Raw genomic sequence first — 223328 nt, 5'->3', positions numbered from 1 at the left:
CATGCACCCGAACCCGAATCCGCCCTGCTGGCGGCGACCGACGCCTTCAACGCCATGCTCGACGGGCTTCTGCTCAAGCCCGCATGAAAAAGGGCGCCAGAGGCGCCCTTTTTCCGCATTCTGAACAGAAACGCGCCCGGTCACGCCTCAGCGCGGCGCGAGCACCATCACCATCTGGCGGCCTTCGAGCTGCCAGTCGCTCTCGACCTTGGCGATCTCGACGAGATCGGCCTTGACGCGCTCGAGCACCTTCACGCCGAGATCCTGATGCGCCATCTCGCGGCCGCGGAAGCGCAGGGTGACCTTCACCTTGTCGCCTTCCTCGAAGAAGCCCTGCATGGCCTTCATCTTCACATCGTAATCGTGCTTGTCGATGCCGGGCCGGAGCTTGATCTCCTTGATCTCGATGGTGCGCTGCTTCTTACGCGCCTCGGAAGCCTTCTTCTGCTCGAGAAAGCGGAAGCGGCCGTAATCAAGGATCTTGCAGACGGGCGGAACGGAATTCGGGGCGATCTCGACCAGATCGAGACCGGCATCCTCAGCGATCTTCAGCGCCTCGAAGAACGACACCACGCCACGGTTGGCGCCCGTGTCGTCGATCAGCTGTACCTCGCGAACTCCGCGGATATCACGGTTCGAGCGGGGGCCTTCCTTGGTCGGGGCCGGGGCAGCACGGTAAGGGCGACGAATGGGGTATTCTCCTGTATTTGGCGCAGTCCGCGCCGTTGATTCAGACACATTGCATAAAGAGGCGCGATGTCAATGCATGACACCGCTGCGACAGGCATTCGCCCGCGCCTTGACGCCTCAACGCTCCAGCAGCGCGCAATAGACGTCGAGGGTCTCGGTTACCATCGCTTCCAGCGAAAAATGCTTCTCGACATGCTCGCGCGCCCTCCTCGCCAGCGCATCGCGCGCGGAAGGCCGCAGCGACAGCGCTTCGGCGAGACCGGCCGCCAAAGCGGACGCATCGCCGGGCGGGACGCGCCACCCGGTGCGCTCGCCGGGAGTGACTTGCGGCGGGGCGAGCACCGTTTCGGGCACCGCACCGAGATCGGAGACCACGACGGGCGCGCCCATCGCCTGTGCCTCCACCGCGACGCGTCCGAAGGCTTCGGGCTCGGTCGATGGCACGGCGACGACCGCAGCCGAAAGCATCGCCGCCGGCATATCCGTGCAATGGCCGACACGCCGGACGCGGCCTTCCAGCCCGGCCTTGGCGATAAGCCCGTCGAGTTCCTTCACATAGCCGTCGCGCCCTTGGGCGTCGCCGGCGAGGATGAAGGCGGTATCGGTATCACCGCCGTCACGCATCAGGCGCGCAGCCTCGATCAGGACGCGCTGGCCCTTCCAGCCGGTCAGCCTGCCGGGCAGCAGCACGATGCGCTGATGCGGTTCGACGCCCCAGGCCTTGCGCAACGCCTGGATCCGATCCGCCCCAACCGCCGCCGGTGCAAAGGCCGAGAAATTGGTGCCGCGATTGACCACCCTGATCCGGTCCCGCGCCATCGGATGCTTCGAGAGAATCAGCTCAGCCGTGTAGCCGGAATTGGCGATGACGACATCACCGCGCGCCATCACCGAATTATAGAGCGTCTTCACCGCCGAGCGGCTGTTGTAGGAGCCGTGATAGGTGGTGACGAAGGGCAGTTTCAGGAGCCGCGCCGCGCCGAGCGCGACCCAGGCAGGGGCGCGCGAGCGGGCATGGATCAATTCCACCCCCTCCTGCCGGCAGAGCAGCAGGAGCTTACGAATGTTGAGCGCCATGGCGATCGGGTTCTTCGAGGCCGCGGGGAAAGGCAGCCAGACCCCGCCCTTGGCCTGCAGCTCGGCGACGAGACGCCCGCCCTCGGTCGCGACTAGCGCGCGGGCGCCCACATCGGTCAGCCCCTTGGCGATGTCGACCGCAGTCCGCTCGGCACCGCCCGCCTCGAGCTCCGGAATGATCTGCAGGATCGTCCGCCCCGCCAGCGGATGCGTTTCGGTGGAAGGCAGCGAAAGATGGGCACCCGGTTTGAAGGACATGCTCTCTTGGTCTGGACTTTCATTCGTTGGGGCGAATATGCCCCTATCGGAGAGCCGCCGCAGCCTTTAATCGCCGCGGCCGCGTGATTCGTCACAGGAGATTTGCCGTGGAGCGCCAGCCGCCGCAATGGCTCGAGGTCGGAGACGGCCCCACCGGGCGCCGCCTCGCCTATCTCATCCAGGACGGCACGGGAGCGCCCGTGGTCTGGCTCGGCGGCTTCCGGTCCGACATGCGCGCGACCAAGGCCGAGGCGCTGGCGGACTGGGCCCGCGACACGGGGAGAGCCTATCTGCGCTTCGACTATGGCGGGCATGGCGAGAGCGAAGGCGACTTCGCCGGCTTCACCCTGTCGGATTGGCTGGCGGACGCGCTTGCGGTCATCCAGACCCAATGCCGGCAGAGCCCGATCCTCGTGGGATCCTCGATGGGCGGCTGGATTGCCCTGCTCGCGGCGCGCCGCCTGTTCGGCACGCCGCTGCAACCCGCAGGCCTCGTGCTGATCGCGCCCGCCGTCGATTTCTCCGAGGAGCTGATGTGGGCACAGATGCCTGACGCCATCCGCCGGGAAATCCTCGACGAAGGCGTCTGGCACCGCCCTTCCGAGTATTCACCCGATCCGACACCGATCACCCGCGCCCTGATAGAGGACGGGCGCCGGCACCTGATGTTCGGCGGCGAGATCAAGGCCGGCTGCCCTGTCCATATCCTGCAGGGCATGCGCGATCCCGACGTGCCATGGCGCCAGGCGCTGAAGCTCGTCGAACATCTCAGCGGCGATCCGGTGGTGCTGACGCTGATCAAGGACGGCGATCACCGCCTGTCCATGCCGGACGATATTGTGAGGCTGCAATCGGCGGTCGCCGGGATGGCGACCGCGCCCTGAGCGGCAGGAGCCTGGTCAGCGTCAGTGAACGCTGACCATCTTCAGATCATGCTCCCAGGCATTGGCCGTCGCGGCCTCGCGCGAATCCGTGACGAGGATCGGCGCGCCGTCGGCCGAGAGCAAGGTGAAGAGCAGCAAGCCGGACTCGATCTTCGGAGCCTGCGGAAAGATCCGCATCAGCTCGTCAGAGGTCATCGACTTGACGTAGGCGACCTCGCCGGTGCCGAGCGCGGCGAATTCCGCAGGGGTCAGCGGGTCGGCCTGGATTAGGATTCTGTCCTGTTTCATCGCGCCCTCCTTCAGAGCAGTGCGAATGCGGTTCTGATACTGCGCCTTCAATTATGAACAGATGCGAAAACCGCTGCCGCATCCTTCAACGCCGGACGGCGACCCGTCCTCTACTTTCGGCTCATGATATCGATACGCCGGATGAGCCGTTCCGGTTCCGGCCTGACGAGATCAATTGCAAGCAGGCCGTTCGACAGATCGGCGCCGAGAACCTGCATTCCTTCGGCCAGCAGGAAGCTCCGCTGGAATTGCCGGGCAGCGATGCCGCGATGCAGGAATTGCCGATTCTTGTCATCGCTCTGCCGGCCCCGGATCGTCAGCTGGTTCTCCTCCAGCGTGATCTCGAGCTGCTCGCGCGAGAAGCCCGCTACAGCCAGCGTGATCCGCAGACAGTCGGGCTCGTCCTCCGTCCGAGGCAACCGCTCGATATTATAGGGCGGGTAACCCTCGCTCGCGCCCTTAGCGACGCGATCGAGCGCACGCTCGATATCGTCGAAGCCGAGCAGGAACGGGTGGGACAGGCTAGGCGTACGCGTCATCTCTACCAGGCCCTCGAAAGGCGCCTCACGAACATCGGGACCCGCCGCCGGCAGCATCCCGCGGGCGAAAGGCGAACCCTTTCGCTTGTCCACGATATGGCGAAGCCGTGGCCGCTCTTCAAGAGGAGGGAGGATGCGGCGGCAGCGAACCGCACCGCATGACGATGAGAGAAAAACAAAAAGGTGGTACAGCCACCCCGGCTTGAACGGGGGACCTCTAGATCCACAATCTAGCGCTCTAACCAACTGAGCTATGGCTGCCCGTACCCGGGGCATGGGACCCTGCCGCCGCAGCGGGGGTCACCAGCGGCGCGGACCCTAGTGCCGACGTTCCGTTTTTGCAACCGCGGAATTCGATTTCTTCCGCAGGAATTTCGGCGCACCCGTCAGTGCGCCGATGATGTCGTCGCGCCTAGTCCTTGCGCAGCGCCGTATTGGCGACGCGGGCGAGCTCCTTCAGGTGCTCCGCATAGGATTCGTAGCTGCGGCGGACTGCCTTGGCCTGAAGCGTGATCGCCTCAGAGGCGCTGTTGCTGCGCGCCAGGGTTTGAGCATCGCGCAACGTCGCCTCGAGTTCGGCGCAGGCATGGTCGAGCATATGGGCCTGCAAGGCGCCGAAGGCCCGCGCCATCGTCAGCGCCTGGCTCATGATGGTCGCGGATGCGACGGCGGCAGCCTCGGGCGGACGCGGCAGCGGCAGCGAATCGAGTGAAACCGGCTGGATCAGCTTGGCCGCCACGGGCGCGGAGACCGGCTCGGCCGGCTTGACCGCCGGGGCAGACGGCGCGGCGGCTTCGACCGCCTGCGCCGGTTTTGGAGCCGGCTTCGCCCCGACCGGCGCGGCGTTGCCGCGCGGGGCGATCTCTTGCGGGGCGGTCTTCGGAGAAACGGCAGCTTTGGCGACCTCTGCCTTCGGCGCGGCCTCCGGGGCCTTGGCCGAAATCTTGGGCGCAAGGATCTTCGCCGCCGGCTTCTCAATGCGCCTCTCGGCGGGGGCAGACTTCACCGCAAGCGCGGAAGCCGGCGCTTCATCAGACTGATTCGCCTTGGCCGGAGCAGTTGCATCGGTCCGCGCCGGCGCCGGAATGGCGGGTGAAGCCGGCTTCTCGGGCGCCAATGGCGTCTGGGTCACCACCGGAGCGGCAGCGGTCGGAGAAGCGGGTTTCGCAGCGGCTTGGCTCGCAGGAGCGGCTGGAGGCGGAACCGCCGCGCCAGCGACGGGGCGGGCCTCGGCATTCGCCGACGGCGGCGTTTCAGCAAGCGGCTCGGCGGATGAGGACGATAGCGCCCTCACCGGGGGCAGGCTGACCGGGACCTTGGACGTCGTCCTGGTGGGAGCAGGCTTGACCATGACGGCTCTCCTTCAGCAGCAAACAGCGGAGACCGGGCGCAAGGCCCGGCCCGATACGGTGCCGGCGCGATCAGCGCCGGCCAATGCGGCTCAGCGGCCGCCCTTGGTGGCCTTGCTCACGGTCTCGGCAGCCTTGGCCGCAGCTTCCTGCGCGGCAGCGCCGACATCCTTGAGCTGGTCCTGCAACGCCGCCATCTGCGACTTCAGGAAATCCGACTGATGCTGCATGACTTCGGTGAGATCCTTGGACTTCACCAGCTTCTGGGCGAAGTCGAAGGCCGCCGCGACGTTATTCTCGGCATAGGCTATGGCCTTGCGGGTCGCATCATGGGTGTTGGCTCGGGCGCTCTCGGCGGAGCCATGGGCGCTGTCAACAGCCTTCTGAGCCGCGCCAATGAAACCGTCGAAGGCCTTGCGAGCCTGTTCGACACTACGCTCAGCGAATTCTCTCATCTCGGTCGGAACTTCATAAGGCAGCTTGCCGTTCATGGGATCCTCCTGTCGCCTCGTCAGCCAATCCTACGTAATTGTGCACTGCAATATCATTGTTGCATCGCAATGACAATAACGTGACATCTGCGACGCCGCGCATGTTAACGCTGTTTCGAGGAGAAGCGGGAGAGCAATCTTCGGCTCCATGGATTCGCCGCCGTTTGGGAGCTATTAAGCTTTCATTAGGCATAACGGGCGCGGATCGAACGAGCGGGCAGGCATGAGCGAATCCGGAGATGACTGGGCGCGACGGGGCGTGGCGGCGGCTGAAGACGCTGCGCTTGCGTCCTTTGCCGCGGGCGGCGCCCTGCTGCTCTGGGACGCGACCGCCGGGCGCCCCGGATTTGCGAACGACGCCGGGTGGGCATTGCTCGGCGGCAAGGGGGCAGATGCCGCGGTTCCGAATCAGGCGCGTCAGCGGCTCGATGCGCTCGCGGGTGGCCTTGCCTCCGCGGCTGGCATCCGCCTCGAACGACTGCGCCTGACCTCCGGCTTCGCAGCCATCCCCCTCACCTGCGGCTGCAAGCTCCTGCCCTGCCCGGACGGTCAGACCGTCCTGGCGATCGCCATCCCCGCTGCCGAGCTGCGCCGGCTCGGCATCACGATACCCCCGAAGGCTGAGTCGACGCCGACCATAACCGCGACGGCCACTCCGTCCGAGGGGACCGATTCGCCCGCCCCGCCCCGCCCGTCGACGATCCGCTTCCTCTGGCAGAGCGACGGCGAAGCCCGGCTGACCAAGCTGTCCGACCAGATCGTCTTCCTGACAGGTGCCGACGCTGCAGACAGGCTGATCGGCCGACGCTGGCAGGATCTCGTCGGCTCCACCATTCTCGACCGCGATGGCGGGCTGATCGAGCGGCTCGGCACGGCCACGACCTGGAGCGGCCACAATCTGCTCTGGCAGACGGACACCGCCGGTGAAGGCGCGCGCGTCGAGCTGTCTGGCGTGCCTGTCCTCGATGCGGCCCGCGCACTCGCCGGTTTCCGCGGCTTCGGCATTGCCCGCTTGAACGAGCGCGAGCCGTTCCTTGCAGCCGCTGTCGCGCCCGAACAGGCTGCTGCGAACGCCCCTGCTGGGCCAGCGGAGGCCCTAGCGGAAGAGGATGCGAAGCAGCAGGATGAACCTGCCGGGGAAATGCACACCATCGCGGACGTAGAGGCGGAACTGCCGCAAGCCGATGAGGCGGCCGAGTCGTCCATGGTGAGCACGGCGGAACGCGAAGCGGCGCCTGAAGCGGAAAACCGCCCTGAGGATAGCGACGAGTTGCCGCTCGCGGCAGCGCGCGACGAATCCGAAGCTCCCTCCGCCGACCGACCGGACGACGAGCAGCCCGCTGCGGGGTCGGTGCCCCCTGCCGACAACATCGTTCCATTGCGCAACGGCGGCACTGTGACGGCGCTACGTCCGCTTCTAGAGCCGTCGAAGCCGCATCTGAGCTCGGCCGAGCGCAATGCCTTCCGCGAGATCGCCAAAGCGCTGGGCGCCCGCCTGGCCGGCGACGAGGAGCCGGGCGGCCCGCGCCTGCCGCCGGTCGCGCCGCTGCAGGTCAAGGAGCAGGCAGAGGTGGCCGCCGCCGAGAGGCCGGCGGTCGAAGCCGACTCGGCCCCGGCCCCGGCACGGCAACGTAATTCCCATGCCGACGTACTCGACCGACTGCCCATCGCAGTCCTGGTCAATCGCGGCGACGAGGCGCTCTATGCCAACCGCACCTTGCTCGATCTGCTCGACTTCGCCGACCTCGCCGATCTGAAGGCCGGCGGCAATGTCAGCCGCCTGATCAAGGAAGCATCGCGCGCAGAAGGCGGCGCGATGAAGCTGATCGATCGCCTCGGTCATCTGGTCAGCGTCGATGCCGTCCTCTCCAGCGTGAGCTGGCTGGACGAGCCGGCGACGCTCATGGCCTTCCGCCATCCGAATGGCGGCGGCGAGGTCAAGGTGCTGACGCCGGAAGAGGCGGAAGAAGCCGAGCTCGCGGCCGAGTTTGCCGCTGAGGAGGCCGAATCGGCGGCGCGCGTCGAGGCACTCCAGCTCGATGCCGAGGCCCGCGACGGCCGCATCGCCGAGCTCACCGCCATGCTGGACACGGCGACCGACGGCGTGGTCACGGTGGATGATCGCGGGCGCATCCTGTCGCTCAACAAGGCGGCCGAGGCGCTGTTCGGCTACGATCAGCGCGAGGTGACCGGCGAACTGTTCACGCTGCTCTTCGCCGGTGAGAGCCATGCCCCGGCCCTCGACTATCTCGAAGGCCTGAAGGGCGGCGGCGTCGCCTCGGTGCTGAACGATGGGCGCGAGGTGCAGGGCCGGGTGCGCCAGGGCGGCAAGATCCCGCTGTTCATGACCATGGGGCAGATCGCGCATGGTGCCGAGCCGCGCTTCTGCGCGGTGCTGCGCGACATCACCGCCTGGAAGAAGACCGAGGGCGAGCTGGTCGATGCGCGCAAGGCGGCGGAGATGGCGAGCGCGCAGAAATCCGACGTGCTCGCCAAGATCAGCCACGAGATCCGCACGCCGCTCAACGCCATCATCGGCTTCGCCGAAGTCATGGCGGAAGAGCGCTTCGGCCCGATCGCCAACGAGCGCTACAAGGAATATCTGCGCGACATCCATCAGTCGGGCGGCTACGTCATCAGCCTCGTCAACGACCTGCTCGACCTCGCCAAGATCGAGGCGGGCAAGCTCGATCTCGACTTCGCGAGCGTCAATCTGAACGAGATCGCGCTGTCGACCGTGGCGCTGCTGCAGCCTGAAGCGCAACGCGGCCGCGTCGTGCTGCGCTCGGGGCTCTCGCCGAAGCTGCCGCCCGTCGTCGCCGACGAGCGCTCGATCCGCCAGATCGCGATCAACCTGCTTTCCAATGCGGTGAAGTTCACCGATGCCGGCGGCCAGGTCATCATCTCGACCGCGCTCGGCGACCAGGGCGAGGCGATCCTGCGGGTGCGCGATACCGGCATCGGCATGGATGACGACGAGCTGAAGCTCGCGCTCGAACCCTTCCGCCAGGTGCCGACGACGCGCCGTGCCGGCGGCACCGGGCTCGGCCTGCCGCTGACCAAGGCGCTGGTCGAGGCCAATCGCGCGGCGATGTCGATCACCAGCGTCAAGAAGGAAGGCACGCTGGTCGAGATCACGTTCCCGCCCCAACGCGTGCTCGCGAGCTGAGGCCGCCGCCCGGCTCCCACGTCGACCTCTCAGGCGCGCGACGACGCCTGAGGGATCCATTGTGCACTGCACTTTCCACAATCTGTCCGGAGTGATATCGAGCTGGAGCGCGACCCCACGGAAGGCTGACGGAGCCGTTCCCGAGAGCGAGGATACCCACGCGTCGCATCATGCGCGTCCGGCAACTGACCCTCACACAGTCTGCGCTCGCAGCGATCGGGCTTGTGCTCGCCTGCTCCATGATGCTGGGAGCGAGCCTGCTCTGGCATCATTACGGCGCGCTCAGCAGCAGCGCCCGCACGCTCGCCCGCCTCGACGCCTTTCGGGTGGTGCTCGATGCCGCCTACCATGTCTCGGCCGAGCGAGGCCCAACCAATTCGGCTCTCGGGCGCGAGCCGACGGAGCCGGACCCGGTGCGAGAGCGGCTGCGAGCCTTCCGAACGTCGAGCGACGCCGCGATCGCGCGGATCCCGGCTTCGCTCGCTCCCGATGTCGCGCCTATGCGCGCGCAACTCGACGGCGCTCGCGGGCAGGTCGACGCTCTGCTGGCGCGTCCGCTGACGCAACGTGACCACGATGCCGTGGAAAAGGCGATCTTCTCGATGTTCGCCGTTTACGACGCGACCCACCCGCTCACCAATGCCGCGATGGACAAGCTTCTGGCAGGCGATTCAGCGCTGATCGGCCAGGCTCTGGTGGCCTATATGCTCGGCGAGCTTCGCGACTATGCCGGCCGTCTGGGCTCCTATCTGGTCATTTCGATCGTGCGCGGCGAACCGCTGGCCGGCCCGTCGCAAGCCGCCTTCGACCAGGTGCGCGGCCGCGTCCTCGAGCTGTGGCGGCTCACCAGCTCGCAAACCAGCACGCGTGCGGCTCCGCTTGTCGCTCAGGCTCATCAGGCCACCGAAGAGCTCTTCTTCAACCAGGGAATACGGTTGCTCGACGACACGCGGCAGCAGCTCGACGCGGGCCGATATCGCGGAACGCCGGAATCCTTCACCGATGTGCTCGTGCCGAGCTTCCAGCCTATCGGGCAATTGCGCGACCGCTTCATCGCTGCTGTCGCCGACCGCTTCAATGCAACCTATCGCCATGCCCGGGCGGATTTCATCGTTGCGGCCATCGGCATGGCGCTGGTGGTCGCGGTCGAACTGGCGCTGCTGTTCGTCAGCCGGCGCTTCCTTTTCCGGCCGCTCATGCTTGCGCGCGCCCGCGTCGTCGATTTGGCGAACGGCAGGTTGCACCAACCCGCCGCGCCGGGCCAGCTGCGCAGCGAGATGCGGGACCTGTTCCAGGCGCTGGAAACCCTGCGTCGGCGGCTGATCGAACGCGAGCAGCTCGACACCGAAAGACTGCGGCTGACGGCCCGCCTCCGGCGCCAGGCCGACACCGACGGGCTGACCGGCGTCATGAACCGCGGCGCCCTCGAAAGACTCGTCGAGCGAATCGCTCGTACATCCAAAAAGGACCGGCAGATCGGGCTCATCTTGCTCGACATCGATCACTTCAAGGCTATCAACGACGAGCTCGGCCACATTGCCGGCGACGCCGCCCTGCGGGCGCTCGCCCAGCGCCTACAGGACGGACTGCGCGAGGAGGACGTCATCGCCCGCTTTGGCGGGGAGGAGTTCGCCGTCCTCGTCCTGGATGGCAGCGCGGCCGATCCCGACATGCTCGTCGAGCTGGCCGAGCGGCTTCGGCGTCTGATCGAAGCCGAGCCCGTTCTGCTCGATACCGGCGCGGAGGTCGCGATCACCGCGAGCATCGGCATCGCCGCCGCCAGCGTCGGGCCGGAGATGTGGCCGGAGTTGCTGGAGGCTGCCGATGCCGCGCTCTACCGCGCGAAGCGGGAAGGCCGCAACCGCGTGGCGACGGCGGGCTGACCCCCTCCGGTTACAGCAGGGTGCCGGTCAGGATCGCGGCAGCGACGCCGAAATAGATGACTAGGCCGGTAACGTCGACGAGCGTCGCCACGAAAGGCGCCGAGGCGCTGGCGGGGTCGAAGCCCAGCCGCTTCAGCGCGAAGGGCAGCATCGAGCCGGCAAGCGAGCCGAAGGTGACGATGCCGACCAGTGCGCCGCCCACCGTCGCGGCGACCAGCATCCAGTGCGGCCCGTAATCGTAGAGACCGAGCCACTGCCACACCATGATCCGAACCACGCCGATCACGCCGAGAATGGCGCCGAGCGTGAGACCGGTCGGCAATTCGCGTAGCGCAATCCGCCACCAATCCTTCAGCGTGACCTCGCGCAGCGCTAGCGCGCGGATGATCAGCGAGGTCGCCTGCGAGCCGGAATTGCCGCCCGAACTCATGATCAGCGGGATGAACAGCGTCAGCACGATCGCCTTCTCGAGCTCGCCCTCGAAATACTGCATGACCGAGGCGGTCAGCATCTCGCCGACCAGCAGGATCGAGAGCCAGCCCGCGCGCTTGCGGATCATCGAGAGGAAGCTGATCTCGTTATATGGCTGGTCGAGCGCCTCCATGCCGCCGAGCTTCTGCACGTCCTCGGTCGTCTCGGCGATCATCGCGTCGATGACGTCGTCGAAGGTAACGATGCCGATGATGTGCTCGTCCGCATCGACGACCGGAACGGAGAGCAGGTCGTATTTCGTGATGAGCCGCGCCACGTCCTCGCGATCGACCTCGGGCGCGACGGTGATCGGCTTGTGCGCCGGGACGACCGACTCGACCGGCGCCTCGGGATCGCCGGCGATCAGGCGCCGCAGCGAGACCGCGCGCACCAGCTTGCGCGTCACCGAATCGAGCACGTAGATCGCGTAGACCGTCTCGCGCGAGCGCTCGACGCGGCGGATATGATCGAGCGTTTGCTGCACCGACCAGTTGCTGGGCACGCTGACGAACTCGGTCGTCATGATCGAGCCGGCACTGTGCTCGGGATAGGCCAGCAGCTTCTTGAGATCGGAGCGGGTCTGGCGGTCGATGCGGCCGCTCAAACGCTGACGTGTCTCCTCGTCGAACTCCTGGAAGACGTCGGCCGCGCGGTCCGCCGACATGGCGGAGAGCAGCGCACCGGCGCGCTCGTCCGCCAGCATCGCCAACGCTTCGGCCGCAGCGGTAAATTCGGGCTGATCGAGCACCTCGACGGCGCGGTCGAAAGGCAGTTCCGCCAGGACATGGGCGATCGTCGCCTCGTCCTGTTCGTTCAGCGTCTCGACGATGTCGGCGACGTGCTCTTGCGCCAGCGTCTGGGCCAGCGTCACGGCGAGGAGGTCCGTCGTGGCGACAGTATCATTCATGGCTCTATTCCTTGCGATCGGGCCGTCAGGGCCGGATCGCAGGCGAGCCGGGTAACCCGGTCAGGCGCGCGAGGCGGCGGCAGACGGCTTCGACTGTCGGCTGGGACTGTCGCTTGGCATCGGGTCGGGGTTTCCTGTGAGCAGCCGGCCGCGAAGGCCGGAAGCAGGAGGCCAATGCACCCGCCAAACGCCTGCGTCAAACGGTTTTTTCGATGCCGCGACCGAGGCATCCCGCATTGGCGCGACGCCAGCGTGCGCCTAAGGTCGCTGCGACGGAATCGGCCTGCTCGCCGGATCAGGTCGCCCGCACGCCATCTCTCACCGGAATCCCGCCGATGTCCCTGACGATCTACGGTTGCTATCGTTCACGCGCGACGCGCGTCATCTGGCTCGCCAACGAGCTTGGCCTGCCCTTCACGCATGTGCCGGTTATCCAGGCCTATCGCGTGCCGGATCAGAACGCACCCGGCGTGCCGCTGCACACCCGCAGCGCCGAGTTCCTGAAGATCAATCCGAACGGCCACATCCCGAGCATCGACGATGACGGCTTCAAGCTGCACGAATCGCTGGCGATCAATCTCTATCTCGCGCGCAAGCATGGCGGGCCCCTGGCACCGCAGAACGCACAGGAGGAAGGCCTCGCGGTGATGTGGTCGCTCTGGGCGGCGACGGAGTGCGAGACCCATGCGCTCAACCTGCAGTTCCACCTTGCCGCCTATCCGCCGGAGAAGCGCAGGCCGGAGCTGGTCGAGGCGGCCCTTGCCGCCCTGCCCGGCCCCTTCGCGGTGCTCGACAAGACGCTGGCCGAAGGCAACGGCTATGTCATGGGCGGCCGCTTCACCGTTGCCGATATCAATGTCGCGGAGATCATCCGCTATGCGAAGCCGGCGACGCAGCTCTTCGACGCCGCGCCGCGCGTCAAGGCCTGGCTCGATGCCTGCCAGGCGCGGCCGGCCTTCAAGGCGATGTGGCAGGCGCGCGACGCCGAAGCCGCCTGAGACAGGAAACGGGTGGAGCACGAGCCGGGGCGAGCCTATCGCTCCGGCTCGTTCCTTTTTCAGCAGGTTCGCCATGTCCGCCTCCCCCGCCGCGCAGCCTGCCATGGATCTCAGCGACTGGCTGCTGCTCCTGCTGCTCTCGCTGCTGTGGGGAGGCGCCTTCTTCTTCGGCAAGATCGCCGTCGCCGAATGGCCGCCGCTGGCCGTGGTGCTTGCGCGCGTCGGCATGGCTGCAGCGGCGCTGCTTCTGGTCGTCCGGATTTCGGGATTGTCGATGCGTGTCGGCAGGCCGATGTGGCTCGCCTTCTTCGGCATGGGCTTGCTCAACAATCTCATTCCGTTCGGGCTGATCTTCTGGGGACAGACCCAGATCGCCAGCGGCCTCGCCTCGATCCTCAACGCCACGACGCCGCTCTTCGGCGTCGTCGTCGCCCATCTCTTGGGCCAGGACGAGAAGGCAACGGGGCTCAAGCTCGCCGGCGTGGGCGCCGGCATCGTCGGTGTCGCGATCCTGATGGGCCCCGATGCGATCGGGGGGCTCTCGGGAGCGCTGCTGCCGCAACTCGCCTGCCTCGCCGCCGCCCTGTCCTATGCCTTCGCGGGCCTGTTCGGCCGGCGCTTCCGCAGCCTGCCGCCATTGGTCACGGCCGCCGGTCAGGTCAGCGCGACCACGCTGATGACCATTCCGCTGGTGATCCTCTTCGACCCGCCCTGGCTGCTGCCCGCACCACGCGCCGAGGTCATGTTCTCGCTTATTGGGCTCGCGCTGCTCTCGACGGCTCTCGCCTATGTCATCTTCTTCCGGATCATGCGCCGCGCCGGCGGCACCAACGCCATGCTGGTGACGTTCCTGATCCCGGTCAGCGCCATTCTGCTGGGTTCGCTGTTCCTCGGCGAGGCACTGCAGCCGCGGCACTTCCTGGGGATGGCGGCCATCTTCGCCGGGCTTGCCCTGATCGACGGCAGGCTGTTTCGCATGAGGCGCACGCGGCCGGCATGAGCCCGAAGAGTTTATTGCCAAAAAATTATGAATTACGGTAGGGTCGACTTGTCGGCTGGAGGCGCTAAGGGCACGTGCCACTGACAGAGATATCGCGGGAAGCGATACTGGGGAACAGGGGACGGCCATGGATGTGCGGCAACTGCGATGTTTCATCGCGGTCGCGGAAGAGCTGCATTTTGGCCGCGCGGCCGAGCGGCTCGGCGTCGCGCCTCCTGCCCTGTCGCGCCAGATCAGCGCTCTCGAGGACGAGCTCGGCGTCAGCCTGCTGACACGGACCACCCGCCAGGTCGCGATGACCCGCGCCGGCTTGATCATGCTCGAGGAGGCCAAGGGCATCCTCGTCAAGATGGAGCACGCTTCCCGCGCCGTGCGCGAGGCCTCGCTCGCCTCGGGCAAGGTCCTGCGCGTCGGAGCGATCGACGCGGCCTCCTCCAGCTTCGTCCCGGAAGCGCTGGTGGCCTTCCGGGCCCGCTTCCCGGGCATCGAGATCAAGTTCGTCGAGGCGATGACGGCCGCACTCGTGCAAATGCTCGAGTCCGGCAAGCTAGACCTCGCGCTGACCCGTCCGCCGCGCAAGCCGACGGACTGCGCCTTCGAGATCCTGCGGGTGGAGCGCCCGCTCGTGGTGCTCAACGAGGCCCATCCGCTCGCCGCCCGCGAACACCTGACGATGCTCGATCTCGTCGGCGAGCCCTTCGTGGTGCCGTCCAAGCGCATCCGGCCCTACGCCTATGATCTGGTCATGGCTTATTTCGAAAGCGTCGGCGCGGTGCCGAACGTCACCATCGAGGCGACCGAGAAGCCGGCGATGATGTCCGCGGTGGCGGCCGGGCTCGGCATGGCGCTGGCGCCGGACTGGGTCTCGCGCCTCTCCTTCCCCGGCGTGACGATGCGGCGTCTGCGCGGCGCATTGCTCGATCCGCCACCGCCGGGCGCACTGGTCGGCGTCGCCTGGCGTCCCCAGCAGAAATTGCCTGCACGCGACGATTTCCTTGCGATCCTGCGGGAAAGCGTGACCTTGCTCGACGAGCGCCACAGCGTCCTCACCCCTTCCCCCAAAACGCAGAAGCGGAACACCCGCCCCGGATCGCCAGTCGGAGGAGCCTGATGAGTCTCAATCAGATAGAACGGGCGCAGGGTTTGCGCATAAGATCGACGCAGGATTTGGCCGGCGGCCTGTTCATGGTGGTGCTGGCGATCGGTGCCTACATCTTCGCCTGGGATCTTCCGGTCGGCACGCTGCGCCAGCTCGGTCCCGGCATGCTGCCGAAAGCCTTCGCGGCCATCTGCGGCGCGCTCGGCATCATGCTGGCCGTCGCCTCGCTGCGCTACAACGGCGAGAGCCTCTCGGGCTGGTCCTGGAAGGGCATCTTCTTCGCGCTCGGCGGCGCCTGCCTGTTCGGGCTGACCATCCGCGGCTTCGAGTTCGGCCCGATCCAGATCCCGGCACTCGGCCTGCTCGTCTCCGGGCCGCTACTCATCTTTTTCTCAGGGCTGGCGGCAGATGACCGCAAGTTCAAGGAGCTGCTGATCTTCGCGTTGGCGATGTCGGCCGCCTGCATTCTTCTCTTCAAATACGCGTTGAGCCTGCCGATCCCGCTCGCGCCCTGGCTACTGGGTATCTGAGCGATGATGGATACGCTTGCCCATCTTTCGCTCGGCTTCGGCGTCGCGCTGACGCTCAAGAACATCGCTCTCTGCTTCGTCGGCTGCCTTGTCGGCACACTGATCGGCGTCCTACCCGGCGTCGGGCCGATCGCGACGATCTCGATCCTGCTGCCGATCACCTTCGGCCTCGATCCCACCGGCGCGCTGATCATGCTCGCGGGCATCTACTACGGCGCGCAGTATGGTGGCTCGACCACCGCGATCCTTGTCAATATCCCGGGCGAGGCGACCTCGGTCGTTACCACACTCGACGGCCACCAGATGGCCAAGCAGGGGCGTGCGGGCGTCGCGCTGGGCACCGCGGCGCTCGGCTCCTTCTTCGCCGGCTGCGTCGCGACCCTGTTCATCGCTGCGCTCGGCGCGCCACTGACCAAGATGGCGCTGCTCTTCGGCCCGGCGGAGTATTTCTCGCTGATGGTGATGGGCCTGTGCTTCGCGGTGGTTCTGGCGCGCGGCTCGATCCTGAAGGCCTTCTGCATGATCATGCTTGGCCTGCTGTTCTCGACCGTCGGCACCGATCTCGAGACGGGGCAGGAACGCCTGACCTTCGGCATACCGGCGCTCTCCGACGGCATCGACTTCTCGGTGCTCGCGATGGGCGTGTTCGGCTTCGCGGAAGTGCTGCGCAACCTCGAGAGCCCCGAGGCGCGCGACGTCGTCAAAAACAAGATCGGCCGGCTGCTGCCGGGCTGGGAGGACATCAAGCAATCGGCGGCGCCGGTACTGCGCGGTACCTTCATCGGCGGCATCCTCGGCATCCTGCCGGGCAATGGCGCCGTACTCGGCCCCTTCGCCAGCTATACCGTCGAGAAGAAGATCGCCAAGGATCCCTCGCGCTTCGGCAAGGGCGCGATCGAGGGCGTGGCGGGGCCGGAATCGGCCAACAATGCCGGCGCCCAGACCGCCTTCATCCCGCTGCTCACCCTCGGCATCCCGCCGAATGCGGTGATGGCGCTGATGGTCGGCGCGATGACGATCCACGGCATCATTCCCGGCCCGCAGGTCATGACCCGCAACCCCGAATTGTTCTGGGGCATGGTCGCCTCGATGTGGGTCGGCAACCTCATGCTGCTCATCATCAACCTGCCGCTCGTCGGCATGTGGGTGAAGCTGCTGCAGGTGCCATACCGGCTGATGTTCCCGGCGATCCTGATCTTCTGCTGCATTGGCATCTACTCGGTGAACAACCAGCCGCTCGACGTCGCCTTCACGGCGCTGTTCGGCCTGTTCGGCTACCTGCTGATCAAGCTCGGCTTCGAGCCCGCCCCGATGCTGCTCGGCTTCGTGCTGGGCAAGCTGATGGAGGAGAAGCTACGGCAGGCGCTGATCATCTCGCGCGGCTCGTTCTACACCTTCATCGACTATCAGAACCGGCCGATCTCGCTCGGCCTGCTGATCGTCGCCGTCCTCGTGCTCGCGATCGCTCTGCTGCCTGCGATCTCGAAGAAGCGCGACGAAGTCTTCACCGAATGACGGGGTTGCCGCCCCGGCGCCAACCCCATCAATTTCATTTCAAGCAATCTCTGGGAGGAATGCTGATGAAGAAGTTCGTTCTCGGCCTCGTCGCGGCAGCGGCGCTGGCCTTTACCGGCAGCGCGCAGGCGCAGGGCTATCCGACGAAGCCGATTACCATGATCGTGCCCTTCGCGGCCGGCGGCCCGACCGACATCATCGCCCGCATCGTCGCCGACCACATGTCCAAGACGCTCGGCCAGCAGATCGTCATCGAGAACGTCGCAGGCGCCGGCGGCACGACCGGCATCGCGCGCGCCGTGACGGCCGCGCCCGATGGCTACACCATCGCGATGGGCCATCTCGGCACCTTCTCGGCGGCGCCCGCCACCTATCCCGGACTGAAATACGACCCAATCAACGGCATGCAGACGATCGGGCTCGCCGGCGGCACGCCGATCCTGATCGTGGCGCGGAAGAGCTTCGAGCCGAAGGACCTCAAGGCGTTCGCCGACTATGTGAAGGCGAACCCGGACAAGGTGAACGAAGCCCATGCCGGGCTCGGCTCGGTTTCCTGGACCACCTGCACCCTGCTCAAGGGCGTCCTCGGTACGCCGAAGATCAACGCCGTCGCCTATCGCGGCACGGGTCCTGCCCTGAACGACCTCGTCTCCGGCCAGGTCGACTTCATGTGCGACCAGATCGTCTCCGTTGCCGAGCAGGTCCGCGCCAACACCATCAAGGCCTATGCCGTCGCCTCGGCCCAGCGCTCGCCGGCCCTGCCCGATGTTCCCACCACCAAGGAAGCCGGCCTGCCCGACTACCAGATCGAAGCCTGGAACGGCATCGCCGGCCCGAAGGGCATGCCGAAGGAGGCCGTGGACAAGCTGGTCGACGCGCTGAACAAGGCGCTCAACGACGAAGGCACCAAGAAGCGCCTGCTCGACCTCGGCACCGTTCTGCCGACGGCTGAGGAGCGCACCCCGGCCGGCTTCGCCACGCTGATCAAGCGCGATGCCGACAAGTTGACGCCTGCTCTCTCGGCCGCCCCGAAGCAGTGAGGCCAACCCAGTTCGATCGTCTTCGCGGCGGGCCTCGTGCCCGCCGTTTTCATTTTGAGCGATAATCTGCGCCCGATGGGCGAACCCGCCGCCTTCCGCAATGAACTGACAAGTCATTGCTGCGGCTCATCTTCTCGCCGACGATCGCAAACGTTAACATCTCGTGACCCCATTTTTGGGGAACTGTTTCGGCTTGCTGCAGTTTTCCTTCCCGAAGTTCACTTCGAAAGGAGAAAGCCATGATCAAGAAGCTCGCTCTTGTTGCCGCGTTGACCATTACGCCTGCCGTTGCCTTCGCCCAGAGCCAGCCTTCGGGCGGTGCGGTCGGTGGCGCGACCAGCGGTGCGGCGGCCGGTGCGGTTGGCGGCGCTGTGGTCGGCGGCCCGGTGGGCGCTGTCGTCGGCGGCGTCGGCGGCGCCGTGGTCGGCGCGATCGTCGGCGATGCTGCCGAGCCCCGCTTCCGCACCTATGTCGTCGAGCAGCGCGTTCCGTCCTATAGCTATGCCGAGCCGGTGGCTGTCGGCACCGTCCTGCCGGCGCAGGGCGTCGTCTATCACCGCGTACCGGCCGAGTACGGAGCGTCCGCCTCGCGCTACAACTACACGGTGGTGAACGATCGCACCCTGATCGTCGAGCCGCAGACGCGCCGCGTGGTCCAGATCATCCAGTGACGCCAGTCTCTACGGAATGGCCCGCCTCGGCGGGCCATTCTCGCTTTTGTGATCGCCGCGGCACGGAACTGCCGCAGAAGGCGCGCATTCTGGCTTTGGGGCTAGGCAGTTATCGGAGGTCGATCATGATCAAGCGGATTCTGTTGGCTGCGGCTTTTGCAGCCATTCCCGCAACCGTTTTCGCACAAAGCATGGGGCCTATCATCCGCGACCCCGCAAGCGGCGGCTTCACTCATGACCCGGCCCTTGTCGGCACCGAGACGAACATGATGCCGTTCGACGTCTTCGCGCCACCTCTTCGGCGGGATCCCGCCGGCGGCACGATGATCAACGACGACGCAGGCTTCCGGAACTATGTGACGGCGCAGCATATGCGGTCATATCGCTATGGCGAACCGGTCGTGATCGGCACGGTGCTACCGGCGCGCGGCATGGTCTATCGCAATGTGCCCGCGGCATATGGCGCACCCGGCTATCACTACACGATCGTGAACGGCGAAGCCGTCGTCGTCGAGCCGCGCACCCGCCGCGTGGTCGAAATCATCGAATGACGCTGGATTGCCGCGCGTCCGGCCGGACGCGATGACGGCGATCAATCCATTGTTGTCGCATCGATTCCGAAAAGTGACGTCCACTTTTCGCCCGGTGCGAAGGCCGGAAAGGCCCTTGCCCGTGGCGGCATGGGCCTTCCCGGTGCTCAGCGCGTACCGAACATGCGATCGCCTGCATCCCCGAGACCCGGCACGATGTAGCCGTGATCGTTGAGGCGCTCATCGATCGCGGCGGTCCAGATTCGGACATCGGGGTGCGCGCTGCGCAGATGAGCGATGCCTTCGGGCGCCGCCAGCAGACAGACGAACCGCAGATCCCGGGCGCCCCGCTCCTTCAGACGCTCTACCGCCGCCACGGCGGAATTGGCGGTCGCGAGCATCGGGTCCATCACCACGATCATGCGGTCTGCGATGTCGGATGGAGCCTTGAAATAATACTCGACCGCCTGGAGCGTATCGGGATCGCGGTAGAGGCCGATATGGGCGACGCGCGCGGCCGGCACCAGCTCCAGCATGCCGTCCAGGAAGCCGACGCCCGCCCGCAGGATCGGCGCGAAAACCATCTTCTTGCCAGAGATGACCGGCTGCATCGACTTCTGCAGCGGCGTCTCGATCTCGATCATCTCGGTCGGGAGATCGCGCGTCACCTCATAGCAGAGCAGCATGCCGATCTCATTGAGAAGCTGGCGGAAGCTCTTGGTGGAGCGGTCCTTCTCGCGCATCAGCGTCAGCTTGTGGCGGACGAGCGGGTGATCAACGACGGTGACGCCGTCCTGGCTCGAAGTCATACGCCGGCTACCCCTTTTTCTCTCGAAACTCTGCTCGTCAAAATACCGTGCCATCGCTGACAATGGTCAAGGGCGGACCGCCATCCACACGCTTTTCACGCGCGATCCGCCGGCCGGCAGCCCAGGTACCACCTTCGAGCACCTTGGCGAGCGGCAAATCCTCGCGTGAGCGGCCGAGGCGCTTGCGGATCAAGAGTCCGATTTCGTCGAGCAGCGCCACCGTCAAAGCTCGCCATTCGACGACCAGCGGCGAGGAAACCTCATGCGCCTTCGCCCGATCCGCCTCGTCCTTGAGCGCGATCACGCCGCTATCCAGAAAGAGCCCGCCATTGCGGTATTCGGGCAGGCCGGTGAGATCGTCAATGTCGATGACGGCGATGCCGGCCCATTGCAGCGGTTCGATCAGCGAGTAGGTCAGCCATTGCGACAATTTGTGGAAAGGCACGAGCCCTTCCGTGACCTCGCCCGGCGCGATCAGGGGATGGCGCCAGGTATCGCCGAGCGCAACACCAGCGAGCGTCAGGCGCGAGGGCCAGATGCCGCCGAAGGTCGCGAGCACCTCGCCGAGCATATGCGCAGCTCGCAGCGTGCCGGTGTCGGCGGCAGCTGCGAAACGGCCGAAGAGTTCGCCGGGGCGCGACAGGCCCTGTCGCTCCAGCTCTTCGCCGAGGCGGTTGAGCAGAGCGGCCCGCCCCTCCAGCGCCAAGAGCGGATTGTCCGGACCCACCTGAAAACCTTGTGCCAGCGTCGCCGCATCGAGCCGCTTCAGCCCTGCGGCGTCGGCGCGAAGCGGATCGGCAGGATCGCTGGAGAACAGGCCGGCGGCGAACATGTCGAGCGAAGCCAGCGCCAGCCCCTCGGACCGGCCGATCTCGCGGCCCGTAGCAGGATCGCGGTAGCGCCAGTCGGGGCCCGCACCGGCATCGAGCAGGACGCTGACCACGGCAAGATCATAGGCAGCGCGGCCGCGAGCGGCGGAGTCCGCGAAGCCGGCGGCCTGATCGAGCCGTTGCCAGCGATCATCGCCCGCGACGACGAAGTGGCGCCAGCGCGCATGGAAGGGGATTTCGAGCGTGGGATAGTTCGCCCGGATTGTCTCAAGCACATAGTCGGCGCAGGCTTCCAGCCGCTCGGTCTGGACGCTGAAATGCAGCAGCTGGCCGGCAAGCCCGAGCTCCAGCATCTCCCGCGCGCGCTCGCGGACGGCAGCAGGTTTCAACAGGGCGCGGAACGCCTCGGTATCGCGGTCGGGCATCGTCAACTCGGGTAGATGCGGGGCAGGATCAGAACTTCTCGAGGCCACGGCCGACGGTGGCCTTGAGCGCATTGTCGCCGGGTGTGCCGTCCGGCGAATAATAGCCCGCAGCCTTCTTGGCCTCGATCTCGACCGATGCGTCGGGCGGGATCAGCTCAGGCGGGATCGCGACGCGCTCGCCGATGGTGATGCCGCTCTCGACCATGGCGTCATATTTCATGTTCGACATGGACATCAGCCGGTCGATATGGGTGACGCCGAGCCAGTGCAGCACATCCGGCATGAGCTGCTGGAAGCGGGCATCCTGCACGCCGGCGACGCATTCGGTGCGCTCGAAATAGGTCGCGGCGGAATCGCCGCCCTCCTGGCGCTTGCGCGCGTTGTAGACGAGGAACTTGGTGACTTCGCCGAGCGCCCGGCCCTCCTTGCGGTTGTAGACGATCAGGCCGACGCCGCCGCTCTGCGCTTCCCGCACGCATTCCTCGATGCCGTGGATGAGATAGGGCCGGCAGGTGCAGATGTCCGAACCGAAGACGTCTGAACCGTTGCACTCGTCATGGACGCGGCAGGCGATGCGCTTCTTTGGGTCGGCGAGCGCGGAGACCTCGCCCATGACATAGGCGGTGATCGAGCCGATCGGCGGCAGGAAGACCTTGAGGTCCGGCCGCGTCACCAGCTCGGGATACATGCCGCCGGTCTGCTCGAAAAGCGTGCGCCGCAACTCGTTCTCGGTGGCGCCGAAGCGCTCGGCGATGCCCGGCAGATACCAGACCGGATCGACCGCGATCTTGGTGACGGAGATGTCGCCCGACGGATGCAGGATGTTGCCGTCTGCGGCGAGGCGATGCGCGCCCATGGCGGCGAGAATCTCGGGCAGGTTGAGCCTGGCCTTGGTGATCGCGATCGAGGGGCGGATGTCGATGCCCTCCCCGATCAGCTTGCCGAAATCCTTCGCCACGGTATGGCCGAAGGGATCGAGCGAAACGATCTTCTTCGGATCGGCCCATTGCGGCTGCGGCGAAATCTCGGCCGTCGGATAGGTGTTGGTCAGGTCCGGGCGCTGCGAGGGGTTCATCGCACGGGCCGAGATCGCCAGCGCGCGGTAGACCGAATAGGAGCCGCCATGGGCGCCGATGACGTTGCGGTCGGCCGGGTTGGTGGTCGAGGCGATGATCGGGCCGCGCTCGGCGGCGGTGGGGGCGCCCCACCGGATCGGGAAGCGCACGGCAGCGCTGCCGGGCTCGGGATGGGAGGTCAGCCTGATATGGCCGTTACGGTTCGGCGCGTTCATCGCAGGTCTCGCCCTGAAACAGGAAGGGCCCCGGGACGGGAGCGTCCGGGGCCCTCTGGACCTCAAGAAGTCTGTACCAGCGCGTGGACGCCGTCAATCGCCTTAGAAAACAGCGAGATAGCGCAGCAGAGAGATGATGCCGATCACAATGACGATGATCTGCACGACATTCTTGATCTGCCCGTCGAGCGGCAGCATCCGCACGAGATAGAGCACAAGGCCGATCACGAGAACGGTGATCAGCAGCGAAATCAGAATGGACATGCTTTCAGCCCTTTATCTCGGCCGGTGGCCGGCCCCCCGGGAGCCCTGCCGCGACGGATTCGCGACCTGTCAGCCCCGCCGAGAGAACGTTGCAGGGTGGGAATAGGTTCCGGTGCGGGGTTTGCCGGCGAAGGAGACGGGGCGGTTTCCGAATGAACGCGGGGCCGCAAACGAAGACCCCTCTCCCGGATGGGAGAGGGGTAGGGGTGAGGGAAGGACGGAAAACCAGTCCGGCACGGAACCAACCGCAGCTGCGGAGAGGGCAAGGGCGACCGACGGCAGGCCCTCACCCCTACCGCGCCTTATCCTGCGATGCGGTCGAAATCCGCCACGGCTCGTGTCGCCTGACGGAGTTGGTTGAGCAGCTTCAGGCGGTTGGCACGCTGGGCCGGATCGGGATCGTTGACCGTGACCTTGTCGAAGAAGGCATCGACCGCCGGGCGCAGTTCCGCCAGCGCGGCCATCGCGCCCTCATAGTCTTCGGCGGCGACGGCAGCCTCGGCCTTCGGCGTCGCCTGCGCCAGCGCGACGGCGAGCGCCTTCTCCTCGATCAGGCCGGCTTCTGCAATCAACTGCAATTCGGGCGCCGCGGAAAAAGCGCCCTCCCCGTCCTTCTTCTCCTCGGCCTTGAGGATGTTGGCGGCGCGCTTGTAGCCCGCGAGGAGGTTCTTCCCGTCCTCGGTGTCGAGGAAGCGGCCGAGCGCGGCGACGCGGCGGGTGATGAGGAGCAGGTCGTCGTTGTCTGACGGGCCGTCGCCGATCACCGCATCGACAAGGTCATGCCGCGCGCCGCGGTCGCGGAGCATGATTTTCAAACGGTCGTGGAAGAAGGAGAGGAGATCATAGGTTTCCCTCCAATACCAACGAGATCCTGCCCATTTGATGTAGGTCTCGATGCCCACCGCACGGGCTCGAGCACTTTTAAAAGAGTGCAAAGCTTCTTCCGCGTCCAGCTCTACCAGCTTTGCAGCGAGAGCTTCTAGTTCGGCAGTCTTCTCCGAAACACCAGCAACCATCTTGCTGGTGCGAAGCGGATTGAGGACTGGCATAAGCCCCAGCCGCACCCCGTTCTCAACCACCAGCCGGATCACGCCCAGCGCCGCGCGACGCAGCGCATAGGGGTCCTTGCTGCCGGTCGGCTTCTCGTCGATGGCCCAGAAGCCCACCAGCGTGTCGAGCTTGTCGGCCAGCGCCACCGCAACCGAAACCGGATCGCTCGGCACACGGTCGGACGGGCCGAGCGGCTTGTAGTGCTCCTCGACCGCAGCGGCGACCGAAGCGTCCTCGCCCTGCAGCTCGGCATATTTCCGGCCCATCAGGCCCTGCAATTCCGGGAACTCGCCGACCATCTCGGTCGGTAAATCGGCCTTGGCGAGCTTGGCGGCGCGCTCGGCCTTCCCCGGGTCGGCGCCGACGATCGGCGCCAACTCCTTCGCCAGCGCGGCGATGCGCTGGACGCGCTCGCCCTGCGTGCCGAGCTTGGCGTGGAAGACGACGCCGAGCTTGTCGAGCTTGGCCATGCGCTGGTCGAGCGGTTTTGCGAGATCGAGCCCGAGCTTTTCGGCGCTCTCCTTGAAGGTGTCGAGGTCGGGCAGCGAGCCGCGATCGGTCTGCCAGAAATAGGCGGCGTCCGAGAGGCGCGCGCGGACGACGCGGCCATTGCCCGCGGTGATCGCCGCGCCGCCGTCGCTGGCGAGGAGGTTCGAGACCAGGATGAAGCGATTGGCGAGATCGCCTGTCGCCGGGTCGCGCAGCACGAAGCATTTCTGGTTGGCGCGGATGGTGGCGCGGATCGCTTCGCCGGGGATGTCGAGGAAGCGCTCCTCGAAGGAGCCCATCAGCACGACCGGCCATTCGACGAGGCCGGCGACCTCCTCCAACAGCCCCTCGTCCTCGACGAGATCGAGCCCCTGCGCGAAGGCGAGGTTGCGGGCGTCGGTAAGGATGATCTCCTTGCGCCGGTCGGCATCGAGCACGACCTTCGCCTTCTCCAGCGAGGTCACGTAATCGTCGAGACGCTTCACCGTGATCGGGCCGGGCGCATGGAAGCGGTGGCCGTAGGTCGTGTTGCCGGAGACGATGCCGTCGACCTCGAAGGGCACCACCTCCGGGTCCTCGGTCTCGGCGCCGAAGGTGCAGAGGATGGAGTGCAGCGGGCGCACCCAGCGCAGGCTGGCGCCGGCCGCCGAAGCCTTGCCCCAGCGCATCGATTTCGGCCAGGGGAAGGCGCGGATCACGGCGGGGACGATCTCGGCGATGGCCTGAACCGTTTCCTGGCCGGGCTTCTCGATGATCGCGACGTAGCTGTCGCCCTTCTTCGGATCGCTGACGATGGTCGCTTGGTCGAGCGAGGCAAGGCCGGCAGCCTTGAGGAAGCCCTGCACGGCGGCATCGGGCGCGCCGACGCGCGGGCCCTTGCGCTCCTCGCGCACGTCGCGGCCGCGCACCGGCAATCCGGCGATATGCAGCGCGAGACGGCGCGGCGTGACGAAGGCCTTGGCGCCCTCATAGACGAGGCCGCGCTCGACCAGCGCATCGGTGACGAGCTTCTTGAGGTCCTCACCGGCCTTGCGCTGCATGCGCGCCGGGATTTCCTCGGAGAAGAGTTCGAGCAGGAGATCGGGCATCAGATTGCTCCCCCGCCGGCGGTCTTCAGCCAGGCCGCGCCGCAGGCCTTGGCGAGCTCGCGCACGCGCAGGATGTAGCTCTGCCGCTCGGTGACCGAGATCACGCCGCGCGCATCGAGCAGGTTGAAGATGTGGCTGGCCTTGATGCACTGATCATAGGCCGGCAGGGCAAGTTGGTGGCGAGGCTGGTTGTCGCCAGACGCCGGCTCACCGGCAGCGAGCAGCGCCTTGCACTCGGTTTCGGCGTCCGTGAAATGCTGGAACAGCATCGCGGTGTTGGCGTGCTCGAAATTATGCCGCGAATATTCCTGCTCGGCTTGCAGGAAAACGTCGCCATAGGAGATGCGGTCCTCGCCATCGAGGCCGTTGAAGTTGAGGTCGTAGACGTTCTCGACGCCCTGGACAAACATCGCCAGGCGTTCGAGACCATAGGTCAACTCGCCCGCGACCGGCGCGCATTCCACGCCCGCGACCTGCTGGAAATAGGTGAACTGGCTGACTTCCATGCCGTCGCACCAGCACTCCCAGCCGAGCCCCCAGGCGCCCAATGTCGGGCTCTCCCAGTCGTCCTCGACAAAGCGCACGTCATGCAGGCCGAGATCGACGCCGATCGCCCTAAGCGAGTCGAGATAGAGCTGCTGCAGATCCGGCGGCGACGGCTTCAGGATGACCTGGAACTGGTAGTAATGCTGCAGCCGGTTGGGGTTCTCGCCGTAGCGGCCGTCCTTTGGGCGGCGCGAGGGCTGGACATAGGCCGCCTTCCACGGCTTCGGCCCGAGCGCGCGCAAAGTCGTCGCCGGGTGGAAGGTGCCGGCGCCGACCTCCATGTCGTACGGCTGCAGCACCACGCAACCTCGCTCGGCCCAGAAGCGCTGCAAGGTCAGCAGCAGCCCCTGGAAGGAGCGGGTCGGGTCCATCGCCGGGGAAGAAGCCGGGATGCTGGAAAGCGAATGTGGCGCGGGGGCGGACAAGATGCCTGCAACCTTCCGATAACAAGGGAATTGCGGGGTGATTAGGGTTCGGACCGATCAGGGTCAAGCGCAGGCCGGAACCGCAGCCGGACAGATTTCGTTCATAACCCGTCTGCTAACCACGAGACGCCGCATGATCAGCAATGTTCGGGGGCGAGCATTGGATCGATGAGCAGCGGCTGAATAATGAAGGAGTTATAGCCCATGTTGACAACCCGCATCATTGCCGCCGCCTTTGGCGCGGCAACCTTGCTCGGTGCCGCCATGAGCAGCGCCCCCGCTTCCGCTGTTCCGATTTCGGCTGGCACGGCGTTGGGCTCAGGCGCCGAGACCGGTCTCGTCCAGCAGGCCTGGCACCAAGGCCGCCCGCATTACGGCCCGGGCCGACCGCATGTCCGTCGCTGCTGGACCGAATCCCGCCGCGTCTGGAATGGCCGCCGCTGGATCGTGCGCCAGCAGCGCATCTGCCGCTAAGACGGCCAACCGCCTCGATGAAGGCAAGCTGAACGGCGCGGTTTCGCGCCGTTCAGGTGTGACGGCCTAGCTTCGCACAAGGGACGACAAGTCAGCCATCGGCACGGCCGGCGGCAATCGATGGAGAACACGATGTTCCGGACAACGCTTCTCGCCGCTGCCGTGACAGGCGCGCTCGGCGGCTTCGCCATGATGGCCGCCCCGGCCTCGGCAGCACCGGTCGCCGCTCCCGCCGGCCAGACGGCGCAGGCCGGCCAGGGCCTGATCGAGCAGGCTCAATATTACTATCGCGGCCCGCGCCGGAATTATGGCCCGCGCCCCTATTATCGTCCGCGCTGCTTCTGGTCGGAACGGCGGGTGTGGAACGGCTGGCGCTGGGTGGTCCGCCCGGTGCGGGTCTGCCGCTGAGGTTGACGCATTGCAGCCATGATTCGCGGCTCAATGAAGGCTCGCTGAACGGCGCGGTTTCGCGCCGTTCAGGTTAAGGGGGATAGTTTCCCCTCCCATGGACGGCGTTGGTCAGCGCAAGCGAGACCGTCGACGCCATCGCACGGAGGATATCATGTTCAAGACGATGCTTTTCTCCGCCGTGACGGCCGGCGCGCTGGGCATTGCAGCCCTCACCGCCGCCCCGGCTTCCGCGGCGCCGGTCGCGGCTGCGCCGAAGGTCGATCTCGCAGGCGGCATGGTGCAACAGGCGCAGTACTATTACGGCCCGCGCCGCTATTATGGCCCGCCGCGCCCCTATTACGGCCCGCCGCGCTACTACGGCCCGCGCCGCTATTACGGTCCGCGCTATTACGCGCCGCCGCCTCCGCCGCCGATCTTCGCGCCGCCGCCGCGCTACTACTGGTAAGAGTCGAGGCGCGCCCGCCCACGATGCACGGCCTCGCTCTCGGCCGTGAACCGGCCATCAGGTTCATTGATCACGAAAGCCGGCAGCAGCTCTGCCGGCTTTCTGCTGTTCAGCACCGCCGTGACGATAACGCGAATCGCTGGCTTGTCGGCGACGCCGTAGACCGGCCGGATCGCGACGGCACCGAAGCCGGAGGCGAGGCCGGCGAGCAGATCGGGCAGCGCCTCGGCCCGATGGATGATCGCGAGCAGGCCGCCCGGCTTCAGAGCCCGCCGCGCGGCACGTAGCCAGGGCCCAAGATCGCTCTCCGCCACATGGGCCGCCCGGCGGTTGGCAGTCGGCGAGGCACGCGTCCCGCCCTGCGGATAGAAAGGCGGGTTCATCGCGACCGCGTCGCAGGAAGCCGGCTTCAGTCCCGCCACTTGCAGTTCGGCCGCCGGCGCTGTGACGTCTGCCGCGATGACAATCCCGCGATCTGCCATGCCATTCAATGCCAAGTTCTGCGTCGCCAGAGCCGCCAGTTCCGGGTCGCGCTCCAGCAATGCGATCCGCAATGCCGGCCGCAGCAGCGCAGCCGCGAGCGCCACCGTCCCGACGCCCGCGCCGATATCGAGGAGCGTTCCGCCATCGAGCACGGGCAGCGCAGCCGCGAGCAGGATGGCGTCGGTGCCGGCGCGGTGGCCCTTGCGCGGCTGGCGCAGGCGAAGCCGGCCGTCGAGCAGCCGATCCTCGACGATTTCACCCAACGCAAACGGCGTCTCCACCTCACTCATTGCGCAGCTCGGCTCCGTAGCCGGCTTCGACCAGAAGGGCCCGCGCCCGGCGCTTATCCGCCTCGCGCACAAGGAGCCGGCGTGGAAAGGCGCCGGTCATGCCCTCGAGGGCGCTGATATGCTGGTCTGCGATCAGGCAATCGAGCCCGGCCGATTCCAGCAGGGCCTCGACGGCGCCGAGCAGGATGAGGTCGTTGGTGCGCATGAGTTCGTGCATCGCCCCATGGAGCCCAACCCGCCCCCTTCGCGCAAGCTGCGGCGTCGCGACGGTTTGCAGGGGCTGGCGTCCCATGCAACGGTTGTGGCATGGCTGGCGCGCGTCGTGCCGGCGCAGGGATCGGACTCGGAGTGCTTCTGTGGGTGTCGTCGTCTCCCTTGAGGAACGGGAATCGAATCAGGCGAGCATCGAGCCGCTGGTCGCGTTGACGCGTGCCGATGTGGAGCGGGTCAATGCGATGATCCTGTCGCGCACCGGCTCCGAGGTCACGATGATCCCGGAGGTCGCGAACCACCTGATCTCCTCCGGCGGCAAGCGCCTGCGGCCGATGCTGACGCTCGCCATGGCCGATCTCTGTGGCTATCGGGGCGAAGGCCATGTCAAGCTCGCGGCTTCCGTCGAGTTCATGCACACCGCGACGCTGCTGCACGACGATGTCGTCGACGAGAGCGACATGCGGCGCGGCAAGCTCGCCGCCCGCATGCTCTGGGGCAACGAAGCCAGCGTGCTGGTCGGCGATTTCCTGCTGGGCCAGGCCTTCAAGATGATGGTCGAGGTCGGCTCACTGCGGGCGCTCGATATTCTCTCCACGGCCGCGGCGGTCATCGCCGAGGGCGAGGTTCTGCAACTCTCCGTCGCCAAGAACACCGAGACGACCGAGGACGAGTATCTCTCGGTGATCCGCGGCAAGACGGCCGAGCTCTTCGCCGCCGCCTGCGAAGTCGGCCCGGTGATCGCCAATTCCTCGAAGGCGGACGCCGCCGCCTGCCGCAGCTACGGGCTCAATCTCGGCATTGCCTTCCAGCTCATCGACGACGCGCTCGACTATGGCGGCGTCGCGGCGAAGCTCGGCAAGAACACCGGCGATGATTTCCGCGAGGGCAAGATCACCCTGCCCGTCGTGCTCTCCTTCCGCCGCGGCGACGAGACAGAGCGCGCCTTCTGGAAGCGCACGCTTCAGGACGGCGAGATCCGCGAGGGCGACCTGGAAGAAGCACGGGCGATCATGCGCCGGCACAAAGCACTCGACGACACCATCGCGCGCGCCGAGCATTATGCCCGCATGGCCAAGGATGCGCTTGGCCTGTTCCCAGCCTCGCCGATGAAGCAGGCGCTCAACGCCGCTGTCGATTTCTGCGTGGCGCGGGCGCACTGAGGCGGCATAGGTCCGGGCCTTGACCCGTCCCTCTCAGAAACCAGCCTTTTTCTGGGAGAGTTGCTCGGGGCAAGCCCGAGCATGACGGACGACGTCAGCGCAGCAGAGTCGGCTTCGCCCACCAGCCCGGCTGTGTCTTTGCCAACGCTCGTGACGCATCGGCGCTAGCCCTGCAATCGTCGAACAGGGCGAAGCAAGTCGCGCCGGAGCCGGACATGCGCGCCACTCGGCAGCCCGGCAATTCCGCTAGCCGCTCGAGAACGAGGTCGATCACGGGTGCGACATGCCTCGCCGGAGCCGCCAGATCGTTATCGGAAGCTGCGAGCGCGTGGTGGAACGCCCCTGTCGACACAGAATCAGGCGCGGTGCGCGAGACCGCGATCTTTTGCCCCGGTGTCAGGCCCAGAGCGCGGAACACCGCGGCCGTCTCGACCGGAACGCCCGGGTTGACCAGCACAGCGAAGAGTGGCGGCAGGCGGAGCACCGGCCCAAGCCTCTCACCGATGCCGGCCATCAGCCGCGCCCGCGATTCGAGGCAGACCGGCACGTCGGCGCCGATCTTTGCCGCGATGTCCAGCAGGACCTGATCGGTTTGAGCGATGCCGTTCAGCCGCGCGACGAGGCGCAACGCCGCGGCCGCGTCAGCCGAGCCGCCACCGATCCCCGAAGCGACAGGCAGTCGCTTGACGAGATGGAAGCGCCCCAGACGCAGGCCTGGACGGGCGGTCGCGAGCGTCCGCGCAGCACGCAGGACGAGGTTGTCGTCCGCGTCAGACAGCCCCGCCGCGCGCGGGCCGGTGATCGACAGAGATAGCGGCGCATCCGGCTCCAACGTGAGCTCGTCACCAACCCCGGCGAAGGCAACCAGGCTTTCGAGCTCGTGATAGCCGTCCGCGCGCCGGCCCAGGACCCGCAGGTCGAGATTGACCTTGGCGCGCGCACGCGTCGTCAGCGGTAGAGCCACGGCCGCTCCCGGTTCAGCCCGGCGACGGGATCGGCGTCAGCCGCCGTCCTTCTTGGCGTCGTCGGTCACGTTGGCGGACGGGCCTTCCAGCCCGTGCTCGATCTTGCGTTGGATCTTCTCGAGATCCTCCGGCTCGGGCTTGAGATCGCGCGCGTGATTCCACTGGAACTTCGCCTCGAGCTGGCGGCCGGTGCGCCAATAAACATCGCCGAGATGGTCGTTGATCACCGGGTCCGAGGGGCGCAGCTCAGCCGCGCGCTCGATCTCGCGCGCGGCATCCTCATAGCGCCCGAGCCGGTAATAGGCCCAGCCGAGCGAGTCGATGATGTAGCCGTCGCGCGGACGCAGCTCCACGGCGCGGCGCAGCATGCCCAGTGCCTCGTCGAGCTTCAGATGCTTGTCGACCAGCGAATAGCCGAGATAGTTCAACACCAGCGCGCGCTCGCGGCCGAGCGGATCGGGCAGGAGTTCAAGAGCCTTGCGCAGATCGGCCTCGGCCTCCGGCCAACGGTTGATGCGTTCCCGGGCGATGCCGCGGAAATAGTACAGATCCCAGTTGGCGCGGCCGGGGGACGCGAGCTTGTCGATGGCCTTGTCGTAGGCGGCGGCCGCCTCGGCGAACTGCTTGCGCGAGCGATAGATGTTGCCGAGCGCCGCGAGCGCATCGACATCGTCCGGCCGCTCGGCGATGACCTTCTCCAGGTGCTTCACCGCCTCATCGGGCTTGCCTAGGTTCTCCAGCGCGAGGCCCGCCTGGATCTCGGCGTTGGACCGCAGCGGCGAGGAGGCCGGCATCTTGTCATAGACCGCGACCGCGTCCTCGGGCTGGCGAGCCCGCTCGAGGATGTCGCCCAGCGTCAGGATGGCGAGGTCATGGCCGGGATCCAGGTAGATCGCCATGCGCAGATAGAGAAGCGCTGCGGCTTCGTCGCCCTGCCGGTTGCCCGCGCTGGCGAGCCCGTAGAGAACTTCGGCCGCGCCCTGCTGCGCGGTCTGGATCTGACGCGGCGGTGCCTCCTTCTTCGACACCAGCGACATGCCTTCGCGGATGATCGGATGATTCGGCAGCAGCCGGTCGAACTCGGCGTAAGTGACTGCCGCGCCGGCAAAATCGCCGCTGCGGGCCTGGAAGCGCGCCCAGAGGTCGACGAGGCGCAACGTGGTCTTCTCGGCGTCGTAGGCGGCCTTCAGCCGCTTTTCGGCCTCGGCCTTGCGCCCGGCTGCGTCGAGAATCAGGCCGGCATGATAGTCGCGGAAGAGGTTGTAGGAGGGCTCGCCCTTCAGACGCTCCAGCGTCTCGATGGCGCGCTTGGCGTTACCCGATCCAAGGTAGGACCAGGCGGAGAGCAGCGTCGCCGTGATGTCGGCCGCCCGGCCGCGACCGCCGCGCTGGAGGTGATTGCGGGCGGTCTGGTAGCTCTTCTGCTTGATCGAGCGGATGCCGATGACGAGCTGCGCCAGGCCATTGCTCGGATCCTGCTGGATCAGCTTGTCGGCGGCGCGGAAGGCGTCAGGCATGGCGCCATCGGCGAGAAAGGCGACGAAGGCGCGCTCCAGCAACTCGCTGTTGCGCGGATCTTCCCGCACGGCTTCGCGCAGATAGACCGAGGCCGCGCCGAGATCGCGCGAGGCGCCCGCCACGATGGCGGCGAGATAATTCCCTTCGAGGCTGTCGGCTGGCTCCAGCGAATCAGACGAACGCGGCGCGGTCGCTCCCTGGGCCGCAGCGGCCACGGGCAAGACCATCAACAACGACAAGGCAGCAGCCGTACCGGAGGCACGCACCTTCTTCAGAAATGTCACGACTGCTGTTCTCCCTCGGTCCGCCGCCCAAATGCTCCGGGCGCTCCTTCGGCGGACCGTGATGGCTCGCGTAGGCCGCCAAGATGGCGGTTTCCGGGCGGGCGGGCAAGCGGGGCCCTGCGCGAATGCGGCGGCTTCGTAGCGGCGGCGCAACAGTCCCCGAAGACCCGTTTTTCCCGGAGGCGTACAGCGAGAAAACATTGTCCGCCGGCACAAGGATAGCGACTCTCTATCTCCCCTGCTTGCAGCTCAGGCAGCGATCATTGTCGGGACCGTTCCGAGGATGAAGACTGATCTGAACTCTGCCGCAACGGCTCTTCTCTTCGGCTTCGCCGCGGACAAGCCGGAGCCGGCAGCTCCGGCCGTGCGCAAAGGCCGAACCACCATTTCCAAGCATGAAAGGGCGCACCTCGCAGCGCGCCCTTGTTCGCAGGACTCTCAGAGAGAGCCGATCACATATTCGCGTAGCCGGGCCCGCCGCCGCCTTCCGGCACCGTCCAGGTGATGTTCTGGGCGGGGTCCTTGATGTCGCAGGTTTTGCAGTGGACGCAGTTCTGCGCGTTGATCACGAAGCGCGGATTGCTCTTCGTCTCGGCATTCTCGTAGACGACCTCGTAGACGCCTGCCGGGCAGTAGAGCCGTGCCGGCTCGCCATAGACAGGCAGGTTCTTCGCGATCGGAACCGACGGATCGGTCAGCTTCAGGTGAGCCGGCTGGTCTTCCTCGTGATTGGTCGAGGAGAGGAAGACCGATGACAGCTTGTCGAAGGAGATCTTGCCGTCCGGCTTCGGATAGGTGATCGGCGTCACCTCGGCGAGCGGCTTCAGCGTCGCGTAGTCGGGCTTTCCGTGCTTCAGCGTGCCGAAGGGCGACCAGCCGAAGAGCTGGTTCAGCCACATGTCGACGCCGCCGAGCCCGATGCCGATGAGCGTGCCGAACTTCGACCAGAGCGGCTTGACGTTGCGGACGAGCTTCAGGTCCTTGCCGATGGCGCTGTCTCGCCAACTCGTCTCGATCTCGACGACCTCGTCATGGCTGCGGCCCGCCTGGAGCGCCGGCACCAGCTTCTCGGCCGCCAGCATGCCCGACAGGATGGCGTTGTGGCTGCCCTTGATGCGGGGAACGTTGACGAAGCCCGCGGCGCAGCCGATCAGCGTGCCACCCGGGAAGGTCAGCTTCGGCACCGACTGGAAACCGCCCTCGGTGATGGCGCGCGAGCCATAGCCGATGCGCTTGCCGCCCTCGAAAGTGTCTCGGATCAGCGGATGGGTCTTGAAGCGCTGGAACTCGTCGAAGGGCGAGAGAGTCGGGTTCTGGTAGTTCAGATGCACGACGAAACCGACCGAGACCAGATTGTCGTCGAAATGATAGAGGAAGGAGCCGCCGCCGGTGCCATTGTCGAGCGGCCAGCCGAAGGAGTGCTGGACCCGGCCCTTGTGGAACTTCTCCGGCTTGACCTGCCAGAGCTCCTTCAGGCCGATGCCGTATTTCTGCGGCTCGCGGCCGGCGTCCAGGCCGAATTTCCTGATCGCGATCTTGGAGAGCGAGCCACGCGCGCCCTCGCCCAGCAGCGTGTAGCGGCCGCGCAGCTCCATGCCGCGGGTGAAGCGGTCCGAGACGGTGCCATCCTTGGCGATGCCCATGTCGCCGGTCGCGATGCCGGCGACAGAACCGTCCTCGTTGAACAGCAGCTCGGCGGCGGCGAAACCGGGATAGATCTCGACGCCGAGCGCCTCTGCGCGCGCACCCAGGAACTTCGCGACCAGCCCGAGCGAGCCGACGAAATTGCCGTGATTGTTCATCAGCGAGGGCATGCCGAAATTCGGCAGGCGAAGACCGCTCGGCTGGGTCAGGAAATAGAAGACGTCTTCCTTGACCTCTGTGGTCAGGGGGCGCTCGGGATCGTCGCGCCAGTCGGGCACCAGACGGTCGAGGCCGATCGGATCGATGACGGCGCCGGAGAGGATATGGGCGCCGACCTCGGCCCCCTTCTCGACCACGACGACCGAGATGTTCTCGTCGAGCTGCTTCAGCCGGATCGCAGCCGCCAGACCAGCAGGACCGGCGCCGACGATGACGACGTCATAGTCCATGCTCTCGCGCGGTTCGCTCTGCGCTTCCTTGAGATCCATCCTGCCCTCCGCCTTGGCAACCCGCGTCGCGCGATTAGTTTATATATGAACTATTATGCCGACTCGTTCAACGCTCGGCTTCCGTCCAGTCTGGACCCCTCTATCCAAGTGCCCGTTCCATTTTGCAACTGCGTTGGCTCGCGAAGCGGCGTTGCAGCGTATAGGATGCGGCCATGAGCCTGTCCGATACAGCCGGCCCCGACGCGCCAGACCCTTACGAGATTTTGAGCTGGTACGCCGAGATGGGCGTGACCGAGGCGCTCGACGAGGCGCCGCGCAATCATTTCGCCGAGCCGCCCCCCTCCGCCGGCGCCGGCCAACCTCGCCTGCGCTCGTTGCCGGGCCGTCCGGCCGCTCCCGCCCGGCCGATCGCGGCGGCCGCCACGGCGCCCGACGACGCAACCCTCAACGCCCGCGCGCTGGCCCGCGAGGCGCGCACGCTCGACGAGTTGAAGGAAGCGCTCGCGAAGTTCGAAGGCTGCGCCTTGAAGGCGACAGCCAAGAATCTCGTCTTCGCCGATGGCAACCCGGAAGGCCGGGTGATGATGGTAGGCGAGGCGCCGGGCGCCGATGAGGACCGGCTAGGCTTCCCCTTCGTCGGCCGCTCCGGCCAATTGCTCGATCGGATGCTGGCCTCGATCGGCCTCAGCCGCCAGAACGACGTCTACATCGCCAATCTCCTGCCCTGGCGTCCGCCGGGCAACCGCACGCCGACGCCGCAGGAGGTCGCGATCTGCCTGCCCTTCATCCAGCGCCAGATCGAGCTCGCCGACCCCGACATCCTGGTCTGTGTTGGCGGCCCCTCGGCGCAGGGGCTGCTCGGCTTCAGCGGCATCCTGCGCTCGCGCGGGCAATGGGTGGAATACGATACCGGCTCGCGCCGCATTCGCGCCATTGCGACGCTGCACCCGGCCTATCTCTTGCGGCAGCCGCTGCAAAAGCGCCTCGCCTGGCGCGACCTGCGCGCGCTCAAGGCTGCGCTCGCATAGGCTCCCGGAACCGAAGTCGGGCCGCCAAATGCGGTGATGGAGGAACCGGAAATCTCGCCAAAGTCCCACTTCGAAATCTCGGTTTCCGGCAGCAGCTCCGCATCACGAGGCCCCGAATGGCCGGAATCATGCGCGGTCGATCAATTTGAAGCGATTGCCCCGCGGCCAAGGCATGAGAAATAGCCGTTTCCGGCGATTTGCGATATAATATCACTTGATTTTGCAGCGGCCTGCGCGGTGAACCAATGCGTGGAGGCTGACCATGGCTGTCATCGATCTTGGCGCCGGCATACTGTCCGAGCAAGAGCATGATAGGCAACTGCGGCGTGCCATCGTCGCAAGCACAATCGGCACCGCAATCGAATGGTATGATTTCTTCCTGTACAGCACGGTGACCGGTCTTGTCTTCGCGCGGCTGTTCTTCCCGCGATCGGAGCCGCTCGTCGGCACGCTCGAGGCCTTCGCCATCTATGCGGTCGGTTTTGTCGCCCGGCCGATCGGCGCGGCGATCTTCGGCCATTATGGCGACCGCATCGGCCGCAAATCGACGCTGATCGCCACGCTCATGCTGATGGGAATCGCGACATTTCTCGTCGGGCTCGTCCCGACCTATGAGAGCATAGGCATCTGGGGCGCAATCATCCTGACGGTGCTGCGCTTCATTCAGGGCGTCGGGGTGGGCGGTGAATGGGGCGGCTCCGTGCTGCTCTCGATGGAATGGGCGCGGACAGCCGATCATCGCGGCTTCATCGCATCCTGGCCGCAGTTCGGGGTGCCTTGCGGCCTGTTCCTCGCCAATCTGGCTGTCCTCGCCTTCAGCTGGCTCTCCGGCGACCAGTTCCTGACCTGGGGCTGGCGCATTCCGTTTCTGCTGAGCCTCGTGCTCGTCGCGATCGGCCTCTGGATCCGGCTCGGCATCATGGAGACGCCGATATTCCGCAGGCTCGTCGCCGAGAACAAGGTCGAGCGCGCGCCGATGCTGGAGGTGGTTCAGCGCCACCCCAAGGAGATTCTGCTCTGTGCGTTGCTACGCATGGCTGAGCAGGCGCCCTTCTACATCTTCACCGCCTTCATCTTCGCCTACGGCGTCGGGACGCTGAAGGTCTCGCGCGATTTTCTGCTCGTCGCCGTGCTGGCGGCCTCGGTCCTGTCCTTCGTCTCGATCCCGCTCTTCGGCCACATCTCCGATCTGATCGGACGCAGGCGCATGTATATGATCGGCGCTGCGGCGACCGGCGCCTTCGGTTTCATCTATTTCGGGATGCTCAACACCGGCTCGGCGCTGTTGATCTTCCTGGCCATCGTGATCTCGCTGGTGCCGCATGACATGATGTATGGACCGCAGGCGGCACTGATCGCGGAATCCTTCACCGGCCGCCTGCGCTATAGCGGCGCCTCGCTCGGCTATCAGCTCGCCTCTGTGATCGCCGGCGGCCCGGCTCCGCTCATCGCCGCCTGGCTGTTTGCCAAGTATGGAACGGCCTATGCGATCGCCTTCTACATTCTCGCCTGCGCAATCCTGAGCCTGATCGCGACAGCCTTGATGAAGGATTATACCGGCAGGGATATCGAGGGCGAATACGAGTAGAGGCAACGTCTCCGCGCGCCCAGAGAACCATTCCGTTTGGGTGCAACAGTGCGCGCAGTTCCGCGCCGGGACGGTTGCACGCCGAGGTTGCAGGCCCCCTCCCCTGCGACATCACGACCGGCGACTGCGACATCCGCGCCTCTCGCCCAGCCTCGGATTTGACTAATCTGGCCGAGAGCGACGATGCTGCCTTCGGCAGGATCGTTTCAAGCCGCCCCGAGGCGGTAGCTGGCCGGAGTCTTGCGATGGAAATCGACGCTTTTCAGCTTTCACGCATCCAGTTCGCTTTCACCGTTTCATTTCACATCGTCTTTCCAGCCTTCACCATCGGGCTATCCGCCTATATCGCGACACTGCTCGGCCTCTGGTTGAAGACGGGCGACCAGAAGTTTCATCTGCTCGCACGCTTCTGGACCAAGATCTTCGCCGTATCCTTCGCGATGGGCGTCGTCTCCGGCATCGTGCTGTCCTATCAGTTCGGTACCAACTGGAGCCGGTTCTCGACGGCCGTCGGCAACGTGGTCGGCCCGCTGATCGGCTACGAGGTGCTATCGGCCTTCTTCCTCGAGGCCTCCTTCCTCGGCGTGATGCTGTTCGGATGGAAGCGCGTGCCGCCCTGGCTGCACTTCACCTCGGCGGTGATCGTCGCGGGTGGCACGGCGCTCTCGGGCTTCTGGATCCTCTCGGCCAATAGCTGGATGCAGTATCCGGCTGGACACGAGGTGCGCGACGGCATCGCCTATCCCGTCGACTGGGTGAAGATCGTCTTCAATCCGACATTCCCGCTGCGCTTCGCCCATATGATGACCGCGGCCTATCTGACGACCGCCTTCGTCGTGCTGGCGACCGGCGCGCGCCATCTGCTCGCCGGGCACCGCACAGAATCGGCCAAGACGATGGTGCGGATGGCGATCCTGATGATCGCGCTGACGGCGCCGCTGCAGGCGGTGATCGGCGATTTCCACGGCCGCGACACCGCGACCTACCAGCCGGCCAAGCTGGCCGCGATCGAGGCGCATTGGGATTCGTCCAAGCCCGGCGCCCTCGTGCTCTTCGCCTGGCCCGACGAGAAGGCCGAGCTCAATCGCTTCGAGGTCTCGATTCCCGGCGTCGCCAGCCTGGTCACCCATGGCAGCATGAATGCGCTCTTCCCGAGCCTGAAGGATTTTGCCGTGCAGGACCGGCCGCCGGTTCTCATCCCGTTCTTCGCCTTCCGGGCGATGGTCGGGATCGGCGTGCTGATGATCCTGTTCGGCTGGATCGGCGCCTGGCTCTGGCGCAAGGGCACAGTGTTCGAATCGCGGCGCTGGCTCTGGATCGCCCAATACACCTGGCCCGTCGGCTTCCTTGCCATCCTCTCGGGCTGGTTCGTCACGGAAGTGGGCCGCCAGCCCTGGCTCGCGACGGGCATCATCCGCTCGGCCGATGCCGTCTCGCCGGTGACGACCACCCAGGTCGCGATCTCGCTCTTCCTGTTTGTCTGCGTCTACTCGGTGGTGTTCACGGCGGGCATCCTCCTGATCAACCGCCTGATCGACAAGGGACCGGACGAGATCGCAGGCCCGGACGCGCCCGAGCAACCCTCGAAGCGCACGCTCAAGGCCGTGCAGGGCGAAGCCGCCACCATCTTCGGCGACGGCCAGCCCGGCGACGACAAGATCCAGCCGGCGATCTGAGGAGCCACGACGATGGAATGGTATCTTCCGGTCATCTGGGCCGTGCTGATCGGCACCGCCGTGATGCTCTACGTCGTGCTCGACGGTTTCGACCTCGGCATCGCCATCCTGTTCCCGACGACGAAGGACGAGGGCGAGCGCGACCAGATGATGAACTCGGTCGCCCCGTTCTGGGACGGCAACGAGACGTGGCTGGTGCTGGGCGGCGGCGGCCTCTGGGTCGCCTTCCCGCAGGCCTACGCCATCATCATGCCGGCCTTCTACATCCCGATCACGCTGATGCTGCTGGCACTGATCTTCCGCGGCGTCGCCTTCGAGTTCCGCTGGGTGGCCAAGCCGCATCACCGACGCTGGGACTTCGCCTTCTGGCTGGGTTCGGCCGTCGCTGCCTTCTCGCAGGGGCTCGTGCTCGGCGGGCTGATCCAGGGCGTCACCGTCAAGAACGGCCAGTTCGCCGGCGGGCCGCTCGACTGGCTGACGCCGTTCACGGTGATGTGCGGAGCCGGTGTCATCGTGGGCTACGCCCTGCTCGGCGCGACCTGGCTGCTCTACAAGACCGACGGCCCCGTCGCCGAACGGGCCCGGCGGCAGGCGAAGATCCTGTTGCTGGGCCTCCTGGCCTTCGCGGCGCTGGTCTCGCTGTGGACGCCCTATGCCCACCCGCGAATCGCCGAGCGCTGGTTCACCCCGGCCAATCTCGTCTGGCTCTGGCCGTTCCCGCTGCTGACGGCGCTGTGCGGCTACCTCGCCTGGCGGCGGCTGCATGGCGCGCATGAGTTCACGCCCTTCGCGTTGACCGTCGCGATCTTTCTGCTCTGCTTCGTCGGGTTGTCGATCTCGAACTTCCCCTATCTGGTGCCGCCCGACATCACGATCTGGGACGCGGCGGCCGCACCCTCCTCCCATATCTTCGTGCTGATCGGCGTCGCTTTCCTCCTGCCGATGATCCTGTTCTATACGGCCTTCGTGTACTGGACCTTCCGCGGCAAGGTCAGGGTCGACAGCGGCTATCACTGAGTGAGAGGATAACGATCAGGCTTCGTTCAGGCGGGGCCTGCAAAGACGACTTGAGTTCCCCGCATCTCCCGGCGAGATTGCGGGGCGTTTCGTCGAGGAACCGTCCATGCAGTGGGAAGACTATCGCCAGTCCGAGAATCTCGAGGACCGGCGCGGCGGCGGCGGTGGCGGCGGTTTCGCCGGCATGCCTGGCGGGCGCGGCGGCATCGGCATCGGCACCATGGTTGTGCTCGGCCTTCTCGGCTGGGCGCTCGGCATCGATCCCCGCCTGCTGATCGGCGGCGCCGAAATGATCGGCGGCATTGGCGGGCGCGAGCAGACGCAGGAAACCCGCCGCTCTTCCGGCCCGCCGCAGGACCAGATGGGCCGCTTCGTCTCGGCCGTGCTGGCGCAGAACGAGGACGTCTGGTCGAAAATCCTGCCGCAGCAGGCCAATATCCGCTACCAGCCGCCCCGGCTCGTGCTGTTCTCCGGCGTCGACCGTTCGGGCTGCGGCACGGCGCAATCGGCGATGGGGCCGTTCTACTGCCCCGTGGACAAGAAGGTCTATCTCGACACCTCCTTCTTTCAGGAGATGCAGCGCAAGCTCGGCGGCGGCGGCGACTTCGCCTATGCCTATGTGATCGGGCACGAGGTCGGCCACCACGTCCAGAACCTGCTGGGCATCCTGCCCAAGGCCAACCAGATCCGCGAGCGTTCCTCCGAGCGCGATTCGAACGCGATCTCGGTCAGGATCGAATTGCAGGCCGACTGCTTCGCCGGCGTCTGGGCGCATAATATCCAGGCGATGGGCCGGATCGACCAAGGCGATATCGAGGAAGCTATCCGCACCGCCTCTGCGATCGGCGACGACAAGCTCCAGCGGGCGGCGCAGGGCGTAGTCGTGCCGGATTCCTTCACGCACGGCTCGTCGGCGCAGCGGACGAAGTGGTTCAACACCGGCTTCCAGTCGGGCTCGCTGCAGAGCTGCGACACCTTCCGGAACCCCGTATAGGCATTCGCACACGGATCCTTCGAACAGCCGAGCCGGTGAGCCGACGCCGGCGATCAGGCGCCGGGCGCGATCAGGATATCGGCCCGGACCGTGCCCAAGATCGTCTCGGCCGTGCTGCCGATCACCGCTTCGGCAAAGCCACCCTGCCCGTAGCGGCCGACGACGACCAATTCTGCTCCGGCCGCGGCGCGGCAATGCTCGATGGCCGCGGCGGCATTGCCCTCGACGCTCTGGGTGCTGAGCCGCGTGATGAGGCTCTCGGGAAGCTTTGCCGCGTCGAGGAAGGCCTTCATCCCGGCCTCGGCCTCCGCGCGGAGGAAATCGCCCTTGCCTTGAAAATCGGTCCTGGGGCCGGGGCCGGGATGGGCATGAACCAGCAGGAGGCGCGCCTGCGGAAACAGTTCCGCAGCCGCCAGCAGAGCCCGGCGCGAGCCCTCCGAGAAATCCGTGCCGACGACAATCGTGCCGTAAGGGCGATCGGCGCGCCGGCGGACGATCAGGACCGGAACAGCCGCCCTGCGAACGATATAGTCAACGGCCGTCCCGACAACGTAGTCGCGGACGTCGTTGTAGCGCGCGACGCCGGTCACGATCAGTCCGCTGCCCCGCTCGGCGGCGACCTTGGCCAGCACGTCCGGCAACGAACCGTTACGGACCAGCAGTTCCGCCTCGCCGGCCGCCGAGGGCAGCTCCTCGCGCCAGGCCTCGGCCGCAAGACCGGCGCTCCCCTGCTCCGTCGCATTCGTGACATGCAGGATCGCGAGCTTTGCCTGCCATCCGCGCGCCAGCAGCACTGCGCGTTCCGCAGCCCTGTCGGTGCGCGAGGACAGATCGCTCGCCAGAAGAATCTCGCCCGGTATCGTCATATCAGCCTCCCGACGCCTCCAGCTTAGGAGGCACGCGGCCCGATGTCATGCCGCCTCGGACACCGCCCTACCCTGCGCGCTCGCGCCACACCGGCAGGCGCTGCGGCGCCTGGTCGAGGCGCCCTTCCAGGACCATCGCCTTCGGCAACACGAGCCCGGACCGGAGCCTGCGCCCGGCGAAGGACAGCGCGACGCGCTCGCGCAGCGCAGCGCCGACTGCGTGAAGCGGTATCAGGGCCGGCAGATCCGGCGTGAGCAACAGATAGCGCTCCACCACCAGCGCCCAGTGCGCCTGCGGCACGTCGCCGGCCTCGAACAGCACGAGCCGATCGCCGCGCGCCGCGGCCGCCCCACCCTGCCAGGCCGCGGCCGGGCCGGTGCGCAGATAGCATGCGCCGGTCGTGTCCGCGGCACGCTCGAAATCGGGAGCGCCGACCGTATCCACGATCACCGCATGACCGAGCAGCCCTTCCGCCACCGCCGGGATCAGCACGGCCAGCGTGGCGGCGAGAGCTCGTGGGGAACCATCGGCGCGGATCACGGCTGTGAGCATACGCAAGGTTCTATGCCGCAGCGCAGCACGCCGCAATCCGGCTCTTGCATTTTGTTCTTGTTATGTTCACTCTATCCGAGATCACAAAATGCCGATTCCCGGCAGTGAACCGGTTCGAAAGCCATGCCACAGGCCAGACCCACCGAAAGGCCCTATCCATCGGCCCAGCCGCTGCGGCGGCACGACAGGGAGCCGACCATCTCGGCGCCAGTCGTCGCGCCGGCCGACCCGCTCGCCTATGCCGGCCACCGCATCGACCCGGAACGACGGCGCGGGCGGGGCGCCACCGTCAATCCGGGAGGGCGCTACGAAGCGGAGCAGCGCGTCACCGAGGATGATGGCTGGGGCTCGCTGGAAGAGTTGCCGCCGTTCAAGACCGAGATCGCCTATGAGAAGGCGCGCAACATCATCACGCGCAACGACTCGCCGGACATCTCCTTCGACCGTTCGATCAATCCCTATCGCGGCTGTGAGCATGGCTGCGTCTACTGCTTCGCGCGGCCGACCCACGCCTATCTCGGCCTCTCGCCCGGCCTCGACTTCGAGAGCAAGCTGACGGCGAAACCCGACGCCGCGGCACTGCTGGAGAAGGAACTCTCCTCTCCTTCCTATCAGCCGCGCACCATCGCGATCGGCACCAATACCGACGCCTATCAACCGATCGAGAAGAAGCTGAGGATCATGCGCCAGATCCTGGAAGTGCTCTCGAAGTTCAACCACCCGGTCGGCATCGTCACCAAATCGGCCCTGGTCCAGCGCGACATCGATATCCTCGCCCCGATGGCCGAGAAGGGCCTGGTCAAGGTCGCGCTCTCGGTCACGACGCTCGATCCCAAGACGGCGCGGGGCATGGAACCGCGCGCCGCCTCGCCGCCGAAGCGGCTCGAGACGATCCGCAAGCTGTCGGAAGCCGGCATCCCGGTGACGGTGCTGGTTGCGCCCATCGTACCGGCGATCAACGAGCATGAGATCGAGCGAATTCTGGACGCCGCCAAGGCGGCGGGCGCGCAGGAGGCCGGCTATGTGCTGCTGCGGTTGCCGCTCGAGGTGCGCGACATCGTGCAGGAGTGGTTGCTGACGCATCATCCCGACAAGCTTCGGCATGTGATGTCGCTGATCCGCTCGACCCGCGGCGGCAAGGATTATGATTCGCAATGGGGACAGCGCATGGTCGGCTCAGGTCCCTATGCCTGGATGATCGGTCGGCGTTTCGAGCTTGCGGCCGAGCGTATCGGCTTCAACACGGCGCGCCGGAGGCTGCGCACCGACCTGTTCGTAAGGCCCGAGAAGGAAAAGGCGCAGCTGAGCCTGTTTTGAATGGACACGCGCGGAGGTCGTACCGGGCGCAACGAAGCGTAGAACCGCGATCCATTCCGGAGCGCCTCTGATTGCCGGAGCGCCTCTGATTGAAGGCTTGGGCATGGATCCCGGATCGGCGCCGCCCATGGCAGATTGTCCGGGATGATGGTGGAGGAGGACGACAGCGGTCTAGCTCGCGGCGGCACTCTGTTGCATAAGCCCGCCATGCCCGCTGATTTCAGCCGCGAGACACACGCCATCGCTAACGCCCTCTGGCCGCTGGCCGGCATTGACGAGGTTGGGCGCGGGCCGCTCGCCGGCCCGGTCGTGGCGGCGGCCGTCATCCTCGATCCGGCCCGCGTGCCGCATGGGCTCGACGATTCGAAGAAGCTGCCGGCACCGATCCGCGAGGAGCTCTTCGGCGAGATCATGGAGCGGGCGCTTGCAGTGGCTGTCGCCAGCGCCACAGCGGTCGAGATCGACGCGCTCAACATCCGACAGGCGACGCTGCTGGCGATGCGCCGGGCGATCGCCGCGCTGCCGCTGGCGCCGCTGCATGTGCTGGTCGACGGCAACGATCCGCCGCAGATGAGCTGTAGCTGCGAGGCGATCATTCAGGGGGACGGTGCCGTGGCCTCCATTGCGGCCGCATCGATCGTCGCCAAGGTGACGCGCGACCGAATGATGGCGCGGCTGTGCCGGCGCTATCCGGCCTATGGTTTCTCCGGCCATGTCGGCTATGCGACGCCGCAGCATCGCAAGGCCATCGCCGAGCACGGCCCCTGCCCCGAGCACCGCTATTCCTTCGCCCCGGTGAAGGGCGTCTGGTTCCGGTAAGGATTGCCTGGCGTCATTCTCGGGTGAAGCGAAGCCCGGACCCGAGAATCTCAGACAGAAGGAGGCCCCAGGGCCGTCCTCGGCAGGAGATACCGGGTCAAACCCGAGCATGACGGGAACCCTGCCAGATTGCCCTAGCGGCAATCCGCGGGTTAACGCCCGTTTACGAATTTCCCTTGTTTGCCAACGAGCTAGGCAAAATCTGCAGCCCCAAAACGGGACGCATTTTTTTCAAAGCGGAAACCCGGCCTTTACCCTGTCCGGCCAATATCGCGCTCGTTGAAGTTGCGTAACGGTCTTGGCGTCATGGGTATCTCGCGTACCGGGACCGCCAGCGCTCCCGTCCGGATTCAGGTTTCGCGTACCGGACGGCCAGCGCTGGGGGCTCGGATGAAGGCCAGGAGCCTTCCCGAACAAATCGGCGTTCCGCAGGAACTGCCGCTCGATCAGATCCTCGTCGGCGACTGCGTCGCGGCGATGAACGCCTTGCCGCCGGCAAGCGTCGACCTGATCTTCGCCGATCCGCCCTATAACCTCCAGCTCGGCGGCGATCTGCGCCGGCCCGACGACAGCCTCGTCGATGCCGTCGACGACGACTGGGACAAGTTCGCCTCATTCGCCGATTACGACGCCTTCACGCGCGCCTGGCTTGCCGCCGCGCGCCGCGTGCTGAAGCCGGACGGGGCGCTGTGGGTCATCGGCAGCTACCACAATATCTTCCGCGTCGGTGCGACGCTGCAGGATCTCGGCTTCTGGATGCTGAACGACATCGTCTGGCGAAAAGCCAATCCGATGCCGAACTTCCGCGGCCGGCGCTTCACCAACGCCCATGAGACGCTGATCTGGGCGGCGCGCGGCGAAGCTTCGAAATACACCTTCCACTACGAAGCGCTGAAGGGCGGCAATGACGACCTGCAGATGCGCTCCGACTGGTATCTGCCGCTTTGCACAGGCGATGAGCGCCTGAAGGACGCTGGCGGCGCCAAGGTGCACCCGACGCAGAAGCCGGAAGCCCTGCTTGCCCGCGTCCTGCTCTCGGCCTCCAATCCTGGCGACGTGATCCTTGATCCGTTCTTCGGCACCGGCACGACCGGCGCCGTCGCCAAGGCGCTCGGCCGCCATTTTATCGGCCTCGAGCGCGATGCGACCTATGCCAAGGCTGCGCGCGAGCGCATCGCCGCGGTGACGCCGCTGGCGCCGGAAGCCTTCTCCACCGCGCCCTCCAAGCGCAGCGAGCCGCGCGTGCCGTTCCTCAGCCTGGTCGAAGCCGGGCTGGTGAAGGCCGGCGAGACCGTCCATGACGAGAAGCGGCGCCACAAGGCCGTTATCCGCGCCGACGGCACGCTGATCCTCGGCCCTGCCGTGGGCTCGATCCACAAGGTCGGCGCGCTGGCACAGGGCCTACCGGCCTGCAATGGCTGGACCTTCTGGCATGTCGAGCGCGAAGGCGGGCTGACCGTGCTCGACGCGCTGCGCGGCGAGATCAGGGCGCAGATGGCGGCGGGCTGACCGCCCGCCGGCCAAAACTCCTGCCATCATTCGTTCAGAGGATGCGCGCGCCGGCTGCGCGCCCACTCTGGCTCGTGAGATCGTAGCGGGGCTGTCATGGCCACCATCCTGAAGAACGGCTCCCGCGGCGCTGAGGTCAAAAAGCTTCAGGACGATGACGATGACCTATCGCGTCTTCGAGCGGTAGAGCCCCGCGCGCTCGACGACCTTCAGCATGACGCTCGGCAGCGGCTCGCCGGCAAGATTCGCCAGCTTTGTGAAGCGCATGCCAGCGGGAGCTAGAGTCCGCTCCGGAACGCTGCCGGTGAACACCGTCAGTTCCAAAGGGAAATGCGTGAAGACGTGGCGCACCGGCTCGGCCAGCCGGGTCCAGCGCAGGGGCAGCGGCGCATCCTGCGCGGCGCCGTCAAGCTCGTAATCGGCGCGCCATTCGCTGGTCGGCACCTCAGCCATGCCGCCAAGCAACCCCTTGGCGGGGCGCGTGCGCAGCAGGATGGCCCCATCGGCACGGGTCAGGACGAAGGCAGCGCCGTAGCGGATCTTGCCCGCCTTCTTCGCCGCCTTGCGCGGAAAGCTCTCCTGCATGCCGTCCGCCCGCGCCCGGCAGGGATCGCGCCAGGGGCAGAGCCCGCAGGCCGGGTTGCGCGGCATGCAGATGGTCGCGCCGAGATCCATCAGAGCCTGCGCGAAATCGCCGGGCCGATCGATCGGCAGCATCGCCAGAACCTTCTCCCGGATCAGCGGCCGCGCGCCCGGCAGTTCATCGGCGATGGCGAAGAGCCGCGTCATGACGCGCTCGACATTGCCGTCGACGGCCGCGGCCGGCCGGTCGAAGGCGATGGCGGCGACCGCTCCGGCCGTGTAGGCGCCGATGCCCGGCAAGGCCCGCAGCCCCTCCTCCGTATCGGGGAAGCGACCGCGGTGATTCTCGGTGACCGCGCGGGCGCAGGCGTGGAGATTGCGGGCACGGGAATAGTAGCCGAGGCCGGCCCAGGCCTGCATCACATCCTCGGAAGGCGCTTCGGCAAGGGCCTTTACGGTCGGGAAGCGCGCCATGAAGCGCTCGTAATACGGTTTGACCGCCGCGACCGTGGTCTGCTGCAGCATGATCTCGGAGGCCCAGACACGATAGGGATCAGGGCGCTCGCCCGCCACGGCGCGCCAGGGCAGCGCGCGGCGATGGCGGTCATACCAGGCGAGCAGATCGACCGCGCGGGCCATCGGAACGGAGGCGTCCATGCGCCGGGTTTAGCGCGAGGAGCCGACGTCGCGAAAGGCCGAACAGTCGCTGGGATCGAAAACGGGCGTCAGTCATTGCGCCCCGGTCCCGCTTTCGCGGAGCCGGATCATTTCTGTCCTCGGCCTTCTGACTTTCCGCGGCCGCATAGCGGCCGGTCTCGACCACGCGCCTCAGTAGGGGTGACGATCCGTCTTGTTGGTCCACGCCGCATAGGCTTTGAGACCAACCTCTCGCTCGAAGTTCTCGGTCACCCTGATCCGCCTGTCGCCCCACGGCTTGGCGAAATCCTCGTATTGGAACGCGTCGTCGAAGCCGATTGCGCTGGTGTCCTTCAGGCTGGCGGCAAAATAGACGTGGTCGATGCGAGACCAGTAGATCGCGCTCATGCACATCGGGCAGGGCGCGCCGTTGATGTAGATCTCGCATCCCTTGAGCATGCGCGCGCGCTCTGGCACCGGATCGGGAGAGCCTGCCTCGCGCGGGATCATTTCCAGGATCGTGCCGGCACCGTATTCGCTGCCCAGCAGCGCCTTGGGATTGAGGCGGGCCGAAGCATCCATGATCGCGGTGACTTCGGCATGGAGGACGGGAATGCCGGTGAGGAGCACGCGGTTCTGGCCGCGTCCGATGATTTCACCGTCTTTGACGATAACGGCGCCGAAGGGACCGCCCCATCCCTTCTCAACCGATTCGATCGCGAGCCGCGTCGCCTCTTCCATGAATTTCCGCTTTTCCGGCGAAGGCGTAGCGGCGACAGCTTCGACGGCAGGCAGCGCCATCGCACCGGCAGCGCTCAATGCGACGGCCGCCGTGAAGAACTGGCGGCGGTTCGGATCATCGGGCGCATCGCAGCCGAGGGTATGAACAGTGGCGCAGGAGCAATTCGGCATCGCATTCGAACCTTCAGGCGTAGGCCCAACTCAAGCCGAGTACGTCACCGCCCTCGGCGACAGTTCCCGCCGGACCTGCCATTGCGGCATTTAGCGCTGAAATGCTGTAGGCGAGTTAATTTCAACTGTCAGTTTCAACCCGGTGAGGCAGAAATGGCCACGCGTTCGGACATGATGATGCCCCGCGCCGCGCAATCGACTTGCCAGGCCGCCGCCCGCTCGCGCAAACTGAGCCATGGCCGCAAAGCACCTCGCAGAGCTGATCGACGACTGCATCGCGCCCGCGCTCGCCGCGCAGGGCTTCGCGGGGCGTGCCGTCGTTTCGCTCTGGCCTGAGATCGTCGGCGAGAGGCTGGCGGCGCGCTCGCGCCCGCTCAAGATCGACTGGCCGCGGCGCCGGCCCGCCCCTGGCGAGGCGACCGAGCCGGCAACGATGGTCGTGCGCGTCGAAGGCGCTTTCGCGCTGGAGATGCAGCAGCTCGGCCCCTTGGTGATCGAGCGGGTCAACACCCATCTCGGCTGGCGCGCCGTCGGCAAGCTCGTGCTCAAGCAGGGGCCGGTCGCCCGGCCCGTGGCGCCCAAACCGGCGCCGAAGCTCAACGAGGAAGCAGCGGCGCGGATCGACGAGCAGGTCGCCTGCGTCGCTGACGAGGGCTTGCGCGAAGCGCTGGCGCGGCTCGGCCGGGCCGTCGCACTCAGTGCGAAAACGCGAGACCATGACACGGCTTCGTGAGCAATGCGCGCAGCGGCACGATGTGCTCTTGCCACAATCGCGCTGGCCTCTATAGAGCGATTCATCGCATTTGCTTCAAGCGAACGGGTGTCCGCTTCGCTTGAAAATACTCAAGCTCCGCAACCGCTTTTGGACCTTTCGGGGATTGCTCACGATGACGAACAGGCGACAGCTCCTGACCGGCGCAGCCGGTATCGCGGCCGCCGCGCTCGCCGGCGTTAACGCCGTGCGGGCACAGACCAAGCTTCCCGATGCCGGCCCGCTCGGCGATGTCTGGCTGGGCTCCCCCGACGCCAAGGTCACGATCGTCGAATACGCCTCGATGACCTGCTCGCACTGCGCGCATTTCCACGAGACGACCTGGCCGGAGCTGAAGAAGAAATACATCGACACCGGCAAGGTGCGCTTCACGCTGCGCGAGTTCCCGCTCGACCCGCTGGCGACGGCCGGCTTCATGCTCGCGCGCTGCAACGGGAACGACAAGTTCTACCCGATGACGGACCTGCTCTTCGCGCAGCAACGCAACTGGGCCTTCACCGAGAAGCCGGTGGACGCGCTGGCCACGCTGGTCAAGCAGGCCGGTTTCACACAGGAATCCTTCGAGGCCTGCTTGAAACGGCAGGATATCTATGACGCCGTCACAGTCGTGAAGGATGGCGGGGCCAAGGCTGGCGTGGATTCGACGCCGACCTTTTTCATCAACGGGCAGAAGCGTTCCGGTGCGCTCTCGATCGCCGAGTTCGACAAGATCCTGGAGCCGCTCCTCGCCAACTGAGGGGCCTCCCATCCGCTTGCGCTCCCAGCGCGAGGCAGTCATCTCAGCCCTCTTCCTGAGGAGCCGCGCAGCAGCGTCTCGAAGGATGAGGGCTGAGGCTTTTCAGGCCGGCGCGGTGGCACCATGCACCTGACGCGCCTCAAGCTCGCCGGCTTCAAGACTTTCGTCGAGCCGACCGAGTTCCTGATCGAGCCGGGGCTGACCGGCATCGTCGGGCCGAATGGCTGCGGCAAGTCCAACCTCGTCGAAGCCCTGCGCTGGGTGATGGGCGAAAGCTCGTTCAAGAACATGCGCGGCTCGGGGATGGACGACGTCATCTTCGGCGGCTCGAACGAGCGCCCGGCCCGCAACATGGCCGAAGTTTCGCTCACCCTCGACAACAGTGACCGCAAGGCTCCGGCCGCCTTCAACGAGGCCGAAGTCCTCGAAGTCACCCGCCGGATCGAGCGCGAGGAAGGCTCGACCTACCGCATCAACGGCAAGGAGGTGCGGGCCAAGGACGTGCAGCTCCTCTTCGCCGATGCCGCGACCGGCGCGCGCTCCCCGGCCCTCGTGCGGCAAGGGCAGATCAGCGAGATCATCTCCGCCAAGCCGCAATCGCGCCGGCGCATCCTGGAAGATGCCGCCGGCATCGCCGGCCTGCACAGTCGCCGCCATGAGGCCGAGCTCAGGCTGCGCGGCGCCGAAGAGAACCTGACCCGGCTGGAGGACGTGCTCGGCGAGATCGACGGGCAGATCGACGCCCTGCAGCGGCAGGCGCGGCAGGCCGGGCGCTACCGCAGCCTTGCAGGCGACATCCGACGCGCCGAGGCGATCCTGGCGCTGATCGCGCTGCACGATGCCCGCGCCCAGGAAGCGCAGGCATCGCATGTGCTCGAAGAGGCGGTGCGAGGCGTCGCCGACCAGACCGGCATTCAGGCCGAGGCCGCCAAGCGGCAGGCCATCACAGCCCATGCGATGCCGGCATTGCGCGAGGGCGAGGCGACTGCCGCAGCGGCGCTGGTTCGGCTGAAGCGCGGCCTCGACGAACTCGAAGCCGAGAATCGCCGATCGCGACAGCGAACCGAAGATCTCGGGCGCCGTCTTGCGGAACTGCAGGCCGATCTCGCAAGGCAGGAAAATATCGGCCGCGATGCCGCCGAGAGCCTCGCGCGGCTGTCGGAGGAGGATGCCGCACTCGCCCGCGAGGGCGATGGCGCCGGATCGGGCGCCGAGGCCGCGACGGCAGCGCAGCGCGAGGCCGAAGCAGCCCTCGCAGCGGCTGAGGCCGAGCAGGCCAGCGCGCAGGCAGCTTTGTCCGATCTCGCCGCCAGACGCGATGCGCTGGAGCGTTCCTTGCGCGAAGCGCGCGAGCGGCAGGTCCGCGCCGGCGGCGAGCGCGACAAGCTGCGCCGCGACCTCGAAGCGCTCGATGCGTCCGATGCGAAGACGTTGCTCGACAGGCTGCGCGAAGCTCTTGCGACGGCTGAGAAGGCGGCCAAGAGAGCGGAATCCGATGTCGGGGCGGCACGCGAAGCTGTCGCGGCAGCACGCGAGCGCGAAGCGGCGCTGCGCGGTCCGCTTGCCGAGGCCGACCGCAGAGCCCAGCGGCTCGACACCGAGATCGGCACACTGCGCAAGCTGCTTGCCCCGGCAGCGGGCTATCGCTGGCCGGCGATCCTCGAAGCCGTCAGCGTCGCCAAGGGCTACGAGGTCGCGCTGGGTGCCGCGCTCGGCGACGATCTCGACGCCTCGACCGAAGCGGCCGCCCCGGCACATTGGGACGATACCGGAGCAGGAAGCGGCGACCCTGACCTGCCGACAGGAGCCGAATCGCTGCTTGCTCATGTCCAGGCCCCCGCCGCCCTGAGGCGGCGGCTCGCGCAGATCGGCGTCGTCGCGCGCCAATTGGGGGACGCCCTCCGGCGAGAGCTGAAGCAGGGCCAGATCCTGGTCTCGCGCGAAGGCGATCTCTGGCGTTGGGACGGCTTCGCCAGCGCAGCCGACGCTCCCTCCCCCGCCGCCAGACGGCTTTCCGAGAAGAATCGCCTCGTCGATCTTGAGCGTGAGGCGAAGGCCGCGCGCGAGGCGGCGGAGACCGCCCGCCGGGTTCTGGACGCCGTCGGCGCCGAGGCGCGCGCGGCTGCGCAGGCGGAAACCGCCGCGATCGAGGTCTCGCGGCTGGCGCGCCGGAGCGTCGATCAGGCGCGCGAGCAGCTTGCGGTCGCCGAGCGCAAGGCGGCCGAGACCCTGGTCAAGCGTTCAACCCTGGCCGAAGCGATCAAGCGGCTCGGCCAGGCCGTGTCCGAGGCCTCTCAGCAAGTGGCGGTGCAAGAAGCAGGGCTTGCCGCCCTGCCCGCCTCCGCCGCGCTGGAAAACACGCTGCTCAAGGCGCGGGTGGTGCTGGGCGAGGCCCGCGCCGCCGCCTCCGACGCCCGCGCCCGGGTCCAGACCCTGGCCCGGGAAGCCGAATTGCGGATGCGGCGCCGCGCCGCGATCGCCGCCGACGTCAAAGCCTGGAAGGAGCGCGCGGCAGCCAGCCTCCAGAGCGCCGAAGAGACACGGCACCGGATCGACGTCGCCAGCACCGAGCAGAGGACGTTGCTGGAAGCGCCCGACACCTTCCTGACCGAGCGGCGCCGCCTCCTCGCCGAGATCGAGCAGGCGGAAGGTGCTCGCCGCGAGGCAGCCGACCGGCTTGCCTCCGGCGAAACCGCGCTGGCGGAGGCCGACCGGCAGGCGCGCATCGCCCTCGAAGGGCTGTCCGGCGCGCGCGAGCGCCGCGCCTCGGCGGAAGCAAGGCTCGAAGCCGCCCGCCAGCGCGTCGCCGACATCACCCGCCAGATCGAAGACGGGCTGGAAACCGGCCTCGACGGCCTGCAGGCCATCGCCGGAATCAAGCCTGGCGACGCGCTGCCGGAGCCGGAAACGGTCGAGCGACGGCTCGCCAACCTCAAGGGCGAACGCGAGCGACTTGGCGCCGTCAATCTGCGGGCCGAGGATGAATTGACCGAGGTGAAGGCCAAGCGCGAGGGACTTTCCGGAGAGCGCGACGACCTGACCGAGGCGATCCGCCGGCTGAGGCAAGCGATCGGAGCGCTGAACCGCGAGGGGCGCGAGCGGCTGCTTGCCGCCTTCGAGATCGTCAACAGCCACTTCCAGCGGCTCTTCGGCGTGCTGTTCGGCGGCGGCGAGGCGGAGCTCAAGCTGGTGGATTCGGAGGATCCGCTCGATGCCGGGCTCGAGATCTTCGCCCGCCCCCCCGGCAAGAAGCCGCAGGTGATGACGCTGCTCTCCGGCGGCGAGCAGGCGCTGACGGCAACCGCGCTGATCTTCGCGGTGTTCCTGACCAACCCCTCGCCGATCTGCGTGCTCGACGAGGTCGACGCACCGCTCGATGACGCCAATGTCGAACGCTACTGCGATCTGCTCGCCGACATGGCGCGAAACACTGAAACGCGCTTCATCCTCATCACCCACAACCCGATCACCATGGCGCGGATGGAGCGGCTCTTCGGCGTGACCATGGCCGAGCGCGGCGTCAGCCAGATGGTTTCGGTCGATCTGGCCACCGCAGAGCGCATCCGCGACGCCGGCTGAGGGCGCCGTTCTCCCGGCTGAAAAAATGCCACAATCGGCACCGCATTGCGGCAAGAATGTCGCACTTAGCCCGAATTTCTAAATATTCCAATATGTTAGGTGTTATCCACGTGCCTTGACAGCGCCGGGGGCTGTCAATAAAGGAGGCCGTGCTGACGACGGCTCGATGCGCGGGTTTGGTCGTGGTTATAGTGGTTTTTCGCTGGATCGCGGCGTAAACGCGGTCAAGACGGAGGCCAAGACCATGTCCGAACCCGACCCAAACGCCTCAGACTCGGAGTTGCGCGCAAGACTGGGTTCCCTGAAGTCCGCGATCAAACGGGCGGAAGAGAACGAAAAGCCGGGCGCGAGCCCGGCTGGAGAGGACAAGGCCCTCGCGGGCGCGATGTCCTCAGGCTTTCGCGCCGCGACGGATCTCGCAGGCGGCATCATCGCGGGCGCCCTGATCGGGTACCTCGGCGACCGGTGGCTTGGAACGTCCCCGTTCCTGCTGATTGCCTTCATGGCGATCGGAACCATCGCGGGCTTCAGATCCGTCTATCGGCTCGGTTCGCGCCCGACCTCACGGTCGAACGGCGATCCGAAGAAAGATTGACCGAAGAGGCGGCCCGCAAAGCCGCGCGACGAGGGACAGAACCATGGCGGCTGGCGGCGGAATCGATCCGATCCACCAATTCCACATCAACCCGATCGTGGAGCTGAAGCCGTTTGGCCTCGACCTGTCCTTCACCAACACCTCGCTGTGGATGGTGATCGTGCTCGCCGTCGTCTCCGCGATCATGATCTACGGCTCGAGCCAGCGTGCGGTCGTTCCCGGCCGGCTGCAATCACTCGCCGAGATGATGTATGAGTTCGTCGCCTCGACCATGACCGGCGTCATGGGCAAGGAGGGGCTGAAGTTCTTCCCCTTCGTGTTCTCGCTGTTCACCTTCGTGCTGGCGAGCAACCTGCTCGGCCTGCTGCCCGGCTCCTTCACCGTCACCAGCCAGATCATCGTCACCGCCGCCCTGGCGCTGCTCGTCATCAGCATCGTGGTGATCTACGGCGTCGTGAAGCATGGCACGCATTTCTTCGGCCTCTTCGTGCCGTCGGGCGTGCCCGGCTGGCTGCTGCCCTTCATGGTGCTGATCGAGGCGGTCTCCTTCCTGTCGCGGCCGGTTTCGCTCTCGCTTCGTCTGTTCGGCAACATGCTCGCCGGCCACATCGCGCTCAAGGTCTTCGGCGGCTTCGTCGTCGTGCTGCTGGGCTCTGGCGCCGCGCTGAACTACGCCATCGCGCCGCTGCCGCTGCTGCTGGCGGTGGCCCTCACCGCGCTCGAGGTTCTGGTCGCGGCCCTGCAGGCCTATGTCTTCGCGATCCTGACCTGCGTCTATCTCAACGACGCGCTGCATCCCGGCCACTGAGCCCAAGCCGCGCTCGCAAAAGTTCAACCCGCCCTTTAGCCTTCCACACTGGAGAAACATCATGGATCCTGTTGCAGCCAAGTTCATCGGCGCTGGTCTCGCTTCGCTCGGCATGGGCCTCGCCGCCATCGGCGTCGGCACCATCTTCGGCAACTTCCTCTCGGGCGCCCTGCGCAACCCGTCGGCTGCTGACGGCCAGTTCCCGCGCGCCTTCATCGGCGCGGCGCTCGCCGAAGGTCTGGGCATCTTCGCGTTCGTCGTCGCGCTCGTCCTGCTCTTCGTGGTCTGACGCTTCACGTCGATCGCGTTCCCGTCGCGCGCGCCGGCCCTGCTTCGGCCACGTGCGCGGCGCTTCCTTTTCTCTGCGCTGAAAGGCACCCCATGCCGGTTCGATCTTCAGGGTTCGTCGGACAAGGATGGCCGGTGGCTGTCGCCTCGTTCGCCACTCTGCTGGCTGGCGCGGCGCAGGCTGCCGAGCAGCAACACGGCCTGAGCGGCGAGAAGGCGTCTTTCCCGCCCTTCGACCCGGCTCACTTCGCGAGCAACCTGTTCTGGCTCGCCATCACCTTCGCGGCTCTCTACTGGCTGATGTCCAAGGTCGCGCTGCCGCGCCTCGGCTCCATCCTGGAAGAGCGCGCCGAGACGATCGGCCGCGATCTCGACCAGGCCACCCAGATGCAGGCCAAGGCCGAGGACATGGCGCAGGCCTATGAAAAGGCTCTCGGCGAAGCTCGCAAGAACGCCCAGGGCATCGCCCAGACGGCGCGCGAGACGGGCGCGAAGGCTAGCGAGGCCCAGCGCCACGCTACCGAGGCGGAGCTTGCTGCCAAGCTTGCCCAGGCCGAGGCAACCATCGCCAAGACCAAGGTCAATGCCATGAGCAATGTGCGCGATCTCGGCGGCGACATCGCTGTCGCCATCGTCACCAAGCTCACCGGTCAGGCTCCCAGCGCCAGCGAGGCGTCGGCGGCTGTCGACCAGGCCCTGACGCGCGGCTGAGGAGAGATCAGATGGATACTTTCTGGGTCGGCGTCGCGCTCGTCATCTTCCTCGCCATTCTCGTCAAGTTCGGCGTGCCGGGCATGATCGTGAAGGCACTCGACGCGCGCGGCGAGAAGGTCGCGCAGGAGCTGGCGGAAGCCCGCCGCCTGCGTCAGGAGGCCGAGAAGCTGCTCGCCGAGTACGACGCGAAGCGCAAAGCCGCCGAGGCCGAGGCCGCCGAGATCGTCTCTTCCGCCAATGAAGAGGCCAAGCGCCTCGCAGCGGAAGCCGAGGCCAAGCTCGCCGATTTCGTCGCCCGCCGCACGAAGTCCGCGGAGGAGAAAATCGCACAGGCCGAGAGCCAGGCCGAGGCCGAGGTTCGCGCCGCGGCTGCGGAGGCTGCCACCAAGGCGGCCGAGACCATCCTGCGCGGCCAGATGGCCGGCAAGGCCAGTGACGCCGCCTTCGCTGCTGGACTCAACGAGGTCAAGGCCAAGCTCAACTGAGCTTCGGTTGATTGGATAAGATCTGACGCCGCGCTCCCGAGGAGCGCGGCGTTTTTCGTTCAGGGATCAACGAAGATCGAGCGTCGTGCTCGCGCTTGCCCCGAGCATCTCATGCCGAAGGAGGCTCTCGCGCCTGTTCCGGCCCGAGATTCTCGGGTCTTCTCCTTCGCTTCGCCGAAGAATGACGGCAGGTGCCGCCTTTCAGTTGCTCGCGGTCGCCGCCGGAGCCGGGGCGTTGCGCGCCGCCGTCACGGGCGCCACCGCCGGCCGCGCCGGCGGCTCTGACGCCACCTTCGGCTTCGGCTTGCGTGGCTGAATCGTCGAGGTGACGATGCCCTGCGGCGTGTCGAGCCCATAGATGTCGTCGCGGAACTGGACCTGCCCGTCCGCCCCCTGCCAGCCGGTCAGATAGACCCAGGCGACCGGCACCGACTTCTTGAGCGGGATGTTCTTGCGCTCGCCCTTGGCGATCTCGTCCTCGATCCCCTGCCGGGTCCATTCCGAGCCTTCCAGCAGCCAGGCGGCGAGATCGCGCACACCCTCGATGCGGGCGCAGCCGGAGGAGTTGAAGCGTACGTCGTTGCGGAACAGCGTCTTCTTCGGCGTGTCATGCATGTAGACAGCGTCGCCATTCGGCATGTCTATCTTGAGCTGGCCGAGCGAATTGGTCGGCCCGGGCTCCTGACGCACGTAGAAATAGGGATTGGTCAGGGCCGCCCAGTTGACGCTCTTCGGGTCGATTTCCTTGTTCTCGGCTCCGAGCAGTTTCATGTTCGACTTGGCGATGAAGCCCGGATCCTTGCGCATATGCGGGATGACGTCGGCCTTCACGATCGACATCGGCACCGTCCAGTACGGGTTCAGGTTGACCGAGGTGATGTTGGCCTGAATAACCGGCGAAGGCCGGTCCGGGCGGCCGACGATGGCGAGATGGCGCTGGGCGACCGTACCGTTCTCGACCGCCTCGACGCTGGCGCCGGGGATGTTCACCACGACATAGCGGCTGGCGAAGTTGAAGCCGTTGCCCTTGAGCCGCTCCAGCGTCGCGGTGAGTTGGTTCAGGCGCGCCTCGACAGGCGTGTTCATCGCCTTGAGCGTGAGGCGCCCGACCGTCCCGAGATCCGACAGGCCGTGGCGGCGCTGGAAGCGCTTCACGGCCTCGGTCACGTTGGCATCGTAGGTGTCGCCCGCCACGGCCTCGGGCGCGAGATCGCCGCTGGCGAGCAGGCGCTGCTTCAGCGCGACGACATCGGCACCTTGCGAATCCGGCTTCAGGGTGCTGGCGCTGCCGGGCACTTTGGGCCAGCCGCCGCGATTGGCGACATCCTCATGGGCAATCAACGCCTCGAGCGTGCGGTCATAGGTGTTCGGGCCGTAGCTCGGCTCGTTCGCACGCACGATCGCCGTCGAGGCCAGCAGAAGCGCGGCCGCCGCAGCGAGGATGGAGGGACGCATAGACATGAAAACCCCCGGGCCGCACAGAGCGGCACCGGGGGATCATTCCGCGACATAGTCAAGGAAGGCTTAAGAAGCGAGCAGCGCCCTTCACCATGCTGACGAATATCGTCAGGACGGATGAAGCGCCTACTCGGCGGCTTCCTTGACCGGCGCCGGCTTCTCCCATTTCAGCACGGGCTGGCGGGCGGCGCGGGTCTCGTCGAGGCGGCGGATCGGAGCGTGATGCGGTGCGCTGGTGAAGCGCTCCTTGTCGTTGCCCTTGGCCGCCATGGCGAGATCGCGCAGTGTGGCGATGAAGAGATCGAGCGCAGCCTTCGATTCCGACTCGGTCGGCTCGATCAGCATGGCGCCGTGCACGACGAGCGGGAAATAGACCGTCATCGGGTGGTAGCCCTCGTCGATCATCGCCTTGGCGAAATCGAGGGTCGAAACGCCCGAACCCTTCAGCCACTCATCGTCGAACAGCACCTCATGCATCGACGGGTGGTCCGGGAAGGGCAGCGACATCAAATCGGCGAGGCCGGCGCGGATGTAGTTCGCGTTCAGCACCGCATCCTCGGAAGCCTGGCGCATGCCGTCCGAGCCGTGGCTGAGCATATAGGCGAGCGCGCGGACATACATGCCCATCTGGCCGTGGAACGCGGTCATCCGGCCGAATGGCTTGTTGCCGGCGGGCGCTTCCCCGCGCGTCTCGATCAGATGCGGCTTGTTGTTCTCGACATGGATGAAGGGCACGGGCGCGAAGGGCGCCAGACGCTCGGAGAGCACGACCGGGCCTGCGCCGGGACCGCCGCCGCCATGAGGCGTCGAGAAGGTCTTGTGCAGGTTGATGTGCATGGCGTCGACGCCGAGATCGCCGGGACGGGCCTTGCCGACGATCGCGTTGAAGTTGGCACCGTCGCAGTAGAAATAGGCGCCGGCCTCATGCATCGCCGCAGCGATCTCGACGATCTCAGGCTCGAAGATACCGCAGGTGTTCGGGTTGGTCAGCATGATCGCGGCAATGTCCGGCCCGAGCAGGGCTTTCACATCCTCGACCGCGACGGTGCCGTCGGGACGCGCCGGAACCGCCTTCACCGAGAAGCCGATCAGGGCCGCAGTCGCCGGGTTGGTGCCATGGGCCGATTCGGGGACGAGCACGACATTGCGGGTCGCGCCCTCGCCCTTCGCCGCGATCGCGGCCTTGATCGCCATCATGCCGCAGGCCTCGCCATGGGCGCCCGCCTTGGGCGAGAGCGCCACCGCCGGCATGCCGGTCAGCGTCATCAGGTAGCGGGAAAGTTCAAGCATCAGCTCGAGTGCGCCGGGCACGGTCGAGAGCGGCTGCAGCGGATGCACGTCGGAGAAGCCCGGCAGCCGCGCCACCTTCTCGTTGAGGCGGGCATTGTGCTTCATCGTGCAGGAGCCGAGCGGGAAGAGCCCGGTGTCGATACCGTAGTTCTTCTGGCTGAGACGCACAAAGTGGCGCATCGTCTCGGGCTCGGAGAGGCCGGGAAGGCCGATCTCGCCCTGGCGGGCATGCTTGCCGAGCCGCGACTTGAACGGGGCCGGCTTGTCGATGTCGACGCCGGTCGCCTCATGATGGCCGATCTCGAAGATCAGCGGCTCGATCTGCTGGAGAGCCTTGTTGCCGGTGAAGGTAAGGTGCTCTTGGTGCGAGGCCTCGCCGGCCTGGGTGGGACGTCCCTGACGGTTCAGCATCACAGCACCTCCACGAGCGCCGCCACGAGGGCCGCCCGGTCTTCATCGGTATTCACCTCGGTCGAGGCGATGATCAGCAGGTCGTCCAGCCCGGCTCCGGGCAGAAGGCGCGAGACGGGGACGCCAGCCAGGATGCCCTTGGCAGCCAGAACCTCGACGACCTCGGCGGCCGGCTTCTTCAGCTTCACCGTGAACTCGTTGAAGAAGCTCTCGTTGAGCACGGTGACGCCCTCCACACCCGCCAGCAGGTCGGCGAGCTTCACCGCATTGGCGTGGTTGACTTCGGCGAGACGGGCGAGACCGGTCTGGCCCAGCAGCGTCATGTGGATGGTGAAGGCCAGCACGCAGAGGCCGGAATTGGTGCAGATGTTAGAGGTCGCCTTGTCCCTGCGGATATGCTGCTCGCGGGTCGAGAGCGTCAGCACGAAACCGCGCTGGCCGGTCGAATCGACCGTCTCGCCGCAGAGCCGGCCCGGCATCTGGCGGATATATTTCGACTTGGCAGCGAAGAGGCCGACATAGGGACCGCCGAAATTCAGCGCATTGCCGATCGACTGGCCCTCACCGACGACGATGTCGGCATCCTGCGCGCCCGGGGGCACGACCGCGCCGAGCGAGACGACCTCGGTGAAGACCGCGATCAGCAGCGCGCCATGGGCATGGGCCTTCTCGGCGATCGGCTTGAGGTCGCGCAGATTGCCGAACACGTCCGGCGACTGGACGACGACGCAGGAGACGCTGTCGTCGATCTGAGAGAGTATGTCCTCATTGGCCGAGACGTCGGGCTTGAGCACCACGACCTCGTCATTGGCCATCTCGGAGAGAGTCTCGACCACCGCCGTGTAGTGCGGGTGCAGGCCGCCGGAGAGCACGGCCTTGCGGCGCTTGGTGACGCGATGCGCCATCAGCACGGCCTCGCCGGTGCCGGTCGAGCCGTCATACATCGAGGCGTTGGCAACCTCCATGCCGGTCAGCGCAGCGACCTGGGTCTGGAACTCGAAGAGATATTGCAGCGTGCCCTGCGCGATCTCGGGCTGGTAGGGCGTGTAGCTGGTCAGGAATTCCGAGCGCTGGATCAGGTGATCCACCGTCGCCGGCACATGGTGCTTATAGGCACCGGCACCGACGAAGAAAGGCACGGCCGAGGCGGCGGTGTTCTTGCCGGCCATCTTGCCGAGGACGCGCTCGACCTCGAGCTCACCCTTGGCGCGGGGCAGATCGACCGGGCCCTTCAGCAGCTTGCCGGCCGGCACGTCGCTGAACAGCGCGTCGATATTGGAGACGCCGATCCGCGCGAGCATGTCCTCGCGGTCGGTATCGGTGAGCGGGAGATAGCGCATGGGGGTTCCTATTGTGCTCTGCGCGGTTTTCAACGACGTCATGCTCGGGCTTGACCCGAGCATCTCTTCAACCAGCATCTTCTCGTCACGAGATTCTCGTCACGAGGTTCTCGGGTCGCCGCTTCGCGCTGCCCGAGAATGACGTGGCGCTCGTACTCAGAGCGTCTTGACGTAGTTCTGGTACTCGGCCTCGTTCATCAGCCCGTCGAGCTCGGCCGCGTCCTTGATCCTGATCTTGAGGAACCAGCCCTTGCCGGCCGGGTCCTCGTTGACAGCGCCCGGCGCCGCTTCGAGCTCGGCATTGACCTCGACAACCTCACCGGAAACCGGGGCATAGACCTCGGAAGCGGCCTTGACGCTCTCGACCACCGCGGCCTCGCCGCCCTTGGCCAGCGCCTTGCCCAGGGCCGGGAGCTCGACGAAGACGACGTCGCCGAGCTGCGACTGGGCGTAGTCGGAGATGCCGACGGTGCCGACATCGCCGTCGATGCGGATATATTCGTGGTCCTTGCTGTAGCGGGTCTCGGCCATGGTTTCCTCCTGGCGAAAAATCGAAAATCAGGTCAGCGCTTGTAGCCGTTCGGCACGAAAGGCATCGGTGCCACCACCGCCGGCAGCGGCTTGCCGCGCACGATGAGATTGAGCTTGGTGCCCGGCGCGGAATGGGCCTTGGCGACGTAGCCCATGGCGCAGGGGCCGTTCAGCGTCGGGCCGAAGCCGCCCGAGGTCACAGTGCCAATCACGTCGCCTTCCGGCGTCGCGATCTCCGTGCCCTCGCGAGCCGGGGCACGACCTTCCGGCTTGAGGCCGACGCGGATGCGCGAGACGCCCTCAGCCAGCTCGCGCTGGATGCGCGCGGCGCCGGGGAAGCCGCCCTCCTCGCGACGGCGCTTCTGGATCGACCAGTTCAGCGCGGCCTCGATCGGGGACGTCGTGGTGTCGATGTCGTGGCCATAGAGGCACAAGCCGGCTTCAAGCCGCAGCGAATCGCGGGCGCCCAAGCCGATCGGCTTGACGCTGGCGTCGAGCAGCAGCGTGTCCCAGATCTCGCCGATCTTGGTCGCGGCGGCGGAGATCTCGTAGCCATCCTCACCGGTATAGCCGGAGCGGCTGACATTGGCCTTTATGCCGGCGACCTTCATGGTGCGCGAGGTCATGAAGCCCATCTCGGCGGCTTCCGGCGCGATTTTCGCGAGCGCGGCTTCCGCGCCCGGGCCTTGAAGCGCGATCAGGCCGCGATGTTCGGCGCGGACCAGCTTCACATTGGCCGGCAGGCGCGCCTCGATATGGGCGTAGTCAGCGTCCTTGCAGGCGGCGTTGACGACCAGATAAAGCGCGCCGTCCTCATCGGGATCGATCGAGCGCGTCACCATCAGATCGTCAAGGATGCCGCCGTCATCGTTGAGGAGCTGCGAATAGCGCTGCTTGCCGGGAGCGAGATTGACGATATCGGCGGGAATCAGCGCTTCCAGCGCCTTCGCCGTCGTCTCGTGGTCAGGCCCGATCAGGAAAGCCTGGCCCATATGCGAGACGTCGAAGAGCCCGGCCTTCTCGCGTGTCCAGTTGTGCTCGGTCAGGATGCCCGACGGATACTGCACCGGCATGTCGTAGCCGGCGAAGGGCACCATGCGGGCGCCGAGCGCGACATGGCGGGAATGAAGCGGCGTCTTCAGCGGCGCGGGCGCGCTGGCGGTGTCGGTTGTGGCCTCAAGAGCCTCGGCAGCCATGGCATGCCCCTCCCAGAATCGAGCGCAGGCTCCGGACGGAATCGTCCGGAACGCGCCCCCTCTGTCTTGGGACCTGAGAGATTTCCCCGCCAGCCGTCAGGCCGGACGAGTTACACCCGTCGGTGGGCGGACATCGCTGTCCACCGCTTTCCAGAGCGCCAAGTCCCCAGCGGTCCTTTTGCCTGAGCGTTTCCGGGGCGGTTGCGCCTTCGGCGCCGGCCCTGACGGATCAGGCCCGGTCTCTTCCGCGGGGATATGCGGCTAGGGCAGAGATACAGGAGGCACCGGCCCAGTCAATCCGGGCGGCGCCTTCTTTCACGGCAAATCGGCCTTTAGCGGCGGCGATGGCGCGCCGGAGCGGCAGCGCCGCCCTGGCCCAGACCGACGATGATCTCGACATCGCCCTTGCCGGCCGGCACGACGATGCCGTCCTCGACGAAGGAGAAATCGACACCGCTCTGGCCCGACGGGATCGTGCCGCCGACGCGCGAGCTGCGGCGCGCAACCGTCGTCGTGCCGCGCGTCACCGTCGTGCCCAAGGTCGCGCCGTAGCTGCCCGGGCTCCCCGCCGGGCCAAGGAGCACACGGCCCTCGACACCGACCTTGAGACGGAAGCCGCCATTGCCAGTCGGCGTGCATTCGCGCGCGACATTCGTGATCGAAACCTGGTAGCGCAGACCGCTGCTGTCCTGGCCGGCCTGGGCGCGGATGGCGGCGCCGCCATCGGCGATGATCACCTCCGGGCAGACAGTGTCATTCCGGTCCTCTTCCTTCGGCAGCTGGTCAGGCACCGGCGGCTTCGTGGACTGGAACATCAGCATGTTGAGCGCCGTGCTGCCGCCTGACGACGATGAGGAGGAGCCGCACCCGGCGAGGCCCAGGCAAAGCAGCGGCAGGGCGAGCCAGCGGCCCGCAGTCAAAGTCTGGTCGATCAAGGCAGCGCCTCCACGCCGGGGCCGAAGCCGTTGAGCGAGACGGGCACGCCCACCCCCTCCTCCGGCGTCTGGAATACAATGAATGTCGCGCTCTTGCCGCCCTTGAGCTGGCCAAGCAGGTTGTCGTCCATGACGACCTCGGCGACGCAACCAGTCGTCAGGCAGCGCACGAAACCGGCGCGCCCGATGTCCTTGTCGTCGATCTTGAGGCCGAGGCCCGACGGCAGCAGCACGCCGAGCGGCGCGACGACACGCAGGAGCCGGCTCTTCTGATCGGCGGTCTTCAGCACGATGACGAGGAGCGTCAGATTCGGCCGATCCTCGGCCGCGACGTTCTGGACCAGCGCGCATTGCTCCGCCTTGGCGCCGGGCGGCACCTCGCAGCGCATCTGCCAATCGCCATGTGTGGAACGCACCGCACCCTGCGCGAGCGCGGAGCCGGCGTAGAGGCTCGTCCCCATGAGCGCCAGCGCCAAGGCGCCTGCCGCCCCGATGATCCTCTTCATCCCTGCCATCCTTCGAAACCCGTCCAGAAACCGCAGAAGAAGCGCAAGATTCAGGCAAAACGCCGACCGCGCCAGAGAATCCCGCCGCTACTCACATAAAATGCGTTGGGACCATGCAGACCCGGCCCTGTCAAGGCGTGCACGCGGGTGCGGGCGCGGTTCCGTCAAGGCCTCGCGCGATTATGCCGCACAGATGATGATGGACCGTGTCATTGCCCCACTGGCGCAAGCGTGATCTTTGATTTATCGCAATGCCGAAGAACGAGGCGACCTTCGCGGTCGCCCCTTCGTGCGTGGGGCAAAGCCGGTCGGTTCCCATGCAGGTCGATTGAGGAGCATGTCGGATCGATGCGATTTCTGAGCAGGACCTTTGCAACCGCGGCCGTCACGGCCCTTGCCGTCGCCGCGCTGGCGACCGTCCCGGCCGTCGCCGGCACCGGCATGCCTTCCCCCTGGCAGATGAACCTGCAGGGCGCAGCGACCCCCGTCGCCGAGTTCATCCACTGGTTTCATGACTGGCTGAACATCATCATCGGCGTGGTCACGCTCTTCGTGCTGGCGCTGCTGATCTATGTCGTCTTCCGCTTCAACGAGAAGGCGAATCCGGTCCCCTCCAAGACCACGCACAACGCCCTGCTCGAAGTGTGCTGGACGGTGATCCCGGTCCTGATTCTCGTCGTCATCGCGATTCCCTCCTTCCGGCTGCTGAAGCTGCAGCTCGAGGTGCCGCAGGCCGACCTGACCCTGAAGGTCACCGGCAAGCAGTGGTACTGGTCCTATGAATACGCGCAGGACAACGGCGCCTTCGGCTTCGACTCGCTGATGCTGGACGAGAAGCAGCGCGCCGAGGCGATCGCCAGCAAGAAGATCGCCGAGGCCGAGGCCCCGCGCCTGCTCGCCGTCGACAACGAAGCGATCGTGCCGGTCGGCAAAATCGTCCGCGTCCAGGTCACCGGCGCCGACGTCATCCACAAGTTCACGGTGCCGTCCTTCGGCATCAAGATCGACGCGATCCCCGGCCGCCTGAACGAAACCTGGTTCAAGGCCGAGCGCGAAGGCATCTATTACGGCCAGTGCTCGTTCATCTGCGGCCAGAACCACGCCTACATGCCGATCGCCTTCCGCGTCGTCAGCCAGGAGCGCTACGCCGCCTGGCTCGCCGAAGCGAAGCAGAAGTTCGCCAATGCCGAGGATGCGGGCAGCAAGCTCGCCGCCGCGTCCAAGTAATTCGCCGAGGAGACAACACGATGGCAACAGCGGCTCAGCACGCTCACGGCCATGACGAGGCCCATCACGACCACCCGACCGGGTGGCGCCGGTGGCTTCTGTCGACCAACCACAAAGACATCGGCACGCTCTACCTGATCTTCTCGATCATCGCGGGCCTCGTCGGCGGCTTCCTCTCGATCATGATGCGTATCGAGCTGATGTATCCCGGCGTGCAGATCTTCGCGAACGGCCAGAGCTACAACGTGTTCGTCACCGGCCACGGCCTGATCATGATCTTCTTCATGGTCATGCCCGCGGTCATCGGCGGCTTCGGCAACTGGTTCGTGCCGCTGATGATCGGCGCGCCGGACATGGCCTTCCCGCGCATGAACAACATCTCGTTCTGGCTCACCGTCGCAGCCTTCGTGCTGATGATCATCTCGATGTTCATGGAAGGCGCCCCGGGCGCGCATGGCGTCGGCACGGGCTGGACGGTCTATCCGCCGTTCTCGACCGCCGGCCACCCCGGCCCCTCCGTCGATTTCGGCATCCTGTCGCTGCACCTTGCAGGCGCCGCCTCGATCCTCGGCGCGATCAACTTCATCACCACGATCCTGAACATGCGCGCGCCTGGCATGACCATGCACAAGATGCCGCTGTTCGCCTGGGGCGTGCTGGTCACCGCCTTCCTGCTGCTGCTCTCGCTGCCGGTCCTCGCCGGGGCGATCACCATGCTGCTGACGGACCGCAACTTCGGCACGACCTTCTATGATCCGGCCGGCGGCGGCGATCCGATCCTGTACCAGCACCTGTTCTGGTTCTTCGGTCACCCCGAAGTCTACATCATGATCCTGCCGGCCTTCGGCATCGTCAGCCACATCATCTCGACCTTCTCGAAGAAGCCGATCTTCGGCTATCTCGGCATGGCCTACGCCATGGTCGCGATCGGCGTGGTCGGCTTCATCGTGTGGGCTCACCACATGTATACCGCCGGCCTATCGCTCAACACGCAGCGCTACTTCGTATTCGCGACGATGGTCATCGCGGTCCCGACGGGCATCAAGATCTTCTCCTGGATCGCGACGATGTGGGGCGGCTCGATCCGCTTCACCGCCCCGATGGTCTGGGCGATGGGCTTCATCTTCCTGTTCACCGTCGGCGGCGTCACCGGCGTGGTGCTGGCCAATGCCGGCGTCGACCGCTCGCTGCACGCGACCTATTACGTCGTGGCCCACTTCCACTACGTGCTGTCGCTCGGCGCCGTGTTCGGCATCTTCGCGGGCTTCTACTACTGGTTCCCGAAGATGAGCGGCTATGTGATGCCGGACTGGATCGGCCGCCTGCACTTCTGGGTCGCCTTCATCGGCGCGAACCTGCTGTTCTTCCCGCAGCACTTCCTCGGCCTCGCCGGCATGCCGCGTCACTATGTCGACTATCCCGATGCCTTCGCGGGCTGGCATTTCTGGTCGTCGATCGGCTCCTACATCTTCGCCTTCGGCCTGCTGATCTGGCTCTACGGCATCGTCGTCGCCTTCAGCCGCAAGCAGCTCGCCGGCGACAATCCGTGGGGCGAAGGCGCGACGACGCTGGAGTGGACGCTGTCCTCGCCGCCGCCCTTCCACCAGTTCGAGACGCTGCCGCGCATCACCGGCTCGGACCACTGAGACAAAATGGCGGCGGACCCCACGGTCCGCCGCCGCCCCTCCCCCGAGCGCCTTGCGAGGCGTTCCGGAGACGGGCGGCATCACAACAGCCGCGAACACCCTGCGCCCACGGGCGCCGTTCACAAGAGTACGAAGACGATCCGACTGATGTCTGCTGCGTTCGAAACCCGCACCGACGGCCTGACCACCTCCACCGGCGAGGCGCGCGACTTCTTCGCGCTGCTGAAGCCGCGGGTGATGTCGCTCGTCGTGGTGACGGCGCTGACCGGTATGGCGACAGCCCCGGGCTCCGTGCACCCCGTCCTCGGCTTCGCCGCGCTGCTGGCGATTGCAGTCGGTGCGGGCGCGTCGGGTTGCCTCAACATGTGGTACGACGCCGACATCGACGCGCTGATGAGCCGCACGGCCAAGCGCCCGATTCCGGCGGGCCGGATTCAGCCCTCCGAAGCGCTCGCCTTCGGCCTGACGCTGTCGGTCGGATCCGTGCTGGTGCTCGGCCTGATCGCGAATGCGCTCGCAGCCGGCATGCTGGCCTTCACCATCTTCTTCTATGCCGTCGTCTACTCGATGTGGCTGAAGCGCTGGACCCCGCAAAACATCGTCATCGGCGGCGCCGCCGGCGCTTTCCCGCCCATGATCGGCGAGGCCGTGGTGACCGGCAATTTCGGCTGGCACTCGCTGGTGCTGTTCGCGATCATCTTCCTGTGGACGCCGCCTCATTTCTGGGCGCTGGCGCTGGTCAAGTCCGAGGATTACGCGCGGGCGGGCATCCCGATGATGCCGAATGTCGCCGGCCCCGCCGCGACCCGGCGGCAGATCGTGCTCTATTCGCTGATCATGGCTCCTGTCGCCGTGCTGCCGGCGCTGATGGGCTTCGGCGGCCTGATCTACCTGATCGTCTCGGTGACCACCGGGCTCGCGATGGTCTGGCTCGCGATCCAGGTCTGGCGCCGTACGGAAGGTCAGGCTGCCATCAAGGCCTGCTGGTCCCTGTTCGGCTTTTCGATCGTCTATCTCTTCCTGCTCTTCGCCGTGCTGCTCGTCGAGAACGGTTTTGGCCTGATGTGGGCCCTGCCGAAGGTGATCGGATGAGCGAGCAACACCCCCAGAAGCCGGCACCGGCACCGTTCTCGCCCGAGGATATGGCGCGCCGCCGCCGCCGCTCGATCGCGCTCGCGCTGGTGCTCGGCGGGCTCGTGATCTTCTTCTTCGTGGTGACGCTGGTGAAGACCGGCCCCGCCATCCTGAACCGGCCGCTGTGATGGCGAATCCCGTCCCGCAGAAACCCAAGGGCAACCCGGCGCGCACCGCACTGGTCTGCGTCGGCGTCGCTTTCGGCATGCTTGGTGCGTCCTTCGCGGCGGTGCCGCTCTATGATCTGTTCTGCAAGGTCACCGGCTTCGGCGGCACGCCGAAGGTCGGCACGGCCGGTGCCGGCAAGATCCTCGACCGGACGATGTCGGTGCGCTTCGACGCCAATGTCGCGCCGGGGCTCGGCTGGAAGTTCGAAGCGGAGAGCCCGGAGATCAAAGTCCAGGTCGGCGCGACCCAGACCGTGTTCTACAAGATGACGAATCGCTCGGACCGCACTGTGACCGGCATCGCGACCTACAATATCGCGCCGGACAAGGCGGCCGCCTATTTCGTCAAAATCCAGTGCTTCTGCTTTACCGAGCATACGCTGAAGCCCGGCGAGAGCTTCGAGGCACCGGTGGTGTTCTATATCGACCCCGAAATCGCTGGGAATCGCGAACTCGACGGCGTCCACGCCATCACATTGTCCTATACCTATTTCGCCTCGAAGTCGGGCCAGCCCGTCGCCGAGGACAAGGCTGGCTCCGTCAAGGGTGACGCGGGCAATTCGAAACTGTAGAACGCGCTAGAGCAAATGCGCGGACAAGACGTCGTACGCGGAGACTGAATACGATGGCCGGGGCCCATACGAAGCACCACGACTACCACCTCGTCGATCCGAGCCCGTGGCCGCTCGTCGGCGCCGCGAGCGCGACGATCATGGCGATCGGCGCCGTGATGTGGATGAAGGCGCTGCCGGTCGGCGGCATGCATATCGGCCCGCTCGTGTTCGGCGCCGGCCTGCTCGGCGTGCTCTACACCATGCTCGCCTGGTGGATGGACGTGATCCGCGAGGCCGAGAAGGAAGGCCACCACACCCGCGTCGTCCAGCTCCATCACCGCTACGGCATGATCATGTTCATCGCCTCCGAGGTGATGTTCTTCGTCGCGTGGTTCTGGGCCTATTTCGACGCCAGCCTGTTCTCGGGCGAGACGATCAATTATCTCCGCTACGACTTCACCGGCGGCGTCTGGCCCCCGAAGGGCATCGAGACCTTCGATCCCTGGCACCTGCCGCTCCTCAACACCCTGATCCTGCTGACCTCGGGCACCACGGTGACCTGGGCGCATTATGCGCTGATCAACAATGATCGCGCCGGCCTGAAGCAGGGCCTGTGGCTCACCGTGATCCTCGGCGTCCTGTTCACGCTGTGCCAGGCTTACGAGTATTCGCACGCCACTTTCGCCTTCAAGGGCAACATCTACGGCGCCACCTTCTTCATGGCGACCGGCTTCCACGGCGCCCATGTCATCATCGGCACGATCTTCCTGGCCGTGTGCCTCTACCGGTCCTATCTCGGCCACTTCAAGCCGCAGCAGCATCTCGGCTTCGAATTCGCCGCCTGGTACTGGCACTTCGTCGACGTGGTCTGGCTGTTCCTGTTCGCCTCGATCTATGTCTGGGGCGCCGGCGCGCACGCAGCCGCCGCGCATTGATCACGCGCCGTACCGCGCCCTCGCGGTTCTCGTCTGACGAAAGGCGGCCGCGAGGCCGCCTTTCGCGCTTCGGAGGCTATGATGGCCGGTTCTGAACCCACACCTCCTTCGCCCTACTCGACGGGGCTGGCGGGCCGCTGTCCACGCTGCGGCGAGGGGGCGCTGTTCGACGGCTTCCTCAAGTTGAAGCCGCGCTGCAGCGCCTGCGGCCTCGACTATAAATTCGCCGACTCGGCCGACGGCCCTGCCGTCTTCATCATGCTGATCGCCGGCTTCATTGTTCTGGGAGCGGCGCTCTATGTCGAGATCGCCTATGAACCGCCGATCTGGCTGCACCTCATGATGTGGCTGCCGCTGGCACTGGTCATCTGCCTTGCCCTGCTCAGGCCGATGAAGGGGCTGGCAGTCGCGCTGCAATACGCCAACAAAGCCGAGGAAGGCAGGCGGGCGAAGTGACCGCGCAAACCGCAAGCGACCGGAAACCCGGGCTGCTCCTGCCGACCGTCCTAACGATCATCGGAACGGCGATCCTCTGCATGCTCGGAACCTGGCAACTCCAGCGCATGCAGGAGAAGCACGCCTATATCGAGCGCCTGCAGGCACAAGCCGCCGGAGCGCCCGGCGCGATTCCGCCGAGCGCCGAATGGGCCAAGCTCGATGCAGCGGCGCTCGATCTCTCCCGCGTCGCCGCGAAGGGCACCTATGTCGACGGGCCGATCGCCGGAGTCCGCACCACGATCGCCGCCGGGCCGCCCGGCTCGCGGCAGCTCTCCGGCTTCGGCCGCTGGGTGTTCCAGGGTTTCAGGCTCGCGGATGGCGGCATCATTCTGGTCAATCGCGGCTTCGTGCCGGAAAGCCGCATGGGCCAGATCGGCCCGGCGAGCGGGCCGGACACGGTCACGGGCTTCCTGCGGGCGCCCGAAACCCGCAACAGCTTCACGCCGGAAGACCTGCCGGCGATCCGCGAATTCTACACGCGCGACCCCGCGGCGATCGCCGCGTCCCTCGGCTTGCCGCCGGCGCCGTTCTATCTGGAAGCCGAGCGCGAAGGCGACGGAATGAGGCCGCCGGCAGGGGTGGATGTGCGCGAGCTCATCGACCGCATCCCCGACAATCACCTGCAATACGCCCTGACCTGGTTCGGCCTGGCGCTGACATTGCTCGGCGTCTTCGCCGCCTATGCCTGGCAGGCGCGGAAAGGGTCCGCACCGACCTGATGTCGTTCAGGTTTTGCCGAAACCGCCGGACCGGCCTATAGCATCAAGCTGAGATCACCGAGGCCAAGATCGTGCTGCATGTTTCCACCCGGGGTGAAGCCCCGGCGCTGAGCTTTTCCGACGCGCTGCTGACCGGGCTCGCCCGCGACGGCGGCCTCTATCTGCCGCAAGCCTGGCCGGCGCTCACGAAAACGGAGATCGCCGGCTTCGCCGGGAAGCCCTATACGGCCGTGGCCGAACGCGTGCTCGGCGCGCTGACCGACGGCGACATCGAGAGCGGCGCGCTCTCCGGCATGATCCATCAGGCTTATGCCGGCTTCCGCCATCCGGCCGTCTGCCCGCTGACGCAGATCGGCGACAACCTCTTCGTACTGGAACTCTTCCACGGCCCGACGCTCGCCTTCAAGGACGTCGCGATGCAATTGCTCGGCCGGCTGATGGATCATGTGCTGGGCCAGCGCGGCCAGCGCGCCACCATCGTCGGCGCGACGTCCGGCGACACCGGCGGCGCGGCCATCGACGCCTTCAAGGGGTTGAAGAGCGTCGATGTCTTCATCCTCTATCCGCAGGGCCGCGTCTCCGATGTGCAGCGCCGGCAGATGACGACGGTCGACGCGCCGAACGTCCATGCCATCGCGGTCGAAGGCACCTTCGACGACTGCCAGAACCTCGTGAAGGCGATGTTCAACCATCACGCCTTCCGCGACGAGATCGGGCTCTCGGGCGTCAACTCGATCAACTGGGCCCGCATCGCCGCTCAGGTGGTCTATTACTTCACCTCGGCCGTCTCGCTGGGCGGGCCGGAGCGCAAGGTCTCCTTCACGGTCCCGACCGGCAATTTCGGCGACATCCTCGCCGGCTGGGTCGCCAAGCAGATGGGCCTGCCCATCGAGCGGCTGACCATCGCGACGAACAGCAACGACATCCTGGCGCGGACGCTGGAAACGGGCGTCTACGAGATGCGCGGCGTGGCGGCGACGACCTCGCCCTCGATGGACATCCAGATCTCGTCCAATTTCGAGCGGCTGCTGTTCGAAGCGCATGACCGCGACGGCGCGGCCGTGCGCCGGCTGATGCAGTCGCTGCAGCAATCCGGCCGCTTCGAGATCGCGGACGGACCGCTCCAGCGCATCCGCAGCGAGTTCGATGCCGCCTCCCAAAGCGAGGAGGAGGTCGCCGCCGAGATCAGGAAGAGCTGGACCGAGGCCGGCTATCTGCTCGATCCGCACACCGCGATCGGCGTCGGCGCCGCGCGTCTGGCGCTCAAGCGCGATCCGGCGACGCCGATGATCGTGCTCGGCACTGCCCATCCCGCCAAGTTCCCGGCCGCCGTGAAGGCCGCGAGCGGCGTCGAGCCGGAGCTGCCCGCCCATCTCTCCGATCTGATGGAGCGCAAGGAGCGGGTGACGCTGCTGCCGAACGATCTCGGCAAGGTCGAAACCTTCGTGCGCGAGCATGCGCGCGCCGTTCGGGGAGCGGCAGCGTGAGCGCGACGCCCCCGGTCGAGATCGTCGAACTCGCCGCGCCCGCGCGGAAAGAAGGCGCGCATGACCCCGATGTCCAGCTGACCACCCTGCCCTCGGGCCTGCGCATCGTCTCGCAGCGCATGGACCATGCCGCGACCGTCTCGCTCGGCATCTGGATCGGAGCTGGATCACGCGACGAGCTGCCGCATGAGCACGGCCTCGCCCATCTGCTCGAGCACATGGCGTTCAAGGGCACGGCGCGGCGCAATGCCCGCGAGATCGCCGAGGAGATCGAGGGCGTCGGCGGCGATCTCAACGCCGCGACATCCGTCGAATACACCTGCTACACCGCCCGCGTCCTCGGCACCGATCTCGCACTCGCCGTCGACATCCTCGCCGACATCGTCACTTCGCCGGCCCTCACCGAGGAGGAGCTGAAACGCGAGAAGGGTGTGATCCTGCAGGAGATTTCTGCCGTTCAGGACACGCCGGACGACCTCGTCTATGACCGCTTCCTGCAGGCGGCCTTCCCCGACCAGCCGATCGGCCGGCCGATCCTCGGCACGGCCGCGACAGTGCAGAGCTTCACGCCGGATGCGATCCGCGCCTATCTCGCCCGCAACTACCATGCCGGCAATATGGTGCTCGCCGCGTCCGGCGCCGTCGGTCATGACGAACTGGTGGCGCTCGCTCGTGAGCATCTATCGAATCTGCCGGCGCAGCCCGCGGAAGTGCCCGAACGCGAGGCCGGTACATATCGAGGCGGCGAAGCCAGGATCGGCAGCGACGAGGAGCAGGTCCATCTCGTGCTCGGCCTGCCCGGCAAGTCCTTTACCGGCGGCGCGCATTACGCTTTGCAGATCTTCGCCTCGGTGCTGGGCGGCGGGCTGTCATCGCGCCTGTTCCAGGAGGTGCGCGAGCAGCGCGGCCTGGCCTATGCGATCGATGCCTTCCACTGGCCTTTCTCGGATTGCGGCGTCTTCGGCATCGGCGCCGGCACCGCGCCTGAGGATGCGAACGAGCTGATCGAAGTTGCGCTCGGCTGCCTGCGCCAGGCGGCGGAGGATGTCAGCGAGGTCGAGGTGGCGCGAGCCCGCGCGCAGATGAAGGTGGGGCTGCTCGCCTCGCTCGAAAGTCCTGGCGGCAAGCTGGAGCAGATGGCGCGGCAGGTGCTGATCTTCGGCCGGGCAATCCCGCGCGAGGAACTTGCCGCCCGTCTCGACGCGGTCACGCTCGAGGATGTGCGCGCTGCGGGCCGCTCGCTACTCGGCCACCAGCCGACCATCGCGGCGATCGGCCCGATCCACGGTATTCCCGGGGCCAAGCGCCTGCGTCAGGCTGCCCGGGCAGCGGACTGAACGGCGATGGCGCTCTTCCGTTTCCCGAGCGAGCCGCCGAGCCGCCCGTTGATACGGACGCCGAATCTCTATCTGCGTGCGCCGCAGGCCAGCGACTACTCCGCCTGGGCCATGCTGCGGATCGAAAGCCGCGACTTCCTGACCCCCTGGGAGCCGACCTGGAACGAGGACGACCTGACCCGGGCCTCCTTCCGGCTGCGCGCCAAGCGAGCGGCACGCGAAATCGCCAGCGACGAAGCCTATTCGCTGTTCATCTTCGAAGCCCATACCGAGATCCTGCTCGGCGGGTTGACCCTTGGCCTGATCCGCCGCGGCGTCGCCCAGGCCTGCACGCTCGGCTACTGGATGGGCAAGCGCCATGCCGGCAAGGGGCACATGGCCGAAGCCGTGCGCGGCGCGGTGCGCTTTGCCTTCTCCGAGCTTGCACTGCACCGGGTCGAGGCCGCCTGCTTGCCGAACAACGAACCGTCGCGGCGGCTGCTGGAGCGGATCGGGTTCCAGCACGAGGGGCTGGCGCGGGCCTATCTCAAGATCAACGGCGTCTGGGCCGACCATCTGCTCTACGCGGTGCTTTCGGGCGATGCGTTGCCCGGAGCGAAGCCGTGAAGGCAGCGGTTGACCACAGCCACGCTCTGCCTTGCCCTTGCCATGAGCGACCAATAGGGATTTTCGTTCAAGTTCGAATGATTGTCTCCCGCCTGATAGCCGAGCACAGCTTGTCCATTTCCGAGCGCATCCTCCGGATCGGCCTCGCCGTCGCCGGCCTTGCCGTGTGGTTCAGTTTCGCGACCGTGACGCCAGCCAGCGCCGTCGATGCGGTGCGCGTCCCGGTCGATGTGCCGGTGATTGATCTCACCAATGTCGTCGAGCGCAACAAGTCGGACGGCGACGTCATCCAGATCTCGACCGCGCCGGGGCCGGACGGCATCGTCCGCCGCATCGCGGTCAGGGCGCGCGAATCGGGCGCCCGGCCGGACTGGATCGTCTTCGCGCTGACGAACGATTCCGATGAGCAGATCGACCGGCTGCTGGTCGCGCCCTTTCACCGGCTGATCGGCTCCGGCGTGGTCTGGCCCGATCTGGGCGACAAGCGCATCGAGGCGGTGACGGCGAGCCAAGGCCTCTCGCCTGACCGCGAAGCCAGCCCCGACGCCGATGTCTTCCTGATCACGCTCGACCCCGGCACGACCGTGACCTTCGTAGCCGAGCTGAAGTCTCCGAACCTGCCGCAGCTCTATCTCTACGAGTCGGAAGCCTATCGCCAGAAGACCAACGGGCTGACGCTCTACAAGGGCATCATCATCGGCATCGCCGGCCTGCTCGCGCTCTTCCTGACCATCATCTTCGTGGTCAAGGGCGCGGTGATCTTTCCGGCTGCCGCGGCGCTCGCTTGGGCGGTCCTTGCCTATGCCGGCCTCGATTTCGGGTTCTTCCAGCGCCTTTTCCCACTCACGCCCGCGATCGAGCGCATCTACCGGGCGGGCGCGGAAGTCGTGCTTGCCGCGACGCTGCTCGTTTTCCTGTTCGCCTATCTCAACCTGTCGCGCTGGCATGTGCGCTATGGCCATGTCACGGCGATCTGGATCATCGGCCTTGCCGGCCTGATCGGCCTTGCCGTCTTCGACGCGCCGATGGCATCCGGCATCGCGCGCATCTCGATCGCGGCTGTCGCGGCGATCGGCTTCATCCTGGTCGTGCATCTGGCGACGCATGGCTACGAGCGGGCGGTGATGCTGATCCCGACCTGGTTCCTGCTCGCTGTCTGGGTCACCGCCGCGAGCTTCACGGTCACCGGGCAGTTCCAGCGCGACCTCGTGGCCCCTGCCCTCTTGGGCGGCCTCGTGCTGATCGTGCTGCTGATCGGCTTTACCGTGATCCAGCACGCCTTCGCCGGCGGCGCGATCTCGCAGGGGCTCGTCTCCGACACCGAGCGGCGGGCGCTGGCGCTTTCCGGCTCCGGCGACCTCGTCTTCGACTGGGACGTCAGCTCCGACAAGGTCTTCGTCTCGCCGCAGATCGAGACGCTGCTCGGCCTGCCGAAGGGCTCGCTCGAAGGCTCGGCCGCACGCTGGCTGGAGCACATGCATGTCGCCGACCGTGACCGCTACCGCGTCACGCTCGACGCCGTGCTGGAGCAACGCCGCGGCAAGCTCAACCTCGACCTGCGCCTGCGCTCCGCCAACGGCGCCTATCACTGGTTCAACGTCAAAGCGCGGCCCGTCATCGGCTCGGACGGCGAAGTCATCCGCGTCATCGGCACGCTCTCCGACGTCACCGAGCAGCGCACGGCACAGGAGCGGCTGCTGCACGACGCCGTCCATGACAACCTGACCGGGCTTCCCAACCGCAAGCTGTTCCAGGACCGGCTGGGCGCGATCTTCGGCTTCACCCGCGCCGACGACAATATCCGCCCGACCGTACTCGTCATCGATGTAGACCGCTTCAAGCAGGTCAATGAATCGGTTGGTTTCTCAGCCGGCGACTCGATCCTGCTGACGCTGGCACGGCGCCTTGGCCGGCTGCTCAGGGCGCAGGACACACTCGCCCGCATCGGCGGCGACACCTTCGCGATGATCCTGGTCTCGGAGCGCGATCCCGAGCGCGTCCTCGCACTGGCCGAACTCGTGCGCCGGGCCGTCTCGACGCCGATCACCTATGCCGAGCGGGAGATCGTGCTGACCCCCTCGATCGGGCTCGCCCTGTTCGACCCCTCGCCTGCTGCCCGCAAGGACGATGCGCTGAAGAACGCCGAGCTCGCCATGGCCCATGCCAAGCGCCAGGGCGGCAACAAGATCGAGATCTTCGTTCCGGCGATGCGGACCGACCGCAACGACAGGCTCGCACTGGAGAGCGACCTGCGCCGGGCGATCGAGCGCAACGAGATCCAGGTCATGTACCAGCCGATCGTCCGGCTGGAGGACCGCACCATCGCCGGGTTCGAGGCGCTTGTGCGCTGGGACCACCCGCGCGAGGGGCGGTTGATGCCGCAGGACTTCCTCGCCATCGCCGAGGAAACCGGGCTGATCGTCGATCTCGGCGTCTATGTGATGGACAAGACGGCCCGCGAGCTCGAAGCCTGGCAGGCGGCACTCGAAGTCGACCCGCCGATCTTCGCCAGCGTCAATGTCTCCAGCCGGCAGTTGCTGCGCCACGACCTGCTGCACGATGTGAAGACCGTTCTCGGGCGGCGGCGCGTGCTGCCGGGCACGCTCAAGCTCGAAATCACCGAAAGCCTGGTGATGGAAAACCCGGAATATGCGGCGCAGATGCTGCAGCGCATCCGCGACCTCGGCGCCGGTCTCTCGCTCGATGATTTCGGGACGGGCTATTCCTCGCTGTCCTATCTGCAGCGCTTCCCCTTCGACACGATCAAGATCGACCAGAGCTTCGTGCGCCAGATGGGCAATGGCCGCCCGCCGGTGATCCTGCGCTCGATCGTGCAGCTCGCCTCCGATCTCGGCATGGATGTCGTGGCCGAGGGCGCGGAGAGCGAGTCCGATGCCATCGAGCTCTACCAGATCGGCTGCCAATACGCGCAAGGCTACATCTTCGGCCAGCCGATGACCGCGGCCGAGGCGCGGCGCCTGATGGGGGCGACGGCTGCGGCGGCGACAGAGATGGCGTAGGCGGCCGAGCCATCGAGCGGGCAGAAGGCCTGAGGTCCAAAGACGGCTGAACGCGGCGCTCGCCGTCAGGATCGGGCTTGTCCCGACCAGCCACGTCTTCATTCTTCGAGTGCGATGTTCAAAACGCGGATGCTCGCCACAAGGGCGAGCATAACGGAAACGGAATCAGCGCCGTGTCCTTGGGTTGCGGGGCCTTGGCCCATGTCCTTGGGTTGCGGGTCCCTGGCTGGCGCGAGGCCCCGGAATGACCGGAGCTGGCAGCTCAGGCGTGGCCGGCGTCCCGGGAGAGGAATGCAGGTTCGATCCCAAGCTTGTTGAGCGCCCGCTGATACTTCGTCTCGATGCTCTCGTCGAACAGCAAGCCGGGATCGGCCGGGCAGTGCAGCCAGCCATTCGACTGGATCTCCGCCTCGAGCTGTCCAGCGGCCCAGCCGGCATAGCCGAGAGCGAGGACGGCATTTTCCGGTCCGCTACCGATGGCGATAGCTCTGAGGATATCGAGCGTCGCCGTCAGGCAGATGCCGTCGTCGATCGGCAGCGTTGCCGATTCGAGGAAGAAATCCGCCGTATGCAGCACGAAGCCGCGCTTGGTCTCGACCGGGCCGCCGCGCAGGACCTGCATGCGCTCGGCGCTGCTCGGCAGCCGGATGATCTCCTCGGACGGAATGACATCGAGCTGAACGAGCAGATCCGGAAACTTGGTGTCGCCGGCCGGCTTGTTCACGATGATGCCCATGGCGCCATCCTCGGAGTGGGCGCAGACATAGACGACGCTGCGGCTGAAGCGCGTGTCGGCCATCCCGGGCATCGCGATGAGGCACTGCCCGTCCAGATAGCTGCGGCCGCCGAGGCGGGGTTGTGAGCCGATCTTCATCCCCCGTATGCTAGGCGCTGTCGGGGAGGCTCGGCAAGGCTCGATGTGAGCGGGCGCCTCCGGCTTCGCGCAAACCCGACATCCGCGCCGCGTCCAAGCGATGCGCGGGGGCGGTCCTTCGTTGCGGCATCGCGATTGCGCCCCATTTGCGCGCAAGAATGAAGGTTGCGGGAGCCAATTCAGGACGTGAGACGCAGGTTTTGTTCGCTTTTCGGTTTCGCAATGGATAATGCAGGGTCGTGAACCGCATTTTTTCCCTGCTGGCCATGATGCCTCTCGCGCTCGGCGCCGCCGCGCACGCGCAGGAGGCGCCGACCGAGGCCGCGATGTCGCCATGGTCGGCGAGCGAGCATGCGAAGCTGCGCCTGATCGCCGGCCCGACCACTGCGACGGGCAAGCAGCGCGTCGGCGTCGAGATCGTCATGTCTCCGGGTTTCAAGACCTATTGGCGCAGCCCCGGCGAGTTCGGCGTGCCGCCGAACTTCGACTGGTCGGGCTCGACCAATATCGGCGGGCTCGATGTGCGCTGGCCCGTTCCGGAGCGATTTCAGGATTCGGCCGGCTACTCGATCGGTTATGTCGGGGAAGTCGTGATTCCGATCTCTGTCCAGCCGGTCGATCCGTCCCGGCCCGTCCTGGTCGTCCTCAAGCTCGAATATGCCGTCTGCGAGAAGATCTGCATCCCGGCCAAAGGCGAGGCCAGCCTGTGGCTCGAGCCGGGCGTCACGACCGTGACATCGCCGCGGCTGGAGAGTTTCGAGGCGCGCGTGCCGGTATCGGCGAAGCCCGGCCCGCACAAGGAGAAGACCTCGATCCTCGAGGCCAAGCTTGACGACACCGTCGTCGATCCCGGTCTCAGGCTCGTCCTGCAGCCGCCCCCGGAGGGCAAGATCGAGGACATCTTCGTCGAGGGGCCCGGCCAATGGTCCTTCGGTAAATCCCGGCTGACGCCGCAGGGCGACGGCACGGTTGCCGCTCAGATCCGCATCAACGAGCGGCCGAAGAGCGCTGCCGGTCCCGTCCCCCTGATCTTCACCGTTCGCGGGACGCCCAAGCCCGTCGAGATACGGCTCGAACTCGACATCCCCGCCGGCAAGCCCTAATCCCTGAGGCGAAGCGGCCTTCCCGCCGCGGGCTTCACGGAGAAAGACGCAATGACGATCCAGGTGGGTGACAAGCTTCCGCAGGCGACGTTCCGCATCATGACCGTCGATGGCCCGGCTGCCAAGACGACCGAGGACCTGTTCAAGGGCCGCAAGGTCGTGCTCTTCGCCGTGCCCGGCGCGTTCACGCCGACCTGCCACAAGAACCATCTGCCCGGCTATCTGGCCAAGGCCGATGAGATCAAGGCCAAGGGCGTCGACGCCATTCTGGTGACCTCGACCAACGACGTCTTCGTGCTCGACGCCTGGTCGAAGGCGACCGGCGGCGCCGGCGTCATCGAGTTCCTTTCCGACGGTAACGCCGATTTTGCCACGGAAATCGGCCTGTCGATGGACGGCTCGGGCTTCGGCATGGGCACGCGCTCGCGGCGCTATTCGATGCTGGTCGAAGACGGCGTCGTGAAATCCCTCAACGTCGAGGAAGCCGCCGGCAAGGCCGACGCCTCCGGCGCCGAGACGATGCTCGGCCAGCTCTAAGGCTTGCCGGCCGCCAATTGCAGAGCCCGCGCGAGGTCATCGCGCGGGCTTTTCTGTTGGGCTGTGTGTGCCGAGGCGGCCAACGCGGCGAATGCCCGACATGGGCGGGACGCCGCCTTATGGGCACGCGTATTGTTACTGTTACGGACTTCCTCGCGATGCCGCCTGGCGGCAGGATGGCGCGCGGTGCCTAAACCGCGGCAGACGCCGAGGCAACCTAAGATCCAGAATCCGAGAATAGCATTGTTCAAGCCTCTGATGGCCATCTGCTTGACTTTTTAAGTTCAAGATTATGGAGGAGAAGGCAATATGACTGTTAAATCGGTCGAACAATTTGCGACCCCTAAAGAAGGCCCCGATATCAACCGGCGGAACATCTTGCTCTCGGGCTCGGCTCTTGTTGCCGCGGCGACCGGCCTTGGCGCCAGCGCTCAGGCGCAGCAGCCCGCTCCGGCGCCTCAAGCCGCCGCACCGTCCGGGCGCCGCCCCAACATCCTGGTGATCTGGGGCGATGACATCGGAACATGGAACAAACAGCCGCGGCATGATGGGCTACATGACCCCCAACATCGACCGGATCGCGCGTGAAGGCGTGTCGTTCACGGATTATTACGGGCAGCAAAGTTGCACCGCGGGCCGCGCGGCCTTCATCGGCGGAAACGTGCCGGTCCGTACCGGCATGACCAAGGTCGGCCTGCCCGGCGCCGCCGAGGGCTGGCAGAAGACCGATGTCACCATGGCGACGGTGCTGAAATCGCCGGGCTATGCGACCGGTCAGTTCGGCAAGAACCATCAGGGTGACCGCGACGAGCATCTGCCGACCCAGCACGGCTTCGACGAATTCCTCGGCAATCTCTACCACCTCAATGCCGAGGAGGAACCGGAGAACCCCGACTACCCGAAAGACCCCGAGTTCCGGAAGAAGTTCGGGCCGCGCGGCGTGATCAAGGCCTCCGCCGACGGCAAGATCGAGGACACCGGGCCGCTCACGAAGAAGCGGATGGAGACGATCGACGAGGAGACGCTGGCGGCAGCGAAGGACTTCATCCAGCGCCAGGTCCGTGCCAACAAGCCGTTCTTCACCTGGTGGAATGCGACGCGGATGCATTTCCGCACGCATATCAAGCCGGCGAGCCGCGGCAAATCCGGGCAGGACGACTATTCCGACGGCATGGTCGAGCACGACGGAATGGTCGGCGAACTGCTGAAGCTCGTCGACGATCTCGGCATCGCCAACGATACCATCGTCTTTTACTCCACCGATAACGGCCCGCACTACAACACCTGGCCCGATGCCGCCACGACACCATTCCGTAGCGAGAAGAACTCTAACTGGGAGGGTGCTTACCGCGTTCCTGCCTTCGTTCGCTGGCCGGGCAGGTTCCCTGCGGGCACGACGCTGAACGGCATCTTCGCGCATGAAGACTGGTTGCCGACCTTCGCGGCAATCGCCGGGGAGCCCGAGATCAAGGACAAACTCCTGAAAGGCGTGCAGCTCAACGGGCGCAACTACAAGAATTACATCGATGGCTATAACCAGTTCGACTACTTGTCGGGCAAGGTGAAGGAGTCGCCGCGCAATGAATTCTGGTACGTCAATGATGACGGACAGGTCGTTGCGGCCCGCTATCAGGACTGGAAGGTCGTGTTCCTCGAGAACCGAGGCGAGGCGTTCGGCGTCTGGCGCGAGCCCTTCACTGAGCTGCGCGTCCCCCTGCTCTTCCACCTGCGCCGCGACCCGTTCGAGAAGGCGCAACACAATGCCAACGTCTACAATGACTGGTTCCTGGAGCGCGTCTTCGTCATCGTTCCGATTCAGGGTCTCGCGGCCAAGTTCCTGCAAACCATGAAGGATTACCCGCCGAGCCAGACGCCGGGTTCGTTCAATCTGACGAAGATCGAGTCCCAGCTCCGAAGCGCGGCGGGCGGCGGCTGACCGCGCATACGTTCTCCCGAAGCGGCGTGGCTAGCGTCCGCTTCGGGTCGGTCGGGAGCGGACGCTCAGCATTTTGGTCTCTGGATTTCAACTGGGGTGTCAGTCGCCTGTTGAGCGAGGCACGAATGCCCCTGAGTGCCCTCGGGGGCTGGAACTCCATCGAGGAGCACAAAGCGAGCCGAATGGGCACCATAGAGTCCGGCGGGAAATCGCATTTTGCTATGGATGAGGAAGGCGCCGCTCCGGTTGCGGGTCAGCACTCCCTTTTGCACGAGCTGGATCAAACCGAGCTGGCTGGGCAGCACCTCGTAGGCTGTGACGGGCTGCACGGCCACGACGGTTGAAGGATCAATCGCGACAACACCGCCTGGGAAGAAGGAAAAGGCGCCATCGAGGAGCGAAGGCTCAACCTTGCTGAAGTCAATCCCCGCGACTGGGCTGCCAAGCTTTGCCGCGGCCGCCCGCGACTTTGTAGCCTCCGGCGGCATCTTGACGGCGCCGGATGGGACTGAGAAGCCGGACACTTCGTATTGGGCTGCCACGACAGGTTCCTTGCCCGTCTCTCGGCGCACGATCGCGACTGCTGCCTCGGGGCCTTTGGACTGACTGAAAGCCGTCTTGGAGCCGTTCGGCATAGTCTGACTGAAATACGGCAGGCATCCCGTATGAGGCATGAAAACCATCTTATCGGCTCCTACCCCTTTTGCCCCGACCAGAGGGTTTTTCCCGGATGCGGAACCGGGCCCGGCTGAGCTGGAGCTGAGAACGACGCGTTCGAGGCGCTGGGTCGCTCCGGTGAAATCCCAGATGACGCCGCCGTAAGTGCTTATGACGACATAGAGAGGCTGCTCGCCCGGCTCGACCTGAATGGAGCCCGCACCGATCGTCACATCCTGCGAGCCGATGGTCGCTGTCGACACCGAATCCGTTTCGTATGCCGACAGGAGCACAACCTTTGCCCGTTCGGACGCCTTGGGCATCAGGCAAGCTCCACGCGTGGCGATCGCCTGGCGGTCCTCTGCAGCTTTGCGCTCAGCTTGGAGGCCGGCCACGACAACACCGTATTCCTCCGGCGAAACCGTACCGTTCCCGTCGACGTCGAGCGATTTGATCAGCTCCGTGGCTTTCTCGGTGAAGCGCTGCAGATCGACACTACGGGCGTCGCCTCCAAATGCTGCAATGGCATCGCGGGTCAGCACGGGAAGGCCATACAGGTCGGCCGGCTTAGTTCCCGTTGGAGCGGCACCCGCCTCCACCCATGAGACCTTGCCATCACGATCCGTATCGGCATCTTGGAAAGACTTAAGATCGCGCTCCAGTCGCTCTCGACGGCTGGCGAGGAGGTGCCCCGCGTCGAAACGCGTATCGTACTTGTACCTCGCCTGGAACTCCTCCCGCGTGACGAAGCCATCGCCGTCAGCATCCGCATTCATATACCGTCCGGCGGCGGCAAATTTGGCGTTGGCGCCAAGAAAGGCTTCGTGCAACCCGGCATCGGCCTCATCGATCAGGCCATCGCCGTTGGCATCGAGCGTCATGAACGCTTTCTGTATTTGGGCAGCAGACTTCTCGATCGTCATTCCTGGCAGCACGAGCAAGCTCGCCAATCGTGGCGACAGGTCAGCGCGGGCAGGTTGCGAGAGTGCCGAAGCCGAACCCAGTACCAGGAAGCCTGACAGCAACACGACCAGGGATGAAGCACGAGCTCTATTCAATATTGCCTCCTGAATAGCCTGTTCCTCCGCTTAACAGGCCAAGCTTGAGGCGGGCTTAAAGGGATAGTGGGAGACCTTCGAGGTTTCGGGCATGCTCCGTTTACCGAATACAGGAGAAGCGGCCGTGCTAGCGCGCAGGGTGGACAACTAACTTCCGCTTGGGGTCGAGCGCTGACGGCCCCGCCAACTCGCCGTCCTCCTTTCATGGCTTCTTCCGGGTGTTGATCGATCCGATCGCGGCTTGTCATGAGACAAGGCCCGGCCCCCCGGCTAGCGTCTACGCCGGAGGAAAGCCTGCATGTCCGATATCATCATCCGCCCGCTCGCCGCTGCCGACCGCGTCGCCTGGACGCCGCTCTGGCGGGGCTATCTGACCTTCTACAAGGCGACGCTGCCGCCCGAGCTCGACGAGATTACCTTCAACCGGCTGACCGGCGGTCAGGAGCCGATGGGCGGCTTCATCGCGCTGCAGGGCGACAAGGCGCTCGGCATCACCAACTGGGTGATCCACCGCACGACCTGGAGCGAACGGAACATCTGCTATCTGCAGGATCTGTTCACGGTGCCGGAGGCGCGCGGAACCGGCGTCGGCCGCAAGCTGATCGAGGCCGTGAACGCCATGGCGCGGGAGAAGAACTGCTTCCGCGTCTACTGGCAGACGCATGAATCGAACCTGCAGGCGCAGGAGCTCTACGACAAGGTTGCCGACAAGTCGGGCTTCATCGTCTATCGCCAGCCGCTGGCGTGACGAGCAGACAGCCGTCTTCGCATGATCTGACACAAGCCGGGCTGCATAGACGCAGAGGCACGCCTGCGCCTGTGCAATCGCAACGGCCATGCAAGCGCCTATATTGGCAGGAGGCTTGAGCGGACCGCTTTGCAGTGGCCGCCGAGCCGTCCCCTCGCAGGGCGCATCTTGCGCCCGCAGCCAGCGACAGGCGCGTCATGAAGAAGATCGGGTTTCTCTCCTTCGGCCATTGGTCGCCCTCACCGCAATCCGGCACGCGTTCGGCCGGCGATGCGCTACTGCAGTCGATCGATCTCGCCGTCGCGGCGGAGGAATTGGGCGCCGACGGAGCCTATGTGCGCGTCCATCATTTCGCCCGGCAGCTCGCCTCACCCTTCCCGCTGCTGGCCGCGATCGGCGCCCGGACGAAACGCATCGAGATCGGCACCGCCGTGATCGACATGCGCTACGAGAACCCGCTCTACATGGCGGAGGATGCCGGCGCGGCCGACCTCATCGCCGGCGGACGGCTTCAGCTCGGCATCAGCCGCGGCTCGCCGGAACAGGTGATCGATGGCTGGCGCTATTTCGGCCACGAACCGGCCGAGGGCCAAAGCGACGCCGATATGGGCCGCCGCCATGCCGAGGTCTTTCTCGACGTGCTGCGCGGCCAGGGCTTCGCCGAACCGAATCCACGGCCAATGTTTCCGAACCCGCCCGGCCTGCTGAGACTCGAGCCGCATTCCGAAGGCTTGCGCGAGCGCATCTGGTGGGGCGCCGGCTCAAACGCGACCGCCGTGTGGGCGGCGAAGCTCGGCATGAACCTGCAGAGCTCGACCCTGAAGGACGACGAGACGGGCGAGCCCTTCCATATTCAGCAGGCGAAGCAGATCCGCGCCTATCGCGAGGCCTGGAAGGAGGCGGGCCATGCGCGTGAACCGCGCGTCTCGGTCAGCCGCAGCATCTTCGCTTTGGTCGACGATCGCGACCGCGCCTATTTCGGCCGCGGCGACCAGGGTGACGACCAGATCGGCTTCATCGATGAGAACACCCGCGCCATCTTCGGGCGCAGCTATGCAGCCGAGCCGGACAAGCTAGTCAAGGAGCTGGCGAAGGACGAGGCGATCGCCGAAGCCGATACGCTGCTGCTGACCGTGCCGAACCAGCTCGGCGTCGACTACAACGCCCATGTGATCGAGGCGATCCTGAAGCACGTCGCACCGGCGCTCGGCTGGCGCTGAGGGCGATCGTCCGAGCCGAGCCGCGAAGCCGCGTCGGGGCCGCAAGGATCACTTTTCGATGAGCCGCTAGCGCCCCGACTTGAACGGCGCCATGCCGGCGCGCGCCAGCGCGTCGGCGCGCTCGTTCATCTCGTCGCCGGCATGGCCCTTGACCCATTTCCACTCGATCTTGTGGCGGCCGAGCGCCGTCTCGAGCCTCTGCCAGAGCTCGACATTCTTGACCGGCTTCCTGTCGGCGGTCTTCCAGCCGTTCTTCTTCCAGCCGTGGATCCAGCCGGTGATGCCCTGCCGCAGATACTGGCTGTCCGTGTGCAACGCGACGGTGCAGGGCCGCTTCAGGGCCTCGAGCGCGGCGATGGCTGCCATCAGCTCCATACGGTTGTTGGTGGTCTGGGCCTCGCCGCCGGAAAGCTCCTTCTCGACGCCGTTGAAGGTGAGGATCGCCCCCCAGCCGCCGGGGCCGGGATTGCCGGAGCAGGCTCCGTCCGTCCAGACTTCGACAGTATCGCTCACCGCTTCAGCCCGTATTCGCGGGCGTCGACGACGCGCTGGTGGAAGGCGAGCTTGCGGTCGTATTCGAGCGGATCATGCGGCTTGACCAGCGCGCCCGGCGGCACGTTGAGCCAGTCGACGAGGCGCGTGAGCAGGAAGCGCAGAGCCGAGCCGCGGCAGAGCTGCGGCAACGCCTCGATCTCGACCAAGCTCAGCGGGCGGACCGTCTCGTAGCCGGCGAGCAGCGCCTGGCCCTTGGTCAGATTGAACGAGCCGTCTGCCTCGAAGCACCAGGAGTTCAGGCAGATCGCCAGATCATAGGCATAGGCGTCGGTGCAGGCGAAGTAGAAGTCGATCAGGCCCGAAAGCCGGCTTCCGATGAAGAAGACGTTGTTGGGGAAGAGATCGGCATGGATCACGCCGCGCGGTAGGTCCTTGGGCCAGCTCGCCTCATGCACGGCAATCTCCGCCATGACCCGGCGGGCGAGGCCCGGAGAGACCTTGTCGGCATCCGGCCCCGCCTGATGCGCCAGGGGACGCCAGCCGGGCACGGAGAGCGCGTTGACCCGCTCCATGGTGAAATCGGCGCCGGCCTCGTGCATCAAGGCAAGACCGCGGCCGAGTTCCTGGCAATGGGCAGCGGTCGGCCGGCGGACGGAGAGCCCGTCGAGGAAGGTGACGATCGCGGCCGGGCGCCCGGCGAGACGGCCGAGCATCTCGCCGCGGCTATCCTGCACCGGCTGCGGGCAGATCAGGCCGCGGCCTGCGAGATGCTGCATCAGGCCAAGGAAGAACGGCAGATCGTCCGGATTCACCCGCTTCTCATAGAGGGTGAGGATGAAAGTGCCCTGCGTGGTGTGAATCAGGTAGTTCGAGTTCTCAACGCCCTCGGCGATGCCCTTGGCGGAAAGCAGGTCGCCGATGCCATAGCGCGCCACGAAGGCAGCCATCTCGTCATCGGGAACTTCGGTATAGACGGCCAAGATCAGGCTCTCTTGCTCTTCGGTTCATCGCATTTTCTTCACGCGAAGCGGTATCCGCCTCGCTTGAAAATGCTTCTGCTGGCCTTACTCGGCCGCGTTCGGCGCCGCTTCGCCGCGCAATTCGCGCGGCAGCGGGAAGAAGACGTTTTCGTCGGCGGTCGAGACGGTCTCGACGCGGACCTCGTACCGGGCCGCGAAGGCGTCGATAATCTCCTCGACCAGCACCTCGGGCGCGCTGGCGCCGGCGGTGATGCCGAGGCTGCGGATATTGCCGAAGACGGCCCAGTCGATCTCGTCGGTGCGCAGGACGAGCCGGGCAACCGGGCAGCCGGCGCGCTCGGCCACCTCGCGCAGGCGCTGCGAGTTCGAGGAATTGGGCGAGCCGACGACGATCAGCCCGTCGACTTGCGGCGCCACGCGCTTCACCGCTTCCTGGCGGTTCGTCGTCGCATAGCAGATGTCTTCCTTGTGCGGGGCGATCAGCTCCGGGAAGCGCGCTTGCAGCGTCTCGACGATTTCACGGGTGTCGTCGACCGAGAGAGTGGTCTGCGTGACATAGGCCAGCGGCTGGGCGGCTGGCGGGGTCAGCGCGGCGACATCCTCCAGCGTCTCGATCAGCGTGATCGCCCCCTCCGGCAACTGGCCCATCGTGCCGATGACCTCCGGATGGCCGGCATGGCCGACGAGCAGGATGTGGCGGCCGCGCTTGTGATGCACCTCGGCCTCGCGATGCACCTTCGTGACCAGCGGGCAGGTGGCATCGATAGCGAAGAGGTTGCGCGCCTTCGCCGCCGCCGGAACCGCCTTGGCGACACCATGGGCGGAGAAGATCACCGGGCGCGTCTCGTCGGGCACCTCGTCGAGCTCGGCAACGAAGACCGCCCCTTTCCGCTTCAGGGATTCGACGACGTATTTGTTATGGACGATCTCGTGGCGGACATAGACCGGCGCGCCATGCAGAGCGAGTGCCTTCTCGACCGCGTCGATGGCGCGCACGACCCCGGCGCAGAAGCCGCGCGGGGCACAGAGCAGGATGGCGAGCGGCGGCTTGGTCACGCGCGAAATGAACTCCGGATGATGCCGGTCTTCTTTCGGCGGGATGGCGGCGATGTCAAGGAAGCGAAGCGGCGCAGGCCGGACAGCCATGTCGATTGCCTCTCGCAGTCTTGCCGCCGAGCGCCTAGATAGAACCCTGGCCGCCCGCGCAGCAGCTCCGCTTCAGGCCATCGCACGCCCGTTTCCGATCACGAGTTCCGTATGGCCGACGCCACCTCGCATGTCAGCTTCCTGCCGCCGATCCTGACCTTCTGCGCCGCGGCGGTGGTCGCTGTTCCGCTGTTCCGCAAGCTCGGGCAATCGGCGGTTCTGGGCTATCTCGCCGCCGGCATCGTGATCGGCCCCTCGGTCCTGGGCGTGATCAAGGACCCCGACGCCATCCGCAGCACGGCCGAGATCGGCGTGGTGCTGCTGCTCTTTCTGGTCGGCCTCGAATTGCAGCCGGCGCGCCTCTATTCGATGCGCAAGGACATTCTCGGCACCGGCCTGGCGCAAATGGCGCTCAGCGCCGCCGGCATCGGTCTCTTCGGCTGGTATTTCGGCCTGTCCGCCGCAGGCGCGGTCGCGGTCGGCGTGGCGCTGGCGCTTTCCGCCACCTCGATCGCACTGCAGCAGCTCGCGGAACGAGGCGACGCCAGCGAAGCCTATGGCCGGCGTACTTTCTCGATCCTCCTGTTCCAGGACATGGCAATCGCACCCGTCCTGGCGCTCCTGCCCTTGCTCGCCACCACCGGCGGCGCGCAGGCCGGCAGCCCGATGCGCGCGCTCGTCAGCCTCGGCATCGCACTCGGTGCGCTGGTCGCGATCATCCTGGCCGGGCGCTACGTGCTGAACCCGTTCTTCCGCATCCTCGCCAATACCGGCGCGAAGGACGTGATGACGGCTGCCGCGCTGTTGATCGTGCTCGGCGCGGCCCTGCTGATGGAGCATGTCGGCCTGTCGATGGCGATGGGCGCCTTTCTCGCCGGCGTGATGCTGGCCGATTCCCATTTCCGGCACGAGCTCGAAGCCGATATCGAGCCTTTCCGTGGCGTGCTGCTCGGCCTGTTCTTCATGGCAGTCGGCATGTCGCTGGACCTCGAGCTGGTTGCCTCCAATTGGATGTTGCTGGCGGTGGCTGCGCCGCTGCTGGTGCTGTTCAAGATCGCCGTGGTCACCTCGATCCTGCGAATCTCCTGCTCCTCCTGGCTGGAGGCGATCCGGGCCGGTGCCCTGCTCTCGCCGGCCGGCGAGTTCGCCTTCGTGCTGCTGCCGCTCGGCCTTGCGCAGGGGCTGTTGACCCCGTCACAGTCGGCGATGGCGACGGCGCTCGCGGCGATCAGCATGCTGCTCGGCCCGATCGTCGCCAAGCTGATCGATGCGGTGCTGCTTTCGCGCGTCACGCCGGAGACGATGGAGGAGGATTTCGACGGGATCAGCGACAGCCAGGTGATGGTGGTCGGCTTCGGCCGTTTCGGACAGGTAGTGACGCAGGCGCTGCTGCTCCAGCACATCAACATCACCGTGATCGATTCCGACGTCGAGCAGATCCGCGCCGCCGCCCGCTTCGGCTTCAAGGTCTATTACGGCGATGGGACGCGCCTGGACGTGCTGCGTGCCGCGGGCGCCGGCCGGGTCAAGGTGATCTGCGTCTGCATCGACAACAAGGACGCGGCGCTGCGCATCGTCGAGATGGTCAAGGCCGAGTTTCCGCAGGTGCGCGTGCATGTGCGCTCGTTCGACCGCATCCACGCGATCGAACTGATGAAGGCCAATGTCGACTACCAGATGCGCGAAACCTTCGAATCGGCGCTCGGTTTCGGCCGTGTCACGCTCGAGGCCCTCGGCCTGAGCCATGACGAGGCCGATTTCGTGATCGACCACGTCCGCGACCGCGATGCCCAGCGCATGGAGATCCAGTTCAGCGAGGGGATCGCCGCCGCGCTGAACCGTGTGCCGCGCGTGACGCCGGAGCCGATCGTCAAGCCGAAGGGCAAGCCCAAGGCCCTCAATGCCGAGACGGAGCAGGTCATTGCCGATGGCGGGGCCGAGGTCTCTGTCGGCGGCGTCGGAGAGCCCGAGCGGTGAGCAGCTCTTCCACCCGGCCGGCGCAGGCCGCCTTTGTTGAAGGCCCGCTGATGCGCCACGTTGCCGTGATGACGGCGACGGGCTCGATCGGACTGATGGCCGTCTTCGTCGTCGACCTCCTGTCGCTGCTCTATGTCTCCTGGCTCGGGCGCCCCGAGGCCACCGCCGGCGTCGGCTTCGCCACCATCGTGCTCTATCTGATGATCTCGGTGAATGTCGGCCTGATGATCGCGGTCGCCGCCCTGACCTCGCGCAGCATCGGCGCCGGTGACCGCGAGGGCGCGCGGCGCATTGCCGCCTCGACCATGGTCCTGATGGCGCTGGTTGCGCTGGTGCTGTCGTTCGCCGCCCTGCCGCTGCTGCCCTGGCTGCTGCGCACCATCGGCGCGCATGACCAGTCCTATGCGGTCGCCCTCTCCTTCCTGCACATCACCCTGCCCTCAAACGTGCTGATGGCGATCGGCATGGGCTTCTCCGGCGTGCTGCGCGCCGTCGGCGATGCGCGCCGAGCAATGTTCGTGACCCTCGGCGGCGGCATCGCCACCGCCGGTCTCGATCCGCTGCTGATCTTCGGCTTCGGGCTGGGGCCGGACGGCGCGGCGATCGCGATCGTGCTGGCGCGTGTCATCATCGTGGCCATCGGCTTCCACGCGACCGTGGTCGTCCACGGCATGATGGCACGGCCGCGCTTGAGCTGGATTCGCCAGGACAGCGCCCGGACCTTCGCCATTGCCGGGCCGGCCATTCTGACCAACCTCTCCAACCCGATCGCCAACGCCGTCTTCGCAGGCGTCGTCGCCCGCTTCGGCGATGGGGCGGTGGCGGCGCTCGCGATCATGGACCGGCTCGTGCCAGTGGCTTTCGGTGCCGTGTTCGCCCTGTCGGGCGCGGTCGGCCCGATCCTCGGCCAGAACTGGGGCGCGGGGCGCTTCGACCGGATGCGGCGCGGCCTGACAGATTCGGCGATCTTCGCTGGCGGGTGCGTGCTGGTTTCCTGGCTGCTGCTGCTTTCGCTGCGCGGCGTCATCGTCTCCGCCTTCCACGCCGTGGGGCTTACGGCAGAGCTGGTCGAGTTCTTCTGCCTGATCGCCGGACCGATGTGGCTCTTCGTCGGCATGCTCTTCGTCGCCAATGCCGCCTTTAACAATCTCGGCATGCCGTTCCTGTCGACGCTGTTCAGCTGGGGCCGCGCGACGCTCGGCACCATGCCCTTCGCATTCCTCGGCGCGCAGATGGCCGGGCCCAAGGGCGCGCTTGCCGGCTCGGCGCTGGGTGCGGTCGCCTTCGGCGTGCTGGCACTGGTCTTCGCCTATCGCGGCATCGCCCGGCTGGAGCGCGAAGCGCTGCAGCGCCGGGCCACCCTCGATTTGCCAGACAAGGACACCCTGCTATCGTCCGCTCAGGCACGGAACTGAACGCCGGCCTGGGGAGGCATCCATGATGAATCTGTTCGATATCATGCAATCGGCACAGAATGGTCGAGCGGTGCCGAATCTCGCCCAGCAATATGGACTGAGCCTGCAGCAGACCCAGGCCGCGCTTGATGCGCTGCTGCCGGCCTTCTCGATGGGGCTGCAACGGCAGACGCAGGACCCATTCGCCTTCGGCGCGCTGGCCCAGATGATGACGGCCTCGCCCTATGCCCGCTTCTTCGAGGCAGCCGGCAGCGGCATCCCCACCGGTGCGCAATCGGCAGGAAACGACGTGCTGAGCCAGATCTTCGGCTCGCGCGAGGTCAGCCAGGCCATCGCAGCGCAGGCGGCGGCGACCAGCGGCGTCAGCCAAGCGATCCTGAAGCAGATGCTCCCGGTCATTGCAGCGATGCTGATGGGCGGCCTGTCCAAATCGAGCAGCAATGAAGGGCTCGGCGGCATTCTCGGCCAGTTCGCCGAAATGATGCGCGGCCAGATGCCGGGCATGCAGCCCGCGCCGCAGCAACAGCCGCAGATGCCGGCCAATCCGTTCGACGCGATCCTGAAGGGAATGTTCGGGCAGGCGGGAGCCCAGCCGCAGACCAGTCCTCAAGCCAACCCGACGGACCCGTTCGGCGGCGCGCTCGGCCAGATTCTCGGCGGCATGTTCGGTGGCGCGGCCGTTCCGCAAACCGAGCCCACCCCCGCATCGCGCAGCGCGCCGCCGCCGCGCCGCGCGCCCGAGCCGGAGCCCGAACCTGAAGAGGCGCCCTCGTCCTCGCAGGCTCCCGGCCCCGGCTCTATCGGCCTCGACGCGCTCAACCAGATGTTCGAGCACGGCCGCCAGATCCAGGACGATCATCAGAACGCCCTGAAGTCGATCCTCGACGCCATGCTCGGCGGCAGCCAGGGACGCCGCTGAAGCCGGACGGCCGCCGAAAGCCGGAAAGCGCCGGCCAATCCCGACCGGCTGATCAGGCAGGCGTCAGGCGCGCAGCCGTCCTTCGCCGACCTGTGCCGCCATGGCCGCGGCCATGCTGCGCAGTTCGGCAACGCCATCATGCGTGCGGAAACTGGCGACGAGATCGTTGAGGCGCTGGATCTGACTGGCGAGGGCCGTGGCGGAAGCCGCGCTCTCCTCGGCAAGAGCCGCGTTCTGCTGCGTCATCTCGTCCATGTGAGCCACGGCCTGGCTCATCTCGTCGATGCCGTGCGCCTGCTCGGTCGCGGCAGCGGAAATCTCCGAGACCGTGGCAGACACCTTGCCCGAGGCCTCGACGATGCGCTCGAGCGCGGCACCCGCCGAGCGAACCAGACCGACGCCCTGTGCCACCTCCGCGCCCGACTCGGTGATCAGCGCCGTGATGTCCTTGGCAGCCGCGCTCGAGCGCTGGGCGAGCGTGCGAACCTCGGAGGCTACGACCGCAAAGCCCTTGCCGGCATCGCCGGCGCGCGCCGCCTCGACTGCCGCATTGAGCGCCAGAAGATTGGTCTGGAAGGCGATCTCGTCGATCACGCTGGTGATGTCCGAGATCTTGCGCGAGGCCGTCTCGATGCGGGCCATGGCATCGACCGCGTCCTGGACGATGGCACCGCCCTTGCGCGCGACATCCATCGCCTCGTCCGCCAGCGCGACCGCCTGTTGCGAGGAATGCGCGGAAGCCTTGACCGAGGCCGCGAGCTCCTCGGTCGTCGCCGCGGTTTCCTCGAGCGAGGAAGCCTGCTCCTCGGTGCGCTTCGAGAGATCGTCGGCGCCGGTGTTGATCTCCAGAGCCGCATTGCCGACGTCGCCGGAGGTCGCCTGGATCGTCCGGATCGTCTCTGCGAGATGGCCGACAGCCAGGTTGAAATCGTCGCGCAGCTTCTCGTATTCCGCGGCAAGTTCTGCATCGATCCGGCAGGTCAGGTCGCCACGCGAGAGCCGATCCAACCCTTCGGCGAGCGCGTCCATCACCTGGCTCTGCTCGGCGGCCAGGCGCACCTGCTCCTGCGAATGGGCGGCGCGCTCTTGCTCGACGAAGCGGCGCTGCGCCTCCGAGGCCTCGCGGCTCTCCGCCGTTTCCGCCTCGAGCCGCTGCACCGCGAGACCATTCTCCTTGAAGACCTGGACGGTCCGCGCCATGGCCCCTAACTCGTCGCGCCGGGCCTGCCCTTCGATCTCGACCGCGTAGTCGCCCGCCGCGAGATCGGCCATCCGTTCCTTGAGCTGATCGAGCGGACTGGTGATCGACAGGCGGGCGAGCATCATCGCGCCGGCAAGCCCGATCAGCGTGCCGACGATGGTCAAAACCAGCATCAGCCAGTCGAGCTGCTTGGCCTGGGTGTCGAGCACCTGAGCCGTCGTCTGCGTATCGCTCTTGATCTCACCGTTGAGCTTCACCGCGTCGGCGATGATCCCCCCGAAAGCCCGGTCGAGCTCGGACATTACCGAGAGCGCCGGCAAATCCTCGTCGCGCGCCGCCTGCTTGGTGACGTCGTCGATCTTGGCCTTGAGCTCGGTGATCCGCCGCGCCAGCACATCGAACTCTGCATGTTTATCGGGGAAGCTGATCTTGGCATTGACCAGCTGCTGCAGCGCGAGATCATAGCCTTTGCGAACATCCTCGATCGCGGTGGCGTTCTGCTTCATGTATTCGGGATAGGCGATCGCCTTGTAGAGATCGCGCAGGATGTAGCTCGTCGCCAGCGTCGACTGCGCCGAATCGAGGATCGCCGTGGCGCGCTGGTCGATCAGATCCGAATACGTTTTCTGGATGCGGGCATATTCCTGGCCGGCATAGATCGCCGTGCCCAATCCGATCATTCCCATGACAATGAGCGGGATCGCGATCTTCGTGCGAATCCGCAGATCCTTGAGGCGCAAAGACAGTTTCATGCCGACAGCCCAGATCCGATGCCGCCGCTATCCGAGCGGCGCGACAGATTTCCGTCGAAATGATGAAGTTTGCGTTATAGCAGCTAAAAGCCGCTCAAATCGCATAAAAAGGGGCGGAAGCACGAAGCTTCCGCCCGCAGGGGCGCTGCTGCCAAGGGGTCAGGCGCAGCGTACAACCGCTAGATCTGCATTGGCGGCCAGCTTCGGCCGTGCCGGAGCATGGAGCTGGGCGTGCTCGCGCCGCGCCGCGGCGGCACCCGCCTGCGCCTCCGAGCGATCCTGAAGCACGGCCGACGGATCCTTGTACCAGGACGTCGCCAGCGCACCGGCAATATCGGAACGCACGAGGCCGATGTCCTTGAGGCCGCGTTCGTCGAGCTCGGTCAGACGCATCACCTCGCGGCGGTGAATGAGGGCACGCACGAGTTGAGCAATCCCGCCGAGACCGGAAATGGCAACGCGCGTGACGCCCGACGAGATGGTCGAGAGCGGCTTCGCGACAAAGGTCATGATCAGCATGACAGCCTCCTGGATCGGAACGGAAGGGAAAGTTGGCTCGGCATCTCCGTCCAGCCCGGACGCGCCATTGACTGGAAAGCTCAGAGAGTGAGCAGACAATAGCGAGGCACTGGTCATCAGCCAAACGAATGGTTATGATGTCTCGCAACACTGATATTGATGAGCAGTGGATGGGGATCGCCAATGGCGCATGTGCTCGATGCCGATCAGCTCAAGACCTTCGTCGCCATCGCCGATACCGGCTCCTTCACCCGCGCCGCCGAGATCGTCTTCAAGACGCAGTCGGCCGTTTCCATGCAGATGAAGCGCCTGGAGGAGCGCGTCGGCCGCCCCCTCTTCGGGCGCGACGGCCGCCATGCCAAGCTGACCGAGGATGGCGAGCGTTTGCTCGACTATGCGCGCCGCATCGTCCGGTTGAATCTCGAATGCGTGGCTTCCTTCGCCGATGCGGATCTGAAAGGCCGCATCCGCCTCGGCGTGCCCGACGACTATGCCGACCGCTATCTCCCGGAGATTCTCGCGCGCTTCGCCCATTCGAATCCACGCGCCGAGGTCACCGTCGTGTGCGAGCCGACGCCGATGCTGGCCGAACGCATCGCGACCGGCGACATCGACCTTGCCATCATCACCCATGTCGAAAGCCGCGGACAGGGCGAGATCATCCGGATCGAGCCGCTACTATGGGTTACCTCGGCGCGCCACGGCGTGCATGAGGAAGACCCGCTGCCCCTGGCGCTCGGCCGGCCGACCTGCAACTGGCGCCAGGCGGCAGTGGACGCGCTGGAGTCGAAGGGTCGCCGCTTCCGCGTCCTCTATGCGAGCTGGAACTCGACGGCTGTCGGGGCGGCCGTCCTGGCGGGCCTTGCGGTTTCGGTGCTGCCGGAAAGCGCGGTGCGGCCGGGCATGCGCATCCTCGGCCCGTCCGAAGGATACGCCACCCTACCCTCGTGCAAGATCGGGCTGCTGCGCACGCGCTTCGACCCTTCGGTGCTGTCGAACGCGCTGGCCGAGCACATCATCCAGAGCCTGGATAATCTGGCGAGCTTCAAGGTGGCGGCAGAGTAGGCCGAGAGCTGCCCGGTCGCAGGCTATCTGGTCAGGCCCGGAATGATCGCCTCGAACAGCACACTGAGGCGTGTGCCGATCAGCGTGGCAGCACCGACGATGCCAATCGAAACCAGGCTGGCGATGAAGGCGTATTCGATCGCGGTGGCGCCACGCTCGTCGCGAAGAAGTCCGGCAAAGCTGGCGGCGATCTGCTTCATACCCTTAGGTTATGCATGAAGTTTCCGCCAACTGGTTAATTTCGACAACAAAATGCGCCGGAAATTGCGATTTCCGGCGTCAGTCCGGCGAGAGGCTACACCGCCAGCTCCGTCATGACGGGCTCGACCCTGCCGTTCCAGGCCGAGCGGAAGCGCTCTTCCAGGAGCTGGGCAAAACTCCGGCGATGCGCCACGATCTCTTGGAGAGGCGCGAGGAAAACGCTCTCGTCCTGGCCCGATGCGTTCTGCCTTGCCCGTCGTGCAAGACCCGCGCGTGAGAGTTCCAGAACCTCGGCGGCGATGTCGTTCAACTTGCGCCCGGCAACCGTCGCTGCAAGCCCCTGCTTCGGAACAGCGTCGCGCAGGGCCTGGCGTTCCTGCGCGCTCCAGCCCTTGACGAGGTCCCAGGCGGCATCGAGAGCCGATTGATCATAGAGCAAACCGACCCAGAAGGCCGGCAGGGCCGCCAGCATTTCGGGCGGGCCGGCATCGGCGCCGCGCATCTCGAGGAAGCGCTTCAGCCGGACTTCCGGGAACAGCGTCGAGAGATGGTTCGCCCAATCCGACATTGTGGCGCGTTCGCCCGGCAGCTGCGGCAGCCGGCCGGCAAGCAGATCGCGGAAGGAAGCACCAGCGACGTCGTGATAGATGTCGTCACGCTTGACGAAATACATGGGTACGTCGAGCGCCCAGTCGACATAGCCCTCATAGGACATGCCCTCGTCGAAAGCGAAGGCGAGCATGCCGGAGCGGGCATTGTCGGTGTCGCGCCAGATCTCGGAGCGCATGGATTGGAAGCCGTTGAGCTTGTGCTCCAGGAAGGGCGAGGAGGCAAAGAGCGCCGTCGCCAGCGGCTGCAGGGCGAGCGAGACCCGGAGCTTGCGCACCATGTCAGCCTCGGTGGAGAAGTCGAGATTGACCTGCACCGTGCAGGTCCGGAACATCATGTCGAGGCCCATCGTGCCGACCTTCGGCATGTAGTTCGCCATGATCTTGTAGCGGCCCTTGGGCATCGCCGGCGTCTCGGCACGGGTCCAGAGCGGCGAGGCGCCGAGTGCGACGAAGCCGATGCCGTGCGGCTCGGCGACCGTCTTTACATCGGCGAGATGGGCGGCGAGCTCGGCCTGCGTCTGATGGATGTCCTCCAGCGGCGCGCCGGACAATTCGAACTGGCCACCCGGCTCCAGGGAGATCGCGCCGCCACCCTCGGGGCCGGCGAGGCCAATGATGTTGCCGGCATCGACGATCGGCTCCCAGCCGAGACGCTGCTGCATTCCTTCGAGCAAGGCGCGGATGCCGCCCGCACCGGCGCGGCCCTCATAGGGAACCGGCGCGAGGTCGCTGCGGTAGAACGGGAATTTCTCGTGTTCGGTGCCGATCCGGAAAGCCGATTCCGGTTTTTCGCCGGCGGCGATCCAGGAGATCAGTTCATCCTTCGAACCGATCGGGGTCGAATCGGACACGTCGCGAGCCATGGGCGCTCCGGCATAACAGGCATTGGCAACCTGCTGGTCCCCGGCGAAAGCCGGCAAGCCGCAGGTTCGGGACGACAGACATAGGCGAGCGCCGCACGCTCGACAACGACCCGGCTCTTGCATTCGCGAAAGGCCGCCCGGCGCCTGCAGCAGATCTCGCTGGGCGTTGAGCCGGCTTTCAGCCGGCCGAGGCGGGGCTTCGCTCAGCGCCGTGGCCAATCCCCGAGCGTGGCCTGGACCAGGGCGAGTGCCGCAACCGCCGCGGTGTCGGCGCGCAGGACCCGGGGACCGAGCGAGATCGGCAAGGTATTGGCGCGCGCCCGGATCAGCCGCCGTTCGGACTCGTCGAAGCCGCCTTCCGGCCCGATCAGCACGGCGAGCGGCGACGGCTGCAGCGCCGCCAGCGCCGCGATCGGGCTCGCCTCCTGCGCTCCCTCGTCGCAAAAGATCAGGAGCCGCTCCGGCGCAAGACCCGCCAGAGCCGCTTCGAGGGACTTTTCCGCCGCGACCGCAGGCAGGCTCAGGATGCCGCATTGCTCCGCAGCCTCGACGACGTTGGCGCGCATGCGGTCGAGATTGAGCCGCGACACCTGCGTGCGCCGTGTGATGACGGGCTGGAGGAACCCGACACCCATCTCGACGGCCTTCTGCGCCATGTAGTCGAGGCGGGCGTGCTTCAGCGGTGCGAAGAGATAATGGAGATCGCTCTCCGGCGGCTGCGGTTTGACCTGCCGGACGAGGGCGAGCGTCGCCTGCTTGCGCCCTTCGGGCACCAGGCGCGCCAGCCATTCGCCGTCGCGCCCATTGAAAATGAGGACGGTGTCGTCGGCTTTGAAGCGCAGGACGTTGAGCAGGTAATTCGCCTGTTCCCGCTCCAGCGGAAGCGCCGTCCCCGACGCGAAGGAGCGGTCGATGAACAGCCGATGGCGGGCGAAATCGGGAACGGACATGTGGGCAGGCGCCTCCGCGACTGATCTTGTCTGTGGAAAGTGGCATGAAAAACGCCACAATCCTGAACTAGCAGCGAGCAGCTCCCGACACAGGAAGAGTAGACTCGCAAGGGTCGTCGCGTTAACAGCGCGAGCTGTTAAGGACATATTTAAGAACCGGCCGGATCGGCCGGCAAGCTGGAGAGGGATATGATGCGGCGCGGATTGGCATGTGGCGTGGTCGCGACGATCGGCCTTGCCGTAGCTTCTGTCATGTCTGCCGCACCGGCCAAAGCCCAGATCTCCGGCTGTGAACAGATCCAGAAGCTGCTCGCCGAGCGTCAGTCGATCGTCGCCAGGCTTCAGGCCACACAGAAGGCCAAGAAGAAGATGACGCCGCAGGATGCCTGCAGCACCTTCGGCCGTCTGGTCAACAATGGCGAGGCCGCGATCAAGTTCGCGACCGCCAACCAGGACTGGTGCCAGATCCCGCCTACCTTCATCGACGGCATGAAGACCGACAACGAGAAGGTCGTGACGTTCCGCACGCAAGCCTGCAACGCAGTGAAGCAGCAGGCCGCGATGCAGCGCAAGGCTCAGCAGCAGGCGCAGGGCGCCAATCCCTTCGGCGGCGCCGATTCGATCACCGGCGGCGCCGGCGGCGGCATGCGCGTCCCGCAAGGCGCGCTCTGACAGGCGAGGGCCGGCCATGCCGGAGCCGACACCACTCCATGCCGGCGCCGGGGCTGACACCGCCCTTCCCGATGCGCTCAAGGGACATTGGGTCGACACACGTGCGCCGCGCGCGACCCGCCCATACCTGAAGCTCGCCCGCATGGAGCGGCCGATCGGCTGGTGGCTCCTGCTCCTGCCCTGCTGGTGGGCGGCCGGGCTCGCCGCGATCGCCGCCGGCCGGCCCTATCCCGACCCCTGGCATTGCCTGCTCTTCCTGATCGGCGCGATCCTGATGCGCGGCGCCGGCTGCACCTTCAACGACATCGTCGACCGGAAGCTCGATGCGGAAGTGGCGCGCACGCGCGGCCGGCCGCTGCCTTCCGGCCAGGTGACGGCCAAGGCGGCGGCGGCGTTCATGGTCGTGCAGTCGCTCGGCGGCTTCGCGGTGCTCTTGCAGTTCAACCACTTCACGATCCTGCTCGGCATCGCCTCGCTCGCGATCGTGGCGATCTATCCCTTCATGAAGCGGATCACGAACATGCCCCAGTTCGTGCTCGGGCTCGCCTTTTCCTGGGGCGGCCTCATGGGTTGGAGCGCTGTGTTCGGGCGGCTCGATCCGCCCGCCTACCTGATCTATGCGGCAGCCATCGCCTGGACCGTCGGCTACGACACGATCTACGCGATGCAGGACATCGAGGACGATGTCATCGCCGGCATCAAGTCGAGCGCACGCTATTTCGGCGACCACACGCGCGAAGCCGTGGCGCTCTGCTTCGGCCTGGCGGTGTCCCTGACGGGCGTCGCGATCTGGCTCGTCGGAGGCGGCCTCTTCGCCTGGCTGGGACTTGCCGCCTTCGCCGGCCATCTCGGCCGCCAGGTCGCGCGCATCGCCGGCGCGAGCGCGCCGGAAGCCCTCATGCTGTTCCGCTCGAACCGCGATGCCGGGCTGCTGCTGGCCGCCGGACTGGCGCTCGACACGATCGGCAGCGCGGCACTGGCCGGCTAGTCGGTCAGCCTGTCGCCTGAAACGATGTTCGGAAGCTCCGTCAATCGGCCGGTCTTGCGGCGCGTCAGGAAACGGGGACGGCGTCCGTTGAGCAGGCCGTGACGACGCCGGATCCGCACGGGTCCAAGCGCAACACGGCCGATCTGCGGGAACGGCTCGCTCACCGCACCATCGGCGGTCTCGAGCAGCAGCGGCAGGCCGCTCGCCCGGCCGAAATCGCGCCAGAGCGCGACGGCATCGGTCTCATCGGCGCAGGCCACCACAATGGAGCGGCCATCGCCAGCCGTCAGAGCCAGCTCGAAGAGCTCGTCGTCTCCCGCCGGGTTTGCCAGACGCAAGGCAACCCCGCGCCAATTGCCCGAGCCGCGCAGAATACGCACGGAGCCCAGGCGTTCGATCGCCGGCGCCACCGGGCGAGCCGGCATCGGGTTGTGCGAAACGATCGCTGTGGTTGTCGATCCGCCGGGAAGACGCGGCGCAAAGCCACCCTCCCCGGCGGCCGGCGTGACGCTGGCCATCGGTTATAACGCCTCTCTCAATCCCTGCTGCAGCGGAGCCCTCTGTCGATGCCGGGGCTCTCGTGCTTGCCATGCGAGATTGGGCGGCAGCCGTGTCCGAGCGCTTAAGGGGTTGGGTTAAAGGATGGTGTTTTCGCCGCTTCGGCGCCCTGACGGGCCGGTTTCCCGTCGGATGCTTGACGGAATCTTTCGCAGCGTGACCGCATTTTCGGCTTGAAACAGCGACTTTTGCGGCCGATACGGAGGGGCATGAGTGCAATGACGCTACCGATCGCGGCCGAGCTGATGAAGGCGGCCTGCGAAAGCTGCCTGGAAGCCGGCACCCTCGCACTCGATCTCTTCCGGCCCGGCGCACAGACGGCGGCACGTACCTGGGCCAAGAGCGGCGGCTCACCGGTGACCGAGGCCGATATCGGCGTCGACACCTTCCTGCGCATCCGTCTCTCTACGCTGCTGCCGGAAGCCGCCTGGCTTTCCGAGGAGACCGTCGACGACGCTCAGCGCCTGACACACCGCTTCGTCTGGGTCGTCGATCCGATCGACGGCACCCGCGCCTATATGAGCGGCTCACCGGACTGGGCGGTCTGCGTCGCGCTGCTCGATGCGGGCACGCCGGTGCTCGGCATCGTTCACGCCCCCGCCTGCGATGCGACCTACACCGCCGTGCGCGGGGCCGGCTCCCGGCGCAGTGGCGAAGCCATCCGCACCTCGCCGGCAACCCGTCTCGCCGGTTCGAAGATAGCCGGGCCCAAGCCCATGCTCGACGCGCTGGCTCAATCCGAGGATTTCGAGCCTGCCGGCAAAATTCCCTCGCTTGCGCTGCGGCTGACGCGGATCGCGGACGGCACGATCGATGCCGGGCTGATCTCGCCGGATGCGCGCGACTGGGATCTGGCGGCCGCGGATCTGGTCCTGAGCGAAGCCGGCGGACTGTTGAGCGATGCGGCGGGGCAATCCGTCGCCTATAACCGACCCAACCCCGTTCACGGGATGCTGATCGCCAGCAACAATGCGCTCGCAAATCCGTTGCGGCATGCTGTCGAGCGGTTGCGCGACGGACGGCCGCAGCCCGTCTGACGTTTTTTTGGAAGCTTGGCGCACGGCCGGCTCGCATGCGCGGCCGGGATGGCTTATTGGGGCGGCGCAAGCCCCCGCAGGAGATATCGATGAGCGTGGAACCGGATCAGAAGCAGCTTCTCCATCTCGTCTTCGGAGGCGAACTGGACTCGCTCGACGGGATCACCTTCAAGGATCTGGCGAAGCTCGACATCGTCGGGATCTTCCCGAACTACGCCAGCGCGCATATGGCCTGGAAGGCCAAGGCCCAGCAGACGGTCGATCAGGCGCAGACGCGCTACTTCATCGTCCACCTCCACCGACTTCTCGACCCGGAAGCGGCCAGGGGCTGAGCCAGCGCAGAATTTCGGCATCAGGCAGATGGGTTTTTCCATCCTCAAGACGCGAATGGCGCAGGAAACGCTCGGCCGATTGCTGGCCGGCTATCTGCGCCTCGTGCAACGTACCAACAAGATCGTCTTCGAACCTGCGGACGCATACGATCACGTTCGGCCGGAGCTGCCGCTCATCTTCGCGATGTGGCATGGCCAGCACATCATGATCCCCTTCGCGCGGCCGGAGTGGATGCCGGCCTGCTCGCTGGTCTCTCGCCATGGTGATGGCGGCTTCAACGCGGTGGCGCTGCGCGAGCTCGGAATCGGCGCAATCCGGGGCTCCGGCGCACGGCCGGGGCACAAGGTCCGCGAGAAGGGCGGGGCCCCGGCCTTCCTCGCCATGCTGCGCCGGCTCGCCGCCGGAGAGACGATGGTGCTGACCGCCGACATACCCAAGCGCGCCCGCGTCGTCGGCCCGGGCATCATTACCCTGGCACGCGCCTCCGGCCGGCCGATCCGCGCGGTCGCCGTCGTCACCAGCCGCCGGATCGACTTCAACAGCTGGGACCGTGCGTCGCTCGGCCTGCCCTTCGGGCGCTGCGCCATCGTCGTCGGCGAGCCGATCCTGGTCGCGCGCGACGCCGACGAGGCCGCGCTGGAAGAAGCGCGCCTCGCGTTGCAGGCGAGCCTCGACGACGTCCACGCCCGTGGCTACGCGCTCGTCGGCAGCCGCGACCCCGGCGCCGGCCTGCGCGAGCAACAGCAAACCGCCGGAGCGCCGGCATGAGCCGCAAGGGCGCGATCTTCAGGGCCTATCGCTACGCGACCGCGCTGCTCGAGCCGGCTGCAGCGGGGCTGCTGCTGATGCGCAAGCGCCGCGGCAAGGAAGACCCGGAGCGGATTTCGGAGCGGCGCGGCTATCCCGGCGTGAAGCGGCCGAACAAGCCGCTGGTCTGGCTGCATGGCGCCAGCGTCGGCGAGACGGTGACGCTGCTGCCGCTGATCGCAAAGCTGCAGAAGCGCGGCCTCGCCGTGCTCGTCACCTCCGGCACGGTGACCTCCGCCAAGCTTCTGGCGGCGCGGCTGCCGGCCGGCGTCATCCATCAATACCTGCCGCTCGACGTCCCCCGCTACATGCGCCGCTTCATGGAGCATTGGCGGCCCGAGCTCTGCCTGATCTGCGAGTCCGAAATCTGGCCGAACCTGTTGATCGAGGCGCATCGCCGCTCGATCCCGGTGGTCATGGTCAACGGGCGGATGTCCGAGCGCTCCTTCGCGCGCTGGTACAAGATGCCGAGGACCTCGCGCTTCCTGCTCTCGTGCTTCGAGGCCTGCCTTGCCCAGTCGCAAGCCGATGCGGAGCGGCTCGCACAGCTCGGAGCGCCGCGCGTCAGCGTCGCCGGCAATCTCAAATTCGACGTACCGGCCCCGCCCGCCGAACCCAACATGCTGGCCATCCTCGACGGCATGACAACCGGCCGGCCGGTCTGGATCGCCGCAAGCACGCATCCGGGCGAGGACGAGCTGGTGCTCGCCGCCCATCTCGCGATCAAGCCCTATTTGCCGAAGCTCCTCACCATCATCGCGCCGCGCCATCCCCAGCGCGGCCCTGACATCGAGGCGCTGGCACAGGCCAATGACGTCGCCGTGTCGCGCCGGGCCGCCGGCGAGAATCCGGAGCGCGACATCGATCTCTATGTCGCCGACACGGTCAACGAGCTCGGGCTGTTCTACCGGCTCTCGCAAGTGGCCTTCCTTGGTGGCTCGCTCGTCGAAGGCATTGGCGGGCACAACCCGATCGAACCCGCCAAGCTCGGCTGCGCGCTGCTGCACGGCCCCTATGTCCACAACAATGCCGAGATCTTTGCGGCCTTCGACGCGGATGGCGGCTCGCGCTCCGTCCCCGACGCGCAGACGCTGGCCGGCGCAGTGCATCGCTGGCTGAGCGACCCGGCAAGCGCCCGCCAGGCAGCCCGGGCCGCGGCGCAGACCGCGAGCCAGCTCGGCGGCGCCCTCAACCGCACGCTCCATGCCATCGAGCCCCTGCTGATGCGCGCCGCGCTCGAACAGCGTGAGCCCACGGCCTGATGCCGAGCGCGCCGCGCTTCTGGTGGCAGACGCGCCCGACGCTTGCGGCCACACTGCTGCGGCCGCTCGGCTGGCTCTACGGCTGGATCACGCTGCGGCGCATGCGCCAACCCGGCGCCGAATTGCCCGTCCCCGTCATCTGCATCGGGAACTTCGTCGCTGGCGGTGCCGGCAAAACGCCGACCGCGATCGCCGTCGCGGACATGCTGGCGCGGCGCGGCGAGACGCCCTTCGTCCTGATGCGTGGCTATGGCGGCCGGCTCGCCGGCCCCGTCGAGGTGGATCCCACCGGGCATGCCGCAGCTGATGTCGGCGACGAGCCGATGCTGATGGCGCGCCATGTCCGCACCGTCATCGCCCGCGACCGGCTCGCGGGCGCGCGGCTGGCCCACGGGCTCGGCGCCAGCGTCATCGTCATGGATGACGGGCTACAGAATCCCGCCCTCGCGAAGCGGTTGAGGCTGGCCGTGGTCGACGGAGCAAGCGGCGTGGGCAATGCGCTCTGCCTGCCTGCCGGCCCGTTGCGGGCGCCGCTGGTCGACCAGATCGGCGAGATCGACGCCGCAATCGTCATCGGTGAAGGCGAAGCAGGCCAGCGCGTGGCGGCTGCCGTGCGTGCACAGGGGCACCCTGTCATCAGCGCGCGACTGGAGCCGCTTGCCAGCGCGGCGCAGCAGCTAAGCGAGCGGCAGGTCCTGGCGCTTTCGGGGATCGGCAGGCCCGAGAAATTCGCAGCGACGTTGCGCGAGGCGGGTGCCACGATCGTGGCCGAGCGCGCCTTCGGCGATCACCACCCCTATACGGATGGCGATGTTGCCGAAGCCATCTCTGAAGCCAAGACGCGCGGCGCGCTGATCGCCACGACCGAGAAGGACTGGACCAAGCTTGCCGCCCTCTGGCCCAATGCAGAGGCCGATCGGCTCGTCGTGCTGCCCGTCAGGCTGGTCTTCGCCGAACAAGCGGCGATCGAAAACCTGCTCGCAGACGCGTCAACAGCGGCGGACCGAAAAGTGGAAACCACTCGGAATCCGATGCGATAACAAATGCATAGATCAACATTCACCGCGCCCGACAGGACGCGCGGCGATCTAGGCGCGCCCGGCCCGGCGCAGCCTGAGCATCACGGCTTCCGGTGAAGCATAGGCCTCCTGCCACTCGATCGACCAATAGCGCAGATCCTCCAGCCGGATCGGCGCCGAGGTCACTGCGCAGCGCACGAAGGCGCCGGGCTTCACGACGCGGAACTCGCCGGGGCCGTAATCGATGACCGCCTCGGGGCCGCTCGGAGGGAGACGCTCGCTGATGTTCATCAAATTCGCATCAAATCATTGATCGGGAAACGGAAAGCCGGGATACTCCGCCGCTTGTGATAACCCTCTGGTCGACGATGTCCAGTCTGCAGCGCCTCGCGGCGTGTCTGATGAGCCTTGCACTCCTTGCAGCCCCGGCCGCCATGGCCGCAGGCTACGAGCGCGTGTCGATTCCGATGGACGGAGGCCATCTCGACGGCGTTTTCTATCGCCCGGCAGGCCCTGGCCCGTTCCCGGCCGTCGTCGCCCTGCATGGTTGCGGCGGCCTGTGGCGCGAGCAAGGCAGATTGTCGGTTCGCCATACGGATTGGGGCGAGAGGCTCTCCGCCGCCGGCTTTGCGGTGCTCATGCCTGACAGCTACGGCTCACGCGGGCTCGGTTCGCAATGCGGCGTCAAGGATCTGACGGTGCGGGCCGGGCGCGAGCGCGTGGCCGATGCCACCGCGACGCGGGCCTGGCTGCAGCAGCGCAGCGACATCAAGCCGGGCATGATCTCGCTCCTCGGCTGGTCGGGCGGTGGCTCGACCGTGCTGGCTGCGATCCGCATGGAACGTGCCCCCGCTGACGGCAAGCCCGATTTCAAGCGCGCCGTCGCCTTCTACCCGGCCTGCCGGCTGCAATCGGAATCCCCGTCCTTCTCCGCCCGTCTCCCCCTGCTGATCCTGATGGGGGATGCCGACGACTGGACCCCGGCTGCGCCCTGCGGCTACCTCGCCAAAGCTGCGCAGGCGCGCGGCGAGCACGTCGGCATCGTGCTCTATCCCGGCGTGCTGCATGATTTTGATCATCCGCGTCTCGAGGTCAGGGAGCGCGAGAACATCGCCTATTCCGCGAGCGGCACCGGCAAGGTCACCGTCGGCACCAACATGGCCGCGCGGGAAGATGCGCTGAAGCGCGTCAGCACCTTCCTCAATATGCCCTGATCGTCAGAACAGATCGCCCTGAGTGCCGGTGGCTGGTCCCTTACGCACGGGACGCGAGGCTGAGGGCTTCGCGCCGCCGGGCTCGGTCCCGGAGACTGTGACGCCGAAGCTGCCATCTGCGAGCTGGACCGAGAGAGCCTGCCCTGGCTGGGCCGCTCCGACACTGCGCACCAGTGCGCCCGCCTCGTCGCGGATCAGGGCGTAGCCACGCGACAGCACAGCCTCCGGGCCGAGCGAGCGGATCAGCGCCCAGAGCGAGGCGAGCCGGTCGGCGCGCCGATGCAGCGCCTGGCCGAAGGCGCGCTCGGCCCGTTCCGCCAGCACAATGCCGCGTTCTCGGCGCTGGACCAGGCTCTGGCCGAAGGCATTGCACGCCCGCGCTTCCAGCGTCGCCAGCCGGTCGCGGACATGGGCGATACGTGTGCGTTCGCCGGCGATGGCATTGCCCCTGGCCGCGGCAAGGACGCGACCGAAACCGGCGAGCTCCGCCCGCAGCCGGGCGAGCGCGACGCGGGGCGAACGCGCCTCCAGCCGGCGCGACAGGGCCTGCAGCACCTGTTCATGAGCCCGGGCGTTGCGGGCGAGCGCAGGCGCCAGTCGCGTCGCGGCGAGATCGAGCCGCTGGCGCGGGCCGGAGAGCACCGCTTCGGGGCCCGGAAGCGCGCGGGCGAGCGCTCGCAAATCGCTGCGGCGGCGATCCGACAGGCGGCGCATCGCGCCGGCATGGCGGCGCGACAGATCGGCGACGAAGCTCATCAGTTCGGCCCGCACGGGCACGACCTTCTCGGCCGCGCCGGTGGGCGTCGGCGCGCGCAGGTCGGCCGCGAAATCGATCAGCGTCGTGTCGGTCTCGTGGCCGACCGCCGAGACGAGCGGGATCTCAGAGGCCGCCGCCGCGCGGACCACGATCTCCTCATTGAAGCTCATCAGGTCTTCGAGCGAGCCGCCGCCGCGCGCGACGATGATGATGTCCGGCCGCGGGATGCGCCCGCCTTCCGGCAGCGCGTTGAAACCGGCGATGGCGTTGGCGACCTCGGCGGCGCTGGTCTCGCCCTGCACCCTGACCGGCCAAACCAGGACCTGGCGGGGGAAGCGATCCTCCAGCCTGTGCAGGATATCGCGGATGACAGCCCCTGTCGGCGAGGTCACGACGCCGATGACGGAGGGCAGATAGGGGATGAGCTGCTTGCGCTCCTCGGCGAAGAGCCCCTCCGCCGCAAGCCGCTTGCGACGCTCATCGAGCAGCGCCATCAGCGCGCCGATGCCGGCCGGCTCCAGCGAATCGATGACGATCTGATAGCTCGACTTGCCGGCGAAGGTGGTGATCTTGCCGGTGGCGATGACTTCAAGGCCTTCCTGCGGCCGCGTCTTCAGCCGGCCGAACACGCCCTTCCAGATCACTGCGTCGATCTTGGCGTTGGTGTCCTTGAGCGAGAAATAGACATGGCCGGAGGCGACGGGGCCGCGATAGCCGGAAATCTCACCGCGCACGCGCACGAAGCCGAAGGCGTCCTCGATGGTGCGCTTCAGCGCGCCGGAGAGGTCCGAGACAGACCATTCGGGAGCATTGCCGGTCGGCAGGGGCGATTCGGTGTTCATGACCGGACCATAACGGCCCGGCCCGCACAGCAGAAGCGTTGCCCGCACGGCGCCGGGCGGCTATGCCCAGCCGAGCCCTCATCCTGAGGAGCCGCGGAACGCGGCGTCTCGAAGAATGCTTCAGCGCGCGCTGGAACATCCTTCGAGACGCGCTCCGGCCGAGCGCTCCTCAGGATGAGGGCTGAGCTTCCTGCAATAGAAACCCGGTCAGCGGAGATGGCGCCATGAAGATTCTTCTGATCGGTTCGGGCGGACGCGAGCATGCGCTCGCCTGGGCGATTTCGGCCTCGCCGCTCTGCGACACGCTCTTCATCGCGCCGGGCAACCCCGGCACGGCGCAATGCGGAGAGAATGTCGCGGTCGACGTCGCCGACCACGCCGCCGTCGTCGCCTTCTGCCGATTGCAGGGGATCGACCTCGTCGTGGTCGGCCCGGAAGGTCCGCTGGTCGCCGGCATCGCCGACGATCTCCGCCAGGCCGGCATCAAGGTCTTCGGTCCGTCGAAGGCCGCCGCGCAGCTCGAAGGCTCGAAGGGCTTCACCAAGGAGCTCTGCGCCGAATTCGACATCCCGACCGCCGGCTTCGGCCGCTTCAGCGATGCCGCCTCCGCCAAGGCCTATGTCGCGGACAAGGGCGCGCCGATCGTGATCAAGGCCGACGGGCTTGCCGCCGGCAAGGGCGTGATCATGGCCGAGACGCTGGATGAGGCGAACGAAGCCATCGACATGATGTTCGCAGGCGGGCTCGGGAGCGCCGGGGCCGAGGTCGTGATCGAGGAATGGATGATCGGCGAGGAAGCGAGCTTCTTCGCGCTCTGCGACGGCAGCCATGCGCTGGCGCTTGCCTCGGCGCAGGACCACAAGCGCGTCGGCGATGGCGACACCGGCCCCAATACCGGCGGCATGGGCGCCTATTCGCCCGCGCCCGTGATGACGCCCGCGCTGGAAGAGCGCGTCATGGCCGAGATCATCCGGCCGACGCTCGCCGGCATGGCCAAGCGCGGCACTCCCTTCCAGGGCGTGCTCTACGCCGGGTTGATGCTCACGGCGCAGGGACCGAAGCTGATCGAGTACAATACCCGCTTCGGCGATCCCGAATGCGAGGTGCTGATGCCGCGCCTGAAGAGCGACATCGTGCCGGCGCTGCTCGCTTGCTGCGACGGCGTGCTCGACAATGTCGACCTGCGCTGGCGGGACGAAGTGGCGCTCACCGTCGTGCTCGCGGCCAGGGGCTATCCGGCAAAGCCCGAGACCGGCAGCGTCATCCGCAAGGTCGAAGAAGCCGAGGCGCTGGACGAAGTGCTCGTCTTCCATGCCGGCACCAAGCTGGCGAATGGCGATCTCGTCGCCAATGGCGGGCGCGTGCTCAATGTCGTCGGGCTCGGCAAGAGCGTGCGTGAAGCGCAGGCGCGCGCCTATGAGGCGGTCGACAGGATCGACTGGCCGGAAGGCTTCTGCCGCCGCGACATCGGCTGGCAGGCGGTGAAGCGCGAGCAAGGCTGACAGGACGCCTCGGCCGGAGCTATGCTCCCGGCCATGGCGAACATCGACAGTCTCTTCCCGGGTTTCAAGGCGCATTGGATCGACGGGCCGGTCGGCAAGATCTTCGCGCGCGTCGGCGGCGAAGGACCGCCGCTGGTGCTGATCCACGGCTTCCCGCAAACCCATGCCGAGTGGCACCGGCTGGCGCCGGAGCTGGCGAAGACCCACACCGTCATCTGCCCCGATCTGCGCGGCTATGGCTGGTCGGCCGCGCCGCATGGCGACGGCGGCAAGGCGACCTACACCAAGCGCGGCATGGGCGAGGACATCGTCGCCGTGATGCAGGCGCTCGGCCATCTGCGCTTCGGCGTGATCGGCCATGATCGCGGCGCGCGGGTCGCCTATCGGCTGGCGCTCGACCATCCCGGCCGGGTCGAGCGGCTGGTGCTGCTCGACATCCTGCCTACCGTCTCGATGTGGGAGGGCATGAACGCGGCCCGGGCCATGCAGGTCTATCACTGGACCTTCCTGGCACAGCCGGAACCGATCCCAGAGAATCTACTCAAATCCGATCCCGTCAGCTGGCTCGACCGCACCATCGCGAGCTGGAGCCGGGCGAAGAACCTCGACCTGTTCGATCCGCTGGCCATGCAATCCTACGCGGAATCGTTCAGCGACCCGTCGCGCACGCATGCCGCCTGCGAGGATTATCGCGCCGGCGCCACCACCGACGTCGAGCACGACAAGACGGATCTCACCGCGGGCAAGCGCATCCTCTGCCCGACGCTGGTTCTCTGGGGCGAAGCCGGCATCCCGGCCAAGGGCGCGAGCCCGCTCGAAATCTGGCGAAAGACCTTCGCGCCGCAGGCGGAAGGTCAGGCGATCGACAGCGGACACTTCCTGCCGGAAGAGAATCCGCAGGCGACGCTTGCGGCGCTGAAGCCTTTCCTGGCCCAGGCCGTCGCCTGAGGCCAAGCGCGGAACGGAAGACATGCCACGTTCCAGCAACGCCGACCTCTCGCGAGCCTCCGGCGGCACGCCCGAGATCGCGCTGGTGCTCGGCGCCGGCGGGGCGCGGGGCCTGAGCCACATCGCAGTGCTGGAGGCCTTCGACGAGCTCGGTCTCAAGCCCGCGCGGATCTCCGGCTGCTCGATCGGCGCCATCATCGGCGCTGCCTATGCCGCCGGCCTCTCCGGTCGCGATCTGCGCGAGCATGTGCTTGCGACCTTCCGCGACCGGGCGCGCGCAGTCGCAAGGCTGCTGGAGGCCCGCATCGGCCGCCTTACCGATCTCGTGCGCGGGCTCGGCAACCCCGTCCTGATCGATGGCGAGCGCCTGCTCGACCTGTTCTGGCCGGAAGCCGTGCCCGACCGCTTCGAGGAACTGGCTATCCCGTTCAGCGCGGTTGCGGCGGATTACCACCGCCATGCAGAGGTTATGCTGCATGAGGGGCCGCTGACGCCGGCGGTTGCCGCTTCGCTCGCCATTCCCGGGCTGGTGCGGCCGGTCGCGCTTTGCGGGCGCGTGCTGATCGACGGTGGCGCCATCGATCCCCTGCCCTATCGGGAGTTTCTGGCGCCGGGCCGCGTCGTCGTTGCGATCGATGTCAGCGCACCGACGACGGCGACGAGCGACACGCGCATCCCCGGGGCAATGGAGGCGATCGTCGGCGCCTCGCAGATCCTGACCCGCACGCTGGTCCAGCGCATGATCGAGCAGCAGCCGCCCGATATTCTGATCCGGGCGGGCGCCGACCGCATCGGTGGACTCGACTTCTTCAAGGCGAAAGCGATCCTCGCGGCTGCCGAGCCGATCAAGGACGAGGTCAAGCGAGCGCTGGAGTGGGCTCTCGAACCACCGGGCTGAGCGGCTCCGGCGCATCGCAGCGGAAGCCGGGGAGCGCGTTTTCGAGCACCGCCCTGCCCTCCTCCGTCAGGACGACGGCGCGGCTCTCCTTGCGGCGACGGACCCAGTCCATCTCGAAGCAGCGGCAGGCCAGCGCCGCAGCGAGATGGCCGGCGAGATGCGGGCGGCGCTCGCTCCAGTCGAGGCAGGGGCGCAGCGCCGCACGGCGGCTCCGGCTGCTCGCACCCGGATCGACGCCGAGAGCGGAAAAAATCGCGTTGCCCGACGGCGTCAGCGCATAGCCGCCCTCGCTGACGGCGAGGTGGCCGCCGGCCATCAGCGCGTCATGAATACCGATGCCGAGCCGCCCGGCGAAATGATCGTAGCAGGTGCGGGCCTCGCTCAACTCCGCACCGACACGCGACGGCAGGCGCCGGCTCGTCCCGTCCAAATTGGCCAGAACCATCAGGCCTTCCAGCGCCGCCGCGACTTCCGGCCCGGCCAGCCTGTAGTAGCGATGGCGTCCTTGCACGGCGACGTCGATCAACCCGCCCTGCATCAGCTTGGCGAGGTGACCGCTCGCCGTCTGCGGCGCGACGCCGGCGATCCAGGCGAGTTCCTTGGCCGTCAGCGCACGGCCATCCATCAGCGCGTGCAGCATGTTGGCGCGGGCCGGATCGCCCATCAGATGGGCGATCTCCGCGAGATAGGGGCCGGAATAGCGACTTGGCGTGCTCATCGCCGCATGATGCGCCATCGCCGCCGGGCCGCAAGCGGGAACACTACGGCGCCCGCCGTAGCATCGGGCAGCGACAGTCGGCACAGCCAATGCCACAAGCAGGACATGGACAACACGACTCTCCTCCTCTTCGTCACCGCGACCTTCGTGCTCGCCGGCTTCGTCAAGGGCGTGATCGGGCTGGGGCTGCCGACCATCGCCGTCGGCATCCTCGGCGTGGTGATGGCACCGGCACAGGCGGCGGCGCTTCTGGTGGTGCCCAATCTCGTCACCAATGGCTGGCAGATCACGACTGGCCCGAAGCTCGGCGCGATACTGAGGCGGCTCGCTCCCATGCTGGCCGCCATCTGCGTGGGCACCTGGGCCGGCGCCGGATTGTTGCAGCAGCAAAAGGACGGCACGCCGACACTCTGGCTCGGCCTTGCGCTCGTGCTCTACGCGCTGGTCGGCCTCAAGGCGGCGAAGCTGCGCGTGCCGCCGGGCTGGGAAAGCTGGCTCGGCCCCATCATCGGACTGACGACCGGCGTCGTCACCGCCGCCACCGGCGTCTTCGTGCTGCCGGCCGTGCCCTATCTGCAGGCGCTCGGCTTCGACAAGGACGAGCTGGTGCAGGCGCTCGGCATTTCCTTCATCGTCTCGACGCTCGCCCTCTCCTTCGGCCTGATCGGCGCCGGCGCGCTCAACGGCACCGTCGCCTGGCAATCTCTGCTCGCGCTTGTTCCGGCGCTGGCCGGCATGGGCGTCGGCCAGTTCATCCGCAGCCGCATCTCGCCCGCCACGTTCAAGATCTGCTTCTTCGCCGGCCTGCTGGCGCTCGGTGCCTATTTGTGTTGGCGCAGCCTTGCATAACGGCGCGTATCTTGCTTAAGGACCGGCGGGGGCACATTGCCGGTCTTAACCAAGCGCTAACCATAGGAGCGCAGCGTCGACCGGCCGCAACAGGAGCGCCTGCATGGATGCCTTCACCATGGTCGTCATGGCCTGCGTCACCGGCGAAGCACATTGCGCCACCAGCCGGATCAGCGAGATGGAGTTCACGTCCATCCAAGCCTGCGAAGCCCGGATCGACGACATCACGCGCTCGATGACCAAGGAATTCAGCAAGCGCCCGGAATTCAAGGGCCGGCGGGTGACCTATGACGTCTCCTGCATGGACCGCGCGCAACTTGCGCAGAAGTTCGGCATCGACTCGTCGGACACCTGAGCTGACATCCCCGCGTCATGCGCGGGCTTGACCCGAGCATCTCGGAAACCATTGCCTTCTGGTCCTGAGATTCTCGGGTCTACGCTTCGCTCCGCCCGAGATTGACGCTGGTCGCTACCGCCGCTCGCGGAAGAACTCCCGCAGCAGCGTCGCCGCCTCGGTCTCGCGCAAACCGCCATAGACCTCCGGCACATGGTGGCAGGTCGGGCTCTCATAGAGCCTGACCCCGTTCTCGACCGCGCCGCCCTTCGGGTCGCCCGCGCCGAAATAGAGCCGCCTGATCCGCGCGAAGGAGATTGCCGCGGCGCACATCGGGCAGGGTTCGAGCGTGACGTATAGATCGCAGCCGATCAGCCGCTCGCTGCCGATCTCTTCGCAGGCGAGCCTGAGCGCCAGCATCTCGGCATGAGCGCTCGGGTCCTTCAGCTCCAGCGTGCGGTTGCCGGCGCTGGCGAGGACCGCGCCGTCGCGCACCACCACCGCGCCGACCGGCACCTCTCCGCGCAACGCGGCCGCCTTCGCCTCGTCGAAGGCGAGCGCCATCGCGTCGAACGCGGAGGATGATTGCGGTTTCGACATCATAAACCCCAGCTTTGGCGCTCGCAGCGAGGGAAAGCCTCTGCTACAAGCGCCGGTTATAGCGAATAAGCGAGCCAGGCCTCTCCCGCAAAGCGGTTGTGCTCGGCCGGCTCAGGAGCAGCCATGAAAGACGACGACAACAACAGAGGCCGCGGCCCACGCAAGGGCGGTGGCGCCGGCGGCCGTGGACCCGGCTCCGGTGGCAAAGGCTTCGGCGGCAAGCCCTTCGGCAGCCGCCCCGGCGGTGAAGGCCGTGGACCCGCGCGCGATGGCGAGCGTAAGCCGTTCCGTAGCCGCCCAGCCGGTGACGACCGCCCCGCGCGCGACGGCGAGCGCAAGCCCTTCCGCGGTCATTCGGCTGGCGATGAGCGCCCGGCCCGCCGCTTCGAGCGCCCTGCTGGCGGCGAGGGCGAGGCTGCGCGCCCGCGCCGCTTCGACGGCGACAGGCCGGCCCGCGTCAGGGCCGAGGGCGAAGGCCGCGGCTTCCGCGAACGCTCCGGCGAGGAGCGCCCCCGCCGTCCGGCCCGCACGGGCGAGCGCCCCTTCGCCGGCCGCGACAGGCCGCAGGGCGACCGGCCGCCGCGTGGCGAGGGCCGCGATGGCGAGAAGCGTTTTTCGCGCCCGCGCGCGCCACGCTTCGAAGGCCATGAGGACCGTCCGCGCCGCCCGCGCGAGGATGCGCCCGAGCGCAAGCTGATCACCGCGGAAGAGCCGGAGCGGATCGCCAAGGTGATGGCGCGCGCCGGCGTCGCCTCGCGCCGCGACAGCGAGGCGATGATCGAGGAAGGCCGCGTCAGCGTGAACGGCAGGGTGCTGGAAAGCCCGGCCTTCGACGTGAAGCCGACCGATATCGTGCTGATCGATGGAGAGCCGCTGCCGGCCCGCGAGCGCACCCGGCTGTGGCTCTACCACAAGCCGCGCGGCGTGGTGACGACCAATTTCGACCCGGAAGGCCGGCCGACCGTCTTCGACGTGCTGCCGGAAGACCTGCCGCGCGTGCTCACCATCGGCCGGCTCGACATCAACACCGAAGGCCTTCTGCTGCTGACCAATGATGGCGGGCTGGCGCGGGTGCTGGAGCTGCCGGAGACGGGCTGGCTCAGGCGCTACCGCGTGCGCGCCTTCGGCGAGGTGACGCAGGACGTGCTCGACACGGTGAAGGACGGCGTCACCATCGACGGCATCCAGTACGGGCCGGTGATCGCCCGCTTCGAGCGCCAGCAGGGCTTCAACACCTGGCTGACGGTCGATCTGCGCGAGGGCAAGAACCGCGAGGTCAAGACCGTGCTCGAGCATCTCGGGCTGACCGTGAACCGGCTGATCCGCATCTCCTTCGGTCCCTTCCAGCTCGGCGAACTGGCCGAGGGCGAGGCCGACGAGATCCGCTCGCGCGTGCTGCAGGACCAGCTCGGCACGGAGCTTGCCGCCAAGGCCGGCGCCGATTTCGAGTCGCCGCGCCGCGACGCCCTGCCCGCCGCGCCACGCCCGGCTCCGGCCGGCGACGACCGCCCGCGCCGACGCCGCGACGCCGCCGAGGACCAACATGAAGCGCGCCGCGAGGCTGTGCGCGAGTTGCGCGGCGACAAGCCGTGGACCCGCACCGTCTGGCGCGATGCGGAAACAGAGCCACAGCGCGAGCGCAAGACGCCGCCGCGCCGCGGCGCCGACCCGAAGCTGGAACGGCAGGAGCGCGAGGCTTCCGGTGAGGTCCGGCGCCGGCGCGATACGCCGATCGCCGACCCGAAGGGCCGGCGCGTGCTGGTCGAGCGCGTCGGTGCCCCCGCTCCCGAGGAGCGCGCTGCGCCCGCACCGGACAGCAAGCGCAGGCCGGATCGCAAGCCGCGCCACGAACGTGGCGGCGAGGAGGCTCGCGCACCGCGCTCCTTCGAGCGCTCCAGCGGCAACGAGAGGCCGGCACGGCGCCCGCGCGCCGAAGGCAGCGGGCGCGACCGCGGCGAAGAGCGGCCCTGGCAGGACCGCGCTCCACGCGGCGAGCGCCCGGACCGTGCCCCGCGCGATGGCGCCGACCGCCCGGCGCGTCGCTTCAGCGAGCGACCTGCCGAGGACCGGCCGCGTGGCCGCAGCTTCGGCGACAAGCCCGCCGGCAAAAGCTTCGGTGGCAAGAGCTTCGGCTCTCGCTCCTCCGAGCGGCCGGCCGGTGGCGGACGCCCCTTTGGCGGCAAGCCGAGTGGAGGGCGACCGAGTGGCGACAAGGGACCGCGCCCGCCCGGCCGGGGTCCGCGTCCCGGCGGCAAGCGCGGCTAAGCGATGCGGATCGTCGGCGGACGCCTGGGCGGCCGGCCTCTGGCCGGCCCGAAGCCGGGGATCGGCAGCATCAGGCCGACCTCGGACCGCCTGCGCGAATCCCTGTTCAACGTACTGACTCATGCTTATGGCGACGCGGTCGAGGGCGCCCGCGTGCTCGACCTCTTCGCCGGCACCGGCGCGCTTGGCTTCGAGGCGCTCTCGCGTGGGGCGGGCTTCGCGCTCTTGGTCGATGACGGCACCGAGGCGCGCGGCATCATCCGCGAAAACCAGATGGCGCTGGGGCTTGCCGGCTTCAGCCGCATCTTCCGCCGCGACGCGACAAGGCTCGGCCCGATCACCGGGATGGCGCCCTTTGGCCTCGTCTTCTGCGACCCGCCCTATCGCAAGGGGCTGGGCGAGAAGGCGCTGGTCTCGGCCCGCGAAGGCGGCTGGCTGGAGCCGGGCGCGCTGATCGTGCTGGAAGAGGCTGCGGATGCCGAGATCAGCCTGCCGGAAGGGTTCGAGGAACTGGAGCGCCGGAGCTATGGCGAGACGCTCGTGATCCTGCTGCGGAACTCATAGGTCATAGGTCGTCGCCAATAGGCCGGCGACAGCGAACTTATCCCCAGCTCCTGTTCCGCGCTTAATCTCCGCATCCGCCGCGGAGACCAAGCGCCGGATGCCAATCAGACATTCCATCGAACCCAACGGGCGCGCACGCATAGCCCGCCTCCATGCCGTTGCATGCCAATTGGCCGGCGAGCGCATGATGCGCGCTCTCGCCCGGCTGCAAGCACTCGTCGAGAAGGGCGGGTTCAATCGCGATCAGCCGCGCGTGCCGGCGTGCAGCCCGGAGGTAGGGCAATGGGCGGGCGGCCAGGGCGCCAACCAAAGACAGCCCGGCATCGGCGACAATGGCGGCCCGGCGCTCGACCAAACCAACAATCCGCCCAGCAGCAAGCCGTCGAAGACCCAGGCGGCCAAGACGCTGGCACGGGCGATCGCGCTGCGAGCGCTGAGACCCGCGGGCCGGATCGGCGCTGCCTTGATGGCAATCGAGGTCGGTCACTGGCTCTATACCGAATACCCCTCGATCCGGTCCTATCAGGACGAGCCGAAGACGCTCGCGGAGCTCCAGCAGCAGGCCGGGCAGAACCGGCCGGGTTATGACGACCATCACATCGTCGAGCAGGGCGCGGGATCGCGCGAGGGCTTTCCGCGGTCCGCGATCGACGGCGTCGACAATCTCGTCAGCATTCCGCGATACAAGCATCAGGAGATCACAGGATGGTACGCTACGAAGAATCCCGAATTCGGCAACCTCTCACCGCGAAATTACTTGCGTAACAGGGGATAGGCGGAGCACGTTCAAGTTGGTCATCCGGCCCTCAGGCGTTTCAAGGTGTTGAAATGACCCCATCAAAACTGAAATTGCTTACACTCGAAGAACTCAATCGCCTCTTTGAGCAGCTATGCATCAAGCAATACATCGCCTTGGATCGCAACGAGATCGCCAGCTACAACAGACGCTACGACCAGATTAGAGCAATAGAAGACGAACTGAGATCCCGTCCTGGAGATCAAAGACGGATACTTATGCGGCTATTCGGACACCCGAACATGCAGGTCCGCCTGACGGCCGCTCGCGCCAATCTCGCGGTCGACTACATGGCCGCGCGGCGCGAACTTGAGGCTATTGTCGAGGAGCAGTGGTTTCCGCAGGCCGGCGACGCCGGCATGACGCTGGACAATCTCGATAGCGGCTTCTACCGGCCGAGTTGACGTTCGTGCCAAGCTTCGAGCGCCGCTGTGGACCGGCAGACCTTAGTCCCCGGTCGGCTCATATCTAAGGATGCCCGCTATCCTCGCCCTTGCCCCGGCGCCCATGTCGCGGGGGTGATTGATGCCGTCGTTGACCTGCAGTTCCCGAAAATCAAAGGGGCTGGCGCCATCGACGCAAGCCACGTTCACCCCGAGCTGGCCGGGATTCGAACGGCGCTGGTGATGGGTATAGATGCCACAACCCAGGCAGAAGTAATGCTTCGCCGTCTTGGTATTGAACTGGTACTCGCCGAGAGAATCCTCTCCCGAGACGATCCGGACGCCGCTCGCCGACACGACCACGGCGCCCCGCATGCGGCAGAACGAGCAATTGCAGCGACGCGCGGTGTTCAGGCCGTCGGTCAAGGTCGCTTCGAAGCGGACGCGTTTGCAGTGACAGGCCGCCTGAACAATCATCTCGCCCGCCATCGTCGTCTCCTCGATCGATATCCCGGCGCCTTATAGGCGCTTACCGTCGTCCGAACAGCCGCTCGATATCCGACAGCTTCAATTCGACATAGGTCGGCCGGCCGTGGTTGCATTGGCCGGAATTGGGCGTGATCTCCATCTCGCGCAGCAGCGCGTCCATCTCCTCGGGGCGCATGCGGCGGCCGGCGCGGACGGAGTTGTGGCAGGCCATCGTCGCCAGCACATGGTCGAGCCGGCGCTCCAAAGAGCCGGCCGTGCCGTGCTCGGCCAGCGCATCGGCGACATCGCGGACGAGGCGCTGGAGATTGCCGCCAGCAAGCTGGCTGGGGGCCTCGCGCACCAGCACTGCGCCAGAGCCGAAGGATTCCAGCACGAGGCCGAGGCTTTCGAGCTCGCTGCCCGCCGCTATCAGGCGGTCGGCGTCGACAGGATCGAGCTCGACCACTTCCGGCAGCAGCAGGGGCTGGCGGGCAATGCCGGAGCGAGCGCGCTCGGCCTTCAGCCGCTCATAGACCAGCCGCTCATGGGCGGCGTGCTGGTCGACGATGACGACGCCCTCGCGGGTCTGGGTGACGATATAGGTCTCGTGGAGCTGGGCACGCGGGGCGCCGAGCGGCCGGTCGAGCGCGTCGGGCGAAGGCTCGGCGAGATGCGCGCGGGCGTCCGCGGAGGGCGCGGCGAAATCGGAGAAGCCCGCCTGCGGAGTCGATAATGAGACCGAGGGCGGCGCACTCCAACTCGGCACTGAGGGGAAGCCCGGGCGCGGGATCGCGTTGCCGTTTCCGCCCATCGAGAGGACGGCGCGGAAGGCGTCGAGCGTGCGGGCGCCGCCTGTGGTGGTGGCGCGGTGGCCGGCTGCGGCGAGCGCCGCCTTCAGCCCGGAGACGACAAGGCCGCGGACCAGCGCGGGGTCGCGGAAGCGAACTTCGCTCTTGGCGGGGTGGACGTTGACGTCGACGAGCCGCGGATCGCAGCCGACATCGAGGAAGAGCACCGGATGGCGATCGGAGGGTACGACGTCGGCATAGGCGCCGCGCACGGCCGAGAGCAGCAATTTGTCGCGAACCGGGCGGCCGTTGACGGCGAGATGCACGCCGGCCGAGGTGCCGCGATGGAAGGTCGGCAAACCGGCGAAGCCGAAGATGCGGAAGCCTTCGCGCTCGGCCTCGATCTTCAGTGCGTTCTCTGGAAAGTCGCGGCCAAGCGCCCGGCCGAGACGGCGCAGCAGCCCCTCCTCCCCGATCGGCTCGGCCGGCCAGTCGAAGGCGCTGACGTGCTCGCCCTCCAGCGAGAAGCGGATTTCGGGATGGGCGATGGCGAGGCGCCTGAGCATCTCGGAGACGGCCTGCGCCTCGGCGCGGTCGCTCTTCAGGAATTTGAGGCGGGCCGGAGTGAAGATGAAGAGGTCGCTGACCTCGATGCGGGTCCCGACTGCCGCGGCAACGGGACGGACGACGCCCTTCTCGCCGGCCTCGACGACGAGGCCCGAGCCCTGCGGCGCATCATGCCGGCGCGTCGCAATGGAGAGCCGCGCCACCGAGCCGATCGAGGGCAGCGCCTCGCCGCGGAAGCCGAGCGTGCCAATGGCAAAGAGGTCGCCCTCCGGCAGCTTGGAGGTGGCGTGTCGCTCGACGGCGAGTTCCAGGTCCTGTGGCGTCATGCCGGCGCCGTCGTCGACGACGCGGATCAGTTCGCGCCCGCCGCCGATAATGGTCACGGCGACCGAACTTGCGCCGGCATCGATGGCGTTCTCGACCAGCTCCTTCACGGCCGCAGCCGGCCGCTCGATCACCTCGCCAGCGGCGATGCGGTCGACCAGGACGGGATCGAGGCGGCGGACGTTCATGGGTTCAACGTGTTCTTTCGGCCGCGAGCACCTTGCCCGTCATTCTCGGGCGGAGCGCAGCGCAGACCCGAGAACCTCTTTCCGCAGCAAGAGGCTCCCGAGCCTTCATGTCATGAGATGCTCGGGTCAAGCCCGGGCATGACGCGTCTGCGCCGTAGAACCGCGACTCAAGCCCGCCCTTCGGCAAGATAGCGCTTGGCGAGAAGCTTCGCCTCCTCCACCGCCGGCTGGTCGAAGGGATCCACCCCCATCGCGTAGCCGGTGAGGATCGTCTCCAGCATGAAATGCATCAGCATCTCGCCATGGCTGGTCTCGTCGATCCGCTCGACATGGAAGCGGCGCACAGCGCAGCCGTTCTTGGCGAAGGTATCGATCATGGCGATGCCCTGCGCCGCGACGAGGTCGCCGATGGTCTTGCCGGCGAAATCGGCCTGCCCGATCTTCTCCGCGAGGCCCGCGTCGATCTGCGGGCCCTTGCCCTTCACGCCGGTCGTCACGACGGTGAAAAACTTGTCCTTGGGGCCGGCGAGATAGAGCTGCTGCTGCGAATGCTGGTCGACGGGACCGAGCGCGCCGACGGGCTGTGTGCCCTGCCCGTCCTTGCCGAGGCTCTCGGCCCAGAGCTGCATCCACCAGCGGGTGAGCAATGCGAGCTTGTCGGCATAGGGCATGAGCACGGCGATGTTCTTGCCCGAGCGCATGGCGGCCAGATGCAGCGCGGCGCCGATAGCGGCGGGGGTCTCACGGACATCCTTGCCGGCAAAGAGCGGCGCCACCGCGCGGCCGGCGCCGAGCCTCAGCGCCTCGATATCGAGGCCGAGCACGGCGGCCGGCAGCAGGCCGCAATTGGTCAGCACGGAATAGCGCCCGCCGACATCGGTGTGGTGTTCGAGGAAGGGTGTGCCGAAGGGTTCCAGCAGCGCGCGCAGCGGATGGAGCTTGCCGGGCTTGCCCGGCTCGGAAAGCCCCTGGAAATGGTCGCCGATCTGCTGATCGGTGAGATGCGCGCCGCGCAGCGCCTCAATCGCGGCGATCGACTGCAGGAGCGTCTCGCCGGTGCCGCCCGATTTCGAGATGGCCACGAATTTGGTCGTCTTGAGCGGCAGCTTGGCGAGCAGCGCCGCATAGGTCGCCGGGTCGAGATTGTCGATGAAGTGGACGCGCGGGCCGGACGTGAAGTGGGAGAGGCCGGCGATGCCGTAGCCGGTGAGCTGCGCCAGCGTCTGGCCGCCGAGGCTGGAGCCGCCGGTGCCGAGCACCAGCACGTCGGTGGTGCCGCCAGCCTTGAGCCGCTCGGCGGCAACCTTCACGGGCGCCAGATCGGCCGTGTCGCTCGGCAGCTTCAGCAGCGGCAGCGAACCGTCCTTCGCCTGCCCCTGCAGCTTCGCCAGCGCAGGCTTGAGATCGGCCAGCGCCTTCTCGAAGGCCGCGTCGGGAATGCCTCCCTTGCCGACCTTGGATTCGAGCGCGAGATCGAAGCTTTGCTGAAGCATGAAGAGGATCCGTATCGACGAGGAGACGAAGGCTATTTCAGACCAGCCCGACCGGCTTGCCAACCGCCTGAACGAGCAGGTCGGGGTTGCCGAAGAGGCGATGGGCAACGCGCTTGACGTCATCGAGCGTCACAGCCGCGAAGAGACCGTTGCGGCGGGCGAGGAAATCAGGTGTGTCGCCGCGCAGCGCGAGAGCCAGCAATTCCCCGGCGATCTTCGGCGAGGTGTCGAAGCGCAGCGGGTAGGAGCCGATGATGTAGCGCTTCGCTTCCTCGACCTCGTGCTCGCTCGGCCCATCATGGGCGAGCTTCAGCATCTCCTCGCGGATCACCTTCATCGATTCGGCGGCGCGGTCGTTGCGGGTGGCGGTGCCGCCAACGAGCATGGCGCTCTCCCGCAGCGGCATCAGGCTGGAGGATACGCCATAGGCAAGGCCGCGCTTCTCGCGCACTTCCATGAACAGGCGCGAAGTGAAGGCCGAGCCGCCGAGGATGTGGTTCAGCACACTTGCTGGGATGAAGTCCGGATCATGCCACATCAGCCCCGGCCCGACGAAGCGAAGCACGGTCTGCGGGACGTCGAGATCGATGACATGGGTCTGGCCCAGCCCCCGAATCGGCAGCGGCTGAGGCGGGCGCGGACGGGACACGCCCTGTGGCAGCGCCCCGAACAGCAGATCAAGGCGCCCGGCGAGTTCGGCCGCGGTGATGTCGCCGACCACGACAACCTTGAGCCCGCCGCGATCGAGCAATGCCGGCGTCAACGCCTTCAGCGCCGGAGCCGCCAGTTTCGAGACGCTGTCGACATCGCCCTTCTCGGGCCGGCCATAGGCATGGCCGGGGAAGGCCGCGGCGAAAAGCGCGTTGCGGCACATGACTTCGGGGTTCTTCGCCTGGCGCTGCAGCCCGGCGATGATCTGGGCCTGGACACGGCCGACCGCATCGGCATCGAAGCGCGGCTGGTTCAGCGCCAGCGCCAGCAGGTCGAAGGCGGTGTCGCGATGACTCGACAAGGTCTGGACATGTCCGTGGAAATCGTCGCGGCGGGCCTCGAAACCGAGGCTGATCGCATGATCGGCCAGCCGGCCCTGAAAGGCCTCGGCGTCGAGATCGCCGGCACCTTCATCGAGCAGGCCCGAGATCAGATAGGCGCTGCCGGCCGCGTTTTCCGGGTCGCGGCTGGCGCCGCCGTCGAAGGCGAAATCGACCGCGATCAGCGGCAGGCTGTGCTCCTCGACGAGCCAGGCCTCGATGCCGCCCGGCGAGCGGACGCTCTGGACCGCAAGGGCGGGGCCGGCCGTGTTGAGGTCGGGTGTCGGAATCGGCGCGTTCATGTCGCTTCCTGTCGGCGGAGCCTGGCGTCCGCCCGTTCGGTGAGACGGCAAGGATCAGGCGGGCAGCAGCAGGCCGGTGACGCTGCGACCAGGCTTCAGATAGCGGCGCGCCGCTTCGACCACCGCATCGCGGCTGACGGCCTCGATGCGCTGCGGCCAGGCGAGCACGTCCTCGACCGTCTCGCCGACCGCCAGCGCCGAGCCGAAGATGCGCGCCAGCGAAGCCTGGTTGTCGCGGGCGAACACCGTCTCGGCGACGAGCCGCGTGCGGGCGCGCGCCAGCTCCAGCTCGCTTGGCCCGTCGGCCAGGAAGCTGGCAAGCGCGGCATCGAGCCCCGCCTCCATCGCCGCCATCTCGACACCGGGGCGCGGGCTGGCGGAAAGCTGGAAGGCGGCGCGGTCCACCATCGAACCCATGAAATAGGCGCTGGCGCCAGCCGCGAGCTCGTCCTCGACGCAGAGCTTGCGATAGAGCCGCGAGGTCGTCCCGCCGCCGAGGATCTCGGCGACGAGTTCGAGCGCCAGAACCTCTTCGCGCTCTCCAGTCGTGTAGGTCGGGGTCAGCCACCCCCGGCGCAGCGAAGGCTGCTGCACGCGCGGGTCGTTCAGCGCAACCCGGCGCGAGGCGCGCGGCTCGGGCTCGCTCGGGCGGCTGCGGACAGGCGCCGCGCCGCGGGCCGCGATCTTGCCGTAGCTCTCATTGGCGAGACGCCGCACCTCGGCGGCATCGGTATCGCCGGCCACGACGAGGATCGCGTTCTCGGGCGTGTAGAAGCGCTGATAGTAGGCGAAGGCGTCGTCGCGATTCAGACGCTCGATCTCATGCTCCCAGCCGATGATCGGCGTGCCATAGGGATGGTGGAAGAACAGCGAAGCGGAGAATTCCTCGCCGAGCTGGGCAGCCGGATCGGAATCGACGCGCATGCGCCGCTCCTCCAGCACCACGTCGCGCTCGGGTCCGACCACGCTCTCGTCGAAGGAGAGGCCGGTCATCCGGTCGGCCTCGTAATCCATCATCGCGCGCAGATGCTCCTTCGGCACGCGCTGGAAATAGGCGGTGTAGTCGTAGGAGGTGAAGGCGTTCTCCTGTCCGCCGAAGCCTGCGACGATCTTCGAGAACTCGCCGGCGGGCCAGCGTTCGGTGCCCTTGAACATCAGATGCTCGAGGAAATGCGCGATGCCCGATTTGCCGGCCGGATCGTCGGCGGAACCATTGCGATACCAGACCATATGGGTGACGACCGGCGCCCGATGGTCCTTCACGACGACGACGTCGAGGCCATTATCGAGCCGGAAGGCTTCGACGGGCTCAGCCAGACCGGGCTGGCGCGCATGGATGTTCACCTGACGCGATCTCCTGCTGAGACACAAAGGGCGGGCACGATGCGCCCGCCCCGGAAGAGAACTTGGTCAGCTTGTCCCGCTTCGGCAAGAGGCTCGCCTCAGCCGATCTTGCAGATCAAGCCTAGTCAGGCCTGACCAGCATCACCGGTCCCTGGCCGGTCACGAATTCGCGCTGGCCGACAGCCTGCTTGTCCTCGACCGGGCCGCCGCGACCCGGGCCCATCGCGGCCGTGTCAGCCGGGCGGCGATAGCCGGTCGGCGGCTCGGTCAGCAGGCGGCGCTGCGGCTCGGTGCCATAGGCCAGAGACTCTTCGGCCGCCTGGTTGCGGCGGGAAGCGAGGTCGCGGCCGATGCGGATCGGCTGGATCTGGTTGTTGTAGTTACTGTGTTCCTCGATGATCGTCGGCGCCTGTTCCACACGGGACGTGCGGCCGCGGCGCAGCTCTTCCTGCGACAGGACAGGGTTGTTGCGCGCTCTCTCGGAGAGCGCATAGGGCGGACGATTGGCCTCGTCCTTGCGGCGCTGCACATCGGGATCATTCGGCCAGGCGGCACTGCGAGCGCTCGCCGGATCCTGCGGGCGCGGCAGCGCCGAATTCGGCGGCACGACCAGCGGCGCACGCTCGCGATAATCGATGTCGTCGCCGGCCCCCTTGCCGCCGAAGGTGCCTTCGAGCAGGTTCTTGAACAGCATGCCCTCCTGCGCGAAGGCAGGCTGGGCCGCCAGCACGAGCCCGCCGGCGAGCAGCAGATGCGACACGCGGATGCGTTGCGCCATATCAAATCTCCCTTTGGACAATCTCGCACTCGCCTCAAGCATGGACGAGCGGCGAAAGGATGGCGAGACCGTCACTCAGCTGTCTTTTCCCCAGCCGGTCGGAAGGACTCATACAGGAGCCCGGCCACACCGACAACGATCGCGACATCGGCGATGTTGAAGATGTACCAGCTGAAGCTACCCCAATGGAAGTGAACGAAGTCCACCACCGCGCCGTAGACGGCGCGATCGACGCCGTTGCCGAGCGCGCCGCCGATGATCAGCGCAAGGCTCAGCACCGTCAGCGCGCCCTCGCTGCGCCACATCCAGCGCCAGAGCCAGACCGCCGCGACGAAGGAGATGACGACGAGGAACCAGCGCCCGAGATCGGTGCCCTGCTGGAACAGGCCATAGGAAATGCCCCGGTTCCAGGCGAGCACGATCGTCAGGAAGGGCGCGAGATCGAACGGGCCGTTCTCGGCCAGCCCGACGCCGTAGAGCATCCAGCATTTCAGGAGCTGATCCGAGACGAAGACGATCAGGACCGTGACGAGGCCGAGGCGGCGGGCAGGCGTCATCAGGCGGACACCCCCAGCTCCTTCAGCGCCTTGGCATCGCGCGGCGTTACCTCCGGATAGGCGGCGTCGGCCGTCTTGGGGTCGAAATACTTCCAGGACCGCGCGCATTTGATGCCGGCAGCGCGATGCGACACCACCGCGACGCCGGGAATCTCGGCGAGGCGGAAAGCCTCGGCCGGCCCCTCCCCGTTCGTGATGCGGATATCGGAGGTAATGCTGATCTCGGCGAGATCGACGCCCGAGAGTGCTGCATAGAGATCGGCATCGGAAACGAAGACCTGCGGTGCAGCCTCGAGCGAGGAGCCGATCCGCTTGGCGGCACGCTCCAGCTCGAGCGCGCCGGTGACGACGCGGCGCACACGGCGGATCTTGCCCCAGCGCTCCGCCAGCTCGGGATCGAGCCAACTCGCAGGCGCCTCGGCGAAGCGTTCGAGATGCACCGAGCCTTCGCCCGCCTTCTCCGTGGGATAGCGTTCGAGCCAGGCCTCTTCGGCCGTGAAGACCAGGATCGGCGCGAGCCAGGTCGTCAGGCAGCGGAAGAGATGGTCGACCGCCGTCAGCGCGCTGCGGCGGACATGGCTCGACGTCGGATCGCAATACAGCGCGTCCTTGCGCACGTCGAAATAGAAGGCCGAGAGCTCGGTGTTCATGAACTGCGAGAGCAGGAACACGACCTTCTTGTAGTCGTAGGTGCGATAGGCCTCCTCGACCTGCGGCCCAAGCTCGGCGAGGCGATGAAGCATCAGCCGCTCCAGCTCCGGCATGGTCTGCGGCTCCGAGACGCGGATTTCCTCGCTGAAATGGGCGAGCGTGCCGAGCATCCAGCGCATGGTGTTGCGTAGCTTGCGGTAGGTCTCGACGAAGGTCTTCAGGATCTCCTTGCCGATGCGCAGATCGTCGGAATAATCGGCAGCCGCGACCCACAGGCGCAGGATGTCGGCGCCGGAATCCTTGATGATGTCCTGCGGGGCCGTGACGTTGCCCTTCGATTTCGACATCTTCTCGCCCTTCTCGTCCAGGCAGAAGCCATGGGTGAGGACGATGTCATAGGGCGCCCGGCCGCGGGTGCCGCAGCTTTCCAGCAGGCTCGAATGGAACCAGCCGCGATGCTGGTCGGAACCTTCGAGATACATGACGCGGTCATTGCCGCCCTCATCCTTGCGGCGTGCACGCAGATCGGCCCGCTTCTCCAGGGTGAAAGCATGGGTGGACCCTGAGTCGAACCAGACGTCGAGCACGTCGGTGACGCGCTCGTACTTCGCCGGCTCGTAGCCGAAGGGCTTGAGGAAGCGGGCACCGTCCGTGTCGGAGAACCAGGCATCGGCGCCCTCCGCCTCGAAGGCCTGGGCGATGGCGGCGTTGACCTTGGCGTCGACGAGGACCTCCTTGGTCTCCTTCTCGACGAAGACAGTGATCGGCACGCCCCAGGCGCGCTGGCGCGACACGACCCAGTCAGGCCGGTTGGCGATCATGCCGTTGATGCGGTTCTCGCCGGCGGCGGGCACCCACTCGGTTTCCTTGATCGCCCGCAAAGCGCGGTTGCGCAGCGTATCGGTATTGCCGCCAAGCGTCGGCGCGATCTCGCCGATGCCGGTCGGCGAAGGCGCCTCCCCGATCGGCTTGTCCATGGCGATGAACCATTGCGGCGTGTTGCGGAAGATCACCGGCTTCTTCGAGCGCCAGCTATGCGGGTACTGGTGCTTCAGGCGACCGCGCGCGATGATGTTGCCGGCCTCGACCAGCGCCTTGATGACGACGTCGTTGGCGTTACCCTTGTCGCCCTTGTCCGTGATGACCTGCGCGCCCTCGAAACCCGGCGCTTCCTTGGTGAAGCGGCCATCGGCATCGACGGTATAGGGGATGCGGGTCTCGATGCCGCGCCCGGTGAGCTGGCGGCCATTCGCCATCCAGATGTCGAAGTCCTCGCGGCCATGGCTCGGCGCGGTGTGGACGAAGCCGGTACCGGCATCGTCGGTGACGTGATCGCCGTCGAGGAGGGGCACATCGAAGTCGTAGCCGTGGCCGCGCAGCGGGTGGGCTGCGGTGAGCGCCGCAAGCTCATCGGCCGGAACATCGGCGACCAGCTCGAAGGCTTCGACCTTGGCGGCTTTGAAGACGCTTTCGGCGAGGTTCTTGGCGAGGATGTAGGTCGCGCCGACCTTGGCCCAGTTGTTCTCGGGCGCCGCGGTGACGCGGTAAAGGCCATAGGCGATCTTGTTATGGAAGGAGATCGCGCGGTTGCCCGGGATCGTCCAGGGCGTCGTCGTCCAGATGACGATCGCGGCGCCAGCAAGCTTGGCCGGCGCATTCAGCACCGGGAACGGCACGTAGATCGTGTCGCTCGTGTGCTCCTCGTACTCGACCTCGGCCTCGGCCAGAGCGGTCTTCTCGACCACCGACCACATCACGGGCTTGGAGCCGCGATAGAGCTGGCCGGTCTCCGCGAACTTCATGATCTCGCGGGCGATCTGCGCCTCCGCGGGATAGGCCATCGTCAGATAGGGATGGGCCCAGTCGCCCTCGACGCCGAGGCGCTTGAACTCGTTGCGCTGGACGTCGACCCAGTGCTCGGCGAAGGCGCGGCATTCCTTGCGGAACTCGACGACCGGGACATCGTCCTTGTTCAGGCCCTTGGCGCGGTACTGCTCCTCGATCTTCCATTCGATCGGCAGGCCGTGGCAGTCCCAGCCCGGCACATAGTTGGAATCGTAGCCGAGCATCTGCTGCGAGCGCGTGACGAGGTCCTTCAGCACCTTGTTCAGCGCGTGGCCGATATGGATGTTGCCGTTGGCATAGGGCGGCCCGTCGTGGAGCACGAACCTGTCCCGCCCCTGCCCCGCTTCGCGCAGCTTGCGGTAGAGGTCGATCCTGGCCCAGCGGGCGAGCAGCTCCGGCTCGCGCTGCGGCAGGCCCGCGCGCATCGGGAACTCGGTCTGGGGCAGGAACAGCGTCTGCGAATAGTCGACGCCGTCACCTGCGGTCTGGGCGGCCTTGGCGTTGTTGGTCTTGTCGGTCATCTTCCGGCTCGGACAGTCGGGACGGCGGGCCATTCGGCGGGCCCCGGGCGTCCACTCATGAAACGGGAAAAGCGGTCTTCAACCCGGACTGCGCAAGCGCCCGCGCTAAGTCTAGCGCGAGGCGGCAGCCGGGCCCGTAATTCGCCGGGAAAGATCGATCAGCATGGCGCGTTGAGCGGGCATGGAGGGCTTCTAGCAGGCACGGCTCACGGAAGGAAGGGCGGCGCGTCGAAAGCAGGGGTCCTGGCCAGAATGTCGCGGGCACGGGCGCTGTCGGCGTCCATCTGCACGATCAGGGCCTCGAGCGAACCGAATTTTTCCTCGCCGCGCAGCCAGTCGACAAAGGCCACGTCGACGCGCTTGCCGTACAGGTCACCGGAAAAGTCGAAGACGAAGGTCTCCAGCCGCGGCGCGCCGTCGTCGAAGGTCGGGCGGCGGCCGAAGCTCGCGACGCCGTCGCGCCAGACGCCGTCGATGCGCATCCGTACCGCATAGATGCCGTGGCGCAGCTTGCAGTCGCGGGCGAGCTGCATATTGGCGGTGGGATAGCCGAGGTCGCGGCCACGCTTGTCGCCATGGGCAATGAGCCCGTGCACGAACCAGGGCCGCCCAAGGAATTCGGCGGCGCGGGCGACATCGCCCTCTTCAAGCGCCGTGCGGATCAGCGTCGACGACACCGCCTCGCCATGCCAGGCGAAGGGCGGCACCACGCGAACCGGGACGCCGGCCGTCAGGCAGTGAGCCTGCAGCATCTCGGGCGAGCCGGTCCGCCCCTTGCCGAAATGGAAGTCATAGCCGCAGACGAGGCCGGTGGCGCCCAGCCGCCCGACTAGCAGATCGTCGATGAAATGCTCGGCCGTGATCGCCGCGATCTCGCGGTCGAAGGGCAGGACGAAGACCTGAGCAAGGCCGGCATCGGCCAGCAATTCGAGCTTGATCTGTGGCGGTGTCAGCCGGAAGACGGGTTCCTCGGGGCGGAAGACGCTGCGCGGATGCGGCTCGAAGGTGAAGGCGGCCGGCACCGTACCGAGATCGCGCGCCATGGCGCCCGCCACCCGGGCGAGTTCGGCATGCCCCCGGTGGACCCCGTCGAAATTGCCAAGCGCGAGCACGGCGCCGCGCAGGCCATCCGGAATGGGCTTGTCGAGGTCGAGGACCACGGCCGCCGGCTCGGAGCGCGACGGCGCATCGGCTGGGGAAGACATCGATGAGGAACGTCCCTCTGCCCGCGAAAGCCGGGCGATGGTCGTCTTTGCGGCGAAGGCCGGTGAGGCGTCAAGGCCGCCCTGCCCCAAACCTCTCAGGATTTGGGCTTCGGCGGCATCGCCACCCAGGCCTCGCCCTCCATCACCGCCTTGCCGTCGACGAGGCACTCGCAGAAGAAGCGCGCCCGGCGGCGCTCGGCGACGAGTTCGACGACCTCGACGCGCGCCATGACGACATCGCCGATCTTGACCGGGGCCAGGAAGGTCAGCGTCTGCGAGAGATAGACGGCACCGGGGCCGGGCAGCCGCGTGCCGAGCAGCGCCGAAACCAGGCTCGCCGTCAGCATGCCATGAGCGATGCGCTGACCAAACTTGGTGCCGGCCGCGAACTGGTCGCAGAGATGGATGGGGTTGGCGTCGCCCGAAAGCTCGGCAAAGAGCGCGACATCGCGCTCCATCACAGTCCGCATCAGGCTCTCGGACTGGCCGATCGCCAGATCCTCGAAGGCATGAACGGTGTAAAGCGTGCCGGGCATCGGCTGAACAGTCATTGATCTCTCGTCGCTTGCAGGCGCACCCCAGCCCCTGTGCTCGACCGGGTTAATCATCTCGCAACTGCAATATAACGGCAATTGAACTTTGGTGCGGAGCACCACCTGCCCCACGGTCACTTGGCGATCGGATTAACCGCTTCGCAACACGCCGTCGGTATCACCGGATGCGAGTGGAGACCGCCTCTAACGGGCGGCGCGGTGTCGGTATGTTCCGACGCCGCAACTGCCCTGCCTGGAGCATCGCAATGGCTCTCGATCCGTCCATGCCGATCCTCGTGGTCGACGACTACCAAACGATGATCCGCATCATCCGCAACCTGCTGAAACAGCTCGGCTTCGAGAATGTCGACGACGCCTCGGACGGCTCGGCCGCGATCGCGAAGATGCGCGACAAGAAATACGGCCTCGTGATCTCCGACTGGAACATGGAGCCGATGAGCGGCTTCGAGCTGCTGCAGAAGGTGCGGGAGGAGACGACGCTCTCCGAGACGCCCTTCATCATCGTCACAGCTGAGTCGAAGACAGAGAACGTCATCGCGGCCAAGAAGGCCGGCGTCAGCAATTACATCGTGAAGCCGTTCAACGCGCAAACGTTGAAGACCAAGATCGAGGCGGTCTGCCTCGCCGCCTGACGCATCCGGCCGAAAAGTGGCATCCACTTTTCGGAGAAATCAGATGCGACAGTAGAGAGCGAGATCGCCCTCACCAGACCAGATGCGGCATGGCATAGGCCGGCCGGTGCGCCTGCTGGCCGAACCAGCCGTGACGCTCCTCCCATGACGCCTCCATCAAATCCTGTGCATGGATGCCGGCCAGCACCATGATGCCGGCAGCGCCGAAGCCCGAGGCGCCGGCGATATCGGTGCGGATGGCGTCGCCTACGGCGCAGATCCTGTCTCGGGCAATCGCCTCGCCGCGCTTTTCCTCGGCCGCAGCCAGAGCCGCCTCATAGATCGGCCTATGCGGCTTGCCGGCATAAATCACCCGCCCGCCGATCTCCTCATAGGCAAGCGCGACCGCACCTGCGCAGGGAATGATGCGGCCACCGCGCTCGACGACGAGATCGGGATTGGCGCAGATCAGCGGCAACCCGCGTGCGGCGAAGCCGGCCAGCAGGTCGGCATAGGTCGCCGCCGTGTCGTTCTCGTCGTCGAACAGCCCGGTGCAGAGCACATAGGCGGCTTCGGCAGGGCTGGTTTCGCGGACATCAAGACCGGCGATCAGCGGCAAATCCCGGTCGGGCCCGAGCCGGAACATCGGCTCGCCGGCGCGTGCGTGGATCAGCGACCGGCACACATCGCCGGAGGTGACGATCGCGTCCCAGGCTTCGCGCGGGACGCCGAAACCGTCGAGCTGGTCGATGATGACCCCGCCCGGGCGCGGCGCATTGGTCACCAGGACGACACTGATCCCGCGTTCGCGCATGCGCATCAGAGCCACCAGGGCGTCGCGATAGGCCGCGACGCCGTTATGGACCACGCCCCAGACATCGCAGAGGCAGAGATCGAAACGGTCCGCGACCTCGGAGAAGCCCGAAAGCGGGATGGTGGATGCGATCCCCAATGGCGACACTGTCTCGATCTCCGGCGCTAGAGGAGGCATCCATGCCTCGCCGCAGCAGGTCTAGACGGGATTCGCCGGCAGCGGAACCGGATGTTGCGTCGCTTCGCGCGTCAGGCGCTGGCGCGGCGCAGCACCGAGCGGAACGGCAACCGTTCGGGGCGGCCATCCGGCGCAGCGGCGGCGGGGCTGGCAGACGCGCCGTGAGCCAGGACCGGGCGCGCGGCATCATTGGCAGCTCCGGGCGGGCGCACCTGCGCAGCCGGGACGGCGGGAGCAGCGGGCGGCGCAGGAGCCGCCTCCGGTTCCGCAAAGACTTCCGGCTTCACCGGGCGCGGCGGGGAGAACGCCTGGCCCTGCCCCATCGTGACGCCAAGCTCGATCATATCGGCTGCCAGCGGGTTGTCCTCGACATGCTCGGCGACGAGAGTGATCGACGCCCTACCCAACATCGCCGCCAGATCGCCTGCCGCGATATCGCTGACGACCTTGCCTTCGGCATGATCCCGCAGCAGCGTCGCCGGCGCCTTGATGAAGCGCATGCCCCGGTCGAACAAGGCGCGAGGGTCAAGCCGCAGATCGACGACATGATCGAGCGCGAACCGCACGCCGTTCGCCGACATCGCGCCGAGCAGGCCGAGGCTCGTCGGATCGAGGTTCCGGAAGACCGTCTGAGGCATCTCGATGACGAGGTGCCCGGTGTGCTCGCGATATTTGTCGAGAATGCGCGTCAGTGCGGCCAAGGCGCGTGACGAACCCCAGGTTGCTGCGCTGAAATTGCAGGAGACGAAGATACCGCCATCCTTCGAGGCGAGATGGCGGGCAATCGCCAGGGCGCGTGTCAGCACAAGCGCGTCGAGTGTCGGCCCGAAGCCACGGGTTTCGATGGTGTCGAGGAATTCGTGGGGGAGGAGCAGGGTGTTCTCGTCGAGCCGCAGCCGCGCCAGCGCTTCGTAGCCCTGTGTGCGGCGCTGCGGCAGCGACACGATCGGCTGAAGATGGACCTCGATGCGCCCTTCGCTGAGCGCCCGGCCGATGAGCGCGGCGCGCTCGGCCTCGGCCGCTTCCTGCGCCGCCTTGGCCGCGGCGGCACGCTCCGCTGCCTGCTGCTCGGCGCGGGCGCGGCGCACCGCTTCCGGATCGAGAACCACTTCGGGAATAGCGGGAGCGGGGAGCGCCGGCGCCGCAGACGCCGGCTCGGGCAGCCGCGCCAGAACCGTCTCGTGGTCGGCGAGCGTCGTGGCAACCTGATGGATCAAATCGCCGAGCAGTCCAACCTCGGCGGTGAGTTCATGGATTGCGGCACGAGCCGGCGCGGCATCGGCATCCCGCATGGGCATCTGCTCGACACGCTGCGAAAGCGCGTCCAAGCGGATGGCGTTGGTGGCCAGCCTGACCTTGACCTCGCCGAGCCCGGCCAGAGCCTGCTCGTGCCGAGCAAGGCCGCGGCGCTCGAACGTCCGCATCGCGACCATAACGCCGGCGCCGGAGGCAAGCAGCCCCAGCGCGGGCCCCAACCCGCCCGGCAAGATAATCGCCATGACCGCGCCAGCAGAAAGCCCGGTGACTGCGCCGGCGAGAGGAGGCAAGGCTTTCAGGCGCAAAGGAGCCACGGCAGCATTCGCGCTACGAGGGTTGATCGGAAATCGGGAACGAATCACAACGCTAAGCGGCAGATTACCCGCGCGCGCCGCGTTATGCGAGCAGCCTCGTCCGCCGGGCGTCACCATCGTCCGCGCGGGCCGCGAAGCGGGGAGCGCAGCGGTGCGCGAGGGCCTGTCAGGACTTGTCGAGGCCGAGCGGCGCCAGAACCTGGCTCGCCACTTCGTCGGCGAAACCCTTCCGGGCAAGGTATGCGTGCGGGTCCTTCTTGAAGAGCGGAGCCTTGTCCCGAAGCTGCGCAATGGCTTTCGCCTGGGCCGCCGCATCGTCCTCCGACGCCGCGCTCAGGGCCTGGGCCAGCAGGCCGAAGGGGCTCGTATCGGCTGCCAGCATGGCGGCATAGGTCTCCGAAACCTTCTTGGCGCCGATCAGATAGGCTCCGAGAAAAGCGTAGAAGTCATAGCGCGGCGGCCGCCCGACACTGAGCGCAGCCGCGCGCTCGAGTATCGGCAAACCCTCTATCGACCGGCCGCGCCGAACATAGAACGCGCCGAGATCCGCCATGATGTCCGGATCATAGGGATTGCGCGTCAGAGCGTCCCGTCCCTTCTGAAGCGCCTCCTCGGTCGATCCGCGCAGGAACAGGACCTTCATCATGGCCTGATAGGCCCGTGCACCGGACGGCGCCAGGCGGATGGCCGTCAAAGCCGCGGCGAGGGCGCGATCGAGCGGCGGCTTGTCTTTTTGCTCGCCCGCCTTGGGAACGAGGTCGTCCGGATTGAAGCCCGAACCGTATTCTCCAAGCGTCATGATGGCGAGATGGGCCCATGCCGGGTAGAAGCTCGGGTCCTGCTCGATCAGCCTTTCAAGGCAGGACCGGGCAGCGAGATGGTCTTCCGGGACCATGGTGCGACGGGCATCGAAAGCCTGCAGGATGCAACGAACCGCCGATAACGACTGGGATTGGCGTATGTCGGCCGGGATGATGCCGAAGGGCTCCGTCAGCCTGGTCGCCAGGTTGCGCGCCATCTCGGCAAGCTCGGAATCCTGCAGGAGTTCGAGCGACGGCCGGCCGGAGGACGCCGTCCAGACGATGCGCCCGTCCCGGACCGAACGCAGACGCCCCAGCCCCTCGACGCCGCTGTCGACAGCCTGAACGTTCATCTCGAAAACATAATCGACGTCCGCGGGCGCCGCAGTTCCCGGCGGCGGGGCCTTGATCGTCACGAGATCGTCGAAGCGGGCCATGGCATCGACCAGCAGATCGGAAAACCGGTGGAGGATGCCTGCCAGCTTGGGATCCGACGGCACCACCGGGATCGTTATGGCGACGCGGACGAGCTGGAGGGGGGCCGTGATCGCCGGCTGCGCACCCGCGACCTGCTCGTTCCCGTTTAGCTTGGCCGAACTCAGCCCGGCCGGCGTGTCAGCCGGCGCCAGATACCACCAGGCGAGCGTAAGAAGCCCCAGAGCAAGCGCCGCCGCCGTGACGATGGACCAACGCCGCGTGGCGACGCGATCGGCCGCCTTTGCGACCGGAAGTGCCTCCGTCACTGGGGGATCGTCGCGAAGGGCGAGGACCGAGGTCTGTTCCCACGTCATCTCCGTATCCGGATCGACGACCTCGAAGACGGGAACATACCCTCCAACGGGCATCGAGACCACAACCGGATCGCCCTGTCCCTCGCCGGCATAGTACTGCGTCAGCGCACGCCTGAGCCGCCCCGCCTCCACCCGAACGATCGGATCGATCTGCGGGTTGAAATCGGCTGGCCGCCCGAGGCCTTCCACCGCGATGGTATAACCCTTCAGCTCGGCCGCGCGCCCCTCGATCGTGCGCTCGACGATGAAGCTCAGGAAGGCCGAAAGCTGAGGTGCGGCGCGAAAGGCATCGGAAGCGAGGACGCGGGCCAACTCCGCACGAAGGATCGCCGCGGCCCGTTCGTCCAGCCGTCCAGGATCACTATCGCCGTCCGTCATCGGGGTCCGTTCGTCTGTGCCCCAAGCGGGGAGATTACGCCATCGGCGACCTAACGTCACCTGCGGCCTTCGCTCCAGCCGTCATCCGTTCGGCGCAGCCATGGCGTGCCATCATGGCAATTTACAGTCCGCTTTCGCCTGCTAGGTTCAACCAAGGTTAATCCACAGGGGCCTTCGATGACTTCCGCATCCTCCGCCATCGGCACGCCGAACGACCTCGAAGCCTATTGGATGCCGTTCACGGCCAACCGGTCGTTCAAAAAGAACCCCCGCATGGTCTCCCGTGCCGAGGGCATGTTCTACTACACGCCCGAGAACAAGCCGGTGATGGACGGCACGGCGGGCCTGTGGTGCTGCAATGCCGGCCATGCCCGCGAGCCGATCATCCAGGCGATCCAGGCGCAGGCGCGCGACCTCGATTACGCCCCGTCCTTCCAGTACGGCCACCCGAAGGTCTTCGCCGCCGCCGCCCGCATCGCGGCGCTGGCACCGGGCGATCTCGACCATGTCTTCTTCGCCGGCTCGGGCTCGGAAGCGGCCGATTCGGCGCTCAAGATCGCGCTGGCCTATTGGAACGTTTCGGGCAAGGCCGCGAAGACCCGGCTGATCGGCCGCGAGCGCGGCTATCACGGCGTCGGCTTCGGCGGCATCTCGGTCGGCGGCATGTCGAACAACCGCAAATTCTTCGGCTCGCTGCTGACCGGCGTCGACCACCTCGCCCATACCTATGACCGCGAGAAGCAGGCCTTCAGCAAGGGCGAGCCGGAATACGGCGCGCATTTCGCCGATGATCTCGAGCGCATCGTCGCGCTGCACGACGCCTCGACCATCGCCGCCGTCATCGTCGAGCCGATGGCGGGCTCGACCGGCGCGCTGCCGCCGCCGAAAGGCTATCTCAAGCGCCTGCGCGAGATCTGCGACAAGCACGGCATCCTGCTGATCTTCGACGAGGTGATCACAGGCTTCGGGCGCCTCGGCTTCGCCTTCGCCGCCGAGCGCTACGGCGTGATCCCGGACATGATCACCTTCGCCAAGGGCGTGACCTCCGGCACGGTGCCGATGGGCGGCGTGATCGTGCGCAAGCACATCTACGACGCCTTCATGGGCGGCCCGGACAACGTCATCGAGCTGTTCCACGGCTACACCTATTCGGGCCACCCGCTGGCGGCAGCCGCCTGCCTGGCGACGCTCGACATCTACCGCGACGAAGGCCTGTTCGAGCGCGCACACGCGATGGAAGGCGCCTGGGCCGACGCGGTGATGAGCCTGAAGGGCGAGCCGAACGTCGTCGACATCCGTACGCTCGGCATCGTCGGCGCCGTCGACCTCGCCCCGCGCGCCGATGGCGTCGGCAAGCGTGCGTTCGAAGCCATGGACCGCCTCTTCCGCGAAGAAGGGCTGATGGTGCGGACCGCCGCCGATACCATCGCCTTCTCGCCGCCGCTGATCATCACGGAATCGCAGGTCGAGGAGTTGATCGGCAAGCTGCGCCGGACGATCCGGTCGGTTGCGAACTGAGGCGCAGACACCGGGCGTCATTCTCGGGCGGAGCGAAGCTCTGACCCGAGAATCTCGGGCAAGACAACGTGCCGGAGCCTCCGCGTCATGAGATGCTCGGGTCAAGCCCGAGCATGACGGCCCGCACCCGAACGGTGCTCTTCCTATCCCCGCCGCAGCTTGTTGTAGCGCGCGATTAGCCTGTCGCGCTTCAGCCGCGACAGGCGGTCGATCCAGAAGATCCCGTCGAGCTGGTCGATCTCGTGCTGATGGCAGACAGCGAGGAGGCCCTCCGCCTCCTCGACATGCTCCGTTCCGTCGAGGTCGCGATAGCGCACCCGGACGCGGGAATGGCGCTCGATCTCATCGGTGACACCCGGCATCGAGACGCTGCCCTCGACATGGCGGATGGTCTCGCGCGACACGCTGTCGAGGACGGGATTAACGTAGGTCCGGACCTCGCCCGGCGCCAGTTCCAGAACGACCAGCCGCGACAGAACGCCGATATGCGGCGCCGTGATGCCGATCCCTGGCGCGGCACGCATGCTGTCGAGCAGATCCGTCGCCAGTTCCCGCAGATCGGCATCGAAGCGCGTGACCGCCAGGGCGGCCACGCGCAGACGCGGATCGGGGAAACGCAAGATCGGGCGGACGGCCATGGCTGGCGGACGCTCAGGCCGCCGCCTTCTTCTCTGCCGTGCCGTAGAAGCTCTCGCCGGTCTTGGCCATGCGTTTCAGCAGGCGGTTCGGCTTGAAGCGTTCGCCATGGGCCTTGGTCAGCTTCTCGCAGAGCTTCACGAAGGCGGCAGCGCCCATATTGTCGATGTACGAGAGCGTGCCGCCGGTGAAAGGAGCAAAGCCGAAACCGATGATCGAGCCGACATCGGCCTCGCGCGGATCGGTGACGACGCCTTCCTCATAGGTCTTCGCGGCTTCCAGCGCCTGCGTCACCAGGAGGCGGTGCTTCAGCTCCTCCATGTCAACGCTTTCGGGGTCGAGCCGCTTGCCGACGAGATCGGCGAGCCCCGGCCAGAGGCGCTTCGGCCCGGCTTCCGGATAATCGTAGAAGCCCTTGCGGTTCTTGCGGCCGAGACGGCCGTGCTTCTCGACCATGTCGGCGAGCAGCTTCTCCTGCGCCGGATCGACCGCGCCCTCTCCGAGCTGAGCCTTGGTCGCCTTCAGCACCTTGTAGGCCAAGTCGACCGCGACCTCGTCATTGAGCGAGAGCGGGCCGACCGGCATGCCGGCCTGCTTGCCGGCCGCCTCGATCATCGCCGGCGGCACGCCCTCCATCAGCATCAGATGGCCTTCGCGGATGTAGTTGCCGACACAGCGATTGGCGTAGAAGCCTCTGACGTCGTTGACGACGATCGGCGTCTTCTTGATCGCGCGGACATAGTCCAGCGCCATGGCGAGCGCCTTCTTGCCGGTCTTCTTGGCCATGATGACCTCGACCAGCAGCATCTTCTCGACCGGCGAGAAGAAATGGATGCCGATGAAGTTCTTCGGGCGCTGACTGGTCTCGGCGAGGCCGGTGATCGGCAGCGTCGAGGTGTTGGAGCCGAAGATCGTGCGCGGACCGACCACGGCCTCGACCTTGGCGATGACCTCGGCCTTGACCTTCGGGTCCTCGAAGACCGCCTCGACGATCAGGTCGCAGCCCTTGAGATCGGCATAATCGGCCGAGGCCTTGATGCGGCCGAGCAGCGCGTCGCGATCGGCGGTCTTGGCGCGGCCCTTCATGATCTGGTCGGAAACCAGCTTGTGCGAATAGGCCTTGCCCTTCTCGGCCGCCTCGATGTCCTTGTCGATCAGCACGACCTCGAGGCCAGCCTGCGCCGTGACATAGGCGATACCCGCGCCCATGAAGCCGGCGCCGACAACGCCGACCTTCTTGAGCTTCGACGGCGGCACGTCGGCCGGGCGGCGGGCGCCCTTGTTCAATTCCTGCATCGAGACGAAGAGTGAGCGGATCATCGAAGCCGCCTCCTTCGTCCGCAGGATCTTGGCGAAGTAGCGGCTTTCGACCTTGAGGCCGAGATCGATCGGCAGCTGCAGCCCTTCATAGACTGCCGAGAGGATGGCGCGGGCGGCCGGATAGTTGTCGTTGGTCTCCCGGCGATAGATCGCGTTGGCTGGCGGCCAGATCTGCATGCCGGCCGGCGAATGCACCTTGTTCGAGGGCAGCTTGAAGCCCTTCTGGTCCCAGGGTTGCGTCGCCTGCGGATTGGCCTTGAGCCAGTCCTTGGCGTTCTGGACGATCTCGGCTCGCGGCAGGACGGCATGGACGAGGCCGGAATTGCGCGCCGGCAAAGCCTTCACCTGCTCGCCCTTGAACATCATCTGCAAGGCGTCGCCGGTCTGCATCAGCCGCGCCACGCGCTGGGTGCCGCCGGCGCCCGGAAACAGCCCGACCTTGATCTCGGGCAGACCGACGCGGGTCGAGGCATCATCGGAGACGACTCGATACTGGCAGGACAGCGAGAGCTCGAAGGCGCCGCCGAGGCAAACGCCGTGGATCGCGGCGGCGAAAGGTTTCCCGCAGGTCTCGAGCTTGCGATAGAGCAGCGAAAGCTTGCGGCTCTCGTCGAAGAAGCTCTGCATCGCGACCGCCTCGCCCTTCTCCTTGGCGAGCTTCCCATAGAGGTCGCGCAGCCCCTGGAGCATGGTGAGGTCGGCGCCACCCGAGAAGCTCTCCTTGCCGGAGGTGATGACGCAGCCCTTGATGGCCTCGTCAGCGGCGACTTTGTCGACGATTTGGTTGAGCTCTTCCATCACCTCGGGGGTGATGACGTTCATCGAGCGGCCCGGCATGTCCCAGGTCGCAACAGCGATGCCGTCGGCGTCGCTCTCGAAGCGGAAATTGGTGAGGTTCATGATCTCTCTCCCTGCCCTTCCGCTCAGACGCGCTCGATGATGGTGGCGACGCCCATGCCCACCGCGACGCAGAGCGTCACCAACGCGGTTTGCTTGTTCGTCCGCTCCAGCTCGTCGAGCACGGTGCCCAGCACCATCGCGCCGGTCGCCCCGAGCGGGTGACCCATGGCGATCGCGCCGCCATTGACGTTCAGGATGGCATCGTCGATGTCGAGCGCCTGCTGGTAGCGCAGCACGACCGAGGAGAAGGCCTCGTTCAGCTCGAAAAGGTCGATGTCCTTCGTGGTCATGCCGGCCTTCTTGAGGACGCGCTCGGTCACATCGATCGGCCCGGTCAGCATCAGCGCGAGGTCGGAGCCGACTGTGGCGAAGGCCTTGATGCGGGCGCGCGGCTTCAGCCCTGCGGCCTTGCCGGCCCGCTTCGAGCCGACGAGCACGGCCGCCGCGCCGTCGACGATGCCGGAGGAATTGCCGGCGTGGTGGACGTGGTTGATGAACTCGACATCCGGATGTGCGGCGGTCGCGACCGCATCGAACCCGCCCATCTCGCCCATTTGTACGAAGGAGGCCTTCAGCGCCGCAAGCGCCTGCATATTGGCGTCCGGCCGGATGGTTTCGTCGTGGTCGAGGATGGTGAGGCCGTTGACGTCGGTCACGGGGATCACCGAGTTCCTGAAGCGCCCTTCCTTCCAAGCCTGGGCGGCGCGCTGGTGCGAGCGGACGGCGAAGGCGTCGACATCGTCGCGCGAGAAGCCGTATTTCGTCGCGATCAGGTCGGCCGAGACGCCCTGCGGCATGAAATAGGTGTCGATCGCGACTGATGGGTCGACCGCGATGCCGAAGCCCGAGGCGCCCATGCCGATACGCGACATCGACTCCACGCCGCCGCCGATCGTCATCTCCTTCTGGCCGGACATGACCTGCGCGGCTGCGAGGTTCACCGCATCGAGGCCGGAGGCACAGAAGCGATTGATCTGCACGCCCGGCACTTCCTTGCCGTAGCCGGCCTTGAGCGCCACGGTGCGGGCGATGTCGGCGCCGGCCTCGCCGACCGGATCGACGCAGCCCATCACCACGTCCTCGACGAGGAGCGGATCGAGGCCATTGCGGTCCTTGATGGCGCGCAGGGTCTGGGTGCCGAGCTCGATCGCGGTCACTTCATGAAGCGAACCGTCCGCCTTGCCCTTGCCGCGCGGCGTGCGGACGTGGTCGTAGATGAATGCGTCTGCCATCGAGGGAACTCCCTGGCCTGCCGCGACCCGGCGGCTTTGTTTCCTGCCGGACGTCATGGTCGGGCTTGCCCCGACCATCTCCTCATCCAGCGAACTCATCAAGAGATGCCCGGGTCGAGCCCGAGCATGACGTGCCCTTGAGCCGCAGCCTCAGAACTGCTCGGGCGCCAGAGCCATGGTCGTGTCGGCCCCTGCGGTGATCCGCGCCAGATGCGCGGCGGTCTCCGGCAAGGTGCGCTCCATGAAGAAGCGGGCGGTGACGAGCTTGGCGCTCATCCGCTCGGTCGCGCCGTCGGCGCCGGCGTTGAGCTTCTCCAACGCCGCCTTGGCGATCTTCGCCCACATATAGCCGAGCGAGACCAGGCCGAGCAGATGCATGAAGTCATTCGCGCCGGCGCCGGCATTGTCCGGCTTGGCGAGCGCGTTGTTCATGAACCACATCGCTGCCTGTTGGAGGTGGCCGAGCGAAACCTGGAGAGGCCCGAGCAGGGGCTTCAGCGCCTCGTTCTCGGCATTCTCCTTGAGGAAGCCGCCGACCTCGTTGAAGAAGGCCATGATGCCGCGGCCGCCGTCGCGGCCGAGCTTGCGGCCGACGAGGTCCATCGCTTGCACGCCGTTGGCGCCCTCGTAGATCATGGCGATACGGGCATCGCGCACGAACTGCTCGACGCCGGTCTCGGCGATGTAGCCGTGGCCGCCGAACATCTGCTGCGCCTTCACCGCGTTGTCGAAGCCGATATCGGTGAGCACCCCCTTGAGCACCGGCGTCATCAGGCCGAGCTGGTCGTCGGCCGCCTGGCGCTCGGCGGCGTCGCCCGAGCGATGGGCGATATCGGATTGCAGCGCATTCCAGAGCACGAAGGCGCGCGCCGCCTCGTTGAAGGCCCTGATCGACATCAGCGTGCGGCGCACGTCGGGGTGGACGATGATCGGATCGGCCGGTCCCGCAATGTTCTTGGGGCCGGTCAGCGAGCGGCCCTGCAGGCGCTCCTTGGCATAGACGACAGCGTTCTGGTAGGCGACCTCGGACTGGGCAAGGCCCTGGATGGCGACGCCGAGGCGGGCCTCGTTCATCATCACGAACATGGCGTTGAGCCCGCGGTTCTCCTCGCCGACCAGCCAGCCCTGCGCGCCATCGTAGTTCATGACGCAGGTTGCGTTGCCGTGGATCCCCATCTTGTGCTCGATCGAGCCGCAGGAGACGTGGTTGTTCTCGCCGACGAAGCCGTCAGCGCTTACCTTGTTGCGCGGCACGACGAAGAGCGAGATGCCCTTCGTGCCGGCCGGTGCGCCCTCGATGCGGGCGAGCACGAGGTGGATGATGTTCTCGGTGATATCCTGCTCGCCGGCCGAGATGAAGATCTTGGTGCCGGAGATGGCATAGGAGCCATCGCCGTTCGGCACGGCTTTGGTCTTGAGCAGCCCCAGATCGGTGCCGCAATGCGGCTCGGTCAGATTCATCGTGCCCGACCATTTGCCCTCGATCATCTTGGGCAGGTAGGCGCGCTTCTGCTCGTCCGAGCCATGAACGTAGAGCGCGGCGATCGCGCCCATGGTCAGGCCCGGATACATGGCGAAGGCCATGTTCGCAGCCGAAGCGTACTCGTTCATCACGGCGCCGAGCGTGTAGGGCAGGCCCTGACCGCCATATTCCGGGTCCATGGCGAGGCCGATCCAGCCGCCGCCGGCATAGGCCTCATAGGCTTCCTTGAAGCCCTTCGGCGTGGTGACGCGACCGTCGGCGTGGCGCGTGCAGCCCTCCTGGTCGCCGGAGTAGTTGATCGGCTGGAGGACCTGCTCACAGAGCTTCGCGCCCTCGCCGAGCACGGCCTCGATCACGTCCGCGCTCGCATCGGCGAAGCCGGGCAGATTGTTGTAGCGCTCGATATTGAAAACGTCGTTGAGCAGGAAAAGCGTATCGTCGACGGGCGCCTTGTAGACCGGCATGTGGTCCTCCCTCTCGTCGCGGGCCGCTCGCCTCCGTTTGGGAGCGCCTCAATATAGTTCACATATAAACAATCTCATTCGACTTGCAACGGGTACACCGACATTTTGTCACTCTGCGGACGGAAACTGTCCATGCGGCAACAAAAAACCCCGGCACAGCCGGGGTTTCATGAAGGCTGATGCGGCAGCGATCAGGCCTTAGGCATACGGGACAGCGAGGCCTCGAGCTCGGTGATCGCGCTCTCGATCTCGGCGCGCTGGCTGCGCAGCAGATCGAGTTGCTCGACGATCTGGTCGCGGCTGAGCTGCAGCCCGCCGACATTGGCGGCCTTGTCGGCAGCACCCTTCTTGTCCTCGTTGGCGAGCATCGCGCGGATCTCGACGAGCGTGAAACCAAGCTGCTTGCCCTTGAGGATTAGCGCGAGGCGGGCGCGATCGCGAGGCGAATAGACACGCGCCATACCGGAGCGCGTCGGCGCGATCAGGCCGCGGGACTCGTAGAAGCGAAGGGTCCGGAGTGTGACGCCGAAATCGCGGGCAAGATCGCTGATGGTGTATTCGCCGGCCTCATCAGCTTGGGTAGGCATCGCGGAGCGGGCTTCGTGACTCGAAGAACCCGCCATAGCCAGATTTTGGCGTGACATGGAGGTTTCGTTCCTTTCGGTGATCGAATCGCTGTCCGTACGGCAGCGTCGATCGGGATACCTCCTCATAGGGAAGGCGCTATCGTTGCGTCAGGTAATACGTCCGTTTGCGGGGTAAGTTACCGTTACATCAGCGCCGGCAAAAGCCTCCCGCGCGCCATTCGCAAAAAATTAACGGTCTCGAAGCCGTTTCTTAACCCGCTGTTTACCATGCCGGCCAAATGTCGGGAACGCGTATCGGCGTCGTCAACGTTGTTTTCACGACTGCCAAGGTTCGCGCGGGGGTGGCGGCATCAGGGGGCCGCGCTCACCGGGAGACAGGGCCCCGTAGGCGAGCGAGAACATGGCCACCAGCTTGCCCTGGAGCGTCAAGGGCGTCGATCCCCGGACGCGCGACGCGGCAAAGGCGGCAGCTCGCCGCGCCGGCATGACGCTTGGCGAATGGCTCGACCACAAGATCCGCGACGAGAGCGAGGCCCCCGCGCCGGCTGACGCGATGCCCGAACAGCTCGACATCGCAGCCTTGTCCGAGCGGCTGGCACGTCTCTCGCTCGCGCAGACGGACACGGCGCCCCGCAAGGTCGACCCGGCGCCGTCGCGCTCGGAACTCAACGCCTTCATCGGCCAGGCCGCGAACATCGAGCGCCTGACGCGCGAAGCCAGCAGCCGGACCGCCGGTGCTCTCGATTCGATCACGCGCTGGATCGAGAAGACCGAGGATCGTCTGTCGTCGAGCGAGCGCGGCGCCGCCGAGCGGCAGGAGCGCGCGACCAACGTCATCGCAGAAGCGATCAAGACGATGGGCGAGCGCATTGCCGAGATCGAGCGCCGCAGCCAAGAGGCTCAGAACCGAGTGGAGCCGTCGCCACGCCTCGCCTTCAGCCGCGACGGACTCGAGGCGGCCGTCACCGACATCCGCACGCGCCAGCGCGTTCTCGACAACGAAGAGATCATTCCTTCGCCTTCGCGGGCGGCCAACGTCACGCCGGAACGCATTTCCGCCCTGCGCGAGGATCTGCGCGAGCTTGGCTCGCGGCTGTCTTCGGAGGGCCGGCGCGCTGGGCAGCGCCCTGCAGCGCCGCAGCCACGCCAGCCTGACACCAGCGCGATCGAGGCCAAGATCGCCGCCCTGGCCGAGCGCCTCGACCACTTCGACCGGCGCGACCAGTTCGAGCCGCTGCTCAAGCCGTTGACACGAATCGAGGCCGAGGTTTCCCGGCTATCGCAGGATCGGGCCGGCGACAGCTACCAGCGCTTCCAGCATGAGATCGCGCATCTGGCCGCCAAGGTCGACGCGCTGGCGGCGCGCGGGAGCGAGACGACCAATCTCGATCCCGTCCTGCGCGACATTGCCGAGTTGCGCAGCCTCATGCCGTCCGGCGGGCAGGATCATCGGCTCGACGATCTCTCCCAGCAGGTCGCTTCGCTGGGCTTCGAGATCGGCCGGCTGCGCGAAACCCAGCCGGACCTGCGGGAGATGCGCAATCTCTCGGCAGCGATCGAGGATGTCCGCAGCGCGGTCCTGACCAGCCGCCCGCAGGATTTCGACACCGCTCCCCTGGCTTCGCTCGCAAGCCAGATCGACCTGCTGTCGCGCAAATTCGACGACGTCACCGCGCAGCGCCATGGCGACCATCTCGACAACCGCATCGACGCGCTGCAGCACCGCATCGAGCTGCTCGCGGAGCAGGGCCCGTCTGCCGTCACCCGCCAGATCGAAGCGCTGGCCGGCCGGATCGAGAGCCTGGCCGCGTCGAGCCAGCTCTCCCGCATGGTCGGGGCCGCCGAGTCCGCTGCGCCGGTCGATCTGAGCCCGATCGAACAGATGCTGCGCCATCTCGCCGACAAGATCGACGAGGCCGGAGCCCCCGGCGCCGGTGCGGAGTCCTTCGAAGCGCTGGAACAGCAGATTTCGGGCATCGCCTCCCGGCTCGACGAGGCGGCGGCGACCCGCTCGGCCGAGAACGGCATCGAGCGCACGCTGCAGGATCTGGTCGTCCATCTGCGCTCGATGCGCGAGGAAACGGCGGCCGAACGCGCGGCCCTCGTCCAGGCGGCCAGCACCTCGGCGCCGGGCAAGAGCATTGCCGAGCTGTCGAGCCTCGTCACCGGCATGCGCGACACCCATGTCTCGTCGGAGCGCCAGACCCAGGACGCGCTGGGCGCCGTCCATCTGTCGCTCGAGGCGATCATGGCGCGGCTCGCCGGCCTCGAAACCGAGCTGCAGGGCGAGCGCCGGAACGCGCCGCCGCTCCAGGCCCCTGCCGCCCGCAGCGACACGCCTGCGGTCCGCGCGCCCGCGTTCGGGGCTCGCGACCATGCCGGCCCCGCAGTCAGCGCGGCGGCGCAGGATCGCTTCGGCGCCTCGGCCGCGCCGGCTCTGGGCGAATCCGGCCCCGCACTGCCAAGCGCGGCCTTCGACTTGCCGCTCGAGCCGGGTTCGGGTCGCCCGCGACCCGAAAGCGCCGCCAGCAGCGGACAGGACGCCCAATCGGTGCGGCAGAGCCTGATCGCTGCCGCCCGGCGCTCGGCCAAGGCCGCCAGCGAAGCCGCCGCCAGCGCTCCCGCAGCCGCCTCCGAACCCGCAGCGAAGAGCTCCGGCAAGCTCAAGGAGATCCTGGAGAAGCGCAAGCGCCCGCTGCTGCTCGGCCTCGCCGCGCTGATCCTGGCGATGGGCACGGCCCATGTCGTCACCGGCGTGATGCGTGGCGACGGCACCAAGACAGCGAGCACCGCGGCGCGTAGCCTGATCGCCCAGCCGGAAGCCTCGCCGGAGGGCGTGCAGACTCCGGCCAAGGATCCCGCTCCGGCCAAGGACCTTCCGCCTGCCAAGGACCAGTCCTCGGCGCTCTCGCCTGCACCGCTGGCAGCGCCGGCCAACCTGATTCCGGGCCAGGCCGTGCCGGATCAACCAGCCGCCGTCCCGCCGCCCCTCGTGACACCGGCGCCGGCCGCGGCACAGACGGAAGCCTCCGCGACCGTCACACCCGAATCCGTTCAGAGCGTCACCGGGGTTGGCGATCTGCCGGCCGGCTTCGGCAGCGCCGGGCTGCGCAAGGCCGCCTTCGACGGCGATGCCCGCGCCGTCTTCGAGCTGGCGAGCAAAGCTGCCGACGGCCCCGCCGCGCAGCGCGACGCAAAGCTGGCGCTGCGCCTGTTCGAGCGCGCCGCCGTCGCGGGACTCGCCCCCGCCCAGTTCCGTGTCGGCAACATGTTCGAGAAGGGCATCGGCACGCAGCGCGATCTCTCGCTCGCCCGGATCTGGTACCAGCGCGCCGCCGAGCGCGGCAACGCCAAGGCGATGCACAACCTCGCCGTGCTGCATGCCGAGGGCGTCTCCGGCAAGCCGGACTATGCCGCCGCGACGGAGTGGTTCCGCCGCGCGGCCGAACTCGGCGTGCGCGACAGCCAATACAACCTCGCGGTTCTGCTCGGCCGCGGCCTCGGGGCGCCGACCGACCTCGCCCAGTCCTTCGTCTGGTTCTCGGTCGCCGCCAATCAGGGCGACGAGGACGCCGCCCGCAAGCGCGACGAGGTTGCCCAGCGCCTGAAGCCGGACGAGCTCGCTGCCGCCAGGACGACCGCCGCGAACTGGAAGCCCAAGACGCTAGATACGATCGCCAACGAGGTGGCTCCGCCGGCCAAGGGCTGGGACGCCGGGCCTACCGCGGCGGCGGCGGCCAAGCCGGCCAAGCCGGCGCGCAGCTGAGTCCAACGCGGCAGCGTCATCCTTTCGACGTGTTGACGCGGCAAGGAAAACGATAATCTTTTACGACGGGCCGATAGCGGCCCGTCTTCCATTTCAGCAACAACTTTTAACCTGGACGGTTCAGTCTGGGACAAATCGGTGCAGGCAAAGGCCATGCACCCGCCTTGCGAGGGGTAGTAGTGCAGATTTACCTGCCGATCGCCGAGCTTCCGATCAGCGTGCTGATGGTGCTCGGCCTGAGCGGCGCGGTCGGCTTCATCTCCGGCCTGTTCGGCGTCGGCGGTGGCTTCCTGCTCACCCCTTTGCTGATCTTTCTCGACATCCCGCCGGCGGTGGCGGTCGCGACCGTGGCGGCGCAGGTCGCCGGCTCCTCGATGACCGGCGTGCTGACCTATTTCCGGCGCAGGGCGCTCGATCTCAAGCTTGGCGGCGTCCTCGTCAGCGGCGGCATCGTCGGCACGGTGCTCGGCGTCCTGTTCTTCAACACGATGCGCCGGCTCGGCCAGCTCGAGCTCGTCATCACGCTCTCCTATGTCACGCTGTTCTCGATCATCGGCGGGCTGATGCTCTACGACGCCCTGCGCGCCATGCTGCGCGTGCGCGCCGGCAAGCCCGCGCGGCTGAAGCGGCGCGGCGGCATGCATCCATGGTGGATGGGCTTGCCCTTCCGCCAGCGCTTCTATCGTTCGGGCCTCTATTGCAGCGTGCTGCCGATCGCGCTGCTCGCCATCGTCATCGGCTTCATCGGCGCCGTGCTGGGCGTCGGCGGCGGCTTCATCCTGGTGCCGGGGCTTATCTACTTCTTCCGGATTCCGCCGGCGGTGGTGGTCGGCACCTCGCTCTTCCAGATCCTGGTGACCATGACGGGCGCGACCGTGCTGCACGCGGTCACCAACCAGTCGGTCGATCTCATCCTCGCCACGCTGCTGCTGGTCGGCGGCGTCATCGGCGCGCAGTTCGGCGGCCGGGCGGCGCGCAACCTCAACGTCGAATCGTTCCGGCTGCTGCTGGCGCTGCTGATCCTCTCGGTCGGCCTGCGCTTCGCCATCGAGCTCTTCATTCCGCCGACCGAACGCTTCTCGGTGGTCGTGCCGGAGAGCGCGCGATGATGCGGTTCCTCGCCCTCCTCGCCGCGTTCTCCGCCGGCTTCGCCGCGTCGAAGGCCCAGGCCGAGACCCTGATCGCGGCGATGTCGAGCCACCAGATCCAGATCACCTCGAACTACACCGGCAGCCAGCTGACGGTCTTCGGCCTGGTCGAGCGCGACGGGCGCACGGTGGCGCGCGGCGATCCCTACGACATCATCGTCACCGTCCGCGGCCCCCGGCGCATGCTTCTGGTGCGCGAGAAGGAGCGCCTCGGCCCGATCTGGATCAACCGGTCGCAGCGCCGCTTCCCGGACAATCCGGTCTTCCTGCACGTCGCCAGCAACCGGCCGATCTCGGCCATGATGAGCCCCGAAACGGCGCGGCGGGGGCGCATCGGCCTCGCCAATGCCGAGCTGCCACAGGGGAATTGGGTCGACCTCGACCCCGGCTCGATCCGCTTCCGCGAAAGTCTGGTCAGGATCATGCAGAGCAAGGACCTGTACGGCTATGACGAGCGCGGCGTCACCTTCCTGTCGAACAGCCTGTTCAGCGCGCCGATCGACATCGCCGCCACCGCGCCGACCGGCTCCTATACCGTCGACATCGTTCTCTATTCCGGTGGCGTCCCACTGGCGCGCCAGCAGACGAATTTCGAGGTGATCAAGACCGGCATCGAGCAGCGGCTCGCTTCCGCGGCCTATGACTGGTCTTTGCTGTACGGCCTAGCGACCGTGCTGCTGGCGCTCTTCCTCGGCTGGAGCGCAAGCGTCATCTTCCGGCGCGATTAAAGCGGCCCGGCGGTTTCAGCCCAGCAAACCGACATAAGGGAGGAAGGGCACGCTGCTGCCCTCCTCCAGCTGCTCGAGTTCCTCCGCCAGCACGAGCAGCCCATCGGATTGCGCGAGCGAGGCGAGAGAGCCGGCCCCCTCTCCGGGATGCCTGCGCGCGATCACGGCGCCATCGTCGCGCCTTTCCAGCGAGGCGCGCAGGAACTCCCGGCGCCCAGGCTTTTTCCGATGCTGGAAGCCGGCCGTGACGGGAAAGACGATCGGCGCTTCGTCCACCGTGCCGGCAAGGCGCGCCAGCAGCGGCCGAGCGACGAACACAAACCCGACGAAAACCGCGACCGGATTGCCCGGCAGGCCGATGAAGGGCGTGCCGGCCGCCTCGCCGATCGCGATCGGCTTGCCCGGCTTGATCGCGACGCGCCAGAGGTCGAGCGAACCGCAGGCCGACAGCGCAGCCTTGACATGATCGGTCTCCCCGACGGAGACGCCGCCCGAAGTGACGACCAGATCGCAGGCGCCGGCGGCCGCGCGCAGGTGCCGCTCCAGCTCAGCGGGCTCATCACGCAGAATGCCGAGATCGACGACATCGGCGCCCGCCCGCGCCAACAGGGCACGCAGCATCGCCCGGTTGGCGTCGTAGATCGCCGCCGGTCTCAAGCGCTGCCCGGGCTCGGTCAGCTCGTCGCCCGTCGAGAACAGCGCGACGCGCGGGCGATGCCTGACCCGCACCCGTTCCAAACCCAAAGCGGCGAGCAGCCCGAGATCCCGCGGCCGCAGGCGCCGGCCCGCCGGAAGAACCTCCTGCCCCCGGGCGACATCCTCCCCAGCCCTGCGCAGATTGGCGCCGCGCTTCGCCGGGGACGGCAGGATGACCTCGTCGCCACTCAGCGAGACATCCTCCTGCATCACGACCAGGTCGGCACCATCAGGCACGGGAGCGCCGGTGAAGACGCGCCAAGCGCCGTGTCCGAGCGTGCCGGCCGGATCGCCAGCCGCCGTTCGGCCGAGGAGCGGCAGGCGGGTCTCGGCACCCGGCAGGAGATCGGCATGGCGGACGGCATAGCCGTCGACCGCGGAATTCGCGAAGGGCGGCAAATCGATCGGCGCGACCACGGCTTCCGCCAGCACACGCCCATCCGCCTCGACGAGCGGCAGCTCGAGCACGCCCGGCACCGGCTCGGCGCAGGCAGCCGAGCGGCCTCCCGCCTCATCGAGGGAGATCAATCCGATATCCCCTCCTGGTCCGCCCCGCCTACCCGTCACGGCACTCGTCCTTTCCGGAGCTGCGCCCGTATCGCCACCCCGGCGCGCTTGGGTCCGTTGCACCTTCATCCTCGCCCAAACGAGGCCGGTCAAGCATGCGGCATGGCGCGTGGTTGCTCCCACCCGAACAGCCGTCCTATGAAGCGGCGACAACAACGGCCCAGTGGGCGCGAGACCATGGACACCATTCCGCTCGATCTGCGTGGCCTGAAATGCCCGCTTCCGGTGTTGCGGGTGCGCAAGGCCCTGAGCACGGCGCAGGCCGGCGCCCTGCTCGTCGTGCATTGCACCGACCCGATGGCGGCGATCGACCTGCCCAACCTCGCGCGCGAAACCGGCGATGTCATCGAGCGGCAGGGGGATGCGGACGGCGCCATCGTCTTCCATATCCGCAAGGCGGCCTAGCGCCGCGCCAGCGAACGGAGTTCAACGACGTGACCGTCTCCCAAGCCGATGTCCTGCGGGCGCTCGAACTGGTGAAGCTGCCGGCGAGCGGACAATCGCTCGCCGCATCCGGCCGCATCGGCGATATCCTCGTCGACGGCGGCAAGGTGATCTTCGCGATCGGCATCGACCCGACCGAGGCCAGCGCGATGGAGCCGGTCCGCAAGGCTGCGGAAAGCGCCGTCAGCGGTCTGCCGGGCGTCACCCAGGTGCTCGTCGGGCTGACCGCCGACAAGGCGCCTCCATCGGCCGGAATGCAGGCGCGCCAGCAGGCGCAGCGGCCCGGCCCCGGCGGCGCGCCGAAGCCGGCCGGCGTGCCGGGGGTGAAACAGATCATCGCGGTTGCCAGCGGCAAGGGCGGCGTCGGCAAATCGACCACCGCGGCCAATCTCGCCGTGGCGCTCTCGACGCTCGGCCTCAAGGTCGGCGTGCTCGATTCCGATATCTACGGCCCGTCCATGCCGAAGATCTTCGGCATCACCGGCAAGCCGCAGATCGTCTCGGGCCGAACGCTGGCGCCGATGGAGGCCTATGGGCTGAAGGTGATGTCGATCGGCTTCCTCGTCGACGAGGAGACGCCGATGATCTGGCGCGGGCCGATGGTGATCTCGGCGATCACCCAGATGCTGCGCGAGGTCGCCTGGGGCGAGCTCGACGTGCTCGTCGTCGACATGCCGCCCGGCACCGGCGATGCCCAGCTCACCATGGCGCAGCAGGTGCCGCTGGCCGGCGCCGTCATCGTCTCGACGCCGCAGGACCTCGCCTTGCTCGATGCGCGCCGCGGCGTCGCCATGTTCAGGAAGGTCGCGGTGCCGATCCTCGGCCTCGTCGAGAACATGAGCTATTTCATCTGCCCGGAATGCGGACACCAGTCCGACATCTTCGCCCATGGCGGCGCGCGGCACGAAGCCGAGCGGCTGCACATCCCCTTCCTCGGCGAGATTCCGCTCGCCATGCCGATCCGCGAGACATCGGACGGAGGCCGCCCGATCGTCGCCAGCGATCCGCAGAGCCCCCATGCCAAAGCCTATGTCGCGCTGGCACGGCAGGTCCAAGCCGGCCTCGGCGGGGCCATGAGAGCAGCGCCGCGCATCGTCATCGAGTGACACCGTTTCAAGCAAGGCGCTTCCCGCCCGCCGCTTGACAGTTCGCTCATTTTGTTCTTCTTTTGTTCTAGATAAAGGAGTAACGGGGATGGCGATCCAGCGCGCCCGGCATATCGGCATCGGCATCGATCGCCCGGTTGAGGAGGTCTATGCCTTCCTGGCCGAGCCGGAGAATTTCCCACAATGGGCGGAGGGTCTCGGCCACAGCTTCGTGCATGTCGAGGGCATGACCTGGCGCGCCGAAACCCCGATGGGACCGATGCGCATCCTGTTCAGCGAGCCGAACCGCCACGGCGTGCTCGACCATGCAGTGGTCCCCGAGCACGGCCCGGCCATGCACAATCCGATGCGGGTGGTAGCGAATGGCGACGGTGCCGAGATCGTCTTCACGCTGTTCCAGCGTGACGGCATGTCCGACGACGAAATGGCCGCCGATGCGGGCATGATCGCGCGGGATCTCGCGGCGCTGAAGGCCCTGCTGGAACGCTGACCGCCGCCGCGATGGCTAGCTCAGCAATCGTGCGAGCCGCCCCGCCTCGCGCAGGTCGCCCGGCGTGTTGACGTTGAAGAACGGATCGAGGGGTCCCGCAGCCCATTCCGCGACGGCAACGCCGTGCCCCTGCGTCCAGCGGCTGATTTTCCGCTCACCGGCCGCGAGCGCCTGCCGCAAATCCTCCCGCAGCCGGACCGGCCAGAGGCCGATGGCGTGATGCGCCTGCCCGGCCGAGGCGGCGCAGGCCAGCGGGACTTGGGCCGCGATCCGGGCTTCATGCAGGCGCCGGGCGAGATCGTTCGGGATGAAAGGCGTATCGGCCGCGACGCTCAGCAGCCATTCCATTTCCGGCCGATGCTCGGCCAGCCAGTCGAGGCCGGCGAGGATACCCGCAAGGGGACCGGCGAAGCCCGGCACGGTATCAGCGACCACCGGCATGCCGAAGGCCGCGAAGCGCGCCGGGTCGCCATTGGCGTTGAGGACGAGGCCATCGCATTGCCCGCGAAGCCGTTCGATCACATGGGCAAGGATCGGCCTGCCGGCGAGCAGTTCGAGCGGTTTGTCACCTCCGCCCATCCGACGTGCGAGACCGCCTGCGAGAACGAGGCCGAACGTGGAAAGCAGCATCGGGGTCGTCATGCCGACACGCCTCGGATCTGTGTCAGGGCAGCGTCAGGCCGCAAGCCGGATCGCATCGCCGACCCATCGTTCGACCGCCGCCATATCCGCAGCCAGTTCGACCCAGTCGTCTCCGGCGAAATCGCGCCATGCCGGCAGGAAGTCGCGGCGCACCGCGAGCAACACGGGCAGGCCCGCCATCACGGCATTGGCGATCTCATGGCGCAACCCTTCGCCGAGCGCTTCCTGCTTGCCGAACTTGTTGACCATGACGAGATCGACGCGCTCTGCCAATGCGCCGGCGAAAACCGCTGCGGCTGCGGCGAGCCCGGCGGCATCGAGATGGCAGCCGGCGGCACCCGCGCCGAGATCCTGGCTGATCGGAAAGCGATAGCCGCTGCCGAGATCCTCCAGCGACATCGCCATGCAGCGATCGTCGCAGGCTGCGTCATTGTGCTGAACCACCCCGCCAAGCCGCAGGCCGCGCCGCTTCAACTGCGTCGCCACGTCCTGCATGAAGGCGTCGATCGGGAAACCGCTCGTATAGGGGATGGCAGCCAGCATGGTCATGCCGGATTCCTCTCACGAACGCTCCCCAGGCGCCAGAGGCACCGGCGCCGCGGGTTCATTCCCCGCGTGAGAGATGCCGGCGCAGTGTTGCGCCGCACCTACAGTCGCGCGCCCGCACTCTCGCTAGGGTGGCATCGGTTCGTTTCGGGCAACCGGGCGAGCTGCCGCCTATCACCCCGCCGGAACGCATGATCCGTAACAACGCTCAAGCTCCGCTCGACCCGGCCACCGATGCCGCGCTGCTGCTGCGGCGCATCGGCTTCGGCACGCTCGCGCTCGTCCTGCCTCTGGCCGCGCTGGTCTCGCGCCGCGCCGCCGTCGTCCTCGTGCCGATCGGCATCGCATTGCTGATCATCGCGATGCTGATCGAGGAGCCCGCCAAATTCGTCGGCTCCCTCAAGGGAGCCGTTTTCAGCCGACCCGGACTGATCCTGCTCGGCCTCGTGGCCTGGGCGCTGCTCTCGCTGGTATGGAGCCCCTTCCCCACCTCGGCCGCCGAAAAAGCCGGCAATCTGATGCTCGCCGTCGTGCTCGGCTTCACCGGGTTGTCGGCGCTTCCGGAACGGATGCGCTCCTCGAATCTCAACCTTTCGCCGCTCGGCACCGGCAGCGCCGGCATGTTCGCGCTCGGGCTGATCATCATCGCGGCCCTGCGGCATGCGGAGACGCCGCCAGGCGCCGTCGAGCGCGGCGTCTCGATCATCCTGATCACCGCCTGGCCGGCTCTCGCCTGGCTGCTGTCGCGCGAACGCGGGATGAGCGCGCTCGGCCTCGCCCTCGTCGTGGCGCTGCTGGCGCTGACGCGGTTCGATGACGGCGAAACGGTCGCGATGCTCTTCGGCGCGGTAGCCTTCGGCGCCGTCACCGCCAGCCGCGAGCGGGCCGCGCAGGTGATCGCAACCATCATCGCCGGGCTGATGCTGTTCGCCCCCCTGCTGCCGTTCCTGCTCGCGCCACTGGTTTCCGTACTGCCGGACAGCGCCGACGATTTCGCGCAGATGCTGTCGATCTGGGCGGATGTCATCCGGCAGTCGCCGATCGAGCTCATCACCGGCCACGGGCTCGATACCGTGGTCCGCGACCAGCTCAGGGGCATGTTGCCGCAGCCCGCGCCGGCCACCCTGCTGTTCGAGACCTGGTACGAGCTCGGCCTCGTTGGCGCTGCGGCCGCTGCCGCTTGCCTGTATTTCGCCATCCGCGCCGCCGGCCGCATGCCGGGCGCGCTGGCGGCCGGCGGCGTTGCTGCATTCACCACCGCTTTCGCGCTCGCCGTCTTCGGCTTCGCGCCACTCCTGCCCTGGTGGCTGATGACGCTGACCGCCGTGGTGCTGCTGTTCGGCGCCATCGCCCGCGGCCAATACCGCACCGACAGGCCCGCGGTGCCGCTGCCGATGCGCTCGACCGGCCGCTCGCGCCCCAAGGCGGGCGAGCCGCCGGCGGACTGACTTAATCCCCCTGTCGGTTATCGGCGAGGCGCAGCGCGCCTCTCGTGCTTGACGGCCCTGCGCCCGACGCGCTCTCGTGCAGCATGGAAGGCTACCGCGTAGCCGGGAGAGGACAGAAGCGCCCATGCCGTTCGATGTTACCCTCGCCGATATCCAGGCCGCAGCCGGGCGCATCGCCGGCAAGGTCCGCCGCACGCCGACCTATTACAGCGCCGGCTTGTCCGAGCGGCTCGGGGTCGAGACTTGGGTGAAGGTCGAGAGCCTGCAGCTCGGCGGCTCGTTCAAAGTCCGTGGCTGCTACAACAAGCTGATGGGGCTGAGCGAAGCCGAATTGAAGCGCGGCGTCGTCACCGTCTCGGGCGGGAATCATGCCATCGCAGTGTCGCTCGTCGCCCGCTCCATGGGGGCCCGCGCCCTCGTCCTGATGCCCAAGGCGACGCCCGCGCTCAACATCCAGCTGACGCAACAGGCGGGTGGCGAGGTCGAGCTCTGCGAGGATTCCGTCGCCGCCTTCGCCAAGGCCGAGGACTACGCCCGGCAAGGCATGGTCCATGTTCATTCCTATGACGATCCGGCGATCATCGCCGGCCATGGAACGCTCGGCCTCGAACTCGCCGCCGATGCCGGGGGGCGGCTCGACCATGTTTTCGTCTCGATCGGCGGTGGTGGCCTCTCGGCCGGCGTCGGCGCGGCGCTCAAGGGCTTGGATCCGGCCGTAAGGCTGCACGGCGTCGAAACCGAGGGCGCGACCACGATGACCCAGGCGCTCGCCGCCGGCCAGCCGGTCGCGATCCGCCCGACCTCGATCGCGCGCACGCTCGGCGCTCCCTTCGCGACGGAACGCACCATGGCCGCGGCCCGCCAGTTCCTTGAGGAAATCGTCCTGGTGTCGGACGCGGAAGCTGTTCGCGAACTCGTCTGGGTGCTCCAGAATGGCCGCGTGCTGTTGGAGCCCGCTGCGTCCTGCGTGGTCGCGGCCGCGCTGGCGCGGAAGGAAACGTTCCGCCCCGGAGAGCGCGTCTGCCTCGTGCTCTGCGGATCGAACGTCGCGCTGGACGATATCGCGCGCTGGCGCACCGAATTCGCCGTCTAGCGTGGTCGGCAGCGCGGCTCTAGAAGCCTCGCATGAGCCACCATCCCGTTCCAACGCTGCAGACGCAGCGCCTGACGCTGAGGCCGATGGCCGAAGCGGATTTTCCCGCCTATGCCGCGTTTCTGGCGTCGTCTCGCTCCACGGGAATGGGCGGCCCCTACGCGACGCGGCAGGCCTGGGGCATGTTCTGCCACGACATCGCCTGTTGGTCGCTGTTCGGGCACGGCGCGGTGATGATCGAGCTCAGACTGACCGGTGCCTGCATCGGGCAGGTCGGCATCAATGACGGCCCGCTCTTCCCGGAGAAGGAACTCGGCTGGCTGGCTGCTCTATGCCGGCCATGAAGGGCATGGCTATGCCACCGAAGCTGCCCGTGCCTTGCGGGATTGGGCGACACGGAAGCTGAAGCTTTCCAGCTTGGTGAGCTATGTCGCGCTTGGCAACGCCACATCGATCGCGGTGGCGGAACGGCTTGGAGCGGTGCGCGATACGCTCGCCGACAGACCCGATCCAAACGATCTGGTCTATCGGCATGCGCTCGACGTCACCGCCCGCTGAGGACGCCGGAAAGCGCCATCAGTTGCTGTTGCGCGCGACCCTGGCATAGCGGCTGCGCTTGCTGGCGTAAGCGTAGCGGCTGCGCTTGTGGCCGTGCCAGGAGATCTCGAGCGCGCCGACATCGGCGTGGACGAGGCCGTTCGAATAAGTGCCGACGCCGCCGACATTGGCGAGCGAGCGTGCCGCTGCCGCAGCCTTGCGCGCCGAGGCCGCCAGCGGCCGGAAGTCGACCGCCCTGCCGCTGTAGTGCTGCGAGTTCCGCGCATGACGGCCACCACAGGTCGAGGTGATCTGGATGGGACCGATCTTCGCGACGAGTTCGGCGATCATCGCCTTCGTCTCGGGCTTCAGACAGCCCAGACCCTTGACCTGCGGCTGAAAGGAGATTTTCTCGGGAGCAATGTCAGCCAGAGCGACCGAAGGCAAGAAACCAAAAACAAACGCAAGCAACGACAAGCGACGCATCATCTACCAGACATGTAAGGGGAAATTTGGAAGGATCAGGCCAGATATTCTCGATGGCCAGAGCGAAGGATGCCTGAGCTATTCGTCAAGGAAGGCCAAATCATGGCTTGGGCCTTTCCGGAGTATTTCGCGGCCGTAACCAAGATCGCTCCCGCCCGTTTGCCGGCGGACGATTATCTTCCAGAAGGCATCTCGCCATTCCGCCAAAGCCCGCCCCCTGCGCGCTGCCGGCTTGGACAGGGAGGCCTGGGCTGGGCTAGCGTGCCGGACGGCACCCGCTTTCTGCGCGGTCGCCCCATGCATCTCAGAGGATACGATGCCCAAGACCGACCTCATTGCGGCGCTGACCCCCGAAATCGCCGCGATCCGCCGCGACATCCATCGCCACCCCGAGTTGATGTACGACGTTCACCGGACCGCGGGTCTCGTGGCCGAAAAACTGAAGGAATGGGGCGTCGACGAGGTGGTGACGGGCATCGGCCAGACCGGCGTCGTCGGCGTCATCAAGGGCAAGAACCAGGATTCCGGCAAGGTGATCGCCATGCGCGCCGACATGGACGCGCTGCCGATCCATGAGGAGACCAATCTCGAGCATCGCTCGACCATCCCCGGCAAGATGCATGCCTGCGGCCATGACGGGCACACCGCCATGCTGCTCGGCGCCGCGAAGTACCTGACCCAGACCCGCGACTTCGACGGCACTGCCGTGCTGATCTTCCAGCCCGCCGAAGAGGGCGGCGCCGGCGCCAAGGCGATGATCGATGACGGGCTCATCACCCGCTTCGGCATCCAGGAAGTCTACGGCATGCACAACAAGCCGGGCATCCCGGTCGGCCGCTTCGAAATCGCAAAGGGGCCGGCCATGGCCGCCGCCGACCGCATCCACATCAAGATCGAAGGCAAGGGCGGACATGCGGCGGCGCCGCACAACGTCAACGACCCGATCGTCGCCTCCTGCGCGCTGGTCAGCGCCCTGCAGACGGTCGCCTCGCGCAATGCCGACCCGCTCGAGTCGATCGTCGTCTCCGTGACCGCGCTCAATGCCGGCGAGGCTTTCAACGTCATTCCGCAGACGGCCGAGATCAAGGGCTCGGTCCGCACGCTGACGCCGAAGATCCGCGAGCTCGCGCAGAAGCGCATCACCGAGATCGTCGACGGCGTGATGAAGGCTTTCGGCATGAAGTACGAGCTGGAATACCATCTCGGCTATCCCGTCACCTTCAACCATGCCGGCCAGACCGACTTCGTCACCAGCGTGACCAAGGAGATCTTCGGCACCGACGCGATCAAGACCGACATCCCGCCAACCATGGGCTCGGAGGACTTCTCCTATATGCTGGAGGAACGCCCGGGTGCCTTCATCAATATCGGCAACGGCGACTCGGCGGGCCTGCATCACCCGGCCTATGAGTTCAACGACGCGGCGATCCCGGTCGGCGTGAACTACTGGACGAGCCTGATCGAGATCGCCATGCCGCAGCGCGCGGCCTGACGACCGAAGATGAGCGACATCGATTGCCTTGTGATCGGGGCCGGCGTCGTCGGCCTCGCGGTTGCCCGCGAGCTGGCGCTGGCCGGGCGCGAGGTCGTCATCGCCGAGGCTGCCGAGGGCATCGGCACCCAGACCTCGGCACGCAATTCCGAGGTCATCCATGCTGGAATCTATTATCCCCCCGGCTCGCTGAAGGCCCGCGTCTGCGTCGCGGGCCGCAGCAAACTCTACCGCTACCTGCAAGAGCGTGGCCTGCCGCACAAAGCCTGCGGCAAGCTGATCGTCGCCACTTCCGAGGCCCAGAAGCCGGCCCTGGAGACGATCATGGCCCGCGCGCAGGCGTCCGGCGTCAATTCGCTGCGCTGGCTCTCCGGCACTGATGCGAAAGCGATGGAGCCGGAGGTGCGCTGCGAGATCGCCCTGCTCTCACCCGAGACCGGTGTGGTCGACAGCCATGCGCTGATGCTCTCGCTGCTTGGCGAGTGCGAGGCGGCCGGCGGTTCGCTCGCGCTCAACACGCCGATCACCGGCTGGCGGCGCGAGGCGGAAGGCTTCAGCGTCGATTTCGGCGGCGCCGATCCGGCGACCTATACCGCGCGCACCGTCATCAATTCAGCGGGACATGGTGCACCGAAGCTGCTGGGCCTGCTCGAAGGCTTTCCGGCCGAGCATGTGCCGGTCCAACACTATGCCAAGGGCAACTACTTCGCCCTGACCGGCAAGCAACCCTTCAAGCATCTTGTCTACCCGGTGCCGGAAGCTGCCGGCCTCGGCATCCACGCCACCATCGACATGGGCGGGCGGGTCAAGTTCGGTCCCGATGTCGAGTGGGTAGAAAACGACCAGGATCTCGTCGTCGATCCCAAGCGGGCGGAGAAGTTCTACGCTGCGATCCGGACCTATTGGCCTGCACTGCCGGACGGTGCGCTCGTCGCCGACTATGCCGGCATCCGGCCGAAGCTGCATGGGCCGACCGAACCGATGCCGGATTTCCGCATCGACGGTCCCGAGTTTCATGGCGTACCGGACCTCGTCAATCTGCTCGGCATCGAAAGCCCGGGGCTGACGAGCTCGCTGGCGATCGCGGAGATGGTGCGGGAGAAGCTGGCGTAGGTCGCGTCATGCTCGGGCTTGGCCCGAGCATCTCGTGCCGAAAGAGACTCCAGCGCCGCATCCTGCCGGAACTTCTCGGGTTTGCGCTTCGCTCCGCCCGAGAATGACGCACGGCCTACGCGTGTGCGGCCGGGTCAGGCCCGTGCCTTCAGGAAGGCTTCCTTCGCCTCGCGCGCCAAGGTGGTGATGCGGTTCCAGTCGCCGGCTGCGATCGCATCGGCCGGCACGAGCCAGGAGCCGCCGACGCAGATTACCTGCGGCAGAGCGAGATAGTCGCCAAGGTTCTTGAGGCCGACGCCGCCGGTCGGGCAGAAGCTCATCTGCGGAAACGGGCCGGAAAGCGCCTTCAGGGCCGGTGGGCCGCCGGCCTGCCCTGCCGGGAAGAACTTGGCGGTGGTGCGGCCTGCCGCAACGGCGCGCATGCAATCGGAAGCAGTGGCGACACCCGGCAGCCACGGCAGGTCCACCTTGCGCAGGGCTTCATCGACGCTCTCGCTGAAGCCGGGGCTGACCACGGCCTGCGCGCCGGCATCCTTGACCTGCGCGGCCTGCGCGGGCGTGACGACCGTGCCGGCGACGGGCAGCGCTTTCGGGACCGACTTCGCGATGGCAGCGAGCGCCTCCATCGCGGCCGGGCGGCGCAGCGTGACCTCGACCACATCGATGCCGCCGGCGACCAGCGCATGGGCGAGATCGACGGCCCGCGAGGCATCCTCGATCACGACGACGGGGATCACGCCGCAGCTCTTCAACCGGGCAATGGCGGCAGTCTCGTCCATGGCTTCATCTTTCAATCGATTTGAACGGATGACCGGGCTCTACTCCTTCGCCCAGTAGACGTCGAGCCCCTGCTCCCGGCCAAGCAGCATATCGACCGGCAGCGGCGCCTTGCGGGCGGCCTCCTCCTTCAGCACCGCTTCCTTGGCGCCCCCGGAAACGAGCAGGCTCGCCCAACCTGCACCGCGGAGGCGCACTGGCGAAAGCGACAGCCGGGGCGGCAAACCCGGCGGGCGGGCCACGACGATGCCGCTGTCCGGCACGGCATCGAAGGTGGCTTCGGCGCCGGGGAAGAGTGAAGCGATATGCCCATCCGCTCCCATCCCGCTGACCAGCAGATCGAGCGGCGGAAGTGCTGCCAGCTCCGCGCATAGCAGGGCCGCGGCCGCCTCGATGTCGCTGCCACGTCCATGGAAAGAGAGGAACTCGGCGCGTCCGTCCGCAAGCGGTGCGAATTGCGCACGGATCATGCGCTCGTTCGATGCCTCGTCATCGGCCGCGACGAAGCGCTCGTCGGTCGGCAGCAACGTGACATCATTCCATGGGAGATCGTGCTGTCCGAGCGCCGCGAGAAAGCGTGCCGGCGTCGTGCCGCCGGGCACGGCGAGCAGCGCCCGGCCCTTCTCGGCGAGCACTTGCGCCAGCCGCACCGCGACGGTCTCGGCCAAGGCCTCCGAGGCATCGGCCAGCGTCGCGAATCGGTGCCAAGCGAGCGGGCCGGCCGCCATCAGACGAAATCCGGATCGGCCCAGGAGCGGCCGTCGCGCTCGATCAGGCCGATCGCCTGCGACGGCCCCCAGGAGCCCGCGGCGTAGCGATGCGGATGCGGATAGTAGTCCTGCCAGCCGGCAATGATCGGATCGACCCAGGCCCAGGCCTGCTCGACCTCGTCGCGGTGCATGAACAGAGTCTGGTCGCCGCGGATCACATCGGTCAGCAGGCGCTCATAGGCATCCGGCGTGCGCTCGTCGAAGGCGGTGGAATAACGCAGGTCGAGCTGGCGCGGCACGATCTTGAGACGCCCTGAGCCCGGCACCTTCATCATCAGCTGGAGCTGGACGCCGTCGTTCGGCTGCAGGCGGATGAAGAGGCGGTTGGCATCGAGCCTGTCGCAGCTGCCGTTGCCGAAGATCGAATGCGGCACCGGCTTGAAGGTGACGGCGATCTCGGAATAGCGCTGCGCCATGCGCTTGCCTGTGCGCAGATAGATCGGCACGCCGGCCCAGCGCCAATTATCGACTTCGCAGCGAATGGCGACGAAGGTCTCGGTGTTCGAGCCGTGGCCGAGTTCTTCGGCATAGCCGCGGACGCGCTGGCCGTCGATCTGGCCCGGCCCGTACTGGCCGCGCACGGTGTAGCGCTGGACGTCCGGGCCTACGATGGGGCGCAGCGCCTTCAGCACCTTGATCTTCTCCTCGCGAACCGCCCCGGACTCCAGCATGTTCGGTGGCTCGATGGCGAAGAGGGTCAGCAATTGCATGAGATGGTTCTGCACCATGTCGCGCATATGCCCGGCCTTGTCGTAATAGCCGGCGCGCTGCTCCAGCCCCACGGTCTCGGCTACGGTGATCTGGACATGGTCGATGTCCCGGCTCGACCAAGAGCGTTCGAACAGCGTGTTGGCGAAGCGCAGGACGAGCAGGTTCTGCACCGTCTCCTTGCCGAGATAATGGTCGATCCGGTAGGTGCGGCTTTCCGGCAGGATGCGCGCGACGGCATCGTTGATCTGCCGCGCCGAGGCGAGATCGCGGCCGAGCGGCTTCTCCAGGATGACACGCGAGGTCGGCGTCAGAATGTCCGCCTTGGCGAGGTTCTCGCAGATCGGGATAAAGAGGTCAGGCGGGGTCGAGAGATAGAAGGAGCGCACGCGCTCGCTCTCGCCCAGCGCCTGCTTCAAGGCCTTGTAGGTCTCGGGCTGGACCGCATCGAGCATGACCATCGTCAACCGGCGCAGGAATGGTTCGACCTGCTCTTTCGGAATTCCCTCCTCATGGAGCCGCTTCGCGATTTGCTTGGGCAGCCCTTCGACATCCTCCTCCTTGCGGACGACGGCGAAGATGCGGCTTTCGCCGGGTAGTACGCCCTCGCGATTGCGCTGGGCGAGAGCCGGGAAAAGCTTGCGCAAAGCGAGATCGCCGCCGGCGCCGAAGATCACGAGATCGAAGGGCGGGACCGGTGTCCGCTCGGGAATGCTCTCGGGCCGAAGCGGGTTGTCGACGATGGCGTCCATAAGTCCTGTAACTCCGTCAGGCGGTGCCGGTTCGCTGGACCGGCGCGAAGCCTTGCAGTCCGGCCAAGCTTCGATCCGGACGCGAAGCAGCTAACGCAAGGCTGCGACTAGAGTGAGACGGTTTTGCCGTGCTGCAAAGAGGGAACGGCGCAGGGCCGATCCCCTCGCTGCTCAGCCCGCGCGGCGGAAGCCCGCGCTCGCCGCCAGCAATTGCTTGGCGTAGGCCGTCTGCGGCTGACGCGCGGCAAGCGTCCCGACGGTCATTTCCTCGACGGCGCGGCCGAACTGCATGACGAGCAGCCGCTCGCACATATGTCCGACGACGGCGAGATCGTGGCTGACGAGGATGTAGGTCAGCTTGCGCTCCTGCCTGAGCGCAGCGAGCAGATTGAGCACCTCGGCCTGAATGGAGACGTCGAGCGCCGAGGTCGGCTCGTCCAACAACAGGATCGAGGGTTCGAGCACCAGAGCGCGGGCGATGGCGACGCGCTGGCGCTGGCCGCCCGAAAGCTGATGCGGATAACGGAAGCGGAAGGAGGCCGGCAGGCCGACATCGGAGAGGGCCTTGCCGATGCGCGCTTCGGCATCACGGGCACCGTGGATCGCCAACGGCTCGGCCAGCGTGTCGTCCACGGTCTTTTTCGGGTGAAGCGAGCCGTAGGGGTCCTGGAAGACCATCTGGACATGGCGGTAGAAGGCCTTGTCCCGGACCTTGGGCTGCACGGCGCCTTCGATCGTGGCCGAACCGCTCCAGTCGCGATTGAGGCCCGAGAGCACGCGCAGCACGGTCGATTTACCGGAACCGGACTCGCCGACGAGGCCGTAGCTCTCGCCCTTGCGCACCTCGAATGAAAGGTCCTTCACGACATGGGAGTCGCCGAAGGACACGTTGAGCTTGTCGACGGAGATCGCAGCGTTTGTCATGCCAGCCAGGCCGGGTCGCGGTTGAGGGTGGAGAGCTTCGCCCGGGGATGGTCGAGGTCCGGCAGGCATTCGAGCAGGCCGAGCGTATAGGGATGGCGGCGGCTGCGCGTGGAGGCGTCGGCAAGCTCGGCCGCCGGCAGCGTCTCCATGACCTTGCCGCCATACATAACGATGACCCGGTCGCAGAAGGACTGCACGAGATGCAGGTCATGGCTGATGAAAATCAGCCCCATGCCGCGCTCGGTCACGAGATCGTCGAGGATCTTCAGGATCTGGAGTTGCACGGTGACGTCGAGTGCCGAGGTCGGCTCATCGGCGATCAGGATCTCGGGCTCGGCGATCAGCATCATCGCGATCATCACGCGCTGGCCCATGCCGCCCGAAACCTCGTGCGGATAGAGGTCGTAGACGCGAGCGGGATCGCGGATCTGCACGGATTCCAGCATGGCGAGGCTGCGCTCCCGCGCCTCGCGAGAACCGGCCTTGCGGTGGATGCGATAGGCCTCGGCGATCTGGCTGCCGACGGTCTGGACCGGGTTCAGCGAGAATTTCGGGTCCTGCATCACCATGGAGATGTGGCGGCCGCGCAGCTTGCGCCTGATGCCCTTGTCCATCGCCGTCAGGTCCTGGCCGCGGAAGCGCATGCCATCGGCACTGACGACGCCGGGGTGTGGAATGAGATCGAGGATCGCCCGGCCGGTCATCGACTTGCCGGAGCCGGACTCGCCCACGATGCCGAGGCGCTCGCGCCCCAGCTTGAAGGAAAGGCCACGCACGGCCCGGACGATGCCGGTCGGCGTGTGGAAGTCGACCTTGAGATTGTCGACCTCGAGAAGAGGCTGCTCGCTCGTCATGACGTTACCTCGCATCCATGACGTCGCGGAGCCCGTCGCCGAGCAGATTGAAGCCGAGCGCGACAACACAGATCGCGAGGCCCGGGAAGGTCGCGACCCACCATTGGTCGAAGATCTGCTCGCGGCCAGCGGAGATCATCGCGCCCCATTCCGGCATCGGCGGCTGCGCGCCGAGACCGAGGAAGCCGAGCCCCGCCGCGGTCAGGATGATGCCGGCCATGTCGAAGGTGGTGCGCACGATCAGCGAAGGCATGCACATCGGCACGACATGCTTCCAGATGATGCGGGCGCGCGAGGCGCCCTGCAGGCGCATCGCCTCGATGTAATCCTGGTTGCGGATCACCATGGTCTCGGCGCGGGCGACGCGCGCATAGGGCGGCCAGGTTGTGATCGCGATGGCGATGATCGCGTTGACGATGCCGGGGCCGAGCGCCGCGACGAAGGCCAGCGCCAGCACAAGGCGCGGGAAGGCGAGGAAAACGTCGGTGATGCGCATCAGCAACCGGTCGACCCAGCCGCCGAAATAGCCGGAGACTGCGCCGATCAGCAGGCCGAAGGGACCGACCGTCACCACGACCAGCAGCACGATGACCAGCGTGATGCGCGTGCCGTAGACGATGCGGCTGAAGATGTCGCGCCCGAGCGCGTCGGTGCCGAACCAGTTGGTCGCGGACGGCGGCAGCAGCCGCTTGTCGAGTGCCTGCGCAAGCGGGTCGAACGGTGCGATCAGCGGCGCGAAGGCGGCCAGCAGCAGCAGCAGGACGATGATGGCGAGGCCCGCCACTGCCATCGGATTGCGCCTGAAGGCGAGCCATTGCCGGTAGAGCTGGCCGAGGCGGGCCTGGCGGCGCGATGCCGGCGAATCGCTGATCAGCCAAGCATGCAGGCCGGCGGAGGAAGTGTCGCTCATATCCGCCTCCTCAGCGCACACGCGGATCGGCCAACCGGCCGATGATGTCGGTCAGCAGGTTGACCGCGATGAAGACGACGCCGACCACCAGCGTGCCGCCAAGCACAGCGTTCATGTCGGCGTTGAGCAGCGCGTTGGTGAGATAGCGGCCGAGCCCCGGCCAGGCGAAGATCGTCTCGGTCAGCACCGAGCCTTCGAGCAGGTGCATGTAGGAGAGCGCGATCACGGTGAAGAGCGGCACCGCGGCGTTGCGCAGGGCGTGGCGCCAGATCACGGCGGTTTCCGAGACACCCTTCACGCGGGCCGCGATGACGTATTGCTGCTGCAGCTCGCTGATCATGAAGCTGCGGGTCATGCGGCTGATATAGGCGACCGACAGCAGGCCGAGGACGAGCGCCGGCAGGATCAGGTGCGAGAATGCGTCCCAGAAGGCTTCCCATTCGCCTTCGAGCGCCGCGTCGATCATGATGACGCCTGTGCGGGTGGTGACGATATCCTGCCAGACCACGGAGATGCGGCCCGGCCCGGAAACCCAGCCGAGCTTGGCGTAGAACAGCAGCAGCGCCATCAGGCCGATCCAGAAGACCGGCACGGAATAGCCGACGAGACCGACGACGCGGGCAACCTGATCCTGCCAGCGGCCCTGGTTGACGGCGGCGAGGATGCCGAGCGGAACGCCGATGAGGACGCCGATCAACGTGCCGAGCGTGGCAAGTTCCAGCGTCGCCGGGAAAACGCGCTTGATATCCTCGGTAACGGGGTTGGAGGTCAGCACGGAGGTGCCGAGATTTCCGGTGAAGACCTTGCCGATATAGATCGCGAATTGCTGCCAGAGCGGCTTGTCGAGGCCGAGCTCGATGCGCGCCGCCTCATAGGTCTCGGGACGGGCATTGTCGCCGACGACGGCGAGCACCGGATCGATCGGGATGACCCGGGCGATGAAGAAGGTGACGAGCAGCAGGCCGAACATGGTGATGACCACGGTCGTCAGCTCGCGCGAGAGCGCGCGGCCCCAACGGCCCAGCCTTCCCGGCGAGGCGCTCTTGCGGGCTGGCGCCTGCGTCACGGCCGTCATGCCTCGCCTCCGTTCCTGATCGTCATGAGCAACGGTCTCTCCTGGCCGGGCGGGTCACGCCGGCAGCGTATTCTACGGGAACGCAAAGACCCGCCGAGGCCGAGGGCCAGGGCGGGTCTCCTGCGTCACGGAACTTAGTTCTTGACGATGGTCGCGTAGAAATTGGTGTCCGAGCTCGGGCCGATGACCCAGCCGTTCACGTTCTTGCGCTCGGCCGAGACCTCGATCTGCTGGAACATGATGACGAAGGGCGAGACCTTCTGATGCTCGCGCTGCAGCGTTTCATAGGTCGCCTTGCGCTTGGCCGCGTCAGCTTCCAGCACCGCGCCCTGCGTGATCTTGGTCATGTCCGGGATATCCCAGGCATTGCGCCAGGCCAGCGTCTTCGACTTCGCCTCCTCGCCATTGTCCTCGTTGATGGCGAAGGTCTCGGCATTGGTGTGCGGGTCGAGATAGTCCGGGCCCCACTGGCCGATATAGATGTCGTGGGTGCGGGCGCGGTACTTGGTCAGGGTCTGCTTGCCGTCGCCCGGGATGATCTCGAGCTTGACGCCGGCCTGGGCCCAAGTCGCCTGGATCGCCTGGGCGATATCGGTGATCGGCGCAACCGAACGGGTGTCCATGGTGACGGTGAAGCCGTTGGCCAGACCGGCCTTGGCGAGCAGTTCCTTCGCCTTGGCGAGGTTCAGCTGGTAGGGCTTGTCCGAGATCGCGCCCAGGAACCCCTGCGGCAGGAAGGATTCGTGGCCCCTGTAGGTGCCTTCGAGGATGTTTTTCTCGATCGAGGCGTAATCGACCAGCAGCTTCAGCGCTTCGCGCACCTCGGGCTTGGCTAGGTTCGGGTTCTTCTGGTTCAGGCCGAGATAGAGGATGTATCCCTTGTCGCCCTGGACGATCTTGATCGCGTCGTTGCTCTTGACCGCAGCGAGCTGATCCTTGGAGAGGTTGCGGGCGATATCGGCGTCGCCCTTCTCGACGAGCAGACGCTGCGAAGCCGGCTCGGCGACATGGCGCACGACAATGCGCTTGCTCTTCGGCGCGCCCTTGTACCAGCTCTCGTTGGCGTCGAGCGTGTACTGCTCATTCGGGCGGTAGGCGCGGACCTTGTAGGCGCCGGATCCGGCGGAATTGAGTTTCAGCCAGGCGTTGCCCCAGTCGCCGTCCTTCTCATTGGCCTTGACCAGCTTGGAATCGACGATCGAAGCCACGCCGGAGGTCAGGCAGTTGTAGAAGAAGGTCGGCGCGAAGGGCTTGGAGACGGTGATCTGGACGGTGTTCTCGTCGAGAGCCTTGACCTTATCGAGCACGTTCTCGGCGACGAAGCCGAACTGGCGCAGGATGAAGCCCGGCGACTTGTTCAGCGTGACCGCGCGCTGGACGGAGTAGACCACGTCAGCCGCGGTCAGCGGGTTGCCGGAGTGGAACTTGACGCCTTTGCGCAGCTTGAAGGTGTAGGTCAGGCTGTCGGGGCTGACGGTCCAGCTCTCGGCGAGATCCGGCACCAGCGCATTGTTGTTGGCGATATCGACGTTGATCAGCTTGTCATAGACATTCGCGACGACCTCCACGCCGGAGAATTCGAAAGCCTCGGCCGGATCGAGCGTGATGATGTCGTCGATCTGCTTGGCCATGACGACCGTATCCTTCGGCGTCTGCGCGAAGGCGACCGTCGTCGACATCAAGGCCGCAAAGGCCGAAGCCGCCATCAACTTGGCTACGTGACGCATCGATTTCCCCGTTGTTCGTGTCTCTGGAGCCATCGATGGCTCCTTGCCGGCTATCTGCAACCAGTCGGGCTCGGCTGTCCAGCCGAGCGCAGTCCATCCGCTCGCCATTATGCACATCTCTTGGGCAGAGGTTCTCCGGCCTGCCGCCACCCTGTCCACCGGGCGCCTTGCGCATGCGATCCGGCTCGCTAACCTGTCTCGGTGGGCGGTCTGCCGCCTTTGCCAGCGTCCCGGGGGAGCCGAACCTTGGCCATCATCGCCGCGCTGAACCACGTCACCCATTATTCCTATGATCGCCCGGTCACGCTCGGGCCGCAGATCATCCGCCTGCGGCCGGCGCCGCATTGCCGGGCGGCGATCAACAGCTATTCGCTGAAGGTGACGCCGGCCCAGCATTTCGTGAACTGGCAGCAGGACCCGGCCGGCAACTGGCTGGCGCGCTTCGTCTTCCCGGAGCCCGTCACGGAATTCCGCATCGAGGTCGACGTCGTCACCGAGCTGTCGGTGATCAATCCCTTCGACTTCTTCGTCGAGGCGGAGGCAGAGACCTTTCCCTTCGCCTACACGCCGGAGCAGCGCGCGGAGCTTGCGCCCTATCTGGTGACGGAGCCGGCCGGGCCGCTACTCGAAGCCTTCCTCGCCGAATTGCCGAAGGAGCCGGTCAACACCGTCACCTTCATCGTCGACGTCAACGCACGGCTGCAGCGGATGATTGCCTATGGCATCCGCATGGAGCCGGGCGTGCAGGAACCGGAGCACACGCTCCAGATCCGTTCCGGCTCCTGCCGCGACACGAGCTGGCTGCTGGTCCAGGCGTTCAGGCATCTCGGCCTCGCGACCCGCTTCGTCTCCGGCTATCTGATCCAGATGAAGGCCGACGTCGACCCGCTGGAGGGCCCCCGCGGCACCGACAAGGACTTCACCGACCTTCACGCCTGGGCCGAGGTCTATATTCCCGGCGCGGGCTGGGTTGGCCTTGACCCGACCTCCGGGCTTCTCACCGGAGAGGGCCACCTGCCGCTGGCGGCGACGGCGCATTACCGCTCGGCCGCGCCGGTCTCGGGCGTGGCGAGCTATGCCGAGACGACCTTCGACTTCCGGATGAGCGTGGCGCGGGTGCACGAGGTGCCACGCATCACCCTGCCCTTCTCCGACGAATCCTGGCAGGCGCTGGACGCGCTCGGCGAGAAGGTCGAGGCCGATCTGCAGGCGCAGGACGTTCGGCTCACCATGGGCGGCGAGCCGACCTTCGTCTCGATCGACGATCAGACCGGAGCCGAGTGGAACATCGCCGCGGTCGGACCAACCAAGCGCGAGCGCGCCGACGCATTGATCCGGCGCCTGCGCGAGCGCTTCGCGCCCGGAGGGATGCTGCATTACGGCCAGGGCAAATGGTATCCGGGCGAGAGCCTGCCGCGCTGGGCCTTCGCGCTCTACTGGCGCCGGGACGGGCAGCCGATCTGGCGCAACCCCGACCTCATCGCCCGCGAGCCCGGTGCCAGGACCGGCGGCGACCGGGAGCTCGAAGCCGGCGCCGCCGTCCAGGATGCCGAGGCGTTGGCGAGGGAGCTTTCGGAAAATCTCGGCCTCGGCGCCGACTATGTCATCCCGGCCTATGAGGATACCGGCCACTGGCTGCTGAAGGAGGCGCAGCTTCCCGACAATGTCGACCCGCTCGATTCACGCCTCGCCGATCCCGAGGAGCGGGCGCGGATGGCGCAGGTCTTCCAGCTCGGTCTCGGCCATCCCCGCGGCTTCGTCATCCCGGTTCAGCGCTGGCAGGCGGCCGCGAACGACCGGCGCTGGCGCTCGGAGAAATGGCGGCTGCGGCGCGGCAAGCTCTTCCTCGTGCCGGGCGACTCGCCGGTCGGTTATCGACTGCCGCTCGGCTCCCTCCCCGAAGTCCCGAAAGCCGAATACCCGCATATCCATCCGCAAGACCCGACGGAGCCGCGTGGTCCGCTGCCGCCGGCCGGCGTCTCGCAGGCCGCGCCGGCGCCGGGCGCCGGAAGCCCACCGGCGCCGGTGGCCCCGACCAGCTTCGCAGCGCCGCCACAAATGTCCGTCCAGGCCGATCCCGGCGTGGCAGGTACAGCCCAGCAGCGCACCGAGCAGGAGATCGGCGGCGAGCATGTGCGCACCGCGCTCAGCCTCGAGATCCGCGACAATGTGCTTTGCGTGTTCCTGCCGCCAGTCGAGCGGCTGGAGGATTATCTCGACCTCGTCGCCTCGATCGAGACGGCGGCCGAGGAGACAGGCCTGCCCGTGCATATCGAGGGCTATGCGCCGCCCTTCGACCCGCGCCTCGATGTCATCAAGGTCACGCCCGACCCCGGCGTGATCGAGGTCAACATCCACCCGGCCACCGATTGGCGCGAGGCAGTGGCGATCACGCGGGGCGTCTACGAGGAGGCGCGGCAGGCGCGGCTTTGCGCCGAGAAATTCATGGTCGACGGACGCCACACCGGCACGGGCGGCGGCAACCATGTCGTGCTCGGCGGCGTGACGCCAGCTGATTCACCCTTCCTGCGCCGGCCGGACCTATTGAAGAGCATCGTGCTCTACTGGAATCGGCACCCGGCCCTGTCCTACCTGTTCTCCGGGCTGTTCATCGGCCCGACCAGCCAGGCGCCGCGCATCGACGAAGCCCGGCAGGACCAGCTCTACGAGCTTGAGATCGCACTGGCGCAGGTGCCGAAACCGGGTGAGGCACCGATCCCGCTCTGGCTGGTCGACCGGCTGTTCCGCAACCTGCTGGTCGATGTCTCCGGCAACACGCATCGCACCGAAATCTGCATCGACAAGCTCTATTCGCCGGACGGGCCGACCGGACGGCTCGGGCTGCTGGAGTTCCGCGGCTTCGAGATGCCGCCGGATTCGCGAATGTCTCTGGCGCAGCAATTGCTGCTGAGGGCGCTGATCGCCTGGTTCTGGCGCGAGCCGCTGGATGGCAAGCTGGTGCGCTGGGGCACCGCGCTGCACGACCGCTTCATGCTGCCGGAGCTGGTCTGGCAGGATTTCCGCGAGGTGCTCGCGGACCTGAAGCGCGCCGGCTATGCCTTCGACCCGGTCTGGTTCGAGGCGCAGGCCGAGTTCCGCTTCCCCTTCTTCGGCAAAGTCGCGCATGGCGGCGTCGAGATCGAGATCCGGCAAGCGTTGGAGCCCTGGCATGTGCTGGGCGAGGAAGGCGCGATCGGCGGCACGGTGCGCTATGTCGATTCCTCGGTGGAACGTCTGCAGGTGAAGGCGAGGGGATTCGTTCCGGGGCGTCATCTGATCACCTGCAATGGCAGGCGGCTACCGATGACCGAGACAGGCGCCTCCGGCGAGGCGATCGCGGCCGTGCGCTTCAAGGCCTGGCAGCCGGCCTCGGGCCTTCACCCGACGATCCCGGTGCATGCGCCGCTCACCTTCGACATCGTCGATAGCTGGGCCGGACGCTCGCTTGGCGGCTGCGTCTACCATGTCGCGCATCCGGGCGGTCGCAATTACGAGACACCCCCGGTCAATTCCTATGAAGCCGAAGCAAGACGGCTCGCGCGCTTCGAAGCGATCGGTCATAGTCCCGGCGCTCTGGCGATTCCGCCGGAAGAGCGCAGCGCCGAATTTCCGCTCACGCTGGATCTGAGGCGGTAGTCATATTGGCGCGAATCATCTCCGTTCGACTGGGATCAGTCGAACGGAAGCGCGTGGGGGTCTGACAGAGCGAATGGCAGTGCAGGGCCGCACCCGGACGGGACGCAGCAGGGCAGACCGACGCGCTGCCCTTCTCGCCGGCTATCGGCCGCTGTCCGGCGCCTTCGACGAATTCATCGACGAGACCGGTGAGGTCAGACCGCATTGGGAGCCGTTCCTGTCGGAATGGTGCGCGCTGACGCCGGCCGAGCTGTCGCAGCGCTTCGGGCTGGCCGACCGGCATGTCCGCGACACCGGCGTGTCCTATCGCGTCCATGGCGACGTCGATGCGAATGATCCGGGCTTCGGCGAGCGCGCGTGGCCGCTGTCGCATGTGCCGCTCGTCATTCCCGAGGCGGAGTGGCAGGTCATCGCGGCAGGCATCACGCAGCGCGCCGAGATCCTGTCGACATTGCTCGACGACCTCTACGGGCCGGGCGAGCTGATCGCGAAAGGGCTTCTCCCGGCTGCGATCGTCACCGGCAGCCCGGACTATCTGAGGCCCCTCCATGGCGCGCCCGGCGGCGGCGCGCTCCAGCTCTACGCCGCCGATCTCGGCCGCGGGCCGGACGGGCGGTGGTGGGTGCTGCAGGATCGGGCGCAGGCGCCGTCCGGCACCGGCTATGCGCTGGAGAACCGGCTGGCGCTCGCCCGCGCCTTCCCGGACATGTTCCGCAGCATGAACATCGAGCGGCTCGCGCCCTTCTTCCAGAGCTTCCGCGCCGGGCTCGTTGCGCGCTCCAGGCGTGTCGAGCCGCGCATCTGCCTGCTCACCCCCGGCCCGCTCAACGAGAGCTATTTCGAGCAGGCCTATCTCGCGCGCTATCTCGGCTTCCTGCTGGTCGAGGGCGGCGACCTTCTGATGCGGGAGGGCCGCGTCCATGTGCGCACCATCGCCGGGCTGAAGCGCGCCGACGTGATCTGGCGGCGTATCGACGGCGACTTCGCCGACCCGCTCGAACTCAATGCCGGCTCGGCGCTGGGTGTGGCCGGGCTGGTCGAGGCCGTCCGCCAAGGCCATGTTCATGTCGCGAATGGGCTGGGCTCCGGCGTGGTCGAGTCACGCGCTCTCATGGGCTTCATGCCGGCTTTAGCCGAGCAACTCACGGGCGGGGAGCTGATCCTGCCGAATGTCGCGACCTGGTGGTGCGGCCAGCAGCCGGAGCGCCAGGCGGTGCTCGATCGGTTCGACGAGATGAGCGTGGCGCCCGCCTTCCGCAGCGCCGGCGGCGGGCTCGATACGGCGCCCATCGTGGCCGCCGAATTGCCCGAGGCCGAGCGGAAGGCGCTGCGCCGGCGTATCCAGGCACGCGGCATGGACTATGTCGGGCAGGAGGTGGTGCGGCTCTCGACCATGCCGGTCTTCCAGAACGGGCGCCTCGAACCCCATCCGATGACGCTGCGTGTTTTCGCCGCGGCGACACCCGATGGCTGGAAGGTGATGCCCGGCGGCTTCTGCCGCATCTCCGACGAGCCCGATGCGCGCGCAGTCAGCCTGCGCAACGGCGTGCGCTCCAGCGATGTCTGGATCACCTCGGAGGAGCCGGTGGCGCAGATCAGCCTGCTGCCGACACCCGACCGCACCAGCATCCGGCGGGTGACCGGCACGCTGCCGAGCCGCGCCGCCGACAATCTGTTCTGGCTCGGCCGCTATCTGGAGCGTGGCGAGGCCACGTTGCGGCTGGTGCGGGCCCTGCTCGGCCGGCTGATCGATCCCGATCCGGCGCCGGGCCACGGCGAGACCGTCCGCCAACTGGCGGGCATGCTCGTCGCCTGGGGAGCCGCCCCGAGCGGTGCGGGACACAAGGACCCGGCTGCACAAGCACGCGCTGCGCTCTTCAGCCTCGACGACTATGGTTCGGCCGCCGCTTCGGTCCGGGAGGCCCGGCGAACCGCCTCGGTGATCCGCGAGCGCCTTTCGGTCGATGCCTGGAGGCTGTTCGGCGATCTGCAGCGCCAGCTTCTCCCCGAGGAAGGCCGCAAGCACAGCGAAGGCGAGACCTATGAGAGCGCCGACCGGGCGCTGAAGACGCTCGCCGCCTTCTCCGGCCTCAGCCAGGAGAACATGGTGCGCGGCGCGGGCTGGCGCTTCCTCGATATCGGCCGGCGCCTAGAGCGTGGCATCGTGACCTGCCGCTTCGCCCGGCAATTCGCCGACAGCCATGCCTCCGGTGACAGCCTCGACACCCTGCTCGACCTGACGGATTCGCAGATCACCTATCGCTCGCGCTACCTGCTCGGCGCGAGCCTGCAGCCGGTGCTCGATCTGGTGATGCTCGACCCCTACAATCCCCGCTCCGTCGCCTTCCAGATCGAACGGCTCGATGCCGAGATCGCCGCCCTGCCCGCGCTCTCCGACGACGGCATGCTGGAAGCGCCGCGCCGGCTGGTGCTGCGGCTCGCCGCCGATTGCCGCACGACCGAAGCGAGCCGGCTCGACCGCACCAGCATCCTGCTGTTCGAGCAATTGCTGATGGGCGTCTCCAGCGCGATCGCCGACCGCTATTTCCTCCAGAACAGCGGCCCCGAAGGCTCGCGGATGACGGGCATCGCGTGATCTACGAGCTGCGCCACGTCACCACCTACGGCTACAGCCGCCAGGTCCCGTTTTCCCGCTGCATCCTGCGACTCCTGCCGCATGACGGCCCCGGTCAGATCGTGCGGAAGGCCGAGCTCTCGATCTCGCCGCGGCCGGCCGAGCGCAGCGACGGCATATGCTTCTTCGGCAACCGGATGACCACGGTCACGATCACCAAGCCGCATCGCGAGCTGAAGGTGGAGATGCGCGCCCGGATCGAAGTGCATCGGCAGGCCCCGCCCCATGCCGGGCTGACCCGCAACTGGGAGGAGGTCGCGCAGCTCGCGCTGGCATCGAACAGCCTGGCCCCGGATTCGCCGGCGCATCACCTCTATCCGAGCCGGCTCGTTCCCCCCGTTGCGGCGGTGATCGCCTATGCGGCCGAGAGCTTTGGCGCGCGGCGACCGGTGCTCGAAGCCGCCAGCGAGCTGATGGCACGCATCCGGCGCGACTTCTCCTATGATCCGGAGGCGACGGAGGTCAGCACGCCCATCGCCGAGGCCTTCGCCCAGCGCCACGGCGTCTGCCAGGACTTCGCCCATATCATGATCGGTGGTTTGCGGGGCCTCGGCCTACCGGCCGCCTATGTCAGCGGCTACATCCGAACCATCCCGCCGCCCGGCGAAAAACGCCTCGAAGGGTCCGACGCCAGCCATGCCTGGGTGTTGCTCTGGTGCGGCCCGGAGACAGGCTGGGTCGGCCTCGACCCGACCAATGATCTGATCGTCGCCGACGACCATATCGTCACCGCCATCGGCCGGGACTATGCCGATGTGGCCCCTCTCGACGGCGTGGTGATCGGCCCCGGCTCGCAGAAGATCGGCGTTGCCGTGGACGTCATCCCGGTCGGCTGAACGCTCACGCCGCGGCCACCGCCGTTCGAGGCTGCGAGGAGCAGGCATGCGCCTCGCCCCACGCCTTCAGTGCCACGATCACCGGCTCCAGCGTGCGCCCCTTGGCCGAGAGGCTATATTCGACGCGTGGCGGCACCTCGGGATAGACGACGCGGACGATCAGCCCATCCACCTCCAGCTCCCGGAGCTGGGTCGTGAGCATGCGCTGCGTCACGCCGGGAACCCGCCTGCGGATCTCGCTGAAGCGCAGCGTTCCGCCCATCAGGTGATAGAGCGCGATCCCTTTCCACTTGCCACCGATCAGCCCCAGCGTGGCCTCGACCGGACAAGCGGCAGAGGAATACGGCTCCTTGAAACGCGGCGGCATCACGGTACCCTTTTCGACACTATGAGCTAAAATTGTGCGTTCTTGTGCCATGCGACAGTTATGCGCATTTCACCTCCATCGCAATGCAGGAGAGACGCCATGCGCGCCGTCGGATACCGCCAGTCACAACCCATCGCCGCCGAGACCAGCCTGATCGATCTGGAATTGCCCGAACCTGTGGCCGCCGGGCGCGATCTGCTGGTCGAGGTCAAAGCCGTCTCGGTCAACCCGGTCGACACGAAGGTCCGCGTCCGCAGCCAGCCGACGGATGGACAGGCGAATGTGCTCGGTTGGGACGCCGCGGGCATCGTCAAAGCGGTCGGGCCGGAGGTGAAGGGCTTCAGGCCGGGCGATGCCGTATTCTATGCCGGCGCAATCGATCGGCCCGGTTCGAATGCCGAACTCCATCTCGTCGATGAGCGCATCGTCGGCCCCAAGCCGGCGACGCTGAGCTTTGCGGAGGCAGCGGCCCTGCCGCTCACCTCGATCACAGCCTGGGAAATGCTGTTCGACCGGCTCGACATCCGCAAGCCAGTGCCGGGCGCGGCATTTGCGTTGCTCGTCATCGGCGGCGCAGGCGGAGTGGGCTCCATCGCGATCCAGCTTGCGCGCCGCCTGACCGACATCACCGTGATCGCGACGGCCTCGCGGCCCGAGACGCAGGCCTGGGCTAAGCAGCTCGGCGCCCACCATGTCGTCGATCACACGAAGCCCTTGCCGGAACAGATCGCCGCGCTCGGCATCGGCGCGCCCGCCTTCGTCTTCTCGACGACGCATACCGACACGCATCTTGCGGGCATCGTCGAGCTTCTGGCGCCGCAGGGCCGGCTGGGCCTGATCGACGACCCCAAGACGCTCGACGCCAACCCGCTGAAGCGCAAGAGCCTGTCGCTGCACTGGGAGATGATGTTCACCCGCCCGGTCTTCCAGACCGCCGACATCGCCGAGCAGGGCAAGCTCCTGACGGAAGTGTCGCGCCTCGTCGATGCCGGCACGATCCGCACGACGTTCGCGGAGCATTTCGGCACGATCAACGCGGCAAACCTCAAGCGCGCACAGGCCCTGATCGAGAGCAACCGCGCCAAGGGCAAGATCGTGCTGGAAGGCTTCTGACGAAAAGGGCCGCGCCATGCGGCGCGGCCCTCTCTTTTCCGCCTGAAAAACCGATCAAGCCAGCGTATAGGCCGTCTTGACCGTGGTGTAGAACTCCTTGGCGTAGGCGCCCTGCTCGCGCGGGCCGTAGCTGGAGCCCTTCCGGCCGCCGAACGGCACGTGATAGTCGACGCCCGCCGTCGGCAGGTTGACCATCACCATACCGGCCTCGCTGTTGCGCTTGAAATGCGTCGCATGCTTCAGCGAGGTCGTGCAGATGCCGGAGGAGAGGCCGAACTCGGTGTCGTTGGCCACCGCAAGCGCCTCGTCATAATCCTTGACGCGGACGATGTTGGCGACCGGGCCGAAGACCTCCTCGCGCGAAATGCGCATGGCGTTGGTCGTCTCGGTGAAGAGCGCCGGCTGCAGATAGAAGCCGGGGGTCTCGCGCTTCAGCAATTCACCGCCGAAGACCAGCTTGCCGCCCTCGTCCTTGGCGATCTGGATGTATTTCAGGTCCTGGTCGAGCTGGCCCTGGTCGACCACCGGGCCGATATGGGTGCCGCTCTTCAGGGCGTCGTCGACGACCACGCCCTTCAGCCGCTCGATGCAGGCCTCGACAAACTTGTCGTGGATGCCGGCCTGGACGATGAGGCGCGAGGAGGCCGTGCAGCGCTGGCCGGTGGAGAAGAAGGCACCGTTGACCGCGACTTCCACCGCCGTCTTGAGGTCGGCATCGTCCAGCACGACGAGCGGGTTCTTGCCACCCATCTCGAGCTGGACCTTCTTCATCGGATTGGAGGCGATGCAGGCAGCCGCGACCTTGCGGCCGGTCGCGACCGAGCCGGTGAAGGAAATGGCGGTGACGTCCTTGTGCTCCAGCAGCGCCTGGCCGACGACCGAGCCGCGGCCCATGACGAGGTTGAGCGCGCCCTTCGGCAGGCCGGCGCGCTGGAGGATGTCGACGAGCGCCCAGGCCGAGCCGGGCACAAGATCGGCCGGCTTCAGGACCACGCAATTGCCCCAGGCGAGCGCCGGCGCGATCTTCCAGGCGGGGATCGCGATCGGGAAGTTCCACGGCGTGATCATGCCGATGATGCCGAGCGGCTCGCGCGTCACCTCCACGCCGACGCCGGGGCGCACCGAGGGGATCATCTCGCCGCCAAGGCGCAAGCATTCGCCGGCGAAGAAGGCGAAGATCTGGCCGGCGCGGGTCGCCTCGCCGATACCCTCGGGAAGGGTCTTGCCCTCCTCGCGCGAGAGCAGGCGGCCGAGCTCGTCCTTGCGGGCGAGGATCTCGTCGGAGGCCTTCTTCAGGATGTCGTAGCGCTCCTGCGGCGTCGTGCGGCTCCAAGCCGGGAATGCGGCCTTGGCGGCGGCGACGGCATTGTTCAGGTCCTCGACCGTCCCTTGCGCGTACTCGCCGACGACGTCGCCGGTGTTCGAGGGGTTGATGTTGCGCGAGGCGTTGGCTCCGCCAGCCCATTCGCCGGCGATGAGGTTCTTGAAGGGCGCGTTCATCTTTCTCTCCCACGAACAGGCTTGTGGGAGGGTGTTAGCGCCTTTGGACCGGGAAGGCCAATGCCCGACGGTCGGGGAGCCATCCGCTAACTGCATCGCCGGCGGAAACTACTTCTCCTTGATCGACAGACCGTTCTTGCCGACCGAGATCTGAACGCCATCGGGCTGCTTCTTTTCCTGGTAGAGCGAGTAGCCGGTCACGGCCAGGGCGGCGACGAGCACGACGATGAGGACAACCAGAAGATTGCGCGAAGCGAGCATGAAACATCCTTGACGAGGCGGCCGGAGCCGCGGCGCCCTGCCAACGCCGGCCTGCCGCTCAAAGTTCCGCGAGGACGGAACGTTCAGCCACCATCGGCGTTCAAATTCGGCGCGAGCCATGCCAGGATCGCGCTGGCTGGAGCGAGCGATGCACGAGACGGAACAGCAGGAGCGAATTTGGACGGCGCTTGCCGCGCATCCCGTCTACATGGTCTCGCTACTGGCCGAAAATGCCATCAAAACCCGGCCGATGTCGGGGCATCTCGACCGCGATCACCACCGGCTGCTCTTCATCAGCCATCGTCATACCGGCATCGTCGGGGCGGCCCTGCGCTCGCCCTCCGTCTCCATCGCCATCAGCCACGAGAACCGGAACTTCTACGCCGCGATCTCCTGTTCGGCTTCGGAAGTGCCCGGAAGGAACGAGCTGCGCGAGATCTGGACCCCCCTGGCGAGCGCCTGGTTCCCGCATGGGCCTGACGACCCTGACGCCACCCTGCTCGCACTGACGCCGATCTCGGCAGAAATCTGGGACGGCCCCTCGAGCAGCGTCGTCGTCGCCTTCAAGTTGGCGACGGCGAAGATATTGGGGCGCACGCCCGATCTCGGCGTCAACGCCACCATCGACATGCGCTGAGCCGGTTCGAAGGCTGGGCGCTGAAAGCGTCAGCGCCGTCAGGCCGGGTCGGAAGCCGCCATCTTCCGCCCGAGCCAGGCGACCGCGATGGTGGACCAGGCGATGCCGAGGCACCAGCCGCCGATGACGTCGGTCGGCCAGTGGACGCCGAGATAAATCCGGCTGAGGCCGATCAGCACGATCATCACCCAGGCCAGCGCGAAGCACAGGCGCTTGATGTCGTGGCGCCGCGAGGCGAGGCCGACGAAGCCCGCGATGCTGAGCAGCGTCACCGCCGAGAGAAAGGCGTGCCCGCTCGGAAAGCTGGCAGTAAAGGTGAGCGCCGCATGGCTTACGATGTCGGGCCGCTGGCGTCCGATCGCGATCTTCAGCCCATTGCTGGCCAGCAGGGCCGCGAGCAGGCTGACGACGAGGCCCACAGCCAGGTGCCGATAGCCACAGAGCCAGAGCGCCAGCGTCGCGGTGGTCGCCATGAAGAACAAGCCGACGAAACTGCCAAGTGCCGTCATGTCCCGCACCGCCTCCTGGAACCAGGTCGGCCCGATCGGAACGGCGGGATTGGCCGGGTCGCGGAACAGCAGGACCAGCTTGGTATCGAAGGCGAAGCTGTGGCCCGAGGCGATGAAGGCGGCCAGCGCCACAAAGGCCAGCGCCGCGGCAGCCGGCACGAGAACGCGCGGCTGCCACCATGGCGCCGACGCCTGGCTCAAAGCGTGCAGCGGCTCAGGCATGGCGACTTTCAACTCCAGAATCGGGTCGGGCGAGCGGCGATGACGGTCAAGGCTCTGGGCAGCAAGCCATAGGTCAACGCCCCTGCCCTGCGCTCGACCTCGCCGTCGAAGGTGATGTGCCCCTGCCGCTTGTCGCGGCGGGACAGCGTGACCGCATTGCCCGTGAAGGAGCTGAGATTGCGGGACGAACGCCAGCGGCCGGAAGCGACGGACAAGGCCGCCTTGCTACGCGAATAGAGGCCACCCGCATTCAATACGTGGACTTCGAAGACGCCGCCATCGAGACAATCGCGCCGCCATTCGGCGCCGTTGAAACGATTGACGGTGACCAGCACGGCATCCGCCTCGACGACCCGGCTCTGATTGCCGATGGCAATCTCGACGGCGACGGGACGGGTGAACAGGATCGAGCGCGTCGCCGCGATACCGAAGGCGGCGACACGGCTGAAGGGGAAGCGGCGGCGCGCATGTTCACGCTCGCGCGCCATCAGGCTGAAGAAACCCATGCCGGAGATCGAATGGAACAGCCGGTCGTTGACGCGGCCGACATCCATCGCGACAGGCTCGCCATGACAGAGCGCCGCAACCTGCTGCTCGAGCGGGCCGAACAGGCCGAGGTCTCGCCCCAACACATTGACGGTTCCCATCGGCAGAATGCCGACCGGGCGGTCCGCCTGAATCAGCACGGGCAAGGCGCCGTTGATGGTGCCGTCGCCGCCGGCCAGGACCGGTATCGTCCTGTCCTTCTCGATCGCCAGCGACAAGGCGCTGCCGATCTCGCGCGGCGGGACGAGCTTGACGTCCGCGTGGCAGCTATGGGCCTTGAAGGCGGCCTCGACACGAGCCGCAAAGGCGTCGGCACCTGCTTCGAGGACCGCTCCGGCGCGGGCGTTGACGACAACGGTGTGACGCATGTGGAGCCCAAGATAGGTGCCCCGCGTGGCTGCGCAAGACCGCCCTCACGCTGCTGCGGGGCGCGCATCGAATTGCGCGGGCTGCGGCGGGGCCAGCGGCATGGGCGTCTCATCGACTTCTTCGGTGATCACCTCGAAGCGCTGCAAGGTATGCATTCCGAAGGAACACATCATCGCAGTATCGGTCGCGTCACGACCGCGGGCGATGACGATGCGGCCGATGCGCGGTTCGTTGTGGCGGGCATCGAAGGTGTACCAGCGGCCGCCCAGGAAAACCTCGAACCAGGCATTGAAGTCCATCGGCGCGGGATTCGGCGGCACGCCGATATCGCCGAGATAACCATTGCAGTAACGGGCAGGGATGTTCATGCAGCGGCACAGCGCGACAGCCAGATGCGCGAAATCGCGGCAGACGCCGATCCGCTCCTCGAAGGCCTCAGCGGCCGTGCGCGTGCTGCGCGCGAAATGATAGCCGAACGTCAGGTGATTGTGGACGAAATCGACGATCGCCTGGACGCGCGGCCAGCCTGGCGCGACCTGCCCGAACAGCGACCAGGCCTGATCGAAGAGCTTGTCGGTCTCGCAGTAGCGGCTGCCGAGCAGATAGAGGAGCGCCTCGTCGGGCAGACGTGAGGGGGCGATCTCCCGTGCCGCCGGGTGGACAGGATCGGGCTCCCCTGAATCATGCACGACCCCTTCCGATTCAAGGCGGATGCCGCCGGGAGGCGCCACCATGCGCCGGCAGATATTGCCGAAGGCGTCGAGATGCTGTGCGACGGCGATCGGCAGCGAGGGATCGGCCAAGGCGCTGACCCGCATCTCGTCGGGCATAGTCAGGTCGTGGCGGCGCGAGGGGTGGACATCGAGCAATGTGACAAGGGGCATCTCACGCGCGCAAACCAACTCGATCCGATAGCCGTAACGGATGCGCATCTCGCCTTCTCCTGATGTGAGGGACGGCCGCCTCGCGGCTGTGCCGCGGTGGCTCATCGGGTCTCGAATTCCCCCACCGAGCAGACGCGCGAGGGCGCCCTCTGGTTCCCTCGCTCTGGCCAAAAAGCGCCGCGTCCACCTGCGAGAACGCATGAGACGCCGCAAAAAGAAGATGCGGGCCTTTCGGCCCGCATCCCGCCGCCACGGCGGTTCGGCTGGGGGGATAGCAACCGCCGCGACCAGCGTCTGGCAGCCGCTACATCATCCAGTAGGGCATCGTGCCGTAATAGTCGTGGACACGCTTGCCGTAAGCCTTGTCCTCCCAGTCGGGCTCGCCCTCGCTGTCGTACATCGGCGCAGCTTCGAGCTTTTCCTTTGTCAGAGGCACGACGTAGCCGCCGCGCTGCGGGTCGTAGTCGAGAACGCTCCACGGAATTGGATGGTATTTCTCGCCGAGGCCGAGGAAGCCGCCGAAGGACATGATCGCGTAGGCGACCTTTCCGGTCTGCTTGTCCAGCATCACGTCGTAGATCTCGCCGAGATGCTCGCCAGCCGCGTTGTAGACGTCCGTTCCCGCAACGCGAGCCCCCGCAATCAATGGATTGGCAGTGGTGGTGGACGTGGTGGACATCGCCATGTCGGGTTCCTCCATGTGTCGGGGGCGCGTCGCTTCAGCCCCGGAAACTCGTCTCCTCAACGTCCTGCGGAAGCCAAAGGTTCCAGCTTTTTCAGAGCCTTTTTGTGCAATCTTCCGGCATCACATTTCCGGCTTTTTCGTCATGTGAATGGAGGTCGCGCTCCGCATCGGGAACTTTTTGGCCGCACGGCTGGTTTCGGACTGCGAGCGAAATCGCCGTTTTGTGAAGAGGAGAACAGTCGGCATGAAGAAGTTCATGGTCATCGTGGGTCTCGCAGCCGCCCTGGGCGCCTGCACCGCGCGTGAACAGAATGCAGGTACTGGCGCTCTTATCGGCGCGGGCGCAGGCGCCCTTATCGGCGGTGCAGCTACGGGCCGGGCCGGCGGTGCCCTGGCGGGTGCGGCTATCGGCGGCGCCAGCGGCGCCATCATTGGCCATGCCGCGACGCCGGATCAGATCTGCTACGGCCGCGACGAGTGGGGCCGGCGCGTGCGTTACGCCTGCTGAGCGAGGCTTCAGCGGATCCATGGAAGGCTCGCCGATCCGGCGGGCCTTCTTTCATAGGGCGATGCGAGCCAACGCGCCCGTCGCCGCGGATGTCTCAGTCGGGCAGAAAACCGGAGATCTCATCAGGCTCTGTGGCCAGCACGTAACGCCGCTGCACGACATTCTCTCGGCGGGACTGCGAGAGGCGTTGAACCGCGTCGACCTCACGAAATCCGAGCTTTCGCAACACCCGTCCTGATGCCTCATTGTCGAATGCATGCCCTGCCTTGAGCCTGGACAGGCGAAGCGTCTCGAACGCGAAGCGAACCGCCGCACCTGCTGCCTCGGACCCGTAGCCGCGCCCCCATGCTGTTCCATCAAGCCAGTAACCGAGCGTGCCCTCGGTTGCGTCAACATTGTCAATGTCCACGAGGCCGATCATCGTTCCTCCGAGCAATATCGCGAAACGATAGGCTTCTCCGGTCGTCCATTCGCGCTCGTGATCGGCAAACCACTGGCCAACCTCCGACGCATCAGGCGGAAAGGACGCCATTTGCAGCATGCGCGACACGTTCCAATTCGATCTGATCTCGACGGCTCTGCTCACGTCCAGCGCGGAACTGGGGCGCAGAACCAGACGATCCGTCACGATCGGAACGCGGGCAGTTGGCGAAATACGCATACCTCTCCGGATAGGCAGCGCGGATGAAGAGAGTGCGACGGCCTTTTTTATGCCGCCTGGTCTGCCGCGTCAGACCTGCCCGTAGGGGCCGAAGCGCCCGACGAAGCGATGGCGGAAGCCGGGATAGAGCAGCCGTACGGCCGTGACTGGCTTCGTCTGGTTCCAGGTCCGGCGTTCGACCAGGAGGCAGGGCTCGCCGACCGCGACGTCGAGCAGGCCCGCCTCCTCCTCGCCCGCTCCGACGGCGCTGATCGCATGCTCCGCCTGCGACCAGAGGCTGTGCTTGAGCAGCCAGTCGCCGGGAGGGGTCTGCGCGAAATCCTCTTCGGTGAGGCCAGCGACGGCATCGGCATGGATCACGCGTTCTTCAAGCACATGCGGTTTGCCGTCGGCGCGATGCAGCACGACGAGATGAGCCACCTTGTCGGAACGCTTCAGACCGAAACGCTCGGCGACATCCGCCTCGGGCCGCCCGTCGCTGCGCGACAGCACATCATAGGCATAGGCCTGTCCGAGCTGCGCGACCTCCTCGGGAATCGAGAGGATATCGAGCATGGCGTGGCTGGCCGGGGGATTGGCGACGATGGTGCCCGAGCGGCGGCGGCGCACGATGAGGCCCTCGCGGGCAAGCTGCACCAATGCGCGGTGCACGGTCATCCGCGAGGCCCCGAGTTGCTCCATCAAGGCATGCTCCGGCGGCACGCTCGTACCGGGCGGCCATTCCCCGGTCACCACCAGATCGCGGATCGCGCGCCGGATCTGGTCGTAGACCGGCCCGGCGCCATCCAGTTTCACCGCGTCGAGCCGGGTCTCCGTCATCGTCGTCCCTGATCATTCCGCTGCGAGCAGGCGCCGCATCACGCTGGCGAAGCGTGCGCGCACCGAATCGCGGGCGATATGCCGCCCCTCGGCCACCACCCTCCTGCCACCGACGACGACGTCGCGCAAAGGCAGGGCGCTGGCGGCGAAGATCGCGCTGTCGACGGCCTCCGCGCCGCCCCTGCCGACGAGGGCCGGGTGATCGGTGTCGAGCGTGATGAAATCGGCGCGATGGCCGGTTGCAATGGCGCCGATAGCACGGCCGCAAGCCCGCGCGCCGCCGGCGCAAGCGGCCTGCCAAAGCGCGAGACCGGTTGAGGCTGCCTCGTCGGCGAAGAGCGCGCGGCGCCGGTCGCGCAGGCGCTGCGAATATTCGAGCTGGCGCAATTCGGCGCCGGCATCGATCTGGATATTGGAATCGCTGCCGACGCCGAAGGCGCCGCCGGCATCGCGATAGCGGATGCCATCGAAGATGCCGTCGCCGAGGCTCGACTCGGTGATCGGGCATAGGCCCGCCACCGCCCCGCTGCGGGCGATGCCGTCACGCTCGGCATCGCTCAGATGCGTCGCATGGATCAGGCACCAGCGCCGATCGAGCGGAATCGTGTCCATCAGCAATTCAACCGGGCGCTTGCCGGTGATCTTCAGGCTGGCCTCGACCTCCGGCACCTGCTCGGCGACATGGATATGGACGGGGTCGCTGGGGCGCAGCGACGAGACCCAGCCGAGATCGTCGAGCGCGACGGCGCGCAGCGAATGCGGGGCGACGCCGAGCCGCGCGTCCGGCAAATCGCGGATTGCGGCGGCGCTGCCTTCCAGCAGGCGCTGATAGGCGTCGCGCTCGTTGACGAAGCGGCGCTGGCCGTGGACCGAGGGCGCCTGCCCGAAATTGCCGAAGCGATAGAGCACCGGCAGCAAGGTGAGGCCGAGCCCGGTTTCCTGTGCGGCGGAAGCGATCGCCTCCCCCATCGCCGCGATGTTGGCGTAGGCGCGCCCGTCCTTGTCGTGATGGAGATAGTGGAACTCGGCGAGCGCGGTGAAGCCGCCCTCCAGCATCTCGACGAAGGCCTGCGCGGCGATGGCCTGCACGTCATCGGGATCGAGCCGGTCGAGGAAGCGGTACATCACCTCCCGCCAGGTCCAGAAGGAATCCTCCGGCGCGCCACGGCGCTCGGAGAGGCCGGCCATGCCGCGTTGGAAGGCATGGCTGTGCAGATTCGGCATGCCCGGCAGCGTGATGCCTGAGAAGCTGCTGGTATCCCCGGCCGGCTTCACCCCCGCCTCGACGGAGACGATCGCGCCATCGGCGACTGTCAGCTTCACATCGCGGGCAAAACCCTCGGGCAGGAGAGCCTCGGCCAGATGCAGGGTCTCGGTCACCGTTTCGCTCCGTCGCTCGCTGGCGTTCAATTGCATATGCAAATAACACTTGCCAATTGCATATGCAATTAGATACCATGGCCTCAATTCAAAGAGTAGCGGGAGGACGCACGGTGGCGAAAGCGCCTGGTGAGACGCTGGCTTGCGACAAGCTCTGGACGAATGCGCGGCTGGCGACGATGTCGGTTGCGATCGATGCGCCCTATGGCGCGATCGAGGATGGCGTCATCGCCGCCCGAGACGGCCGCATCGTCTATGCCGGCCTGCGCAGCGAGGCGCCCATCTTCCAGGCCGCCGAGACCGTCGATTGCGCGGGAGGCTGGATCACGCCGGGCCTGATCGATTGCCACACTCATCTCGTCTATGGCGGCGACCGCGCGCATGAATTCGAGCTGCGCCTGCAGGGCGCGACCTATGAAGAGATCGCGCGGGCCGGTGGCGGCATCCTCTCCACCGTCAAGGCGACGCGCGAGGCGAGCGAGGAGACGCTCTTCGCCTCCGCCGACCGGCGCCTCGCCGCGCTCATGGCCGAGGGCGTCACCACCGTCGAGATCAAGTCGGGCTACGGGCTGGAGCAGCAGGCCGAGCTGAAGCAGCTCCGGGTCGCGCGCCGGATCGGCCGCGAGCGGCCTGTCACCGTCCGCACCACCTTCCTCGGCGCCCATGCCGTGCCGCCGGAATACAAGGGGAGCTCGGGCGATTACACCGCGCTCGTTGCCGGGCCGATCCTCGATGCCGTCGCGGCCGAGGGGCTGGCCGATGCGGTCGACGTCTTCTGCGAGGGCATCGCCTTCTCGCCGGAGGAAACGAAGGCTGTCTTCGAGGCCGCCAAGGCCAAGGGCCTCGCGATCAAGATCCATGCGGAGCAGCTCTCCAACCTCTACGGCGCGAAGCTCGCCGCCGAGATGGGGGCGCTTTCCGCCGATCATCTCGAATATCTCGACGAGGCCGGCGTCATCGCCATGGCCAAGGCCGGCACGGTCGCGGTCGTGCTGCCCGGCGCCTTCTACTTCCTGCGCGAGACGCAGAAGCCGCCGATCGAATTGATGCGCAAGCATGGCGTCGCCATCGCGCTCGCCACCGACGCCAATCCCGGCTCCTCGCCGCTGACCTCGCCGCTGCTGGTCCTGAACATGGCCTGCACGCTCTTCCGCATGACGCCCGAGGAGGCGCTGGCCGGACTCACCCGCCACGCCGCCACGGCGCTCGGCCTGCAAGACGAAATCGGCACGCTGGAGGCCGGCAAACGCTGCGATCTTGCGATCTGGGACATCGAGCGCCCGGCCGAACTCGCCTACCGCATCGGCTTCAACCCGCTTCACACCCGCATCTGGAACGGACAATGACCACGGTTTCGCTTGCCCCGGGCGCCGCCCGCCTTACCGATTGGCGCGCCATCCGCGACGGCGCCACGGCCGCCCTCGCCGGCGACAGTGCCACCTCGATCGCCTCCGGGCAGAAGATTGTCGAGGAGATCGTCGCCGCCGGCACGGTGACCTATGGCGTCAATACCGGCTTCGGGAAGCTCGCCAGCGTCCGCATCGCCGATGCCGATCTCGCCAAGCTCCAGAGCAACCTGATCCTCTCGCATGCGGTCGGCACCGGGCCGGCCCTGCCTGACGGCGTCGTCCGCCTGCTGCTGGCGATGAAGGCCGCGAGCCTGGCGCGTGGCGCCTCCGGCGTGCGGCCGGTCGTGATCGAGGCGCTGATCGGTGCGCTCAAGGCCGATGCCTTGCCGGTGATCCCCGCCAAGGGTTCGGTCGGCGCTTCCGGCGACCTCGCCCCGCTCGCCCATATGACCGCGGCCCTGATGGGCTTCGGCGAGATCCGCCTGAAGGGCGAGGTGATGCCGGCGACCGAGGCGCTGAAGCGCGCCGGACTTAGCCCGCTTGCGCTCGGCGCCAAGGAGGGCCTCGCGCTCATCAACGGCACGCAGGTCTCGACCACGCTGGCGTTGACCGGGCTTGCCACCATCGCCCGCGTCTTCGACGCCGCGCTCGTCGCCGGCGCGCTCTCGGTCGATGCGCTCAAGGGCTCCGACACCCCGTTCGATCCGCGCATCCAGACGCTGCGTGGCCAGCCCGGCCAGATCAAGGTCGCAAAAATCCTGCTCGACCTGATCGCCGGCAGCGCCATCCGCGAGAGCCATCGCCATGGCGATACGAAGGTGCAGGACCCCTATTCGCTGCGCTGCCAGCCGCAGGTCATGGGCGCCGTGCGCGATCTTATCGGCAACGCCGCCGCGACGCTTTCGATCGAGGCCAATGCCGTCACCGACAACCCGCTGGTGCTTGGCCCCGGTGAGATCGTCTCGGGCGGCAATTTCCACGCCGAGCCGGTGGCGTTCGCCGCGGACATCCTGGCCATGGCCGTCTGCGAGATCGGCAATCTCTCCGAGCGCCGCATGGCGCTGCTGGTCGATCCCGTGATGAGCGGCCTGCCGCCCTTCCTTGCCCGCGATGCCGGCCTGAACTCGGGCTTCATGATCGCGCAGGTCACGGCTGCGGCGCTCGCCTCCGAGAACAAGCAGAAGGCTTATCCGGCCTCGGTCGACACCATCCCGACCTCCGCCAATCAGGAAGACCATGTCTCGATGGCGACGCATGGCGCCTTCCGCCTGATCGACATGGCGAAGAATGCCGCCAGCGTCATCGGCGTCGAACTGATGGCGGCGGCGGAAGCGATCGAGCATCACCGCCCGCTCAAGACCAGCGCGCGGCTGGAGCCGGTGCTCGCCCTGCTGCGCAGCAAGATCGCGCCGCTCACCGAGGACCGCTATCTCGCCCCCGACCTCGCGGCCGCGACCGAGTTCGTGCTCTCCGGCGCCGTCGGCAAGGCCGCCGGCCTCGACAGCTTCGCCGAGTGCGCGGCGTGAGCGCCGAGATCGTCACCGTGACGCGGGGCTCGTCCCCGCTGATCCTCTCGATGCCGCATCCCGGCACCGGCGTTCCGCCGGAGGTCGCGGCGCAGCTCAACGAGCGTGGCAAGCTGGTCGAGGATACCGACTGGCATATGCGCCAGCTCTACGGCTTCGCCGCACCGTTCGCACCGACCATCGTCGAGGCGCAGCTCTCGCGCTTCGTCATCGACCTCAACCGCGATCCGGCCGGGGTCTCGCTCTATCCGGGCCAGGCGACGACCGAACTCGTGCCGACCACGACCTTCGACGGCGCGCCGATCTGGCAGACCGCGCCGGACGCCACTGAGATCGAGCGGCGCAAGGCGGCCTATTTCCAGCCCTATCACTCAGCGCTGGCTGCCGAGATCGCGCGGGTGAAGGCCGAGCACGGCTACTGTGTGCTGTGGGACTGCCATTCGATCAAGTCGGTGATCCCGCGCCTGTTCGAGGGCACGCTGCCGACGCTGAACCTCGGCACCAATTCCCGCGAAAGCTGCGCGCCGAGCGTTGAGGCCGCCGCCGTCGCCGCGATGGCTGGACACCCCTTCACGCAGATCGCCAATGGCCGCTTCAAGGGCGGCTGGATCACGCGCCATTACGGGCGCCCCTCAAGCCAAGTCCACGCGCTCCAGATGGAAATCGCGCTCTCGGCCTATCTCGCCGAGGAGACCGCGCCCCGGACCTTCGACGCGCCGAAGGCCGCCAGCCTGCAGACCGCCTTGTCAGCCACAATCGAAGCCGCGCTTGCCGCAGCCGCAGCCATCGAACGGAGCCGCTCATGACCCGCTTGGACAATACCCGCGTCATCCGCCCCGCCACCGGCACCGAACTCACAGCCAAGAGCTGGCTGACCGAAGCGCCGCTGCGGATGCTGATGAACAACCTGCATCCTGATGTCGCCGAGAACCCGCAGGAGCTCGTGGTCTATGGCGGCATCGGCCGCGCCGCCCGCTCCTGGGAGGATTTCGACCGCATCGTCGCGGCGCTGCGCCAGCTCGAGGCCGACGAGACGCTGCTCGTGCAGTCCGGCAAGCCGGTCGGCGTGTTCCGCACCCACAAGGATGCGCCGCGCGTCCTGATCGCCAACTCGAACCTCGTGCCGCATTGGGCGAACTGGGACCATTTCAACGAGCTCGATAAGAAGGGGCTCGCCATGTACGGCCAGATGACGGCCGGCTCCTGGATCTATATCGGCACCCAAGGCATCGTGCAGGGCACCTACGAAACCTTCGTCGAAGCCGGGCGCCAGCACTACAATGGCAGCCTCAAGGGCAAGTGGGTGCTGACCGGCGGCCTCGGCGGCATGGGCGGCGCGCAGCCGCTTGCCGCGGTGATGGCCGGTGCCTCCTGCCTCGCCGTCGAGTGCAATCCCGACTCGATCGATTTCCGTCTGCGCACCCGCTATCTCGACGAGAAGGCCGAGACGCTCGACGAAGCCATGGAGATGATCGCCCGCTGGACGAAGAATGGCGAGGCGAAGTCGGTCGGCCTGCTCGGCAACTGCGCCGAGATCCTGCCGGAAATGGTCCGCCGCGGCATCCGGCCGGACATGGTCACCGACCAGACCTCGGCGCACGACCCGGTCAACGGCTACCTGCCGAAGGGCTGGACCATGGGCCAGTGGAAACAGGCGCGCGAAGCCAATCCGAAGTCCGTCGAGAAGGCCGCGCGCGCCTCGATGCGCGAGCATGTCGAGGCGATGATCGCCTTCCAGGACATGGGCATCCCGACCTTCGACTACGGCAACAATATCCGCCAGGTCGCCAAGGACGAGGGGCTGGAGAACGCCTTTGCCTTCCCGGGCTTCGTGCCGGCCTATATCCGCCCGCTGTTCTGCCGCGGCATCGGCCCGTTCCGCTGGGCCGCCCTTTCGGGCGATCCGGAGGATATCTACAAGACCGACGCCAAGGTGAAGGAGCTGACGCCCGGCAACACGCACCTGCACAACTGGCTCGACATGGCGCGCGAGCGCATCTCGTTCCAGGGCCTGCCGGCGCGCATCTGCTGGGTCGGCCTCGGTGACCGCCATCGGCTCGGCCTCGCCTTCAACGAGATGGTCCGGAACGGCGAGCTCAAGGCGCCGGTCGTGATCGGCCGCGACCATCTCGACTCCGGCTCGGTCGCCTCGCCGAACCGCGAGACCGAGGCGATGAAAGACGGCTCGGACGCGGTCTCCGACTGGCCGCTGCTCAACGCGCTGCTCAACACCGCGAGTGGCGCTACCTGGGTCTCGCTGCATCATGGCGGCGGCGTCGGCATGGGCTTCTCGCAGCATTCGGGTGTCGTGATCTGCGCCGATGGCACCGACGACGCGGCTGCCCGCCTCGCGCGCGTGCTCTGGAACGATCCGGCGACCGGCGTGATGCGCCATGCCGATGCCGGCTACGACATCGCGTTGGACTGCGCCCGCGAGAAGGGGCTCAACCTGCCGGGTATTCTGGGCTGAGCCCTCGTGTCATTCCGGGGGGCTCCGCGCAGCGGAGAACCCGGAACCCACGACCGGGCGAGCCCTACCCGATCGCAGCATTCTACCCATTCGTGGGTTCCGGGTTCGCCCTTCGGGCGCCCCGGAATGACATGGGTGGTGGCGTGAATTCGAAGGAGCCTTCCATGCGCATCATCCGCGCCGCCGATTGCAAGGTCATGCCGTGGAAGAACGGCGGCGGCACCACGACCGAGATCGCGGTGGCGCCGGAAGGCGCCTCGCTCGGAGATTTCGACTGGCGCATCTCGATGGCGCATGTCGGGCAGGACGGTCCGTTCTCATCCTTCCCCGGCATCGACCGGACACTCTCGGTGCTGACCGGCAACGGCATCCGCCTCGCCTTCGGCGATGGAGAGACGGTGGCGCTCGACCGCTCGACCGCACCGTTTTTCTTCGCCGCCGACCACGCGGTGGAGGGCGTGCTGGTCGACGGGCCGATCGACGATCTCAACGTGATGAGCCGGCGCGGGACGTGGAGCCATAGCGTCGCGCGCCTGACGGGCGGATCGCATGAGATCGCGGTGGAGCATGGATTGCTGGTCTTGGTGGCGCGCGAGGGAGAGTGGCAACTGAATGGCGCGGCTCTGGCTGCCGGGGACAGCGCCGTGTTCCAAGCTCCCGCCACCGCAAAACTCGCCGCCGGGAACAGCAGCGATCTGTTCGTGATCCGACTGCAGCGGGTCTGAGCTGCCGTCATTCTCGGGCGGAGCGCAGCTCCGACCCGAGAACCTCAGGACGAGAAACCACTGGTTTCCGAGATGCTCGGTTCAAGCCCGAGCATGACGCCTTCCCTCGCCTCACGCCGCCTGCCGCGGCTGCGGGCCGACATAGACCGATTGCGGCCGGATCAGCCGGCCGCCGGCGATCTGCTCCTTGGCATGGGCGAGCCAGCCCGTCGTCCGTCCGAGCGCGAAGACGCAGGTGAAGGAATCCGGCGGGAAGCCGAGCGCCTCCAGCAAGAGCGCCGTATAGAATTCGACATTGGTTTCGAGCGTGCGGTTGGGTTTGCGCTCGCGCAGGATGGCGAGCGCCGCCTGCTCGACCCCCTCGGCCAGCGCGAGCCGCCCGCTATCGGCGCCGAGCCGGCGTATCGCGCCCTTCAGCGCATCGGCGCGCGGGTCGCGGACGCGGTAGATACGGTGGCCGAAGCCCATCAGCCGGTCGCCGCGATCCAGCGCCGTTTCAAGCCACGAACGGGCATTGTCGGGCGTGCCGATCGCATCGAGCATCCCGATCACCGGGCCGGGCGCGCCGCCATGGAGCGGCCCCTTCAGCGCACCTATGCCCGCAAGGACGGCCGAGACCAGCCCGGCGCGTGTCGAGGCAACCACGCGAGAGGCGAAAGTCGAGGCGTTGAGACCGTGATCGGCGACGGTCACGAGATAGGTATCGAGCGCGGCGGCCTGCTGCTTCGTCGGCGCCTTGCCCGTCAGCATGCGCAGCGTATCGGCCGCCTGCGACAGCGACGAATCGGGCGAGATCGGTGCGAGACCCTGCCGCAGGCGCAGAGACGCGGCAGTGAAGACAGCCGGCGCCGCCAGCAGCCGCAGCACCGTGCCGCCATCCTCACCATCGGGGATCAACGCGGTCATCGCCCGGATCATCTCGACCGGGCCGAGCGACATGGGCACCGTCGCCTTGGCGACGACCGTCTCGAACAATTCCTGCCGAGCCGCGCCGAGCGCTGCCGGCAGATCCTTGGTGGCAGGCAGGTCCGGCACGAAGCCGTCGAGCATCAGCCCGGCCATTTCTTCGAAGGAGGTGTGTCCCGCCAGTTCGTCTAGGCTGTGGCCGCGCATCACCAGCCGACCGGCCGCTCCATCGACTTCCGAGAGCACGGTATGGGCGGCAACGACATCTTCAAGGCCATCGGACATGGCGATCACTCCTGCAAAACGACAGCTTGAGGATCGGTAGCTTCATCGCTAGAATCAATCTTGAACAATATAATCAATATATTTTCGGATGACCGACTGGCTGACGACGCAACAGGTGATGCAGCGGCTCGGGCTGAAGCCGCAGACGCTCTACGCCTATGTCAGCCGCGGGCTGATCGAGGCGCGCGGCGACGCAGCGGATTCGCGGCGGCGGCTCTACCGGGCCGAGGATGTGGCGCGGCTGGAGCATCGCAAGGCGCGGGGGCGCAAGCCCGCCGCCATCGCCGAAGATGCGATCGCCTTCGGCGAGCCGATCCTGGCCTCGGGCATCGCCACGATCCAGCGCGGCAAACTTTGGTATCGCGGGCAGGATGCCGCGACCCTGGCCGATACGGCGAAGCTGGAGGATGTCGCGCGGCTGCTCTGGGATTGCGGCTCGCAGCGCTTTCCGCCGCTGTTCACGATCGTGCCGGAGGCACCGGCCCGGCAGCGCATGTTCGCGGTGATCGCCGCGCGCGCCGCTGGCGATCCCGCCATGGCGGGGCGCGCGAAGAAGGCGCTCTATCTCGAGGCGGCCTCCGTCATCGACGCGCTGGTCGATGCGATCGCAGGGCGGCCGGGCCAGGGGCCGATCCATCACCGGCTGGCGCAGGCCTGGGGCTGCGACGAACGCGGCGCCGACCTGATCCGCCGCGCGCTCGTGCTGCTGGCCGACCACGAGCTCAACGCCTCGACCTTCGCGGTGCGCGTCGCGGCCTCGACGCGCGCTTCACTCGCGGCCTGCATCTTGGCCGGGCTCGCAACGCTGTCCGGGCCGCTGCATGGCGGGATGACCCCGCGCGTGCTCGGGCTGATGCGCGAGATCGCGAGCGAGGGCGTCGAGATGGCGGTCTCCGCCCGGCTTGCGACGGGCATGCCCCTGCCCGGCTTCGGCCACCCGCTCTATCCGGACGGCGATGCGCGGGCGCGGGCACTGCTCACCGCGTTCACGCTGCCGCCGGCCTATGAGGAGACGCGCCGGGCCGTCACTGCGCTGACCGGAGAGGAGCCGAATATCGACTTCGTGCTGACGGCGATCGCGAGCGAACTCGGGCTTGCGCCGGATGTCTCGTTCCAGATCTTCGCCGCGGCGCGCTGCGCCGGCTGGATCGCCCATGCGCTGGAGCAAGGCGAGACCGGGCGCCTGATCCGGCCTCGCGCCCGCTATGTCGGGCCGGAGCCGGCCTAGGCCGGCTCGAAAACTTTGTCATTCCGGGGCTTCGCGCAGCGAAGAACCCGGAACCCACGACCGGGTGAGGGGCTTACAACCCGGCATCAAATCCCACCCAGTCGTGGGTTCCGGGTTCGCGCCTGCGGCGCGCCCGGGAATGACAAAGGTGGTGCTGTTAGCAGCCGGCATCTAAGCCGGCTCATCGACCTTCGTCTGCGTCGCCTTCCGCCCAAGCTCGCCCTCACGCTCCTCGATATAACCGCGCGTGATCGGCAGTCCGTCGAGCTTCTTGGCGAGCTGGAATTGGAAGACCACCAGATCGTCGTGCCGGAAGCTCGCCTCTGAGGCGGCAAGGTAGAACTCCCACATCCGGGCGAAGCGCTCGTCATACATCGCCACCGCCTCGGCGCGCCGGGCCAGGAAGTTCTCGCGCCAGGCTTTCAGCGTCTCGGCATAGTGGAGGCGGAGCACCTCGACATCGGTGATGACGAGCCCTTCCTGCTCCACCGCCGCCGCCACCTCCGACATGGCGGGGATGTAGCCGCCGGGGAAGATGTACTTGGCGATGAAGGGATTGGTCGCGCCAGGCGGCGTCGAGCGGCCGATCGTGTGGATCAGCGCCACGCCATCGTCGTTGAGCAACTCGCGGATCTTGCGGAAGTAATCGCGATAATAGCCGACGCCGACATGCTCGAACATGCCGACCGAGACGATCCGATCGAAGGGCTCCGTCAGGTGGCGATAATCCTGCAGCCGGAACTCGACCGGCAGGCCGGACTCCCCGCCACGCTCCCGCGCGATGGCGAGTTGCTCCTCGGAGAGCGTGATGCCCGTCACCGAAGCGCCGGTCTCGCCGGCGATCGACAGCGCCATGCCGCCCCAGCCGCAGCCGATATCGAGCACGCGCTGGCCCGGCTGCAGATCGAGTTTGCCCATGATGTGGCGCTTCTTGGCGAGTTGCGCTTGCGCCAGCGTCATATTCGGCTGCGCGAAATAGGCGCAGGAGTATTGCATGTCCGGGTCGAGGAAGAGCCGGAAGAAATCGCTCTTCAGGTCGTAGTGATGCGCGACGTTGCGCTTCGCCAGTGCCGGTGTGTTGTTCTGGTGGAAGCGGCGCACAGCGGTGCGCAGCCCCTCCAGCGTCTTGCCCCAGCCCTTCGGGCGGGCCTTGTGGATGGCGGCGACCAGCACGTCGAGCAGATCATAGAGCGAGCCCTGCTCGACCACGACGCGCCCGTCCATGACGGCCTCGCCCAAGGCGAGCTCGGGATTGAGCGCAAGTTTCAATTCCGTCGGCGCATCCAAGATCCGCATCCGCAATCGCGGCACGGCTCCCTGTCCGATGGATTGAAGCGTGCCATCGGGAAAAACGACATCGATACGTGGCTCGATCGCGAGCCGAGACAACATCCTGGCAATCAGCGAATGCATTGGCCCCACCTTCGGCAGCGCCCCTTTCGCCCCAAGATGGCAAGTCGGATCGCCGTCGTAACCGCCCTTTGGCGCAAGGCAGGCACTCGCCTGCGACATGACAACGCAGGCGGCGTGGTTCGGTTCCGTTGGGGAAGCATGGCTGACTGCTGGAGGGACTCAGTGGTCGGCGGCGATGACTTCGGCGCGGATCTCCTCGACCAGCCGCTCCTTCAGCGCGACGAATTCCGGTGTCGTCTTGATGGTGTAGGGCCGCGGATGTGGCAGCTCGACCGGGATATCCGCCTTGATCCGCCCCGGGCGCGCGCTCATCACCACGACGCGGGAGCCGACGAAGATAGCCTCCTCGATGTCATGGGTGACGAAGAGCACGGTCTTCTTCTCGCGCTCCCAGATGCCGAGCAGCATCTCCTGCATCAGGGCGCGGGTCTGGTTGTCGAGCGCGCCGAAGGGCTCGTCGAGCAGGAGGATCTTGGGATCGTTGGCGAGCGCGCGGGCGATCGCGGTGCGCTGCTGCATGCCGCCAGAAAGCTGCTTCGGGAAATGATCGACGAAGTGGCCGAGCCCGACGCGCACCGCCCAGTCGCGCGCGATCCGCAGCCGCTCGGCCTCGGGCACGCCCCTCTCGCGCAGGCCGAAGGCGATGTTCTCTTGCACTGTCAGCCAGGGGAAGAGCGTGTAACTCTGGAAGACGAAGCCGCGATCGGCTCCCGGCCCCGACACCGGCGTGCCGTCGAGCAGGATGCGCCCCTCGCTCGCCGTCTCCAGCCCCCCGATGATGCGCAGCAAGGTCGACTTGCCGCAGCCGGAGGGGCCGAGAATGGTAATGAAGTCGTTGTCGGCGACGGCGAGCGAAGTCGGCATCAGCGCGCGCGTCGGCTCAGCCCCGCGCTGGCCTGCGAAGACCTTGCCGACATTGTCGATGACAAGCTTGCTCATGCGCGCGCCCATGGGAACAGGCGCTGGTTGACCGCCTTGAAGAGGAAATCAGAGATGAGGCCGATGAGGCCGATCACGATGATGCCGAAGATGATCTGCCCGGTGTTCAGCAGCGCCTGGCTGTCCGTGATCATGTGGCCGATGCCGGAGGACGAGCCGATCAGCTCGGCGACGATGACATAGGTCCAGGCCCAGCCGAGGACGAGGCGGAAGATCTCGGCGATCTCCGGCGCCGCATTCGGCAGCATGACGCGGCGCACGACCGAGCGGTCGGTCGCGCCCAGCGTATAGGCGGCGTCGACCAGATCGCGCCGGATCGAGCCGACCGAGACCGCGATCATCAGGATGAGCTGGAAGACCGCGCCGATGAAGATGACGAGCAGTTTCTGCGTCTCGCCGATGCCGGCCCACAGGATCAGCAGCGGGATGAAGGCCGAGGCCGGCAAATAGCGCGCGAAGGAGACGAAGGGCTCCAGGAACGCCTCGATCGGCTTGTAGGCGCCCATCAGGATGCCGAGCGGCAGGGCGACGATGACGGCGATGATGAAGCCGCCCACGACGCGCCAGATCGTCATCATGATGTCGAAACTGAAGCCGTAGCGCACCATCAGATTGTAGCCCTCGCCGACCATGGTCAGCGGATCGGCCAGGAAGAGGCGCTGGACATAGCCGCCGAAGGTCGCGACCGACCAGAGCGCCACGAACAGCGCAAAGAAGGCCACGCCATAGCCTATGCGGGCCGCGGTCGAGACGGGTTGCAAGGGTCTCATCGCACTATCGTTCCGGGGACGGCCATAGCCAGTTGCTTCCAGGGTTCGATCGACCAGAAGCCGGCCGCTGCGCCGGAGGTCGAGGGGAGTATGTAGATTTCGGCGCCGGCCAGCGTCTCCGCCTGCCGCCCATAGACGAGCTGTCCCTCGCGAACTCCAAGGACAGCCTGCGCCGCGCGTTTGCCATTGAAGGCCACGATGCGCGGCGCGCAGGCAGCGATCCGGGACGCGAGGCCGGCCACGTCGAAATGGCTGCCTCGCAGCATGGAATCCGGGCCCGAGCTCCGCTTGGCAACATCGGTCAGGCCGATGCCGTAGCGCGGGAGGCTGCGGAAGTCTTCCGGCGCCAGCTTCATCGGCACCAGCCCGGTCTGATGGAGCACCGACCAGAACTTGTTGCCTGGACCGGCATAATAGGCTCCGCGCCGGGCCGAGGCGGTTCCGGCCTGCGTGCCGCAGAAGACGACGCGCAAGCCGGGCTCCAGAACATCCGGAAGGATTTCGCCGCTTAGGCATTCAAGGCCGGCCGTCACCCTGCAGCCCTCATCCTGAGGAACCGCGAAGCGGCGTCTCGAACGATGCTCCAGATGGTTCCCGAGCCTTCTGGAACATCCTTCGAGACGCCATCCCTTTCGGGATGGCTCCTCAGAATGAGGGCTCGCGGAGATCTCAAGCAGCCTCCCCGGTTTCTACTTGCCGGCGACGAACTTCGTGTCGACCAGCGAAGCGAGGTCGGGCTTCGCCTTGACCAGGCCGATTTCGAGCAGCAGGTCGGCGGCCTTGGCCGAGAAGGCCTGCCAGTCGCCGGAGAAGAACTTCTTGTTGCCCTCGGCATCCGACCAGCGCAGGAACGCCGCCGACTTGCCGAACTGCTCGCCGGTCTGCTTCACATCGGCGCCCATGATCTCATAGGCCTTGGCCTGGTCCTTCTTGATCATCTCCAGCGCTTCGAAATAGCTCTGGGTCAGCGCGGCCGCGGCCTTGTCGTTGACGAGGAAGGCCGGCGTGCAGCCGAAGGTGTCCATCACCATCGGGTAGTCGAGGGTGGTGGCGATGATCTTGCCCGCATCCGGCTTGTCGCGGACGGTGGAGAGATAGGGCTCATAGGTCATCGCCGCGTCGTTCTGGCCGGCGATGAAGGCCTGCGCGGCCGGACCGGGCTCCATGTTGACGACCGTCACATCCTTCACGGACATGCCGTTTTCCTTGAGCATCCAGGCCAGCGCGAAATAGGGCGAGGTGCCGGGCGCCGAGGCCGCGACCGTCTTGCCCTTCAGGTCCTTGATCGAGCCCACACCGTTGCGCACGGCCATGCCGTCGGCGCCATAGCTCTTGTCGAGCTGGAAGATCTGCTTGGTCTTGATGCCCGCCGCATCCCAGACGATCCAGGTCTCGACCGTGGTCGCGGCGCACTGGATGTCACCCGAGGCGATGGCGAGGTGGCGATCCTTCTGCGGAATCTTCTTGATCGTGACGTCGAGGCCGTTCTTAGCGAAGATACCAGCCTCCTTGGCGAGGACCAGCGGCGCGAAGCCGGTCCAGCCGGAAATTCCGATATTCACCTTGGTCTGCGCCTGCGCGCCGCCCGCCGCCAGAAGCGCCGCGAGGCCGAAGCCGACGCTCGCACCGATGCGCTTGAATGCTGCCATGTTCGAAACCCTTCCCCTGCTTAACGGCGAACGCGCCATTCAGGACGCCTAGACAGCGTCATTCACGGCGCGAAGCAACCTTCGTTCCAAATCAGGTTAAATGCATATGCAAACCCGTCAAGGCGCCGATCACCATCGCTTGGGAAAGCCATGACATTCTCTCGTTTGACAGCGCGAGAGGAATTTCCTCCCTTCACGGCCGCTGGCGCAGGGGCGCCTTCTATCGAGTCGAGGTTTTCAGGATGAACGGCGCCGACCGCCTTTGCGACACCCTTCTGATCAACGGCGTCGATACCTGCTTCGCCAATCCCGGCACTTCCGAGATGCACTTCGTCGCGGCGCTCGACCGCAAGCCGCAGATGCGCTGCGTGCTCGGCCTGTTCGAGGGCGTGGTGACCGGTGCCGCCGATGGCTATGCCCGCATGGCCGACAAGCCGGCCGCGACGCTGCTGCATTGCGGGCCGGGCATGGCGAACGCGCTCGCCAACATGCACAATGCAAGGCGTGCCCGCACGCCGATGATCAATGTCGTCGGCGACCATGCCACCTACCATCTCCAGCATGACGCGCCGCTGACCAGCGATATCGAGAGCCTGGCGCATCCGATGTCGCATTTCGTCCGCCGCATCGCCTCGCCCGAGGATGTCGGCCCGGCGATCGGAGAGGCCTATGTCGCCTCGCTGACGCTGCCCGGCGTCACCACCGTGATCCTGCCGGCCGACTGCGCCTGGGGCAGCGTCGAGCCGGCCGCCCTCAAGCCGACGCCGCTGCCGGCGCTGAAGAGCGTCGATTCAGCGGCGATTCGCGAGGTCGCCGCCGGGCTGCGCAAGCATGGCGCGCGCGCCGCGATCATGCTGACGGGGCTCGCGCTGCGGGAGAAGCCGATGGAGATGGCAGCCCGCGTCTGCGCCGCGACCGGCGCCAAGATCTTCAGCCAGATGTCGAATGGGCGCATTCAGCGCGGCGCCGGCCGCGTCGCCATGCCCAAGGTGTTCTATCCGATCGACAAGGCGCTCGATCAGCTCAAGGACGTCGATTATCTCGTGCTGGTCGGCGCGCAGACGCCGGTCGGTTTCTTCGCCTATCCGGGCAAGCCCGGGCGCCTTGTCCACGATGACTGCGAGGTCGCGACGCTGGCCAGCCCGGGCGACGATCTGCCCGCAGCGATCACGGCGCTCGCCGAGGAGATGGGCGCGACGAAGACGGCGCCCGTCTATATCGCCTCGCCGCGCAAGGAGCAGCCCGGCCTGCCGACGGGCAAGCTCGATGCCGACAAGGCCTGCGCCATCGTCTCGGCCCTGCTGCCGGAGAATTGCATCGTCTGCGATGAGTCGGTCTCCTCGGGCCGCAGCTTCTACTATGACTGCCACAGCGCACCGCAGCACGACTACATCCAGCTCACCGGCGGCGCGATCGGCGAAGGCATCCCGCTCGCCATCGGCGCAGCGGTCGCCTGCCCCGACCGCAAGGTCATCAACATGCAGGCCGACGGCTCAGGCATGTACACGGTGCAGGGTCTGTGGACGGAGGCGCGCGAGAATCTCGACATCGTCACAGTCGTCTTCGCCAATCGGACCTACCAGATCCTGCACGGCGAGATGCGCGCCGTCGGCGTCAACGATTTCGGCCGCAACGCCACGCTGATGCTCAACATCGACGAGCCGGCGCTGGACTGGGTCTCGATGGCCAAGGGCATGGGCGTCGAAGCCGCCCGCGCCACCACGGCCGAGGAGTTCACCAGCCTGTTCAAGGCCGCGCTCGCCAAGAAGGGGCCGTTCCTGATCGAAGCGGCGATCTGAGACAGCATCCGACCAAAACGCCCTCCGCCCGAGAACGACGTCTCGGGGTGGAGGGCGATCTTCACGCGGGCAGTGAGGAGAAGCTTTTCTATTCGTCCGGTCGCCATCAATCTGTCGCAGGGCCCCTGCCAGAATTGCGGCTGATTTCGAGAAGGAGCGACCAGCATGAACCGGGACGAGATCCTGAAGGCACCGTCGATGCCCGTCTTCAGCCCGAGCTACCCGCATCCGCCGAACCGCTTCATCAAGCGGGAATATCTGATCATCACCTACGAGACGGACCCTGAGATCATCCGCGCCGCGTTGCCGGAGCCGCTCGAGCCGGCCCCGGGCAACCTCGTCTATTACGAGTGGATGAAGATGCCGGATTCCTCCGGCTTCGGGTCCTATGAGGAGAGCGGCACCGGGATCTATGCCAGCTACAAGGGACAGCCCTGCAATTTCTCCGTGCAGATGTATCTCGACGACGAACCGCCCATCACCGGCGGACGGGAGATCTGGGGCTTCCCCAAGAAGTATGGCGTGCCGCGCCTCGGCGTGATGAAGGACACCCTGACCGGAACGCTGCACTATGACGGCGAGCGCGTCGCAATGGGCACGATGACCTACAAGCATCGCAGCCTCGAAGATCAGCTCGACAAGGTGCGCGACGGCATCGCTGGCCTGAACATCAACCTGAAGCTGCTGCCCGATGTCGATGGCGCACCGAAGGTAGCGCAGCTCGTCGGCTACAATCTCACGGACATCACGGTCCATGGCGCCTGGGAGGGCGAGGCGCGGTTGCATCTCATCCCTCATATCAATTGCCGGGTCGCCGACTTCCCGGTGCGGAGAATCGTGCGCGCTCGTCACCAGCTCGTCGATTTCACGCTGCCTTTCGGCCGGGTTCTGCACGACTACCTCGCATAGCACCCGCGCGTTTCGGCTTCAGGCGAACCCACCCAGGAACGCATCGAGGCAGTCGCCGATCGCCTCGATCGCATAGCCGCCTTCCTGCACAACAAGCGTCGGCAGACCGAGCGCCTTCACCTGCCGGCCGATGGCGCCGAAATCGGAGGCTTCAAGCCTGAGGACGCCGATCGGGTCGTCCTTATGGGCGTCGTAGCCGAGCGCGATCACCAGCACCTCGGCGCCGAAATCGCGGATCGCCTTGCCGGCCCTGTCGACAGCAGCCTGCATCTCGGCTCCGCCCGCGCCATGGGCGAGCGGCAGGTTGAGGTTGAAGCCCTCGCCCGGCCCGTTGCCGCGCTCGTCGTCATAGCCGGTGAAGAACGGGTAGTAGTTAGACGGATCGGCATGGACCGAGATCGTGAGCACGTCGCTACGGCGGTAGAAGATCTGCTGCGTGCCGTCGCCATGATGGGCGTCGACATCGAGGATCGCGACCTTGCCGAATTTGGAGCGCAGGCGCTGGGCGGCGATCGCGGTGTTGTTGAGATAGCAGAAGCCGGTGGCGCGATCGGCGCGGGCGTGATGGCCGGACGGGCGGCAGAGCGAGTAGACGGCGCGCTCGCCGGCGAGGATCGCATCGGCCGCAGAGACTGCGGTCTCGGACGAACGCAGCGTCGAATGCCAGCAATGCTCGCCGATCGGCACTGAGAGATCACCGAGATACCAGCCGAGCTGACCGATGAAGCCGGTGGGGCGGCAGGGCGGACGGACATCCTCGTCCGGGCGGCCGCTCCAATAGGGGAAGGTGCTCGGCCAGACTTCCGGCCCGCGCTCGGCCGGCAGGTCCTGCCAGCGCGCCCAGGCGGTTTCGAGGAAATTGACGAAGCCGGCATCATGGATCGCCAGGATCGGGTCCGTGCCATGCGCCGCCGGATGCTCCGGCTTGATGCCATGCTTCGCCAGCGCACCGAGAAGCCGGTCCGTCCGCTCGGGCAGGTCCTTGGGCGCAACGACCTTGCCGAAGCGCATATATTGCTGCGGATCGTGAAGGGCTTGATCGGGATGGTAGAAGGCACGCATCAGGCGAAAAATCCTCGTCAGGCAGCGAGGCGATCAGCCGGCCCCGCACCGGAATGCTAGCAATGACGGCGACGCCGGTCAGCTACGTCGATGCCGCCCGCCCCTGCGTGGCGGGCGGAGCGGGCCTTACGCCAAGGGCGAGAGCAGCGCCGCGAATTCGCGCGCCAGCGCATCGATCTCGAAGCGTTCGGGCCGGTACCAATCGGTGGAACCGTTGAGCGCGCCGAGCAGGAAATTGCGCAGGACGTCCGGCGCGCGCTCCCGCGGCAGGGCGCCGGCCTGCTGCAGCTCCCCGATCAGCCGGCGCCAGACATCTTCATAGGCGCGCCGCACGGCCCGCACGCTCTCCGGCGCCGGCGCGGCGCCGAAGTTGAATACCTTGATGCTGGCGCTGGTGTAGTCGCCGTGGCCGTGCAGCGCCGCAAGATGGCCGCGGATTGCCGCCTCCAGCCGCTGGCGCGGGTTTGCACCTTCGGTCGCGGCGAGCGCGGCGACTACGCCCTCGTGGACGAAGCGGACGCCGTCGTTGACCACCGCCTCGACGATCTCCTCCTTCGAGGCGAAATGGTAATAGAGGCTCGCCTTGCGGATGCCGACTGCCTCCGCGATCTCCCGCAACGTGGTCTGATAATAGCCGCCATTGCGCAGGAGCCGCGCGGCATGGTCGAGGATTTGCCGGCGCGAGCCGCCTTCGGTGTCGCGCTGGCTGCGGTCGGCGGCGACAGTCATGCGCAGCGCCCCGCGTCATTCTCGGGCGAAGCGAAGCGCAGACCCGAGAATCTCCGGCATGAGATGCTCGGGTCAGGCCCGAGCATGACGCTTGAAGGGGCGCGCAAACGTATCACAGCCGCTTCGCCACCTCTTCGAGCATCACCTCGGTGGCGCCGCCGCCGATGGACTGCACGCGGGCGTCGCGGGTCATGCGCTCGATGGCGCTCTCGCGCATGTAACCCATGCCGCCGTGGAACTGCAGGCAATCGTACATGACTTCGTTGACCAACTCGCCGCAATAGGCCTTGACCATCGAGACCTCGCGGGTGGCGTCGAAGCCCTGCGCGTCGAGCCAGGCGGCGTGGTAGACGAGCTGGCGGCCAGCCTCGACCTTGCTCGCCAGTTCCGCGAGACGCTGGCGGATCGCCTGCTTCTCCCAGAGCGGTGCGCCGAAGGCTTTTCGCGTCTTCACATAATCCAGCGTGAGATCGATAGCGGCCTGCGACTCGCCGATCGCCATCGCGCCGATCACGGTGCGCTCGTTCTGGAAGTTGCTCATGATCGCGTAGAAGCCGCGCCCCTCCTGCCCGAGCAGGTTCTCGGCCGGTATGCGGCAATCGACAAAGGAAAGCTCGGCGGTATCCGAGGAGCGCCAGCCATGCTTGTCGAGCGCGCGTGAGACGGAAAAGCCCGGCGTGCCCTTCTCGACGAGGAAGATCGAGACCGATTGCGAGGGCTTAGCCGCCGGATCGGTCTTGGCGGCGACGCAGTAGAGATCCGCGTAGACGCCGTTGGTGATGAACATCTTCGCGCCGTTGAGCACGTAATGGTCGCCCTCGCGCCGCGCCGTGGTGCGGATGCCCTTCACGTCCGAACCTGCATCAGGCTCGGTTACGGCGACCGCGCCGATCTTCTCGCCGGCGATGATGGCCGGCAGATATTTGTCCCGCTGCGCCTTGCTACCGGCATTGGCGATGTGGACCGATGCCATGTCGGTGTGAACCAGCGCGGTGATGGCGACGCCCGAGAAGGTCGAGCGGCCCAGCTCCTCCGCCAGCACGACCGTCGCCAGCGTGTCCATCTCGGAGCCGCCATATTCGGCGGGATAGCGGATGCCGAAGAAGCCGAGCTCGCCCATGCGGCGCAGCACGGCGCGCGGGACGAAGCCGTCCTCCTCCCATTTCAGCGCATGCGGCTTGATCTCGGTCTCGACGAAGCGGCGGACCTGATCGCGCAGCGCCTCGTGCTCCTCGGTAAAGTACGGCGAGCGGCGCACGCCCTCGCCTGCAAGCGTCTCGACGGCCGACATGGCTTCCTCCTGCTTGACCGCGGCGCCGCGATCTGACTACCTACCGGACGGTAGGTGAATGTTGCGGCGAGATCAAGACGCCCATTCTACCTGCGAGCCCTCATCCTGAGGAGCGCCGAGGGCGCGTCTCGAAGGTTGCTCCAGACGGCTCCGACGCGCACTGGAGCATCCTTCGAGACGCCGCGTTCCGCGGCGCCTCAGGATGAGGGCTGAGGAAACGATCGCGGAAGAGGCACATGGCGCAGACCGATCCGGGCATCTCCACCACCCCTCCCCCGCTCTCGTCCATGCTGGAGATGCTGCGCCAGCGCCACGGCCTCGTCGCAGAAGGCGGCGGCGAGAAGCTGCGCGCCCGCCACGAGGCGCGCGGCAAGATCATGGTGCGCGCGCGAATCGACCTCCTGCTCGATCCGCAAACGCCCTTTCTCGAACTCTCGCCGCTCGCCGCCTGGGGGCTCTACGGCAACGAAGTGCCGGGCGCCGGCATCGTCACCGGCATCGGCGTCGTGCAAGGCCGCGCCTGCATGCTGATCGCCAACGACGCGACGGTGAAGGGCGGCTCCTTCTTCGCCGAGACCGTCCGCAAGCATCTGCGGGCGCAGGAGATCGCGGAGGAGCATCGCCTGCCCTGTCTCTACCTCGTCGATTGCGGCGGCGCCTTCCTGCCGGAGCAGGACCGCGTCTTCCCCGACCGAGACCATTTCGGCGGCTCCTTCTACAACCAGTGCCGGATGTCGGCGGCTGGCATCCCACAGATATCGATCGTCTTCGGCGGCGCGACCGCCGGCGGCGCCTATATCCCGGCGCTCTCCGACCAGGTCATCATGGTCAAGGGCACCGGCCGCATCCATCTCGGCGGGCCGCCGATCGTGAAGGCGGCCGTGCACGAGATCGTCGATGGCGAGACGCTGGGCGGGGCGGAGATGCACACGCTGGTCTCCGGCGTCAGCGACCATCTCGTCGAAACGGAGATGGAAGGGCTGGCGAAGCTGCGCGAGATCGTCGGGGCGCTCGGCGAAATCGGCCGCATCACGCCGCCCCCGCAGGCTCCCGCCGCTCCGAAGCTCGATCCGGCTGAGATCGTCGACATCGTGCCTACCGATCTGCGCCGACCCTATGACGTCCGCGAGGTCATCGCCCGCGTGGTCGATGACAGCGCCTTCAGCGCCTTCAAGCCGGATTACGGCGCGACCCTCGTCACCGGCTTCGCCCATATCCACGGCTATCCCGTGGGCATCCTTGCCAATAACGGCGTCCTGTTCTCGGAGAGCGCGGTCAAGGGCGCGCATTTCATCGAGCTCTGCGACCAGCGCCAGATTCCGCTCCTCTTCCTGCAGAACATCACCGGCTTCATGGTCGGCACCGAGGCTGAGCGCGGTGGCATCGCCAAGCATTCGGCCAAGCTCGTCTATGCCGTCTCGAATGCGCGTGTGCCGAAATACACCGTGCTGATCGGCGGCTCCTACGGCGCCGGCAATTACGGCATGTGCGGGCGAGGTTTTAGGCCCCGCTTCCTGTTCTCCTGGCCCAATGCCCGCATCGCGACGATGAGCCCGGAGGTCGCCGCGACCGTGGTGACGGAATTGCGCCGGCAATCGCTCAAGGGCGCCGCGGACGAAGCAGCCGTCGCCGAACTCGACAAGCGCACCCGCGCGCAGTTCGAGGAGCAGAGCGACCCCTATTACGCCACCGCCCGGCTCTGGGACGACGGTATCATCGAGCCCGAGCAGACGCGCGACGTGCTCGGCCTCTGCCTCGCACTGTCGGCTGGCGAAGCGCGCGATACCGGCCCCCGGCCGGTCTACCGGATGTGAGCGGCGCCATGTTCGACACTCTCCTCATCGCCAATCGCGGCGAGATCGCCTGCCGCATCATCCGCACCTCCCGCAAGCTCGGCATCCGCACCGTCGCGGTCTATTCCGACGCCGACAAGGAGGCGCTGCATGTCCGGCTCGCGGACACGGCCGTGCACATCGGCCCCGCCCCGGCGCGCGATTCCTATCTGCGCGCCGACCGCATCATCGCAGCCGCGCTCAAGACAGGCGCACAGGCGATCCATCCGGGCTACGGCTTCCTGTCGGAACGGCTGGACCTGATCGCCGCCTGCGAGGCGAACGGCATCGCCTTCGTCGGTCCCTCCGCCCAAGCCATCGAGGCAATGGGCGACAAGATCCGATCCAAGCAGATCGCCCGCGACGCCGGTGTGCCCGGCGTTCCCGGCTATGACGGCGCCGACCAGTCGCCCGAGGCGCTGAAGCGCGCGGCGCTGCGCATCGGCCTGCCGGTGATGGTCAAGGCTTCCGCCGGCGGCGGCGGCAAGGGTATCCGCAAGGTCGAGAACGAAGCCGAGCTGGACGGCGCCATCGCCACCGCCAGCCGCGAGGCCGAAGCCGCCTTCGGCGATGGGCGCCTGCTGATCGAGAAATTCGTGACGCGCCCGCGCCATGTCGAGGTGCAGGTCGCAGGCGACAAGCACGGCAACATCGTCCACCTCTTCGAGCGCGACTGCTCGGTGCAGCGCTCCAACCAGAAGCTGCTGGAAGAGGCGCCGGCGCCCAACCTCAAGCCGGAGGCGCGCGCCGCGCTGCACGAGCATGCACTGAAGCTTTCTCGCGCCATCGCCTACGACAATCTCGGCACGGTCGAGTTTCTGGTCGATGCCGCGACGCAGGAGGTGTTCTTCCTCGAGATGAATACGCGGTTGCAGGTCGAGCATCCCGTAACGGAGGCGATCACCGGGCTCGATCTCGTCGAATGGCAGATCCGCATCGCGGCCGGCGAAAAACTGCCGCGCAGCCAAGAGGAGATCACCTGCACCGGCCACGCCATCGAGGCACGGCTGACTGCCGAACGGGCCGATAAAGGGTTCCGCCCCGACACCGGCACGATCGCGCTCTGGCGCGAGCCGGCAGGGTTGCGCGTCGACAGCGGCGTCGGGACAGGCAGCGCCGTGTCGCCCTTCTACGACTCGATGCTCGCCAAGGTCATCGCCCATGGGCCGGACCGGGATGCGGCGCGGCGTCGCCTGGCCGATGGCCTGGACCGCATGACGGTATTCGGGCCCGCGACGATCCGGCCTTTCCTCGTCGATGCGCTGAGACAGCCGGTGTTCGCGCGCGGCGAGGCCACGACATTGTTCATCGGCGAGACCTGGCCCGCAGGCTGGCAAGCTTCGGGCGACGACTCCGCGGAACAGGACGCGGTCGCAGCGGCGATCTGGCTTACGGCTCGAGGCAATGCTGCGGCCGGGCCATGGAGGACGCTGAAAGGCTTTCGACTGCTCGCTTCGGCCGGCAAGCCCGGTGCCTGCCATCTCGCACTGACCTCGGGCGGCGAGACCCGCCGGTTGCGGGCGGACGGGACAGATGAGGGCATTCTCGTCACGACCGATCACCGGCAGGTCGAGGTTGCCGTGGCGGCAGCTGGCGCGACGCGTTACACGCTTCTGCTCGATGGCGGGCGCCTGTCCGTCGACGCGGTGCCGGATCGCTCCGGCATCTTCCTGCGCCATGGCAGCTTCGAAGGGCGCATCGAGATCGCGCTCGCGGTTGAGGCAGCGGCCGCCGCCCGCGCCGCACAGGGGCAGACCGGCGATTCCGTTCGCGCCACCATGCCGGGAACGGTCGCCGCCATCCATGTCGCCGAAGGCGACAGCATCGCCGCCGGCCAGGTCGTGGCCGTGCTGGAATCGATGAAGCTCTTCATGGAGTTGAAGAGTCCGGCGGCGGGAACGGTCGCGCGGATCGCCAGCCGGCCGGGGGCGACGGCAGCGGCTGGCGAGCTCCTGATCGCCATCGCGCCCTCACCGTGACCGCGAAAGGCACTGGATCGCGGCCGCAGGCCGCAAAGCCGCCGCCTTATCCTGCTTTCCTGAGCCGGCCAAAAGCAGGTCATATCAGCGTCCGTTCATTGTACCCCGGCTAGGAGGAAACGAATCGCCTTGCCGTGCCCGAGTGTCGGCGAGGAAACCGAAAGGAAAGACCATGTTGCGGCGTCAGTTCACGGTCTCGGCTCTCGCCTGCGCCGTCCTGCTCTGCGCGATCCCGGCCAAGGCTCAGTATTACGGCGGACCCTATCGCAACGGGCCGTCCTACGAAGACGACGAGGACGATCGTCCGCCGCCGCCACGCTATTACCGCCGCGATTATGGCTATGAGCGCCCATATTATCGGCCGCGCTACGGCAATATGTGCGTCACCGGCCGGGGCGATTGCCCGACACCGCCGCTGCCCTACGGCTCCGGCTGCGGCTGCAATATCCCCGGCTTCGGCACCAAGCGCGGCATCGTGCAGTAATCGCCGCTCAGATCCGGCGCGCGCTTTCCGTCCCGAGATAGCAGATGCCCTCGCCGGGCTTGGCCTTGGGATTGGGGAAGATGATGAAGCCGTCGCGCGGCATCGTCACGACCGTGCCATCGGCGCGGCGGGCGATCGGCGTGCCCTTGGCGACGCGCTCGCCGGTCTTCCAGGCGCCCTCGACACGGTCGCCCTCGGCCTCGCAGATGACGAGGTCATCCATGTGGACGACGACCCGCTTCTGTGGCGCCGGCGGCGGCTCGTCCGTCAGACCGACATGGGCGAGCGCGTTGCGGATCGCAGCATAGCCGACATCGACCGAAGCCGGGTCCTCATGGCGGCCGCATTCGAGCGTCACGCCATAGCCGCCGGCGAAACGCATGAACTCGGTGGTGCCAAAGCCTTCGGTCACGGCCAGCCGCGGCAGGTTCAGCTTCTCGCGAGCGGCAATCAGCCGGACATAGATGTCGAGCCAGCCATGGATCATCAGGTCAACGCCGAGGCAGGCGGCGAAGGCGGCTTCGGCTGCGCCATGGCGGAAAGGCTCGAGATCGCCGCGATTATCGTCCGGCCCGAAGAAGACGAAGGGCACGCCCTCCCCTGTGAAGGAATGGACGTCGAGCAGCATGTCGTGCTGACGCAGAATGGCGGAGAGGCGGTTGCCGATCCGGTCCTCATTGTCATCAGGCTGCGGCCGCTCGCGCAGGTCGCGGTTGAGGTTGCGATCGCCCTCGCGCGTATTCTGCCGATAGGCCTTGGGATTGGCGACCGGTAGGAAGGTGACCTCACCGCGCTGGATCGCGACGCGGCCGGCCCGGCAATCCTCGATCACGCGGGCGATGGCATTGGGCCCACAGGTCTCGTTGCCATGGACGGCACCCAGGACAAGGAGCTTAGGCCCCGCCTTCAGCCCATGGAAGCGGACGGTTTCGAGCGGCGGATCAATCAGGTCTGGAGTCGTCATGGGTCTGCTGTCAGGCTTTGCGGAGCTGCGAATGCGGATCGAGGATATCGCGCAGGCCGTCCCCTAGCAGGTTGAGGCCGAGCACGGTCAGAAAAATCGCAAGACCGGGAAAGATCGAGATCCAGGGCGCGGTCGAGATCTGGTCGCGCGCATCCGAGAGCATGCTGCCCCAGCTCGGGAAGGGCGGGCGGATGCCGAGGCCGAGGAAGGAGAGCGAGGCCTCCGCCAGCACCGCGCCGCCCATGCCGAGCGTGCCGATGACGATGATCGGGCCGGCGATGTTCGGCAGGATCTGCGTCAACATGATGCGGAAGGTGCCGTAACCGAGCGAACGGGCGGCCTCGACATATCCCAGCTGTTTGACCGAAAGGGTCGCAGCGCGGGTCAAGCGGCAGGTGAAGGACCAGTTGGTCAGGCCCAGCGCGATCAGCAGGCTGGTGAGGCCGGGATTGAGGATCGCCATGATCGCCAGCGCGAAGATCAGCGAGGGAATGGCGAGCATCATGTTTGTGAGGCCGCTGACGAAATCGTCCCACCAGCCGCCCCAATAGGCGGCGGAAAGGCCGAGCGCGACGCCGATCACCGTATTGATCAGTTGCGAGACGATGCCGACCGTCAGCGAGATGCGGGCGCCATAGAGCACGCGGCTATAGATGTCGCGGCCCTGCGCATCGGTGCCGAACCAGAACTCCGAGCCCGGCGGGATCTCGGCATTCATCAAATTGGCGTCCATGACGGGATCGGTGTGGGCGAACCAGGGCGCGAAGACGCCGCCGGCCACGACGAGCGCGAAACAGGCGCCGCCGATCCAGAGATTGGCACGGAACTTCATCGGCGGGGACCTAGCTGTATTTGATGCGCGGATCGACGATGGCGCAGAGCACGTCGACGGCGATGTTCACGACGAGGAAGAAGAGCACGATCGTCAGGATGCAGCCCTGCACGACCGGGATGTCGCGCCAGGTCACGCTGTCGACCAGCAGCGAGCCGAGGCCCGGCCAGGCGAACAGCTTTTCGACGACGACCGCCTGGCCCAGAACCGAGCCGAACTGCAGGCCGAGCGTGGTCAGCACGATGACGAGCGCGTTGCGGGCGACGTGCCAGCGCATGACGCGGAAGGAGCTCGCGCCCTTGGCGCGGGCGGTGCGGACGAAATCGGCATGCATGATCTCCAGCACGGCGGCGCGCGATGTCCGCGCCAGCAGGGCCAGCGGCGAGACGCCGAGCGCGATCGCCGGCAGCACGATGTAACGCGGATCGCCATCGCCATAGCCGAAACTCGGGAACCAACCGAGCGTCAGCGCGAAGCCGTACATTAGCAGGAGGCCGAGCCAGAACATCGGCAGCGACAAGCCCGAGACCGCTAAGACCATGGAGAGCATATCGACCCAGCTTCCCGGCTTCAGCGCAGCGAAGAAGCCGAGCGGCACGCCGATGACGATGGCGAAGAGCATGGCTCCGAGCGCGAGCTGAAGGCTCGGCCAGAGTCGCTCGCCGATCTGGTTGATCACCGGCTGGCGGGTGCGGAAGGAATCACCGAGATCGAAGGTGGCGAGGCCGCCGACATATTTCGCGAAACGCAGCGGCAGCGGATCGTTGAGGCCGAACTGCTGGTTCATGCGCGCGATGGTTTCGGCGTCGATATTGCTGCGCCCGTCAGCCATCTGGCTGGTGGCGAAACTGCCGGGAATGACGCTGAACAGCACGAAGATCAGCGCCGCGACTGCAAGCAGGATCGGGATCGCCTGCAACAGGCGACGCGAGACATAAGGCAACATGACGAGGGCTCCTGAAGCCGCTGTGCAGGGCGTCGCTACCGACGCTCGAATGCGGACAAGCTAACGCCGCCGCGCTGTCGCGCGACGGCGTCAGCTCAGGACGGTTTACTTCGCCGCCGGCGAGGTGGCGTCGACCCAGAGATCCTCGTAGCGCTGCAGCGCGAGCTCGGTCGCGTTCGGCTGGAGGCCGTGCAGCCAGGGCTGATAAGCCATGACCGCCTTGTTGTAGTTGAAGAACCAGACCGGGGCCTCGTCCTGCAGCATGGCATTGGCCTTCTTCAGCAGCTCCAGCTGCTTGGCCGGATCGTTCTCAGCCGAGGCGTCGTCGATCAGCTTGTCATAGGCCGCGTTCTTGAAGGTGGTGTAGTTGCAGGACGAACGCGGCGTCGCGGAGTGGAAGCACTTGAGCTGGGACAGCGCATCCGGGCCGGAGGTGTTCGACCAGATGAAGGCCTGGAAGTCACCGCCCACGACGACGCCGCCAAGCGCCGAGGTCTCGACCGGCTTGACCTTCACCTTGATGCCTACCTTGGCGAGCATCGGGATCGTCGCCTCGACGATCGGGATGCCCCAGCTCTCGTTCGGCGTCGCGGTCCATTCGAACTCGAAGCCATCGGGGTAGCCAGCCTCGGCCAGGAGCTTCTTGGCCTTCTCCGGGTCATAGGCGTAGGGCTTCGCATCCTTGTCGAAGCCCGGCACGGAGATCGGCAGCCAGCTCACCGCGCGATAGGCCTTGTCGCGGACGAGGCGCTTGATGATCAGGTCGCTGTCGATCGCGTAGTTGATCGCCTGGCGCACGCGCTTGTCGGAGAAGGGCTTGAAGGAGGGGTTCATGCCCATGTTGCGGGTGAAGACCTCCGCAACCTCGAGAATGCCCTTCGAGAGATTGGCATCGGCCTTGTAGGCGACATACTGGGTCGAGCCCAGGATCGAGACGTCGATCTCCTTGTTGCGGAAGGCGACGTCACGCGCGGCAGCCTCGCCCATCGGCGAAATCACCAGCTTGTCGGCATAGGGCTTCCCCGCCTTGTAGTATTTCTCCCAGCGCTCGAAGACCATGCGCGAGCCGGGAACATGCTCGACGAACTTGAACGGGCCGAGGCCGATCGGCTTGTTGAAGAAGTCCGGCGCCTGCGCCTCTTTGGCCGGCAGGATCGCGGTCATCGCGCTGTAGAACAGGAAGCCCGGATTGGTCTTGTCGGTCAGCGTCATCTCGATCGTGGAATCGTCGATCTTCTTGAGGCCCGAGATTTCCTTGGCCTGGCCCTTCTGGACCTCGACCGCCCCCCTGATGCGCGAGACGTAGCGCGCGCCGGGGTAGTTCTTCGTGCCGTCCATGATCCGGTTATAGGACCAGATGATGTCGTCGGCCGTCATCTTGCGGCCGTTATGGAACAGGGCATCGTCGCGCAGCTTGAAGGTGTAGGTCAGCCCGTCCGGCGAGACCGTGGCGCTCTTGGCGAGCTCCAGCTCCGGCTTGCCGGCATTCGCGTCCCAGCGATAGAGCATCCCGTGCAGTGCATAGCCGTAGATCTCGTCCTGGATCTGGTTCGAGACGTGGCTGTCATTGCTGACGAAGGACGCGCCATAGGGCGCGGTGAAGCGGATCGTCCCGCCGCGGCGCGGCTCCTGGGCCTGCGCCGAGATGGTAAAGGCCGCCAGCGTCAGCGCGGTCGCAAAGGCCAATTTCTTCAACAACACGATCATTCCTCCCGTTTTCGATTTTGCTCCGGCTGGTCCGGAGTTGTTTGCTTCCAAGTGGAACCATAACGGCTTTGCCGCGCTTGTCTTCCCCTGCGCGGTCAAAGCCGGCCTCAAGCCCGCTCGTAGACGACCTCGCCGCCCAGAATGGTGAGATCGCAGTGCGTGTCCTTGAGAATATCCGCCGGATCGGCCGTAAGCAGATTGCGCGAGAACACCGCGACATCGGCGAGGAAGCCCGGCGCCAGCCGCCCCTTTACGGCTTCCTGCTTCTGCGAGAAGGCGCCGTACTCGGTGTAGGCCTGCAGGGCCTCCTCGATCGAGACGCGCTGGCTTTCATCCATCACCGTGCCCTTCCAGGTCTGCCGGGTCAGCATGGTGTGGAAATTCGGGAAGGGGTTGGGGTCGCAGACCGGCGCGTCGCTGCCCGTCGCCGGCTTCAGACCGAGATCGAACCAGGTGCGGAAGGGGTAGCTCGGCAGCGCCCGCTCCGGCCCGAGCACCTTGACGTAAGCATCGCCGAAATCATGGATGAAGACCTGCTGCGGGCAGGGATAGATGCCGGCCTTGACCATGCGCTCATGCTGGGCCGGCGTCGAGAAGCCGCAATGCTCGATGCGGTGCCGTCGATCCAGATCGGGATAGGCCGCGAGCGCCTTCTCATAGGCGGTGATGAGCTGCTCGATAGCGGCATCGCCGATCGCGTGGCAGGCGAGCTGGTAGCCCTTCTTGTGGGCGTCGAGCACCATGCGTTCCAACTCCGCATCGTCCCACATCCAGACGCCGGTGGTCTTGTCCTCGCCGAGATAGGGCTCGGTCATCCAGGCGGTGCGCCCACCCGCCGAACCGTCGAGGAAGAGCTTGACCGCGCCGATCATCAGCATGTCGTCGCCAGTGCCGGAGATCAGCCCTGCCTCGTAGCAATCAGGCACGATCGAGCGGCCGTCGTCGCCGAGCAGGGTCAGCCAGGTGCGCATCGGCAGACGGCCGTCGCGCTTGGCGCGGTGGTAAGCCGCTATCTCGCCGAAGCCGCCCTTCTGGCCGACGGCGGCGTCCATGCAACTGGTGATGCCGAGCGAGAGCAGGTAGCGGCCGCCGCGCTCGATGCCGGCGATGATATCCTCCTCGGTCGCCGCGGGGATCGCGGCCTGCACTGGCGCGCGCGCGTTCTCGGCGAGCAGGCCGGTCAGGCGGCCATTCTGCTGTTCGATCAGGCCGCCCTGCGGCGTCGGCGACTTCTCGTCGATGCCGCCGAGCCGGAGCGCCTCGGAATTGCAGATCGCGATGTGGCCGCAGGTGCGCACGAGCATCACCGGGTTGTTCGGCGCAGCGCGGTCGAGCTCTTCGCGATAGGGGTGGCGGCCGGTGTCGAGCTTGGTCTGATCGTAGCCGCGCGAGAGGATCCATTCGCCCGGCTTCAGCGTCGCAGCACGCGCGGAGATCGCGCCCAGCAGCGCCTCCAGCGTCGGCGCGGCCTCCGGCTTGGAATTGACCCAGCCCATGGTCATGCCGAGCGAGACGAGATGCAGATGCGAATCGTTGAGACCCGGCGTCGCCAGGCGGCCCTTCAAATCGATCACCCGCGTCTTCGGGCCGACGAGCGGGGCGATCTCGGCATCGCCGCCGGCCGCGAGCACCCTGCCCTGCCAGATCGCCAGCGCCTCGACGACACCATCGTCGCGCCCGCACCAGATCGGCCCGTTGCGCAGCACGATATCGGCCTGAACCGCCATGGTTTTCTCCTGCATTTACTGTCTTCGCCGGCGCTTTGCGGCCGGGCTTCAGATGTCGTCGAGCGGGAAGATCGGCCGGCGCACCTTGCGGTAAGGCCGCTCCTTGAAATTGCGCGTCGAGATCGCGCCGGTATCGACTTCCAGCACCTCGCGCGCGATCGGCTCGAATGCGGCGCGGAAGTGCTGCATCGACTTGACGATCACCGTCGATTTTCGCGTCGGATCGACGCCGAGCGAGGTGAACTGGGCAAGATCGGTCGCCTGGCCGTTATGGGTGATGACGATGATCTCGACATCGTCGACGCGCAGCAGGGCCGAGAGCCCGTAATTGCGCCAGATGCCGCCGGCCATCGGGCCGTAGCACATGAAGTATCCGTCGGTCAGCGCGACGACGTGAGCGTCGAGATCGAGCGGCCCGCCGCCCATGCTGGGATCGACCTTGCCGCCGAGCTTGATCCGGCCACGCTTGCCGACGCCGATTGCCTGCGCAGCGAGCGCCGCTTCGGGGTCGCAGATCGCGTGGAAGCCGACATTCCTGAGCTTCGCGTCGAGGATCGCGCGCAGCAGGTTGGTGGCGTCGCCATAGGCGCCGGAGCCGGGATTGTCGGAGTAGTCCGAGATCACCACAGGCTTGTAGCCGGGCTTGCCGGTATCGGCCTCGCCGGCCTTGGCACGGGCCATGGCCTCGGCGAGCGGCGTGAAATGGATGGAGGAGAAGCGGCGCTGCTCCCAGGCATAGTCCATCAGCTCTTCGGCGATGGCCTGCGCCTTGCCGCGATCATCGGCCGTGACCGCGATCGAGGGGCCGATATCGTGCACGTCGGCCGAGGAGAAGCCAGCCTGAACGCTGACGACCAGCGCATCGCCGGAGGCTTCCAGCGCGTCACCACGGCGCAGCAACTCCAGGAAGGGCGGCGAGGTGGTGCGCCCGCCATCGAGCGCATAGAGGATCGGGCGCCGGGCGAGTGCGACCTTGGGCCTGATCTCGCCCTTCATCGCGCGCTCGAGCAGCTCCGCTGCCTGCCAGGTCCGCTCGTATTGGTCGATATGCGGATAGGTGCGGTAGGAAATCAGCGCATTGGCGTTGTCGGCCATGAGCTGGGTGACCGTGGCGTGCAGGTCGAGCACGGCGACGACCGGCACGTCCGGGCCGATTCGCTTGCGCAGCCGCGCCAGCAATTCGCCCTCGCCATCATCGGAGCTTTCGGTCGCCATCGCACCGTGGAGATGCAGCAGCACGCCGTCGACGCCATCGGCAGCATTGACGATATGGCCGGCGAAGACGTCGAAGGCGGCATCGGTGACGCGGCCCGAGGGATTGGCGCCGGTCACCAGCGGATGGGTCAGGCTCCAGCCGAACTTGTCGGCAGCCTCGAAGGCAGCCCCCATCGAGGTTCGGGTACCGCGGAAAGCCTCGGGGATTTCGTTACCCAGAAAAGCGCCATGCGCCCGGAAAGTGGCTTCGTCCGTGAGCTGAACACTGAAGGTGTTCGTCTCATGCATGAACTCGGCAATCAGCACGCGACGCGTCATTCTCTCCCTCTTCGTCTTGTTCAAATTTTTTGACAGTTTTGGCGAGGCGTCTTCGCAACGCCACTGATTTCCGCGCATGCACCCCCTCGAATGAGGGCGCTTGTCGAAATGTGGTGAATATGCTGAACTCGGCGGAACCAAGTCGGTGTCGGCGCATTTCCGCAGCAGTGATCTGCGAGTCCACGCCATGCCGGTCTCCCCGCAAGCTAGACGACAGCCCGCCAAGACACGACTGCGGCGCGTTTCGTCCGACGAACTCACGATCCGCCGTGTGCGCCATGGGCGCTTCTTCGGCTATCGCGATGCGGAAGGCGCCAAGATCACGGACGAAGACACGCTGGCCCGGATTCGCTCGCTCGCGATCCCTCCGGCCTATGAGGATGTCCGCATCGCCGCCGATCCGCGAGCGCATCTCCAGGCCATCGGCCATGACGAAGCAGGCCGTGTACAGCATCGCTACCACCCCGAATGGGAGAAGGTGCGCGAACGCCGCAAACTGCAGCAACTGGGCCGGCTGATCGCTGCGCTGCCGAAGCTGCGCGCCCGGATCGCAGCCGACATGCGGGCCCGCACGCTTTCCCATGAGAAAGCTCTCGCCTGCGCTGCGGCGATCATCGACCGCTGCCATCTGCGTGTCGGCAACGAAAGCTATGCGAAGAGCAACGGCAGCCATGGCACCTCGACGCTGCTCAAGCGGCACGTCAGGCTCACAGGCGCGCGTATCGCGCTCCACTTTCGGGGCAAGAGCGGCAAGGATATCGCTTGCGCGGTCGACGACGCCCCGCTCGCACGGGCGCTCGCGCGCATCGCCACATTACCGGGGCGCCGGCTGCTGCAATATCGCCGCGAAGACGGGTCCGTCGCGCCGGTCCATGCGGCCGAGATCAACGCCTATCTGAAGCAGGTCTGCGGCCTCCCGGTCAGCAGCAAGGATCTGCGGATGCTTGCTGCCAACGCCGCGGCGGCGGAACTGCTCCTCTCAGGCGAGACGGTCGCAACCGAGGCCGGACGCAAGCGCCAGCTCGCCGACATCATGCGCGCGATCTCGGAGCGCCTCGTCAACACGCCGGCCGTGGTTCGCAAGAGCTATGTCCACGCCATCGTCATCGAATCCTATGCCAGCGGCCAACTACAGCGCAGCTATGCCAAGGCGCGCGCCCGGGCGGGCTGCTCGCGCATCGAGCGCGCGCTCGGGCTGCTGGCGGCCTGAAGCCAGCGGGAACAATGCCGCCGTTCGGCGCTTGGTCCAGTATCTGGCACGCATTTATGGAGGCTGAGATGCTCAATCGTGTCGGTTCGCCCAAGCCGGTCGAGACGCCGCAGCAGCCCGGTCAGTCGGTCGCGGCCGGAACGCGCCCTGGCCCGTCGCCGCACTCCGCCCATCCGACCGGCCCCGCCCCGCCATTCGAGTATGAGGAGGAGGCGCCGCAGACGGATTTCCAGGCCGGCCAGAAGAAGCTACCGTCGGGCGAAGGCTCTGGACGGAATTGACGGAATGAACGGGGATTGGGGCTTCGTTGTGTGGATCGTCGTGATCGCGATTCCACTGGGGATCGCGCTGGCGACGCGTTGGGCAGGCTCGCGGGGCCCCGGCGCCATGCTCGACAAGCCGAGCGCCGAGGATCCGCGCGATCCCATCTAAGACACTGATATAATTAACTAATTTATTTTCATGAGATTTTCGGGAACTCGCCTCCCCGCTTCCGCGTTTCGTCGCCGCTGAATCCTGGCGGCGGAGACAGACATGGACGAAGAGAGAATCACACGGATTGCCCGCGCGATGTGCAGGGCCGCGCGGCTCGACCCCGACAAGCCGGCCGGCAACAAAGGCCCCTATACGATGTCGATGCAGGAACCCGGACACGAAAGCCCGCAGCCTGCCTGGATGCTGTTCCGGAAGGAGGCGGCGCAGTTCGCCGCACGGCATGGCGAGGTCGCCGTCCGCCTCTGACCTTGTCCCGAAGCGGCCACTCGCCTGAATGCGACCGTGGCCATGACAAGGCCCGGCGCTCCGACAAGGATGCCGGGCCTTTCCATCTGAATAGGATTCTCGCCGAAGCTACAGCGTCTTGAAGGTCGGGTAATAGCCGCGATAGCTCTTCTCGAGGATCGCTCCGCCGCCCCGCGCCTTCAACGCTTCGGCGACGGCAAGGCCGAGTTCCCGCGCCTGCTCGGGCGCCGCACTGTCGCTGGCGTCGACACGCTCCGTTCCTTCGACGGAGGTGACCTGGGCATGCAGGGTCAGGCGGCCATCGGCCCAGCTCGCGCAGGTACCGACCGGCAAGCTGCAGCCGGCACCCAGCGCATGCATCATCTCACGCTCGGCTTCGACCTCGGCGCGCGCTTTCGAGCACTGGATGGCCTGCAGGATCTCGATCACGGCGGCATCGTCGGCGCGGGCTTCGAGGCCAAGCGCGCCCTGCCCGACGGCATAGGGGAAAAGCTCCGGCGCCAGAATCTCGGACGAGGCCTCGTCCAGCCCGAGCCGGCGCAGGCCGGCCTGGGCGAGGATGACGGCATCGAGCGCATCCTCGCCGCCGATCTTGGCGAGGCGCGGGCCGACATTGCCGCGAATCGGCACGACGGTGACATCGGGCCGCAGGTTGAGGATTTGCGCGCGACGCCGCAGCGACCCGGTGCCGACCCGCGCGCCCTGCCGCAGCGAGGCCATCGTCGCGCCGCAGAGCGCGTCGCACGGGTTCTCGCGCGTCGGCACGGAGGCGAGAACGAGCCCCTCATGCAGGGCGGTCGGCAGGTCCTTCAGGGAATGAACGACGAAATCGACCTCGCGGCGCACGAGCTGCTGCTCGTGCTCGACGGCGAAAACACCGACCATGCCGAACTGATGGAATTCGGAGACGCGGTCGCGATCCGCGATGGTGGCGATCTGGCAAAGGGTGAATTCCGTCTCTGGGAACTTCTCCCGGATCAACCCCATGACGTGATTGGTCTGCGCCATCGCCAGCGGGCTGCGGCGCGTGCCGATCCTCAGATGCATGACTTCTTACTTTCGATCCTGTCCGGCCGGGCCGGTTGCGGCGGTCTATAACAGGGGGGCAGCTGGCTGACGAGTGGCGCTGCGCCCGATCAGCCGCCGCCCCGCCGTAGCTCCTCCATCCCCTGCTGCAATACCTCAAACACGCGCGGATCGCGCGTCTGGGCGACGTTGAAACGCATGAAGCCGCACGCGCCCTGCGAGACGCTGAAGACATTGCCGGGCGCCAGGACGACGTTCCGCGCCACCGCCAACCGCGCGAGTTCGGCGGAATCGATCCCCGCGGGCAGGTGGCACCAGAGGTAGAAGCCGCCGCGCGGCATCAGCCAGGGCAGGATTCCGAGTGCTTCCAGTCGGGCAGCAATCTCGCGGCGGGCCTGGGCGAGCCGGCGGCGCACCTCCTCCATATGCTTGCGATAGCCGCCACCAGCGAGGACCCCTGCGACAAGATCGGCAGCGACAGGGCCGGGGCCGCCGAAATTCGTCGCAACCTGAAGGTCGACAAGCCCTTCGATCCAGTCGGCTCGCGCGGCAATATAACCGCAGCGCAGGGAGGCCGAGAGCGTCTTCGAGAAGCTGCCGATCCGGATCACACGGTCGAGACCGTCGAGCAAGGCGAGGCGAGACGACGGTTCGGGCTCGAAATCCGCGAAGATCTCATCCTCAACGATGACGAGATCATGAGCGGCGGCGATTTGCAGCACACGGAAGGCCGTCTGCGGCGAGAGACTGGCCCCGGTCGGGTTGTGCAGCCCGGAATTGGTGAGATAGAGCCGCGGCCGCTCGGCGCAAACCAGCGCTTCGAAAGCGGCGACGTCCGGCCCCGACGGCGTATAGGGCACGCCGAGCACACGTAGCTGGTGGGCACGCAGCAATGCCTGGAAATTGAAGTAGCAGGGATCGTCGACGAGAACGGTATCGCCCGGGCGCAGCAGGAAACGGCAGACCAGATCGAGCGCCTGCGTGCCCGAACCGGTCAGCAGGAGCTGTTCGGGGCCGGCGGCGAGCCCCTCCTCGGCGAAGCGCCCGAGCAGATGGCGGCGCAGAGCCCACGAACCGCGCGTCCCGCCATATTCGGAGAGAACCGGGTCCTGCGCCCGTGCCAAAGCGCGAAAACCGCGGCGAAGCGCCTCGCCGGGCATCCAATCGGCCGGGAGCCAGCCGCAGCCTGGCTTGAGCGCGGCGTCGTCCGCATCGAGCGACTGACGCGAGACCCAGAACGGATCGACCGCGCGCTCATGCGGCGATGCAGCCTGCGTCAGCGCCAGGGGCGGCAGGCCACTGCCGGTGACATAAAAGCCCGAGCCCTGCCGGGCGCGGATCAAGCCCTCTGCGGCCAGACGATCATAGGCCTCAACCACGGTCGACGGCGAAACCCGCATCGTCGCGGCGAAACGGCGGATCGACGGCAGCCGGTCGCCAGGGGCCAGAGACCGAGCCGCGAGCTTGGCCCGAATGGCGGCCATCACCGCCGCCGTCCGTCCCTGCCCGCCCTCGATTTCGCTCGGATCGATAACTGTCATGACGACCATACCCATACAGCTTGCGCCGAATGTATCGAATTGTCGCTGTTTCGGCGAGTGCAGACTGCGTAAGCCTGCGAGGATGCGAGACAAGACAGCGGCGATGCAGCAGGACTGGGCGGGCAAGGGATGGGGCAGCGGTCTCATCGGCGTGCTGATCTTCAGCGGCTCCCTGCCGGCCACGCGCGTCGCCGTCGCCGGCTTCTCGCCGCTCTTCCTCACCTCCGCCCGCGCCGTGATCGCCGCGCTGCTGGGCGCGTTCTTCCTCGTCCTGCTGCGCCAGAAACGGCCGGAACGCTCCGATCTCGGCCCGCTCGCCATCGTCGCGCTCGGCGTCGTTCTCGGCTTTCCGTTGCTGACGGCGCTGGCGCTCCAGCACATCGCCGCGGCCCGCTCGATCGTGTTCGTCGGCCTGCTGCCGCTGGCGACGGCGCTGTTCGGCGTCTTGCGTGCCGGCGAGCGGCCGAAACCCGCCTTCTGGCTGTTCTCCCTGCTTGGCGCTGCGACCGTCGCAGGCTTCGCTCTCGCCCGTAGCGAGGGCGGCTCGCTCACCGGCGACCTGCTGATGATCGCTGCCATCCTGCTCTGCGGGCTCGGCTATGCCGAAGGCGCGGCGCTCTCGCGCCGGCTCGGCGGCTGGCAGGTCATCTCCTGGGCGCTGCTTCTGTCGCTGCCGGCGATGGCCCTGCTCGCACTGCTGTACCTGCCGTCCTCCTGGCAGGGCATCGGGGCGCACGCCTGGCTCGGCCTGGCCTATGTCTCGGTCTTCAGCATGCTGGTCGGCTTCGTGTTCTGGTATCGCGGGCTCGCGCTCGGCGGCATCGCCGGTGTCGGGCAGCTCCAGCTCCTGCAGCCCTTCTTCGGCCTCCTCCTCGCCGGCCTGTTGCTGCATGAACCCATCGCCTGGACGATGATCGCAGCGACGGGAGTGGTGGTCCTCTGCGTCGCCGGGGCGAAGCGCTTCGCCTGAGCCTCCAAGGGCTTCGCCATGGCACCGGGGTTTCCACAGCGGGCCGACGCGGAGCGGGTTACCTGGCCATCAGCGCGACCAGGATCGGCCCCCACGCGGTGAGGAGAATGTTGCCGATCGCATAGGGCACCGTATAGCCCAAAGCGGGGACGCTGCTCTTGGCTTCGTCCTGGATCGCCCTGAGGGCGGCCGTAATCGTACCTGCGCCGGCGCAGGCGCCGAGCACGATCAGGGGGTCCATCTTCAGGACATATCGGCCGAAGAGGATGCCCAGCGTATGCGGGAGCAAGGCCGAGACCAGGCCGACAGCGACCAGGCTGAGCCCGGTCGTCTTCAGCCCGGAGATGAAGCTCGGCCCCGCGCCGAGGCCGACGATGCCGATGAACACGCATAGGCCGAGCGTATCGAAGATCCAGATCGCCGGTTCGGGGATGCGGCCGAAGAAGGGATAGACCGACCGCAGCCAGCCGAAGGCGAGCCCCATGATGAGCGCACCGCCGCTGGCGGTCAGCGTCAGCGGGATGCCGCCGATGAC

General features: G+C 66.8%; 204 protein-coding genes, 1 tRNA gene, 3 pseudogenes and 1 riboswitch (2 of these 209 only partly in view). Of the genes and pseudogenes, 105 read left to right on the top strand and 103 right to left on the bottom strand.

Going from position 1 to position 223328, the window contains the following annotated elements; translation table 11 throughout:
- On the top strand, positions 1-87 hold the 3' portion of the coding sequence (locus tag AB4Z16_RS08835) for a TetR/AcrR family transcriptional regulator (RefSeq protein WP_441510964.1). Its footprint begins 510 nt before the window's first position; the window shows 87 of its 597 coding nt (coding positions 511-597); the start codon falls outside the window, past its left edge; it ends in the stop codon at positions 85-87.
- A gap of 60 nt (positions 88-147) precedes the next feature.
- Here AB4Z16_RS08835 and infC read toward each other — a convergent pair whose 3' ends face one another.
- Positions 148-690, bottom strand: a complete 543-nt coding sequence (infC, locus tag AB4Z16_RS08830; protein WP_441468974.1) for a translation initiation factor IF-3 — start codon at positions 688-690, stop codon at positions 148-150.
- Between the two features lie 117 nt (positions 691-807).
- On the bottom strand, positions 808-2025 hold the full coding sequence (locus tag AB4Z16_RS08825; protein WP_441510963.1) for a glycosyltransferase family 4 protein: 1218 nt from the start codon (positions 2023-2025) through the stop codon (positions 808-810).
- A 107-nt stretch (positions 2026-2132) separates the two neighbouring features.
- Between AB4Z16_RS08825 and AB4Z16_RS08820 the strand changes: the two genes are divergently transcribed.
- Positions 2133-2909 (top strand): alpha/beta hydrolase, encoded by a 777-nt coding sequence (locus AB4Z16_RS08820; protein ID WP_441510962.1) that lies wholly within the window; start codon positions 2133-2135, stop codon positions 2907-2909.
- A gap of 21 nt (positions 2910-2930) precedes the next feature.
- Here AB4Z16_RS08820 and AB4Z16_RS08815 read toward each other — a convergent pair whose 3' ends face one another.
- The 5 genes from AB4Z16_RS08815 to AB4Z16_RS08795 form a co-directional block, all read right to left on the bottom strand.
- Positions 2931-3197 carry a BQ00720 family protein gene (locus AB4Z16_RS08815; protein ID WP_441510961.1) on the bottom strand — a complete coding sequence of 89 codons (267 nt, stop codon included), beginning with the start codon at positions 3195-3197 and terminating at the stop codon, positions 2931-2933.
- A 110-nt stretch (positions 3198-3307) separates the two neighbouring features.
- Entirely contained in the window at positions 3308-3736 is a 429-nt protein-coding gene (locus AB4Z16_RS08810) for an Hsp20 family protein (RefSeq protein WP_441510960.1), read from the bottom strand.
- Positions 3737-3920: 184 nt separating this feature from the next.
- Positions 3921-3997: transfer RNA gene (locus AB4Z16_RS08805), tRNA-His, on the bottom strand.
- Between the two features lie 151 nt (positions 3998-4148).
- The gene (locus AB4Z16_RS08800) at positions 4149-5087 is read right to left on the bottom strand and encodes a phasin family protein (RefSeq protein WP_441510959.1); all 939 of its coding nucleotides are present in this window, start codon (positions 5085-5087) and stop codon (positions 4149-4151) included.
- 90 nt (positions 5088-5177) lie between these two features.
- Positions 5178-5576: a phasin gene (locus AB4Z16_RS08795; RefSeq protein ID WP_441510958.1), complete on the bottom strand. Its 399-nt coding sequence runs from the start codon at positions 5574-5576 to the stop codon at positions 5178-5180.
- Between the two features lie 223 nt (positions 5577-5799).
- Here AB4Z16_RS08795 and AB4Z16_RS08790 point away from each other — a divergent pair, with 223 nt between their 5' ends.
- Both AB4Z16_RS08790 and AB4Z16_RS08785 read left to right on the top strand, forming a co-directional pair.
- On the top strand, positions 5800-8745 hold the full coding sequence (locus tag AB4Z16_RS08790) for a sensor histidine kinase (RefSeq protein ID WP_441510957.1): 2946 nt from the start codon (positions 5800-5802) through the stop codon (positions 8743-8745).
- Between the two features lie 170 nt (positions 8746-8915).
- Positions 8916-10628 (top strand): GGDEF domain-containing protein, encoded by a 1713-nt coding sequence (locus AB4Z16_RS08785; RefSeq protein WP_441510956.1) that lies wholly within the window; start codon positions 8916-8918, stop codon positions 10626-10628.
- Between the two features lie 10 nt (positions 10629-10638).
- On the opposite strand, the gene mgtE is transcribed toward AB4Z16_RS08785, so the two are convergent.
- Positions 10639-12006, bottom strand: coding sequence for a magnesium transporter (gene mgtE, locus AB4Z16_RS08780; RefSeq protein WP_441510955.1), 1368 nt, complete (start codon positions 12004-12006; stop codon positions 10639-10641).
- A 335-nt stretch (positions 12007-12341) separates the two neighbouring features.
- Here mgtE and AB4Z16_RS08775 point away from each other — a divergent pair, with 335 nt between their 5' ends.
- The 8 genes from AB4Z16_RS08775 (at position 12342) to AB4Z16_RS08740 (ending at position 19410) form a co-directional block, all read left to right on the top strand.
- Complete coding sequence (locus AB4Z16_RS08775) at positions 12342-13004, top strand: glutathione S-transferase family protein (protein WP_441510954.1); 663 nt, start codon at positions 12342-12344, stop codon at positions 13002-13004.
- 73 nt (positions 13005-13077) lie between these two features.
- Positions 13078-14004, top strand: a complete 927-nt coding sequence (locus tag AB4Z16_RS08770) for a DMT family transporter (RefSeq protein ID WP_441510953.1) — start codon at positions 13078-13080, stop codon at positions 14002-14004.
- Positions 14005-14131: 127 nt separating this feature from the next.
- On the top strand, positions 14132-15115 hold the full coding sequence (locus AB4Z16_RS08765) for a LysR family transcriptional regulator (RefSeq protein WP_441510952.1): 984 nt from the start codon (positions 14132-14134) through the stop codon (positions 15113-15115).
- Positions 15115-15633: a tripartite tricarboxylate transporter TctB family protein gene (locus tag AB4Z16_RS08760; RefSeq protein ID WP_441510951.1), complete on the top strand. Its 519-nt coding sequence runs from the start codon at positions 15115-15117 to the stop codon at positions 15631-15633. The genes AB4Z16_RS08765 and AB4Z16_RS08760 overlap by 1 nt, the downstream gene beginning before the upstream one ends.
- Before the next feature lie 3 nt (positions 15634-15636).
- Positions 15637-17148: a tripartite tricarboxylate transporter permease gene (locus AB4Z16_RS08755; protein WP_441510950.1), complete on the top strand. Its 1512-nt coding sequence runs from the start codon at positions 15637-15639 to the stop codon at positions 17146-17148.
- A 65-nt stretch (positions 17149-17213) separates the two neighbouring features.
- Positions 17214-18188: a tripartite tricarboxylate transporter substrate-binding protein gene (locus AB4Z16_RS08750; protein ID WP_441510949.1), complete on the top strand. Its 975-nt coding sequence runs from the start codon at positions 17214-17216 to the stop codon at positions 18186-18188.
- Positions 18189-18427: 239 nt separating this feature from the next.
- Positions 18428-18859, top strand: coding sequence for a DUF1236 domain-containing protein (locus AB4Z16_RS08745; RefSeq protein WP_441510948.1), 432 nt, complete (start codon positions 18428-18430; stop codon positions 18857-18859).
- A 125-nt stretch (positions 18860-18984) separates the two neighbouring features.
- Positions 18985-19410: a DUF1236 domain-containing protein gene (locus tag AB4Z16_RS08740; protein WP_441510947.1), complete on the top strand. Its 426-nt coding sequence runs from the start codon at positions 18985-18987 to the stop codon at positions 19408-19410.
- A 146-nt stretch (positions 19411-19556) separates the two neighbouring features.
- Here the strand turns inward: AB4Z16_RS08740 and upp are convergent, their stop codons facing one another.
- The 6 genes from upp to AB4Z16_RS08710 form a co-directional block, all read right to left on the bottom strand.
- Positions 19557-20198, bottom strand: coding sequence for a uracil phosphoribosyltransferase (gene upp, locus AB4Z16_RS08735; protein WP_441510946.1), 642 nt, complete (start codon positions 20196-20198; stop codon positions 19557-19559).
- A gap of 37 nt (positions 20199-20235) precedes the next feature.
- On the bottom strand, positions 20236-21453 hold the full coding sequence (locus tag AB4Z16_RS08730) for a URC4/urg3 family protein (protein WP_441510945.1): 1218 nt from the start codon (positions 21451-21453) through the stop codon (positions 20236-20238).
- A gap of 28 nt (positions 21454-21481) precedes the next feature.
- Positions 21482-22744 carry a GTP cyclohydrolase II gene (locus tag AB4Z16_RS08725; RefSeq protein WP_441510944.1) on the bottom strand — a complete coding sequence of 421 codons (1263 nt, stop codon included), beginning with the start codon at positions 22742-22744 and terminating at the stop codon, positions 21482-21484.
- A gap of 102 nt (positions 22745-22846) precedes the next feature.
- Complete coding sequence (locus tag AB4Z16_RS08720) at positions 22847-23008, bottom strand: Thivi_2564 family membrane protein (RefSeq protein WP_091855869.1); 162 nt, start codon at positions 23006-23008, stop codon at positions 22847-22849.
- Between the two features lie 302 nt (positions 23009-23310).
- The gene (gene glyS, locus AB4Z16_RS08715) at positions 23311-25635 is read right to left on the bottom strand and encodes a glycine--tRNA ligase subunit beta (protein ID WP_441510943.1); all 2325 of its coding nucleotides are present in this window, start codon (positions 25633-25635) and stop codon (positions 23311-23313) included.
- Entirely contained in the window at positions 25635-26552 is a 918-nt protein-coding gene (locus tag AB4Z16_RS08710) for a glycine--tRNA ligase subunit alpha (protein WP_441510942.1), read from the bottom strand. The genes glyS and AB4Z16_RS08710 overlap by 1 nt, the downstream gene beginning before the upstream one ends.
- A 258-nt stretch (positions 26553-26810) precedes the next feature.
- On the opposite strand from AB4Z16_RS08710, the gene AB4Z16_RS08705 reads away from it, so the two are divergent.
- From AB4Z16_RS08705 to AB4Z16_RS08695, 3 genes are all read left to right on the top strand, one after another.
- Positions 26811-27080, top strand: coding sequence for a hypothetical protein (locus tag AB4Z16_RS08705; protein WP_441510941.1), 270 nt, complete (start codon positions 26811-26813; stop codon positions 27078-27080).
- A 132-nt stretch (positions 27081-27212) separates the two neighbouring features.
- Complete coding sequence (locus AB4Z16_RS08700; protein WP_441510940.1) at positions 27213-27488, top strand: hypothetical protein; 276 nt, start codon at positions 27213-27215, stop codon at positions 27486-27488.
- Positions 27489-27642: 154 nt separating this feature from the next.
- On the top strand, positions 27643-27936 hold the full coding sequence (locus AB4Z16_RS08695) for a hypothetical protein (RefSeq protein ID WP_441510939.1): 294 nt from the start codon (positions 27643-27645) through the stop codon (positions 27934-27936).
- On the opposite strand, the gene AB4Z16_RS08690 is transcribed toward AB4Z16_RS08695, so the two are convergent.
- Complete coding sequence (locus AB4Z16_RS08690; protein ID WP_441510938.1) at positions 27927-28709, bottom strand: tRNA1(Val) (adenine(37)-N6)-methyltransferase; 783 nt, start codon at positions 28707-28709, stop codon at positions 27927-27929. The genes AB4Z16_RS08695 and AB4Z16_RS08690 overlap by 10 nt on opposite strands.
- Entirely contained in the window at positions 28702-28914 is a 213-nt protein-coding gene (locus tag AB4Z16_RS08685) for a putative signal transducing protein (protein WP_441510937.1), read from the bottom strand. The genes AB4Z16_RS08690 and AB4Z16_RS08685 overlap by 8 nt, the downstream gene beginning before the upstream one ends.
- A 151-nt stretch (positions 28915-29065) precedes the next feature.
- Between AB4Z16_RS08685 and AB4Z16_RS08680 the strand changes: the two genes are divergently transcribed.
- Positions 29066-30082, top strand: coding sequence for a polyprenyl synthetase family protein (locus AB4Z16_RS08680; RefSeq protein ID WP_441510936.1), 1017 nt, complete (start codon positions 29066-29068; stop codon positions 30080-30082).
- A 94-nt stretch (positions 30083-30176) separates the two neighbouring features.
- Here the strand turns inward: AB4Z16_RS08680 and AB4Z16_RS08675 are convergent, their stop codons facing one another.
- From AB4Z16_RS08675 to AB4Z16_RS08665, 3 genes are all read right to left on the bottom strand, one after another.
- On the bottom strand, positions 30177-31046 hold the full coding sequence (locus AB4Z16_RS08675) for a 4-(cytidine 5'-diphospho)-2-C-methyl-D-erythritol kinase (RefSeq protein WP_441510935.1): 870 nt from the start codon (positions 31044-31046) through the stop codon (positions 30177-30179).
- Between the two features lie 36 nt (positions 31047-31082).
- Positions 31083-32849, bottom strand: a complete 1767-nt coding sequence (locus AB4Z16_RS08670; protein WP_441510934.1) for a tetratricopeptide repeat protein — start codon at positions 32847-32849, stop codon at positions 31083-31085.
- A 452-nt stretch (positions 32850-33301) separates the two neighbouring features.
- Positions 33302-34981: an electron transfer flavoprotein-ubiquinone oxidoreductase gene (locus tag AB4Z16_RS08665; protein ID WP_441510933.1), complete on the bottom strand. Its 1680-nt coding sequence runs from the start codon at positions 34979-34981 to the stop codon at positions 33302-33304.
- Positions 34982-35154: 173 nt separating this feature from the next.
- Between AB4Z16_RS08665 and AB4Z16_RS08660 the strand changes: the two genes are divergently transcribed.
- The 5 genes from AB4Z16_RS08660 to ypfJ all read left to right on the top strand — a co-directional run bounded on the left by AB4Z16_RS08660 (position 35155) and on the right by ypfJ (position 41245).
- Complete coding sequence (locus AB4Z16_RS08660) at positions 35155-35970, top strand: uracil-DNA glycosylase (RefSeq protein WP_441510932.1); 816 nt, start codon at positions 35155-35157, stop codon at positions 35968-35970.
- Between the two features lie 262 nt (positions 35971-36232).
- On the top strand, positions 36233-37558 hold the full coding sequence (locus tag AB4Z16_RS08655; RefSeq protein WP_441510931.1) for an MFS transporter: 1326 nt from the start codon (positions 36233-36235) through the stop codon (positions 37556-37558).
- A 245-nt stretch (positions 37559-37803) separates the two neighbouring features.
- On the top strand, positions 37804-39234 hold the full coding sequence (locus AB4Z16_RS08650) for a cytochrome ubiquinol oxidase subunit I (protein ID WP_441510930.1): 1431 nt from the start codon (positions 37804-37806) through the stop codon (positions 39232-39234).
- A 12-nt stretch (positions 39235-39246) separates the two neighbouring features.
- Positions 39247-40251, top strand: a complete 1005-nt coding sequence (gene cydB, locus AB4Z16_RS08645) for a cytochrome d ubiquinol oxidase subunit II (protein WP_441510929.1) — start codon at positions 39247-39249, stop codon at positions 40249-40251.
- A 106-nt stretch (positions 40252-40357) separates the two neighbouring features.
- Positions 40358-41245, top strand: coding sequence for a KPN_02809 family neutral zinc metallopeptidase (ypfJ, locus tag AB4Z16_RS08640; protein ID WP_441510928.1), 888 nt, complete (start codon positions 40358-40360; stop codon positions 41243-41245).
- A gap of 53 nt (positions 41246-41298) precedes the next feature.
- Here the strand turns inward: ypfJ and AB4Z16_RS08635 are convergent, their stop codons facing one another.
- Positions 41299-42111, bottom strand: a complete 813-nt coding sequence (locus AB4Z16_RS08635) for a universal stress protein (protein WP_441510927.1) — start codon at positions 42109-42111, stop codon at positions 41299-41301.
- A 67-nt stretch (positions 42112-42178) separates the two neighbouring features.
- Entirely contained in the window at positions 42179-42670 is a 492-nt protein-coding gene (locus AB4Z16_RS08630) for a hypothetical protein (RefSeq protein WP_441510926.1), read from the bottom strand.
- A 117-nt stretch (positions 42671-42787) separates the two neighbouring features.
- Here AB4Z16_RS08630 and AB4Z16_RS08625 point away from each other — a divergent pair, with 117 nt between their 5' ends.
- The 3 genes from AB4Z16_RS08625 (at position 42788) to AB4Z16_RS08615 (ending at position 46309) form a co-directional block, all read left to right on the top strand.
- Positions 42788-43981: a PA0069 family radical SAM protein gene (locus AB4Z16_RS08625; protein WP_441510925.1), complete on the top strand. Its 1194-nt coding sequence runs from the start codon at positions 42788-42790 to the stop codon at positions 43979-43981.
- A gap of 207 nt (positions 43982-44188) precedes the next feature.
- Positions 44189-44800, top strand: a complete 612-nt coding sequence (locus AB4Z16_RS08620) for a ribonuclease HII (RefSeq protein WP_441510924.1) — start codon at positions 44189-44191, stop codon at positions 44798-44800.
- Between the two features lie 306 nt (positions 44801-45106).
- Positions 45107-46309: a site-specific DNA-methyltransferase gene (locus AB4Z16_RS08615; protein ID WP_441510923.1), complete on the top strand. Its 1203-nt coding sequence runs from the start codon at positions 45107-45109 to the stop codon at positions 46307-46309.
- 192 nt (positions 46310-46501) lie between these two features.
- On the opposite strand, the pseudogene mutY reads toward AB4Z16_RS08615, so the two are convergent.
- Together mutY and AB4Z16_RS08605 are read right to left on the bottom strand one after the other, a co-directional pair.
- A pseudogene (mutY, locus tag AB4Z16_RS08610) lies at positions 46502-47548 on the bottom strand (A/G-specific adenine glycosylase); the annotation flags it as partial.
- A gap of 171 nt (positions 47549-47719) precedes the next feature.
- A complete protein-coding gene (locus AB4Z16_RS08605; RefSeq protein WP_441510922.1) occupies positions 47720-48268 on the bottom strand; it encodes a nucleoside deaminase in 549 nt (182 codons plus the stop codon).
- A 406-nt stretch (positions 48269-48674) separates the two neighbouring features.
- On the opposite strand from AB4Z16_RS08605, the gene AB4Z16_RS08600 reads away from it, so the two are divergent.
- The 8 genes from AB4Z16_RS08600 (at position 48675) to AB4Z16_RS08565 (ending at position 56416) form a co-directional block, all read left to right on the top strand.
- A complete protein-coding gene (locus tag AB4Z16_RS08600; RefSeq protein ID WP_441510921.1) occupies positions 48675-49172 on the top strand; it encodes a DUF721 domain-containing protein in 498 nt (165 codons plus the stop codon).
- 154 nt (positions 49173-49326) lie between these two features.
- Positions 49327-49947 carry a DsbA family protein gene (locus AB4Z16_RS08595; RefSeq protein WP_441510920.1) on the top strand — a complete coding sequence of 207 codons (621 nt, stop codon included), beginning with the start codon at positions 49327-49329 and terminating at the stop codon, positions 49945-49947.
- Between the two features lie 123 nt (positions 49948-50070).
- Positions 50071-53526, top strand: coding sequence for a chromosome segregation SMC family protein (locus AB4Z16_RS08590; protein WP_441510919.1), 3456 nt, complete (start codon positions 50071-50073; stop codon positions 53524-53526).
- Positions 53527-53770: 244 nt separating this feature from the next.
- On the top strand, positions 53771-54121 hold the full coding sequence (locus AB4Z16_RS08585) for an AtpZ/AtpI family protein (protein ID WP_441510918.1): 351 nt from the start codon (positions 53771-53773) through the stop codon (positions 54119-54121).
- Positions 54122-54164: 43 nt separating this feature from the next.
- Complete coding sequence (locus tag AB4Z16_RS08580; protein ID WP_441510917.1) at positions 54165-54929, top strand: F0F1 ATP synthase subunit A; 765 nt, start codon at positions 54165-54167, stop codon at positions 54927-54929.
- Between the two features lie 61 nt (positions 54930-54990).
- Positions 54991-55218, top strand: a complete 228-nt coding sequence (locus AB4Z16_RS08575; RefSeq protein WP_038360954.1) for a F0F1 ATP synthase subunit C — start codon at positions 54991-54993, stop codon at positions 55216-55218.
- A 134-nt stretch (positions 55219-55352) separates the two neighbouring features.
- Complete coding sequence (locus AB4Z16_RS08570; protein ID WP_441510916.1) at positions 55353-55928, top strand: F0F1 ATP synthase subunit B family protein; 576 nt, start codon at positions 55353-55355, stop codon at positions 55926-55928.
- A gap of 11 nt (positions 55929-55939) precedes the next feature.
- A complete protein-coding gene (locus AB4Z16_RS08565) occupies positions 55940-56416 on the top strand; it encodes a F0F1 ATP synthase subunit B family protein (RefSeq protein ID WP_441510915.1) in 477 nt (158 codons plus the stop codon).
- Positions 56417-56617: 201 nt separating this feature from the next.
- Here AB4Z16_RS08565 and AB4Z16_RS08560 read toward each other — a convergent pair whose 3' ends face one another.
- The 7 genes from AB4Z16_RS08560 to AB4Z16_RS08530 form a co-directional block, all read right to left on the bottom strand.
- The gene (locus tag AB4Z16_RS08560) at positions 56618-57877 is read right to left on the bottom strand and encodes a L,D-transpeptidase family protein (RefSeq protein ID WP_441510914.1); all 1260 of its coding nucleotides are present in this window, start codon (positions 57875-57877) and stop codon (positions 56618-56620) included.
- A 123-nt stretch (positions 57878-58000) separates the two neighbouring features.
- Positions 58001-59575 (bottom strand): aminomethyl-transferring glycine dehydrogenase subunit GcvPB, encoded by a 1575-nt coding sequence (gcvPB, locus tag AB4Z16_RS08555; protein ID WP_441510913.1) that lies wholly within the window; start codon positions 59573-59575, stop codon positions 58001-58003.
- Positions 59575-60915 (bottom strand): aminomethyl-transferring glycine dehydrogenase subunit GcvPA, encoded by a 1341-nt coding sequence (gene gcvPA, locus AB4Z16_RS08550; protein WP_441510912.1) that lies wholly within the window; start codon positions 60913-60915, stop codon positions 59575-59577. The genes gcvPB and gcvPA overlap by 1 nt, the downstream gene beginning before the upstream one ends.
- Positions 60916-61071: 156 nt before the next feature.
- A complete protein-coding gene (gcvH, locus tag AB4Z16_RS08545; RefSeq protein ID WP_441510911.1) occupies positions 61072-61446 on the bottom strand; it encodes a glycine cleavage system protein GcvH in 375 nt (124 codons plus the stop codon).
- Between the two features lie 32 nt (positions 61447-61478).
- A complete protein-coding gene (gene gcvT, locus AB4Z16_RS08540) occupies positions 61479-62642 on the bottom strand; it encodes a glycine cleavage system aminomethyltransferase GcvT (protein WP_441510910.1) in 1164 nt (387 codons plus the stop codon).
- Positions 62643-62802: 160 nt separating this feature from the next.
- Positions 62803-62900: riboswitch (glycine riboswitch) on the bottom strand.
- 74 nt (positions 62901-62974) lie between these two features.
- On the bottom strand, positions 62975-63577 hold the full coding sequence (locus AB4Z16_RS08535; protein ID WP_441510909.1) for a hypothetical protein: 603 nt from the start codon (positions 63575-63577) through the stop codon (positions 62975-62977).
- On the bottom strand, positions 63574-64092 hold the full coding sequence (locus tag AB4Z16_RS08530; protein WP_441510908.1) for an invasion associated locus B family protein: 519 nt from the start codon (positions 64090-64092) through the stop codon (positions 63574-63576). The genes AB4Z16_RS08535 and AB4Z16_RS08530 overlap by 4 nt, the downstream gene beginning before the upstream one ends.
- A 339-nt stretch (positions 64093-64431) precedes the next feature.
- On the opposite strand from AB4Z16_RS08530, the gene coxB reads away from it, so the two are divergent.
- The 12 genes from coxB (at position 64432) to AB4Z16_RS08470 (ending at position 77413) form a co-directional block, all read left to right on the top strand.
- Positions 64432-65310 (top strand): cytochrome c oxidase subunit II, encoded by an 879-nt coding sequence (gene coxB / locus AB4Z16_RS08525; protein ID WP_441510907.1) that lies wholly within the window; start codon positions 64432-64434, stop codon positions 65308-65310.
- A gap of 20 nt (positions 65311-65330) precedes the next feature.
- Complete coding sequence (ctaD, locus tag AB4Z16_RS08520) at positions 65331-66956, top strand: cytochrome c oxidase subunit I (protein WP_441510906.1); 1626 nt, start codon at positions 65331-65333, stop codon at positions 66954-66956.
- 147 nt (positions 66957-67103) lie between these two features.
- The gene (locus AB4Z16_RS08515; protein ID WP_441510905.1) at positions 67104-68048 is read left to right on the top strand and encodes a heme o synthase; all 945 of its coding nucleotides are present in this window, start codon (positions 67104-67106) and stop codon (positions 68046-68048) included.
- Positions 68045-68218, top strand: coding sequence for a hypothetical protein (locus AB4Z16_RS08510; RefSeq protein WP_441510904.1), 174 nt, complete (start codon positions 68045-68047; stop codon positions 68216-68218). The genes AB4Z16_RS08515 and AB4Z16_RS08510 overlap by 4 nt, the downstream gene beginning before the upstream one ends.
- A complete protein-coding gene (locus tag AB4Z16_RS08505; protein ID WP_441510903.1) occupies positions 68218-68829 on the top strand; it encodes a cytochrome c oxidase assembly protein in 612 nt (203 codons plus the stop codon). The genes AB4Z16_RS08510 and AB4Z16_RS08505 overlap by 1 nt, the downstream gene beginning before the upstream one ends.
- Positions 68830-68882: 53 nt before the next feature.
- A complete protein-coding gene (locus tag AB4Z16_RS08500; RefSeq protein ID WP_441510902.1) occupies positions 68883-69746 on the top strand; it encodes a cytochrome c oxidase subunit 3 in 864 nt (287 codons plus the stop codon).
- Positions 69747-69827: 81 nt separating this feature from the next.
- The gene (locus AB4Z16_RS08495; protein WP_441510901.1) at positions 69828-70202 is read left to right on the top strand and encodes a DUF983 domain-containing protein; all 375 of its coding nucleotides are present in this window, start codon (positions 69828-69830) and stop codon (positions 70200-70202) included.
- A complete protein-coding gene (locus AB4Z16_RS08490) occupies positions 70199-70963 on the top strand; it encodes an SURF1 family protein (RefSeq protein WP_441510900.1) in 765 nt (254 codons plus the stop codon). The genes AB4Z16_RS08495 and AB4Z16_RS08490 overlap by 4 nt, the downstream gene beginning before the upstream one ends.
- Before the next feature lie 71 nt (positions 70964-71034).
- Complete coding sequence (gene thrC / locus AB4Z16_RS08485; RefSeq protein ID WP_441510899.1) at positions 71035-72450, top strand: threonine synthase; 1416 nt, start codon at positions 71035-71037, stop codon at positions 72448-72450.
- 20 nt (positions 72451-72470) lie between these two features.
- Positions 72471-73787, top strand: coding sequence for a M16 family metallopeptidase (locus AB4Z16_RS08480; RefSeq protein WP_441511188.1), 1317 nt, complete (start codon positions 72471-72473; stop codon positions 73785-73787).
- Positions 73788-73793: 6 nt separating this feature from the next.
- Positions 73794-74393 carry a GNAT family N-acetyltransferase gene (locus AB4Z16_RS08475; protein WP_441510898.1) on the top strand — a complete coding sequence of 200 codons (600 nt, stop codon included), beginning with the start codon at positions 73794-73796 and terminating at the stop codon, positions 74391-74393.
- Between the two features lie 77 nt (positions 74394-74470).
- Entirely contained in the window at positions 74471-77413 is a 2943-nt protein-coding gene (locus tag AB4Z16_RS08470; protein WP_441510897.1) for an EAL domain-containing protein, read from the top strand.
- A gap of 262 nt (positions 77414-77675) precedes the next feature.
- On the opposite strand, the gene AB4Z16_RS08465 is transcribed toward AB4Z16_RS08470, so the two are convergent.
- Entirely contained in the window at positions 77676-78287 is a 612-nt protein-coding gene (locus tag AB4Z16_RS08465) for a YqgE/AlgH family protein (RefSeq protein WP_441510896.1), read from the bottom strand.
- Between the two features lie 239 nt (positions 78288-78526).
- Between AB4Z16_RS08465 and AB4Z16_RS08460 the strand changes: the two genes are divergently transcribed.
- From AB4Z16_RS08460 to AB4Z16_RS08450, 3 genes and pseudogenes are all read left to right on the top strand, one after another.
- Positions 78527-79390: a protein-disulfide reductase DsbD domain-containing protein gene (locus tag AB4Z16_RS08460; protein WP_441510895.1), complete on the top strand. Its 864-nt coding sequence runs from the start codon at positions 78527-78529 to the stop codon at positions 79388-79390.
- Between the two features lie 51 nt (positions 79391-79441).
- The gene (locus AB4Z16_RS08455) at positions 79442-79927 is read left to right on the top strand and encodes a peroxiredoxin (protein ID WP_441510894.1); all 486 of its coding nucleotides are present in this window, start codon (positions 79442-79444) and stop codon (positions 79925-79927) included.
- A 309-nt stretch (positions 79928-80236) separates the two neighbouring features.
- Positions 80237-81863: pseudogene (locus AB4Z16_RS08450) on the top strand (arylsulfatase).
- A 65-nt stretch (positions 81864-81928) separates the two neighbouring features.
- On the opposite strand, the gene AB4Z16_RS08445 reads toward AB4Z16_RS08450, so the two are convergent.
- A complete protein-coding gene (locus AB4Z16_RS08445; protein WP_441510893.1) occupies positions 81929-83443 on the bottom strand; it encodes an EF-hand domain-containing protein in 1515 nt (504 codons plus the stop codon).
- A gap of 433 nt (positions 83444-83876) precedes the next feature.
- Here AB4Z16_RS08445 and AB4Z16_RS08440 point away from each other — a divergent pair, with 433 nt between their 5' ends.
- Both AB4Z16_RS08440 and AB4Z16_RS08435 read left to right on the top strand, forming a co-directional pair.
- Complete coding sequence (locus AB4Z16_RS08440) at positions 83877-84326, top strand: GNAT family N-acetyltransferase (RefSeq protein ID WP_441510892.1); 450 nt, start codon at positions 83877-83879, stop codon at positions 84324-84326.
- Positions 84327-84523: 197 nt separating this feature from the next.
- On the top strand, positions 84524-85546 hold the full coding sequence (locus tag AB4Z16_RS08435) for an LLM class flavin-dependent oxidoreductase (RefSeq protein ID WP_441510891.1): 1023 nt from the start codon (positions 84524-84526) through the stop codon (positions 85544-85546).
- A 66-nt stretch (positions 85547-85612) separates the two neighbouring features.
- On the opposite strand, the gene rnhA is transcribed toward AB4Z16_RS08435, so the two are convergent.
- From rnhA to ispH, 3 genes are all read right to left on the bottom strand, one after another.
- Positions 85613-86059: a ribonuclease HI gene (rnhA, locus tag AB4Z16_RS08430; RefSeq protein ID WP_441510890.1), complete on the bottom strand. Its 447-nt coding sequence runs from the start codon at positions 86057-86059 to the stop codon at positions 85613-85615.
- On the bottom strand, positions 86056-87021 hold the full coding sequence (locus AB4Z16_RS08425; RefSeq protein ID WP_441510889.1) for a homoserine kinase: 966 nt from the start codon (positions 87019-87021) through the stop codon (positions 86056-86058). Before AB4Z16_RS08425 ends, rnhA begins: the two co-directional genes overlap by 4 nt.
- Positions 87022-87105: 84 nt before the next feature.
- Positions 87106-88167, bottom strand: a complete 1062-nt coding sequence (ispH, locus tag AB4Z16_RS08420) for a 4-hydroxy-3-methylbut-2-enyl diphosphate reductase (protein ID WP_441510888.1) — start codon at positions 88165-88167, stop codon at positions 87106-87108.
- Between the two features lie 111 nt (positions 88168-88278).
- On the opposite strand from ispH, the gene AB4Z16_RS08415 reads away from it, so the two are divergent.
- The 3 genes from AB4Z16_RS08415 to AB4Z16_RS08405 are packed head-to-tail and all read left to right on the top strand — an operon-like array spanning position 88279 to position 92478.
- On the top strand, positions 88279-90144 hold the full coding sequence (locus tag AB4Z16_RS08415; RefSeq protein ID WP_441510887.1) for a monovalent cation:proton antiporter-2 (CPA2) family protein: 1866 nt from the start codon (positions 88279-88281) through the stop codon (positions 90142-90144).
- Complete coding sequence (locus AB4Z16_RS08410; protein WP_441510886.1) at positions 90141-91559, top strand: MATE family efflux transporter; 1419 nt, start codon at positions 90141-90143, stop codon at positions 91557-91559. Before AB4Z16_RS08415 ends, AB4Z16_RS08410 begins: the two co-directional genes overlap by 4 nt.
- Before the next feature lie 22 nt (positions 91560-91581).
- Positions 91582-92478 carry a DUF937 domain-containing protein gene (locus AB4Z16_RS08405; protein ID WP_441510885.1) on the top strand — a complete coding sequence of 299 codons (897 nt, stop codon included), beginning with the start codon at positions 91582-91584 and terminating at the stop codon, positions 92476-92478.
- Positions 92479-92541: 63 nt separating this feature from the next.
- Here the strand turns inward: AB4Z16_RS08405 and AB4Z16_RS08400 are convergent, their stop codons facing one another.
- Both AB4Z16_RS08400 and AB4Z16_RS08395 read right to left on the bottom strand, forming a co-directional pair.
- Positions 92542-94431: a methyl-accepting chemotaxis protein gene (locus AB4Z16_RS08400; protein WP_441510884.1), complete on the bottom strand. Its 1890-nt coding sequence runs from the start codon at positions 94429-94431 to the stop codon at positions 92542-92544.
- A gap of 159 nt (positions 94432-94590) precedes the next feature.
- Positions 94591-94950: a DUF1127 domain-containing protein gene (locus AB4Z16_RS08395; RefSeq protein WP_441510883.1), complete on the bottom strand. Its 360-nt coding sequence runs from the start codon at positions 94948-94950 to the stop codon at positions 94591-94593.
- A gap of 183 nt (positions 94951-95133) precedes the next feature.
- Between AB4Z16_RS08395 and AB4Z16_RS08390 the strand changes: the two genes are divergently transcribed.
- Complete coding sequence (locus tag AB4Z16_RS08390; RefSeq protein WP_149130562.1) at positions 95134-96015, top strand: LysR substrate-binding domain-containing protein; 882 nt, start codon at positions 95134-95136, stop codon at positions 96013-96015.
- A 23-nt stretch (positions 96016-96038) separates the two neighbouring features.
- Here AB4Z16_RS08390 and AB4Z16_RS08385 read toward each other — a convergent pair whose 3' ends face one another.
- The 3 genes from AB4Z16_RS08385 to AB4Z16_RS08375 all read right to left on the bottom strand — a co-directional run bounded on the left by AB4Z16_RS08385 (position 96039) and on the right by AB4Z16_RS08375 (position 98640).
- The gene (locus tag AB4Z16_RS08385) at positions 96039-96215 is read right to left on the bottom strand and encodes a Flp family type IVb pilin (RefSeq protein WP_441510882.1); all 177 of its coding nucleotides are present in this window, start codon (positions 96213-96215) and stop codon (positions 96039-96041) included.
- A 95-nt stretch (positions 96216-96310) separates the two neighbouring features.
- Positions 96311-97690 carry a glutamate--cysteine ligase gene (locus tag AB4Z16_RS08380; protein WP_441510881.1) on the bottom strand — a complete coding sequence of 460 codons (1380 nt, stop codon included), beginning with the start codon at positions 97688-97690 and terminating at the stop codon, positions 96311-96313.
- A gap of 203 nt (positions 97691-97893) precedes the next feature.
- On the bottom strand, positions 97894-98640 hold the full coding sequence (locus AB4Z16_RS08375; RefSeq protein ID WP_441510880.1) for a 16S rRNA (uracil(1498)-N(3))-methyltransferase: 747 nt from the start codon (positions 98638-98640) through the stop codon (positions 97894-97896).
- 189 nt (positions 98641-98829) lie between these two features.
- Here AB4Z16_RS08375 and AB4Z16_RS08370 point away from each other — a divergent pair, with 189 nt between their 5' ends.
- Complete coding sequence (locus AB4Z16_RS08370; RefSeq protein ID WP_441510879.1) at positions 98830-99312, top strand: hypothetical protein; 483 nt, start codon at positions 98830-98832, stop codon at positions 99310-99312.
- Between the two features lie 16 nt (positions 99313-99328).
- Complete coding sequence (ubiA, locus tag AB4Z16_RS08365) at positions 99329-100300, top strand: 4-hydroxybenzoate octaprenyltransferase (protein WP_441510878.1); 972 nt, start codon at positions 99329-99331, stop codon at positions 100298-100300.
- Here ubiA and AB4Z16_RS08360 read toward each other — a convergent pair.
- A complete protein-coding gene (locus tag AB4Z16_RS08360; RefSeq protein ID WP_441510877.1) occupies positions 100297-100818 on the bottom strand; it encodes a DUF6101 family protein in 522 nt (173 codons plus the stop codon). The two genes, ubiA and AB4Z16_RS08360, sit on opposite strands and share 4 nt — an antisense overlap.
- A gap of 249 nt (positions 100819-101067) precedes the next feature.
- On the opposite strand from AB4Z16_RS08360, the gene AB4Z16_RS08355 reads away from it, so the two are divergent.
- The 5 genes from AB4Z16_RS08355 (at position 101068) to lpxK (ending at position 105337) form a co-directional block, all read left to right on the top strand.
- On the top strand, positions 101068-101895 hold the full coding sequence (locus AB4Z16_RS08355) for a 3'(2'),5'-bisphosphate nucleotidase CysQ (protein WP_441510876.1): 828 nt from the start codon (positions 101068-101070) through the stop codon (positions 101893-101895).
- Between the two features lie 89 nt (positions 101896-101984).
- Entirely contained in the window at positions 101985-102227 is a 243-nt protein-coding gene (locus AB4Z16_RS08350; protein WP_441510875.1) for a DUF4170 domain-containing protein, read from the top strand.
- 28 nt (positions 102228-102255) lie between these two features.
- Positions 102256-102996, top strand: coding sequence for a lysophospholipid acyltransferase family protein (locus AB4Z16_RS08345; protein ID WP_441510874.1), 741 nt, complete (start codon positions 102256-102258; stop codon positions 102994-102996).
- Positions 102993-104297, top strand: coding sequence for a 3-deoxy-D-manno-octulosonic acid transferase (locus tag AB4Z16_RS08340; protein WP_441510873.1), 1305 nt, complete (start codon positions 102993-102995; stop codon positions 104295-104297). The genes AB4Z16_RS08345 and AB4Z16_RS08340 overlap by 4 nt, the downstream gene beginning before the upstream one ends.
- Entirely contained in the window at positions 104297-105337 is a 1041-nt protein-coding gene (gene lpxK / locus AB4Z16_RS08335) for a tetraacyldisaccharide 4'-kinase (protein ID WP_441510872.1), read from the top strand. Before AB4Z16_RS08340 ends, lpxK begins: the two co-directional genes overlap by 1 nt.
- Positions 105338-105385: 48 nt before the next feature.
- On the opposite strand, the gene AB4Z16_RS08330 is transcribed toward lpxK, so the two are convergent.
- Positions 105386-105607, bottom strand: a complete 222-nt coding sequence (locus AB4Z16_RS08330) for a DUF2093 domain-containing protein (protein ID WP_441510871.1) — start codon at positions 105605-105607, stop codon at positions 105386-105388.
- Positions 105608-105717: 110 nt separating this feature from the next.
- On the opposite strand from AB4Z16_RS08330, the gene AB4Z16_RS08325 reads away from it, so the two are divergent.
- Positions 105718-106530, top strand: a complete 813-nt coding sequence (locus AB4Z16_RS08325) for a dienelactone hydrolase family protein (protein WP_441510870.1) — start codon at positions 105718-105720, stop codon at positions 106528-106530.
- A gap of 3 nt (positions 106531-106533) precedes the next feature.
- Here the strand turns inward: AB4Z16_RS08325 and xseA are convergent, their stop codons facing one another.
- The gene (gene xseA, locus AB4Z16_RS08320) at positions 106534-108129 is read right to left on the bottom strand and encodes an exodeoxyribonuclease VII large subunit (RefSeq protein WP_441510869.1); all 1596 of its coding nucleotides are present in this window, start codon (positions 108127-108129) and stop codon (positions 106534-106536) included.
- A gap of 224 nt (positions 108130-108353) precedes the next feature.
- On the opposite strand from xseA, the gene purD reads away from it, so the two are divergent.
- Genes purD through AB4Z16_RS08305 form a run of 3 tightly spaced genes read left to right on the top strand, consistent with a single transcriptional unit; the run spans position 108354 to position 111477 of the window.
- Entirely contained in the window at positions 108354-109631 is a 1278-nt protein-coding gene (purD, locus tag AB4Z16_RS08315) for a phosphoribosylamine--glycine ligase (RefSeq protein ID WP_441510868.1), read from the top strand.
- 33 nt (positions 109632-109664) lie between these two features.
- The gene (locus AB4Z16_RS08310) at positions 109665-110579 is read left to right on the top strand and encodes an alpha/beta fold hydrolase (protein WP_441510867.1); all 915 of its coding nucleotides are present in this window, start codon (positions 109665-109667) and stop codon (positions 110577-110579) included.
- Positions 110580-110601: 22 nt separating this feature from the next.
- Positions 110602-111477 (top strand): patatin-like phospholipase family protein, encoded by an 876-nt coding sequence (locus tag AB4Z16_RS08305; RefSeq protein WP_441510866.1) that lies wholly within the window; start codon positions 110602-110604, stop codon positions 111475-111477.
- Here AB4Z16_RS08305 and AB4Z16_RS08300 read toward each other — a convergent pair.
- Entirely contained in the window at positions 111437-112195 is a 759-nt protein-coding gene (locus AB4Z16_RS08300) for an ArsR/SmtB family transcription factor (RefSeq protein ID WP_441510865.1), read from the bottom strand. The genes AB4Z16_RS08305 and AB4Z16_RS08300 overlap by 41 nt on opposite strands.
- A gap of 105 nt (positions 112196-112300) precedes the next feature.
- Here AB4Z16_RS08300 and AB4Z16_RS08295 point away from each other — a divergent pair, with 105 nt between their 5' ends.
- Together AB4Z16_RS08295 and AB4Z16_RS08290 are read left to right on the top strand one after the other, a co-directional pair.
- Complete coding sequence (locus tag AB4Z16_RS08295; protein ID WP_441510864.1) at positions 112301-113044, top strand: sulfite exporter TauE/SafE family protein; 744 nt, start codon at positions 112301-112303, stop codon at positions 113042-113044.
- 103 nt (positions 113045-113147) lie between these two features.
- A complete protein-coding gene (locus AB4Z16_RS08290; RefSeq protein WP_441510863.1) occupies positions 113148-113399 on the top strand; it encodes a hypothetical protein in 252 nt (83 codons plus the stop codon).
- 114 nt (positions 113400-113513) lie between these two features.
- Here the strand turns inward: AB4Z16_RS08290 and AB4Z16_RS08285 are convergent, their stop codons facing one another.
- Entirely contained in the window at positions 113514-113978 is a 465-nt protein-coding gene (locus tag AB4Z16_RS08285) for a nucleoside deaminase (RefSeq protein ID WP_441510862.1), read from the bottom strand.
- A gap of 123 nt (positions 113979-114101) precedes the next feature.
- Between AB4Z16_RS08285 and AB4Z16_RS08280 the strand changes: the two genes are divergently transcribed.
- The 4 genes from AB4Z16_RS08280 (at position 114102) to AB4Z16_RS08265 (ending at position 118007) form a co-directional block, all read left to right on the top strand.
- Positions 114102-116243, top strand: a complete 2142-nt coding sequence (locus AB4Z16_RS08280; protein WP_441510861.1) for a pseudouridine synthase — start codon at positions 114102-114104, stop codon at positions 116241-116243.
- Positions 116244-116246: 3 nt separating this feature from the next.
- On the top strand, positions 116247-116807 hold the full coding sequence (gene rsmD / locus AB4Z16_RS08275) for a 16S rRNA (guanine(966)-N(2))-methyltransferase RsmD (protein WP_441510860.1): 561 nt from the start codon (positions 116247-116249) through the stop codon (positions 116805-116807).
- A 184-nt stretch (positions 116808-116991) separates the two neighbouring features.
- Complete coding sequence (locus AB4Z16_RS08270) at positions 116992-117582, top strand: hypothetical protein (protein ID WP_441510859.1); 591 nt, start codon at positions 116992-116994, stop codon at positions 117580-117582.
- Between the two features lie 53 nt (positions 117583-117635).
- Positions 117636-118007: a DUF2019 domain-containing protein gene (locus tag AB4Z16_RS08265; RefSeq protein WP_441510858.1), complete on the top strand. Its 372-nt coding sequence runs from the start codon at positions 117636-117638 to the stop codon at positions 118005-118007.
- Between the two features lie 42 nt (positions 118008-118049).
- On the opposite strand, the gene AB4Z16_RS08260 is transcribed toward AB4Z16_RS08265, so the two are convergent.
- The 10 genes from AB4Z16_RS08260 to AB4Z16_RS08215 form a co-directional block, all read right to left on the bottom strand.
- Positions 118050-118475: a GFA family protein gene (locus tag AB4Z16_RS08260; protein WP_441510857.1), complete on the bottom strand. Its 426-nt coding sequence runs from the start codon at positions 118473-118475 to the stop codon at positions 118050-118052.
- A gap of 40 nt (positions 118476-118515) precedes the next feature.
- Positions 118516-120321: a DNA mismatch repair endonuclease MutL gene (gene mutL / locus AB4Z16_RS08255; RefSeq protein ID WP_441510856.1), complete on the bottom strand. Its 1806-nt coding sequence runs from the start codon at positions 120319-120321 to the stop codon at positions 118516-118518.
- 167 nt (positions 120322-120488) lie between these two features.
- Positions 120489-121814 (bottom strand): glucose-6-phosphate isomerase, encoded by a 1326-nt coding sequence (locus AB4Z16_RS08250; RefSeq protein ID WP_441510855.1) that lies wholly within the window; start codon positions 121812-121814, stop codon positions 120489-120491.
- A gap of 37 nt (positions 121815-121851) precedes the next feature.
- On the bottom strand, positions 121852-123147 hold the full coding sequence (locus tag AB4Z16_RS08245; protein ID WP_441510854.1) for a M16 family metallopeptidase: 1296 nt from the start codon (positions 123145-123147) through the stop codon (positions 121852-121854).
- Between the two features lie 54 nt (positions 123148-123201).
- Positions 123202-124491: a M16 family metallopeptidase gene (locus AB4Z16_RS08240; protein ID WP_441510853.1), complete on the bottom strand. Its 1290-nt coding sequence runs from the start codon at positions 124489-124491 to the stop codon at positions 123202-123204.
- 121 nt (positions 124492-124612) lie between these two features.
- Entirely contained in the window at positions 124613-125269 is a 657-nt protein-coding gene (locus tag AB4Z16_RS08235; RefSeq protein WP_441510852.1) for a hypothetical protein, read from the bottom strand.
- 71 nt (positions 125270-125340) lie between these two features.
- Complete coding sequence (gene lspA / locus AB4Z16_RS08230; protein WP_441510851.1) at positions 125341-125826, bottom strand: signal peptidase II; 486 nt, start codon at positions 125824-125826, stop codon at positions 125341-125343.
- A complete protein-coding gene (ileS, locus tag AB4Z16_RS08225) occupies positions 125826-128843 on the bottom strand; it encodes an isoleucine--tRNA ligase (protein WP_441510850.1) in 3018 nt (1005 codons plus the stop codon). The genes lspA and ileS overlap by 1 nt, the downstream gene beginning before the upstream one ends.
- A 206-nt stretch (positions 128844-129049) precedes the next feature.
- Positions 129050-130048: a bifunctional riboflavin kinase/FAD synthetase gene (locus AB4Z16_RS08220; protein ID WP_441510849.1), complete on the bottom strand. Its 999-nt coding sequence runs from the start codon at positions 130046-130048 to the stop codon at positions 129050-129052.
- Between the two features lie 95 nt (positions 130049-130143).
- A complete protein-coding gene (locus tag AB4Z16_RS08215) occupies positions 130144-130599 on the bottom strand; it encodes a MaoC family dehydratase (protein WP_441510848.1) in 456 nt (151 codons plus the stop codon).
- Positions 130600-130847: 248 nt separating this feature from the next.
- Between AB4Z16_RS08215 and AB4Z16_RS08210 the strand changes: the two genes are divergently transcribed.
- Positions 130848-131234, top strand: a complete 387-nt coding sequence (locus AB4Z16_RS08210; RefSeq protein WP_441510847.1) for a response regulator — start codon at positions 130848-130850, stop codon at positions 131232-131234.
- Between the two features lie 70 nt (positions 131235-131304).
- Here the strand turns inward: AB4Z16_RS08210 and AB4Z16_RS08205 are convergent, their stop codons facing one another.
- From AB4Z16_RS08205 to AB4Z16_RS08195, 3 genes are all read right to left on the bottom strand, one after another.
- On the bottom strand, positions 131305-132204 hold the full coding sequence (locus tag AB4Z16_RS08205; protein ID WP_441510846.1) for a TIGR01459 family HAD-type hydrolase: 900 nt from the start codon (positions 132202-132204) through the stop codon (positions 131305-131307).
- A gap of 71 nt (positions 132205-132275) precedes the next feature.
- Positions 132276-133703 carry an EAL domain-containing protein gene (locus tag AB4Z16_RS08200; protein WP_441510845.1) on the bottom strand — a complete coding sequence of 476 codons (1428 nt, stop codon included), beginning with the start codon at positions 133701-133703 and terminating at the stop codon, positions 132276-132278.
- A 238-nt stretch (positions 133704-133941) separates the two neighbouring features.
- A complete protein-coding gene (locus tag AB4Z16_RS08195) occupies positions 133942-135744 on the bottom strand; it encodes a tetratricopeptide repeat protein (protein ID WP_441510844.1) in 1803 nt (600 codons plus the stop codon).
- Positions 135745-135921: 177 nt separating this feature from the next.
- On the opposite strand from AB4Z16_RS08195, the gene aptA reads away from it, so the two are divergent.
- Positions 135922-137262 carry an omega-aminotransferase AptA gene (aptA, locus tag AB4Z16_RS08190; protein ID WP_441510843.1) on the top strand — a complete coding sequence of 447 codons (1341 nt, stop codon included), beginning with the start codon at positions 135922-135924 and terminating at the stop codon, positions 137260-137262.
- 143 nt (positions 137263-137405) lie between these two features.
- Here aptA and AB4Z16_RS08185 read toward each other — a convergent pair whose 3' ends face one another.
- From AB4Z16_RS08185 to AB4Z16_RS08165, 5 genes are all read right to left on the bottom strand, one after another.
- Positions 137406-137900, bottom strand: a complete 495-nt coding sequence (locus tag AB4Z16_RS08185; RefSeq protein WP_441510842.1) for a peptide deformylase — start codon at positions 137898-137900, stop codon at positions 137406-137408.
- 13 nt (positions 137901-137913) lie between these two features.
- Positions 137914-140118: a 3-hydroxyacyl-CoA dehydrogenase NAD-binding domain-containing protein gene (locus AB4Z16_RS08180; RefSeq protein ID WP_441510841.1), complete on the bottom strand. Its 2205-nt coding sequence runs from the start codon at positions 140116-140118 to the stop codon at positions 137914-137916.
- 23 nt (positions 140119-140141) lie between these two features.
- Positions 140142-141350 carry an acetyl-CoA C-acetyltransferase gene (locus tag AB4Z16_RS08175; RefSeq protein ID WP_441510840.1) on the bottom strand — a complete coding sequence of 403 codons (1209 nt, stop codon included), beginning with the start codon at positions 141348-141350 and terminating at the stop codon, positions 140142-140144.
- A gap of 150 nt (positions 141351-141500) precedes the next feature.
- The gene (locus tag AB4Z16_RS08170; RefSeq protein ID WP_441510839.1) at positions 141501-143297 is read right to left on the bottom strand and encodes an acyl-CoA dehydrogenase C-terminal domain-containing protein; all 1797 of its coding nucleotides are present in this window, start codon (positions 143295-143297) and stop codon (positions 141501-141503) included.
- A 191-nt stretch (positions 143298-143488) separates the two neighbouring features.
- Entirely contained in the window at positions 143489-143884 is a 396-nt protein-coding gene (locus AB4Z16_RS08165) for a MerR family transcriptional regulator (protein WP_441510838.1), read from the bottom strand.
- 400 nt (positions 143885-144284) lie between these two features.
- Here AB4Z16_RS08165 and AB4Z16_RS08160 point away from each other — a divergent pair, with 400 nt between their 5' ends.
- The 3 genes from AB4Z16_RS08160 to AB4Z16_RS08150 all read left to right on the top strand — a co-directional run bounded on the left by AB4Z16_RS08160 (position 144285) and on the right by AB4Z16_RS08150 (position 149526).
- Positions 144285-147650, top strand: a complete 3366-nt coding sequence (locus tag AB4Z16_RS08160) for an SEL1-like repeat protein (protein ID WP_441510837.1) — start codon at positions 144285-144287, stop codon at positions 147648-147650.
- 179 nt (positions 147651-147829) lie between these two features.
- Positions 147830-148759 (top strand): sulfite exporter TauE/SafE family protein, encoded by a 930-nt coding sequence (locus AB4Z16_RS08155; protein WP_441510836.1) that lies wholly within the window; start codon positions 147830-147832, stop codon positions 148757-148759.
- The gene (locus AB4Z16_RS08150) at positions 148756-149526 is read left to right on the top strand and encodes a TIGR02186 family protein (protein ID WP_441510835.1); all 771 of its coding nucleotides are present in this window, start codon (positions 148756-148758) and stop codon (positions 149524-149526) included. The genes AB4Z16_RS08155 and AB4Z16_RS08150 overlap by 4 nt, the downstream gene beginning before the upstream one ends.
- Positions 149527-149541: 15 nt before the next feature.
- On the opposite strand, the gene AB4Z16_RS08145 is transcribed toward AB4Z16_RS08150, so the two are convergent.
- Positions 149542-150756 carry a molybdopterin molybdotransferase MoeA gene (locus AB4Z16_RS08145; protein ID WP_441511187.1) on the bottom strand — a complete coding sequence of 405 codons (1215 nt, stop codon included), beginning with the start codon at positions 150754-150756 and terminating at the stop codon, positions 149542-149544.
- A 210-nt stretch (positions 150757-150966) separates the two neighbouring features.
- Between AB4Z16_RS08145 and AB4Z16_RS08140 the strand changes: the two genes are divergently transcribed.
- From AB4Z16_RS08140 to AB4Z16_RS08130, 3 genes are all read left to right on the top strand, one after another.
- A complete protein-coding gene (locus tag AB4Z16_RS08140; protein WP_441510834.1) occupies positions 150967-151194 on the top strand; it encodes a sulfurtransferase TusA family protein in 228 nt (75 codons plus the stop codon).
- A 29-nt stretch (positions 151195-151223) separates the two neighbouring features.
- A complete protein-coding gene (locus AB4Z16_RS08135; protein WP_441510833.1) occupies positions 151224-152339 on the top strand; it encodes an Mrp/NBP35 family ATP-binding protein in 1116 nt (371 codons plus the stop codon).
- Positions 152340-152427: 88 nt separating this feature from the next.
- The gene (locus tag AB4Z16_RS08130; protein WP_441510832.1) at positions 152428-152829 is read left to right on the top strand and encodes an SRPBCC family protein; all 402 of its coding nucleotides are present in this window, start codon (positions 152428-152430) and stop codon (positions 152827-152829) included.
- Positions 152830-152844: 15 nt separating this feature from the next.
- On the opposite strand, the gene mobA is transcribed toward AB4Z16_RS08130, so the two are convergent.
- Positions 152845-153471 (bottom strand): molybdenum cofactor guanylyltransferase MobA, encoded by a 627-nt coding sequence (gene mobA, locus AB4Z16_RS08125; protein ID WP_441510831.1) that lies wholly within the window; start codon positions 153469-153471, stop codon positions 152845-152847.
- A 33-nt stretch (positions 153472-153504) separates the two neighbouring features.
- Complete coding sequence (locus tag AB4Z16_RS08120) at positions 153505-154020, bottom strand: DUF2478 domain-containing protein (RefSeq protein ID WP_441510830.1); 516 nt, start codon at positions 154018-154020, stop codon at positions 153505-153507.
- Between the two features lie 188 nt (positions 154021-154208).
- Here AB4Z16_RS08120 and AB4Z16_RS08115 point away from each other — a divergent pair, with 188 nt between their 5' ends.
- The 3 genes and pseudogenes from AB4Z16_RS08115 (at position 154209) to AB4Z16_RS08105 (ending at position 157116) form a co-directional block, all read left to right on the top strand.
- On the top strand, positions 154209-155465 hold the full coding sequence (locus AB4Z16_RS08115) for a peptide ABC transporter permease (protein ID WP_441510829.1): 1257 nt from the start codon (positions 154209-154211) through the stop codon (positions 155463-155465).
- 124 nt (positions 155466-155589) lie between these two features.
- Positions 155590-156558: a threonine ammonia-lyase gene (locus AB4Z16_RS08110; RefSeq protein WP_441510828.1), complete on the top strand. Its 969-nt coding sequence runs from the start codon at positions 155590-155592 to the stop codon at positions 156556-156558.
- A 32-nt stretch (positions 156559-156590) separates the two neighbouring features.
- Positions 156591-157116 (top strand): annotated as a pseudogene (locus tag AB4Z16_RS08105) (GNAT family N-acetyltransferase).
- Between the two features lie 18 nt (positions 157117-157134).
- Here the strand turns inward: AB4Z16_RS08105 and AB4Z16_RS08100 are convergent.
- Positions 157135-157446, bottom strand: a complete 312-nt coding sequence (locus tag AB4Z16_RS08100; RefSeq protein WP_441510827.1) for a peptidoglycan L,D-endopeptidase MepK — start codon at positions 157444-157446, stop codon at positions 157135-157137.
- A gap of 451 nt (positions 157447-157897) precedes the next feature.
- Between AB4Z16_RS08100 and AB4Z16_RS08095 the strand changes: the two genes are divergently transcribed.
- Together AB4Z16_RS08095 and AB4Z16_RS08090 are read left to right on the top strand one after the other, a co-directional pair.
- The gene (locus tag AB4Z16_RS08095) at positions 157898-159073 is read left to right on the top strand and encodes a M20 aminoacylase family protein (protein WP_441510826.1); all 1176 of its coding nucleotides are present in this window, start codon (positions 157898-157900) and stop codon (positions 159071-159073) included.
- Positions 159074-159082: 9 nt separating this feature from the next.
- Entirely contained in the window at positions 159083-160186 is a 1104-nt protein-coding gene (locus AB4Z16_RS08090; RefSeq protein ID WP_441510825.1) for an NAD(P)/FAD-dependent oxidoreductase, read from the top strand.
- Positions 160187-160320: 134 nt separating this feature from the next.
- Here the strand turns inward: AB4Z16_RS08090 and eda are convergent, their stop codons facing one another.
- The 8 genes from eda to AB4Z16_RS08050 form a co-directional block, all read right to left on the bottom strand.
- Positions 160321-160965: a bifunctional 4-hydroxy-2-oxoglutarate aldolase/2-dehydro-3-deoxy-phosphogluconate aldolase gene (gene eda, locus AB4Z16_RS08085; protein WP_441510824.1), complete on the bottom strand. Its 645-nt coding sequence runs from the start codon at positions 160963-160965 to the stop codon at positions 160321-160323.
- A 39-nt stretch (positions 160966-161004) separates the two neighbouring features.
- Complete coding sequence (locus AB4Z16_RS08080) at positions 161005-161691, bottom strand: 6-phosphogluconolactonase (protein WP_441510823.1); 687 nt, start codon at positions 161689-161691, stop codon at positions 161005-161007.
- On the bottom strand, positions 161691-163193 hold the full coding sequence (gene zwf / locus AB4Z16_RS08075) for a glucose-6-phosphate dehydrogenase (RefSeq protein ID WP_441510822.1): 1503 nt from the start codon (positions 163191-163193) through the stop codon (positions 161691-161693). Before zwf ends, AB4Z16_RS08080 begins: the two co-directional genes overlap by 1 nt.
- Before the next feature lie 171 nt (positions 163194-163364).
- The gene (locus AB4Z16_RS08070; RefSeq protein ID WP_441510821.1) at positions 163365-164117 is read right to left on the bottom strand and encodes an ABC transporter ATP-binding protein; all 753 of its coding nucleotides are present in this window, start codon (positions 164115-164117) and stop codon (positions 163365-163367) included.
- Entirely contained in the window at positions 164114-164971 is an 858-nt protein-coding gene (locus tag AB4Z16_RS08065; RefSeq protein ID WP_441510820.1) for an ABC transporter ATP-binding protein, read from the bottom strand. Before AB4Z16_RS08065 ends, AB4Z16_RS08070 begins: the two co-directional genes overlap by 4 nt.
- Before the next feature lie 4 nt (positions 164972-164975).
- On the bottom strand, positions 164976-165881 hold the full coding sequence (nikC, locus tag AB4Z16_RS08060) for a nickel transporter permease (protein ID WP_441510819.1): 906 nt from the start codon (positions 165879-165881) through the stop codon (positions 164976-164978).
- 10 nt (positions 165882-165891) lie between these two features.
- Positions 165892-166956: an ABC transporter permease gene (locus AB4Z16_RS08055; protein WP_441510818.1), complete on the bottom strand. Its 1065-nt coding sequence runs from the start codon at positions 166954-166956 to the stop codon at positions 165892-165894.
- Positions 166957-167090: 134 nt separating this feature from the next.
- Complete coding sequence (locus AB4Z16_RS08050; RefSeq protein ID WP_441510817.1) at positions 167091-168683, bottom strand: ABC transporter substrate-binding protein; 1593 nt, start codon at positions 168681-168683, stop codon at positions 167091-167093.
- Positions 168684-168929: 246 nt separating this feature from the next.
- Here AB4Z16_RS08050 and AB4Z16_RS08045 point away from each other — a divergent pair, with 246 nt between their 5' ends.
- The 3 genes from AB4Z16_RS08045 to AB4Z16_RS08035 all read left to right on the top strand — a co-directional run bounded on the left by AB4Z16_RS08045 (position 168930) and on the right by AB4Z16_RS08035 (position 175790).
- Positions 168930-172319: a transglutaminase family protein gene (locus AB4Z16_RS08045; protein ID WP_441510816.1), complete on the top strand. Its 3390-nt coding sequence runs from the start codon at positions 168930-168932 to the stop codon at positions 172317-172319.
- Positions 172320-172392: 73 nt separating this feature from the next.
- Positions 172393-174915, top strand: coding sequence for a circularly permuted type 2 ATP-grasp protein (locus tag AB4Z16_RS08040; protein ID WP_441510815.1), 2523 nt, complete (start codon positions 172393-172395; stop codon positions 174913-174915).
- Positions 174912-175790, top strand: a complete 879-nt coding sequence (locus AB4Z16_RS08035; protein WP_441510814.1) for a transglutaminase family protein — start codon at positions 174912-174914, stop codon at positions 175788-175790. The genes AB4Z16_RS08040 and AB4Z16_RS08035 overlap by 4 nt, the downstream gene beginning before the upstream one ends.
- Positions 175791-175794: 4 nt before the next feature.
- On the opposite strand, the gene AB4Z16_RS08030 is transcribed toward AB4Z16_RS08035, so the two are convergent.
- Positions 175795-176157, bottom strand: coding sequence for a winged helix-turn-helix transcriptional regulator (locus AB4Z16_RS08030; RefSeq protein ID WP_441510813.1), 363 nt, complete (start codon positions 176155-176157; stop codon positions 175795-175797).
- A 99-nt stretch (positions 176158-176256) separates the two neighbouring features.
- On the opposite strand from AB4Z16_RS08030, the gene AB4Z16_RS08025 reads away from it, so the two are divergent.
- Positions 176257-177270, top strand: coding sequence for a zinc-binding alcohol dehydrogenase family protein (locus AB4Z16_RS08025; RefSeq protein WP_441510812.1), 1014 nt, complete (start codon positions 176257-176259; stop codon positions 177268-177270).
- Positions 177271-177324: 54 nt separating this feature from the next.
- Here the strand turns inward: AB4Z16_RS08025 and AB4Z16_RS08020 are convergent, their stop codons facing one another.
- Both AB4Z16_RS08020 and AB4Z16_RS08015 read right to left on the bottom strand, forming a co-directional pair.
- Positions 177325-178770, bottom strand: coding sequence for an aldehyde dehydrogenase family protein (locus AB4Z16_RS08020; RefSeq protein WP_441510811.1), 1446 nt, complete (start codon positions 178768-178770; stop codon positions 177325-177327).
- A 108-nt stretch (positions 178771-178878) separates the two neighbouring features.
- The gene (locus tag AB4Z16_RS08015; RefSeq protein WP_441510810.1) at positions 178879-179031 is read right to left on the bottom strand and encodes a hypothetical protein; all 153 of its coding nucleotides are present in this window, start codon (positions 179029-179031) and stop codon (positions 178879-178881) included.
- Positions 179032-179179: 148 nt separating this feature from the next.
- Here AB4Z16_RS08015 and AB4Z16_RS08010 point away from each other — a divergent pair, with 148 nt between their 5' ends.
- On the top strand, positions 179180-179668 hold the full coding sequence (locus AB4Z16_RS08010; protein ID WP_441510809.1) for a pyridoxamine 5'-phosphate oxidase family protein: 489 nt from the start codon (positions 179180-179182) through the stop codon (positions 179666-179668).
- A gap of 38 nt (positions 179669-179706) precedes the next feature.
- On the opposite strand, the gene AB4Z16_RS08005 is transcribed toward AB4Z16_RS08010, so the two are convergent.
- From AB4Z16_RS08005 to AB4Z16_RS07990, 4 genes are all read right to left on the bottom strand, one after another.
- Positions 179707-180399 carry a phosphatase PAP2 family protein gene (locus AB4Z16_RS08005; protein WP_441510808.1) on the bottom strand — a complete coding sequence of 231 codons (693 nt, stop codon included), beginning with the start codon at positions 180397-180399 and terminating at the stop codon, positions 179707-179709.
- A gap of 8 nt (positions 180400-180407) precedes the next feature.
- On the bottom strand, positions 180408-181313 hold the full coding sequence (locus AB4Z16_RS08000) for a diacylglycerol/lipid kinase family protein (RefSeq protein WP_441510807.1): 906 nt from the start codon (positions 181311-181313) through the stop codon (positions 180408-180410).
- A gap of 45 nt (positions 181314-181358) precedes the next feature.
- A complete protein-coding gene (locus AB4Z16_RS07995) occupies positions 181359-182246 on the bottom strand; it encodes a transglutaminase-like domain-containing protein (protein ID WP_441510806.1) in 888 nt (295 codons plus the stop codon).
- 256 nt (positions 182247-182502) lie between these two features.
- A complete protein-coding gene (locus AB4Z16_RS07990) occupies positions 182503-182883 on the bottom strand; it encodes a PRC-barrel domain-containing protein (RefSeq protein WP_441510805.1) in 381 nt (126 codons plus the stop codon).
- A gap of 244 nt (positions 182884-183127) precedes the next feature.
- Here AB4Z16_RS07990 and AB4Z16_RS07985 point away from each other — a divergent pair, with 244 nt between their 5' ends.
- Complete coding sequence (locus tag AB4Z16_RS07985) at positions 183128-183391, top strand: glycine zipper domain-containing protein (protein ID WP_441510804.1); 264 nt, start codon at positions 183128-183130, stop codon at positions 183389-183391.
- Between the two features lie 94 nt (positions 183392-183485).
- Here AB4Z16_RS07985 and AB4Z16_RS07980 read toward each other — a convergent pair whose 3' ends face one another.
- From AB4Z16_RS07980 to AB4Z16_RS07970, 3 genes are all read right to left on the bottom strand, one after another.
- Entirely contained in the window at positions 183486-184052 is a 567-nt protein-coding gene (locus AB4Z16_RS07980; protein WP_441510803.1) for a GNAT family N-acetyltransferase, read from the bottom strand.
- Between the two features lie 69 nt (positions 184053-184121).
- Positions 184122-184871 (bottom strand): UTRA domain-containing protein, encoded by a 750-nt coding sequence (locus AB4Z16_RS07975; RefSeq protein WP_441510802.1) that lies wholly within the window; start codon positions 184869-184871, stop codon positions 184122-184124.
- Between the two features lie 12 nt (positions 184872-184883).
- Positions 184884-186287, bottom strand: coding sequence for a formimidoylglutamate deiminase (locus tag AB4Z16_RS07970; RefSeq protein ID WP_441510801.1), 1404 nt, complete (start codon positions 186285-186287; stop codon positions 184884-184886).
- 143 nt (positions 186288-186430) lie between these two features.
- On the opposite strand from AB4Z16_RS07970, the gene hutI reads away from it, so the two are divergent.
- The 5 genes from hutI (at position 186431) to AB4Z16_RS07945 (ending at position 192321) form a co-directional block, all read left to right on the top strand.
- Positions 186431-187597: an imidazolonepropionase gene (gene hutI / locus AB4Z16_RS07965; RefSeq protein WP_441511186.1), complete on the top strand. Its 1167-nt coding sequence runs from the start codon at positions 186431-186433 to the stop codon at positions 187595-187597.
- Positions 187594-189126, top strand: a complete 1533-nt coding sequence (gene hutH / locus AB4Z16_RS07960) for a histidine ammonia-lyase (RefSeq protein WP_441510800.1) — start codon at positions 187594-187596, stop codon at positions 189124-189126. Before hutI ends, hutH begins: the two co-directional genes overlap by 4 nt.
- Positions 189123-189932 carry an N-formylglutamate deformylase gene (hutG, locus tag AB4Z16_RS07955; protein WP_441510799.1) on the top strand — a complete coding sequence of 270 codons (810 nt, stop codon included), beginning with the start codon at positions 189123-189125 and terminating at the stop codon, positions 189930-189932. The genes hutH and hutG overlap by 4 nt, the downstream gene beginning before the upstream one ends.
- Positions 189929-191596, top strand: coding sequence for a urocanate hydratase (gene hutU / locus AB4Z16_RS07950; protein WP_441510798.1), 1668 nt, complete (start codon positions 189929-189931; stop codon positions 191594-191596). Before hutG ends, hutU begins: the two co-directional genes overlap by 4 nt.
- A gap of 164 nt (positions 191597-191760) precedes the next feature.
- Positions 191761-192321: a HutD/Ves family protein gene (locus tag AB4Z16_RS07945; protein ID WP_441510797.1), complete on the top strand. Its 561-nt coding sequence runs from the start codon at positions 191761-191763 to the stop codon at positions 192319-192321.
- Positions 192322-192432: 111 nt separating this feature from the next.
- Here the strand turns inward: AB4Z16_RS07945 and AB4Z16_RS07940 are convergent, their stop codons facing one another.
- The gene (locus AB4Z16_RS07940; RefSeq protein ID WP_441510796.1) at positions 192433-193512 is read right to left on the bottom strand and encodes a citrate synthase/methylcitrate synthase; all 1080 of its coding nucleotides are present in this window, start codon (positions 193510-193512) and stop codon (positions 192433-192435) included.
- Positions 193513-193600: 88 nt separating this feature from the next.
- On the opposite strand from AB4Z16_RS07940, the gene AB4Z16_RS07935 reads away from it, so the two are divergent.
- On the top strand, positions 193601-194740 hold the full coding sequence (locus tag AB4Z16_RS07935; protein ID WP_441510795.1) for a citrate synthase family protein: 1140 nt from the start codon (positions 193601-193603) through the stop codon (positions 194738-194740).
- A 171-nt stretch (positions 194741-194911) separates the two neighbouring features.
- Here the strand turns inward: AB4Z16_RS07935 and AB4Z16_RS07930 are convergent, their stop codons facing one another.
- From AB4Z16_RS07930 to AB4Z16_RS07910, 5 genes are all read right to left on the bottom strand, one after another.
- A complete protein-coding gene (locus tag AB4Z16_RS07930) occupies positions 194912-196132 on the bottom strand; it encodes a class I SAM-dependent methyltransferase (protein ID WP_441510794.1) in 1221 nt (406 codons plus the stop codon).
- Between the two features lie 180 nt (positions 196133-196312).
- Complete coding sequence (locus AB4Z16_RS07925) at positions 196313-197092, bottom strand: ABC transporter ATP-binding protein (protein ID WP_441510793.1); 780 nt, start codon at positions 197090-197092, stop codon at positions 196313-196315.
- Entirely contained in the window at positions 197089-197862 is a 774-nt protein-coding gene (locus AB4Z16_RS07920; RefSeq protein WP_441510792.1) for an ABC transporter permease, read from the bottom strand. Before AB4Z16_RS07920 ends, AB4Z16_RS07925 begins: the two co-directional genes overlap by 4 nt.
- Positions 197859-198395, bottom strand: a complete 537-nt coding sequence (locus AB4Z16_RS07915; protein ID WP_441510791.1) for a mismatch-specific DNA-glycosylase — start codon at positions 198393-198395, stop codon at positions 197859-197861. Before AB4Z16_RS07915 ends, AB4Z16_RS07920 begins: the two co-directional genes overlap by 4 nt.
- A gap of 156 nt (positions 198396-198551) precedes the next feature.
- Positions 198552-199511: an ABC transporter substrate-binding protein gene (locus AB4Z16_RS07910; protein WP_441510790.1), complete on the bottom strand. Its 960-nt coding sequence runs from the start codon at positions 199509-199511 to the stop codon at positions 198552-198554.
- 242 nt (positions 199512-199753) lie between these two features.
- On the opposite strand from AB4Z16_RS07910, the gene AB4Z16_RS07905 reads away from it, so the two are divergent.
- Together AB4Z16_RS07905 and AB4Z16_RS07900 are read left to right on the top strand one after the other, a co-directional pair.
- Positions 199754-201310 carry an acetolactate synthase large subunit gene (locus AB4Z16_RS07905; protein ID WP_441510789.1) on the top strand — a complete coding sequence of 519 codons (1557 nt, stop codon included), beginning with the start codon at positions 199754-199756 and terminating at the stop codon, positions 201308-201310.
- Between the two features lie 165 nt (positions 201311-201475).
- Entirely contained in the window at positions 201476-202219 is a 744-nt protein-coding gene (locus tag AB4Z16_RS07900; RefSeq protein ID WP_441510788.1) for an acetoacetate decarboxylase, read from the top strand.
- Between the two features lie 18 nt (positions 202220-202237).
- Here the strand turns inward: AB4Z16_RS07900 and AB4Z16_RS07895 are convergent, their stop codons facing one another.
- The 3 genes from AB4Z16_RS07895 to AB4Z16_RS07885 all read right to left on the bottom strand — a co-directional run bounded on the left by AB4Z16_RS07895 (position 202238) and on the right by AB4Z16_RS07885 (position 205301).
- Positions 202238-203281 carry a histone deacetylase family protein gene (locus AB4Z16_RS07895; RefSeq protein ID WP_441510787.1) on the bottom strand — a complete coding sequence of 348 codons (1044 nt, stop codon included), beginning with the start codon at positions 203279-203281 and terminating at the stop codon, positions 202238-202240.
- Positions 203282-203407: 126 nt separating this feature from the next.
- Complete coding sequence (locus AB4Z16_RS07890; RefSeq protein ID WP_441510786.1) at positions 203408-204010, bottom strand: TetR/AcrR family transcriptional regulator; 603 nt, start codon at positions 204008-204010, stop codon at positions 203408-203410.
- Positions 204011-204122: 112 nt separating this feature from the next.
- Positions 204123-205301, bottom strand: a complete 1179-nt coding sequence (locus AB4Z16_RS07885) for an acyl-CoA dehydrogenase family protein (protein ID WP_441510785.1) — start codon at positions 205299-205301, stop codon at positions 204123-204125.
- Positions 205302-205537: 236 nt separating this feature from the next.
- Between AB4Z16_RS07885 and AB4Z16_RS07880 the strand changes: the two genes are divergently transcribed.
- The 3 genes from AB4Z16_RS07880 (at position 205538) to AB4Z16_RS07870 (ending at position 209596) form a co-directional block, all read left to right on the top strand.
- A complete protein-coding gene (locus AB4Z16_RS07880) occupies positions 205538-207115 on the top strand; it encodes an acyl-CoA carboxylase subunit beta (protein WP_441510784.1) in 1578 nt (525 codons plus the stop codon).
- Between the two features lie 8 nt (positions 207116-207123).
- The gene (locus tag AB4Z16_RS07875) at positions 207124-209112 is read left to right on the top strand and encodes an acetyl/propionyl/methylcrotonyl-CoA carboxylase subunit alpha (RefSeq protein WP_441510783.1); all 1989 of its coding nucleotides are present in this window, start codon (positions 207124-207126) and stop codon (positions 209110-209112) included.
- Between the two features lie 172 nt (positions 209113-209284).
- Entirely contained in the window at positions 209285-209596 is a 312-nt protein-coding gene (locus AB4Z16_RS07870; RefSeq protein WP_441510782.1) for a hypothetical protein, read from the top strand.
- Positions 209597-209603: 7 nt separating this feature from the next.
- Here the strand turns inward: AB4Z16_RS07870 and AB4Z16_RS07865 are convergent, their stop codons facing one another.
- From AB4Z16_RS07865 to AB4Z16_RS07840, 6 genes are all read right to left on the bottom strand, one after another.
- Complete coding sequence (locus AB4Z16_RS07865; RefSeq protein ID WP_441510781.1) at positions 209604-210560, bottom strand: succinylglutamate desuccinylase/aspartoacylase family protein; 957 nt, start codon at positions 210558-210560, stop codon at positions 209604-209606.
- Between the two features lie 10 nt (positions 210561-210570).
- The gene (locus AB4Z16_RS07860) at positions 210571-211392 is read right to left on the bottom strand and encodes an ABC transporter permease (RefSeq protein ID WP_441510780.1); all 822 of its coding nucleotides are present in this window, start codon (positions 211390-211392) and stop codon (positions 210571-210573) included.
- Positions 211393-211402: 10 nt separating this feature from the next.
- A complete protein-coding gene (locus AB4Z16_RS07855) occupies positions 211403-212338 on the bottom strand; it encodes an ABC transporter permease (RefSeq protein ID WP_441510779.1) in 936 nt (311 codons plus the stop codon).
- Between the two features lie 105 nt (positions 212339-212443).
- On the bottom strand, positions 212444-214033 hold the full coding sequence (locus AB4Z16_RS07850) for an ABC transporter substrate-binding protein (protein WP_441511185.1): 1590 nt from the start codon (positions 214031-214033) through the stop codon (positions 212444-212446).
- A gap of 119 nt (positions 214034-214152) precedes the next feature.
- Positions 214153-215772 (bottom strand): amidohydrolase, encoded by a 1620-nt coding sequence (locus AB4Z16_RS07845; RefSeq protein WP_441510778.1) that lies wholly within the window; start codon positions 215770-215772, stop codon positions 214153-214155.
- Positions 215773-215820: 48 nt separating this feature from the next.
- Positions 215821-217305, bottom strand: a complete 1485-nt coding sequence (locus tag AB4Z16_RS07840) for a M81 family metallopeptidase (RefSeq protein ID WP_441510777.1) — start codon at positions 217303-217305, stop codon at positions 215821-215823.
- A 145-nt stretch (positions 217306-217450) separates the two neighbouring features.
- Here AB4Z16_RS07840 and AB4Z16_RS07835 point away from each other — a divergent pair, with 145 nt between their 5' ends.
- The 4 genes from AB4Z16_RS07835 to AB4Z16_RS07820 all read left to right on the top strand — a co-directional run bounded on the left by AB4Z16_RS07835 (position 217451) and on the right by AB4Z16_RS07820 (position 219256).
- A complete protein-coding gene (locus AB4Z16_RS07835; protein WP_441510776.1) occupies positions 217451-218515 on the top strand; it encodes a DNA topoisomerase IB in 1065 nt (354 codons plus the stop codon).
- Positions 218516-218583: 68 nt separating this feature from the next.
- Positions 218584-218796 carry a hypothetical protein gene (locus AB4Z16_RS07830; protein WP_441510775.1) on the top strand — a complete coding sequence of 71 codons (213 nt, stop codon included), beginning with the start codon at positions 218584-218586 and terminating at the stop codon, positions 218794-218796.
- Positions 218797-218800: 4 nt separating this feature from the next.
- Positions 218801-218947: a hypothetical protein gene (locus tag AB4Z16_RS07825; protein WP_441510774.1), complete on the top strand. Its 147-nt coding sequence runs from the start codon at positions 218801-218803 to the stop codon at positions 218945-218947.
- A 102-nt stretch (positions 218948-219049) separates the two neighbouring features.
- A complete protein-coding gene (locus AB4Z16_RS07820) occupies positions 219050-219256 on the top strand; it encodes a hypothetical protein (protein WP_441510773.1) in 207 nt (68 codons plus the stop codon).
- A 108-nt stretch (positions 219257-219364) separates the two neighbouring features.
- Here the strand turns inward: AB4Z16_RS07820 and hemC are convergent, their stop codons facing one another.
- Together hemC and AB4Z16_RS07810 are read right to left on the bottom strand one after the other, a co-directional pair.
- On the bottom strand, positions 219365-220303 hold the full coding sequence (gene hemC, locus AB4Z16_RS07815; protein WP_441510772.1) for a hydroxymethylbilane synthase: 939 nt from the start codon (positions 220301-220303) through the stop codon (positions 219365-219367).
- An 89-nt stretch (positions 220304-220392) separates the two neighbouring features.
- Positions 220393-221823 carry an aminotransferase-like domain-containing protein gene (locus tag AB4Z16_RS07810; RefSeq protein WP_441510771.1) on the bottom strand — a complete coding sequence of 477 codons (1431 nt, stop codon included), beginning with the start codon at positions 221821-221823 and terminating at the stop codon, positions 220393-220395.
- A gap of 82 nt (positions 221824-221905) precedes the next feature.
- Between AB4Z16_RS07810 and AB4Z16_RS07805 the strand changes: the two genes are divergently transcribed.
- On the top strand, positions 221906-222793 hold the full coding sequence (locus tag AB4Z16_RS07805; protein WP_441510770.1) for a DMT family transporter: 888 nt from the start codon (positions 221906-221908) through the stop codon (positions 222791-222793).
- Between the two features lie 58 nt (positions 222794-222851).
- Here the strand turns inward: AB4Z16_RS07805 and aspT are convergent, their stop codons facing one another.
- Positions 222852-223328: the end of an aspartate-alanine antiporter gene (gene aspT / locus AB4Z16_RS07800; RefSeq protein WP_441510769.1), read on the bottom strand. Its footprint extends 1209 nt past the window's final position; 477 of the gene's 1686 nt are visible here — the last part of the coding sequence; its start codon lies beyond the right edge, outside the window; the stop codon is at positions 222852-222854.

It is taken from the genome of Allobosea sp. TAF32 (genome assembly GCF_052113585.1).
GTDB lineage: Bacteria > Pseudomonadota > Alphaproteobacteria > Rhizobiales > Beijerinckiaceae > Allobosea.
The sequence above is the reverse complement of the archived record's forward strand: the minus strand, read 5'-3'. Positions and strand labels throughout refer to the sequence as shown.

Excerpts from the sequence above, each read along its gene's own strand:
- AB4Z16_RS08825 (WP_441510963.1), bottom strand. The coding sequence starts at position 2,025 with ATGTCCTTCAAACCGGGTGCCCATCTTTCGCTGCCTTCCACCGAAACG.
- AB4Z16_RS08815 (WP_441510961.1), bottom strand. The coding sequence starts at position 3,197 with ATGAAACAGGACAGAATCCTAATCCAGGCCGACCCGCTGACCCCTGCG.
- AB4Z16_RS08810 (WP_441510960.1), bottom strand. The coding sequence starts at position 3,736 with ATGACGCGTACGCCTAGCCTGTCCCACCCGTTCCTGCTCGGCTTCGAC.
- AB4Z16_RS08800 (WP_441510959.1), bottom strand. The coding sequence starts at position 5,087 with ATGGTCAAGCCTGCTCCCACCAGGACGACGTCCAAGGTCCCGGTCAGC.
- AB4Z16_RS08795 (WP_441510958.1), bottom strand. The coding sequence starts at position 5,576 with ATGAACGGCAAGCTGCCTTATGAAGTTCCGACCGAGATGAGAGAATTC.
- AB4Z16_RS08790 (WP_441510957.1), top strand. The coding sequence starts at position 5,800 with ATGAGCGAATCCGGAGATGACTGGGCGCGACGGGGCGTGGCGGCGGCT.
- AB4Z16_RS08785 (WP_441510956.1), top strand. The coding sequence starts at position 8,916 with ATGCGCGTCCGGCAACTGACCCTCACACAGTCTGCGCTCGCAGCGATC.
- mgtE (WP_441510955.1), bottom strand. The coding sequence starts at position 12,006 with ATGAATGATACTGTCGCCACGACGGACCTCCTCGCCGTGACGCTGGCC.
- AB4Z16_RS08775 (WP_441510954.1), top strand. The coding sequence starts at position 12,342 with ATGTCCCTGACGATCTACGGTTGCTATCGTTCACGCGCGACGCGCGTC.
- AB4Z16_RS08770 (WP_441510953.1), top strand. The coding sequence starts at position 13,078 with ATGTCCGCCTCCCCCGCCGCGCAGCCTGCCATGGATCTCAGCGACTGG.
- AB4Z16_RS08765 (WP_441510952.1), top strand. The coding sequence starts at position 14,132 with ATGGATGTGCGGCAACTGCGATGTTTCATCGCGGTCGCGGAAGAGCTG.
- AB4Z16_RS08760 (WP_441510951.1), top strand. The coding sequence starts at position 15,115 with ATGAGTCTCAATCAGATAGAACGGGCGCAGGGTTTGCGCATAAGATCG.
- AB4Z16_RS08755 (WP_441510950.1), top strand. The coding sequence starts at position 15,637 with ATGATGGATACGCTTGCCCATCTTTCGCTCGGCTTCGGCGTCGCGCTG.
- AB4Z16_RS08750 (WP_441510949.1), top strand. The coding sequence starts at position 17,214 with ATGAAGAAGTTCGTTCTCGGCCTCGTCGCGGCAGCGGCGCTGGCCTTT.
- AB4Z16_RS08745 (WP_441510948.1), top strand. The coding sequence starts at position 18,428 with ATGATCAAGAAGCTCGCTCTTGTTGCCGCGTTGACCATTACGCCTGCC.
- AB4Z16_RS08740 (WP_441510947.1), top strand. The coding sequence starts at position 18,985 with ATGATCAAGCGGATTCTGTTGGCTGCGGCTTTTGCAGCCATTCCCGCA.
- upp (WP_441510946.1), bottom strand. The coding sequence starts at position 20,198 with ATGACTTCGAGCCAGGACGGCGTCACCGTCGTTGATCACCCGCTCGTC.
- AB4Z16_RS08730 (WP_441510945.1), bottom strand. The coding sequence starts at position 21,453 with ATGCCCGACCGCGATACCGAGGCGTTCCGCGCCCTGTTGAAACCTGCT.
- AB4Z16_RS08725 (WP_441510944.1), bottom strand. The coding sequence starts at position 22,744 with ATGAACGCGCCGAACCGTAACGGCCATATCAGGCTGACCTCCCATCCC.
- AB4Z16_RS08720 (WP_091855869.1), bottom strand. The coding sequence starts at position 23,008 with ATGTCCATTCTGATTTCGCTGCTGATCACCGTTCTCGTGATCGGCCTT.
- glyS (WP_441510943.1), bottom strand. The coding sequence starts at position 25,635 with ATGCCCGATCTCCTGCTCGAACTCTTCTCCGAGGAAATCCCGGCGCGC.
- AB4Z16_RS08710 (WP_441510942.1), bottom strand. The coding sequence starts at position 26,552 with ATGGACCCGACCCGCTCCTTCCAGGGGCTGCTGCTGACCTTGCAGCGC.
- AB4Z16_RS08705 (WP_441510941.1), top strand. The coding sequence starts at position 26,811 with ATGTTGACAACCCGCATCATTGCCGCCGCCTTTGGCGCGGCAACCTTG.
- AB4Z16_RS08700 (WP_441510940.1), top strand. The coding sequence starts at position 27,213 with ATGTTCCGGACAACGCTTCTCGCCGCTGCCGTGACAGGCGCGCTCGGC.
- AB4Z16_RS08695 (WP_441510939.1), top strand. The coding sequence starts at position 27,643 with ATGTTCAAGACGATGCTTTTCTCCGCCGTGACGGCCGGCGCGCTGGGC.
- AB4Z16_RS08690 (WP_441510938.1), bottom strand. The coding sequence starts at position 28,709 with ATGAGTGAGGTGGAGACGCCGTTTGCGTTGGGTGAAATCGTCGAGGAT.
- AB4Z16_RS08685 (WP_441510937.1), bottom strand. The coding sequence starts at position 28,914 with ATGCGCACCAACGACCTCATCCTGCTCGGCGCCGTCGAGGCCCTGCTG.
- AB4Z16_RS08665 (WP_441510933.1), bottom strand. The coding sequence starts at position 34,981 with ATGGATCTCAAGGAAGCGCAGAGCGAACCGCGCGAGAGCATGGACTAT.
- AB4Z16_RS08660 (WP_441510932.1), top strand. The coding sequence starts at position 35,155 with ATGAGCCTGTCCGATACAGCCGGCCCCGACGCGCCAGACCCTTACGAG.
- AB4Z16_RS08655 (WP_441510931.1), top strand. The coding sequence starts at position 36,233 with ATGGCTGTCATCGATCTTGGCGCCGGCATACTGTCCGAGCAAGAGCAT.
- AB4Z16_RS08650 (WP_441510930.1), top strand. The coding sequence starts at position 37,804 with ATGGAAATCGACGCTTTTCAGCTTTCACGCATCCAGTTCGCTTTCACC.
- cydB (WP_441510929.1), top strand. The coding sequence starts at position 39,247 with ATGGAATGGTATCTTCCGGTCATCTGGGCCGTGCTGATCGGCACCGCC.
- ypfJ (WP_441510928.1), top strand. The coding sequence starts at position 40,358 with ATGCAGTGGGAAGACTATCGCCAGTCCGAGAATCTCGAGGACCGGCGC.
- AB4Z16_RS08635 (WP_441510927.1), bottom strand. The coding sequence starts at position 42,111 with ATGACGATACCGGGCGAGATTCTTCTGGCGAGCGATCTGTCCTCGCGC.
- AB4Z16_RS08625 (WP_441510925.1), top strand. The coding sequence starts at position 42,788 with ATGCCACAGGCCAGACCCACCGAAAGGCCCTATCCATCGGCCCAGCCG.
- AB4Z16_RS08620 (WP_441510924.1), top strand. The coding sequence starts at position 44,189 with ATGCCCGCTGATTTCAGCCGCGAGACACACGCCATCGCTAACGCCCTC.
- AB4Z16_RS08615 (WP_441510923.1), top strand. The coding sequence starts at position 45,107 with ATGGGTATCTCGCGTACCGGGACCGCCAGCGCTCCCGTCCGGATTCAG.
- AB4Z16_RS08605 (WP_441510922.1), bottom strand. The coding sequence starts at position 48,268 with ATGGAAGAGGCGACGCGGCTCGCGATCGAATCGGTTGAGAAGGGATGG.
- AB4Z16_RS08600 (WP_441510921.1), top strand. The coding sequence starts at position 48,675 with ATGGCCGCAAAGCACCTCGCAGAGCTGATCGACGACTGCATCGCGCCC.
- AB4Z16_RS08595 (WP_441510920.1), top strand. The coding sequence starts at position 49,327 with ATGACGAACAGGCGACAGCTCCTGACCGGCGCAGCCGGTATCGCGGCC.
- AB4Z16_RS08590 (WP_441510919.1), top strand. The coding sequence starts at position 50,071 with ATGCACCTGACGCGCCTCAAGCTCGCCGGCTTCAAGACTTTCGTCGAG.
- AB4Z16_RS08585 (WP_441510918.1), top strand. The coding sequence starts at position 53,771 with ATGTCCGAACCCGACCCAAACGCCTCAGACTCGGAGTTGCGCGCAAGA.
- AB4Z16_RS08580 (WP_441510917.1), top strand. The coding sequence starts at position 54,165 with ATGGCGGCTGGCGGCGGAATCGATCCGATCCACCAATTCCACATCAAC.
- AB4Z16_RS08575 (WP_038360954.1), top strand. The coding sequence starts at position 54,991 with ATGGATCCTGTTGCAGCCAAGTTCATCGGCGCTGGTCTCGCTTCGCTC.
- AB4Z16_RS08565 (WP_441510915.1), top strand. The coding sequence starts at position 55,940 with ATGGATACTTTCTGGGTCGGCGTCGCGCTCGTCATCTTCCTCGCCATT.
- AB4Z16_RS08560 (WP_441510914.1), bottom strand. The coding sequence starts at position 57,877 with ATGTCTATGCGTCCCTCCATCCTCGCTGCGGCGGCCGCGCTTCTGCTG.
- gcvPB (WP_441510913.1), bottom strand. The coding sequence starts at position 59,575 with ATGCTGAACCGTCAGGGACGTCCCACCCAGGCCGGCGAGGCCTCGCAC.
- gcvPA (WP_441510912.1), bottom strand. The coding sequence starts at position 60,915 with ATGCGCTATCTCCCGCTCACCGATACCGACCGCGAGGACATGCTCGCG.
- gcvH (WP_441510911.1), bottom strand. The coding sequence starts at position 61,446 with ATGGCCGAGACCCGCTACAGCAAGGACCACGAATATATCCGCATCGAC.
- gcvT (WP_441510910.1), bottom strand. The coding sequence starts at position 62,642 with ATGGCTGCCGAGGCTCTTGAGGCCACAACCGACACCGCCAGCGCGCCC.
- AB4Z16_RS08530 (WP_441510908.1), bottom strand. The coding sequence starts at position 64,092 with ATGGCAGGGATGAAGAGGATCATCGGGGCGGCAGGCGCCTTGGCGCTG.
- coxB (WP_441510907.1), top strand. The coding sequence starts at position 64,432 with ATGCGATTTCTGAGCAGGACCTTTGCAACCGCGGCCGTCACGGCCCTT.
- ctaD (WP_441510906.1), top strand. The coding sequence starts at position 65,331 with ATGGCAACAGCGGCTCAGCACGCTCACGGCCATGACGAGGCCCATCAC.
- AB4Z16_RS08515 (WP_441510905.1), top strand. The coding sequence starts at position 67,104 with ATGTCTGCTGCGTTCGAAACCCGCACCGACGGCCTGACCACCTCCACC.
- AB4Z16_RS08510 (WP_441510904.1), top strand. The coding sequence starts at position 68,045 with ATGAGCGAGCAACACCCCCAGAAGCCGGCACCGGCACCGTTCTCGCCC.
- AB4Z16_RS08505 (WP_441510903.1), top strand. The coding sequence starts at position 68,218 with ATGGCGAATCCCGTCCCGCAGAAACCCAAGGGCAACCCGGCGCGCACC.
- AB4Z16_RS08500 (WP_441510902.1), top strand. The coding sequence starts at position 68,883 with ATGGCCGGGGCCCATACGAAGCACCACGACTACCACCTCGTCGATCCG.
- AB4Z16_RS08495 (WP_441510901.1), top strand. The coding sequence starts at position 69,828 with ATGGCCGGTTCTGAACCCACACCTCCTTCGCCCTACTCGACGGGGCTG.
- AB4Z16_RS08475 (WP_441510898.1), top strand. The coding sequence starts at position 73,794 with ATGGCGCTCTTCCGTTTCCCGAGCGAGCCGCCGAGCCGCCCGTTGATA.
- AB4Z16_RS08470 (WP_441510897.1), top strand. The coding sequence starts at position 74,471 with ATGATTGTCTCCCGCCTGATAGCCGAGCACAGCTTGTCCATTTCCGAG.
- AB4Z16_RS08465 (WP_441510896.1), bottom strand. The coding sequence starts at position 78,287 with ATGAAGATCGGCTCACAACCCCGCCTCGGCGGCCGCAGCTATCTGGAC.
- AB4Z16_RS08455 (WP_441510894.1), top strand. The coding sequence starts at position 79,442 with ATGACGATCCAGGTGGGTGACAAGCTTCCGCAGGCGACGTTCCGCATC.
- AB4Z16_RS08445 (WP_441510893.1), bottom strand. The coding sequence starts at position 83,443 with ATGACGATCGAGAAGTCTGCTGCCCAAATACAGAAAGCGTTCATGACG.
- AB4Z16_RS08440 (WP_441510892.1), top strand. The coding sequence starts at position 83,877 with ATGTCCGATATCATCATCCGCCCGCTCGCCGCTGCCGACCGCGTCGCC.
- AB4Z16_RS08435 (WP_441510891.1), top strand. The coding sequence starts at position 84,524 with ATGAAGAAGATCGGGTTTCTCTCCTTCGGCCATTGGTCGCCCTCACCG.
- ispH (WP_441510888.1), bottom strand. The coding sequence starts at position 88,167 with ATGGCTGTCCGGCCTGCGCCGCTTCGCTTCCTTGACATCGCCGCCATC.
- AB4Z16_RS08415 (WP_441510887.1), top strand. The coding sequence starts at position 88,279 with ATGGCCGACGCCACCTCGCATGTCAGCTTCCTGCCGCCGATCCTGACC.
- AB4Z16_RS08405 (WP_441510885.1), top strand. The coding sequence starts at position 91,582 with ATGATGAATCTGTTCGATATCATGCAATCGGCACAGAATGGTCGAGCG.
- AB4Z16_RS08400 (WP_441510884.1), bottom strand. The coding sequence starts at position 94,431 with ATGAAACTGTCTTTGCGCCTCAAGGATCTGCGGATTCGCACGAAGATC.
- AB4Z16_RS08395 (WP_441510883.1), bottom strand. The coding sequence starts at position 94,950 with ATGCTGATCATGACCTTTGTCGCGAAGCCGCTCTCGACCATCTCGTCG.
- AB4Z16_RS08390 (WP_149130562.1), top strand. The coding sequence starts at position 95,134 with ATGGCGCATGTGCTCGATGCCGATCAGCTCAAGACCTTCGTCGCCATC.
- AB4Z16_RS08385 (WP_441510882.1), bottom strand. The coding sequence starts at position 96,215 with ATGAAGCAGATCGCCGCCAGCTTTGCCGGACTTCTTCGCGACGAGCGT.
- AB4Z16_RS08380 (WP_441510881.1), bottom strand. The coding sequence starts at position 97,690 with ATGGCTCGCGACGTGTCCGATTCGACCCCGATCGGTTCGAAGGATGAA.
- AB4Z16_RS08375 (WP_441510880.1), bottom strand. The coding sequence starts at position 98,640 with ATGTCCGTTCCCGATTTCGCCCGCCATCGGCTGTTCATCGACCGCTCC.
- AB4Z16_RS08370 (WP_441510879.1), top strand. The coding sequence starts at position 98,830 with ATGATGCGGCGCGGATTGGCATGTGGCGTGGTCGCGACGATCGGCCTT.
- ubiA (WP_441510878.1), top strand. The coding sequence starts at position 99,329 with ATGCCGGAGCCGACACCACTCCATGCCGGCGCCGGGGCTGACACCGCC.
- AB4Z16_RS08360 (WP_441510877.1), bottom strand. The coding sequence starts at position 100,818 with ATGGCCAGCGTCACGCCGGCCGCCGGGGAGGGTGGCTTTGCGCCGCGT.
- AB4Z16_RS08355 (WP_441510876.1), top strand. The coding sequence starts at position 101,068 with ATGAGTGCAATGACGCTACCGATCGCGGCCGAGCTGATGAAGGCGGCC.
- AB4Z16_RS08350 (WP_441510875.1), top strand. The coding sequence starts at position 101,985 with ATGAGCGTGGAACCGGATCAGAAGCAGCTTCTCCATCTCGTCTTCGGA.
- AB4Z16_RS08345 (WP_441510874.1), top strand. The coding sequence starts at position 102,256 with ATGGGTTTTTCCATCCTCAAGACGCGAATGGCGCAGGAAACGCTCGGC.
- AB4Z16_RS08340 (WP_441510873.1), top strand. The coding sequence starts at position 102,993 with ATGAGCCGCAAGGGCGCGATCTTCAGGGCCTATCGCTACGCGACCGCG.
- lpxK (WP_441510872.1), top strand. The coding sequence starts at position 104,297 with ATGCCGAGCGCGCCGCGCTTCTGGTGGCAGACGCGCCCGACGCTTGCG.
- AB4Z16_RS08330 (WP_441510871.1), bottom strand. The coding sequence starts at position 105,607 with ATGAACATCAGCGAGCGTCTCCCTCCGAGCGGCCCCGAGGCGGTCATC.
- AB4Z16_RS08325 (WP_441510870.1), top strand. The coding sequence starts at position 105,718 with ATGAGCCTTGCACTCCTTGCAGCCCCGGCCGCCATGGCCGCAGGCTAC.
- xseA (WP_441510869.1), bottom strand. The coding sequence starts at position 108,129 with ATGAACACCGAATCGCCCCTGCCGACCGGCAATGCTCCCGAATGGTCT.
- purD (WP_441510868.1), top strand. The coding sequence starts at position 108,354 with ATGAAGATTCTTCTGATCGGTTCGGGCGGACGCGAGCATGCGCTCGCC.
- AB4Z16_RS08310 (WP_441510867.1), top strand. The coding sequence starts at position 109,665 with ATGGCGAACATCGACAGTCTCTTCCCGGGTTTCAAGGCGCATTGGATC.
- AB4Z16_RS08305 (WP_441510866.1), top strand. The coding sequence starts at position 110,602 with ATGCCACGTTCCAGCAACGCCGACCTCTCGCGAGCCTCCGGCGGCACG.
- AB4Z16_RS08300 (WP_441510865.1), bottom strand. The coding sequence starts at position 112,195 with ATGAGCACGCCAAGTCGCTATTCCGGCCCCTATCTCGCGGAGATCGCC.
- AB4Z16_RS08295 (WP_441510864.1), top strand. The coding sequence starts at position 112,301 with ATGGACAACACGACTCTCCTCCTCTTCGTCACCGCGACCTTCGTGCTC.
- AB4Z16_RS08290 (WP_441510863.1), top strand. The coding sequence starts at position 113,148 with ATGGATGCCTTCACCATGGTCGTCATGGCCTGCGTCACCGGCGAAGCA.
- AB4Z16_RS08285 (WP_441510862.1), bottom strand. The coding sequence starts at position 113,978 with ATGTCGAAACCGCAATCATCCTCCGCGTTCGACGCGATGGCGCTCGCC.
- AB4Z16_RS08280 (WP_441510861.1), top strand. The coding sequence starts at position 114,102 with ATGAAAGACGACGACAACAACAGAGGCCGCGGCCCACGCAAGGGCGGT.
- rsmD (WP_441510860.1), top strand. The coding sequence starts at position 116,247 with ATGCGGATCGTCGGCGGACGCCTGGGCGGCCGGCCTCTGGCCGGCCCG.
- AB4Z16_RS08270 (WP_441510859.1), top strand. The coding sequence starts at position 116,992 with ATGATGCGCGCTCTCGCCCGGCTGCAAGCACTCGTCGAGAAGGGCGGG.
- AB4Z16_RS08265 (WP_441510858.1), top strand. The coding sequence starts at position 117,636 with ATGACCCCATCAAAACTGAAATTGCTTACACTCGAAGAACTCAATCGC.
- AB4Z16_RS08260 (WP_441510857.1), bottom strand. The coding sequence starts at position 118,475 with ATGGCGGGCGAGATGATTGTTCAGGCGGCCTGTCACTGCAAACGCGTC.
- mutL (WP_441510856.1), bottom strand. The coding sequence starts at position 120,321 with ATGAACGTCCGCCGCCTCGATCCCGTCCTGGTCGACCGCATCGCCGCT.
- AB4Z16_RS08250 (WP_441510855.1), bottom strand. The coding sequence starts at position 121,814 with ATGCTTCAGCAAAGCTTCGATCTCGCGCTCGAATCCAAGGTCGGCAAG.
- AB4Z16_RS08245 (WP_441510854.1), bottom strand. The coding sequence starts at position 123,147 with ATGAACGCGCCGATTCCGACACCCGACCTCAACACGGCCGGCCCCGCC.
- AB4Z16_RS08235 (WP_441510852.1), bottom strand. The coding sequence starts at position 125,269 with ATGGCGCAACGCATCCGCGTGTCGCATCTGCTGCTCGCCGGCGGGCTC.
- lspA (WP_441510851.1), bottom strand. The coding sequence starts at position 125,826 with ATGACGCCTGCCCGCCGCCTCGGCCTCGTCACGGTCCTGATCGTCTTC.
- ileS (WP_441510850.1), bottom strand. The coding sequence starts at position 128,843 with ATGACCGACAAGACCAACAACGCCAAGGCCGCCCAGACCGCAGGTGAC.
- AB4Z16_RS08220 (WP_441510849.1), bottom strand. The coding sequence starts at position 130,048 with ATGTCTTCCCCAGCCGATGCGCCGTCGCGCTCCGAGCCGGCGGCCGTG.
- AB4Z16_RS08215 (WP_441510848.1), bottom strand. The coding sequence starts at position 130,599 with ATGACTGTTCAGCCGATGCCCGGCACGCTTTACACCGTTCATGCCTTC.
- AB4Z16_RS08210 (WP_441510847.1), top strand. The coding sequence starts at position 130,848 with ATGGCTCTCGATCCGTCCATGCCGATCCTCGTGGTCGACGACTACCAA.
- AB4Z16_RS08205 (WP_441510846.1), bottom strand. The coding sequence starts at position 132,204 with ATGCCTCCTCTAGCGCCGGAGATCGAGACAGTGTCGCCATTGGGGATC.
- AB4Z16_RS08200 (WP_441510845.1), bottom strand. The coding sequence starts at position 133,703 with ATGGCGATTATCTTGCCGGGCGGGTTGGGGCCCGCGCTGGGGCTGCTT.
- AB4Z16_RS08195 (WP_441510844.1), bottom strand. The coding sequence starts at position 135,744 with ATGACGGACGGCGATAGTGATCCTGGACGGCTGGACGAACGGGCCGCG.
- aptA (WP_441510843.1), top strand. The coding sequence starts at position 135,922 with ATGACTTCCGCATCCTCCGCCATCGGCACGCCGAACGACCTCGAAGCC.
- AB4Z16_RS08185 (WP_441510842.1), bottom strand. The coding sequence starts at position 137,900 with ATGGCCGTCCGCCCGATCTTGCGTTTCCCCGATCCGCGTCTGCGCGTG.
- AB4Z16_RS08180 (WP_441510841.1), bottom strand. The coding sequence starts at position 140,118 with ATGAACCTCACCAATTTCCGCTTCGAGAGCGACGCCGACGGCATCGCT.
- AB4Z16_RS08175 (WP_441510840.1), bottom strand. The coding sequence starts at position 141,350 with ATGGCAGACGCATTCATCTACGACCACGTCCGCACGCCGCGCGGCAAG.
- AB4Z16_RS08170 (WP_441510839.1), bottom strand. The coding sequence starts at position 143,297 with ATGCCGGTCTACAAGGCGCCCGTCGACGATACGCTTTTCCTGCTCAAC.
- AB4Z16_RS08165 (WP_441510838.1), bottom strand. The coding sequence starts at position 143,884 with ATGCCTACCCAAGCTGATGAGGCCGGCGAATACACCATCAGCGATCTT.
- AB4Z16_RS08160 (WP_441510837.1), top strand. The coding sequence starts at position 144,285 with ATGGCCACCAGCTTGCCCTGGAGCGTCAAGGGCGTCGATCCCCGGACG.
- AB4Z16_RS08150 (WP_441510835.1), top strand. The coding sequence starts at position 148,756 with ATGATGCGGTTCCTCGCCCTCCTCGCCGCGTTCTCCGCCGGCTTCGCC.
- AB4Z16_RS08140 (WP_441510834.1), top strand. The coding sequence starts at position 150,967 with ATGGACACCATTCCGCTCGATCTGCGTGGCCTGAAATGCCCGCTTCCG.
- AB4Z16_RS08130 (WP_441510832.1), top strand. The coding sequence starts at position 152,428 with ATGGCGATCCAGCGCGCCCGGCATATCGGCATCGGCATCGATCGCCCG.
- mobA (WP_441510831.1), bottom strand. The coding sequence starts at position 153,471 with ATGACGACCCCGATGCTGCTTTCCACGTTCGGCCTCGTTCTCGCAGGC.
- AB4Z16_RS08120 (WP_441510830.1), bottom strand. The coding sequence starts at position 154,020 with ATGACCATGCTGGCTGCCATCCCCTATACGAGCGGTTTCCCGATCGAC.
- AB4Z16_RS08115 (WP_441510829.1), top strand. The coding sequence starts at position 154,209 with ATGATCCGTAACAACGCTCAAGCTCCGCTCGACCCGGCCACCGATGCC.
- AB4Z16_RS08110 (WP_441510828.1), top strand. The coding sequence starts at position 155,590 with ATGCCGTTCGATGTTACCCTCGCCGATATCCAGGCCGCAGCCGGGCGC.
- AB4Z16_RS08100 (WP_441510827.1), bottom strand. The coding sequence starts at position 157,446 with ATGATCGCCGAACTCGTCGCGAAGATCGGTCCCATCCAGATCACCTCG.
- AB4Z16_RS08095 (WP_441510826.1), top strand. The coding sequence starts at position 157,898 with ATGCCCAAGACCGACCTCATTGCGGCGCTGACCCCCGAAATCGCCGCG.
- AB4Z16_RS08090 (WP_441510825.1), top strand. The coding sequence starts at position 159,083 with ATGAGCGACATCGATTGCCTTGTGATCGGGGCCGGCGTCGTCGGCCTC.
- eda (WP_441510824.1), bottom strand. The coding sequence starts at position 160,965 with ATGGACGAGACTGCCGCCATTGCCCGGTTGAAGAGCTGCGGCGTGATC.
- AB4Z16_RS08080 (WP_441510823.1), bottom strand. The coding sequence starts at position 161,691 with ATGGCGGCCGGCCCGCTCGCTTGGCACCGATTCGCGACGCTGGCCGAT.
- zwf (WP_441510822.1), bottom strand. The coding sequence starts at position 163,193 with ATGGACGCCATCGTCGACAACCCGCTTCGGCCCGAGAGCATTCCCGAG.
- AB4Z16_RS08070 (WP_441510821.1), bottom strand. The coding sequence starts at position 164,117 with ATGACAAACGCTGCGATCTCCGTCGACAAGCTCAACGTGTCCTTCGGC.
- AB4Z16_RS08065 (WP_441510820.1), bottom strand. The coding sequence starts at position 164,971 with ATGACGAGCGAGCAGCCTCTTCTCGAGGTCGACAATCTCAAGGTCGAC.
- nikC (WP_441510819.1), bottom strand. The coding sequence starts at position 165,881 with ATGAGCGACACTTCCTCCGCCGGCCTGCATGCTTGGCTGATCAGCGAT.
- AB4Z16_RS08055 (WP_441510818.1), bottom strand. The coding sequence starts at position 166,956 with ATGACGGCCGTGACGCAGGCGCCAGCCCGCAAGAGCGCCTCGCCGGGA.
- AB4Z16_RS08050 (WP_441510817.1), bottom strand. The coding sequence starts at position 168,683 with ATGCGTCACGTAGCCAAGTTGATGGCGGCTTCGGCCTTTGCGGCCTTG.
- AB4Z16_RS08040 (WP_441510815.1), top strand. The coding sequence starts at position 172,393 with ATGGCAGTGCAGGGCCGCACCCGGACGGGACGCAGCAGGGCAGACCGA.
- AB4Z16_RS08030 (WP_441510813.1), bottom strand. The coding sequence starts at position 176,157 with ATGCCGCCGCGTTTCAAGGAGCCGTATTCCTCTGCCGCTTGTCCGGTC.
- AB4Z16_RS08025 (WP_441510812.1), top strand. The coding sequence starts at position 176,257 with ATGCGCGCCGTCGGATACCGCCAGTCACAACCCATCGCCGCCGAGACC.
- AB4Z16_RS08020 (WP_441510811.1), bottom strand. The coding sequence starts at position 178,770 with ATGAACGCGCCCTTCAAGAACCTCATCGCCGGCGAATGGGCTGGCGGA.
- AB4Z16_RS08015 (WP_441510810.1), bottom strand. The coding sequence starts at position 179,031 with ATGCTCGCTTCGCGCAATCTTCTGGTTGTCCTCATCGTCGTGCTCGTC.
- AB4Z16_RS08010 (WP_441510809.1), top strand. The coding sequence starts at position 179,180 with ATGCACGAGACGGAACAGCAGGAGCGAATTTGGACGGCGCTTGCCGCG.
- AB4Z16_RS08005 (WP_441510808.1), bottom strand. The coding sequence starts at position 180,399 with ATGCCTGAGCCGCTGCACGCTTTGAGCCAGGCGTCGGCGCCATGGTGG.
- AB4Z16_RS08000 (WP_441510807.1), bottom strand. The coding sequence starts at position 181,313 with ATGCGTCACACCGTTGTCGTCAACGCCCGCGCCGGAGCGGTCCTCGAA.
- AB4Z16_RS07995 (WP_441510806.1), bottom strand. The coding sequence starts at position 182,246 with ATGCGCATCCGTTACGGCTATCGGATCGAGTTGGTTTGCGCGCGTGAG.
- AB4Z16_RS07990 (WP_441510805.1), bottom strand. The coding sequence starts at position 182,883 with ATGGCGATGTCCACCACGTCCACCACCACTGCCAATCCATTGATTGCG.
- AB4Z16_RS07985 (WP_441510804.1), top strand. The coding sequence starts at position 183,128 with ATGAAGAAGTTCATGGTCATCGTGGGTCTCGCAGCCGCCCTGGGCGCC.
- AB4Z16_RS07980 (WP_441510803.1), bottom strand. The coding sequence starts at position 184,052 with ATGCGTATTTCGCCAACTGCCCGCGTTCCGATCGTGACGGATCGTCTG.
- AB4Z16_RS07975 (WP_441510802.1), bottom strand. The coding sequence starts at position 184,871 with ATGACGGAGACCCGGCTCGACGCGGTGAAACTGGATGGCGCCGGGCCG.
- AB4Z16_RS07970 (WP_441510801.1), bottom strand. The coding sequence starts at position 186,287 with ATGCAATTGAACGCCAGCGAGCGACGGAGCGAAACGGTGACCGAGACC.
- hutI (WP_441511186.1), top strand. The coding sequence starts at position 186,431 with ATGTCGGTTGCGATCGATGCGCCCTATGGCGCGATCGAGGATGGCGTC.
- hutH (WP_441510800.1), top strand. The coding sequence starts at position 187,594 with ATGACCACGGTTTCGCTTGCCCCGGGCGCCGCCCGCCTTACCGATTGG.
- hutU (WP_441510798.1), top strand. The coding sequence starts at position 189,929 with ATGACCCGCTTGGACAATACCCGCGTCATCCGCCCCGCCACCGGCACC.
- AB4Z16_RS07945 (WP_441510797.1), top strand. The coding sequence starts at position 191,761 with ATGCGCATCATCCGCGCCGCCGATTGCAAGGTCATGCCGTGGAAGAAC.
- AB4Z16_RS07940 (WP_441510796.1), bottom strand. The coding sequence starts at position 193,512 with ATGTCCGATGGCCTTGAAGATGTCGTTGCCGCCCATACCGTGCTCTCG.
- AB4Z16_RS07935 (WP_441510795.1), top strand. The coding sequence starts at position 193,601 with ATGACCGACTGGCTGACGACGCAACAGGTGATGCAGCGGCTCGGGCTG.
- AB4Z16_RS07930 (WP_441510794.1), bottom strand. The coding sequence starts at position 196,132 with ATGTTGTCTCGGCTCGCGATCGAGCCACGTATCGATGTCGTTTTTCCC.
- AB4Z16_RS07925 (WP_441510793.1), bottom strand. The coding sequence starts at position 197,092 with ATGAGCAAGCTTGTCATCGACAATGTCGGCAAGGTCTTCGCAGGCCAG.
- AB4Z16_RS07920 (WP_441510792.1), bottom strand. The coding sequence starts at position 197,862 with ATGAGACCCTTGCAACCCGTCTCGACCGCGGCCCGCATAGGCTATGGC.
- AB4Z16_RS07910 (WP_441510790.1), bottom strand. The coding sequence starts at position 199,511 with ATGGCAGCATTCAAGCGCATCGGTGCGAGCGTCGGCTTCGGCCTCGCG.
- AB4Z16_RS07905 (WP_441510789.1), top strand. The coding sequence starts at position 199,754 with ATGAACGGCGCCGACCGCCTTTGCGACACCCTTCTGATCAACGGCGTC.
- AB4Z16_RS07900 (WP_441510788.1), top strand. The coding sequence starts at position 201,476 with ATGAACCGGGACGAGATCCTGAAGGCACCGTCGATGCCCGTCTTCAGC.
- AB4Z16_RS07895 (WP_441510787.1), bottom strand. The coding sequence starts at position 203,281 with ATGCGTGCCTTCTACCATCCCGATCAAGCCCTTCACGATCCGCAGCAA.
- AB4Z16_RS07890 (WP_441510786.1), bottom strand. The coding sequence starts at position 204,010 with ATGACTGTCGCCGCCGACCGCAGCCAGCGCGACACCGAAGGCGGCTCG.
- AB4Z16_RS07885 (WP_441510785.1), bottom strand. The coding sequence starts at position 205,301 with ATGTCGGCCGTCGAGACGCTTGCAGGCGAGGGCGTGCGCCGCTCGCCG.
- AB4Z16_RS07880 (WP_441510784.1), top strand. The coding sequence starts at position 205,538 with ATGGCGCAGACCGATCCGGGCATCTCCACCACCCCTCCCCCGCTCTCG.
- AB4Z16_RS07875 (WP_441510783.1), top strand. The coding sequence starts at position 207,124 with ATGTTCGACACTCTCCTCATCGCCAATCGCGGCGAGATCGCCTGCCGC.
- AB4Z16_RS07870 (WP_441510782.1), top strand. The coding sequence starts at position 209,285 with ATGTTGCGGCGTCAGTTCACGGTCTCGGCTCTCGCCTGCGCCGTCCTG.
- AB4Z16_RS07865 (WP_441510781.1), bottom strand. The coding sequence starts at position 210,560 with ATGACGACTCCAGACCTGATTGATCCGCCGCTCGAAACCGTCCGCTTC.
- AB4Z16_RS07860 (WP_441510780.1), bottom strand. The coding sequence starts at position 211,392 with ATGAAGTTCCGTGCCAATCTCTGGATCGGCGGCGCCTGTTTCGCGCTC.
- AB4Z16_RS07855 (WP_441510779.1), bottom strand. The coding sequence starts at position 212,338 with ATGTTGCCTTATGTCTCGCGTCGCCTGTTGCAGGCGATCCCGATCCTG.
- AB4Z16_RS07845 (WP_441510778.1), bottom strand. The coding sequence starts at position 215,772 with ATGGCGGTTCAGGCCGATATCGTGCTGCGCAACGGGCCGATCTGGTGC.
- AB4Z16_RS07840 (WP_441510777.1), bottom strand. The coding sequence starts at position 217,305 with ATGACGCGTCGCGTGCTGATTGCCGAGTTCATGCATGAGACGAACACC.
- AB4Z16_RS07830 (WP_441510775.1), top strand. The coding sequence starts at position 218,584 with ATGCTCAATCGTGTCGGTTCGCCCAAGCCGGTCGAGACGCCGCAGCAG.
- AB4Z16_RS07825 (WP_441510774.1), top strand. The coding sequence starts at position 218,801 with ATGAACGGGGATTGGGGCTTCGTTGTGTGGATCGTCGTGATCGCGATT.
- AB4Z16_RS07820 (WP_441510773.1), top strand. The coding sequence starts at position 219,050 with ATGGACGAAGAGAGAATCACACGGATTGCCCGCGCGATGTGCAGGGCC.
- hemC (WP_441510772.1), bottom strand. The coding sequence starts at position 220,303 with ATGCATCTGAGGATCGGCACGCGCCGCAGCCCGCTGGCGATGGCGCAG.
- AB4Z16_RS07810 (WP_441510771.1), bottom strand. The coding sequence starts at position 221,823 with ATGACAGTTATCGATCCGAGCGAAATCGAGGGCGGGCAGGGACGGACG.
- AB4Z16_RS07805 (WP_441510770.1), top strand. The coding sequence starts at position 221,906 with ATGCGAGACAAGACAGCGGCGATGCAGCAGGACTGGGCGGGCAAGGGA.